This is a genomic window from Xanthomonas sp. NCPPB 901 (assembly GCF_056725085.1).
Genome location: NZ_CM161511.1, coordinates 4,667,410 through 4,898,095, shown reverse-complemented (window position 1 = coordinate 4,898,095; position 230,686 = coordinate 4,667,410). Strand labels below are relative to the sequence as shown.

170 protein-coding genes, 3 pseudogenes and 2 riboswitches (2 of these 175 running past the window's edge) are annotated in these 230,686 nt (G+C 69.7%); of the genes and pseudogenes, 113 read left to right on the top strand and 60 right to left on the bottom strand.

The window, feature by feature from the left end; all coding sequences use genetic code 11:
- On the top strand, positions 1–2,014 hold the 3' portion of the coding sequence (locus AC1PME_RS20760; protein WP_481096902.1) for a methyl-accepting chemotaxis protein. It extends 176 nt beyond the left edge of the window; the window shows 2,014 of its 2,190 coding nt (coding positions 177–2,190); its start codon lies off the left edge, out of view; the stop codon is at positions 2,012–2,014.
- 700 nt (positions 2,015–2,714) lie between these two features.
- Here the strand turns inward: AC1PME_RS20760 and AC1PME_RS20755 are convergent.
- The 3 genes from AC1PME_RS20755 to ttcA form a co-directional block, all read right to left on the bottom strand.
- The gene (locus tag AC1PME_RS20755; protein WP_481096901.1) at positions 2,715–3,506 is read right to left on the bottom strand and encodes a YgjP family zinc-dependent metalloprotease; all 792 of its coding nucleotides are present in this window, start codon (positions 3,504–3,506) and stop codon (positions 2,715–2,717) included.
- Between the two features lie 67 nt (positions 3,507–3,573).
- Positions 3,574–4,479, bottom strand: a complete 906-nt coding sequence (locus tag AC1PME_RS20750; protein ID WP_242157565.1) for a recombination-associated protein RdgC — start codon at positions 4,477–4,479, stop codon at positions 3,574–3,576.
- 112 nt (positions 4,480–4,591) lie between these two features.
- Positions 4,592–5,467, bottom strand: coding sequence for a tRNA 2-thiocytidine(32) synthetase TtcA (gene ttcA, locus AC1PME_RS20745; RefSeq protein ID WP_481096900.1), 876 nt, complete (start codon positions 5,465–5,467; stop codon positions 4,592–4,594).
- A 175-nt stretch (positions 5,468–5,642) separates the two neighbouring features.
- On the opposite strand from ttcA, the gene AC1PME_RS20740 reads away from it, so the two are divergent.
- The 4 genes from AC1PME_RS20740 (at position 5,643) to AC1PME_RS20725 (ending at position 10,459) form a co-directional block, all read left to right on the top strand.
- Positions 5,643–6,005: a VOC family protein gene (locus AC1PME_RS20740; protein ID WP_481096899.1), complete on the top strand. Its 363-nt coding sequence runs from the start codon at positions 5,643–5,645 to the stop codon at positions 6,003–6,005.
- A gap of 33 nt (positions 6,006–6,038) precedes the next feature.
- Positions 6,039–6,197, top strand: a complete 159-nt coding sequence (locus AC1PME_RS20735) for a DUF2256 domain-containing protein (RefSeq protein ID WP_481096898.1) — start codon at positions 6,039–6,041, stop codon at positions 6,195–6,197.
- 52 nt (positions 6,198–6,249) lie between these two features.
- Positions 6,250–7,800 (top strand): cryptochrome/photolyase family protein, encoded by a 1,551-nt coding sequence (locus AC1PME_RS20730; protein ID WP_481096897.1) that lies wholly within the window; start codon positions 6,250–6,252, stop codon positions 7,798–7,800.
- A gap of 454 nt (positions 7,801–8,254) precedes the next feature.
- Positions 8,255–10,459, top strand: a complete 2,205-nt coding sequence (locus AC1PME_RS20725) for a methyl-accepting chemotaxis protein (RefSeq protein ID WP_481096896.1) — start codon at positions 8,255–8,257, stop codon at positions 10,457–10,459.
- A gap of 408 nt (positions 10,460–10,867) precedes the next feature.
- On the opposite strand, the gene AC1PME_RS20720 is transcribed toward AC1PME_RS20725, so the two are convergent.
- A complete protein-coding gene (locus AC1PME_RS20720) occupies positions 10,868–11,446 on the bottom strand; it encodes a hypothetical protein (protein ID WP_481096895.1) in 579 nt (192 codons plus the stop codon).
- 164 nt (positions 11,447–11,610) lie between these two features.
- Here AC1PME_RS20720 and AC1PME_RS20715 point away from each other — a divergent pair, with 164 nt between their 5' ends.
- A complete protein-coding gene (locus tag AC1PME_RS20715) occupies positions 11,611–11,814 on the top strand; it encodes a YdcH family protein (protein ID WP_010342388.1) in 204 nt (67 codons plus the stop codon).
- The gene (locus tag AC1PME_RS20710) at positions 11,811–12,389 is read left to right on the top strand and encodes a DUF488 domain-containing protein (protein WP_254459665.1); all 579 of its coding nucleotides are present in this window, start codon (positions 11,811–11,813) and stop codon (positions 12,387–12,389) included. The genes AC1PME_RS20715 and AC1PME_RS20710 overlap by 4 nt, the downstream gene beginning before the upstream one ends.
- Before the next feature lie 86 nt (positions 12,390–12,475).
- On the opposite strand, the gene plsB is transcribed toward AC1PME_RS20710, so the two are convergent.
- Together plsB and AC1PME_RS20700 are read right to left on the bottom strand one after the other, a co-directional pair.
- Positions 12,476–15,148, bottom strand: a complete 2,673-nt coding sequence (gene plsB / locus AC1PME_RS20705) for a glycerol-3-phosphate 1-O-acyltransferase PlsB (RefSeq protein WP_481096894.1) — start codon at positions 15,146–15,148, stop codon at positions 12,476–12,478.
- Entirely contained in the window at positions 15,148–16,086 is a 939-nt protein-coding gene (locus AC1PME_RS20700; protein ID WP_254459660.1) for a hypothetical protein, read from the bottom strand. Before AC1PME_RS20700 ends, plsB begins: the two co-directional genes overlap by 1 nt.
- 568 nt (positions 16,087–16,654) lie before the next feature.
- Here AC1PME_RS20700 and AC1PME_RS20695 point away from each other — a divergent pair.
- The 3 genes from AC1PME_RS20695 (at position 16,655) to AC1PME_RS20685 (ending at position 22,482) form a co-directional block, all read left to right on the top strand.
- Entirely contained in the window at positions 16,655–17,725 is a 1,071-nt protein-coding gene (locus tag AC1PME_RS20695; RefSeq protein ID WP_481096893.1) for a LacI family DNA-binding transcriptional regulator, read from the top strand.
- Between the two features lie 91 nt (positions 17,726–17,816).
- The gene (locus tag AC1PME_RS20690; RefSeq protein ID WP_254459658.1) at positions 17,817–20,846 is read left to right on the top strand and encodes a TonB-dependent receptor; all 3,030 of its coding nucleotides are present in this window, start codon (positions 17,817–17,819) and stop codon (positions 20,844–20,846) included.
- 118 nt (positions 20,847–20,964) lie between these two features.
- Entirely contained in the window at positions 20,965–22,482 is a 1,518-nt protein-coding gene (locus tag AC1PME_RS20685; RefSeq protein WP_481096892.1) for a tryptophan halogenase family protein, read from the top strand.
- 196 nt (positions 22,483–22,678) lie between these two features.
- Here AC1PME_RS20685 and pyrF read toward each other — a convergent pair whose 3' ends face one another.
- Both pyrF and AC1PME_RS20675 read right to left on the bottom strand, forming a co-directional pair.
- Positions 22,679–23,413 carry an orotidine-5'-phosphate decarboxylase gene (gene pyrF / locus AC1PME_RS20680; protein ID WP_481096891.1) on the bottom strand — a complete coding sequence of 245 codons (735 nt, stop codon included), beginning with the start codon at positions 23,411–23,413 and terminating at the stop codon, positions 22,679–22,681.
- Positions 23,410–24,321, bottom strand: coding sequence for a 5'-nucleotidase, lipoprotein e(P4) family (locus tag AC1PME_RS20675; protein ID WP_481096890.1), 912 nt, complete (start codon positions 24,319–24,321; stop codon positions 23,410–23,412). Before AC1PME_RS20675 ends, pyrF begins: the two co-directional genes overlap by 4 nt.
- Positions 24,322–24,884: 563 nt before the next feature.
- Between AC1PME_RS20675 and AC1PME_RS20670 the strand changes: the two genes are divergently transcribed.
- The 8 genes from AC1PME_RS20670 to AC1PME_RS20635 all read left to right on the top strand — a co-directional run bounded on the left by AC1PME_RS20670 (position 24,885) and on the right by AC1PME_RS20635 (position 49,187).
- Positions 24,885–26,540: a ShlB/FhaC/HecB family hemolysin secretion/activation protein gene (locus AC1PME_RS20670; protein WP_481096889.1), complete on the top strand. Its 1,656-nt coding sequence runs from the start codon at positions 24,885–24,887 to the stop codon at positions 26,538–26,540.
- A 73-nt stretch (positions 26,541–26,613) separates the two neighbouring features.
- Positions 26,614–41,748 (top strand): hemagglutinin repeat-containing protein, encoded by a 15,135-nt coding sequence (locus tag AC1PME_RS20665; RefSeq protein WP_481096888.1) that lies wholly within the window; start codon positions 26,614–26,616, stop codon positions 41,746–41,748.
- A 5-nt stretch (positions 41,749–41,753) separates the two neighbouring features.
- Complete coding sequence (locus AC1PME_RS20660; protein WP_481096887.1) at positions 41,754–42,086, top strand: hypothetical protein; 333 nt, start codon at positions 41,754–41,756, stop codon at positions 42,084–42,086.
- Between the two features lie 499 nt (positions 42,087–42,585).
- Positions 42,586–42,915: an immunity protein YezG family protein gene (locus tag AC1PME_RS20655; protein WP_481096886.1), complete on the top strand. Its 330-nt coding sequence runs from the start codon at positions 42,586–42,588 to the stop codon at positions 42,913–42,915.
- 561 nt (positions 42,916–43,476) lie between these two features.
- A complete protein-coding gene (locus tag AC1PME_RS20650; RefSeq protein ID WP_481096885.1) occupies positions 43,477–47,268 on the top strand; it encodes a hemagglutinin repeat-containing protein in 3,792 nt (1,263 codons plus the stop codon).
- Positions 47,265–47,492 (top strand): Imm31 family immunity protein, encoded by a 228-nt coding sequence (locus AC1PME_RS20645; RefSeq protein ID WP_254459653.1) that lies wholly within the window; start codon positions 47,265–47,267, stop codon positions 47,490–47,492. The genes AC1PME_RS20650 and AC1PME_RS20645 overlap by 4 nt, the downstream gene beginning before the upstream one ends.
- Before the next feature lie 62 nt (positions 47,493–47,554).
- Positions 47,555–48,469 carry a hemagglutinin repeat-containing protein gene (locus AC1PME_RS20640; protein ID WP_481096884.1) on the top strand — a complete coding sequence of 305 codons (915 nt, stop codon included), beginning with the start codon at positions 47,555–47,557 and terminating at the stop codon, positions 48,467–48,469.
- 67 nt (positions 48,470–48,536) lie between these two features.
- Positions 48,537–49,187 (top strand): YceH family protein, encoded by a 651-nt coding sequence (locus tag AC1PME_RS20635; protein ID WP_481096883.1) that lies wholly within the window; start codon positions 48,537–48,539, stop codon positions 49,185–49,187.
- A 221-nt stretch (positions 49,188–49,408) separates the two neighbouring features.
- On the opposite strand, the gene AC1PME_RS20630 is transcribed toward AC1PME_RS20635, so the two are convergent.
- Together AC1PME_RS20630 and AC1PME_RS20625 are read right to left on the bottom strand one after the other, a co-directional pair.
- On the bottom strand, positions 49,409–49,951 hold the full coding sequence (locus AC1PME_RS20630; RefSeq protein ID WP_481096882.1) for a DinB family protein: 543 nt from the start codon (positions 49,949–49,951) through the stop codon (positions 49,409–49,411).
- Positions 49,952–49,953: 2 nt separating this feature from the next.
- Positions 49,954–50,490 carry a GNAT family N-acetyltransferase gene (locus tag AC1PME_RS20625; RefSeq protein WP_481096881.1) on the bottom strand — a complete coding sequence of 179 codons (537 nt, stop codon included), beginning with the start codon at positions 50,488–50,490 and terminating at the stop codon, positions 49,954–49,956.
- Between the two features lie 215 nt (positions 50,491–50,705).
- Here AC1PME_RS20625 and AC1PME_RS20620 point away from each other — a divergent pair, with 215 nt between their 5' ends.
- The 10 genes from AC1PME_RS20620 (at position 50,706) to AC1PME_RS20575 (ending at position 67,334) form a co-directional block, all read left to right on the top strand.
- On the top strand, positions 50,706–52,487 hold the full coding sequence (locus AC1PME_RS20620; protein WP_481096880.1) for an autotransporter assembly complex protein TamA: 1,782 nt from the start codon (positions 50,706–50,708) through the stop codon (positions 52,485–52,487).
- Between the two features lie 8 nt (positions 52,488–52,495).
- Complete coding sequence (locus AC1PME_RS20615) at positions 52,496–56,323, top strand: translocation/assembly module TamB domain-containing protein (protein WP_481098166.1); 3,828 nt, start codon at positions 52,496–52,498, stop codon at positions 56,321–56,323.
- Between the two features lie 392 nt (positions 56,324–56,715).
- Positions 56,716–60,921, top strand: a complete 4,206-nt coding sequence (locus AC1PME_RS20610) for an RHS repeat domain-containing protein (protein ID WP_481096879.1) — start codon at positions 56,716–56,718, stop codon at positions 60,919–60,921.
- A gap of 93 nt (positions 60,922–61,014) precedes the next feature.
- On the top strand, positions 61,015–61,359 hold the full coding sequence (locus tag AC1PME_RS20605) for a hypothetical protein (RefSeq protein WP_481096878.1): 345 nt from the start codon (positions 61,015–61,017) through the stop codon (positions 61,357–61,359).
- A gap of 68 nt (positions 61,360–61,427) precedes the next feature.
- Positions 61,428–61,739, top strand: a complete 312-nt coding sequence (locus AC1PME_RS20600) for a hypothetical protein (RefSeq protein WP_307547331.1) — start codon at positions 61,428–61,430, stop codon at positions 61,737–61,739.
- 145 nt (positions 61,740–61,884) lie between these two features.
- Positions 61,885–62,778, top strand: a complete 894-nt coding sequence (locus AC1PME_RS20595) for an RHS repeat-associated core domain-containing protein (RefSeq protein WP_481096877.1) — start codon at positions 61,885–61,887, stop codon at positions 62,776–62,778.
- Entirely contained in the window at positions 62,778–63,287 is a 510-nt protein-coding gene (locus AC1PME_RS20590) for a hypothetical protein (protein WP_481096876.1), read from the top strand. The genes AC1PME_RS20595 and AC1PME_RS20590 overlap by 1 nt, the downstream gene beginning before the upstream one ends.
- 87 nt (positions 63,288–63,374) lie before the next feature.
- On the top strand, positions 63,375–64,337 hold the full coding sequence (locus tag AC1PME_RS20585) for an RHS repeat-associated core domain-containing protein (RefSeq protein ID WP_481096875.1): 963 nt from the start codon (positions 63,375–63,377) through the stop codon (positions 64,335–64,337).
- Complete coding sequence (locus tag AC1PME_RS20580) at positions 64,334–64,858, top strand: hypothetical protein (RefSeq protein ID WP_481096874.1); 525 nt, start codon at positions 64,334–64,336, stop codon at positions 64,856–64,858. Before AC1PME_RS20585 ends, AC1PME_RS20580 begins: the two co-directional genes overlap by 4 nt.
- 328 nt (positions 64,859–65,186) lie before the next feature.
- Positions 65,187–67,334: a S46 family peptidase gene (locus AC1PME_RS20575; RefSeq protein WP_481096873.1), complete on the top strand. Its 2,148-nt coding sequence runs from the start codon at positions 65,187–65,189 to the stop codon at positions 67,332–67,334.
- 231 nt (positions 67,335–67,565) lie between these two features.
- Here the strand turns inward: AC1PME_RS20575 and AC1PME_RS20570 are convergent, their stop codons facing one another.
- Both AC1PME_RS20570 and AC1PME_RS20565 read right to left on the bottom strand, forming a co-directional pair.
- Positions 67,566–68,054: a gluconokinase gene (locus AC1PME_RS20570; RefSeq protein ID WP_254461293.1), complete on the bottom strand. Its 489-nt coding sequence runs from the start codon at positions 68,052–68,054 to the stop codon at positions 67,566–67,568.
- A 506-nt stretch (positions 68,055–68,560) separates the two neighbouring features.
- Positions 68,561–70,987: an AAA family ATPase gene (locus tag AC1PME_RS20565; RefSeq protein WP_481096872.1), complete on the bottom strand. Its 2,427-nt coding sequence runs from the start codon at positions 70,985–70,987 to the stop codon at positions 68,561–68,563.
- 872 nt (positions 70,988–71,859) lie between these two features.
- On the opposite strand from AC1PME_RS20565, the gene AC1PME_RS20560 reads away from it, so the two are divergent.
- From AC1PME_RS20560 to AC1PME_RS20545, 4 genes are all read left to right on the top strand, one after another.
- Positions 71,860–75,291: a hybrid sensor histidine kinase/response regulator gene (locus AC1PME_RS20560; protein ID WP_307547319.1), complete on the top strand. Its 3,432-nt coding sequence runs from the start codon at positions 71,860–71,862 to the stop codon at positions 75,289–75,291.
- 121 nt (positions 75,292–75,412) lie between these two features.
- Positions 75,413–77,269 carry a sulfotransferase family protein gene (locus AC1PME_RS20555; protein WP_481096871.1) on the top strand — a complete coding sequence of 619 codons (1,857 nt, stop codon included), beginning with the start codon at positions 75,413–75,415 and terminating at the stop codon, positions 77,267–77,269.
- Between the two features lie 324 nt (positions 77,270–77,593).
- Positions 77,594–80,299, top strand: a complete 2,706-nt coding sequence (locus AC1PME_RS20550; protein WP_481096870.1) for a TonB-dependent receptor — start codon at positions 77,594–77,596, stop codon at positions 80,297–80,299.
- A gap of 98 nt (positions 80,300–80,397) precedes the next feature.
- Positions 80,398–80,985, top strand: a complete 588-nt coding sequence (locus tag AC1PME_RS20545; protein WP_307552778.1) for a 2OG-Fe(II) oxygenase family protein — start codon at positions 80,398–80,400, stop codon at positions 80,983–80,985.
- A gap of 100 nt (positions 80,986–81,085) precedes the next feature.
- On the opposite strand, the gene mntP is transcribed toward AC1PME_RS20545, so the two are convergent.
- Positions 81,086–81,661, bottom strand: coding sequence for a manganese efflux pump MntP (gene mntP / locus AC1PME_RS20540; protein WP_307547313.1), 576 nt, complete (start codon positions 81,659–81,661; stop codon positions 81,086–81,088).
- Between the two features lie 481 nt (positions 81,662–82,142).
- Positions 82,143–82,342: riboswitch (cobalamin riboswitch) on the top strand.
- A gap of 138 nt (positions 82,343–82,480) precedes the next feature.
- On the opposite strand from mntP, the gene AC1PME_RS20535 reads away from it, so the two are divergent.
- Genes AC1PME_RS20535 through AC1PME_RS20510 form a run of 6 tightly spaced genes read left to right on the top strand, consistent with a single transcriptional unit; the run spans position 82,481 to position 88,715 of the window.
- Positions 82,481–83,995, top strand: a complete 1,515-nt coding sequence (locus AC1PME_RS20535; protein ID WP_481098165.1) for a CoA-acylating methylmalonate-semialdehyde dehydrogenase — start codon at positions 82,481–82,483, stop codon at positions 83,993–83,995.
- Positions 83,996–84,006: 11 nt separating this feature from the next.
- Positions 84,007–85,185 carry an acyl-CoA dehydrogenase family protein gene (locus AC1PME_RS20530; RefSeq protein WP_481098164.1) on the top strand — a complete coding sequence of 393 codons (1,179 nt, stop codon included), beginning with the start codon at positions 84,007–84,009 and terminating at the stop codon, positions 85,183–85,185.
- Positions 85,182–85,991 carry an enoyl-CoA hydratase gene (locus AC1PME_RS20525; protein WP_481096869.1) on the top strand — a complete coding sequence of 270 codons (810 nt, stop codon included), beginning with the start codon at positions 85,182–85,184 and terminating at the stop codon, positions 85,989–85,991. The genes AC1PME_RS20530 and AC1PME_RS20525 overlap by 4 nt, the downstream gene beginning before the upstream one ends.
- Positions 85,976–87,166 carry an enoyl-CoA hydratase/isomerase family protein gene (locus AC1PME_RS20520; protein ID WP_481096868.1) on the top strand — a complete coding sequence of 397 codons (1,191 nt, stop codon included), beginning with the start codon at positions 85,976–85,978 and terminating at the stop codon, positions 87,164–87,166. The genes AC1PME_RS20525 and AC1PME_RS20520 overlap by 16 nt, the downstream gene beginning before the upstream one ends.
- Positions 87,163–88,053, top strand: a complete 891-nt coding sequence (gene mmsB, locus AC1PME_RS20515; protein ID WP_254459630.1) for a 3-hydroxyisobutyrate dehydrogenase — start codon at positions 87,163–87,165, stop codon at positions 88,051–88,053. The genes AC1PME_RS20520 and mmsB overlap by 4 nt, the downstream gene beginning before the upstream one ends.
- Positions 88,050–88,715 (top strand): epoxyqueuosine reductase QueH, encoded by a 666-nt coding sequence (locus AC1PME_RS20510; RefSeq protein ID WP_481096867.1) that lies wholly within the window; start codon positions 88,050–88,052, stop codon positions 88,713–88,715. Before mmsB ends, AC1PME_RS20510 begins: the two co-directional genes overlap by 4 nt.
- 135 nt (positions 88,716–88,850) lie before the next feature.
- Here the strand turns inward: AC1PME_RS20510 and AC1PME_RS20505 are convergent, their stop codons facing one another.
- Together AC1PME_RS20505 and acs are read right to left on the bottom strand one after the other, a co-directional pair.
- Positions 88,851–89,516: a response regulator transcription factor gene (locus tag AC1PME_RS20505; RefSeq protein WP_254459628.1), complete on the bottom strand. Its 666-nt coding sequence runs from the start codon at positions 89,514–89,516 to the stop codon at positions 88,851–88,853.
- A gap of 147 nt (positions 89,517–89,663) precedes the next feature.
- Complete coding sequence (gene acs, locus AC1PME_RS20500) at positions 89,664–91,607, bottom strand: acetate--CoA ligase (RefSeq protein WP_481096866.1); 1,944 nt, start codon at positions 91,605–91,607, stop codon at positions 89,664–89,666.
- A 215-nt stretch (positions 91,608–91,822) separates the two neighbouring features.
- Here acs and AC1PME_RS20495 point away from each other — a divergent pair, with 215 nt between their 5' ends.
- The 5 genes from AC1PME_RS20495 (at position 91,823) to AC1PME_RS20475 (ending at position 97,763) form a co-directional block, all read left to right on the top strand.
- A complete protein-coding gene (locus AC1PME_RS20495; protein ID WP_481096865.1) occupies positions 91,823–93,235 on the top strand; it encodes a DcaP family trimeric outer membrane transporter in 1,413 nt (470 codons plus the stop codon).
- A 36-nt stretch (positions 93,236–93,271) separates the two neighbouring features.
- Positions 93,272–93,589, top strand: coding sequence for a DUF485 domain-containing protein (locus AC1PME_RS20490; RefSeq protein WP_254459625.1), 318 nt, complete (start codon positions 93,272–93,274; stop codon positions 93,587–93,589).
- On the top strand, positions 93,586–95,316 hold the full coding sequence (locus AC1PME_RS20485) for a cation acetate symporter (protein WP_481096864.1): 1,731 nt from the start codon (positions 93,586–93,588) through the stop codon (positions 95,314–95,316). The genes AC1PME_RS20490 and AC1PME_RS20485 overlap by 4 nt, the downstream gene beginning before the upstream one ends.
- Positions 95,317–95,429: 113 nt before the next feature.
- A complete protein-coding gene (gene yjjG, locus AC1PME_RS20480) occupies positions 95,430–96,113 on the top strand; it encodes a pyrimidine 5'-nucleotidase (RefSeq protein WP_254459623.1) in 684 nt (227 codons plus the stop codon).
- A 216-nt stretch (positions 96,114–96,329) separates the two neighbouring features.
- A complete protein-coding gene (locus AC1PME_RS20475; protein ID WP_481096863.1) occupies positions 96,330–97,763 on the top strand; it encodes a coniferyl aldehyde dehydrogenase in 1,434 nt (477 codons plus the stop codon).
- A gap of 59 nt (positions 97,764–97,822) precedes the next feature.
- On the opposite strand, the gene AC1PME_RS20470 is transcribed toward AC1PME_RS20475, so the two are convergent.
- Positions 97,823–99,136, bottom strand: coding sequence for a type II toxin-antitoxin system HipA family toxin (locus tag AC1PME_RS20470; RefSeq protein ID WP_481096862.1), 1,314 nt, complete (start codon positions 99,134–99,136; stop codon positions 97,823–97,825).
- Positions 99,137–99,138: 2 nt separating this feature from the next.
- Positions 99,139–99,384, bottom strand: a complete 246-nt coding sequence (locus AC1PME_RS20465) for a helix-turn-helix transcriptional regulator (RefSeq protein ID WP_481096861.1) — start codon at positions 99,382–99,384, stop codon at positions 99,139–99,141.
- A gap of 274 nt (positions 99,385–99,658) precedes the next feature.
- Here AC1PME_RS20465 and xth point away from each other — a divergent pair, with 274 nt between their 5' ends.
- Positions 99,659–100,435, top strand: a complete 777-nt coding sequence (gene xth, locus AC1PME_RS20460; RefSeq protein WP_307547292.1) for an exodeoxyribonuclease III — start codon at positions 99,659–99,661, stop codon at positions 100,433–100,435.
- Positions 100,432–100,863, top strand: coding sequence for a GFA family protein (locus tag AC1PME_RS20455; protein ID WP_254459619.1), 432 nt, complete (start codon positions 100,432–100,434; stop codon positions 100,861–100,863). The genes xth and AC1PME_RS20455 overlap by 4 nt, the downstream gene beginning before the upstream one ends.
- A 67-nt stretch (positions 100,864–100,930) precedes the next feature.
- On the opposite strand, the gene AC1PME_RS20450 is transcribed toward AC1PME_RS20455, so the two are convergent.
- Complete coding sequence (locus tag AC1PME_RS20450; RefSeq protein ID WP_017908994.1) at positions 100,931–101,182, bottom strand: GlsB/YeaQ/YmgE family stress response membrane protein; 252 nt, start codon at positions 101,180–101,182, stop codon at positions 100,931–100,933.
- Between the two features lie 141 nt (positions 101,183–101,323).
- Here AC1PME_RS20450 and AC1PME_RS20445 point away from each other — a divergent pair, with 141 nt between their 5' ends.
- The 10 genes from AC1PME_RS20445 (at position 101,324) to AC1PME_RS20400 (ending at position 110,500) form a co-directional block, all read left to right on the top strand.
- The gene (locus AC1PME_RS20445) at positions 101,324–101,953 is read left to right on the top strand and encodes a 4'-phosphopantetheinyl transferase family protein (RefSeq protein WP_481096860.1); all 630 of its coding nucleotides are present in this window, start codon (positions 101,324–101,326) and stop codon (positions 101,951–101,953) included.
- 47 nt (positions 101,954–102,000) lie between these two features.
- Positions 102,001–102,642 carry a 16S rRNA (guanine(527)-N(7))-methyltransferase RsmG gene (gene rsmG, locus AC1PME_RS20440; RefSeq protein ID WP_420008307.1) on the top strand — a complete coding sequence of 214 codons (642 nt, stop codon included), beginning with the start codon at positions 102,001–102,003 and terminating at the stop codon, positions 102,640–102,642.
- A 90-nt stretch (positions 102,643–102,732) separates the two neighbouring features.
- The gene (locus AC1PME_RS20435) at positions 102,733–103,530 is read left to right on the top strand and encodes a ParA family protein (RefSeq protein WP_254459617.1); all 798 of its coding nucleotides are present in this window, start codon (positions 102,733–102,735) and stop codon (positions 103,528–103,530) included.
- Complete coding sequence (locus AC1PME_RS20430; RefSeq protein WP_481096859.1) at positions 103,530–104,450, top strand: ParB/RepB/Spo0J family partition protein; 921 nt, start codon at positions 103,530–103,532, stop codon at positions 104,448–104,450. Before AC1PME_RS20435 ends, AC1PME_RS20430 begins: the two co-directional genes overlap by 1 nt.
- 36 nt (positions 104,451–104,486) lie before the next feature.
- The gene (locus AC1PME_RS20425) at positions 104,487–104,795 is read left to right on the top strand and encodes a helix-hairpin-helix domain-containing protein (protein ID WP_017917017.1); all 309 of its coding nucleotides are present in this window, start codon (positions 104,487–104,489) and stop codon (positions 104,793–104,795) included.
- A gap of 203 nt (positions 104,796–104,998) precedes the next feature.
- On the top strand, positions 104,999–105,964 hold the full coding sequence (locus AC1PME_RS20420) for an NAD-dependent epimerase/dehydratase family protein (protein ID WP_481096858.1): 966 nt from the start codon (positions 104,999–105,001) through the stop codon (positions 105,962–105,964).
- An 83-nt stretch (positions 105,965–106,047) separates the two neighbouring features.
- Positions 106,048–106,770, top strand: a complete 723-nt coding sequence (locus AC1PME_RS20415) for a glycosyltransferase family 2 protein (protein ID WP_209230346.1) — start codon at positions 106,048–106,050, stop codon at positions 106,768–106,770.
- A gap of 1 nt (position 106,771) precedes the next feature.
- Positions 106,772–107,113 carry a lipid-A-disaccharide synthase N-terminal domain-containing protein gene (locus tag AC1PME_RS20410; RefSeq protein ID WP_481096857.1) on the top strand — a complete coding sequence of 114 codons (342 nt, stop codon included), beginning with the start codon at positions 106,772–106,774 and terminating at the stop codon, positions 107,111–107,113.
- Positions 107,114–107,351: 238 nt separating this feature from the next.
- Positions 107,352–107,888, top strand: coding sequence for an REP-associated tyrosine transposase (locus tag AC1PME_RS20405; RefSeq protein WP_481096856.1), 537 nt, complete (start codon positions 107,352–107,354; stop codon positions 107,886–107,888).
- A gap of 803 nt (positions 107,889–108,691) precedes the next feature.
- Positions 108,692–110,500 (top strand): DUF885 domain-containing protein, encoded by a 1,809-nt coding sequence (locus tag AC1PME_RS20400; protein WP_481098163.1) that lies wholly within the window; start codon positions 108,692–108,694, stop codon positions 110,498–110,500.
- 26 nt (positions 110,501–110,526) lie between these two features.
- Here the strand turns inward: AC1PME_RS20400 and AC1PME_RS20395 are convergent, their stop codons facing one another.
- From AC1PME_RS20395 to AC1PME_RS20380, 4 genes are read right to left on the bottom strand one after another with little or no spacing between them, the layout of a single operon-like run.
- A complete protein-coding gene (locus tag AC1PME_RS20395; protein WP_481096855.1) occupies positions 110,527–113,736 on the bottom strand; it encodes an efflux RND transporter permease subunit in 3,210 nt (1,069 codons plus the stop codon).
- 10 nt (positions 113,737–113,746) lie between these two features.
- Complete coding sequence (locus AC1PME_RS20390; protein ID WP_481096854.1) at positions 113,747–114,943, bottom strand: efflux RND transporter periplasmic adaptor subunit; 1,197 nt, start codon at positions 114,941–114,943, stop codon at positions 113,747–113,749.
- Complete coding sequence (locus AC1PME_RS20385; protein ID WP_481096853.1) at positions 114,940–116,193, bottom strand: TolC family protein; 1,254 nt, start codon at positions 116,191–116,193, stop codon at positions 114,940–114,942. The genes AC1PME_RS20390 and AC1PME_RS20385 overlap by 4 nt, the downstream gene beginning before the upstream one ends.
- Positions 116,194–116,249: 56 nt before the next feature.
- Positions 116,250–116,594, bottom strand: a complete 345-nt coding sequence (locus AC1PME_RS20380) for a hypothetical protein (RefSeq protein WP_481096852.1) — start codon at positions 116,592–116,594, stop codon at positions 116,250–116,252.
- A 154-nt stretch (positions 116,595–116,748) separates the two neighbouring features.
- Between AC1PME_RS20380 and AC1PME_RS20375 the strand changes: the two genes are divergently transcribed.
- Positions 116,749–117,486, top strand: coding sequence for an ATP-grasp domain-containing protein (locus AC1PME_RS20375; RefSeq protein WP_481096851.1), 738 nt, complete (start codon positions 116,749–116,751; stop codon positions 117,484–117,486).
- Between the two features lie 10 nt (positions 117,487–117,496).
- Here the strand turns inward: AC1PME_RS20375 and AC1PME_RS20370 are convergent, their stop codons facing one another.
- Entirely contained in the window at positions 117,497–117,886 is a 390-nt protein-coding gene (locus tag AC1PME_RS20370) for a RidA family protein (protein ID WP_254459607.1), read from the bottom strand.
- Between the two features lie 132 nt (positions 117,887–118,018).
- Between AC1PME_RS20370 and AC1PME_RS20365 the strand changes: the two genes are divergently transcribed.
- The 5 genes from AC1PME_RS20365 to AC1PME_RS20345 all read left to right on the top strand — a co-directional run bounded on the left by AC1PME_RS20365 (position 118,019) and on the right by AC1PME_RS20345 (position 122,743).
- The gene (locus AC1PME_RS20365) at positions 118,019–118,924 is read left to right on the top strand and encodes a LysR family transcriptional regulator (RefSeq protein ID WP_307547259.1); all 906 of its coding nucleotides are present in this window, start codon (positions 118,019–118,021) and stop codon (positions 118,922–118,924) included.
- A gap of 288 nt (positions 118,925–119,212) precedes the next feature.
- Positions 119,213–119,449, top strand: a complete 237-nt coding sequence (rpmB, locus tag AC1PME_RS20360) for a 50S ribosomal protein L28 (protein WP_184414189.1) — start codon at positions 119,213–119,215, stop codon at positions 119,447–119,449.
- 10 nt (positions 119,450–119,459) lie between these two features.
- Positions 119,460–119,627: a 50S ribosomal protein L33 gene (gene rpmG / locus AC1PME_RS20355; RefSeq protein ID WP_169411268.1), complete on the top strand. Its 168-nt coding sequence runs from the start codon at positions 119,460–119,462 to the stop codon at positions 119,625–119,627.
- A 161-nt stretch (positions 119,628–119,788) separates the two neighbouring features.
- On the top strand, positions 119,789–121,207 hold the full coding sequence (cls, locus tag AC1PME_RS20350) for a cardiolipin synthase (protein ID WP_307547256.1): 1,419 nt from the start codon (positions 119,789–119,791) through the stop codon (positions 121,205–121,207).
- A 111-nt stretch (positions 121,208–121,318) separates the two neighbouring features.
- On the top strand, positions 121,319–122,743 hold the full coding sequence (locus AC1PME_RS20345; RefSeq protein WP_481096850.1) for an FAD/NAD(P)-binding protein: 1,425 nt from the start codon (positions 121,319–121,321) through the stop codon (positions 122,741–122,743).
- A gap of 156 nt (positions 122,744–122,899) precedes the next feature.
- Here AC1PME_RS20345 and AC1PME_RS20340 read toward each other — a convergent pair whose 3' ends face one another.
- A complete protein-coding gene (locus AC1PME_RS20340; RefSeq protein WP_481096849.1) occupies positions 122,900–124,417 on the bottom strand; it encodes an MFS transporter in 1,518 nt (505 codons plus the stop codon).
- A gap of 115 nt (positions 124,418–124,532) precedes the next feature.
- On the opposite strand from AC1PME_RS20340, the gene AC1PME_RS20335 reads away from it, so the two are divergent.
- Both AC1PME_RS20335 and uvrD read left to right on the top strand, forming a co-directional pair.
- Complete coding sequence (locus tag AC1PME_RS20335; protein WP_481096848.1) at positions 124,533–125,414, top strand: LysR family transcriptional regulator; 882 nt, start codon at positions 124,533–124,535, stop codon at positions 125,412–125,414.
- A gap of 70 nt (positions 125,415–125,484) precedes the next feature.
- Entirely contained in the window at positions 125,485–127,686 is a 2,202-nt protein-coding gene (uvrD, locus tag AC1PME_RS20330; RefSeq protein ID WP_481096847.1) for a DNA helicase II, read from the top strand.
- Positions 127,687–127,726: 40 nt separating this feature from the next.
- Here uvrD and AC1PME_RS20325 read toward each other — a convergent pair whose 3' ends face one another.
- The 4 genes from AC1PME_RS20325 to AC1PME_RS20310 form a co-directional block, all read right to left on the bottom strand.
- Positions 127,727–128,719: a UPF0104 family protein gene (locus tag AC1PME_RS20325; protein ID WP_481096846.1), complete on the bottom strand. Its 993-nt coding sequence runs from the start codon at positions 128,717–128,719 to the stop codon at positions 127,727–127,729.
- The gene (locus tag AC1PME_RS20320) at positions 128,716–129,456 is read right to left on the bottom strand and encodes an endonuclease/exonuclease/phosphatase family protein (protein ID WP_481096845.1); all 741 of its coding nucleotides are present in this window, start codon (positions 129,454–129,456) and stop codon (positions 128,716–128,718) included. The genes AC1PME_RS20325 and AC1PME_RS20320 overlap by 4 nt, the downstream gene beginning before the upstream one ends.
- Positions 129,457–129,577: 121 nt before the next feature.
- Positions 129,578–131,515 (bottom strand): M61 family metallopeptidase, encoded by a 1,938-nt coding sequence (locus tag AC1PME_RS20315; RefSeq protein WP_481096844.1) that lies wholly within the window; start codon positions 131,513–131,515, stop codon positions 129,578–129,580.
- Between the two features lie 297 nt (positions 131,516–131,812).
- Positions 131,813–132,109, bottom strand: a complete 297-nt coding sequence (locus tag AC1PME_RS20310; protein WP_481096843.1) for a hypothetical protein — start codon at positions 132,107–132,109, stop codon at positions 131,813–131,815.
- A gap of 226 nt (positions 132,110–132,335) precedes the next feature.
- Here AC1PME_RS20310 and AC1PME_RS20305 point away from each other — a divergent pair, with 226 nt between their 5' ends.
- On the top strand, positions 132,336–132,896 hold the full coding sequence (locus AC1PME_RS20305) for a sugar O-acetyltransferase (protein ID WP_254459596.1): 561 nt from the start codon (positions 132,336–132,338) through the stop codon (positions 132,894–132,896).
- Positions 132,897–132,980: 84 nt separating this feature from the next.
- A complete protein-coding gene (locus tag AC1PME_RS20300; RefSeq protein ID WP_152239900.1) occupies positions 132,981–133,427 on the top strand; it encodes a universal stress protein in 447 nt (148 codons plus the stop codon).
- 423 nt (positions 133,428–133,850) lie between these two features.
- Here the strand turns inward: AC1PME_RS20300 and AC1PME_RS20295 are convergent, their stop codons facing one another.
- Positions 133,851–134,144 carry a DUF2782 domain-containing protein gene (locus AC1PME_RS20295; RefSeq protein WP_481096842.1) on the bottom strand — a complete coding sequence of 98 codons (294 nt, stop codon included), beginning with the start codon at positions 134,142–134,144 and terminating at the stop codon, positions 133,851–133,853.
- Positions 134,145–134,476: 332 nt separating this feature from the next.
- Between AC1PME_RS20295 and polA the strand changes: the two genes are divergently transcribed.
- Both polA and AC1PME_RS20285 read left to right on the top strand, forming a co-directional pair.
- Entirely contained in the window at positions 134,477–137,248 is a 2,772-nt protein-coding gene (polA, locus tag AC1PME_RS20290; RefSeq protein ID WP_481096841.1) for a DNA polymerase I, read from the top strand.
- Between the two features lie 559 nt (positions 137,249–137,807).
- The gene (locus AC1PME_RS20285) at positions 137,808–138,287 is read left to right on the top strand and encodes a DUF421 domain-containing protein (RefSeq protein WP_254459593.1); all 480 of its coding nucleotides are present in this window, start codon (positions 137,808–137,810) and stop codon (positions 138,285–138,287) included.
- Positions 138,288–138,383: 96 nt separating this feature from the next.
- Here the strand turns inward: AC1PME_RS20285 and AC1PME_RS20280 are convergent, their stop codons facing one another.
- The 6 genes from AC1PME_RS20280 to AC1PME_RS20255 form a co-directional block, all read right to left on the bottom strand.
- Entirely contained in the window at positions 138,384–138,650 is a 267-nt protein-coding gene (locus AC1PME_RS20280; protein ID WP_481096840.1) for a DUF2164 domain-containing protein, read from the bottom strand.
- Positions 138,647–139,543: an oxygen-dependent coproporphyrinogen oxidase gene (gene hemF / locus AC1PME_RS20275; RefSeq protein ID WP_481096839.1), complete on the bottom strand. Its 897-nt coding sequence runs from the start codon at positions 139,541–139,543 to the stop codon at positions 138,647–138,649. Before hemF ends, AC1PME_RS20280 begins: the two co-directional genes overlap by 4 nt.
- Positions 139,544–139,781: 238 nt before the next feature.
- Positions 139,782–140,852 carry a pyridoxal phosphate-dependent aminotransferase gene (locus AC1PME_RS20270; protein ID WP_307547227.1) on the bottom strand — a complete coding sequence of 357 codons (1,071 nt, stop codon included), beginning with the start codon at positions 140,850–140,852 and terminating at the stop codon, positions 139,782–139,784.
- 31 nt (positions 140,853–140,883) lie between these two features.
- Positions 140,884–141,858, bottom strand: a complete 975-nt coding sequence (locus AC1PME_RS20265; RefSeq protein WP_307547226.1) for an LLM class flavin-dependent oxidoreductase — start codon at positions 141,856–141,858, stop codon at positions 140,884–140,886.
- 521 nt (positions 141,859–142,379) lie between these two features.
- On the bottom strand, positions 142,380–142,943 hold the full coding sequence (locus AC1PME_RS20260; protein ID WP_481096838.1) for a hypothetical protein: 564 nt from the start codon (positions 142,941–142,943) through the stop codon (positions 142,380–142,382).
- Between the two features lie 212 nt (positions 142,944–143,155).
- Positions 143,156–145,540, bottom strand: a complete 2,385-nt coding sequence (locus AC1PME_RS20255; protein ID WP_481096837.1) for a S9 family peptidase — start codon at positions 145,538–145,540, stop codon at positions 143,156–143,158.
- A 515-nt stretch (positions 145,541–146,055) separates the two neighbouring features.
- On the opposite strand from AC1PME_RS20255, the gene AC1PME_RS20250 reads away from it, so the two are divergent.
- The 5 genes from AC1PME_RS20250 (at position 146,056) to AC1PME_RS20230 (ending at position 152,312) form a co-directional block, all read left to right on the top strand.
- Positions 146,056–147,456 carry a cytochrome ubiquinol oxidase subunit I gene (locus AC1PME_RS20250; RefSeq protein WP_481096836.1) on the top strand — a complete coding sequence of 467 codons (1,401 nt, stop codon included), beginning with the start codon at positions 146,056–146,058 and terminating at the stop codon, positions 147,454–147,456.
- Positions 147,456–148,472, top strand: a complete 1,017-nt coding sequence (gene cydB, locus AC1PME_RS20245; RefSeq protein WP_481096835.1) for a cytochrome d ubiquinol oxidase subunit II — start codon at positions 147,456–147,458, stop codon at positions 148,470–148,472. Before AC1PME_RS20250 ends, cydB begins: the two co-directional genes overlap by 1 nt.
- 104 nt (positions 148,473–148,576) lie before the next feature.
- Positions 148,577–149,941, top strand: coding sequence for an AMP-binding protein (locus tag AC1PME_RS20240; protein ID WP_307547217.1), 1,365 nt, complete (start codon positions 148,577–148,579; stop codon positions 149,939–149,941).
- Between the two features lie 274 nt (positions 149,942–150,215).
- Positions 150,216–150,785: a hypothetical protein gene (locus AC1PME_RS20235; RefSeq protein ID WP_481096834.1), complete on the top strand. Its 570-nt coding sequence runs from the start codon at positions 150,216–150,218 to the stop codon at positions 150,783–150,785.
- A gap of 15 nt (positions 150,786–150,800) precedes the next feature.
- Positions 150,801–152,312, top strand: coding sequence for an XVIPCD domain-containing protein (locus tag AC1PME_RS20230; RefSeq protein WP_481096833.1), 1,512 nt, complete (start codon positions 150,801–150,803; stop codon positions 152,310–152,312).
- Positions 152,313–152,511: 199 nt separating this feature from the next.
- Here AC1PME_RS20230 and AC1PME_RS20225 read toward each other — a convergent pair whose 3' ends face one another.
- Positions 152,512–153,528 (bottom strand): chorismate transformation FkbO/Hyg5 family protein, encoded by a 1,017-nt coding sequence (locus tag AC1PME_RS20225; protein ID WP_481096832.1) that lies wholly within the window; start codon positions 153,526–153,528, stop codon positions 152,512–152,514.
- Complete coding sequence (locus AC1PME_RS20220; RefSeq protein WP_307547209.1) at positions 153,525–154,883, bottom strand: NAD(P)/FAD-dependent oxidoreductase; 1,359 nt, start codon at positions 154,881–154,883, stop codon at positions 153,525–153,527. The genes AC1PME_RS20225 and AC1PME_RS20220 overlap by 4 nt, the downstream gene beginning before the upstream one ends.
- Before the next feature lie 130 nt (positions 154,884–155,013).
- Here AC1PME_RS20220 and xanC point away from each other — a divergent pair, with 130 nt between their 5' ends.
- The 10 genes from xanC to fabG all read left to right on the top strand — a co-directional run bounded on the left by xanC (position 155,014) and on the right by fabG (position 163,315).
- On the top strand, positions 155,014–155,283 hold the full coding sequence (xanC, locus tag AC1PME_RS20215; protein ID WP_003470209.1) for a xanthomonadin biosynthesis acyl carrier protein XanC: 270 nt from the start codon (positions 155,014–155,016) through the stop codon (positions 155,281–155,283).
- Positions 155,258–155,989 (top strand): COG4648 family protein, encoded by a 732-nt coding sequence (locus AC1PME_RS20210; protein ID WP_254459578.1) that lies wholly within the window; start codon positions 155,258–155,260, stop codon positions 155,987–155,989. The genes xanC and AC1PME_RS20210 overlap by 26 nt, the downstream gene beginning before the upstream one ends.
- Positions 155,990–156,043: 54 nt before the next feature.
- A complete protein-coding gene (locus AC1PME_RS20205; protein WP_254461492.1) occupies positions 156,044–156,793 on the top strand; it encodes a lysophospholipid acyltransferase family protein in 750 nt (249 codons plus the stop codon).
- A 9-nt stretch (positions 156,794–156,802) separates the two neighbouring features.
- Entirely contained in the window at positions 156,803–157,090 is a 288-nt protein-coding gene (locus AC1PME_RS20200) for an ApeI family dehydratase (protein ID WP_048491109.1), read from the top strand.
- Complete coding sequence (locus AC1PME_RS20195; RefSeq protein ID WP_254459577.1) at positions 157,087–158,061, top strand: LpxL/LpxP family acyltransferase; 975 nt, start codon at positions 157,087–157,089, stop codon at positions 158,059–158,061. Before AC1PME_RS20200 ends, AC1PME_RS20195 begins: the two co-directional genes overlap by 4 nt.
- Positions 157,985–158,632: a LolA-related protein gene (locus AC1PME_RS20190; RefSeq protein WP_481096831.1), complete on the top strand. Its 648-nt coding sequence runs from the start codon at positions 157,985–157,987 to the stop codon at positions 158,630–158,632. The genes AC1PME_RS20195 and AC1PME_RS20190 overlap by 77 nt, the downstream gene beginning before the upstream one ends.
- An 88-nt stretch (positions 158,633–158,720) precedes the next feature.
- Positions 158,721–158,939: a hypothetical protein gene (locus tag AC1PME_RS20185; RefSeq protein WP_254459576.1), complete on the top strand. Its 219-nt coding sequence runs from the start codon at positions 158,721–158,723 to the stop codon at positions 158,937–158,939.
- 23 nt (positions 158,940–158,962) lie between these two features.
- The gene (locus AC1PME_RS20180; RefSeq protein WP_481098162.1) at positions 158,963–161,296 is read left to right on the top strand and encodes an MMPL family transporter; all 2,334 of its coding nucleotides are present in this window, start codon (positions 158,963–158,965) and stop codon (positions 161,294–161,296) included.
- A gap of 4 nt (positions 161,297–161,300) precedes the next feature.
- Positions 161,301–161,732: a hotdog family protein gene (locus tag AC1PME_RS20175; RefSeq protein ID WP_430543989.1), complete on the top strand. Its 432-nt coding sequence runs from the start codon at positions 161,301–161,303 to the stop codon at positions 161,730–161,732.
- Between the two features lie 845 nt (positions 161,733–162,577).
- Positions 162,578–163,315: a 3-oxoacyl-ACP reductase FabG gene (fabG, locus tag AC1PME_RS20170; RefSeq protein WP_481096830.1), complete on the top strand. Its 738-nt coding sequence runs from the start codon at positions 162,578–162,580 to the stop codon at positions 163,313–163,315.
- Positions 163,316–163,376: 61 nt separating this feature from the next.
- On the opposite strand, the gene AC1PME_RS20165 is transcribed toward fabG, so the two are convergent.
- From AC1PME_RS20165 to AC1PME_RS20145, 5 genes are all read right to left on the bottom strand, one after another.
- The gene (locus AC1PME_RS20165) at positions 163,377–165,053 is read right to left on the bottom strand and encodes a tannase/feruloyl esterase family alpha/beta hydrolase (RefSeq protein ID WP_481096829.1); all 1,677 of its coding nucleotides are present in this window, start codon (positions 165,051–165,053) and stop codon (positions 163,377–163,379) included.
- Positions 165,054–165,260: 207 nt separating this feature from the next.
- Complete coding sequence (locus AC1PME_RS20160) at positions 165,261–166,886, bottom strand: NAD(P)/FAD-dependent oxidoreductase (RefSeq protein ID WP_481096828.1); 1,626 nt, start codon at positions 166,884–166,886, stop codon at positions 165,261–165,263.
- Entirely contained in the window at positions 166,883–167,704 is an 822-nt protein-coding gene (locus tag AC1PME_RS20155) for a glycosyltransferase family 2 protein (RefSeq protein WP_307547180.1), read from the bottom strand. Before AC1PME_RS20155 ends, AC1PME_RS20160 begins: the two co-directional genes overlap by 4 nt.
- A complete protein-coding gene (locus AC1PME_RS20150; RefSeq protein WP_481098161.1) occupies positions 167,701–168,477 on the bottom strand; it encodes a beta-ketoacyl synthase chain length factor in 777 nt (258 codons plus the stop codon). Before AC1PME_RS20150 ends, AC1PME_RS20155 begins: the two co-directional genes overlap by 4 nt.
- An 8-nt stretch (positions 168,478–168,485) precedes the next feature.
- Positions 168,486–169,685 carry a beta-ketoacyl-[acyl-carrier-protein] synthase family protein gene (locus AC1PME_RS20145; RefSeq protein WP_481098160.1) on the bottom strand — a complete coding sequence of 400 codons (1,200 nt, stop codon included), beginning with the start codon at positions 169,683–169,685 and terminating at the stop codon, positions 168,486–168,488.
- Between the two features lie 218 nt (positions 169,686–169,903).
- On the opposite strand from AC1PME_RS20145, the gene AC1PME_RS20140 reads away from it, so the two are divergent.
- The 3 genes from AC1PME_RS20140 to AC1PME_RS20130 all read left to right on the top strand — a co-directional run bounded on the left by AC1PME_RS20140 (position 169,904) and on the right by AC1PME_RS20130 (position 174,063).
- Positions 169,904–170,164, top strand: coding sequence for a YcgL domain-containing protein (locus tag AC1PME_RS20140; protein ID WP_017909431.1), 261 nt, complete (start codon positions 169,904–169,906; stop codon positions 170,162–170,164).
- Complete coding sequence (locus tag AC1PME_RS20135; RefSeq protein WP_481096827.1) at positions 170,157–173,468, top strand: ankyrin repeat domain-containing protein; 3,312 nt, start codon at positions 170,157–170,159, stop codon at positions 173,466–173,468. Before AC1PME_RS20140 ends, AC1PME_RS20135 begins: the two co-directional genes overlap by 8 nt.
- A gap of 244 nt (positions 173,469–173,712) precedes the next feature.
- Positions 173,713–174,063 carry a hypothetical protein gene (locus AC1PME_RS20130; protein WP_481096826.1) on the top strand — a complete coding sequence of 117 codons (351 nt, stop codon included), beginning with the start codon at positions 173,713–173,715 and terminating at the stop codon, positions 174,061–174,063.
- Positions 174,064–174,270: 207 nt separating this feature from the next.
- On the opposite strand, the gene AC1PME_RS20125 is transcribed toward AC1PME_RS20130, so the two are convergent.
- Both AC1PME_RS20125 and AC1PME_RS20120 read right to left on the bottom strand, forming a co-directional pair.
- Positions 174,271–176,157, bottom strand: a complete 1,887-nt coding sequence (locus AC1PME_RS20125) for a S8 family serine peptidase (protein WP_481096825.1) — start codon at positions 176,155–176,157, stop codon at positions 174,271–174,273.
- A 64-nt stretch (positions 176,158–176,221) separates the two neighbouring features.
- Positions 176,222–178,552, bottom strand: coding sequence for a YadA-like family protein (locus tag AC1PME_RS20120; protein WP_481096824.1), 2,331 nt, complete (start codon positions 178,550–178,552; stop codon positions 176,222–176,224).
- A gap of 212 nt (positions 178,553–178,764) precedes the next feature.
- Between AC1PME_RS20120 and AC1PME_RS20115 the strand changes: the two genes are divergently transcribed.
- Positions 178,765–180,141, top strand: coding sequence for a sensor histidine kinase (locus AC1PME_RS20115; RefSeq protein WP_254459565.1), 1,377 nt, complete (start codon positions 178,765–178,767; stop codon positions 180,139–180,141).
- A 54-nt stretch (positions 180,142–180,195) separates the two neighbouring features.
- Here the strand turns inward: AC1PME_RS20115 and AC1PME_RS20110 are convergent, their stop codons facing one another.
- The gene (locus AC1PME_RS20110) at positions 180,196–180,906 is read right to left on the bottom strand and encodes a response regulator transcription factor (protein WP_254459564.1); all 711 of its coding nucleotides are present in this window, start codon (positions 180,904–180,906) and stop codon (positions 180,196–180,198) included.
- A 121-nt stretch (positions 180,907–181,027) separates the two neighbouring features.
- Between AC1PME_RS20110 and AC1PME_RS20105 the strand changes: the two genes are divergently transcribed.
- The gene (locus AC1PME_RS20105; protein ID WP_481096823.1) at positions 181,028–182,818 is read left to right on the top strand and encodes a glycoside hydrolase family 15 protein; all 1,791 of its coding nucleotides are present in this window, start codon (positions 181,028–181,030) and stop codon (positions 182,816–182,818) included.
- The gene (zwf, locus tag AC1PME_RS20100) at positions 182,815–184,632 is read left to right on the top strand and encodes a glucose-6-phosphate dehydrogenase (protein WP_481096822.1); all 1,818 of its coding nucleotides are present in this window, start codon (positions 182,815–182,817) and stop codon (positions 184,630–184,632) included. Before AC1PME_RS20105 ends, zwf begins: the two co-directional genes overlap by 4 nt.
- A gap of 741 nt (positions 184,633–185,373) precedes the next feature.
- Here the strand turns inward: zwf and AC1PME_RS20095 are convergent.
- Positions 185,374–187,203 (bottom strand): monovalent cation:proton antiporter-2 (CPA2) family protein, encoded by a 1,830-nt coding sequence (locus AC1PME_RS20095; RefSeq protein ID WP_481096821.1) that lies wholly within the window; start codon positions 187,201–187,203, stop codon positions 185,374–185,376.
- A 472-nt stretch (positions 187,204–187,675) separates the two neighbouring features.
- Here AC1PME_RS20095 and AC1PME_RS20090 point away from each other — a divergent pair, with 472 nt between their 5' ends.
- The 3 genes from AC1PME_RS20090 to AC1PME_RS20080 all read left to right on the top strand — a co-directional run bounded on the left by AC1PME_RS20090 (position 187,676) and on the right by AC1PME_RS20080 (position 191,912).
- A complete protein-coding gene (locus AC1PME_RS20090; protein ID WP_481096820.1) occupies positions 187,676–190,372 on the top strand; it encodes a bifunctional acetate--CoA ligase family protein/GNAT family N-acetyltransferase in 2,697 nt (898 codons plus the stop codon).
- 534 nt (positions 190,373–190,906) lie between these two features.
- Entirely contained in the window at positions 190,907–191,461 is a 555-nt protein-coding gene (locus tag AC1PME_RS20085) for an excalibur calcium-binding domain-containing protein (protein WP_481096819.1), read from the top strand.
- 157 nt (positions 191,462–191,618) lie between these two features.
- Complete coding sequence (locus AC1PME_RS20080) at positions 191,619–191,912, top strand: hypothetical protein (RefSeq protein ID WP_481096818.1); 294 nt, start codon at positions 191,619–191,621, stop codon at positions 191,910–191,912.
- 130 nt (positions 191,913–192,042) lie between these two features.
- Here AC1PME_RS20080 and AC1PME_RS20075 read toward each other — a convergent pair whose 3' ends face one another.
- The 5 genes and pseudogenes from AC1PME_RS20075 to AC1PME_RS20055 all read right to left on the bottom strand — a co-directional run bounded on the left by AC1PME_RS20075 (position 192,043) and on the right by AC1PME_RS20055 (position 198,810).
- The gene (locus tag AC1PME_RS20075) at positions 192,043–192,780 is read right to left on the bottom strand and encodes a DUF6065 family protein (RefSeq protein ID WP_254459557.1); all 738 of its coding nucleotides are present in this window, start codon (positions 192,778–192,780) and stop codon (positions 192,043–192,045) included.
- 79 nt (positions 192,781–192,859) lie between these two features.
- Positions 192,860–193,126, bottom strand: a pseudogene (locus AC1PME_RS20070) (acyl-CoA carboxylase biotin carboxyl carrier protein subunit); the annotation flags it as partial.
- A 42-nt stretch (positions 193,127–193,168) separates the two neighbouring features.
- A pseudogene (locus AC1PME_RS20065) lies at positions 193,169–194,869 on the bottom strand (acetyl-CoA carboxylase biotin carboxylase subunit); the annotation flags it as partial.
- A gap of 1,053 nt (positions 194,870–195,922) precedes the next feature.
- The gene (locus AC1PME_RS20060; RefSeq protein ID WP_481096817.1) at positions 195,923–197,533 is read right to left on the bottom strand and encodes a carboxyl transferase domain-containing protein; all 1,611 of its coding nucleotides are present in this window, start codon (positions 197,531–197,533) and stop codon (positions 195,923–195,925) included.
- A 113-nt stretch (positions 197,534–197,646) separates the two neighbouring features.
- Positions 197,647–198,810, bottom strand: a complete 1,164-nt coding sequence (locus AC1PME_RS20055) for an isovaleryl-CoA dehydrogenase (protein ID WP_254459554.1) — start codon at positions 198,808–198,810, stop codon at positions 197,647–197,649.
- 131 nt (positions 198,811–198,941) lie between these two features.
- Here AC1PME_RS20055 and AC1PME_RS20050 point away from each other — a divergent pair, with 131 nt between their 5' ends.
- The 3 genes from AC1PME_RS20050 (at position 198,942) to AC1PME_RS20040 (ending at position 202,074) form a co-directional block, all read left to right on the top strand.
- Positions 198,942–199,550: a TetR/AcrR family transcriptional regulator gene (locus tag AC1PME_RS20050; protein WP_254459553.1), complete on the top strand. Its 609-nt coding sequence runs from the start codon at positions 198,942–198,944 to the stop codon at positions 199,548–199,550.
- Between the two features lie 156 nt (positions 199,551–199,706).
- Positions 199,707–200,225 carry a c-type cytochrome gene (locus AC1PME_RS20045; RefSeq protein WP_254459552.1) on the top strand — a complete coding sequence of 173 codons (519 nt, stop codon included), beginning with the start codon at positions 199,707–199,709 and terminating at the stop codon, positions 200,223–200,225.
- Positions 200,226–200,319: 94 nt separating this feature from the next.
- Positions 200,320–202,074 (top strand): ExeM/NucH family extracellular endonuclease, encoded by a 1,755-nt coding sequence (locus AC1PME_RS20040; protein ID WP_481096816.1) that lies wholly within the window; start codon positions 200,320–200,322, stop codon positions 202,072–202,074.
- A gap of 1,143 nt (positions 202,075–203,217) precedes the next feature.
- On the opposite strand, the gene AC1PME_RS20035 is transcribed toward AC1PME_RS20040, so the two are convergent.
- On the bottom strand, positions 203,218–203,601 hold the full coding sequence (locus AC1PME_RS20035) for a MerC domain-containing protein (RefSeq protein WP_254459550.1): 384 nt from the start codon (positions 203,599–203,601) through the stop codon (positions 203,218–203,220).
- A gap of 75 nt (positions 203,602–203,676) precedes the next feature.
- On the opposite strand from AC1PME_RS20035, the gene AC1PME_RS20030 reads away from it, so the two are divergent.
- A complete protein-coding gene (locus AC1PME_RS20030) occupies positions 203,677–205,002 on the top strand; it encodes a GTP-binding protein (RefSeq protein WP_481096815.1) in 1,326 nt (441 codons plus the stop codon).
- A 176-nt stretch (positions 205,003–205,178) separates the two neighbouring features.
- Here the strand turns inward: AC1PME_RS20030 and AC1PME_RS20025 are convergent, their stop codons facing one another.
- Complete coding sequence (locus AC1PME_RS20025) at positions 205,179–206,042, bottom strand: EamA family transporter (protein ID WP_481096814.1); 864 nt, start codon at positions 206,040–206,042, stop codon at positions 205,179–205,181.
- A gap of 85 nt (positions 206,043–206,127) precedes the next feature.
- On the opposite strand from AC1PME_RS20025, the gene AC1PME_RS20020 reads away from it, so the two are divergent.
- Entirely contained in the window at positions 206,128–206,793 is a 666-nt protein-coding gene (locus AC1PME_RS20020; RefSeq protein ID WP_481096813.1) for an alpha/beta hydrolase, read from the top strand.
- The gene (gene zapE, locus AC1PME_RS20015; RefSeq protein ID WP_254459546.1) at positions 206,790–207,887 is read left to right on the top strand and encodes a cell division protein ZapE; all 1,098 of its coding nucleotides are present in this window, start codon (positions 206,790–206,792) and stop codon (positions 207,885–207,887) included. The genes AC1PME_RS20020 and zapE overlap by 4 nt, the downstream gene beginning before the upstream one ends.
- A 22-nt stretch (positions 207,888–207,909) precedes the next feature.
- Here the strand turns inward: zapE and AC1PME_RS20010 are convergent, their stop codons facing one another.
- Complete coding sequence (locus AC1PME_RS20010) at positions 207,910–208,314, bottom strand: hypothetical protein (protein ID WP_481096812.1); 405 nt, start codon at positions 208,312–208,314, stop codon at positions 207,910–207,912.
- Between the two features lie 144 nt (positions 208,315–208,458).
- On the opposite strand from AC1PME_RS20010, the gene AC1PME_RS20005 reads away from it, so the two are divergent.
- From AC1PME_RS20005 to AC1PME_RS19995, 3 genes are all read left to right on the top strand, one after another.
- A complete protein-coding gene (locus tag AC1PME_RS20005) occupies positions 208,459–208,917 on the top strand; it encodes a MarR family winged helix-turn-helix transcriptional regulator (protein ID WP_481096811.1) in 459 nt (152 codons plus the stop codon).
- Positions 208,918–208,991: 74 nt separating this feature from the next.
- A complete protein-coding gene (locus tag AC1PME_RS20000) occupies positions 208,992–209,423 on the top strand; it encodes an organic hydroperoxide resistance protein (protein ID WP_254459543.1) in 432 nt (143 codons plus the stop codon).
- A gap of 161 nt (positions 209,424–209,584) precedes the next feature.
- The gene (locus AC1PME_RS19995) at positions 209,585–210,355 is read left to right on the top strand and encodes an SIR2 family NAD-dependent protein deacylase (protein ID WP_481096810.1); all 771 of its coding nucleotides are present in this window, start codon (positions 209,585–209,587) and stop codon (positions 210,353–210,355) included.
- 34 nt (positions 210,356–210,389) lie between these two features.
- Here the strand turns inward: AC1PME_RS19995 and AC1PME_RS19990 are convergent, their stop codons facing one another.
- The 3 genes from AC1PME_RS19990 to ompR all read right to left on the bottom strand — a co-directional run bounded on the left by AC1PME_RS19990 (position 210,390) and on the right by ompR (position 213,387).
- Positions 210,390–211,316, bottom strand: coding sequence for an alpha/beta hydrolase (locus AC1PME_RS19990; protein ID WP_481096809.1), 927 nt, complete (start codon positions 211,314–211,316; stop codon positions 210,390–210,392).
- 77 nt (positions 211,317–211,393) lie between these two features.
- Complete coding sequence (locus AC1PME_RS19985) at positions 211,394–212,662, bottom strand: ATP-binding protein (protein WP_481096808.1); 1,269 nt, start codon at positions 212,660–212,662, stop codon at positions 211,394–211,396.
- Entirely contained in the window at positions 212,659–213,387 is a 729-nt protein-coding gene (gene ompR, locus AC1PME_RS19980) for an osmolarity response regulator transcription factor OmpR (RefSeq protein WP_481096807.1), read from the bottom strand. Before ompR ends, AC1PME_RS19985 begins: the two co-directional genes overlap by 4 nt.
- 178 nt (positions 213,388–213,565) lie before the next feature.
- Here ompR and AC1PME_RS19975 point away from each other — a divergent pair, with 178 nt between their 5' ends.
- The 6 genes from AC1PME_RS19975 to AC1PME_RS19950 all read left to right on the top strand — a co-directional run bounded on the left by AC1PME_RS19975 (position 213,566) and on the right by AC1PME_RS19950 (position 220,239).
- On the top strand, positions 213,566–214,093 hold the full coding sequence (locus AC1PME_RS19975; RefSeq protein ID WP_481096806.1) for a hypothetical protein: 528 nt from the start codon (positions 213,566–213,568) through the stop codon (positions 214,091–214,093).
- Between the two features lie 186 nt (positions 214,094–214,279).
- Positions 214,280–214,500, top strand: a riboswitch (cobalamin riboswitch).
- Between the two features lie 179 nt (positions 214,501–214,679).
- On the top strand, positions 214,680–217,091 hold the full coding sequence (locus AC1PME_RS19970; RefSeq protein WP_254459537.1) for a ribonucleoside-diphosphate reductase subunit alpha: 2,412 nt from the start codon (positions 214,680–214,682) through the stop codon (positions 217,089–217,091).
- Between the two features lie 110 nt (positions 217,092–217,201).
- Positions 217,202–218,242, top strand: a complete 1,041-nt coding sequence (locus tag AC1PME_RS19965) for a ribonucleotide-diphosphate reductase subunit beta (protein ID WP_010340146.1) — start codon at positions 217,202–217,204, stop codon at positions 218,240–218,242.
- Between the two features lie 87 nt (positions 218,243–218,329).
- Positions 218,330–218,899, top strand: coding sequence for a flavodoxin (locus AC1PME_RS19960; RefSeq protein WP_481096805.1), 570 nt, complete (start codon positions 218,330–218,332; stop codon positions 218,897–218,899).
- An 87-nt stretch (positions 218,900–218,986) separates the two neighbouring features.
- On the top strand, positions 218,987–219,319 hold the full coding sequence (locus tag AC1PME_RS19955; protein ID WP_148827238.1) for a thioredoxin family protein: 333 nt from the start codon (positions 218,987–218,989) through the stop codon (positions 219,317–219,319).
- Positions 219,320–219,573: 254 nt separating this feature from the next.
- Positions 219,574–220,239, top strand: a complete 666-nt coding sequence (locus AC1PME_RS19950; protein ID WP_481096804.1) for a VOC family protein — start codon at positions 219,574–219,576, stop codon at positions 220,237–220,239.
- Positions 220,240–220,387: 148 nt separating this feature from the next.
- On the opposite strand, the pseudogene AC1PME_RS19945 reads toward AC1PME_RS19950, so the two are convergent.
- A pseudogene (locus AC1PME_RS19945) lies at positions 220,388–221,266 on the bottom strand (LysR family transcriptional regulator); the annotation flags it as partial.
- 99 nt (positions 221,267–221,365) lie between these two features.
- Between AC1PME_RS19945 and AC1PME_RS19940 the strand changes: the two are divergent.
- The 7 genes from AC1PME_RS19940 to purU all read left to right on the top strand — a co-directional run bounded on the left by AC1PME_RS19940 (position 221,366) and on the right by purU (position 228,191).
- Positions 221,366–222,619 (top strand): MFS transporter, encoded by a 1,254-nt coding sequence (locus tag AC1PME_RS19940; protein WP_481096803.1) that lies wholly within the window; start codon positions 221,366–221,368, stop codon positions 222,617–222,619.
- A 33-nt stretch (positions 222,620–222,652) separates the two neighbouring features.
- The gene (locus tag AC1PME_RS19935) at positions 222,653–223,033 is read left to right on the top strand and encodes a VOC family protein (protein WP_481096802.1); all 381 of its coding nucleotides are present in this window, start codon (positions 222,653–222,655) and stop codon (positions 223,031–223,033) included.
- A gap of 184 nt (positions 223,034–223,217) precedes the next feature.
- The gene (locus AC1PME_RS19930) at positions 223,218–224,096 is read left to right on the top strand and encodes an NAD-dependent protein deacetylase (RefSeq protein ID WP_481096801.1); all 879 of its coding nucleotides are present in this window, start codon (positions 223,218–223,220) and stop codon (positions 224,094–224,096) included.
- Positions 224,097–224,183: 87 nt separating this feature from the next.
- Positions 224,184–225,281: an NADH:flavin oxidoreductase/NADH oxidase gene (locus tag AC1PME_RS19925; protein ID WP_307547111.1), complete on the top strand. Its 1,098-nt coding sequence runs from the start codon at positions 224,184–224,186 to the stop codon at positions 225,279–225,281.
- 58 nt (positions 225,282–225,339) lie between these two features.
- On the top strand, positions 225,340–226,218 hold the full coding sequence (locus tag AC1PME_RS19920; protein WP_481096800.1) for an NAD(P)-dependent oxidoreductase: 879 nt from the start codon (positions 225,340–225,342) through the stop codon (positions 226,216–226,218).
- Between the two features lie 124 nt (positions 226,219–226,342).
- Positions 226,343–226,783: an XVIPCD domain-containing protein gene (locus AC1PME_RS19915; RefSeq protein ID WP_254459530.1), complete on the top strand. Its 441-nt coding sequence runs from the start codon at positions 226,343–226,345 to the stop codon at positions 226,781–226,783.
- Between the two features lie 556 nt (positions 226,784–227,339).
- A complete protein-coding gene (purU, locus tag AC1PME_RS19910; protein ID WP_481096799.1) occupies positions 227,340–228,191 on the top strand; it encodes a formyltetrahydrofolate deformylase in 852 nt (283 codons plus the stop codon).
- Between the two features lie 246 nt (positions 228,192–228,437).
- Here purU and AC1PME_RS19905 read toward each other — a convergent pair whose 3' ends face one another.
- Both AC1PME_RS19905 and metE read right to left on the bottom strand, forming a co-directional pair.
- Positions 228,438–230,432, bottom strand: a complete 1,995-nt coding sequence (locus AC1PME_RS19905; RefSeq protein WP_481096798.1) for a choice-of-anchor X domain-containing protein — start codon at positions 230,430–230,432, stop codon at positions 228,438–228,440.
- Between the two features lie 239 nt (positions 230,433–230,671).
- Positions 230,672–230,686: the 3' end of a 5-methyltetrahydropteroyltriglutamate--homocysteine S-methyltransferase gene (gene metE / locus AC1PME_RS19900; RefSeq protein WP_481096797.1), read on the bottom strand. It continues 2,277 nt past the right edge of the window; the window shows 15 of its 2,292 coding nt (coding positions 2,278–2,292); the start codon falls outside the window, past its right edge; the stop codon is at positions 230,672–230,674.

Below are 230,686 nucleotides of genomic sequence, written 5' to 3'. Positions count from 1 at the left end.
TATGGTCGCGGCGCAGGCGCGGCTGGAGATCGGCCTGCTCAACGACGTCATCCTGACCAACCCCGACGAGAAGCAGGCGGTGGTGCGCGCCATCGGCGACGCCCAGCGCGACTACGCGCAAGCGCGGCGCAAGCTGTTCGCGCTGCGCCTGGACCCGGCCGACCGCACCGGCGCGCAGTTGCGCGCGGCCATCGACAAGGCCTACGCGCAGGTGCAGCCGTTCCAGTCGCAGGTGCTGGCGCTGGCCGCCGACAACCAGAACCTGGATGCGCAGACCCTGCACCTTTACACGCTGCAGCCGCTGCTGGCGCAGTGGCAACAGGCGATCCAGCGCAATGCCGCGCACCTGCGCACGCTCAGCGACGGTTCCTATGCGCAAGCGGTGGCCACCATGGCCCGCGCGCGCTGGATGCTGCTGCTCGGCGGCGGCCTGTTGCTGGCGGTCAGCGCCTGGCTGGGCTGGTGCATCACCCAGAGCCTGGTGCGGCCGCTGCGCGAAGGCACCCGGGTGGCCGCGGCGATCGCCGCCGGCCAGCTCGATGCGCTGGTGCCGGTGCAGGGCAACGACGAGGCCGCCGACCTGCTGCGCAGCATGCAGACCATGCAGACGCAGTTGCGCGCGGTGCTGGCCGAACAGCGGCGGATGGCGCAACGGCATGCCGAAGGCGCCATCGCCTGCCGCGGCGATGCGGCCGCGTTCCCGGGCGACTACGGGCAACTGTTGCGCGATGCCAATGCGCTGGTCGACCTGCACGTGGGCACCGCGCAGTCGACGGTGGCGCTGATGCGGCGCTACGCCATCGGCGACCTCGGCGAGGACATGCCGCGCCTGCCCGGCGAGCAGGCGGCGATCTCCGAGGCGATGGATGCGATCAAGGCCAACCTGGGGGCGCTCAGCCGCGACATCTGGAATCTGGCCGAGGCCGCCGCGGCCGGCGACTTCAGCGCACGCGCCGACCTGGGCGCGCACCAGCACGATTTCCGCATCATGCTCGAGAGCCTCAACCAGTTGATGGCGACGGTGGACGGCAACCTGGTGCAGTTGTCCGGCTTGCTGCGCGCCATCGCCAGCGGCGACCTCGGCGTGCGCATGCATGGCGACTTCCACGGCGTGTTCGCCGACATGCGCGACGACGCCAACGCCAGCGCCGACCAGCTGGCGGCGATCGTGGCCGGCATCCAGCAGGCGGCCGCGGCGATCGACGCCGAGGCCGGCGCCATCGCCGGCGGCCACCAGGACCTGTCGCAGCGCAGCGCGGAACAGGCCGGCACGCTGGAGCGCACCGCGCGTGCGACGGCGCGCCTGACCGACACCGTCCGCCAGAACGCCAAGGATGCGCACCACGCCAACCAACTGGCCGACGCGGCGGCGACGGTGGCCGGCCAGGGCGGCACGGCGATCGACGCGGCGGTCGGCGCGATGCAGGGCGTGGAAGCGGCCTCGCGCAAGATCGGCGAAATCATCGCGGTGATCGACGGCATCGCCTTCCAGACCAACATCCTGGCGCTCAATGCCGCGGTGGAAGCCGCGCGTGCCGGCGAGCAGGGCCGCGGCTTCGCCGTGGTCGCCAGCGAGGTGCGCGCACTGGCGCAGCGCTCGGCCGATGCGGCCAAGGAGATCAAGCGCCTGATCGAGGCATCGGTGAACCAGGTCGCGGTGGCCTCGGCGCAGGTGCACGATGCCGGCCACACCATGGGCCGCGTGCTGGCGTCGGTGAGCGAGGTCAATACGCTCATGGCCGGCATCGCGGCGGCCTCGCAGGTGCAGGCCGCCGGCATCGACGAAGTCGGCCAGGCGATGACGCAGATGGACCGCAGCACCCAGCAGAACCTGGCGCTGGTGGAGCAGGCCACCGCGGCCTCGCGCGCGCTGGAGCAGCAGGCCGGCGCGCTTAACGAGGCGGTGGCGGTGTTCCGCCTGGCCGACGCGGCGCCGGCCGCGCATGCGGAGGAATCGCCGGCGCTGGCGATCCAGCCTGCGCCGGTCGGCTTCGACTACGCGCGCAGCGCCTGACGCCGGACGACGTGGGGGCGGATCGGGCGCTGCGTGCGCTGCGCGTGCGACGACCGGCGTGGGATCGATCGCCAGGCCAAACGCCTCGCGTCAGGGGCGTGCGGACAGGCGTGTAGGTGTGCGCCCTACACGTCCGACGTGAAGCTTGTGTGTAGAAAAATTTTCGCTTAAGTTGCGCCCACGCCTGCCGTCAACAGGCGTAGACGCGATACGTCCTGTGTTCGCGGCTCGATCCCGGCGTCCTGACATGCCGGCGTAGTGCCGCCCGGACCGTACCGCCTCGCTGGCGCCGGAGGCCGCGCCTGATTTGCGGTAGGCGGGAGGAGAGGGGGCCTACCGGGCGCTGCATGGAGTTCTGCTTCCGCAGCGCTGGGCCAACACACCGCGATGCGCTCGCAGCGGCGCGCCCAGCACCCATCTTCCGTTCATGCCTCTGCAGCGTCGGCCTGCGCGATAACGTGCGGCGGCGCAACATTTCTCTCCCGCTGGTTCCCGCTCCGCTCCGCGCCACACCGCGCCGGCGCCAGGCGCGCGAACGCCGCAGCGTCTTCGTGGTCCCCGAAGAATGTGCTTCGCCCGATCCGATCGGGTGCAGCGTGTCCCGTAGGAGCGGCTTCAGCCGCGACGGGCGTTCCCGGTGAAGCCTGTCGCGGCTGAAGCCACTCCTACGCAACGCGTCCCGGCGTGCGTGGCTTGCCCTTCAGTCGCGCTCCGGCTGCAGCAGCCAGCGCAGACGCGCCTTGAGCTGGCGGCCGTGCTGGTGGAACCAGGTGCGCTCGGCGCGCCAGTCGGGGAAGCGCGCTTCCACCTCGTGCCAGAACGCCGGCGAGTGGTTGGCCTGGATCAGGTGGCAGAGTTCGTGCACCAGCACGTACTCGAACGCCGAGGGCCGCCCCAGCACCAGCGCCAGGTCCAGCGCCATGCTGCCGTCGGGCGCCAGCGAGCCCCACTGCGAGGACATCACCTTGTAGCGCACCGCGCGCGGGGCACGCGGCAGCGACGGCAGGTAGCGCGGCAGCCAGCGGCCAACGTCGGCGCGGGCCTGGGCCTCGTAGAAATCGCGCAGCGCGCGGCGCAACGCCGCATCGCCGCCGCGCGGCGGCAGGTGCACCTGGGCCACGCCATCGACGAGGTCGATGCGCGCGTAGCGGGCGTCGTGCCAGGCCACCGGCAACGTCTGCCCGTGCAGCGGCAGTTCGCCGGCCTCGCCGGGCCGCAGCGGCGCCAGCGTCTCGGCGGCGACATAGCGCGACAGCTGCTGCGCCAGCCATTGCCGGTTCTCCAGCAGGAAGCGCTCGCCGGCGATCAGGCTGGCGCGCAGCGGCAGGGTCAGCCGCGCGCCGCGTTCGTCCACGCTGAGCTTGATGCGCCGTGCGCGCGGGTCGCGCACGCGCAGCACTTCGACCTCGCGCTCGTCCAGGCGGAAGCGGACGAGGTCGCGTTCGACGGCCGCCGGGGGCGGCGCGATCAGGCGACGGAGCAGATCGGGCATGGGCACAGCATACCGCCGACGCGGGTGCGCACGGTGACAGCCGCGTACGGCCGCCTCCGCCGTGGCATCAGTCGGCCTTGCTCAGCTTCAGCGCGTCTTCCAGCAGCAGGAACAGGCGCCGCACCTCGGCACTCATCAGCGCGAAGCGCGCGTCCAGTTCGGCGCGCACGCCGTCCTGGTCGGCATGCTCGAGCTGGTCCAGGGCGCCGTCGAGGAACTTCAGCTTGCGGATCACCAGGTCGTCGCCGAGCACGAAGGACACGTGGTCGTCGAGCACCAGGGCCAGCTTGGTCACCTGCTTGCCGGCTTCCAGGTGCTTGTCGATCTCGTCGCAGCGCAGTTCCTGGTGCTGGCACTTGACCACCGCGCCGCCCTCGATGGGGTCCTTCATCTCGCACTCTTCGCCCAGGCTCAGGCCCTCGGGCAGTGGCTCGCCGGCGATCCAGCCGGTGAGGATCGAGCGCGGTGCGACCTCGGCGTTCAGCGGCAGCGCCGGGAAGCTGCCGAGCAGGCCGCGGATCTCCGACATCACGTTCTCGCCGGTCTTGCGGCTGGAGGTGTCCACCGCGACGTAGCCGTGCTGCAGGTCGAGCATGGCGTCGGTACGCGAGGACTTGACGAAGGCGCGCGGCAGCAGCTCGTGGATCAGGTCGTCCTTGAGCCGCTTGCGCGCGCGGCCGCCGGGGCGCCGGCCTTCCTTCTCCTCGATCTCGGCGACCTTGCGTGCGAGCAGGTCGTTGACCACCGAGCCGGGCAGGATCTTGTCCTCGCCGCCGACGGTCAGCCACAGGAAGTCGGCGATGCGGTGCGACAGCGCTTCCTGCTCGTCGCGGCCGAACGGGGAGATGAAGCCGCGCGAGCTCATTTCCAGCGGGCCGACCGACTTGAGCAGGGCCTCCGGCAGGAGCTTTTCGACCTCGGAGAAATCGAGCGTGGTGGGGAAGCGGAACAGGGTCAGATTGCGAAAGAACATCGAGCATCCAGCGGAAGGAAACGGAACGGTCCGGCGGCGCGCGCCGGGGAGCGGCGACCATTGTCGCATCGCGCCCGCCGGCGTACCGCATCCGGCGGTTCAGCGAGATCGATCAGCCCGGCGCCTCGTCCGCCCAGGCGCTGGCCGGGGCCATGGCCGCACCGCCGAGCGCGGCGAAGTCGAACAGCGCGCGGTCGGCCAGCTGCGCCGGGTGCACGTTGCCCAGCGCCCGGGCGATCTGCTCGACCCGCCCGGGATGCTCGCGGTCCCACTGCCGCAGCAGTTGCCCGACCTGGCGGCGCTGCAGCGTCTCCTGGCTGCCGCACAGCGTGCACGGGATCAGCGGGAAGGCCTGCGCCCGCGCGTAGGCGGCGATGTCGTCCTCGCGCACATAGGCCAGTGGCCGGATCACCACGTGGCGGCCGTCGTCGCTGCGCAGCACCGGCGCCATCGCCGCCAGCTTGGCGTGGAAGAACAGGTTCATGAAGAAGGTGGCGACGATGTCGTCGCGGTGGTGGCCCAGCGCGATCTTGGTGAAGCCGCGCTCGGCGGCGTAGCGATACAGCGCGCCACGGCGCAGCCGCGAACACAGCGAACACAGGGTCTTGCCCTCCGGCACCACCCGGGTGACCACCGAATAGGTGTCCTGCTCGATCACATGCCAGGGCACGCCGCGCTGGCGCAGGTAGGTCGGCAGCACGTCGGCGGGAAAGCCCGGCTGCTTCTGGTCCAGGTTCACCGCCACCAGTTCGAACGGCACCGGCGCCTTGCGCTGCAGCTGTAGCAGGATGTCCAGCAGGGTGTAGCTGTCCTTGCCGCCGGACAGGCACACCATCACCTTGTCGCCGGCGCCGATCATGCCGAAATCGGCGATGGCCTGGCCGACCTGCCGGCACAGGCGCTTGCCCAGCGCGGCCGCGTTACGGGGCGCAGACGGCGCGGGATCGGCGAGCGGCTGCAGCGACGGCAGGGGCAGGGGCGAGGTCATCGGCGGTAGTGTAGTCGGCGCTCGGCAGACCCGGTATCGCGTCCCGATAGCGCAGGCGCCGTTGCGCTGATGCCGCTGCCCCTCCAGTTACTGCGTCTTGCCTAGTCGCTCGCGCCGAGGCGGGACAGGGGATTGCGACTACACTCATCCATGCTCACAGACCCGCGCTCGGCGCATGTTCAAGAACCTCATTCCCAAGATCTTCTACACGCGCCTGCAGGACGGACTGGCCTTCTTCGTCGATGGCCTGGGATTCCAGGTGCTGTATCAGGACGCGACGATGGCGGTGATCGCGCGCGACGGCGCCAAGGCCTATCTGGTGGAGAATGCCGAGTGGGCGGCGAAGGATCGGCCGGAACTGGGCGTGGAGACCGACAGCATCGACGCGATCTACGCGGAGTTGTCCGCACGCGCGCCGCAATGGCTGCATCCCAACGCCCGCACCGTCGCGCTCAAGCCCTGGGGCGCGCGCGAATTCGCGATGCTGGATCCCACCACCGTCTGCGTGGTGTTTCGCGAGTGGCCGACACCGCCGTAAGCGACGGCGAACCTGGGCGAGCCGAGGCGGGGCATGCGCAAGAAAGGCGATCTGCCGCAAAAGCCGTGCCTGCACTGTGGCCGCCCATTCCGCTGGCGCAAGAAGTGGGAAAAGGTCTGGGACGAGGTGAAGTATTGTTCCGACCGCTGCCGTGGCGAGCGCAGACGCGTGCCCGCGCCGGGGGCGCCATGAGCCGCCGCGCATCGCGCCGTCGCCGCGCGTGGCCGCGCGCCTGCCACGTTGCATGAGCCCGCTGCCGTCCACCGCCCACACCTTGCGCCTGGTGCTGGGCGACCAGCTCGATCCCGACCATGCCTGGTTCGACGTGCGCGATCCCGGCGTGGTCTACGTGCTGATGGAAGTGCGGCAGGAGACCGACTACGTCCTGCACCATGCGCAGAAGATCCTCGCCATCTTCGCCGCCATGCGCGCGTTCGCCGCCCAATTGCGGGCGGCGGGCCATCGCGTGCGCTACGTGGCGATCGACGCCGCCAGCAACCGCCAGTCCATCCCCGCCAATCTCGGTGCGCTGATGACGCACTACGGGGCGCAGCGCCTGCAGTACCAGGACCCCGACGAATGGCGCCTGGACCAGCAACTGCGACAGTGGAGTGCGACGCAGGCCTTCGCCACCGAAGCGGGGGACAGTGCGCACTTCTACACCCGCCGCGGCGAACTGGCGGAGTTTTTCGGCGGGCGCCCGCAGTGGCTGATGGAGCACTTCTACCGGCACATGCGCAAGCGCCACCGGATCCTGCTGGCCGCGGACGGCACGCCGGAAGGCGGGCAGTGGAACTACGACCACGACAATCGCCAGCCTTGGCATGGCGAACCGGCGCCGCCGCCGGATACGCGCCCGAGCCACGATCACCGCGCGCTGTGGGCCAGCATCCAGGCCGCCGGTGTCGCCAGCTTCGGCCAACCGCAGGCAGAGGCGGTGCGCTGGCCGCTGAACCGTGCCGAGGCGCTGGCCTGTCTCGATCGCTTCATCGCCGACGCCCTGCCGCACTTCGGCCGCTACGAAGATGCGATGAGCACGCGCAGTCCGCGCCTGTTCCATTCGCAGCTCTCCTTCGCCCTGAACACCAAGATGTTGCGGCCGCAGGAACTGGTGCAGCGCGCGCTGGCCGCCTACGCCGCCGGCGCTGCGCCGCTGGCGGCTGTGGAGGGCTTCGTGCGGCAGATCCTGGGCTGGCGCGAGTACGTGCGCGGCATCTACTGGGCGCATATGCCCGGCTATGAAGCGCGCAATGCGCTCGGCCACGACACGCCACTGCCGGCCTGGTTCTGGACCGGCGACACGCACATGCGCTGCCTGCACCACGCCATCGGCCAGTCCCTGCAGGACGCGTACGCGCACCATATCCAGCGGCTGATGGTCATCGGCAACTTCGCGCTGCTGGCCGGCCTGGATCCGGCGGCGGTGCACCGCTGGTATCTGGGCGTCTACATCGACGCGTTCGAATGGGTCGAACTGCCCAACACCGTGGGCATGAGCCAGTTCGCCGACGGCGGCCTGCTTGCGACCAAGCCCTACGCCAGCAGCGCGGCCTACATCGACCGCATGAGCGACTACTGCCAGGGCTGCCGCTACGACCGCAAGCGGAAGACCGGCGCGCGTGCGTGTCCGTACAACGCGCTGTACTGGGACTTCTTCGCGCGGCACCAGCATACGCTGGGTCGCAATCGCCGCCTGGACGTGGTGTACCGCCAGCTCGACACGCTGCCGGCCGCGCACGTGCAGGCCTTGCGCGCGCACGCGCAGCATCTGCGCGAACGCCTGGACACGCTGTAGCGTAGCCGCGCTTCTTGCGCTTCTCGCGCCGGTGCGGCACCGGGCGGCGCGAGGGTGCAGTCGTGCCGCCCCGCACGCTGGTGTCGCGGCGCAGACCAGTCCGTGCCGCATGCGGCCGTCACGTCGCGCGATCGCGCCGCGACCGTGCGCTCGGCATGCGCCGCACGCTATCCGCTGCGCCTGGCGCCGTGTGCGAGGCTGTGGCCGACGCCGCGCAGACCTCGCCATTGCAGGCATGACGCGCTGTACGGCGTGTGCCACCTGCGGTTGAGCCTGCCGCGCGCGCCGCGTGCGATACGGTGTGCGCGGTGACGCATTTTCCATGCTGCGCATCGGCGCCGGCGACGTCTGCGCATGCGGCTTTCCGAATTTGCGACTTGGGTCGCTCGCCGGGGGTCAAGTTCGCGATGTCGATACCGATAGAAGTACCCCCCCTCGCGAATCCCCCCCCCCAATGCACTTCTTTCACTCCTTCAAGGTGAGTCAGCGCCTTGCGCTGTCGTTCGGCCTGCTGATCGTGCTGCTTGGCGCTTCCTCTACCTTGGCGCTCTACCAGTTCCACAACGTGCGCCAGGCGGTCGACAAGATCGTCCACGAGAACAATCTGAAGACCGAACTGCTGTACACCATGCTGCGCAACAACATGAGCGCGGAGCGCTACCTGCGCGACATGATGCTGTCGCCGGCCGACAAGCGCCCGGCGCTCGTCGCCAAGATCCAGGAGATCCGCGCCGACAACGACCGCCGTCGCAAGGCCCTGGACGCGCTGCCGGGCACGGCGGAAGGGCTGGCCATGCGGAAGGAGATCCAGGCCGCGCAGGCGGCCGCTCGCTCGGTCAACAGCCGGGTGCTGGCGCTGGCCAGTTCCGGCGAGATCGAGGCAGCCAGGCAGCTGCTGTACGGCGATGCCGCGCCGTTGCTGGCGCGGCGCGTGGAGGTGATCCAGAACGCGGTCGATCTGCAGATCCGGCAGAACGCGCTCAGCTCCGAGCAGATCCAGGCGGCCCTGGTGTTCAGCAATCGTGCCTTGATCGGCTTCGGCCTGCTGGCGGCGGTGCTCGGCGCGACCTTGAGCGTGCTGATCACCCGCAGCCTGGCCGGGCCGCTCGGGAACGCTACCGAAATCGCCGAATCCATCGCCCAGGGCCGGCTGGACCATCGGATCCCGCCGCAGCCCAAGGACGAGACCGGCCGCCTGCTGACCAGCATGGACCGCATGCAGACGCAGCTGCAGGCGGTGATGGCGGCGCAGTCGCAGGTGGCCAGACACCACGAGCGCGGCGACGTCAGCCAGCGCATGGACGAACACGCGTTCCCCGGCGAGTACGGGCGCATGGTGGGGGAGAGCAATGCGTTGCTCGACATGCACGTGAATCTCCAGCAGCGCCTGCTCGAGATCATGGGGCGCTATGCGATCGGCGACCTGTCGCAGGACATGGATCGCCTGCCCGGCGAGCAGGCCGCGCTCACCGAGACCATGGACCAGGTCAAGCGCAATCTGTCGGCGATGCATGCCGAGATCGGACGGCTGGTCGACGCCGCGGCCGCCGGCGACTTCGCCGTGCGCGGCGACACCGCGCGCTTCCAGTACGACTTCCGCGACATGGTCGAAGGGTTGAACCAGTTGATGGCCACCACCGACGGTAATCTGCAGGCGCTGTCCAGGCTGCTGCAGGACATCGCCCGTGGCGACCTGACCACGCGCATGGAGGGGCAGTTCGAGGGCGTGTTCGCGCAAATGCGCGACGATGCCGATGCCACCGTGGCCCAGCTGACCCAGATCGTCGGCCGCATCCAGCATGCGTCCGGGCAGATCACCGGCGCCGCCGGCGAGATCGCCGCCGGCAACGCCGATCTGTCGCGCCGCACCGAGCAGCAGGCGGCCAGCCTGGAGGAAACCGCCGCCTCGATGGAGGAGCTGACCTCCACCGTGCGCCAAAATGCCGAACGCGCCAGCCAGGCCAATCAGTTGGCCATCGGCGCGACCGCGGTGGCGTCGCAAGGCGGCGCGGTGGTGGCCCAGGTCATCGACACGATGAACGACATCCAGACCTCGTCCAGCCGGATCGCCGACATCATCAGCGTGATCGACGGCATCGCCTTCCAGACCAACATCCTCGCGCTCAACGCCGCGGTGGAGGCGGCGCGCGCCGGCGAGCAGGGCCGTGGCTTTGCCGTGGTCGCCAGCGAAGTGCGGGTGCTGGCGCAGCGTTCGGCCGAGGCCGCCAAGGAGATCAAGCAGCTGATCGACGACTCGGTGAGCAAGGTGGACGCCGGCGCGCAGCTGGTCAACAGCGCCGGCAGCACCATGCACGAGATCGTCGTCAGCGTGCAGCGCGTGACCGACTTCATGACCGAGATCTCGGCCGCCTCGCAGGAGCAGTCGAGCGGCATCGAACAGGTCACTCAGACCATCACCCACATGGACCAGACCACCCAGCAAAACGCCGCCATGGTGGAAGAAGCCTCGGCGGCGGCCCAGGCGATGGAGGAGCAGGCCATCCAGCTCGGCGACGCGGTGAAGATGTTCATCCTGTCCGGCGGCAACGCGGACCTGGCGGCGCCGAGCCAGGCCAAGCCCCTGGGCACGGCCGGTGCCTTGCCCTCCAGGCGTGGTCCGCAGCGGGTGGCCCCGTTGCAGGTCGAACACGCCTGCTAGGGACGCCGAGCCGGTGCGCGCTGCTGGTCGCAGCGCGCACGCCATGCCGCTCCCCGGCTCCGCGGGGAGCGGCATGGCGTGCGTTCGCAGGAACGCGGCCCATGGTCGCGATGATGTTTCATGGCAACCGCCGGTGTCCGTCGGGCCCCGGCCAGCTGCTGTTCCGTCGTGGTGCAGCGCCGAGCGTGGGCCAAGTGCGCGTGCAAGACGAGGCCATGCAGGCCTCTCGCAGTAGGCGCCGATGCGGGCTGATTCTCCGCAGGTGCTGAGCCGCTGAGCGCAGCAGCGCGCGTCCTGCCGGCGCCGTGGCCTCGGTTGTGCCAGGGTCGAGGCAGGCCGCGACCCTGGCACGAGGTGCGCGCCGCCGGGTTGGGAGCGCGGCGCGATGGCGCGTGGTGCGCGCCGGGGTTACGGCTGCCAGACCAGGTTCTGGGTCTGCGGATCGGCGGTGACCTTGTCGACCTTGCCGGTGCCGTCGAAGGACACCTGGAACTCGCTGAAGCTGCCGAGCCAGTAGCGCCACAGCGGCGCGTCCAGGTTCGGATTCTCGCTGCTGATCGGATAGCCCAGCGCCATCAGCACCTGCTCGCGGGTCATGTCCTTGGTCACGCGGCCGGCGGCGATCGCCTCGCGGATCTTTGGCGGGTAGGCCGCCAGTTTCGTTTTGGGATCCTGCGCGACCACGTAGCGCTGGGCGAAGGCCTCGTTGCCGAGGTCGCGGCTGTAGTCGTTGCCGATCGACTGCTTCTTGCCGTCGATCAGCACATTGACCCGGTAGCGGCCGTAGCCGGTCACCTGCACCGGCGTGCCGGCCGGGATCACCCGCTTGCCGTCTTCGGCGTAGTTGCTGTCGCTGATCCAGCTGCCGTCGCTGCGCATGTTGCAGCACAGGAAGCCGGAGAACTTGGGATCGGCCGCAGCGGCCAGGTGCGGCAGGGCCGCTGCCAGGGCGAGGGCGAGAACGAACGGGGAACGGAACGAACGCATGCTGACTCCTTTCGGCGCGGCGATCCTGCCGCGGGTGGCACGAGGGTGGGAGGGGGCCGCCTCCGCCGCGGTCCCCTCGCGCATTGTGCCGGCTGGCCTGCGCCCGGCATAGCGGCGCGGTGCACGGTGACGGCGGACCAGTGGCCTGTGTATGCTCGAACCTCGTGGACACCCTGACGCCCGCCGAGATCTCCCTGCGCATCGACGCCCTGCGTCGCGAGCATCGCGCGCTCGACGAGCAGCTGCAGCGCATCCCGGCCAATCTGGACGACGAGCTGGAAGCCAAGCGGCTGAAGAAGCGCAAGCTGCAACTGAAGGACTGCATCATGCGCCTGGAGCATCTGCTGATCCCCGACGAACCGGCGTGAGCGCGGCGACCTTCTTCAGCGTCGGCCATTCCACGCGCAGCCTGGAGACCTTCCTGCAGATCCTGCGCGGCGCCGGCGTCACCCGCCTCGCCGACGTGCGCGCCTTTCCCTACTCGCGGCGGTTCCCGCAGTTCGACGGCAGCGCGCTGGCGCCGGCGCTGGCCGCCGCGGGCATCGTCTACCGGCATTTCCGCGCCCTGGGCGGGCGCCGCGGCAAGCAGCCTGGCGTCGATCCGCAGCGCAACGGCCACTGGCGCAGCGTCGGCTTCCACCACTACGCCGACTACGCGCTGGGCAACGAATTCGCCGAGGCCTTGACCGCGTTGCAGGCCTTCGGCGAGGACGGCGCGTGCGCGGTCATGTGCGCCGAGGCGTACTGGCGGCAATGCCACCGCCAGATCATCTGCGACCACCTGTTGCATCATGGTCACCCGGTGGTGCACCTGGTCGACGTCGGCCGCCAGGAACCGGCCATGCTCAACCCGGCCGCGCGCAGCGACGCGCAGGGGCAACTGGTCTATCCGCCCGATGCGGCGGAGGCAGGGCCGCGCACCGGGGATCTGTTCGACGCCTGAGCCGCGCTGCGGTGCTGGCCGGGTGTCTGGCGCGTCGCCACGCGCCACGTTCCACCGCCACCGCGCTACGCGCGGCGACGGCAGGCTCAATCCTGCGGTACCGGCGGCTCCTCCACCTTGGCCGCTTCCGGGCTGACCCGTTCGATGGTGTGGCGCAGCTCGCGGCCAAGAATGAACTTGGCGTCCTTCGCCCACGCATCCAGCCGTTCGTCGAACACCAGCTTGCTGTTCTCGTCCGGCCACACCAGCTTCAGTTCGCGCAGCTTCTGGATGAAGCCGCGGAACAGGGTCCTGTCGAAGAACTCCGGCGCCGCCGGTGCGTACAGCAGGCTCAGGCGTTGCGCCGCCTGCTGGCACAGGCTTTCCAGTTCGCCGGCGCCGAGCTTGCCCGGGCCGTTCTTCACCAGCACCGAGATGGCGATGTAGTAGCGCTCGAACGCCTGCTGCAGCGAGTGGCCGATGGCGCGCAGGCGGAATACCTCGTCGGTCTGGCCGGTGTTGCGCGCCAGCACGCTGCCGTCGTCCTCGTTGAGCTGCAGCAGCAGGCCCTCGCGCACGAACACGTCGATGGTGCGCTCGATGCGCTCGGCGAATTCGTCCTCGCTCCACGGCAGGAACAGTTCCGCCTGCAGGAACGGGTACACGGTGCGGCCCAGCCGCAGCAGGCCGGCGCGGCTCATGCGGCGGTTGTTCTGGAAGCAGCACGCCACCCACGAGGAGGCGGTGAACAGGTGCAGCACGTTGTTGCGGAAGTAGCTCAGCAGTACCGCGTTGTCGCCGTTGACGCTGAGCACGTCGCCCAGCGGATGCGGCGTGCGGGTGAGCACGTTGATCTCTTCGGCATGGGCGATGATGCGCTCGGGCGAGTGCGGGGTCACCGTGACCCGGTCCGAGTACGGCAGCTCCACCAGCAGCTTCTTGCACAGTTCGATCTGCGCGATCAGGTCGGCCTCGCCCATGGCGTGCTTGGGGGTGGACAGCAGCGCCAGCGCCAGCAGGTTGACCGGATTGACGTCGGCGGCGGCGTTGATGTGGACCTGGATCTGCTGCGCCAGCGCATCGACGGTGCCGCTCAGCCAGGCCGGCTTCTCGTCCTCGTCCAGTGGCCGGCCGTCCCATTCCGGCGCGCGCCGCGCCAGCACCTGGCTCAGCGCGATCGGCTCGCCGAAGTTCACCACCACCTGGCCGTAGTTCTGCTTGAGCACCTTGGGGATGCCCCACAGCAGCGCCCAGATCGATTCCTTCTCCTTGGGCCGGCCGCTGAGCTCGTCGAGGTAGCTGTTGCCCTCCATCAGCTTCTCGTAGCCGACGTAGATCGGCTGGAACAGCACCGGCTTGCGCGGCTGGCGCAGGAACGCGCGCAGGGTCATCGCGATCATGCCGCCCTTGGGCTGCAGCAGGCGGCCGGTGCGCGAGCGCCCGCCTTCGACGAAGTACTCGATCGAATAGCCGCCGGCCACCAGTTGCGCCACGTACTCGCTGAGCACCGCCGAGTACAGCGCATTGCCCTTGATCGAGCGGCGGATGAAGAACGCGCCGCCCTTGCGCAGCAGGGTACCGACCACCGGCAGGTTGAGGTTGATGCCGGCCACGATGTGCGGCGGCACGATGCCGCGTTCGTACAGCAGGTAGGACAGCAGCAGGTAGTCCATGTGGCTGCGGTGGCTGGGCACGTAGATCACTTCGTGCCCGGGCGCGGCGTCCTTGAGCTTGTCCAGGTGGTGGACCAGCACGCCGGCGTAGATGCGGTTCCAGACGTGGGTGAGCAGGAAGCTGGCCGAGCGCACCACCGGGCTGGAATAGTCGGCGGCGATCTCCCAGGCGTAGGCATGCGCCTTGCGCCACGCGTCCACCGGCTTGCTGTTGTCGCGCTTGGCCTGCGCGGCGATCGCCTCGCGCACCGGTTCGGCGGCCAGCACCTGGTCCACCAGCAGGCGCCGGGTCGACAGGTCCGGGCCGATCACCGCCTCGCGGATGCGCCGGAAATGGGTGCGCAGCACCCGCTGCAGCTTGCGCACGGTGCGTTCGGGCGGCAGGCCTTCCTCCACCGTCTGCCGCATCGACACCGGCGGGGCGAAGCGCACGATGGTGCTGCGGCCGTTGAGCAGCACGCCGAGCAGGCGCCGGAAGCTGCCCACCAGCGCCCAGTTTTCCGAGAACAGCACCGCGAACCAGCCGCTCTGCTTGTCCGGGGCGCGGCCGACGAAGATCGACACCGGCACCAGGTGGATGTCCAGGTCCGGGCGCACGCGGTGCGCCTGCAGCAGCTTGGCCAGCGAGTCGGAGTGGGTCTTGGCGCCGCGCTGCTCCGGCAGCAGCGCGTGGTTGCTGCTGCGCCGGGACAGCGCCAGGTAGGCGCGCTTGCGGCCCAGCGGATCGCCGGGCAGCGGCACCAGCGGCGAGGGCAGGCCGGATTCGCGGCAGGCCTTGTCCAGGATCAGCGCGTTGGACAGGCCGTAGTCCTCCAGCACGTACACCACCGGGCGGCCGTCGTCGTACTGGCCGGGCTCGGCCGGCTCGATCTTCAGGCCCAGCCAGGGATCGGCCAGGCGGCCGAGCAGGCGCGCCCACAGCGGCCCTTTGGCCTGGCGCGCCGTCGCCGGAGCCACCGGCAGGGTGGAGGAAACGGCGGTCGGAGAGGGGGAGGCGCCCGGGTCGGCCGGAGAGGCGTCGGCGGGTGCAGGTGCCGCGTCGGCCGCGCGTGCAGCCGCGGCGTCGTCGGGGAACGGGAGGGGATTTTGTTCTGGCATCGGGGCCATTATCGCTTAGCCGGCGGGGCGGGGTCGGCGGCGGGTGCCGCGGCCGGGGCGGCGGCGCCGGCGCTGGCCGCCAGCAGCGCCTCCACCTCGCTGAGGGTGTCGCGCAGGTACCAGTGCCCGTCGCGGCGCACCAGGACCGCAGTGGTGTCGATCTGTTCGCCGTCCAGCGGGTACTGGATGCGCACCACGGCCTGGTCGCCCTGCTGGTTCACCAGGCCGGTGCGCAGCGCGCCGGCGCTGGCGTCCAGGTCCAGGCCGTAGTCGGCCAGCACCGCCTTGAGGTCGGCCAGGAACGGGCCCAGCCGGCGCAGGCTCTCGTCCATGCCCAGGCGGCGCAGGTCGGCGTCGCTGCGCACGCCGGTGCGGCGCGCGCCGGCGCACAGCCGTGCGATCGCCGCCTGGGCGCGCTTGCGCTCGGACAACGGCGCGCGCGCGGCCCAGGCGCTCAGCGCCTGCACCAGCTGCACGTAGTGGCCGCGCTGTTCCGGCGTGTAATGGCCCTGGTTGCGCAGGAACTGCACGCCGAACAGGCCCAGCGAGTGCGCCGCCTGCTTCAGGCTCGCCGCCTGGCCGCCGAACTGCGCGTCGAAGGCGCGTTGCAGCTGGCGCTCGGCGCCGGGCGCGGCGAGGGTGTCGAGCACCGCGGGCAGGCGTTCGGCCAGCGGCAGTTCGGTCAGCGGCCAGCGGCTGCGATCCTCGCTCCAGGCCTGCTGCAGGCGCTGGTACTGGGCCGGCGGCACTGCGGCGTGGGCGTAACCGAGCAGGTCGTTGCGCTGCAGCGCGTGCGCCAGCGTGCGCACCGCCGCGGCCGGCTCGGCGCTGGCGCCGGGCAGTTCGGCGGGCGTGCGCGTGCACCCGCCCGCAGCCAGGGCGAGCATCGCCAACAGTAGGCCGCACAGCGCGCGTGAGGAGATGACCCGGGTCGGGCAGGACGACATATGGTGCGGGCTCGTTCCCCAAAACGTTCCGCATCTTGCTGGGCGCGGACGATTCCGGCAAGCCGGGCGGGTCGGCGGGGCGGGGGCGACCCGGCAGGCACCCAGGGGTGGGCCTGTCGCGGCAGGACATTGCATGACCCGGCTGGGCCCCCCCGGGACAGGCTTGTCGGCGTGTGGCCAGATGCGCCAGGGGATTGCGCATGTTGCGACGCATCATGTAACCGCTTGCAGTTGCTGCTAACGTCCGCCCACCTCGATTGAGGCGGTACTGGCCGGGGGACCCAGTGCGATATTCGTCTGAGATCATCCGAGTGCTCGGTCACGGTGGCGCGCGCCGCTGCCCCTGGGTGCTGTCTGCCGTCCTGTGCGGACTTGCGATGACGGCGCCGGTGCAGGCGCAGGACGGCCGCCGGCCGCCGCGTGCGCATCGGCAGGCAGCCCGTTCGTCCCGTGCGCCGCTTGGCACCGACACCGCGTCCTCCGCGCCGCGCCTGCGCGCCGCCACGCGCGGGTCCGACCGGTCCCCCGCGACCCTGTCCACCCCGTTCCGGACCCTGGAGGCACGCCGGTGAGCCCACCCCCCGTCCCGGCGCCGGATGCACGCGCCAACATCACCATCAAGGACGTGGCGCGCCTGGCCAACGTCTCGGTGGCCACCGTCTCGCGCACCATGAACGGCCACCAGCACGTGGCCGAGACGGTGCGCGCGCGGGTGCTGGAAGCCGCGCGCACCCTGCACTACGTGCCGCACCATGCCGCGCGCAGCCTGAGCAGCCGCCGCACCCACACCATCGGCGTGGTGCTACCGGACCTGCACGGCGAGTTCTTCTCCGAACTGATCCGCGGCATCGACACGGTGGCGCGCGAGCGTGGCCTGCACCTGCTGGTGTCCAGCTACCACGGCGAACCGGAGCAGCAGCGGCTGGCGGTGCGGCGCATGCCCGGCCGCGTCGACGGCTTGCTGATCATGTCGCCGTCCCTGGCCAGCGATGCCGAGGACCCGGCCGACATGCTGCCCGGCGCGCTGCCGACGGTGCTGATGAACTGCGCCGAGCGCCTGGGCGAGGCGCAGGTGCTCAACGTCGACAACTACGGCGGCGCGCGCGCGATGACCCGCCACCTGCTGGACGTGGGCCATCGCCGCATCGCCTTCATCGCCGGGCCGGACGACAACTTCGACGCGCACGAGCGCCTGCGCGGCTACCGCGACGAACTGCGCGCGTGCTGCCCGCAGGTGGCGCCGCTGGTGCTGCCCGGTGCCTTCGACGAGGCCTCCGGCTACCGCGCCGGCGAAGCCCTGCTGCAAGGCCAGCGGCCGGACGTGGTGTTCGCCGCCAACGACATGATGGCCCTGGGCTGCCTGTTCGCCTTCACTCATGCCGGGCTGCGCGTGCCCGAGGACATCGCCCTGGCCGGCTTCGACGACGTGCCGATGGCGCGCTACGTGCATCCGGCCCTGACGACCATGCGCGTGGACATCGCCGGCTTCGGCGCGCGCGCCATGCAGCTGCTGCTCGCCGCGCTGGAGCCGCACGCCGCGTCGGCGGCGTCGGCGGCGTCGGCAGCGGCGGCCGGCGCGATCGCCCCGCAACTCATCGTTCGTGCTTCCAGTGCCAAGCGAGGGACCGCCATGGACTGACACCGACGCATGCAGCACCGATGTCGTTTTTTTGCAGCACCTAAAAGAACACAACAATGATCCTGTTGAGCGCCCTGGGAGGGCTTTTGTCATGAAGAAACAGCGTTCCGCTTCCAACCTGCCCGCACGCAGCCTGCTGTGCTGCGCGCTGGCGACCTGCCTGTTCGCCACGATGCCGGCGATGGCCCAGTCCAGCAATGCGACCCTGCGCGGTCAGGTCGCCGCGGCCCAGGCCGGCAGCGAGGTCACCGTCACCAACATCGCCACCGGCTCGGTGCGTCGCGCGCCGATCGCCGCCAACGGCAGCTATACCGTGGTCGGCCTGCCGCCGGGCACCTACAAGGTCGAGGCCAACGGCGTCACCAAGACCGTGACCCTGCAGGTGGCGTCCTCGTCCACCGTCGATCTCGACGCCGCCACGCCGGCCGCCGGCGGCAACGCGACCACGCTGGACACCATCACCGTCAGCGCGCCGTTGCTCAAGGACGTCAAGACCTCGGAAGTGGGCAACGTGGTGTCGCTGCACCAGATCGAGCAGCTGCCGCAGGCCACCCGCAACTTCCTGGAGTTCGCCGACACCGTGCCGGGCATGGTGTTCCAGATCGATTCGCAGGGACACACCACCTTGCGCGGCGGCGCCTCCAACAGCAGCGCCGGCAACCTCTACATCGACGGCGTCAGCCAGAAGAGCTATGTGGCCAAGGGGGGTATCGCCGGGCAGAACGACAGCCAGGGCAACCCCTTCCCGCAGCTGGCGATCGGCGAGTACAAGGTCATCACCTCCAACTACAAGGCCGAGTTCGGCCAGGTGAGCGGCGCGGCGGTTACCGCGGCCACCAAGTCCGGTACCAACGAGTTCCACGGCGAGGTGTTCTACCGCTATACCGACCAGGATCTGCGCGACAAGAGCCCGGCCGAAGAAGCCACAGGCAAGAAGGTGGACTCGCAGACCAAGGAATACGGCTTCGCGATCGGCGGTCCGATCCTGCAGGACCGCATGCACTTCTTCTTCGCCTACGAAGGCAAGGACAACGTCGTGCCGCGCACGATCTATCCCGACGCCAAGGCGGCACCGTATGTCGGTTTCCTGCCGGCGAACCTGTCCGGCCAGTACGGCGCGGCCAACCTGCCGTTCACCGAAGACCTGTACTTCGGCAAGATCGATTTCGAGCCGACCGATCGCGACCGTTTCGAACTGAGCGCCCAGGTCCGCGACGAAACCCAGACCGACAACGTCGGCGGGCAGAACGCGACCGATCACGGTCTGGACAAGATCAACAAGGACAAGCGTGTCGCGTTGCGTTGGGCGCACAGCGCCGATGCCTGGTACAACGAATTGATCGTCAGCCGCGAGGACGGCCGCAACGATCCGTTGCCGATGAGTGTTGGCAACGGCGTCATCTACAACTACCTGGACTACACCGATCCGAACATCGGCGAGTACAACTTCCTGTCCACGGGACCGGCCGGTGGCGCCAGCGTGCAGAAGCGCCAGCAGGAGGGCTGGTCGCTGCAGAACGACCTGACCTTCACCAGCTTCCAGTGGCACGGCGACCACACCATCAAGATGGGCGTGAACTACAAGGACATCAAGCTGACGGCGCAGGATGCCGCCTCCTTGAACCCGCAGTTCAGCTACTCGGTCGACGCCAACGGTGTCGCCGCCACGCCCTATCGCGTGGACTTCTATTCGCCGTACGCCACCCCGGGCCAGAGCGCGGTGGTCTCCACCAAGGCCAAGCAGTACGGCATCTACCTGCAGGACGACTGGGCGGTCAACGACAAGCTGATGCTGAACATCGGCGTGCGCTGGGATTACGAGGACAACCCGGCCTACACCGACTTCGTCACCTCGGCCGCCTTCGTGCAGGCGCTGTATTCCGACGATCCTGCCAACCCGGGCCAGCCCTGGGCCAACCGCCTGCTGCCGAGCGGCGTCAATGCCGCCGACTACATCAGCAACGGGCACAACCGCAAGAACTTCAAGGATGCATGGCAGCCGCGTCTGGGCTTCTCCTACGACTTCTTCGGTGACCAGTCCGCCGTGCTGCATGGCGGTGCCGGGCGGTCCTACGACCGCAACCTGTTCGAGCAGATGGCGTACGAAACCAGCAAGGCGGCGCTGTCGCCGGTCGCGGTGTTCTTCCAGAATCCCGCCACCGGCCAGTGCTACCGCAGCGATCGCGTGTGCGTGCCGTGGGATACGAAGTACCTCAACGGCATGGACAATCTCAATGCCATCGCCGGCGTCAGCGGCAGCGGCGAGCTGTTCATGTTCAACAACCATCTGAAGACCCCGTACAGCGACCAGTACAGCATCGGCATCAGCAACCAGGTCGGCGACTGGCTGACCGACGTGACCGTGCAGCGCAACCTGAGCTACGACGGCTTCGCCATGTCGCTGATCAACCGTTACCCGAACGGCGCGTACTTCGAGAACGGCAGCGCGCCGTGGGGTGAGCCGGTGCCGGGGTACAAGAACACCATCATCGGCATGAACGGTCTGGAGCAGCGCACCACCCAGGTGCTGCTGTCGGCGGAGAAGCCCTACACTAAGGAATCCGGCTGGGGCCTGACCCTGTCCTACACGCACACCAATGCGCGCCAGAACCGCAACATCGACGAGCCCTTCGGCTTCGACAAGGCCACCATCCACGACTATCCGTTCGTGAAGTCCGACGCCGTGGCGGGCCACCGCTTCGTCGCCTCCGGCTCGATCGACGGTCCGTGGGGCATGACCTTCGGCGCCAAGGTGGTGCTGGCGACGCCGGAACCGATCAACACCATCGCGTGCTATGGCCACACCGATCCCGATGGTGCGACCTGCCAGCAGGTCGCGGCGATTCCGCCGGGCAATGGCAAGTTCCTGGTCGGCGGCAAGATCTGGGGCTACCGCACGGTCGACTTCCAGGCGTCGAAGGACTTCACCGTGTACAAGGACTTCAAGCTGTCGGCGCGCGTGAACCTGCTCAACGCCTTCAACTTCAAGAACTACAACACGTACGTCTACAACGACTTCGGCAGCAACGGCCGGTACGATCCGAACATCAGCATCAACAAGACCGGCGACATCATGTACGTGCCGCGCACCGTGACCTTCGAGATCGGCGCCAAGTTCTGATCCACTGCATGACCCACGCGCGTGCCCGACCGGCGCGCGTGGGGTTTCAACGGACGGGGCCGCGTGGCCCCGTCCGCATATGCGGTCGCCCCTTTTCCCGGTACAGGACCACGCACGCATGATCGCCGCCCCTCTCCGCAACCTGGTCATCGTCGGCGGCGGCACCGCCGGCTGGATGGCCGCTGCCGCGCTGGCGCGTGTGCTGGGCCCCGAGTACCGCATCACCTTGATCGAGTCCGAGCAGATCGGCATCGTCGGCGTCGGCGAGGCCACCGTGCCGCACATCAAGGCCTTCAACAACCTGCTCGGCATCAACGAGGCCGAGTTCGTGCGCCACACCCAGGGCAGCTTCAAGCTCGGCATCGAGTTCGCCGACTGGCAGCGCCCGGGCACGTCCTACGTGCATGGCTTCGGCACCGAGATCGGGCACTCGCTCGGGCTGCTGCCGTTCCAGCAGTACTGGTTCAAGCAGGCGCTGGCCGGCAAGGCCCGGCCGCTGGGCGCCTACACGCTCAACACCGTCGCCGCCAAGCGCGACAGGTTCATGACCTCGGCCACCGACGTGCCGCCGAATTCGCCGCTGGCCAACATCGCCTACGCCTACCATTTCGATGCGGCGCTGTATGCGGGCTTCCTGCGCCGCTACGCCGAACAGCGTGGGGTGACCCGGCGCGAGGGCATCGTCGAGCAGGTGCAGCTGCATCCGGAATCGGGCGACGTGAGCGCGGTGCGCCTGGCCTCGGGCGAGGCGATTGCCGGCGACCTGTTCATCGATTGCTCCGGCTTTCGCGGCCTGCTGATCGAGCAGGCGCTGCACACCGGCTACCACGATTTCAGCCACTGGCTGCCCTGCGACCGCGCGCTGGCGGTGCCCTGCGCCAAGGTCGGCCCGCCCACGCCCTACACCCGCGCCACGGCGCGCGCGGCCGGCTGGCAGTGGCGCATCCCGCTGCAGCATCGCACCGGCAACGGCTACGTGTACTGCAGCGCGCACATCAGCGACGACGAGGCCGCGGCCACGCTGCTGGCCAACCTCGACGGCCCGGCCCTGGCCGAGCCGCGGCCGCTGCGCTTCGTCACCGGCCGCCGCAAGCAGGTGTGGAACCGCAACGTGATCGCGCTGGGCCTGGCCAGCGGTTTCATGGAACCGCTGGAGTCGACCAGCATCCACCTGGTCCAGTCCGGCATCTCCAAGCTGCTGGAACTGTTTCCGCGCGAGGGCATCAGCCCGGTGCTGGTACGGCGTTACAACGACCGTATCGCCTTCGAGTTCGACCGCATCCGCGACTTCCTGCTGCTGCACTACCACGCCACCGAGCGCGACGACAGCGCGTTCTGGCGGCACTGTCGGAACATGCCGATCACCCCGGAGCTGCAGGAGACGCTGGACCTGTTCCGCGACAGCGGCCGCTTCTACCGCAACGGCGATGAGATGTTCGCCGAGATCAGCTGGGTGCAGGTGATGGTCGGGCAGGGCATCCTGCCGCGCGCCTACCACCCGCTGGTGGACCAGGTGCCGCAGGCCGACCTGGAGCGCTTCATGGCCAGCGTCGAGCAGACCATCGGCCATTGCGCCGACGCGATGCCATCGCACCAGGCCTTCATCGACCGCTATTGCGCGGCCCGGCCCGCCTGAGCGGGCCACGCGGGCGCAAAACGCGTGCGCAAAAAAAGAGGCCACGCGCACCAGGCGCGGGCCTCTCCAAATCCGACCGAAGCCGGAGAACGGTATTGGCACATCTCCGGCAAGGCCGGACGCTGGGCATGCTACCGGCATGCCGAAGCTAATGCAATGGTTTAATAATCACCACGCAAGTTGTTGATTTTAATGGTCAAGCGCTGGTGCGGCCAGCCAGCGTCGCCGCGATCTCCTGCTGGATCGCCTCGGCCGCGGCGCGCGGATCGGCGGCCTGGCGGATCGGCCGGCCGACCACGATCGCGTCGGCGCCGTCGGCGAAGGCCTGGGCCACGCCCACGGTGCGCTGCTGGTCGTCGTCGACCGGGCCGCCGGGGCGGATGCCGGGGCAGACGATGGAGAACCCGGCGCCGGTGGCGCGGCGGATCGGCGCCGCTTCCTGGCCGGAGGCGATCACGCCGTCGATGCCGGCGGCCTGCGCGGCCAGCGCGCGCTCCACCACCACGTCTTCGGGCGCGCGGTCGATGCCCATCGATGCCAGGTCGGCGCGGCCCATCGAGGTCAGCACGGTCACCGCCAGCAGGCGCATGTCGCTGCCGTTGGCCTCGGCCGCGGCCTGCATCATCGCCGGGTGCCAGCCGTGGATGGTGCAGTAGTCCACCGGCCACTGCGACAGCCGCCGGATCACCCCGCCCACCGTGGCCGGGATGTCGAAGAACTTCAGATCCACGAACACGCGCTTGCCGCGCCCGGCCAGCGTGTCCAGCACGTCGAAGTACTCGCCCGAGGCCAGCAGCTCCATGCCGATCTTGTAGAACGCCACCGCATCGCCGAGCCGCTCGACCCACTCCAGCGCCTCGTGCCGCCCGGGCACGTCGAGGGCGAAGATCAGGCGCTCGCGCGGCGCCAGCGCCAGCGGCGCGCGGCTCACTGCGCCAGCTCCAGCGCCTGCACTTTGGCCTGGTGGCGCGCGGCCCGCGACTGGGCGAAGTCGTTGTTGAACAGCGCCGGTTCCCAGGAGCCGTAGCTGGGGTTGGGCAGCATCCACCAGCGCTCGCCGAACCAGTCGTGGTACTGCTGCAGCAACTGCGCGCGGCCTTCCGGGGTGTTGGCCACCACCTGCGCGAAGTCGCCGAGCTGGTCGCCGAACTGCATCAGCACGCGGTACTGCTGGCCGACCAGCTTGCGCCGGCAGTTCTTCTCCGAGCCGTTCTGCTCGCAATCCTTGACCACCGTGCCCAGGCCCAGCAGCACGCTGTTGTCGGCCACCGGCAGGCCGGCGCTGCGCAGGTTGGCCAGGGTCGCATCGGTGAGGTGCACGGCGCGGTTGGTCACGTACAGCACGGTGACGCCCTTGGCGGTGGCGGCCTTGGCGAAATCGACCACGCCGGGGATCGGCTTGGCCTTCTTCTCGGCGACCCACTGGTCCCAGCTGACTTCGTCGTATTCCTTGCCGTTGCGGATCAGCCGCGCCTGGTACGGCGAGTTGTCCAGCACCGTCTCGTCCACGTCCATCACCACCGCCGGCTTCAGCCCGGCCGCGGCGTTGCCGCGCTCCTCCGGCACCAGCGCGTCCCAGTTCGGTTCCTTCAGCGCCGCATCCAGGCGATCGGCAGCGGCACGGTAGGTCTGTTCGGTCAGCGCCCGGTACTCGGCCGAGCGCTGCATCCACAGCACCGCGTTGAGGTTGTCGTCGGCGGCGCCCGGGGTGGCCGCTGTTGACGCGGCGGCGGCAGTGGCGGCCGGCTTGGCGGCGGAGTCGGCGACCTGTGCCTGCGGCTTGCAGGCGGACAGGGCGAGCACGGCGCAGGCCAGTGCGGTGCGGGCGATCGGAGTCATCGGGCGCGGGAACCTAGGCAAATGAACGCGGATTTTAGCCGGTTGCGATGACAGGCGCCGGGCGTCCGGTACGGCTGCGCAACGGGCGGCAGCCCGCGCGCTGCGATCGTCCCGGCTGTGTCGGTCGGGGGGCGCGATGGCGGTCTGCAGCGTGTCGGTGCCGGTGTCGGCGCCATCGCTGCGCCGGCACCACAGCGGGGCGGCCTCGCAGGGCAAGGCCTGGCAGGTGGACGGGGGCATGCCGCGTTCGGTGCGACATGCCGCTGCGCACACACCGGCCACGGCCTCGGCGGCGTGCGTGACGGCCATCGCCATAAAATCCGGCAAACATCACGTAAGTGCCTGGGATGAAGGGAATTTCCCGACATCACGTGGGGAGATTCCTGATGCTCCCTCGCTGTGGTTTGAACCAGACTTCGTTCACCAAACAACCGCAAAATGCGGCGCCCAGGCGCCGGGATGCGATCGTGCCCTGCGTGCAGGGAAACGCCGGAAGCGTGACAGGGGATGTAGCAGTGCGTAGCTGGAGAAAGGGAGCTTCTCGGGGCGTTGTGACGGCGTGCGTGCTGGGCTGGAGCTGTGCGGCCTGGGCGCAGGAACCGACCACACTCGACCGCCAGGAGCAACTGCGCCAGGCCGAGCAGGTGCAGCGGCAGCAGGAGCAGGATCGGCAGGCGCCGTTCGCCGGCCCGCGCCAGGCCGAAGCGCCGGCGGACATGCACAGCACCAGCTTGCCGACCGAAGCCCTGTGCTTCCCGATCCAGCACATCCGCCTCAGCGGCGCCGGCCCGGACGCGGCGCGCTTCGCCTGGCTGTGGCGGTGGCTGCGCCGCTACGAGGGCCGCTGCATCGGCACGGCCGGCATCGACCTGATCCGCCGCCGCGCGCTGGACCAGTTGGTCGCGCGCGGCTTCGTCACCACCCGCCTGGGCGTGCCGGCGCAGGACCTGTCCAGCGGGCAGTTGCGGTTCGAGTTGCTGCCCGGACGGCTGCGCCAGGTGCGGGTGCAGTCGGCGGACGGGCGCGTGTTCTGGCGCGGGGCGCTGCCGCTGCGGCCGGGCGATGTGCTCGACCTGCGCGCGATCGAACAGGGCGTGGAGCAGTTCAAGCGGGTGCCGTCGCAGGACGCCAAGATCGACATCGCCCCGGGCGAGCAGCCGGGCGAGTCGGACCTGCTGATCACCGTACAGCGCAGCAAGCGCTGGCGCGCGGTGCTCAACGCCGACGATTCGGGCGTGCAGGCGACCGGCCGCTACCAGGGCGGCGTCGATTTCGCCCTGGATGCGCCGCTGGGCATCAACGACCTGCTCTCGATCGGCTACACCCACGACCTGGTCGACGACAGCGCCGAGCGCGGCACCCGCGGCAACAGCCTGTCCTACAGCGTGCCGTGGGGTTGGTGGACGTTCTCCCTGTCGCTGTCGTCGTACCGCTACCACCAGCGGGTGGACGGCTTCCGCCAGAGCTTCCAGTCCAGCGGCAACTCCGACAGCGCGCAGCTGGATCTGCAGCGGGTGATCCACCGCACCGGCACCAGCAAGACCACGCTCGGCATGGTGGTGGCCAAGCGCGCGGCGCGCAGCTACCTGGACGGCGTGGAGATCGGCATCCAGCGCCGCCACACCACCAGCGCCGAGCTCTACCTCAGCCACCGCCACTACCTGGGCAAGCTGCAACTGGACACGCGCCTGGGCCACCGCCGCGGGACCCCGTGGTTCGACGGGCAGTGGACCGGCTACGACCCGGCGGTGGGCTTCCCCGGCTACCGCTACGGAGTCACCACCCTCGATATCAGCGCCGGCCTGCCGTTCGCGCTGGGCGGGGTGGCGCTGAGCTGGGACAGCAGCCTGCACGCACAGACCTCGCCGCAGCTGTTGCTCGGCTCGGAGTTCATCACCCTGGGCGGGCGCTACAGCGTGCGCGGCTTCGACGGCGAACGCACCCTCGGCGCCGAGCGCGGCGCGTACTGGCGCAACACCCTCAACCTGCCGCTGCAGCGCCTGGGCATCACCCCGTACCTGGGCGTGGATGCCGGCCGCATCGCCGGCCCCAGCGCCGACGCGCAGGCCGGGCGCAGCCTGGTCGGTGGCTTCGCCGGCGTGCGTGGCGCGCACGGCGGGCTCAGTTGGGATGGCTTTGCCGGTTGGGACCTGCATGCGCCGCGCGACTTCCACAGCGCGCAGCCGGCCTACGGCGTGCGCCTGATCTACCAGTTCTGAATCGCTGCCGCCGTTCGGCGGCAGCGATCGCAATGTGTTTGCCGCCGCTGGCGGCACAAAAGAGACGACGACGATGCACACGGACCGTACTGACCGCCGCCACCCCCTGATCGACGCGCTCAAGCGCGGCCTGGCCGCGCTGCTGTGCTGCACGGTCACCTGGACCTCAATCCCGCTGTACGCGCAGGTCGCCCCGGTCGCCAATCCGGATGGACGCCAGCCCGGCCAGCAGGCCGCGGCCAACGGCGTGCCGGTGGTGGACATCGTCGCTCCCAACGCGCGCGGGGTCTCGCACAACCGCTACTCGCGCTTCGACGTCGGCAGCAACGGCCTGATCCTCAACAACAGCGCGCAGATCTCCAAGACCGAACTGGGCGGCTACATCGCCGGCAACGACAACCTCAAGAACAGCGGCGCGGCCACGCTGATCCTCAACGAAGTCACCTCCACCACCAGCCGCCTGCAGGGCTATACCGAGATCGCCGGGGCCAAGGCGCAACTGGTGATCGCCAACCCCAACGGCATCGTCTGCGACGGTTGCGGCTTCCTCAACACCTCGCGCGTGACCCTGGCCACCGGCACGCCGCAGCTTGGTGCCGATGGCGCGTTGAACGGCTTCTCCATCACCGGCGGCGCGCTGAGCGTCGGCAGCAACGGCCTGGACGCCTACAACGTCGACCGCCTGGACCTGCTGTCGCGGCAGTTGCGCGTGGACGGTTCGGTGTGGGCCAAGGACCTGCTGGCCAGCGCCGGCGCGCAGCGCATCGGCTACGACGGCATGCTGCTGGACGTGTTGCCGGGCAGCGATGGCGCACCGCCGGCGATCGGCATCGACGTGGCGTACCTGGGTGGCATGTACGCCGACCGCATCCGCCTGATCGCCACCGAGGCGGGGGTGGGCGTGGTCAGCCGCGGCACCTTGTCCGCGCAGAGCGGCAGCCTGCAGATCGACAGCGCCGGCCAGCTCAGCCTCGGCGGCACCGCGGTGGCCCGCGATGCCGTCGACCTGCACGCGGCCGGCACGCTGAGCCAGCAGGGCGTGCTCGGCTCGCAGCAGGCCGGCGTGCGCCTGCGCGCGGCGCAGTTGAGCCTGAGCGGGGACACCATCGCCCACGACACGCTCGATGCCGCGGCCAGCGGCGCACTGACGCACAGCGGCCGCAGCAGCGCCGGCGCCATCACCCTGTTCGGCTCGGAACTGGACGCCGGCGGCAGCCTCTACAGCGGCGGCGACCTGGCGCTGGGCGCCAGCGGTGCGTTGCGCAGCAGCGGCAGCGCCTACGCCGGCGGCGCGGCGCAGCTGCAGGCCGGGGCGGCCTGGTTGCAGGGCGGCGGCATCGTGCAGAGCGCCGGCCGCCTCACGGTCCAGGCGGCGCGGATCGAGGCGGCCGGCGTGCTCGATGCCGGCACCGACCTGAGCCTGCGCAGCGATGCCGACATGCGCCTGTCCGGCCTGGCGCAATCCTGGCAGGACGCCAGCGTGCAGGCTGGCGGACGCCTGGACACGCTCGGCCAGCTCAGCGCCGGCGGGCGCCTGGACCTGGCCGCGGCGTCGATCGGCAATGCGGCCGGTGCGGTGGTGTCGGCCGGTGGCGACATCGCCGTGGCCACGCCGGGCGCGCTCGACAACGCCGGCACGCTGTACGCCGGCCGCGATCTGCGCATCGACGCGGCCAGCGTCGGCAACAGTGGCGGCAGCTACGCCGGCCGCAACGCCACGCTCGCCACGACCGCGGCGCTGAGCAACAGCGGCAGCCTGGTGGCCGGCGCGGCGCTGAGCGTGGACGCGGCGCAACTGCGCAGCAGCGGCGAACTCGGCAGCCAGGGCGGCGACGTCGCCCTGCGCAGCCGCGGCGACCTGGCCCTGGCCGGGCAGGTGGCGGCGAAGGGCGCGTTGAGCGCGCAGGCCGGCGGCGCGCTGCTGCAATCGGGCACCCTTGGTGCGGGCAGCGCGCAGCTGCAAGCCGCCGGCGACGCCACGCTGGACGGCGTGGTCCGCACCGATGGGGACCTGCAGTTGAGCGCCGATGGTCAGTTGCGCAGCAGTGCCACGCTGGCCGCCGGCGGCAACGCCACCTTGCACGCGCAGGGGGCGTTGGCGCAGCGCGGGCAGGTGCAGACCGGCGGCGCGTTGGCGCTGGAGGGCGCCAGCATCGCCCAGGCCGGCGTGCTGGATGCCGGCACGACCCTGGCGCTGCGCAGCGCCAACGATTTGCAACTGGCCGGCACCGTGCAATCGCGTGGCGATCTGGTCCTCACCAGCGCCGGGGTGCTGCAGAACCAGGCGCAGGTCGTGGCCGGTAGCGCGCTCAGCGCCAACGCCGGCACGCTGAGCAATGCCGCGGGCGGCAGCTTGTCGGCCCTAGGCGACGCCAGCCTGACCAGCGCCAGCGCGCTGTCCAACGACGGCCAGCTGTACGCGGGCGGTGTGCTCCGCCTGCGCGCCGGCAGCCTGGCACAGACCGGCTCGGCCAATGCCGGTACCACGCTGACCCTGACCGTGGATGGCGCCGTTGCCAACCAGGGCGACCTGGTCGGCGGTGGCGACGTGCAGGTCGAGGCCGGCAGTCTGGTCAGCAGCGGCCAACTGGGCAGCCAGCAGGGCCAGGTCGCGCTGAACAGCCGCGGCGATGTGCAGCTCGACGGCGTGGTCGCTGCCGCTGGCGCCTTGCAGGCGCAGGCGCTGGGCGATCTGCAGCAGCGCGGCAGCCTGCGTGCGGCGGGCGTGCAGCTCAACGCCGCGGGCAACCTCGATGTGGCCGGCACCGTGCAGAGCAGCGACGCCCTGCAGCTGCAGGCGCAACGTGCGCTGCGCGTGGACGGCCAGGCCAGCGCGAGCGGCGCGCTCGGCGTCAGCGCGGCCAGTGTCGCGCTGGGCACCGGCGCGCTGCTGCAGAGCGCCGCCGCGCTGCAGGTGGACAGCGCGGCGCTGGACAGCCAGGGCACGCTGGATGCGGGCACCGATCTGCGCCTGCACAGCACCGGCGACCTCACCCTGGCCGGCATCGCCCAGGCCGGGCGCGACGTCGCGGTGCTGGCCGACGGCAACCTCGACACCCAGGCCAAGGTGTTCGCCGGGCGTGCCCTGCAGCTCAGCGCCGCCAGCGCCAGCAACCAGGCGCAAGGCCAGTTGCTCGCGCAGGATGCGCTCGACACCAACGTGCAGGGTAGCTTCGACAACGCCGGCCTGGTGCAGGCTGGCCAGGCCGCGAGCTTGAACGTCGGCAGCCTGCAACAGAGCGGCCGCACCTATGCCGGCGACACGCTGACCGTGCAGGCGGCCACCGCGCTGGGCAACACCGGCGATCTGATCGGCAAGCGCGACGTGGCGATCACCGCCGGCGTCGTCGCCAGCAGCGGTCAGCTGGGCAGCCAGGACGGTCAACTGAGCGTGACCAGCGCCGGCGATCTGCAACTGACCGGTACCCAGATCGCCGGCACCGCGCTGCACCTGCAGGCCGCGGGCGATCTGCTGCACGGCGGCACCAGCAAGGCGCAATCCGTGCAATTGGATGCCGGACGCGACCTGAGCCTGGCCGGCACCGTGCAGAGCGCATCGACCCTGCAGGCGCAGGCGCAGCGCGCACTGAGCGTTGATGGCCAGGCCCTGGCCACGGGCGACCTGCAGTTGCAGGGCACCAGCGTCGCCACCGGCAGCGCGGCGGTGCTGCAGAGCACGGCCGGCGCGATCGCCCTACAGGGCGGCAGCCTCGACAGCCAAGGTACGCTGGACGCCGCCACCGACCTGACCGTGCATAGCCAGGACGCACTGCGCCTGGCCGGCATCGCCCAGGGCGGCAACGACGTGCGGCTGAGCGCTGCGGGCGCGTTCGACAACAGCGCCCGTGTGGTGGCCGGGCGCGACCTGCAGGTGCAGGCGGCCAGCGCGGTCAACCGCGCCGCCGGCACGCTGGCCGCCGGTCGCGGACTGGACCTGCACGTCGATGGCCTGCTCGACAACGCCGGCCTGCTGCGCGGCGAACAGGCGCTGCAGTTGCAGGCCGGCAGCCTGCAGCACAGCGGCACGCTGTCCACCGGCCAGGCGCTGACCCTGCGCAGCAGCGGCGCGATGGACAACCGCGGCAACGTGATCGCCGGCGGCGACCTGCTGGTGGATGTGGGCAGCCTCGGCAACAGCGGCCAGCTCGGCAGCCAGAACGGCCAGGTGACGTTGACCAGCCAGGGCGACCTGACGCTGGGCGGCAGCGTGATCGCTGCGCTGGCGTTGAACGCCACCGCGCTGGGTGACCTGCGCCTGGATGGCGTGGCCAAGGCGCGTGCGATCGCGCTGAGCGGGCGCGATGTGGGGGTTGCCGGTGCGTTGCAGAGCGCGACCGGCGCGACGCTGCAGGCACAACGCGCATTGAGTGTGGATGGCCAGGCCTTGGCCGCCGGCGACCTGCAACTGCAGGGCGCCAGCGTCGCCACGGGCAGCGCCGCGATCCTGCAGAGCACGGCGGGCGCGATCACGCTGCAGGGCGGTGCCGTCGACAGCCGCGGCACGCTCGATGCCGCCACCGACCTGACCCTGCGCAGCGACGGCACTTTGGCCCTGGCTGGCGTGGCCCAGGCCGGCCGCGATGTGGCGCTCACTGCGGGAACGCAGCTGACCAACGCCGGGCAGGTTCTGGCCGGGCGCGATCTCACCGTCACGGCCGCCGGCATCGCCAATGCCACCGGCGCCAGCCTGGCCGCGCGCGGCGCGCTGGGCCTGACCACTGCCGGCACCCTCGCCAACGCCGGCACCCTGCAGTCCGGCCAGGCCATGACCCTGGACGTGGGGACCCTGCAACACAGCGGCCAGGCCTACGCCGGCGACACGCTGAGCCTGCGCGCCAGCGGCGCCATCGACAGCCAGGGCGACCTGATCGCCAAGCGCGACCTGCAGCTCGATGCCGCGCGCATCGCCAGCAGCGGCCAGCTCGGTAGCCAGAGCGGCCAGGTGACGCTGACCAGCCAGGGTGACCTGCAACTGGGCGGCAGCGTGATCGCCGCGCAGGCGTTGAACGCCACCGCACTGGGTGACCTGCGCCTGGATGGCGTGGCCAAGGCCGGTTCCATTGCGCTGAGCGGCCGCGATGTCGGCATCACCGGGACGCTGCAGAGCGCCGCCGATCTCGCGCTGCAGGCGCAGCGTGCGCTCAGCGTCGATGGCCAGGCGCTGGCTGCCGGCAGCATGCAGTTGAGTGGTGCAACGCTCGCCACGGGCAGCAATGCGATCCTGCAGAGCACGGCTGGCGCGATCACGCTGCATGGCGGCAACCTCGACAGCCGCGGCACGCTCGACGCCGCCACCGACCTGACCCTGCGCAGCGACGGCACCCTGGCCTTGGCCGGCGTGGCTCAGGGTGGCCGCGATGTGGCGTTCACTGCGGGAACGCAGCTGTCCAACGCCGGGCAGGTCCTGGCTGGGCGCGATCTCACCGCCACCGCCGCCGGCATCGCCAATGCCACCGGCGCAAGCCTGGGCGCGCGCGGCGCGCTGGGCCTGACCACCGCCGGCACCCTCGCCAACGCCGGCACCCTGCAGTCCGGCCAGGCCATGACCCTGGACGTGGGGACCCTGCAGCACAGCGGCCAGGCCTACGCCGGCGACGCGCTGACCCTGCACGCCAGCGGCGCCATCGACAGCCAGGGCGACCTGATCGCCAAGCGCGACCTGCAGCTCGATGCCGCGCGCATCGCCAGCACCGGCCAACTCGGCAGCCAGAACGGCCAGGTGACGCTGACCAGCCAGGGCGACCTGCAACTGGGCGGCACCGTCGCCGCGGCCACCGGGTTCAGCGCACAGGCGCAGGGCGATCTGCTGCAGACCGGCACCCTCAGCGCGCAGGCGCTGGACTTACGTGCCGGTCGCGACCTGACCCTGGGCGGCCAGCTCGCCACCACGCAGGGACTGCAGGCACAGGCGCAGCGCGACCTGCACGTGGACGGCAGCCTCAGCGCCGGCCAGGACGCCACCCTGCAGGCCGGCCGCACCCTTGGCAGCGGCAGCCAGAGCGTGCTGCACAGCGCCGGTGCGCTGCGCCTGAGCGGCGCCGCCATCGACAGCCAGGGCACGGTCGATGCCGGCACCACCCTGGCGATGACCAGCACGGGCGATCTCGCCCTTGGCGGCCTGGTGCAGGCCGCCTCCACCGTTGACCTGCATGCCACTGGCGCGCTCAACAACGCCGCCCAGGTGGTGGCCGGCACTGACCTGAGCCTCACCGCCGCCAGCGCCAACAACAGCAGCAGCGGCATGCTCGCCGCCCTGGGCAATGGCACCTTCACCGTGAGCGGGCTGCTCAGCAATGCCGGCGCGCTGCGCGCGCGCCAGCGCCTGCAGTTGGACGTCGGCTCCCTGCAGCAGACCGGCCGCAGCTACGGCGTGCAGCGCCTGGCGCTGACCGCCAACGGCGCGGTCGACAACCGCGGCGACCTGATCGCCGGCAACGCCTTGCGCGTGCAGGCGGCCAGCGTCGCCAGCAGCGGCCAGCTCGGCAGCGAAACCGGCGACGTGGCCCTGGTCAGCCAGGGCGATCTGAACCTGGGCGGCACCCTCGCTTCGGCCGGCGCATTCAACGCACAGGCCGGCGGCGCGCTGACCCAGAGCGGCGCCCTCAGCGCCGCGACCACGCTGCAACTGCAGTCGCACGGCGACCTGACCGTGGCCGGCACCCTCAACGCCAACCAGGTCGTGCTCGGCAGCGACGCCGGCGTGCTCCAGCGCGGCACCGTCAGCGGCGCCGACATCGCGCTGCAGGGCCAGCGCATCGACAACGCTGGGCAGACCCTGTCCAGCGGCAACCTGCGCCTGAGCGGCGGCAGTGTCGCCATCGGCGGCGTCGCCGCGGCCGGCATGCGCAGCGATGGCAGCCTCGGCAACAGTGGTTCCCTGACCCTGCATGCCGACGGCACGCTCAGCGCCAGTGGCCGCCTGATCGCCGCCGGCAACCTCGCCGCCGATGCCGCGCAACTGGCGCTGGCCGGCAGCGCCACCCGCGTCGGCGGCAACGCCACCCTGACCGCGAGCGGCGACGTGGACCACCGCGGCGCCGACCTGCTGGCCGGCGGCCTGCTCACCGTGCGCGCCGGCGGCGCGCTGGACAACAGCGCGCTCAACGGCGTCGGTGGGCAACTGCGGGCCGCGGGTCTGGACCTGGGCGTGGCCACGCTGCGCAACGGCAATGGCAGCCTGGTGCAGAGCGGCAGCGGCACCACCCGCCTGGCTATCGGCGGCACGTTCGACAACGGTGGCGGCCGCCTGGTCAGCAACGGCGGCGACCTGCAGCTCAGCGCCGCCTCGATCAACAATGCGCAAGGGCGCATCGAACATGCCGGTGGCGGCACCCTCACGGTCAGCAGCACCGGCGCCCTCGGCAATGCCGGCGGCCGGATCCTCACCCAGGGCCAGTTGCAGCTCAGCGCCGGCAGCACGCTCGACAACCAGGGCGGCACCATCGCCGCCGCTGGCGATGCCAGCGTCACCGCGGCGGGCCTGGGCAACGTCGGCGGCAACGTGTCCGCGCGTGGGTTGACCCTGCAACTGGGCAGCGGCGCCCTCGACAACCGCAGCGGCGTGCTGCAGGCCGCCGGCGGCAGCCTCGTGCTGCGCGCCGACAGCCTCGACAACCGCAGCGGCACGCTGCAGGCAGTCAGCGTCAACGGTGCCGGCGGCGACCTGCGCGCCGACCTGGCGCACGCCCTGACCAACGACGGCGGCCTGCTCGGCGCCAGCACCGATCTGACCCTCGGCGCGGAGAACGTCAGCAACGCCGCCGGGACCGTGCAGGCCGGGCGCGACCTGGCGTTGACCGCGCGCGGCCAGCTCGACAACCACCAGAGCGGGCGCATCGGCGCCGCGCGCGATCTCACCGTGGCGGTCAGCGGCGCGCTGCTCAACAGCGGCGGCCAGCTCGACAGCGGCAATGCCATGACCCTGTCCGGCGGCCGCATTGACAACAGCCAGGGCAGCATCGTCAACAACGGCGGCGGCCTGACCCGGCTTACCACTGGCGGCGAGGTGCGCAACGTCGGCGGCAGCCTGGGCGGGCGCGGCAGCCTGGTGCTCGATGCGGCCAGCATCGCCAACGGCAGCGGACACCTGGTGGCCGGCGGCGACCTGGTCGCCAACACCAACGCCCTCGACAACCAGGGCGGCAGCGTCTACGCCGGCGGCAGCATGCTGTTGCAGCGAAGCGGCGCCACGCTCGACAACCGCAACGGCAAGATCAAGGCCGAGCAGGCGGTGCGCCTGAGCCTGCAGAGCCTGAGCAACAGCGGCGGCCAGATCGGCGCCGGCAGCAGCGCCGGCGGCGCGGGCGATGTGGTCATCGACACCGTCGGCTTCGACGGCGGCGGCAGCATCCTCGGCCAGAACCTGCTCGACCTGACCATCCGCAGCGACTACACCCACCGCGCCGGCGCCGACATCACCAGCAACGGCGACTTCCGCCTGGCGGTGGGCGGCAACTTCGTCAACGCCTCGACGCTGCAGGCCGGGCGCAGCCTCGGCATCAACGCCGGCAGCATCAACAATCTTGCCGGCGCCGCCATGCGCTCGGGCAACGTGCAGTTGAACACCGGCGGCAGCGTCGGCAACGCCGGCGACATCTCCGCCAGCGGCAACCTGCAGATCACCGCCGGGTCGGTGGCCAACACCGGCAGCGTGGTCGGCGGCAACGTGCTGGTGGACACCGGCACCCTGGTCAACGGCGCCGACCTGGGCGGCGCGACCGACAATGCCGCCTACGGCAGCGCGCTGATCGGCGCCACCAACGGCATGACCCTGCTGGTGCGCGACCAGCTGGTCAACCGCGACGCGAAGATCTTCAGCCTGGGCAACATCGCCATCGGCGCCGCGCGCGACGGCAATGGCACGCTCACCGCGCGTACCGGCACGCTGGACAACGTCTCCGGCAGCATCGAGGCCGATGGCAGCATCCTGATCGCGGCCAATCAGATCAACAACCGGCGGCGGGTGGTGAATGCCAGAACCACGCCGCTGTCGGATGCCGAGCGCGAGGCAATCAATGCCACGACGCCTCCTGAAGTGCTGTACGTCGGTCAGCCGATGCCTGAGCAAAATGGCCCCAACGTTGGTGACAGAATCGGTCTGGGAGCGACGCGGACCTACGACGTCATCAGTCGCGACCAACTCATCTCCGCTAGCGCCGAAGGACGCATCGCCGCTGGGGGAAACATCTCCCTGTCCGGTAGTGTCAACAACTACGCGTCGACGATCGCCGCCGCTGGTTTGCTCTCGATCAATCGGCAGGGCACAAGTGGCTTGAGTGATGCCCTGATCAGCGGGCAAGAGGTCGTCGGCAACAACGCCCTGGCATTGAGCCAGCAGACCAAGTACACCGATGTCGAGCAAGTTGCCTACCTGGATGATGGTGATTGCGCACGCGGCTATCGCGCGGATGGCTGTACGTACACCGTGCAGGAAGAGGTAACCAACTCCGGGATTCTGGACAACAGTTACATTGCTTTGGCCGCCAACATGACCGGCGGGCAGGGCGTGGCGATCAGTGGCGCGACCATTCGCAATGGCGCGGTCGGCATCGACGGGCGCAACATCAGCGGCGCGGCGCTCATCGCCAACCAGGGCGCGGCCCTGAACCGCCGCGGCACGCAGAGCGCCAGCGGCGCTGGGAATACCGCCGTGCAGGCTCAGACCGCCGCCGCGCCCGGCGGGGCTAGCGTCGGCAATCGCATCACCGCCGCCGGACTTGGCCAGATCCGGATCGATGACGGCCAGCGCAACCTTGTCGGCACGGCGGATGCCAGCGCCGCCGCCGTGCAGGCGCAGGGCGTCCAGACCGGATTGATCGGCGCCAGCGCGGTCAATGCGTCGCAGGTGCAGGCCAATGGCGTGCAGGCTCAGCTCGGTGGCGCCGGCAGCGGCAGCCGCAGCCAGGTCCGGGCCGGCACCGCGCAGGCGGTGCTCACCGCCGGCACGGTGCCGGGCCAGTACCAGCAGATCGACCCAGGCACCGGCCAAGTGCCGCAGGTGGTCGGCGGCGTCGGCGCGCCGCTGGGCAACATCGTGCTGCCGATGGGCGGGCTGTACCGCCTGGTCGGCAGCAATGGCGCCAGCGTCAGCACGCTGGGCCGCGCCGCCAACGGCCTGGGCGGGGTCAATGCCAGCAACAGCGCCCCCGGCCGCCGCTACCTGATCGAGACCGATCCGCGCTTCGTCGACTACAACAACTTCATCAGCAGCGACTACCTGCTGGACAAGCTCGGCGTGGATCCGCAGTGGACCCAGACCCGCCTGGGCGACGGCTTCTACGAGCAGCGCCTGGTGCTGGACCAGATCACCCAGCTCACCGGCCGCCGCTACCTGGGCAACTACGCCGACGGCGTGGCCCAGTACCGCGCACTGCTGGATGGCGGCGTAGCCGAGGCGAGCGCGCTGCACCTGAGCGTGGGCGTGGCGCTGACGGCCGATCAGGTCGCCGCGCTGACCCACGACATCGTGTGGATGGTGGAACAGGAGTATCAGGGCCAGAAGGTGCTGGTGCCGGTGGTGTACCTGGCGTCCAAGACCGCGCTGACCCTGCGCAGCGACGGCGCGCTGCTGGCCGGTGGTGCGGGCGACACCGTGCTCAATGCCACGGCCGGCTTGACGAACACCGGCACGATCAGCGGCGCCAACGTCAGCGCCACCGCTGGCAACCTGCTCAACCAGGGACGCATCGTGTCCAGTGGCACCGTGGCGCTGCAGGCCAAGCAGGATCTGCTGAACCTCGGCGGCCAGATCGCCGGCCGCGACGTGCTGCTGAGTGCCGGCCGCGACCTGACCAGCTCCACCCGCGACGCCATCGCCGGCGGCGACCTGCGTTCGGGCATCACCGCCGACAACAACCTGCGGCTGCAGGCCGGCCGCGACCTCAGCCTGACCGGCACCACCGTGCAGGTGGGCAATAGCGCGGCGCTGCAGGCCGGCAACAATCTGATGTTGCAGCCGACCACGCTGCGTGACGAGTCCGGTCTGCTGCGCGGTGGCGACCGGACCAGCCTGATCGTTGGCAACAACCTCTCCCTGCAGGCAGGCAACGATCTGGCCATCCGCCAGGTGCAGGTGCAGGCCGGTGGCGACCTGATCGCTGCGGCCGGCCATGACCTCGACGTGACCTCGGCACTGGGCGGCAGCCGCACCATCACCGATCAGAGTCTCCAGGGCAAGACCAAGGTCGTCACCGCGACCACCACCCAGGACCTGGACCAGCAGGTGCTCAGCGCCGGCGGCAACCTGGTGCTCAGCGCCGGCCACGACGTCAACCTGACCGCCGCCAAGCTCGACGCCGGCAAGGGCCTGGCCGTGGTCGCAGGCAACGACCTCAACAGTACTACCCTGACCACGGTCGACACCAGCAACACTCTTGAGACGCGCAAGCGCTTCAAGCAGACCACCACTACCCGCGACGAGACCGTCCACGGCACCGAGTTCACCGCCGGTGGCGACATCGCCCTGCAGTCCGGCCACGACGTGAACCTGACCGCGGCCAAGGCATTCACGGACAAGGGTGCGCTGGCGGTGTCCGCCGGCAACGACGTCAACCTGCTGGCCGCACAGGAGCAGCACGACGCCGTGCAGGACATGCAGAAGAAGAAGTCCGGCTTCCTGTCCAGCAAGACGACGACGACCCACGACGAGTGGCACGACAGCACTGCGGTGGCGACGACTCTCAGCGGCGACACCGTGCAGATCGCCGCAGGCCACGACTTGCTATCGCAGGGGGCCCAGGTCGCCGGCACCGGCAACGTGGTGGTGGCTGCTGGCAACGACCTGACGCTGGAGACGGCGCAGAACACGCATAGCGAGGAGCACGACAAGAAGGTCAAGAAGACCGGCCTATACAGCGGCGGCGGCTTCAGCGTCACCCTGGGGGCCAGCAAGCAGACCAATACGCTGGATGCGACGGAGGTGAGTCAGAGCGGCAGCCTGGTCGGCAGCACCGATGGCTCTGTCACCCTCACCGCCGGCAATGCCGTGGCGATCACCGGCAGCGACGTGCTGAGCAAGGCCGGCACGGCCATCGTCGGCAAGGACGTGACCATCGCCGCGGTCGAGAACCGCGTGGATACGGTCCAGACCTCCAAGCAGCAGAGTGCCGGGATCACCCTGGGCCTGACCGGCGCAGTGGTGCAGGCGGCCGAAGCGGCATATGGCGCCACCAAACGCGGCAGCGAGGTCGAGGATAGCCGGCTGCAGGCGCTGTACGCGGCCAAGGCCGGTTACGCGGTCAAGGACAGCGTCGATGCCTACCAGGCTGCCACCGCGCAAGGCGCACAGATGGGCGGGGCCAGCCTGCGCATTGGTATCGGCGCCAGCAGCGCTTCCAGCAAGACCGTCACCCATGAGGAAACCACCGGCGGCAGCCGCATCCTGAGCGACGGCAACGTCACCATCGCCGCCACCGGCGGCGACTTGAACGTGATCGGCAGCAAGATCGACGGTCAGAACGTTGCTTTGGCGGCGGCCAACAACCTCAACCTGCTGAGCCAGCAGGAGACCAATACCGAGAAGTCGAGCAACAAGAACGCCGGCGGCGAGATCGGCGTGAGCGTCGGCACGACCACCGGCATCTACCTGAGCGCCTATGCGGGCAAGGGCAGTGCCAAGGGCAACAGCGAACTGCACACCGAGAGTGTGGTGACGGCCAAGGACACGCTGACCCTGGCCAGCGGCAACGACACCACGATCAAGGGGGCGCAGGCGATTGGCGACACGGTCCTGGCCAAGGTCGGTGGCGACCTGCTGATCCAAAGCGAGCAGGACACCAGCGATTACAAGAGCAAACAACAGCAGGCGGGCGTCACCCTGGTCTATGGCTACAGCACCGGCGGCAACGTCAGTGGCTCGTACAGCCAGCAGAAGGTCGACAGCAACTACACCAGCGTCAAGGAGCAGAGCGGCATCCAGGCAGGCAATGGCGGGTTCGATGTCGATGTCGGAGGCAACACGCATCTGATCGGCGGTGCCATCGCCAGCACGGCTGAGGCTGAGAAGAACCGCCTGTCCACCGGCAGCCTCACCGTGGAGGACCTGAAGAACAAGGCGGAGTACAAGGCCAGCAGCGTCGGGGTCAGCACGGACATGGCGTCCAGCGCCACGACAGCTGCGCTCGGCGCCGCCTTAAGCCTGTCGGGGGGACAGAACGGCAACGCCAGCAGCGTGACCAAGAGCGGCGTCTCTGCCGGGACGATCGACGTTCGTAACGGAGACACCTCGGCAGTAGCAAACCTGGATCGCGGTGCGACAGAGCTGCAGCAATCCGGGCTGAAGCAGATCTTCGACGAACGTAAAGTCCAAGACCAGATGGAGATGGCTAAGGTCGCGGGGGAGGTCGGCTTCCGCACGGTTGGGGCGATTGGAGATGCGCTGACCAGCAAGTACAAGGACGCAGCACTCGTTGCTGATGGCGCGGAAAAGCAACTGAAACGTGACGATCTCACTCCGGATCAGCGCGCCGCGATCCAGCAGAGCCTGGACACTGCCAAAGCCACTATGGCGGCGTACCAGGAGCAAAACGATCTCTGGAAGGATGGCGGAACCGGCAAGACGCTGCTGCATGCGGTCGCAGGTGCGGTTGCGGCGAACCTTGGTGGCGGAAACGCGATGCAAGGCGCGCTGGGCGCTGGCGCCGCCGAGCTTGCGCGTCCGCTGACCGAAAGCGAATCGAAGCTCGTACAGAATCTGGTCAGCGCGCTGATCGGCGGCGCTGCGGGCGGCGAGACGGGCGCCGGCGTTGCCGTAGACGGAGAGAACTTCAACCGGCAGTTGCATCCGGACGAGTTGAAGAAGATCAATGCCAGTGCGGCCACGTTCGCAGCGATGGAATGCGGCCAGGCATGCACACCGGAACAGGTGGAAGCCGCGCGGCAGCGCCTGATCGTGCAGGCCATGCGTCAAACGGACAGCCGATGGAACGACATCCTTGGCATGGGTGGGTTGGTCGCTCAGGACGGAAATGCACAGAGTTTCCTGGCATCCATCACACAGACCAAGGGCAACTACACGGATTTCTCTGCCGATTGGGCCCAGTACAACGATCACTCGATGTTCGCCAGCGCGTTGCGTGGCACCCCAGCGCTGGACCAGGTGTATGGGGCGGTCCTGCGGACGGCAACCAATCAAGATGATCAGCGTCATCTGTTGCAGGCGCTCAACCGCACCGATGCTGGCTGGACTGACGACTACGTCAGTGGCGTCCTGAACCGCGACGCATGGGCCATCGGCACCACGTTCACGGGCGACGTCGGGTTTGTCGCGGATGTAACGCAGAAGCTGGCTACTGGCGACACCCAGGGCGCTCTCAGCGCGGTTGCTGGAGCTGTGGTGCTGTCCAAAGTCGGTGAGTTGGGCGGGATCGTTGCCGGCAAGGCTGTCACCATCATCAAGGACGCGCTGAACTCGACGAAAGGCGCGTCAGACTCGGTGTTGCCGTTGGTTGTGAAAGAGACCACCACAGCTGGCAATGCGGGCAACGTGGTCACCGAAGTGCCATTGCTGAAGCCTGAGGTTCCAACCTCGAGCAGTGCACTTGAGGCACCGAGGAGCACTGCAATCGATACTTCCGCCTTGGCGGGTTTCCCTGACGTGCCTCCGGGCTATAGCACGCTGAAGTCGGCAGGGGCGGCTGCGAATGAGACGGGTGGGCTGCCGGAGGGATTTCGGCGGGTCGTGAATAACGAAGGCGATACTGTAGTTCAGGGTTCAAACGGCGTTATTTACAAGGAGGTGGATGTTTCGGCGGGTCAAAAGGGTGGATGGAGCAAAGAGCTGAACAAACCTGAGCCTAATACTATCTACAATGTAGATGACAACAAGTTGTATAGGACAAATGCCAATGGCGACGTAGAGTATGTGGAAGCAAACTTATCGCTGAGTACTAAGGATAGAAATACCTATCAGCAGTGTAAGGCGGGTAAATGTGGGAATGCTGGCGATGAGGGTGGTCACCTTATTGCAAGTATCTTCGACGGCCCTGGTGAGAGACTGAATCTTGTTCCTATGGATTCCGGCCTCAATAAAGGGGCTTGGAAAGCGATGGAAAATAGGTGGGCTAATGCGCTAAGGGATAGCAAATCCGTTAAGATAAAGATCGAGCCATCTTATTCCAGTAATGGGCGTCCTGATAGTTTTGTGGTTGAATATAAAATAGGTTCCGATCCGCCTAGAAGAGCTGTTTTTAAGAATGAAGCGGGAGGTTAGTGTGTATGAGAAATGACGGCGATATATATAAAGATATCTCTTTGATTTTAATCGATGTTGCTCCGCAGGACTCGATAAAAATAAAATTAGTGGCGGAAATGAGGTATGGCGACGATCATTGCGAGTTTGAATATTGGGCTACCAATCATTTAGGTCGGGAGGATTGGTTCACTCCGGCGGATGTCAGGACTGACATCGATTTGTTGAATCTACTAGCGGAGCTCCGCTCTTACTTCAAGACTAATAATCTTTTTCATGATCAACGTCCTTGGTGGGGTGTAACCCTGGTTGTGGACAAGGAAAATTCAAAGATCTCATTGGATTTTTCCTATGACTGACGCCGTAAAAAGCAGTTCTCTGTCCACCTGAGCTCGCAGGGCGACATCTAGTCCAAGGAGGGACGGCTACGGCGGTCGTGGGCGTTGAAATAAGGGATGTCAGCAAAAAGGTGTACAAATGAATTTTTATTGCTGCCGTGCTTGGTCTAGATCTGAAAAAATTCCTTTGGAAATTTATTCGAATGATGTTGCCGAAAATCGGCATGAGCAACGTGAGCCATACACAGTGCTGGTCAATTCGGCTTCCTCTCCGTCAGCGTTTGCAGAGATTTTCTTAAAAAAGGATTTGTTTGCGTCGGTTTTCTTGATAATTTACGTAGGGAATATATTTCATATCAGTTCAAGCTCATTGAAGGGGAACGTCGGTTTTTGGTAATGGTCATTTATAGAAGCTATGTTGCCGAGGCACAGGAGATTATATCTGCTGATACATATATTTTAAGCCTGAAGGCGATCTTTTTATTGGACGGGATAAGTTCAATTCACCCGGAGGAGTTTGATGGAGGATCAAAGAATTTATGAGAAAATCGGTCGGTTGTTAATTAATGTCTGTCCCGCAGCTGCCGAAAAGGTCATTGTTCGCGCAAAAATCTTCTCTGAAGGGGACGGTGCGACTTATGAGTTTGATTATGTGGATGGCAATGAAGTAACGCGCTGGTTTGATCCTCCCGCTCGAAAAATTGGTGAATTAACGGAGCTCCTGGTTTGCTTGCAAAAAGAATTCATAAATGACGAGCTTGTTAATGAGGCGCGAATTTGGAGGGGGTGTGAAATAAAGCTTGATACCAAAAGTTCAAAGATCGGAATCAATTTCTCCTACAACGATTAGTTTTATAAGCCCGCCAAGTTAGTTCAATGTCTGCTGTTATCGAAATATTCCGTTATACCGCGAAAGGAATGTAGATTGAAAAACGATATTGATATTTACAACGAAATGGCTTCTTTGCTTGTTGGGTCTGCTCCCGCTGAGTCAAAGATTGTGAAAATGAAGGCGGGGATGAAATATGGAGATGACCACCTCGAGTCGACATATTTCTAGGAAGATGTGGATGGAGTGGAAAATTGGTTCTTGCCAAAAGGGGATGATGTCGCAGGTGACATGTTAGATCTATTGGTTGAGCTTAAATCATATTTCAATGAAAATAATTTGTTTAAAGGCGGGAGACTTTGTGTTGGTGTTACTTTTTATATAGATATTATTAACTCAAAAACTAATTTCTGCTTCACTTATCTTTAATGGGCGTCTCATCATAAAAATATTCGGTTAAAAGATAAGGCGGATCCAATCAAGGTCCATCGGTAAATGATGACGTAAGTCAGGAGTGACCGGTCGCGACCAGGATCGCACCGCTCCACTGCCTGTCAGAACGACAGCACCAGCACCGCACGCGTGAGCCAGGTCAGTGCCGGCGGCAACCTGACCCTGCTCGCCAGCGATGGTTCGATCACCAGCCAGGGCACACAACTGTCGGCCGAGGGCAATGCGCTGCTGCTGGCGAGCCAGAGCATCGATCTGGGCGTGGCGCATACCACCGAGTCCAGCGGCAACGATAGCCGCGGCAAGGGCTGGAGCTTCAATAATGCGGCGGGCCTGCCGTTCGGTAACTACAACCAGAAAGGCAACGGCAACGGCCAGACCGACACCATCACCGGCACGCAATTGTCGGTGGGCGGCAACGCCAGCCTGAGCACGACCCAGGGCGACATCACCCTCACTGCCAGCAATGTCGCCGCACAGGGCAACGTGGCGATGCACGCGGCGGGCGACCTGACCATCCAGAGCGGGCAGGACACCGCCGGCAACGCCAACGTCTCGGACAACAAGGCGATCGGCACGGTGGTCATTTCCGACACCGAGCGCTTCTCCGGTTATCACACCGAGAAGCACCGCGACGACAACGCCACGGTGACGCAGGTGGCCAGCAGCGTCGGCAGCCTGGGCGGCAACGTCAGCCTGAGCGCGGGCGGCACCTACACGCAGAGCGCCAGCAACGTGGTCGCGGCCAAGGACGTGGACGTCACTGCCGCGTCCATCCAGTTGCTCACCGCCAACGACAGTCATGCCGCGTCCTCGCAGGACGACACGCTGAAGATCGGTGCGTTCGCGCGGGTGAAGTCGCCACTGATCGACCTGATCAACAACGTCGATGCGGCGCGCAACTCCGACGGCAGGCTGTCGGCGATGCAGGGCATGGCGGCAGCGGCCAACGGCTACCAGGCCGCCAGCGCGATCAGCAGCATGGCCGGCGGCGCCGGCAGCGGCGCGCTGGTCAGCGTGGAAGCGGGCGTCGGCTACGCCACCAGCACGGAGAAGTACAAGGCCGGCAGCCAGACCGCGCAAGGCTCGACCATCAGTGGTGGCGGCAACGTCAGCCTGACCAGCACCAGCGGCGATCTGCACGTGGTGCAGGGCAACCTGAAGGCCGGCGACACGCTGAGCCTGGACGCGGCACGCGACCTGGTGCTGGAAGCAGGCAAGTCCGCGGGCTCGGAACAGAGCAAGGGCAGCCACTCCGGTCTGGAAGTCGGCGTGGGTGCCTCGGTTGGCGCGCAGACCGGCGTCTATGCCTATGCGCAGGCCAGCGTCGGCAGTCATTCCTCCAACGCCGACAGCGCGACATGGAAGAACACGGAGCTGGCCGCGCAGAACATCGCCCTCACCTCGAAGGGCGACACCACCTTGCGCGGCGCCGTGGCCAAGGCCGACCGCATCGACGTGCAGACCGGCGGCGACCTGACCATCGAGTCGCTGCAGGACACGGCGAACATCCAGTCCAAGGAGAGCGGCTACGGTGGCCGCATCCAGGTCTCCTTCGGCACCGCCTGGGATGCCAGCGGCTACGCCAGCACGGCCAAGGCCAACGGCAACTCCTCCGGCGTGACCGAACAATCGGGCCTGTTCGCGGGCAAGGGCGGCTACCACGTCGATGCCGGCAACGTGAACCTGATCGGCGGCGCCATCGCCAGCACCACTGCGGACAACAGCGAGCTGACCGCCAAGTCCCTGACCTTCAGCGATCTGCAGAACCAGATGGGCTACTCGGCCAGCTCCGGCAGCCTCGCTGGCGGGTTCGGCAGTAGCGGTACTGGTCAATCGTCTACCGGGGCCGATGGCAGCACGGTGGGCGGGCAGGCACGAGACATCGGCAACACGATTGCCAACGGCAATTACGGTCAAGTCAACAGCGGCGGGCTAGGTGGCGGACTGCCGATGTCCCAGAGCGGCAAGGACAGCACAACCACGCGCGCCACGCTGACCGAAGGCAATCTCGTCATTGGTGGCAAGACCACCACCGCGGCGGAGACGGGCATCAACACCGATGCCAGCAAGGCGAATGAAGTCCTGGCGACACTGCCGGACGTGCGCAAGGTGCTGGCCGAGCAGCAGGCGATTGCGGCGGCGGCCGGAACGGTGCTGGAGACCAGCCGCCAGGTAGCTGGCGACATCGCGGCCAATGCGGCGAGCAAGACCGCCGAGGCGCGCGCGGCCTACCTGAACGGCCTCAGCGGCGACGAGCAAGAGGCATTCGCAAAGCTGGATCCGACGGCGCAGCAGAACGTGCTGCTGAGCCAGAGCACGGCTTATAGCGAGGCTTACGCCAAAGAGAAGCAATGGGGCACCGGTGGCGAGTACAGCCGCGCCTTGCAGGCGGTCACGACGGCCCTGGTCGGCGGCGTATCGGGCCAGGGCGGCACGCAGGTGGCGAGCAATGCGCTGGCGCCTTATGCGGCGCAACTGATCGGGCAGAGCTTCGACGCCAACCACGGCAGCGATCCGAATGCGGCAGCGCAACTGTTGTCGCACGCGCTGCTGGGTGCGGTGCTGGCCGAAGCCAACGGCAGTGCCGCTGCTGGCGGTGCATTGGCTGGAGCGGGTGGCGAAGCTGCCGCGCAATACCTCACCAAGACGCTCTACGGCGCCGACACCAAGCCGAGCGACCTCTCCGAGCAGGACAAGCAGACGATCCTGGCGTTGTCGCAAGCGGTCGGCGCGCTGGTGGGCGGGATGACGGGCGGGAGCTTGAGCGATGCGGCGGTGGGAAGCATGGTTGCCAAGAATGCAGCCGAAAACAATTTCCTAGGTGATGAGCAAAAGAAGCAGCTTGAGGCGCTCCGTGCCAAAGCCAAGTCGGGCGAACTGACCGCGCAGGAAGCAAGAGATCTCGTCATCCTCGATGTCAGCGACCAAGTCAGCGATGGCTTGCTACAGAAGTATCGTTCGGGAGAACAGCTAACCGCAGCGCAAATGCAGGATCTACAGACCTATCTTGGCGCATATGCGGCACAAAACGGTGCTGACGCAGCCTGGGAACTCGTTAAAAATGGTCCGAATCCAAATTATGACTATCCGTATGCTGGTTTGAGCAGCGACAAGCGCGACTATGTCGATGCTAATTTCACATGGAGAGACATGCTGATCGGGCACGACAAGAGCGTCAACGAGCAGGCATTTGTTGATGCGCGAAACAAGTCAGGTCTGTACTACAACACTGCCCCGAATGAGAGCTTGACTCCTAGCGGGATGCAGTTCTCAAACAACATGGCTATTCTCGATACGCTCGGGAACAGCGCGGCAGCGGGATTGGCCTATCTCGGCGCGACGGCGGTTGGTGCGAGTGACAGTACTCGCAATGCATTGACCCTTACGGTCGGGCAGCTAGCTGAGATTGGATCGGCGTTTGTTCTTCCGAGAACAGGGATTTCGCCTATCTTTGGCCAAACATCTGTCGATGCACTGCCCATCAAAAATCTGCCGCCGATTAGTGCGATTGTTGATGAAGAAGCCGTGGCATTAAATAGTGGGAAACAGAGTAACCTGGGAAATAATCAAATATTCAGATACGTTGATGAACCTCCATTCGATCCATCTGGCTCAGCTGGTTCTGCCAAGGTTTGGTCAATGAAAGGGCGTATAAAGTATGTGGATTTGCCAGTTCAAGGTAAGATTCGTTATGTTCCCCCTCAAAACTATGATCCTTCAAGTCCACTGCCGCGCGGTCCAAACAACGGATATATTGATAGATTTGGTAACGAATGGACAAAAGGACCATCCCGCACGGAAGGTCAGACTTTTGAGTGGGATGTACAGTTGTCTAGGACGGGTAAATCTCAACTCGGCTGGGCTACTCGCGACGGGTCCCACTTAAATGTTTCATTGGACGGAAGGATCACGCACAAATGACAGAAGAGAAATTTGAATTCTATCAAGAGGTTGAAGTTCGCGCGGGATTAGACCTAGAGTACCAGGGTAAGAAAGGGGTTGTCATGGGAGTTAGTGAAGAAGATGGGGTTGTATACGGGTATGCAGTATTAATTCATGGACATGAGGCTGTGGTTTATTTTGATAAGAGGAAGTTGATTCCAACCGGGAATTTATTCTCTCGGGAAGACTTTTATGAGAAGTAACTTGTAGTATTTTAATATAATAGAGGAGTCCGCGTAGGTAAATTGTCGCTGGGCCACGGTGAGTGGCCAGCAGCGTCGGCAGCCTGGGCGGCAACGTCAGCCTGAGCGCGGGCGGCACCTACACGCAGAGCGCCAGCAACGTGGTCGCGGCCAAGGACGTGGACGTGACTGCCGCGTCGATCCAGTTGCTCATCGCCAACGACAGCCACGCCGCGTCCTTGCAGGACGACACGCTGAAGATCGGTGCGTTCGCGCGGGTGAAGTCGCCGCTGATCGACCTGATCAACAACGTCGATGCGGCGCGCAACTCCGACGGCAGGCTGTCGGCGATGCAGGGCATGGCGGCAGCGGCCAACGGCTACCAGGCCGCCAGCGCGATCAGCAGCATGGCCGGCGGCGCCGGCAGCGGCGCGCTGGTCAGCGTGGAAGCGGGCGTGGGCTATGCCACCAGCACGGAGAAGTACAAGGCCGACAGCCAGGCCGCGCAAGGCTCGACCATCAGTGGCGGCGGCAACGTCAGCCTGACCAGCACCAGCGGCGATCTGCACGTGGTGCAGGGCAACCTGAAGGCCGGCGACACGCTGAGCCTGGACGCGGCACGCGACCTGGTGCTGGAAGCAGGCAAGTCCGCGGGCTCGGAACAGAGCAAGGGCAGCCACTCCGGTCTGGAAGTCGGCGTGGGTGCCTCGGTTGGCGCGCAGACCGGCGTCTATGCCTATGCGCAGGCCAGCGTCGGCAGTCATTCCTCCAACGCCGACAGCGCGACATGGAAGAACACGGAGCTGGCCGGCCAGAACATCCCTCTCACCTCAAAGGGTGACACCACCTTGCGCGGCGCCGTGGGCAGCCTGCTCGCCGCGGCAGGGCACGACCTCAGCGTGACCTCGGTGCTGGGCGACAGCAGCACCGTCACCAGCCACTCCGCCAGGTTAAGACCAGCGCTTCGAGGGAACGGCATCATGCCATGCATGGTGTGACATCAGCCTGCGGAGCCGAGCCTATCAAGCAGTATGCTTCGCTCCTGACCAGCAAGAAGCCCAAACGATGACCGATACCCCCGCCGTTCCCGTCCTTTCCGCCATCGAAGCCCGCGCACTCGGCTGCCTGATCGAGAAAGAAGCGACCACGCCGGATGCGTATCCGCTCACGGTCAATGCGACGGTGGTGGCGGCCAATCAGAAGACCTCGCGCGAGCCGGTGATGGCGTTGAGTCCGGGCGATGTGCAGCATGCGCTGCGTCAGCTCGAAGGGCGCGGTTTGGTGCGGCAGCAGTTCTCCTCGCGCGCCGAGCGCTACGAGCATCGGTTGGCGTCGGCGCTGGATCTGACCCAGCAGCAGGTGGCCTTGCTTGGCCTGCTGCTGTTGCGCGGCCCGCAGACGGCCAATGAGTTGCTGACGCGGGCCGAGCGCATGGCGCGCTTCGCCGATGCGGACGACGTCCGCCACCAGTTGGAACGGCTGGCGCAGCGCCAGTTGGCGGTGCAGTTGCCGCGTGCCAGCGGGCAGCGCGAGGACCGCTACATGCACTTGCTTGCGGGTCCCGTGGATGCGGAGGCGCTGGCGGCCACGTTCAAGGTGCGGCCGGCGGCTTCGGGCCATGATGAGTTGGAAAGCCGGGTGCAGGCGCTAGAGGCCGAGGTGGCGGAGCTGCGCGAGATCGTGACGCAGTTGCAGGCGCAGCGCGCACCCGAGTGACGCGGAGCTGGCGCCCTTAAAGGAAGCCTCCAGTCAACTACGATGGCTCAGGTGTAGGAGCGGCTTCAGCCGCGACAGGCAATACGGGTCACGCGCGTCGCGGCTGAAGCCGCTCCCACAATCGCGACGCCATAGCTCGTTGAGCTGCGGCAAAGGCACGTTGACAGAGGCGCCATAAAACGCCATTCGTTGACCAAGCACAGCGCCCCGCGATCGCAAGATCACCCCATCTCCACCTGCGGAATCACCGCCAACATATCGGTCATGCCGACATCCACGCCCGCCTGGCTGAGCAAGGTAGTGGCCTGGCCACGATGGTGAGTCTGGTGATTGAAGAAGTGCAGCAGCAGGTCGCCGAAGCGCCTGCTGTGCGACTCGCCACGGGTGTTGCGATAGCGCAGTGCCACGTCCAGGTCGTCGGGCTGCAGTTGCGCCATCCAGGCGGCGATCGTCGCGTCCAGGGACTCGCGCTGCGTCCGCAGGTCCGCCAGGCAGTCGGCCCGTGGCGCGTCCAGCGCGGCCGGGACCGGTGTGGCCGCTATGGCCTGTAGCGCCGGATGACGTGCCGGGTGCTGGGCGAAGCGCTGCAGCCAGATCGTGTCGGCCACCACCAGGTGGTTGAGCGTGCCCAACAACGACCCGAAGAAGGCGCCGCGCGGCTCGGCGATGGCCGCGTCCGGCAGGGTCGCGACCGCGGCATACAGGCGCTGGTTCATCCACTGGCTGTAGTCGGCGAACAGCCGCAGTGTGTGCAAGGTCTCCATGCTCAGGTGTGCTCTTGGGGCGCGTGCAGTTCGCACAGATGGAGTTCGACCTCGGCGGCCTCTGGGCTCAGGCCCACGCGCCCCTGGGCGACGAAGCCCAGCGCGCCGAGCAGCCGCAGCGAGCGCGTATTGCCCGGCGCCACGATCGCGTAGACGCGCGGCAACGCCAGCATGGTGTGCGCGTACTCCAGCACCGCGCGCGCCGCCTCGCTGGCGTAGCCCTGGCCCGCATAGGGTTCCAGCAAGGCATAGCCCAGATCGGGCGCGGGCAGGGTCGGCCGCAGCACCAGCCCGGCCACGCCGAGCCAGACGCCGTCGTCGCGGCGCTCCACCGCATACAGGCCGAAGCCGTGCTCGGCGTAGCTGCGCACCGAGCCGTCGGCGAGATAGCGGCTGGCCTGCGCTTCGTCGCGCACGCCGCGGTCGCCGATGTGCGCCAGGAAGCCGGGATCGTTGAGCAGGGCCAGCATCGGTGCGGCGTCGCGCTCGGGGTCCAGCCGGCGCAGCACCAGACGCGCGGTCTCGATCACGGTGGACATGCGGCGCTCCTGTGGGTCGGGCCGCCAGCGTGGCGCCACCGCCGCGGCTTGGCAAGCGGAGCCGGCGCCTGCGCTTCGTGGCGTAGACACCTCGTTGCCTTAGCGCGGAAAGCGCGCAGCATCACTGCGCTGCGCCTGCCGCATCCGACATCCCGGTCACGGTTAACAAACGTCTAGTTAACAGCTTCACATGGGGTGCCGGTATTCTGACGCCCATGCGACCCATCCCCCGTCTCGCCACCCTCCTGTCCCTGCTCTCCCTGGCCGGCCTCGCCGAGGCCCGCGGCGTCATCGAGAAAGTGCAAATCGAGGGGCTGAACAAGGACGCAGACGAGGCGATGATCGAGAACATCCAGGCCTCGCTGTCGCTGTACGACGCCATCGGCAAGGACCAGGGCGAGTCGCGCCTGGAGTACCTGCTGAGCCAGGCCGAAAGCCAGACCCGGCAGGCGCTGGAGCCGTTCGGCTACTTCACCCCCATCATCACCGTCGAGGCGCCGCGCCAGGACGACAAGCTGACCGTGGTGGTGCACGTGGACAAGGGCGAGCCGGTGCGGGTGCGCAATTTCCACGTGGGCATCACCGGCCCGGCCGAGGACGACCGCTACCTGAGCGAGGACCTGAAGAACTTCCGCCCGCGCAAGGGCGACATCTTCGTCAGCAGCGTCTACGAGACCAGCAAGGTCACCATCACCCGGCGCCTGGCCGAGCGCGGTTACTTCGATGCCGACTTCACCCAGCGCAAGGTCGAGGTGACCCGGGCCGACCACGCCGCCGACATCGATCTGAGCTGGGACAGCGGCCGCCGCTACAACATGGGCCCGATCCGCTTCCACCAGGACTACTTCAACCAGAAGCTGTTCGATCCGCTGGTGTACTGGAAGGAAGGCAGCTACTACCACGAGGGCAAGCTCGACCGCCTGCGCGAGTCGCTGGTCAAGCTCGACTACTTCAGCGTGATCGACATCCAGCCCAAGCCGGATCAGGCCGACGCCAACGGCGACGTGCCGGTGGACGTCAACCTCACCCGCGCCAAGCGCAGCATCTACACCGCCGGCCTCAGCTACGGCAGCGAGAGCGGCGCCGGCGTGCGCCTGGGCGTAGACCGCCGCTACGTCAACGCGCGCGGGCACAAGCTCAGCACCCAGCTGGACTATGCGCAGAAGCGCAAGAGTTTCATCACCAGCTACCGGATCCCGGCGTTCCGCTGGCTCGACGGCTGGTACACCACCTCATTGCGCGTCTACGACGAGCAGACCGACTACATCGACCTGCGCAACGTCAAGCTCACCGGCAGCCGCAGCGGCCAGATCAACGAGCACTGGATCGCCATCGCCTCGATCAACGCGCTGCGCGAACGCTGGCGCTATGCCACCGACGAAGTCTTCGACGGCGCGCTGTACCAGACCTCCACCCTGTTCTATCCGCAGATCGAAGCCGATTACGTCGGCGTGGATGACAAGGTGTTCCCGCGCAAGGGCTTCAGCGGCAACATCAGCCTGCGCGGCGGCGCCGAGGGCGTGGGGTCGGATGCCAGCTTCGTGCAGGCGCACATGCGGGTGAACTGGTTCCACGGCATCGGCGACAACGACCGCCTGATCCTGCGCGGCGAAGCCGGCAGCACCTGGACCGATGCCCTGGTGGCGATGCCGCCGAGCCTGCGCTTCTTCGCCGGCGGCGACAACAGCATCCGCGGCTACGCCTTCCGCGAAGTCGGCCCGCGCACGCCGCGGCCGGACCGCTTCGCGCTCGGCGCCAAGCACGTGCTTACCGGCAGCGCCGAGTACGAGCATTACTTCAAGGGCGGGCCGTGGGGCGGGGCGGTGTTCGTCGACAGCGGCAGCGCCTTCGACGATACCCCTGACTGGCACACCGGTGTCGGCGTCGGCCTGCGCTGGCGCTCGCCGGTCGGCCCGGTGCGGGTGGACATCGCCCACGGCCTCAACGATCCGGATTCGCAGTTCCAGCTCTACCTCAACATCGGAGCCAACCTGTGAGCGCGCCGCTGGAGCCGACGTCGCCCGCGGCGCCGCCACCGCGGCGCCCGCGCTTCTACCGGCGCAAGCGTTTCTGGTGGGGCTCGGCGCTGACCGTGGCCGGCCTGGTGCTGCTGGCCGCGATCGCGCTGTACTGGCTGCTGCAGACCGTGGCTGGGCGCGACGTATTGCTGGCGCAGGTGGTGGCGCGGTTGCCGGCCGGCTCGACCCTGACCTGGGAGCGCGCCGAAGGACCGCTGGCCGGCCCGCTGACCCTGCACAACCTGGATTTCCGCTACAACGAGATCCACTTCACCGCCGAGCGCGCCTACCTGGATCCGGACATCCGCCCGCTGCTCGGGCGCAAGCTGCAGCTGGATGCGCTGGAGCTGACCAACGCCACGCTCAACCTGGCCAAGAGCGACGAACCGTTCGAGCTGCCGCGCTGGCCGCAGTCGCTGCCGCAGATCGAAGTGCCGCTGGCGCTGCAGGCCGACCGCATCGCCATCGACGGCCTGCGCATCACCCAGGCGCAGCAGCCGATGATCGACATCCGCACGCTGCGCGGCGGCGTGGAAGTGGCCAACGGCGAGTTCCGCGCCACCCAGATCGTGGTGAACAGCGACCGCGGCGATTTCCGCGTCGATGGCGACTACCTGCCGGGCCAGGACTACAAGGCCGACCTCACCGCCAGCGCGGTGCTGCCGGCCGCGCGCGGGCGCACCCCGGCGCGCCTGGGCCTGGTCGCGCGCGGCGACCTGGACAAGATGGAAGTGGCCATCGCCGGCAATGCGCCGGCGCCGCTGCGCGCCACCCTGGTGTTCACCGGCCGCACCGATCCGGCGTGGGAGTTCGCCGCCAGCAGCAAGGCCCTGGATCCGTCGCTGCTGGTGCCGCCGGCCGACGATGCGCCTGCGGCCGTGCCGCTGGCCTTCGACCTGCATGCGAACGGCAAGGGGGGCAACGCCGATCTGCGCGGCGAACTGTCGCGCGACGGGCAAAAGCTCGTGCTCGATCCCTCGCACCTGAGCCTGGACAACCAGGTGCTCACCGTCGCGCCGCTGCAGCTGCGCGCGTTCGACGGACAATTGCGTTTGCGTGGCACCGCCGATCTGCGCGACCCGGACAACGCGCAGTTGCGCTTCGCGGTCAACGCCAGCGGCATGACCTTCGCCACCGCGCCCGACCCGTCCACCCCGGACGCGCCAGCGGTGCCGATCAAGTTGGTCGAGGCCAACCTGGGCGTGGCCGGCACGCTGAAGCAATGGGCCACCTACGGCGAGGCCACCGTCGCCCGCGGCAAGGACAGCGCCAAGCTGCAGCTGGACGTGCGCGGCGACGATCGCCAGGCGCAGCTGAAGCAGGTGCGCGCGACCATGCCCAGCGGCACCCTCGATCTGGGCGGCAACGTGGTCTGGGTCCCTGAGTTGAACTGGGACGTGCAAGGCACGCTGGCCGGTTTCGACCCCGGCTACTTCGCACCGGGCTGGGACGGCAAGCTCTCCGGCACCTTCGCCTCGCAAGGCAAGCAGTTGCCGGCGCGGCCGGACGGCAGCGCCGCCGGCTACCAGGCCACGCTCGACATCCCGCGCTTGAACGGGCGCCTGCGCAGCCGCGCCCTCGACGCCAACGCCAAGCTCGCGCTGCAGGGCAGCCAGGGCGAGGGCAAGCTGCAACTGAGCCTGGGCGACAGCCGCCTGCAGGCGCAGGGCAAGGTCGGCGACCAGCTCGACGTGGACGCGCAACTGCAGCCGCTGCAACTGGCCGACCTGCTGCCCGGCGGCGCCGGCAGCCTGCGCGGCAGTGTGCAGATCAAGGGCCGCCGCGACGCGCCCGACGTGACCGCCGACCTCACCGGCAGCGGCCTGAAGTGGGACAGCTACGGCGCCGACAGCCTCAGCCTGCGCGGGCGCCTGCCCTGGCGCGGCAACGGCGGCGAACTGGCGCTGCGCGGCAGCGCGATCAATGCCGGCGTGCTGTTGCAGACGCTGAGCGTGGATGCGCGCGGTGCGGTCGAAAACCTACAGCTCGATGCCAAGACCCAGAACGACATGGGCGCATTGGCCCTGGCCGGGCAGGTGCGCCGCGACGGCGCGCGCTGGCAGGGTGCCTTGAACACGCTGCGCATCGCCCCGGCCAAGGGCGAGCCGTGGCAGCTGCGGCAGGCGGCCAATTTCAGCGTGGCCGGCAGTGCCTTCAGCCTGTCCGAAAGCTGCCTGGCGCCGGGTAGTGGCGGTGCGCTGTGCGTGTCCGCCGACTGGCCCAAGCAAGGCCTGATCCTGCGCGGCGACGCCTTGCCGCTGGCCCTGGTGCAGCCATGGCTGCCGCCCAACAGCGGCCGCAAGATGTACCTGCGCGGCGACCTGTCCATCGACGGCAACTTCAAGCCGGCCGGCAACGCTTGGCAGGGTTCGCTGCGCCTGGCCTCGCGCGAAGGCGGCCTGCGCCTGGGCGACAACGCCCGCGGCGAACTGCTGCGCTACGACCAGTTCAGTTTCGTTACCGACTTCAGCGCCCAGCACATCCACTCCAAGCTCGGCATCGGCTTCCAGGGCGACGGCTTCGTCGACGCCACCGTCGACACCGGTTGGGACGCGTACGCGCCGCTGACCGGCGAGATCTACATGAACATGGCGCGGCTGTACTGGCTGGAGCTGTTCTCGCCCGATCTGGTCCGGCCCAAGGGCCTGGTCGAAGGCCACGTCAGCCTGCGCGGCACCCGCTCGCAGCCGGCGATGGGCGGCGACGCCACGCTCAGCAACTTCACCGGCGAACTGCCGGCGCTGGGCCTGACCCTGAGCGAAGGCAAGGGCCGCTTCGACGCGCAGCCGGACGGCTCGGCGCGCATCGTCGCCTCGGTCAAGTCCGGCGAGGGCACGCTCAACGTCGACGGCGGCCTGTCCTGGTACGGCGACAGCACGCCGCTGCAGTTGAACATCCGCGGCACCAACGTGCTGGTTTCCAACACCGCCGAACTGCGCGCGGTGGCCAATCCCGACCTGCAATTCGGCATCGCCAACAAGACCATGATGCTCAGCGGCCAGGTCACCGTGCCGTCGGCCGACATCGACCTGGAGCGGCTGGACCGCGGCACCTCGCTGTCGGAGGACGTGGTGGTGCTGGACCCGGCCGACCCCGAGGCCACGCCGACCTCGCCGCTGGAGATGGACCTGCGCGTGACCCTGGGCGACCAGGTCAAGATGGCCGGCTTCGGCCTCAAGGGTGCCCTGACCGGCGCCATGCAGGTGCGTTCGCGGCCGGGCCGCGAAATGACCGCTACCGGTGGCCTCGACGTCAGCGGCAAGTACAAGGCCTACGGGCAGGACCTGACCATCACCCGCGGCCAGCTCACCTGGAGCAACAACATCGTCTCCGACCCGCGCATCAACATCCGCGCGCAGCGCCAGGTCGCCGACGTCACCGCCGGCATCGACGTCACCGGCCGCGCCACCGCCCCGCATGCGGACGTGTGGTCGGACCCGTCGATGTCGCAATCCGAAGCGATGTCCTACCTGGTGCTGGGCCGCAGCCTCAGCAACACCAGCAGCGCCGAGGCCGACCAGGTCACCGCCGCGGCCAGCGCCCTGTCGGCCGGCAGCGGCCTGCTCGCCTCGCAACTCGGCGCCAAGCTCGGCTTCGACGACGCCGGCGTCAGCCAGTCGCGCACCCTTGGCGGCTCGGTGGTGGGTTTCGGCAAATATCTCTCGCCGAAACTCTATGTCAGCTACGGCGTGTCGCTGATCGGCAGCGGCTCGGTCCTGACGCTGAAATATCTGCTGGGCCGCGGCTTCGACGCCGAGGTGGAATCGAGCACGGTGGAGAACCGTGGGTCGGTGAATTGGCGGAAGGAGAAGTAGAGCGCCGTTTGAGCACGGCGCATGCTGCAAACGCAAAATCTTCTTGACAGCCTCCGGTGCGTTCTATCACAGTCCCGCCGGGGATCCAGACTGTGGCAGGCGTGCAGCGTTTCGGCCGCGCCATGTGCCGCACACCTGCGCTCGGCGATCCCCAGGGCACGATATTGAAACCAGGGGGAAACATGGATTGTCGCTTCGGCACTGGCTTGCCTGTCACACAGTTGCGCAATCCGTTGCGATCGCCACCCTAGCGGTCGATCAGCTTCTGCCGGCCCCGTTCGGGCACGTGCCGGCCTACACCACACCCAGATATCGACCGTGTTCCTGCCGCGCATGCCAGTTGCGCGCGGCAGCTTCGCATTGGTTGCCGACTGCTTTCTTGAGACTTCTCTATGGATAGGTTCCAGACGTTCTTCCGGCTGCGTGCAGGCATGGCGCTGTTGGCCCTCGGGTATGCGGCAACCGCCGGTGCGGACGAATTGCGGTTCGATCAGAAGTACGTCGAACGGATCAAGCAATCGCAGGAGATCGGGCGCTTGAGCGTCGATTCCTTCGGCGAGCAAGTCAGTCTGAAGAACGGCAGCGTGGTGTTCAACTGGACGGACATCGACATCCCCGGTAACAGCAAGCTGCCGGTCCGTCTGCAGCGCACGCATGTCGTGGAGGACGACGGCGCGGGGCGTAGCGGAAAGCTCGACGGTTTCGGCGTCGGCGGGTCGCTCGATGTGCCGTACCTGATGGGTGTGTTCGGCACGAACGGTTGGCAGGTGTCTGGTAACAGCCCGAATAGCCGCTGCAGTCAGCCCGCAGAGCCACCGAGCTACACCATCCCTGCGCGGGATTATTGGTCAGGCAACAATCTGCACATTCCGGGTTCGGGGGATCGCCAGATGCTCAGGGACCCTTCGACGCAGTTGCCGGCACCGAACAACGGCACCAGCTATCCCTGGATTACCAAGGATTTTTGGCGCTTCTCCTGCTTGGCGAGCACCAAGAACGGCTATCCGGGCGAAGGATTCGTCGCTTTGTCGCCGGAAGGCGACAAGTACTACTTCGACTGGGTGGTCAGCAAGACGCATCCGTCCATCTCCAAGCGCATGGGGAACTATTCCGCGAGTGCGTCCATGGAGCGCCTGGCAGTGTTCTTCCTGGCCACGCGGGTCGAGGATCGCTTCGGCAATTGGGTTACGTATACCTACAACGGCGACAAGTTGTCGCGTATCGATGCAAGCGATGGCCGCTACATTCGTGTGACTGGAACCTCCGGTGCCAATATCACCGCGGTCGAGTCCAGCATCGGTAATTGGACCTATTCGTACGGCGACAAGTCGTTGACGGTAACGCAGCCGGACAATGCGCAGTCCCGCTACGTGCAAAGCGGCGACATGATCATTACTCCGACGCCTGCGTTGCCGCTCTATGAGGATCCTCCGCGCTGCCCGGCGCCGGAGATGTCGACCGGCGACTTCACCTACGCCGTTACGCTGCCGAGCAACGCCACGGCAACCTATGCGTTCTCGGTGAAGCGGCATTTTCGTCACAACATTCCCAAGCAGTGCAATAGCTTCATGGATGCTGCCGGTCCGAGTACCAGCTATCAGTATCTGACCATCCCCAACTTCTCGGACAATTTCACTCTGGTCAGCAAGTCGATCAGCGGTCCTGGCCTGTCGTCGATGCAGTGGTCGTACACCTACGACATTGGCGCAGGCGCACTTGCCTTTGCGGAAACGTGCCAGCGTCCCAACCTGCCGCCGACCGCATGCAGAAAGTCGGTGCAGACCGAGGTACGCGGTCCTGAAAACGACTTCAAGCGGTACACCTTCGGCGCCTGGTACAACTTGAACGAAGGGCTGGATCTGGGCGTGGAGGCCGGTTCGTACACCAGCAGTTCGTCCGGGGACACCGTGAATATCCTCAGCACCAGCGTGAACGACTACATCACCAGCGATGAAGTCGCCAATCAGCCGTTCCCGAATTTCGTCGGTTCTGGGCATGGATCCAACGAAGACGACGTCTCCATTGCGGGGCTCAGGCCGCTCAAGCGCACCACCATCACCCAGGATGGCGGCACCTTCCAGATGGCGGTGAACAGCTTCGACGTGTTCGCACGCCCGACTAGCGTGACCCGCTCCAGTGCGTTCAATACCCGTACCGAGGCCACGGCGTACTACGACAACACCAACCTGTGGGTGATCGGCCAGGTCGCGTCCGTGACCAAGACGGCGCCCGGCAGCACTCAGGAGATGTCCGCCAACACCTACGATACGGCGACCGCACTGCCAACGCGCTTCTCGCGGTTCGGCAAGACTATTCAGTCGGTCGCCTACAATGGCGACGGAACGGTGGCGAAGGTCACCGACGGCAATGGCAATGCCACCAGCCTCAGCGGCTGGAAGCGCGGCATGCCGCAGGGCATCACCTACGCGGACGGCACCAGCGACACGGCCGTCATCGACGACCGCGGCCTGATCAGCTCGGCGACCGACGAAAACGGGTATGCGACTAGCTACACCTACGACGCCATGGGACGCCTGACCGGCATTGCCTATCCCTCAAGCGACACCGTCGCCTGGGCGTCGACGGGGCTGACTTTCGAACAGGTGAACGCCACCGAATTCGGTTTGCCCGCCGGCCATTGGCGGCATACGGTGTCCACTGGCAACGCCAAGAAAATCACCTACCTCGATGGCCTGTGGCGGCCGGTGCTGACCCAGGAGTACGACGCGGCGAACGTGGGCGCCACCCAGCGGTTCAGCCGGTTCAGCTACGACCATCAGGGGCACACGTTGTTCTCTTCCTACCCGGGCACGTCCGATCAACTGTCGACTGGCACCTGGACGCAGTACGACGCGCTCGGCCGGACCACGTCGGTGTCCCAGGACTCCGAACAGGGCCTGCTGACGACGAAGACCGAGTACCTGACCGGCAACCAGATGCGGGTGACCAATCCGCGGGGCTACCAGACGCTGTCCGGCTATCAGGTGTTCGACCGCCCGGGTTACGATGCGCCGGTCTGGTTCCAGCATCCGGAAGGCGCCACCACCGAGATCAATCGTGATGACTTCGGTAAGCCCTTGTCCATCCGCCGTCATGATGCCAACGGCACCGTGTCGGTGACCCGCAGCTATGTCTACGACAGCTATCAGCAGCTATGCAAGACGGTGGAACCGGAAACCGGCGCCACCGCCAATGGCTATGACGCCGCCGGTAACCTGGTCTGGAGCGCAGCCGGCCTGTCGCTGTCCAGCACCACGTCATGCGACGCGGATTCGGCCTTCGCTTCGGGCCGCCGGGTCGATCGCAGCTACGACGTGCGCAACCGCATCAAGGCGCTGAGCTTCCCGGACGGCAATGGCAACCAGGCGTGGAGCTACTGGCCGGATGGAGCGGTCAAGCAGATCACGACCACCAATAACGGCGTCGCCACCTACAACAGCTACGCCTACAACAAGCGCCGCCTGCTGATCGCCGAGAGCCAGGGCCAGGCCGATGGCGAGACCTGGGCGTTGGGTTACGCCTACGATGCCAACGGCAGCCTGGCTGCGCATCGCTATCCGTCCGGGCAAACGGTGGACTACGCGCCCAATGCCCTGGGGCAGCCCACTCAGGCGGGTAGTTACGCCACGGGTGTGAGCTACTACCCGAATGGCGCGATCAAGCAGTTCACCTACGGCAACGGCATCGTCCACACCATGACGCAGAACGCGCGCCAGCTACCGGACACCAGTCAGGACGCCTACGGCGGTACAGCGTTCCTCAGCGACGGCTACGACTACGATGCCAATGGCAACGTGGCGGCCATCAGCGACGGTGCCACTGGGCGCAATCAGCGTGGCAACCGCACTATGACCTATGACGGCATGGACCGGCTGACCAAGGCCGAGTCGCCGATGTTCAGCACCGCCACCTACAGCTACGACGTCCTCGACAACCTGACCCACGTCGTCGCGCCGGGCCGCGATCACTATTACTGCTACGACGCCAACTGGCAGCTCACCAACGTCAAGACCGGCAGTTGCGGCGGCAGTACGGTCATCGGCATGAGCTACGACCCGCAGGGCAACCTCAGCAACAAGAACGGCCAAGCGTTCGTGTTCGACTACGGCAACCGTCTGCGCCAGGCGACCGGCAAGGAGACCTATCGCTACGACGGCAACGGCCGCCGCACGTTGGCGCTGCAGAGCGCCGGCAATATCGGCTCGCTGTACGACCAGTCTGGTGCACTGCGTTTCCAAAAGAACCAGCGCCAGTCCAAGTCCACCGACTACATCCTGCTGGGCGGCAGCCTGGTTGCCGAAGCCGACTGGCCGCTGGGCCAGCTCGCTTCGGTCAAGGACTACGTGAACTGGAACCCGGTCTCCGGCGCAACCCGCTACGTGGTCGAAGAGAGCGTGGACGGCGTGACCTGGACCGCGGTGTACGACGGCAGCCAGGGCAATTGGACCTCGTTGGCCAGGCCGGCAGGCACCTACTCGTATCGCGTGACTGCATGCACGGCGGACGGTAACTGCACCGCGGCTTCGAACGTGACGCATGACCAGCGGCCTGCGGTGGATATCGTGCCGTTGCTGTATCAGCTGCTGTTGAATGGCTAAGTCCAGCCGGGTGCGGTTGAGCTCTTTGCTGTCGCGGCCTGAAGGGCTGTAGGCACTAAGAAACGACGAACAACGGATTGAAAAGAGGATCAAATGAGCTTGAAGATGATGGGTCTGCTGTTGGCGATTGCAGCATCCTGCTTTTCTTACGAGGCGCACGCTGCCATGCAGGTGTTCTCGGCGGGGAAAATCACCTACGTCGAAAACGGCTGGGACGGTGAAGGTATGGCGATCCATACCTCCAACGATGGCCCATCTGGATGTACGGCTCCCCTGAATGATTTCGCGATTGACAAGAATCATCCGGCCTACAAAGAGCTGACGGCGTTGGCGCTGGCGGCTTACACCAGCAATACGGATGTCGAACTCCTGGTTGACTCGGGCGTATGCATTTTTGGCAATCGCACCAAAGTCATTTCCATACGGCTGAAAAAGTAGGCAATTGGGACGGCGCCCTGTTTCAGTTGCGTAGAAAATATCGATTCCAACTTCGAGAAGAAAATAATATGAAGTATGAAAGTGGTCTATTGTTGATGCTCGCTCTGCTGAGCTGGCAAGCATCGGCAAACGAATCAATGCAGAACGTCGATGTCGTGCAGTTGGGCACCTACCAGGCCCATACTGACCATTTTGTCTGGCTGTCGGACACGCCAGCGGAATGCAAGGCAGCCGTCCCCGGAAACGCTGTCTTGCATTTTCAAGACGACCAACCGGGTGGCAAGGCATTGCTGGCCGTCTTGATGACGGCGTTGGTGAACAAGCGCAAGATCGATGTGCAGACCAAGGACTGCAACATCGTCGAGGTGTACTTGAAGTAAGCGTGCTCTGACGGAGTCTGCATCGCAGATATCGTTGGGTACGTTGCACCGTAATGTTGCTAGGGGAAGCGTTGTCGATCCGACTTCCATGAGAAAAGTCGACTCCACATCGCGCATCTATGGTTCCAACTCGCAAGGACGAGTGATGTCAAATTTCAAGGGGGTTCGTGCGGCACTGCGACTAACGATAGCAGTCGTCCTTTCAGTGCTTGTCCCTTTTACCGCGTCGGCGCAGGAGGTCCTTTATGTCCATACAGATGGGCTGGGATCTGTCGTGCTATTAACGGATAAAAATAGAAATGTTGTCGAGCGCAATGAGTATGAACCATATGGCAGGCTTCTGAATCGTCCAGTGACTGACCGCCCTGGATACGCCGGGCATGTTATGGATGCGACAACTGATCTAACGTACATGCAACAAAGGTACTACGATCAAGGCATAGGGAAATTCCTTAGTGTAGATCCAGTGACTGCCATGAGCAGTGTGGGAAGTTTTAACCGGTATAGGTACGGAAACAACAACCCGTACAAGTTTACCGATCCCGATGGAAGGAATGCCATCCTTCTAGAGGCGGCGGTAGTGCTTACTGTCGCTGCAACTATTTTCTATTTTGGCACGTCCGTTGAGCAACGTAACAATCTTGGAAAGCAACTCGATACCATTACAAAGAACGCAGTAAATAATGTAATCAGCCAAAATAGCGAAACAAACAGTCCTCCTGCTGATTCATCTGGCTCAGCCGGTGAGAAAATCAAAGAAGGAACTAGGCCAGCTGCAGGTGTATCTGGTCAGAAAGGGGAGCGAGAGGGAGACGGCGGTGTAGAGGGGGCGCATGGGGCCTTTGATAACGTCAATGGTACAAATGAGAAAAGTCCCCGGCCAGATGTAAGAGTGAAGGATTTGGCTGATGGTGGTCGAATAGAAACTCATCCAAGCACCAAAAGTCCTGATTATCCTCAAGGCACACAAACCGTGAAAGTTCAGGACTCAAACGGTAGAGTTACAACCACTGTGCGATTTCCCAATAAAGGACAATAATGAATAGGGAGCAACTAGATCAGATTTTTGGTTCTCAGATTTTTCCAGGATTTCCTTTTCGAAGGGAAGACTGGATCGCCGTGGCTTTCGAGCGAAATAGATACGATAATACCAGGCTGCCTCAGCAGTTTTTTGAGTCAGCAAGTCAACATTTTTCCTCGCCTCGGAATAGATCTCTTTTCGTAAGTGGGGATCTCTTCGATAACGGAAAAATTGCTCGTGTCGACTTTAAATGGCAGGAGTATAGAAGCTTCATGTTGTCACCTGATAGCTTTTCCCTGGAGTACAAAATTTTTAGCGAAAACCTAAGTTGCGCCTGCTGGGCAGATGAGGAAATAACGATCTTTGGCGGCTCCCCGGCACAAATGAATGCGGTCATGGACGATTACGGTGGTCGAGATTCGTTCTTGTCCACAATGGAGGACGAATTTTTTTTGAAGAGTCGCGAGGGAAACAGTGATATGAGGCACTACCTGGCTGGATTGCTCTTTCCCGAACAGCGGCGTTAGCCACCAGCATCTATTGCCAATAGATATGTGCAACCAGTGTATTTGCATGTCGTCTACCTCTGAGAACAACTTGTGCATGGACGAGTGATGTCAAATTTCCAGGGAATTCGTGCGGCATTGCGCCTGATGGCTGCAGCCGCCCTTTCGTTGCTCGTCGCCTTTGGCGCTTCGGCGCAGACGGTACGCTATATCCATACTGATGCACTGGGCTCTCCTGAGCTGGTAACGGATAAAGATCGAAACGTTGTTGAGCGTAATGAATATGAACCATATGGAAGTTTGTTGAATCACCAAGTGACTGATGGACCTGGTTATACTGGCCATGTCATGGATGCGTCTACTGGACTTTCTTACATGCAGCAGCGCTATCATGATCCAAGCGTTGGAAGATTCCTTTCGGCGGATCCGATACAAGCTAATCCAAATACCGGGAATGGCTTTAATCGTTATAAGTATGCGAGCAATAATTCATACAGATACATCGATCCGGATGGGCGTGCCGATCTGGAGCTTTTTTCTGAAGCAGACCCGCTTTTTCCCGCAGCTCATCGATTTGATATGCCAGGTTGGTTTACCGTTATGGGGCACGCTGGCGTATTGCCAGTGGACAACGAATTTAGATTCCGTGATAGCCGCGGAGTTGGCGTTTCGCATGGTGAAAGGTTGACGGTTCCGCGCCTTGTCCAAGAAATTCAAAAGGCAGGGTTTGATGGAACAAAGAACTCAGGTGTATTTCTTGGGCAATGCCAAGCATGGCAATCGGCACCCGCGGTTGCCGCTGCGTTAAAGACGAATGTGATGGCGGCAACTGGCTACGTTTTTACTCAGCCTAATAATTACAGCAATGATATTACCTATAAAGTTTGGTCCGCGGAAGGACCAGGTGGCCGAGCGTCAGGGTCACCTGGGACATTTAATGTCTACAACTCAGACGGTTCGGTAGTAGCTGCATATTCTAAGATCACGATGAAGGCCGATGGGTCAGTTTGGGCGACTCGTGCCGAGCCTGAAACTGGGTCTCTTATCCCTAAAACGGAAAAGTTGAAATGATGCGTCGGTGTGCTTTCCTTCTTATTTTTTTTATGCCGCTGATTGGTTGCGGAAGGAGCGAGCTGCATTCAAAAGATTCTTCGTTAGAAGAATCTAGTTGTAGTGTTAATAATAGTCCTGAATTTCTACTTGTAGGATTGTCCGCCTCGAAGGCTGGCGCGGCTATTGAAGGATCCCCAAAAGATGCTCAGGAAATTCTCTACTATCTTTTATCCAAAAGTGACACTAGCGCCGATCCTCGGATCACGTGTCAAGTTAAAGCTTGGGCAGAGATTGCTGCAACTAACGGCAGTATTGAAGGGGCCTACGAGGCGGCACTTATGAGTAACTCAAAAGGATGGTACGAATGCCGTCGCGCTAAACACTGGGCTAAGTTCGTTGTACGTAATATAACTCAATTTGATAAGCTATATAAGCCAGGCACTGATCGTGAGCTTATCCAAAGAGCCGCCGAAGGAAGAATTGATGACATGAATAGATTGATTAAAATCACTTGTCCGCTAATTTCAAAATCTAGATGAGATTTTTATCTGTAGATAAATTTTAGGTTAATTAAATTTTGTATTTGTTGGCACGTGCTTTCGCACGCAGTGTTGGGCTGTCTTCATTGTGATCACGAGAGGGTCTTTGTTCTTTGGGGGTAACGGGGGCGGGTTCACTTATTCAGTAATATGCATCTGTATATAGGGTCGAAGTGAAGTGAGCTGACCGTGCGCTCGCTTTTGTCGGGAGCATTCTGGATATTTCCTGGTAAAGACCATATCCATCGATGAATGGATCGGCGTCTTGGTTGCTGCGATCGCATCGGCCGGATAAGGTCTCGGTTACATTCTTTGCCTCGACTTCCGCATGCCCTTGCCCAACTCTCTTGCCGCCTCTCTCGCCCTAAGCCTCGCCCTCATCGCCACCGCCCAAGCCGACGAAGGCATGTGGATGCCATCGCAGATGCCGGAACTGGCTAAGCCCTTGCGCGAGACGGGATTCCAGGGCGATCCCCAGACGCTGGCCGAAGTGACGCAGCCGCCGTTGAGTGCAGTGGTCAAGGTCGGCGGCGGAACCGGGGCGTTCGTGTCCGGGGACGGGTTGTTGTTGACCAATCACCACGTCGCCTACGGGGTGATCCAGTACAACACCTCGGCGAAGGAGAACCTGATCGAGAACGGGTTCATCGCGCGGGATCGCGCCGATGAGCGCGCCGCCAATCCCGATTTCCGGGTGCTGGTGACGGTGGGTTTCGACAAGGTCACCGATCAGGTGCTGGGGCCGGCCAAGGGCAAGACCGCGCGCGCCTACTACGATGCGGTGGATGCGGCGAGCAAGCGCATCGTCGCCGATTGCGAGCGTGAGGCTGGGGTGCGCTGTAGCGTTGCCAACATGTATTACGGCACCGACTTCTACCGCATTCGCCAGTTGGAACTGCGCGACGTGCGCCTGGTGTATGCGCCGCCGCGGGCGGTCGGCAACTACGGCGACGAGATCGACAACTTCATGTGGCCGCGGCACAGCGGCGATTTCACCTTGCTGCGCGCCTACGTGGGCAGGGACGGCAAGCCGGCGGACTACAGCGCCGATAACGTGCCCTACCAGCCACCGGCGCATCTGCAGATCGCCACCGATGGGCCGAAGGCCGGCGATTTCGCGATGCTGGCTGGGTATCCGGGCATCACGTACCGGCACCGCACCGCGGCCGAGTTCGCCGAGCAGGTAGAAGCGACGCTGCCGCAGCGGGTGGCGGTGCTGGACCAGTTGATCGGGGTGATCGAGACGGCGGGTAAGGCCGATGCGGAGGCGCGCACGCGCTATGCGTCGCAGCTGCAGTCACTGAAGAACAACCGCAAGCGGGCCGCTGGCGAACTGGAAGGGCTGCAGCGCAGCGATGCGGTGCGGCTGCGCGCGGAGGACGAGCGCGGCATGCTTGCGGCTACGCATGGTAGCGATGCGCGCGATATCGCGGCGCTGCAGAAACTGCTCGGCCAGGCGTCGGCGCTGCGCGAGCGCGACCTGCTGCTGGGGTTGATCGCCACGCAGACCCAGGCGCTGCGTTCGGCGCTGACGCTGGAGCGGCTGCGGTTGGAAGCGGGCAAGCCGGACGATCAACGCGAGAGCGGCTATCAGCAGCGCGACCTGGCGCTGATCGAGGGCATGCTCAAGCAGGTGCAGCGGCGTTATTCGCCGACCGTGGAGAAGGCGCTGCTGACGACGCTGTTGACCCGCTACCAGCAACTTCCGGATGCGCAACGCGTGCTGGAGTTCGATGCGGCGTTCGGGCGGACCCCGGCGCAATTGCAGGCGGCGCTGGACAAGGCCTATGCCGGCACCGCGCTGGGCACCGAGGCCGAGCGCCTGTCGCGCTTCGCTGCTGCGCGCGAGGGCAAGGCACCCGCGGCCGATCCGTTGATGACTTTGGCCGCCACGCTGGTGCCGGCGCAGCTGCGCCTGGAGGACGAGCGCAAGGCGCGCGAGGGCGAGCAGTTGCGGTTGCGCCCGGCCTACATGCGTGCGCTGTTCGCCTGGCGCAAGCAGCAGGGCCGCGCGGTGTATCCGGACACCAACAGCACGCTGCGGATCAGCTACGGCCGCGTCGAGCCGCTGGCGCCGCGCGATGCGGTCAGCTTCGCGCCGCTGACCACGGTGGCCGGCATCGTCGAGAAGAACACCGGCAAAGAACCGTTCGATGCGCCCAAGCCGTTGCTGGCGGCGATCGCCAAGGGCGATTTCGGCAGCACCGCCGATCCGCAGTCGAAGACGCAGCCGGTGAACTTCCTGACCAATCTGGACACCACCGGCGGCAACTCCGGCTCGCCGGTGCTCAATGCGCGCGGCGAGTTGATCGGGCTGAACTTCGACAGCAACTGGGAGGCGGTCAGCGCCAGCTGGTGGTACGACCCGCGCTACAAGCGCGCGATCCATGTGGACATGCGCTATCTGCGCTGGCTGATGGCCAAGGTGTATCCGGCGCCGCAATTGCTGAAGGAGTTGAACGTTCCGCAGGAGTGAGTCCGACGTTCGTCGGGGCGCGGCAAGCCTGGTCGATGCGGTCGATTCCGCGTCGGTCGCCGCAACGCGGATGAAACGCGATGCGGCATCGCCGCTGCGGGGTTCACCGAATAGCTCGCGCCTGTCGGCAGCAGTACGCGTTGCGACGCGTGCCGCTGCCTCGGAGGCGACACGCAGCGGATGGCGGCAAGGCCACGATCGGCCGGCGGCGAGCGACGGGCGGGGTGCGCCCTAGGCGATGGCGGCATCCAGTTGCGCGATGGCGTTGGCCACGACCGTGGCGAACGGCGCGTCCACGTCCACCGAGATCACGTCCGCTTCGTCCAGCGGCAGTTCCAGCGTGTCGAGCTGGCTCTGCAGCAGCGTCGGCGGCATGAAATGGCCGTGGCGTGCGGCCAGGCGCTCGGCGATCACGTGCGCGGCCGCGTGCAGGAACACGAAGCGCATCGGTACGCCGGTGTCGCGCAACTGTTGCCGGTGCGCCTTGCGCAGCCCGGAGAAGGCCAGCACCACGCTCTGCCCGGCATCCACCGATGCACGCAGGCGTTGCGCCAGGGCCGCCACCCAGGGGGCGCGCTGCGCGTCGCTGAGCGGGATGCCGTGCGCCATCTGTGCCTTGGCGGCGGCGCTGTGGAAATCGTCGGCGTCCAGGAAGGTGATGCCGTAGTGCGCCGCAAGCGCCTGGGCGACGCTGGTCTTGCCGCTGCCGGAGACGCCCATCACGATGATGGCGTCGGCGCGCGGCGGCGGGGAAGAGGCGAGGTGAGTCACGTGGTGCGGTTCCGGTGTGGTCTTGCGGATGATGCCTGGGTGGGCGTTGCTCGGACGTGCAGTGCGGCTGCAACAAGGTAATGCGATTTTTCGCTCAGCGGCATTCTTTGCTTGCGGGCGGATGTGGCGCTTCGTGGAAAGCCGGTTCTGCCTGGGATCATCGCGTCGGGGCTGAAGCCCCTCCCACAGGGATGCCAGCCAGGCCCCTCTGGCTGTGCTTACTTCGTCGCGTCAGCCGTTGACGGCTTCTTGGGCGTGGTGTGGACGTACGGCGCATCTGTAACTAGGTCGTGCGTCTCTTTCGCTCACCAGCGCTGGTATCTGCTGGTGGTGTGCGCGCCGTGGAAACCGTGTTCTGCCGTGGAATATCGCGTCGGGGCTGAAGCCCCTCCCACCGGAACTCCATCCAGGGCTGCTGGTTCCGCACACCGCGTCTACATCTTCCGGCCGGGCGTTTACACCGCCGCACTCGCTGTTTCCACCAGGTCGTCCCACCGCAGCCGCGTGCCGGAGGCGTCGTCGCTGTGCTGCAGGGCGCGGCGGACGGCGCGGCGCATGGCGCGGCTGATCCAGTTGTGCAGGTCGCGGCCGGACTGGCGGTCGCTGCGATCGGCGATCCAGGTCGCCGCGGCGTCGGCGTCGAGATCCAGCGGTTTGCCGCGCAGCAGGCGCGCGACGATGGCGATACGCGCCGCGTGGTCGGGCAGGGCGATGGCGATCTGCCGGTCCAGCCGCGACAGCAGCGCCGGGTCGATCGCGGCGGCATGGTTGCTGGCGGCCAGCAGGAACACCTGGCCGGCCTGGCTGGCGACGCCGTCCAGTTCCTGCAGCAACTGGCCGACGATCTCGCGGGTGAAGGCGTCGTCGCCGTCGGCACCGCGCGCCGGCGCGACGATGTCCAGTTCGTCGACGAACACGATGCACGGCGCCTGCGCCCGCGCGCGCTCGAACGCGGCCTGCACGCGCTGGCCGGACTGGCCGAGATAGCCGGCCTTGAGGTCGGCGCTGCTCAGGGCGATGAAGGCCAGGCCCGACTGGCTGGCCAGGATCCGCGCGACCTGGGTCTTGCCGGTGCCCGGCGGGCCGACCATCAGGATCCCGCGCGGCACCGGCACGCCCAGCGTGGCCAGGGTCTCGGCGTTGCGCAGTTCCTTGCCCAGGCCGACGAACTCTTCGACCGTGGCCGCCGGCAGCACGATGTCGTCCCAGCCGAGCGTGGCGACGACCGTGGAGCCTTTGCCGCGCAGCGTGCGCAGTTGCGCGAGCAGGGTGGCGTTGTCGAGCGTGCCGTCGACGCACTCGGCGGCGACCCGCGCCACCAAGGTGTGCAGGTCGCGGCCGGACAGACCGCTGCTGTCGGCGATCACCTGTGCGTCCGGCGTCAGTGCGAAACCGGCGCGCCGCAGTTCGGCGCCGAGGATGCGCGCGCGCGCCGCGGCGTCGGGCAGGCCGATGGCGATGCTGGCGGTGAAGCGCGACAGGATCGCGTCGTCCAGCAGTGCCGGGCGGTTGGTCGCGCCGATCACCAGCACCTGCCCGTGCGCGGCGTGGAAGCCGTCCCACTCGGCGAGAAAGGTCTGCACCAGTTCGGCGCTGAAGCTGTCGCTGTCGGCGCTGCCGCGGCGTGCGAACACGCTTTCGCATTCGTCGATGAACAGGATCGCCGGTGCGTGCTCGCGGCAGCGCTGCCAGATCGCCTGCACCTTGGGGCCGGTATGGCCGACATGCGCGGCCTTCAGGTCGGCCACGCCCAGCGCCTCGACGTGGCAGCCGGCATGGCGTGCCAGCTTGCGCGCGATCAGGGTCTTGCCGGTGCCCGGCGGCCCGTGCAGGAGCATGCCTTTCGGCGCCGGCTGGCGTCCGGATACGAACAGGTCCATCAGTTTCAGGATCTGGTCGAGCGTGGTGTCGGGCAGGGCGATGTCGGCCCAGTGCCGCTGCACCGCGTCCAGGCTCTGCAGCCGCTGCTGCAGCGCGCGTTGCTGGCCGCGCGCTGCATCCCAGGCCTGCACATGCTCGTGCAGCGCGGCGATCGGGGCCGCGTCCTCCATCGCGTCCTGCGCGAGCGCCAGCGCCACCGCGTGCAGCGCCTGCGGCGCGGCCTCGGTGACGGTGGGGTCGAGGACGATGCAGGCCGGGGCGTGATCGCCGCCGGGCAGCACGATCAGGGCGAGCGGGCGTGGTTCCGCGGCGCCGTCGTGCAAGGCGAGCAGGCGTGCACCGGACAGAGCGCCGTGCGTGGCCAGCACCGTCCAACGGCCGTGCAGGGCGCGCTGCGGCCATGGCGCGCGGGTCACGGCGTACGTCGGCCCCGCATCGCGCTGCCCGGTGTCGGCCACCTGCGCCAGCGCCAGCGACGTGCGTGCGAACGCCTGCAGCGCGCGCCGTTCGGCATGGCTGTGGTGCCAGGCCAGCAACTGCGCGCCGGCTACGACCAGCAGGCCATACGCGGCCAGCGAGGGCAGCAGGCTCTGCAGCAGCAGGCCGCCATCGCCGTGCAGGCCGACCTGTCGCCACCAGTCCAGGAAGCCGCGCGTCTCGCCCAGCCAGTGTGCGCTTGTCCACGGCAGGACCAACACCAGCATGCCGATCAAGGCCGCACGCCAGCGCCAGTCCGGCAGCAATGGCCGCAGCAGCAGCGCCGGCCCCCAGGCGCGGTGGCGTTCGCGCCGCACCGCCGCCCGCGCCGCGGTCCTGGCGTGCGCCATGAAGCGGCGCCGGATCGCGGCCACCGCCTGCTCCACCGCCGGCAGATGCCGCTCCACCTCCGCCTCGGCCTGCGCCTGGCGCGTCTGCGCCTGCTGCAATTGCGTGTGCAGGCGCTGCGTCTGCTGTTGCAGCGACGGCGGGGGCGTCGGCACGGCGGCCGGGATGCCGGACATCAGCGGGGGCGGGCGCAGGTGGTCACCGCGCGCATCTTAGCCCGAGCGCCGGCGGGGCTGCCGTGGGTGGATGCGGGTGGGAGATTGCCCGTGCTGGACACGGTAGACCGGCGCGTGAGGATGGCTGCCATGGGAGAAGAGCATTTCGGAAAAGGATAGGGCACGAGGCGCGAGGTGGGTCTTGAGACCATCGTGGCTTCGTTCGTCGCGGCTGAAGCCGCTCCTACGCGGGGCTTGCAACTCCATGATGGCTGTTGCCGCTGCTTTGGTTGTTGCCTTTGCTTTGTCGGGTTCCCTTCCGAAGCGGCGGCCGGCCCGGGGAAAAACCCCGAAGGGGCGGCGCACATGGATGTGCGCCGTTCGCGGCAGGGGCAGGATGCCCCTTCCGCGAATCCACGGGACGGACGCGGACCCGGAGCGCGTTAGCGCGGAGGGCGCGAGGCAGGGTGTGCTTTCTTTTGGTTACTTTTCTTTGCACAAGCAAAGAAAAGTAACTCGCCGTAAGGCGAAAGCTTTGCCTTGCCGTGGCTGCAGCGCCAAAAGGGTCCTACAAATCAACAGCAAAGCAGAAGCAGAGCCTGCGGCATGCCTGCGTCTGCCGCGGACATTGGATGCCGCACCGCAACCGAGCGGTGATTCTGCTTAACTGGGCTGCGTGCAAAGGGGGGGCGCAGGTAAAGAGGCGAGAAGCGCCTTGCTCGCCGGTGGGGGAAGCGCGGTTACGTGTATAGGCCGCCGCCGCCTCACCTGCCTCGCGGCGCCCAGCCCGGTGCACGCGCAGCCCAAGCGAGACGCAGCGAGCCCCGAACTCCCGACTACGCCGAAACGCATCCCACCCTCTAGACTGCACCCATCGTCGTGGGGGCTCGCCTTTGGTTTCCAGTTGGATCCTGCTGCTGGTGTCGGTCGGCTATGCGGCGCTGCTGTTCGCGGTGGCGTGGTGGGGCGACCGCCGTCCGCTGTACCCGGAGCGGCCGTGGCTGCGGCCGGCGGTGTACAGCCTGGCGCTGGCCGTGTACTGCTCGTCGTGGACGTTCTACGGCGCGGTCGGCAGTGCGGTGCGCAACGGCGCCGGCTATCTGCCGATCTATCTTGGCCCGCTGCTGATGCTGCTGTTCGGCTGGCGCATCGTCGAGCGCCTGGCGCTGATCGCGCGCAGCGAGAACACGGTGTCCATCGCCGACTTCATCTCCTCGCGCTATGGCCGCTCGCGGCGCCTGGCCGCGCTGGTGGCGGTGATCGCCCTGGTCGGCGTGGTGCCGTACCTGGCGCTGCAGTACAAGGCGGTGGCGATGAGCCTGCAGGTGCTCAGCGGCCAGTCCAGCGCCGGGGCGCCGTTCTATGCCGATCCGGCGCTGTACGTGGCGTTGGGGATGGCGCTGTTCGCCACGCTGTTCGGCACCCGCCAGGTCGATGCCACCGAGCACCACCACGGCATGATGCTGGCGATCGCGCTGGAGTCGGTGGTCAAGTTGCTGGCGATGGTGGCGGTGGGCGTGTTCGCCTACGTGTGGCTGTCCGCGCGCGACGGCGGCCAGGTGCTGCAGTCCACGCGCACGCTGTTCCAGAACACCCCGCCGGTGGGCTTCATCTCGCAGACCCTGCTCAGCTTCCTGGCCCTGGTGTGCCTGCCGCGGCAGTTCCACGTGGCGGTGGTGGAGTGCAGCGATGTCGGCGACATCCGCAAGGCGCGCTGGCTGTTCGGCCTGTACCTGGTGCTGATCTCGGCGATGGTGGTGCCGATCGCCGCGGCCGGCATCGCCCTGTTCGGCGGCGGCAACGTGGCCGACGACAGCATCGTGCTGGCGCTGCCGCTGGCCGAAAGCCGCAGCGCGCTGGCGCTGGTCGCCTACGTCGGCGGTTTCTCCGCGGCCACCGGCATGGTCATCGTCTCCAGCATCGCGCTGGCGACGATGATCAGCAACGACCTGGTGATGCCGGTGCTGCTGCGCCGCCGCGGGCACCAGGCCGCCGATGCCGACGTGGCCTCGAAGGTGCTGTGGATCCGCCGCCTGGCGATCCTGCTGCTGGCGCTGATCGCCTACGGCTACTACCGCAGCAGCAGCAACGACACCACGCTGGCGTCCTACGGCCTGATGGCCTTCGCCGCGGTGGCGCAGTTCGCGCCGGGGGTGATCGGCGGGCTGTACTGGCGCGGTGCCAGCCGCAAGGGCGTGGAGACCGGCATGGTGCTGGGCTTCGCCACCTGGATCTACACGCTGCTGCTGCCGGCGCTGACCCAGGCCGGTTGGCTGGCGCCGGCCTGGCTGCTGGACGGGCCGTTCGGCATCTCCTGGTTGCGCCCGCAGCAGCTGTTCGGCATGAGCGGTTGGGACCCGCTGGCGCACGGCACGTTCTGGTCGCTGCTGGTCAACGTCGGCACGATGATGCTGGTGTCGGCGCGCTGGCGCCCGGGCCTGGACGAGCGCCTGCGCGCGGCGCCGTTCCTGGAACCGTATTCGCAGCGTCCGGCGGTGGCCGGCGACTGGCTGGGGCAGGTGCGCGTGATCGACCTGCAGGCGCTGGCCGAGCGCATGGTCGGCGAACGCCACGCCCGCCGCGCCTTCGCCGAACAGGCGCAACTGCTCGGCCGCGAGCCGCAGCCCACCGCGGTGGCCGACCGCGCCTGGGTGCAGTTCACCGAGCGCCTGCTCGCCGCCTCGATCGGCGCGGCCTCCGCACGCCTGGTGCTGACCAGCCTGCTGCGCGGCTCGGGCATGGACCTGGGCGAAGTGGTGGCGGTGCTCGACGAGGCCGGGCAGGAGCTGCGCTTCAACCGCGAGATCCTCTCCACCACGCTGGAGAACATCAGCGCCGGAGTCAGCGTGGTCGATCCGGCGATGCGCCTGACCGCGTGGAACCGCCGCTACCAGCAGATGTTCGGCTATCCCGACGGCATGCTCTACGTCGGCCGCCCGGTCGCCGACCTGATCCGCTACAACGCCGAGCGCGGCGAGTTGGGCGGCGGCCAGGTGGAGGACCAGATCGCCCGCCGCATCGCGCACATGCGCGCCGGCACCCCGCACGTGTTCGAACGCACCCGCAGCGACGGCAAGGTGATCGAGATGCGCGGCCAGCCGCTGCCCGGCGGCGGCTATGTCACCAGCTACAACGACATCACCGACTACAAGCGCGCCGAGCAGGCCTTGCTCGAAGCCAACGAGACCCTGGAACAGCGCGTGGCCGACCGCTCGCGCGAGGCCGAGCTGGCGCAGCAGTCCAAGACCCGCTTCCTGGCCGCGATCAGCCACGACGTGCTGCAGCCGCTCAACGCCGCGCGGCTGTTCGCCTCGGCCTTGCGCGATGCGCACCAGAACGAGGAGCAGCGGCATCTGGCCGAGCGCGTGGACGCCTCGCTGCGCGCGGCCGAGGAATTGCTCGACGGCCTGCTCGACGTGTCGCGGCTGGACGCCGGCGGCCTGCGCCCGACCATCGAGGATGTGGATGCCGGCCTGTTGCTGCGCGAACTGGCCGCGCAGTACAGCCCGATCGCCGCCGGCCGCGGTCTGCGCCTGCACGTGTATGCGCGGCCGTTGTGGGTGCGCAGCGATCGCCGGCTGCTGCGCCGGGTGCTGCAGAACTTCCTCGCCAACGCGCTGCGCTATACCCGCCAGGGCCGCATCGTGCTGGGCATGCGCCGCCGCGGCGCGGCGCTGGAACTGCAGGTCTGGGACACCGGCCCGGGCATCCCGCCGCACCACATGCAGCAGATCTTCGACGAGTTCCAGCGCTACCAGCAGCCGTTCGACTGGGGCGAGCAGGGGCTGGGCCTGGGCCTGTCGATCTGCCAGCGCATCTCGCGCCTGCTCGGCCACGACCTGGACGCGCGCAGCCGCGTCGGCCACGGCAGCATGTTCTCCATCACCCTGCCGCGGGCGGCGCCGCCGCCGCAGGCGCAGCAACGCCCGCCGCGTGCGGCGGCGGCGGCCGATTCGCTGGCCGGGCTGCGCGTGCTGTGCGTGGACAACGACCAGGAAATCCTCGACGGCATGCGTGCGCTGCTCGGCCGCTGGCAGGTGGAGGTGATCTGCGCCAGCACCGTCGACGCGGCGCTGGCGCAGGCCGCGTGCGCGCCGCACGTGATGCTGGTCGATTACCACCTGCACGACCGGCTCGACGGCCTGGAGACCCTGGACGCGCTGCGCGAGGCCATGCCCGGGCCGGTGGCCGGCGCGCTGCTCACCGCCGACGGCCGCGACGAACTGAAGCTGCAGGCCCGCGAGCGCGGCTACCGGCTGCTGACCAAGCCGGTCAAGCCGGCCTCGCTGCGCGCCTTCCTCACCGCCTACCACGATCCGATCTAGGACCATCGCGCGTTTGTGTAACGGCAATGTATGCGCTGTATGGCAACCGACGGCGCGGCCGGCGTGGCGGCGGGCGCGGCAGGGCGGCTAAGGTGACGCACCGCCCACGACCCGCCTGCGCATGACCTCCCTGGACGACACCGCGATCCCCCCGCTCCCGGACCTGCTGGCGGCGCTGGAGGCCGGCCAGGCGCAGACCCTGGAACGCGGCGCCCGCGCCTACCTGCGGCAGCGTCCCGACGACGTCCTGGCCAGCAGCCTGCTGGCGATGAGCCTGCAGATGCAGGGCCAGCCGGCGCCGGCGGCCGCCCTGTACCGCACGCTGGCCGAGCGCGAGCCGCACGAGGTGGCGCACTGGAACAACCTGGGCACCGCCTTGCGCGAGGCCGGCGAACCCGACGCGGCGGGCGCGGCCTATCTGCGTGCCCGCGCGCTGGCGCCGGACGATCCGTTGCCGCACCACAACCTGGGCCTGCTGGCGATGGACGCCGGCGACTACGCCGCCGCCCGCGAACACCTGCTCGATGCGCACGCGCTGGCGCCGCACGCGCCGCCGCTGTGCGTGCACGCGGCGATGGCCTGCCACGAATGCGGCGACTTCCAGCGCGTGCAGGCGCTGATCGCCGACTGGCGGCAGTGGCCGCCACTGGATCCGGACACCACCGTGGAGCTGGCCTGGCTGTTGTCGCAGGGCGGCGAGACCGACGCCGCCTGCGAGCTGCTGCGCGCCTGCGCCCAGGGGCCGATGGCGCAGCCGGCGCGGGCCTGGTCGCGGCTGGTGCTGGTGCTCGAACGCGCCAACCGCCTGCCGCAGGCGCGCGAAGCCGCCGCGCAGCTGCCGCCGCCGGAACGGATCGACGACCCGGACGTGCGCCAGGACGCCTGCAATGCGCTGGCGGTGCTGGCCATGCGCGAGGGCCAGTGGCTGCAGGCGCATGCGCTGTTGCGCGGGCTGCTGGCCGCCGGCAGCGCGGTCGACCGGCGCAAGCAGAGCAACCTGTTCTTCGCCCTGGCGCGGGTCTGCGACCGCCTGGGCCTCTATGACGAAGCGCTGGACGCCTGCGCGCAGGGCCATGCCGGCCAGGTCGAGAGCCTGGCCGCGCTGGTGCCGGAGCTGGCGGCGGCGGACGCGCCGCCGTTGCCGGTCGCGCAGGTCCGCTGGGATCCGGCGCGCCACGCCGCGGCGCGGCCGGTGACCGCACCGGCCATGGCCGACTCGCCGGTCTTCGTGGTCGGCTTCCCGCGCTCGGGCACCACCCTGCTGGAACAGATGCTCGACGCCCACCCGCAGTTGGTGGCGATGGACGAGCGGCCGTTCCTGCAAGGGCTGGCCGACCGCCTCGAGGCGCGCGGCGTGGCCTGGCCGGACGGGTTGGGCGAGCTCGACGATGGCGCCTGCGCCGCGTTGCGCGCCGAGTACTGGCAGGCGGTGCGCGGGGTGGTGCAACTGCAGCCGGGCCAACGTCTGGTCGACAAGAACCCGCTGAACCTGCTGCGCCTGCCGCTGATCCGGCGCCTGTTCCCCGAGGCGCCGGTGATCCTGGCGCTGCGCCATCCCTGCGACGTGCTGCTGAGCTGCTACATGCAGGCGTTTCGCTCGCCGGCCTTCGCCCTGCTGTGTTCCAGCCTGCCGCGGCTGGCGCGCGGCTATGCCGACGCCATGGACTTCTGGCGCTACCACGCCGCCCTGCTGCAGCCGCGCACGCTGGAGCTGCGCTACGAGGACCTGGTGGCCGACCCGCAGGCGCAGGTGGCGCGCCTGGGGCAGTTCCTGCAACTGGCGCAGCCGGAGCGGCTGCTGGAGTTCCAGCGGCATGCGCGGGACAAGGGCTTCATCAGCACGCCCAGCTACGCCCAGGTGGTGGAGGGCATCAACCGCAACGCCCTGGACCGCTGGCACGCCTACCGCGACGCCTTCGCGCCGGTGCTGCCGGTGCTGCAACCGTTCCTGCAGCACTGGGACTACCGTGGCGGCTGAGCACTGCGTGTTGTCTGAACCGTTCCCGTCTGCGGGTTGAACGGCAAAACGCCGCACGCGCTGTACCGCGGTTGAAGCGGCGTTTTTGTCAGGGGCTGGCGCACGCTGGCACACCGAAACAACACCCTTCTTATAAAAAACTAACAAGTGCCTGACGGTCCCGTAATGGACCGCTGGCCCGAGGCATCCATTTCGCCCGCCGCGCCTTCGAGGTGCCCGGGATGGTTCGCGCCTGCGTGCAACGCCGGCGCTTGTCGCACATCACATGAGGTCTTCCCGATGTCCGTAGCAAAGAACAGACTCGCGCACGCCGTTTGCCTGGCCATGGCGACGCTTCCCGCCACGCTCTACGCGCAGAGCGCGACGCCGGCCGCGTCCGGCGATGCGCCGGTGACCCTGGACAAGCTCACCGTCACCGGCTCGCTGGTGCGTCGTGTGGACGTGGAGACCGCAAGCCCGGTCGCCGTGGTCGATCGCCAGCAGATCCAGCAGAGCGGCAAGCAGACCCTGGGCGACCTGCTGCAGGCGCTGCCCGGCATCGCCGGCGCCGCGACCAACCCGCAGGTCAACAACGGCGGCGGCGACGGCGCCTCGACCATTTCGCTGCGCGGCCTCGGCGACGAGCGCACGCTGATCCTGATCGACGGCCACCGCATCCAGAACAACGACGTCAACTCGATCCCGGCCAACATGATCGACCACGTCGAAGTGCTGAAGGTCGGCGCCTCGGCGATGTACGGCTCCGACGCCATCGGCGGCGTGGTCAACTTCATCCTGCGCAAGAACTTCGAAGGCGGCGAAGTCTCGGCCAACTACGGCCAGACCAGCCGTGGCGACGGCGCGCGCCAGGGCGGCAGCTTCACCTTCGGCAAGACCTGGGACCGCGGCAACGTCGTGGTCGGCCTGGACTACAACAAGCAAAATGACGTCTCCAGCGCCAACCGCGCGTTCTCCAAGTACGCGATGTACCTGTCCAGCGGCAGCGTCTACAAGGGCGGTTCCAGCCGCACGCCGACCGGCTACTACAAGCTGCCGGCGGCGACCCTGGCGGCCAACGGCTGCAGCGCCAACGGCGCACTGACCGGCAACGGCAGCGGCGGCTACAAGTGCTACAGCTCCTCGGCCGACGCCTACAACTACCAGGCGCAGAACCTGCTGCTGACCCCGCAGCAGCGCGTCGGCGGCTTCGTGCTCGGCAGCTTCAACATCACCGACTCGACGCAGGCGTACGTCAACGCCTACCACAACCACACCATGTCCAACTTCGCGATCGCGCCGCTGCCGTTCGATGCGCAGAACGACGGCATCACCATCGCCGCGAACAACCCGTACAACCCGTTCGGCGTGGAGTTCGGCCCCAACGGCTACGAGTTCCGTTCGCGCTTCACCACCCTGGGCCAGCGCGAAGGCTTCTACGACACCGCCACCGACCAGGACGTGATCGGCCTGAAGGGCGGCATCGGCGACAGCAGCTGGGTGTGGGACGCCAACTTCAACTACGGCCACTACCGCCAGCGCAACTGGAGCCACGGCTACGTCGACTACGCCGCGCTGCAGAACGCGATCAACAGCGGGCAGGTCAACATCTTCGACCAGGGCAACGCCAATACCGTCGCCTGGCTCAAGAGCAACGAGTCGATTCCGCGCCAGGAAACCACCACCATCATGCGGCAGTGGGAAGCCAGCGCCAACGGCAGCCTGTGGGAGATGCCGGCCGGCGCCGCACAGCTGGCGGTGGGCGCGCTGTACCGCAAGGAGAGCCTGGACTCCACGGTGTCGGCCAACGCGCTGATCAACAGCGACAACACCTGCGCCATCTCCTCCGAAGCCTGCGCCTCGCCGCTGAGCGGCAGCTTCAACGTCAAGGAAGCCTACGCGCAGCTGTTCATGCCGGTGCTGGAGCAGTCCTCGCCGATCGGCGCGCTCAACCTGACCCTGAGCGACCGCTATTCCGACTACAGCAGCGTGCGCTCGGGCAACAACAGCGCCTCGTTCCAGGTGGAGTGGCGGCCGATCCACGACCTGATGGTGCGCGGCACCGCGGCGCAGGTGTTCCGTGCGCCGACCATCACCGACATCTACCAGGGCCCGACCGCCGACTCGCCGAACTTCGTCGACCCGTGCATCGGCTACAGCGGTAGCGGCAACGCCAATGCCTGCGCCGGCGTGCCCGCCGGCTGGACCGGCTCGGGCCTGTCGCAGACCAATGCGATCAAGTCCGGCGCGACCTACGTCGGTTATCAGCTCAAGCCGGAGAAGGGCACCTCGTTCGACTACGGCCTGGTCTACAGCCCCGACTACGTGCCGGGCCTGTCGCTCAACCTCGACTGGTGGAAGGTCAAGCTCAACGACCTGATCCAGCCGATCTCCGCGCAGACCGTGGCCGACCTCTGCTACAACGACAACAACAGCCCGTACTGCAGCTACATCCACCGCTACCCGGCCGGTACCGTCAGCGCCGGCAACATCGACTACATCCAGACGCCGGTGGTCAACATCGGCAAGCTCAACACCCAGGGCATCGACCTGGGCGCCAGCTACGCGCTGCCCGACACCGACTACGGCAAGTTCACCCTGGCCGTGGACAGCACCTACCTGCACCGCTACGACATCGACACCGGGGACACGGTGGTGCACATGGCCGGGCGCTACAACTCGTCCTACGGCAACTACGCGCACTGGCGCGCGCATGCGCTGTTCGGCTGGAAGCTGGGCAACTGGGATGCGAGCTGGACCACGCGCTATGTCGGCAAGATGCAGGTTGGCACCGGCGACCTGAGCCAGAACATGTCCGCCGATGCGGCGTTCAAGGGCGTGGTGCTGAACTACGGCAGCTACATGTACCACTCGCTGCAGGTGGGCTACGACATGGCCGGGGCCAACCTGCGCCTGGATCTGGGCGTGGACAACCTGACCAACAAGCAGCCGCCGATGATGTACCAGAACAACGTGTTGAACGCGAACACCGACGTGAGCACCTACGACACGCTCGGCCGCTACTACTGGATGCGGGCCACCTACCGCTTCTGAGTGGCACCGGCGCCGCCCGCCCGCGCGGGCGGCGCCGGAACGTGCGACACGGCGCGTCCCTGCGGGCGCGCCGTTCTGCTGCAGGGGGCAGCGTGCCGATGCGCCTGAACCACACCGACCTGCGTCACTACGTCCGCGTCTACGACGCGGCGCTGGATCCGGGCTTCTGCGCGCAACTGATCGCGCAGTTCGAACAGACCGCCGCCCAGCACAGCCGCAATGGCGCCGGCCAGCGCGCCGGGCTGGACGACAGCGCCTGGACCGAACTCAACGTCACCCGCCTCGCCGATCCGGCGTTCCAGGGCTTCTTCATCGAACAGGTGCGTGCGGCGCTGGCCCGCTACAACGCCGATCTCGGCCTGACCGCCGAGGTGCCATGGCGCCCACGCCTGGCCGACCTGCGAATCAAGCGCTACCGCGCCGATGCCGGCGAGCGCTTCCAGCCGCACTTCGACGCCTGCGATGCGGAGACCGGCCGTTACCTGGTGTTCCTGTGGTATCTCAACGACGTGGCCGAGGGCGGGCACACCCGCTTCCTCGACCTGGACCTGGAAATCGCCCCGCGCGCCGGGCGCCTGCTGGTGTTCCCGCCGTACTGGATGTTCCTGCACGCGGGCCTGCCGCCGCGCAGCGGCGACAAGTACATCCTGTCCACCTACCTGGAATTCACCGCCAAGCCGGCCTGACCCAGGGCGCGGTCATGGCGGGATGGGCGCGCACCGCTGCCGCACATCCCCAATTCCGAATCGCGAATCCCTAATCTGGGCCGAACGAACGCCACCGCGCTCATCCCGCGCCATGCAGATGCTCGAACAGGATGGTGCAGCCGATCGCGATCAGCAGCGCGCCGCCGACGATCTCCGCGCGCTTGCCGGCCAGGGCGCCGAGCGCGCGGCCGAGCATGATGCCCAGGGTGACCATGGTCAGCGTGCACAGGCCGATGACCGCCGCGACCTCGACGATGTTCACGTCGAGGAAGGCCAGGCCCACGCCCACCGCCATCGCGTCGATGCTGGTGGCGAAGCCGGTGGCGGCCAGGCTCCAGAAGCCGTGGCGCTTGGGCGCGGCCTCCTCGGGCGCATCGCTCTCCGGCTTGAGACCGGCGACGATCATGTGCACGCCCAGCGCGCCGAGCAGGCCGAAGGCGATCCAGTGGTCGAAGGCGACCACGTACTTGGACGCGGCCTGGCCCAGCACCCAGCCCAATGCCGGGGTCAGCGCCTCGATGCAGCCGAAGATCAGGCCGGCGCGCAGCGCGTCGGCCCAGCGCGGGCGCTGCATCGCCGCCCCCTTGCCGACCGCGGCGGCGAAGGCGTCGGTCGACATGGCGATGCCGAGCAGCAGAATCGAAAGAAACGACATGGGGAACCTTACCGGGACAGGCGACAACGACGAGTGCGCGCGCCCGGCCTTCGCCTTGCGCACTCGCCGCTGGTCTCGCCAACCGAACTGGCTGCCCGTACCACGGCGCATCGGCCGAGTCTGTTGATACGGGCGCTGTCCGCGCAGGGCGGACAGCAGGCTACTCCCCAAGGGGACGCGCAGTCTAACAGCCGCCAACTGCGGCGAACATACCTAGAACGCACGCGAACCTGCAGCTTCTCTTCTTAGCACCGGCTATAGCGGCGCGTGCCTGTGGGCCTCCGCGTGGGGCGCTGCGACGGCTCGCGGCGGCGGCGATCGTGCGGCGCGTTCGGTGTCGTTGCTGCAGCCTGGTGTCCGCCGGTCGTGCACGCCGGCCGTCGCAGGCGAACGCCGCGATGCGCTGTCGGCCACGGCGCGCAGCGTGCCGGCGTCGACACGCGCGCTGCGCTGCAGCGTGTTGCCGTCGCCGCGGCGCGACTACACTGGTCACGCTTCAGGTGCCTGGTCGTCGCAAGACGCGCCGGGTGAAACGGGAAGCCGGTCCGATGCCGGCGCTGCCCCCGCAACGGTAGGCGAGAACACCCGACAACAGACCACTGCGCAAGCGGGAAGGCGTCGGGGTAATGCGATCCCGCATTGCTCGCAAGCCCGGAGACCGGCCTGGCGTGGACGTCCTGCGACGTTCTTTCTCGGGTGTTGCGGTGGGCAACCTGGCGAGCCGAACGACGTCGGGGCCCTGCGCCGCGCGTTCGCTTGTCCTGTCCATCGCCGCCCGCCCGGTGGTGATGCGATGAGGAGACAGGACCCGTGAACCAGATGACCCGGACCCGCGCCGAGGTGGCGACCGTCAAGCTGCTGATCGACGGCGCGTTCGTCGAATCCAGCAGCAGCCAATGGCGCGAGGTCGTCGATCCGGCGACCCAGGACGTGCTCGCGCGCGTGCCGTTCGCCACCGCCGCGGAAGTGGACGCCGCCGTCGCCGCCGCGCGGCGTGCGTTCGCCAGCTGGCGCAAGACGCCGATCGGCGCCCGCGCGCGGATCTTCCTGGCCTACCAGCAGATGATCCGGGCGCACATGGGCGAGCTGGCGGCGATCCTCACCCGCGAGCAGGGCAAGACCCTGGCGGACGCGGAAGGCGACGTGTTCCGCGGCCTGGAAGTGGTGGAACAGGCGGCTGCGATCGGCAACCTGCAACTGGGCGAACTGGCCAACAACGTCGCCAACGGCGTGGATACCTACACGCTGCTGCAGCCGCTGGGCGTGTGCGCCGGCATCACCCCCTTCAACTTCCCGGCGATGATTCCGCTGTGGATGTTCCCGATGGCCATCGCCACCGGCAACACCTTCGTGCTCAAGCCGTCCGAGCAGGATCCGCTGGTGACCATGCGGCTGGTCGAACTGGCGTTGCAGGCGGGCGTGCCCAAGGGCGTGCTGAACGTCGTGCACGGCGGCGCCGAGGTGGTCGATGCGCTGTGCGACCACGCCGACATCAAGGCGCTGTCGTTCGTCGGCTCCACCAAGGTCGGCACCCACGTCTACCGGCGCGCGGCGCTGGCCGGCAAACGCGTGCAATGCATGATGGGCGCCAAGAACCATGCGGTGGTGTTGCCGGATGCAGCGCGCGAGCAGACCCTCGACGCGTTGGTGGGCGCGGCCTTCGGCGCCGCCGGCCAGCGCTGCATGGCCGCCTCGACGGTGGTGCTGGTCGGCCAGGCGCGGCAGTGGATTCCGGCGTTGGTGGCCAAGGCGCAGACGCTGAAGGTCAATGCCGGCAGCGAACCTGGCACTGATCTTGGGCCGGTGATCTCGCGCAGTGCGCGCGAGCGCATCGAAGCGCTGATCGCCACGGGCATCGCCGAGGGCGCGACGCTGGAACTGGACGGACGCAACCCGACGGTGCCCGGTTTCGCGCAGGGCAACTTCGTCGGCCCGACGATCTTCTCCGGGGTCGCACCGGGCATGCGCATCTACGACGAAGAGATCTTCGGCCCGGTGCTGGTGATCCTGGAGGCGGCCACGCTGGAGGATGCGATCGCCCTGGTCAACGCCAATCCGAACGGCAACGGCACGGCGCTGTTCACCCAATCCGGCGCCGCCGCACGCAGGTTCCAGGAAGAGATCGACGTCGGCCAGGTCGGCATCAACGTGCCGATCCCGGTGCCGGTGCCGCTGTTCTCGTTCACCGGTTCGCGCGCCTCCAAGCTCGGCGACCTCGGCCCCTACGGCAAGCAGGCGGTGCAGTTCTACACGCAGACCAAGACCGTCACCGCGCGCTGGTTCGACGACGCCGGCACCGGGCAGGGCGTCAACACCACGATCCGCCTGTCATGACGGCCGCGGCGATGCAGTGGTCGCTGGAGCCGCCGGCCGATGCCGGCCTGGACGAGGCGCAGCGCGCCTATCGCGAGGCCGCGCGCGGCTTCGCCCAGGCCGAGCTGGCGCCGCACGCGGCGCGCTGGGACGCGGACGGGATCTTCCCGCGCGAGGCGATCGGCAAGGCCGGCGAACTCGGCTTCTGCGGCCTGTACGTGGACGAGGATGCCGGCGGCAGCGGACTGTCGCGCCTGGATGCGGCGATCGTGTTCGAGGAACTGGCCGCCGTGGACCCGTCCACCGCCGCCTTCATCAGCATCCACAACATGGCCACCTGGATGCTGACCCGTTTCGCCACGCCGGCGGTGCGCAAGGACTGGGGACCGGTACTGGCCAGCGGCAGCAAGCTCGCCTCGTATTGCCTGACCGAACCCGGTGCCGGGTCCGACGCGGCCGCGCTGAAGACCCGCGCGGTGCGCGAGGGCGACGGCTACCGCATCGACGGCAGCAAGGCGTTCATTTCCGGCGCCGGCGCGACCGACCTGCTGGTGGTGATGGCGCGCACCGGCGAGGACGGCGCACGCGGCATCAGCGCCTTCGCGGTGCCGGCCGATGCGGCGGGGATCGCCTACGGGCGCAACGAGGACAAGCTGGGCTGGCACAGCCAACCGACCCGCGCGGTGAACTTCGACGGCGTGCGCGTACCGCTCGCGCATCGCCTGGGCGAGGAAGGCGAGGGCTTCCGCATCGCGATGCGCGGCCTCGACGGCGGCCGCCTCAACATCGCCGCGTGCTCGCTGGGCGCGGGGCAGGGCGCGCTGGATGCGGCGCGGCGCTATCTGGGCGAGCGCCGCCAGTTCGGCAGGAAGCTCGCCGAGTTCCAGGCGCTGCAGTTCACCTTGGCCGACATGGCCACGCAGCTGGTCGCCGCGCGGCAGATGGTGCACACCGCCGCGCGCAAGCTCGACGCCGGCGCGCGCGATGCGACGGTGTGGTGCGCGATGGCCAAGCGTTTCGCCACCGATGCCGGCTTTTCGATCTGCAACGACGCGCTGCAGCTGCACGGCGGCTACGGCTACATCCGCGAGTATCCGGTCGAACGCCTGCTGCGCGACAGCCGGGTGCACCAGATCCTGGAAGGCACCAACGAAATCATGCGCGTGATCGTCGCGCGCCACCTACTGAACACCGAAGAGGAATTGCGATGAGCGCCGCCGACACCGCCTACCGCAGCCGGGACTGGACCGGGCTGGGCCTGCAGATCGACGGCCACACCGCCGTGGTCACCCTGTCCAATCCGCCGGCCAACACCTGGACCGTGCACAGCCTGCGCGCGCTGCGCGAACTGGTCGGCGCGCTGGACGCGGATCGCGACATCTATGCGCTGGTCCTCGTCGGTGCCGGCGAGAAGTTCTTCAGCGCCGGTGCCGACCTCAATCAGTTCGCGGACGGCGACAAGGCGCGCGCGCGCGACGTGGCCCGGCGTTTCGGCGAGGCCTTCGAGGCGCTGAGCGGATTCCGCGGGGTCAGCATCGCCGCGATCAACGGCTATGCGATGGGCGGCGGGCTCGAAGTGGCGTTGGCCTGCGACCTGCGCATCGCCGAGGCGCAGGCGCAGATGGCCTTGCCCGAAGCGACGGTCGGCCTGCTGCCCTGCGCCGGCGGCACCCAGCACCTGCCGCGGCTGGTCGGCGAAGGCTGGGCCAAGCGCATGATTCTGCTCGGCGAACGCGTCGATGCCGAGACCGCGTTGCGGATCGGCCTGGTCGAGGAGGTCGTGCCGAGCGGGCAGGCGCAGGCGCGGGCGCGCGACTGGGCGGCCAAGGCGGCGCGGCAGAGTCCGATCAGCGTGGCCGCGGCCAAGCGCCTAGTGCAGGCCACCCGCACCCAGTCGCATGCGAGTGCGCTGGTCAGCGAGCGCGAGGCGTTCGTGGACCTGTTCGACAGCGCCGACCAGGCCGAGGGCGTCAACGCCTTCCTCGGCAAGCGTGCGCCGGAATGGAGAAACGCGTGAGCGCCGCCGATGACGCTGCCGTGCTGTGCGAGACGCGTGCCGCCGGCGGCGGCGGCCGCGTCGGGATCGCCACGCTCAACGCGCCGCGGACCCTCAACGGCCTGTCGCTGGAGATGGCGCGCCTGCTGGATGCGCAACTGACGCAGTGGGCGCAGGACCCGACGCTGGCGCTGGTGGTGCTGCAGGGCGCGGGCGAGAAGGCGTTCTGCGCCGGCGGCGACCTGCATGGCCTGTATCGCGGGATGCGCGCGCGCGCCGCGCACGGCGCGCACGGCGCCGCCGCGCAGGCGGACCCGCGCGGCGATGCGCATGCCGAGGCCTTCTTCGAAACCGAGTACCGTCTCGACTACCGCATCCATACCTTCCCCAAGCCGGTGCTGTGCTGGGGCCACGGCATCGTGATGGGCGGCGGGATCGGGCTGATGGCGGGCGCCAGCCACCGCGTGGTCGGGGAACGGTCCCGGCTCGCCTTTCCCGAGATCAGCATCGGCCTGTTTCCCGATGTCGGAGGTAGTTGGCTGCTGTCGCGGGTGCCGGCGCATGCCGGCCTGTTCCTGGCCTTGACCGGCGCACCGCTCGGCGCCGGCGATGCGATCTACGCCGGCCTGGCCGATGTGCACGTGCCGGAGGCGGCGCGTGCGCAGGTGCTGGCCGCCCTGCAGGCGACGACCTGGCCGGCCGCCGCGCAAGACACCGCGCGCGCGCTGGACGCGCTGCTGGCCCGCTTCGCCACGCCGGCGCCGGCCGGCCCGCTGCAACGGCATGCCGCGGCGATCGCCGACGCGTGCGTGCCGCCCACGCTGGAGGCGGTGGCGGCGGCGATCGCCGGCCTCGACGCCGCCGACCCATGGATCGCGACGGCGCAGGCCACGCTGGCCGCCGGCGCGCCGGGCTCGGCGCGGCTGGCCTTCGAGCTGCAGCAGCGCGCCGCCTCGCTGTCGTTGGCCGAGGTGTTCCGCCTGGAGTACACCGCCGCCCTGCACTGCGCCGCGCATGGCGATTTCGCCGAAGGCATTCGCGCGCTGCTGATCGACAAGGACCGCGCGCCACGCTGGCAGCCAGCCACCCTCGACGCCGCGTCCGCGGCCTGGGCGCGCGCTTTCTTCCATGCGCCCTGGCCGGCGCAGGCGCACCCCCTGGCCGATCTCGGCCGTCACACGGAGATCAGCGCATGAGCCGGATCGCTTTCATCGGCCTGGGCAACATGGGCGGCCCGATGGCCGTCAACCTGGTCAGGGCCGGGCACGTGCTGCGCGTGTTCGACCTCAACCCCGCCGCCCTCGCGGCCGCCGCCGCCGCCGGCGCGCATGCCGCCGACAGCGCGGTGGCCGCGGTGGTCGATGCCGAGGTGGTGATCTCGATGCTGCCGGCAAGCCGCCACGTCGAAGACCTGTTCCTTGGCGCGCAGGGGTTGCTCGCGCACATCCCCGCGGGCGCCCTGCTCATCGACAGCAGCACCATCGCCCCGGCATCGGCGCGCACCCTGGCCGCCGCGGCCGAGGCGCGCGGGCTGCAGCCGTTGGATGCGCCGGTGTCCGGCGGCACCGCCGGCGCCGTCGCGGGCACCCTGACCTTCATCGTCGGCGGCGCGGCCGCCACCCTGGAGCGCGCGCGGCCGGTGCTGGAAGCGATGGGCCGCAACATCTTCCACATGGGCGGGGCCGGCGCCGGGCAGGTGGCCAAGCTCTGCAACAACATGGCATTGGGGGTGATCATGGCCGCGACCGGCGAAGCGCTCGCGCTGGGCGCCGCGCATGGCCTGGATCCGGCGGCGCTGTCGCGGATGATGGCGGTCAGCACCGGCCGCAGCTGGGCCACCGAGGTCTGCAACCCATGGCCGGGCGTGCTGGACCAGGCGCCGGCCTCGCGCGGCTACCGCGGCGGCTTCGGCAGCGACCTGATGCTCAAGGACCTGGGCCTGGCGGCGGAGGCGGCGATGGCGACCGGCGCAGCGATCCCGCTCGGCGAACTGGCGCGCAACCTGTACGCGCTGAACCGCCGCCAGGGCCGCGGCGGCCTGGATTTCTCCAGCGTCGTCCAACTGCTCGCGGAGGCGCCATGAGCACTGTCCGCGAGCGCCTGACTCTGCCCGGCGGCGGCGGACGCCTGCTGCTGCACTCGTGCTGCGCGCCGTGCTCGGGCGAGCTGATGGAATCGTTCGTCGAGTCCGGCATCGACTACACGGTGTTCTTCTACAACCCCAACATCCATCCGGCCAAGGAATACGAACTGCGCAAGCAGGAGAACATCCGCTTCGCCGAACAGCATGGCGTGCCCTTCGTCGATGCCGACTACGACACCGACAACTGGTTCGCGCGCGCCAAGGGCATGGAGAACGAGCCCGAGCGCGGGATCCGCTGCACCATGTGCTTCGACATGCGCTTCGAGCGCACCGCGCTGTACGCCCATGAGCACGGCTATGCGGTGATGACCAGTTCGCTGGGCATTTCGCGCTGGAAGGACATGCGCCAGATCACCGACAGCGGCATCCGCGCGGCCGCCCCGTACCCGGACCTGACCTACTGGGACTACAACTGGCGCAAGCACGGCGGCGCCGCGCGCATGGTCGAGATCAGCAAGCGCGAGCGCTTCTACCAGCAGGAATACTGCGGTTGCGTCTATTCGCTGCGCGACACCAACCGCCATCGCCGCGCGCAGGGCCGCGAGCGGATCAAGCTCGGCGTGCTGTTCTACGGCGACGACGAGGGCAAGCCGTCGGACTGAGCCTAGGCGGTAGGCCGGCCGCCGGCGGGTGATTGCGGATGCGGCGCTGGCCGGCGCTTGCGCGAGGCTGGGTCGGCCGCCGTGGACCGCTGCCGCGGTGCGGCGGCCCCGCCTGGCCGGGTACGCGCTGTCGGCTCAGTCCTCTTCCGGCGGCAGCACGATGGCGTCGCCGTCGATGGCCAGCTTGCCGGCCAGCAGCACCGCCTGGGTGCGGTTGGTGACGCCGAGCTTGCGCAGGATCGCGGTGACGTGGGCCTTGATGGTGGCCTCGGACACGCCCAGGTCGTAGGCGATCTGCTTGTTGAGGCTGCCGGCGCCGAGCATCTGCAGCACCCGGAACTGCTGCGGAGTCAGTTCGCGCAGGCGCTGCCCGACCTCACGCTCGGCGCGGTCGGTGGGCGGCACGTTGTGCGCTTCCGGCGGCGCCCAGTGCTCGCCGTCCAGCACTGTGCTCAGGGCCAGACCGATGGTGTCCGAGTCGGCCGATTTGGGAATGAAGCCGAACGCGCCGTGATCCAGCGCGCGCCGCATCACCGTCGGCTCCTCGCGCGCGGACACCACCACCACCGGCAACTGCGGATGCAGCGCGCGCATGTGCACCAGCGCGCTGAAGCCCTGCGCACCGGGCATATTGAGATCCATCAGCAGCAGATCCGCATCGGCGTGGCGATCGGCCAGCGCGTACAGCGCCTCGACGCTATCGGCCTCGTACAACTGCACCCCGGGCATCACCCGCTGCACCGCCCCGCGCAGCGCCTCGCGGAACAGGGGATGGTCGTCGGCGATCAGCAGGGTGGGCATTTGGAAGGCCGGGAGTGGGGAACCGGGAATGGGGAATGGCAACGGCAAAAGCAAAGCGTCGGGTGCCCGCGGGAATGAAGCGACCGGGGAATGGCTTTTCCCATTCCCCATTCTCGATTCCCCATTCCCGAACGAACGACGAGCGCGCTAGCGCGCGAGCCGTTCGTTGACCAACGAATCCACCACCGACGGATCGGCCAGGGTCGAGGTGTCGCCGAGCTGGTCGGGGGCGTTCTCGGCGATCTTGCGCAGGATGCGGCGCATGATCTTGCCCGAGCGGGTCTTGGGCAGGCCCGGCGCCCACTGCAGGTGGTCGGGGGCGGCGATCGGGCCGATCTCCTTGCGCACCCAGGCCACCAGTTCCTTGTGCAGGGCCTCGCTCGGCTGCTCCTCGGCGACCAGGGTCACGTAGGCGTAGATGCCCTGGCCCTTGATGTCGTGCGGGAAGCCGACCACCGCCGCTTCGGCGACCTTGGGGTGGGCCACCAGCGCGCTCTCCACCTCGGCGGTGCCGATGCGGTGGCCGGAGACGTTGATGACGTCGTCGACGCGGCCGGTGATCCAGTAATAGCCGTCGGCGTCGCGGCGGCAGCCGTCGCCGGTGAAGTAGCTGCCCGGATAGGTGCGGAAATAGGTGTCGATGAAGCGCTGGTGGTCGCCGTAGACGGTGCGCATCTGCCCCGGCCAGGAATCGCGCAGCACCAGGTTGCCCTCGGTGGCGCCTTCCAGGATCTCGCCGTCGGCGCTGACCAGCGCCGGCTGCACGCCGAAGAACGGCAGCGTCGCCGAGCCGGGCTTGAGGTCGATGGCGCCGGCCAGCGGGGTGATCAGGATGCCGCCGGTCTCGGTCTGCCACCAGGTGTCCACGATCGGGCAGCGGCCGTCGCCGACCACCTCGTAGTACCAGCGCCAGGCTTCGGGATTGATCGGCTCGCCGACGCTGCCGAGCAGGCGCAAACTGGTGCGCGCTGTCTTCTTCACCGGCGCCTCGCCCTCGCGCATCAGCGCGCGGATCGCGGTGGGGGCGGTGTAGAAGATCGTCACCTGGTGCTTGTCGATGACTTCCCAGAAGCGCGACACGCTCGGGTAGTTGGGCACGCCCTCGAACATCAGCGCGGTGGCGCCGTTGGCCAGCGGGCCGTAGACGATGTAGCTGTGGCCGGTGACCCAGCCGACGTCGGCGGTGCACCAGTAGATGTCGTCCTCGCGCAGGTCGAACACCGTTTCATGGGTGTAGGCCGCGTACAACAGGTAGCCGGCGGTGGTGTGCAGCACGCCCTTGGGCTTGCCGGTGGAGCCGGAGGTGTAGAGGATGAACAGCGGATCCTCGGCGTTCATGCGCTCGGGTTCGCATTCGGCCGGCTGGCTGTCGACCACGTCGTGGAACCAGCGGTCGCGCGGGGCCTGCATGTCCACCGCCCCGCCGGTGTGACGGACCACCAGCACGGTCTCCACGCTGGTGGTGCCGGGCAGCTTCAGTGCCGCGTCGACGTTGGCCTTGAGCGGGATCTTCTTGCCGCCGCGCAGGCCCTCGTCGGCGGTGATGATCAGCTTGCTGCCGCAGTCGATCACCCGGTCGGCGATCGAGTTGGGCGCGAAGCCGCCGAACACCACCGAGTGGATCGCGCCGATGCGCGCGCAGGCCAGCATCGCCACCGCCGCGTCGGGGATCATCGGCAGGTAGATGGTGACGCGGTCGCCCTTGCGCACGCCGAGCGCGCGCAGCGCGTTGCCGAGCCGGCACACGCGCTCGTACAGCTCGCGGTAGGTGACCCGGTAGGACGGGGCGTCCGGGCTGTCCGGCTCGAACAGCAGCGCGGTCTTGTCGCCGCGGGTGGCCAGTTGCCGGTCCAGGCAGTTGACGCTGGCGTTGAGTTCGCCGTCGTCGAACCAGCGGATGCGGAAGTCGTCCAGGGCGAAGCTGACGTCCTTGATGCGGGTCGGTTTCTTGAACCAGTCCAGGCGCTCGGCGACCTTGCCCCAGAATGCCTCCGGCTGTTCCACCGATGCCTTGTACTGGGTCTGGTACTGGGTCTTGTCGACCCGCGCACGGGCGGCGAACTGCGGATCGACGGGATAGAGATCGGCCATGGTTCCCTCTGCAATGAACGGGGCGCCGCATGCCGCGGCGCGTCAACGCGCAGTGTGCCGCATCCGGCGTTAAGCGCACACGCGTCGGGCCTTAGACGATGGTCGTAACTCAGCCGACGTTCGACTAATGGCCAATAGGCGCGGCCGCCGCGCTCACGCACGCTGGGCTACGGCCGTGCGCTTGCGTGCGGCCATCCATTATTCGGGAGGGAGTAATGAGCAACCGCATCGCATCCTTGGCGCGTCGCCCGCTGGCGGCCGCGCTCCTGGTGGCCCTGGTCGCGCCTGGCGCGGCCTTCGCCCAAGGCAAACCCTCGGCGCGCGAACAGGCGCTGGAGACCCGCGTGGCCGAGCTGGAGCGGCAGGTGCAGCAACTGCTGTCCGCGCAGCAACAGCAGCAAGGGCAGATCGCGCAGACCCAGACCGAGGTCGCCGCGGTCCGCTCGAGCCAGGCCGCGCCGCCGCCGGTACCCGCGGCCCTGCCGGCCGGCAAGGCGCCGATCCAGGTCACCACCATCACCCCGGGTGCGACGCCCGGCACCACGTTCAAGGTCGGCGGCTTCATCAAGGCCGACTTCCTGGCCACCCGCACCGGCGACGGCCAGCTCGCCGACGACGCCACCGGCCGCGCGCTGTACCTGCCCGGGCAGACCCCGGTGGGCGGCGCCAAGTCCGGCACCGACTACAACGCCCACGCCAAGTTCTCGCGGATCAACTTCGGCGTGGACAGTGTCACCGAGGGCGGCAACAAGACCGGCGCGCTGGTGGAACTGGACTTCTTCGGCAACGCGCTGGGCACCCAGACCGCCACCAACACCTACGGCGCCACCCTGCGCCATGCCTACATGTACTGGAACCACTGGCTGGCCGGCCAGACCTGGTCCAACTTCATGGATCCGGCGGCGCTGCCGGAAGCGGCCGACTTCATCGGCCCCACCGACGGCGTGGTGTTCGTGCGCCAGGCGCAGCTGCGCTACACCAACGGCGGCTTCAGCATCGCCCTGGAAAACCCGGAAACCACCCTGTACACGCGCAGCGCGGCCGGCGTGGTCAGCACCGCCAGTTCCGACCGCGGCGCGCTGCCGGACCTGACCGTGCGCTACGGCTGGAAGGGCGACTGGGGCAGCTTCGGCATCGCCGGCGTGGTCGGCCAGCAGAAGGTGGACAACCGCGCCACCGGCGCCGACGCCAGCAAGGCCTCCGGCGGCCTGACCCTGGGCGGCAAGTGGGTGGCCAGCGACAGCGACAGCCTGTTCTACCAACTCACCGGCGGCGAAGGCATCGGTCGCTACATCGGCCTGGGCATCGCCCAGAACGCGGTGTACGACGCCGCCGACCGCGACCTGGACACGGTCGGCGTGGTCGCCGGCTACGTCGGCTGGCGCCATGCGTTCTCGCCGAAGCTGCGCACCAACCTGATCTACGCGCGCAGCGACTACGACAACGACACCGCGCACACCGGCCTGGGCGTGACCAAGCGCGTGCAGAGCATCCGCGGCAACGTCTTCTACTCGCCGCTGCCCAAGGTCGATATCGGCGCCGAGCTGATGTACGGCAAGCGCGAGATCGAAAGCGGCGCCAAGGGCGACATCACCCGCCTGCAGTTCACCACCAAGTACAGCTTCTGATCCGCGCGCTGCGGCCACTTTTCCCGGAGGCACCACATGACCCTCTCCAACGAGGCGCTGATCGCCAAGATCGACGCCAACCCCAGGTACCACGCGCTCAAGCGCCAGCGCAACGTGCTGGGCTGGACGCTGACCATCCTGATGCTGCTGGCCTACTTCGGCTTCATCGGCCTGATCGCCTTCGACAAGGCGTTCCTGGCCCAGCCGATCGGCAGCGGCGTCACCACCATCGGCATCCCGATCGCGATCGGGGTGATGGTGTTCACCATCGCCATCACCGCCATCTACGTGCACCGCGCCAACACCGTCTACGACCAGCTGACCGCCGCCATCCTCGAGGACGCCCGCCAATGAGCAAGCACCTGCGCTTCCTTCTGCTGCTGCTGGCCGCGCTGCTGCCGGCCGGCGCGGCGCTGGCCGCCGGCGGCGATGTCGGCCAGACCGACAAGCAGCCGACCAACTGGGTGGCGATCTCGATGTTCGCCTTCTTCGTCGCCGGCACGTTGTGGATCACCAAGTGGGCGGCGAAGAAGACCCGCTCGGCGTCCGACTTCTACACCGCCGGCGGCGGCATCACCGGCTTCCAGAACGGCCTGGCGATCGCCGGCGACTACATGTCGGCGGCCTCGTTCCTGGGCATCACCGCGGCGGTGATGACCAACGGCTACGACGGCCTGATCTACGCCATCGGCTTCCTGGTCGGCTGGCCGATCCTGACCTTCCTGATGGCCGAGCGCCTGCGCAACCTCGGCAAGTACACCTTCGCCGACGTGGCCGGCTACCGCTTCGCGCCGACCGCGATCCGCAGCTTCGCCGCCTCCGGCACGCTGGTGGTGGTGCTGTTCTACCTGATCGCGCAGATGGTCGGCGCCGGCGCGCTGATCAAGCTGCTGTTCGGCCTGGACTACTGGGTGGCGGTGAGCCTGGTCGGCGTGCTGATGATGGTCTACGTGCTGTTCGGCGGCATGACCGCCACCACCTGGGTGCAGATCATCAAGGCGGTGCTGCTGCTGACCGGCGTGACCTTCATGGCCGTGGCGATCATGTGGCACTTCAACTTCAGCTTCGAGGCGCTGTTCGCCGAGGGCGTGCGGGTGAAGACCGCGGTGGCGGCCAACGGCGGCGCCTCGCCGGAAGAAGCGGCCAGCGCCGGCCTGTCGATCATGGGCCCGGGCGGCTTCGTCAAGGATCCGATCTCGGCGATCTCCTTCGGCATGGCGCTGATGTTCGGCACCGCCGGCCTGCCGCACATCCTGATGCGCTTCTTCACCGTCCCCGACGCCAAGCAGGCGCGCAAGTCGGTGCTGTGGGCCACCACCTGGATCGGCTACTTCTACATCCTGATCTTCATCATCGGCTTCGGCGCCATCGCCCTGGTGCTGACCAACCCGCAGTTCGCCGACGTCGCCAGCGGCACCATCCACGGCGGCAAGGGCGCGGCCAACATGGCGGCGGTGCTGGTCGGCAACGCGGTCGGCGGCAACGTGTTCATGGGCTTCATCTCCGCGGTGGCCTTCGCCACCATCCTGGCGGTGGTCGCCGGCCTGACCCTGTCCGGCGCCTCGGCGGTGTCCCATGACCTGTACGCCACGGTGCTGAAGAAGGGCAATCCGGCTCCCGGCTCGGAGCTGAAGGTGTCGCGCGTCACCACCATCGCGCTGGGCATCATCGCGGTGCTGCTGGGCATCGTGTTCGAGAAGCAGAACGTGGCCTTCATGGTGTCGCTGGCCTTCGCCATCGCCGCCTCGGCCAACTTCCCGGTGCTGATCCTGTCGCTGCTGTGGAAGGACTGCACCACCCGCGGCGCGGTGATCGGCGGCTTCCTGGGCCTGATCTCCTCGCTGGTGCTGACCGTGCTGTCGCCGTCGGTGTGGGTGGACACGCTGGGCAACCCGACCGGTTCGGCGCCGTTCCCGTACACCTCGCCGGCGCTGTTCTCGGTGACCATCGGCTTCGTCGGCATCTGGCTGTTCTCGGTGCTGGACCGCAGCGCGCAGGCCGCCAAGGAACGCGCCGCGTTCAAGGCGCAGCAGATCCGCGCCGAGACCGGCCTGGGCGCCTCGCGCGGGTCGGCGCACTGAGCGCGCGCGCCTAGCGGGCCGCGGCCATCGCCGCACGCGACGCCGGCCTCGTGCCGGCGTCGTCGTGTCTGCAGGCGCTACCATGGCGGGCCATCGCTGCACCGGCTGCCCGCATGCGCTACCGCTGGATCCTGTTCGACGCCGACGACACCCTGTTCCACTTCGACGCCTTCGCCGGCCTGCAGCGCATGTTCGCCGGCTACGGCGTGCCGTTCGGCGAAGCGGAGTACGCCGCCTACACTGCCTGCAACCGGCCGCTGTGGGTGCAGTACCAGAACGGCGCGATCACCGCGCTGCAACTGCAGCAGCGCCGTTTCGCCGACTGGGCGCAGCGGCTGCAGACCGAGCCGGAAACCTTGAACGCGGCGTTCCTGGCGGCGATGGCCGAACTGTGCGCGCCGCTGGACGGGGCGGTGGACCTGCTCGATGCGTTGCGCGGACGCGCGCGGCTTGGCCTGGTCACCAACGGCTTCGGCGCGCTGCAGAATGCGCGCCTGCAGCGCACCGGCCTGCACGACCGCTTCGAGGTGATCGTCATTTCCGAGCTGGTGGGCGTGGCCAAGCCGCATCCGGCGATCTTCGCGCACGCGCTGGCGCAGCTGGGCGACCCGCCGCCGGCGCAGGTGCTGATGGTCGGCGACAACCCGCATGCGGACATCGCCGGCGGCCTGGCCGCGGGCCTGCACACCTGCTGGTTCAATGCGCACGGCGCCGCCGCGCCGGAGGGCATCGTGCCGCACCACGAAGTCGCCTCGCTGGCGCAGCTGCAGGCGTGGTTGCTGGAAGAGCCTGCGTAGCCGTGCGGATGGGCGGGAGCGCCCGGGTTCACCGGGACGGGACTGAAGTCCCTCCCGCAAGTGGAACCTTCAGTCCGCGGCAATGCTGACGCGCTCCTTGTGGGAGGGACTTCAGTCCCGACGCGACCCACTCTGAGACCCAGGGCGCACGGCCACGCGCTGCCGACCCGCGACCTGCGCGCACGCCAGCCGCGACCGGCATCGTATAGTGCGCCCATGCCGCCCTCCGCAGCCGACGCCCTCGCCGACACGCCGCTGGCCGCCCTGCCAGTCACCCTGCAGCGCCTGCGCGCGGCCTGGCAATCGGCCAAGCCGGAGCGGGCGCAACGCCGCGAGGACCTGCTGCGGCTGCGCGCGGCGCTGAAGCGGCGGCTGCCGGAGATGGCCGATGCCATCGCCGCCGATTTCGGCCACCGCTCGCGCCACGAATCGCTGCTCGCCGACGGCATGACCGTGCTCGGCGAGATCGATCACCTGCTGCGCCACCTCGCGCGCTGGATGCGCCCGCAGCGGGTCGGCGCCGGCTGGCGGCTGTGGCCGGCGCGCGCGGAAGTACGGCCGGTGCCGGTCGGCGTGGTCGGGGTGATCGCGCCCTGGAACTACCCGGTCAACCTGGCGCTGATCCCGCTGGCCACCGCCATCGCCGCCGGCAACCACGTCTACCTGAAACCCTCCGAGCACACCCCGCGCAGCGCGCAGTTCCTGCAGTCGCTGCTGGCCGAGGTGTTCCCGCCGCAGCGGGTGGCGGTGGCGCTGGGCGGTGCCGAGGTGGCGTCGGCGTTCGCCGCGCTGCCGCTGGACCACTTGGTGTTCACCGGTTCCACCGCGGTCGGGCGCAAGGTGATGGCCGCCGCCGCGCCCAACCTGACCCCGCTGACCCTGGAACTGGGCGGCAAGTCGCCGGCCATCGTCTGCGCCGACTACCCGCTGGAGCAGGCCGCCGCGCGCCTGGCCACCGGCAAGTGGTTCAACGCCGGGCAGACCTGCATCGCCCCGGACTACGTGCTGGTCGACGCCGGCCGCGAGGCGGCGCTGGTGCAGGCGCTGCGCGCGCAGGTGCTGGCGCGTTACGGCGATTTCGCCAGCGCCGAGGACTACACCCGCATCGTCAACGACGGCCAGTACCGGCGCCTGCGCGGCTATCTGGACGATGCGCGGGCGCGCGGCCTGGAAGTGATCGAACTGGCCACGGTGGAGCGCGAACGCGCCGAGCGCGAGCGGCTGATCGTGCCCACGGTGGTGCTGCAGCCGGGCGATGACGCGCTGTTGATGCAGGAGGAGATCTTCGGCCCGATTTTGCCGGTGCGCAGCTACCGCTCGCTGGATGCGGCCATCGCCGAGATCAACAGCCGCGACCGGCCGCTGGCGCTGTATCCCTTCAGCCACGACCGCGCGCGGATCGAGGCCATCCTGCATGCGACCGTCGCCGGCGGCGTCACCGTCAACGACAGCCTGCTGCACTTCGCCGCCAACGCGCTGCCGTTCGGCGGCATCGGCCCCAGCGGCATGGGCGCCTACCATGGTCGCGCCGGCTTCGATGCGATGAGCAAGCAACTGCCGATCCTGTGGCAGGCGCGGCGCACCGCCACCGATCTGCTGAAGCCGCCTTACGCACGCTTGCGCTGGCTGATCGACCTGCTGTTGCGCTGATCGGTGCGTCGGCGCGCGGGGCGCAGCGATTGGATGGGTTTGCGGCGCGCGCCGTGCCGCTAGATCGCCAGGCCGGCCTGCAGCACCCGCATGCGGCGCTCCACGCCGGCCCTGACGGAGGCGGGCAGCGCCTGCGGGAAGTCCGCCGGCAGCGCGTTTTCGAGCGAGGTCAGGGCCGATGGCATGCGCTCGGCGATGTCTTCGATGGCCTTGCGCACCAGGGTGGGCGACAGGCCCGCCGTGGCGCCCGTCTGCAGGAAGTGGCGCGTCTGGATCTCGTCGATGCGGTAGTGATTGCGGTTGCCGACCGACATGGCCAGCGTCATCTGCCTGCGTTCGATCTGCCGCCGATCGAGACTGGGCTGTGCGGTCAGGACATCGTAGAGCGGGGTCAGTGCATAGCCGCCGCCGGGGTGGAGGAAGATGCTGAAGTTCTTGGCATGCCCGTCGGTCGCGCCGATCAGCCAGAAGACCAGTTGCGCCTGCAGCAGCGTGCGGTGATCGGCGGCGGGCGCGTCGGCGCCCTTGAGCAGGTCCGCGATCGCCACGAGGCCGGGGCCGCCGTGGTTCTGGTACTTGCGTGTCGGCGGGACGGACAACGCCTGGCAGCAATCCTCCTGCGGCAGGCGCAGCAGCCGGCCATCGCTCCACACGCGGTCGAAGCGCTCGACGACCAGCGCCTTGGTTTGGCCGAACGTCATCATCTCGGCATGGGCGACCGGCAGGCCGAGATGCTTGAGCAACTGCAGGCAGTAGAACTCGTTCTCGACGCTGTCGGAAAGGTCGATGCCGTTCGGCAGCCTGCCGATCTGGGTCTTGAACAGGTGCGTGGTCGGCGTGGTGCCGTGCGGCTTGAGCCATTGGCCGTCCAGGCGGAGCAATGCGGTCTTCTCCTGGGCGCCGGCGACCGAGATCCTGAAATCCTCGTCCCGCCGCAGGCCCAGAGGCGCTTGCGCCAACGACGCCAGCAGCCGCTCGATGGCCGCGTCGTCGACCGGCTCTCCGGAGAGCGTCGCGGTGCCTTCCGGCGCCGCATCGCCGGCGATGAACTGCAAGGCGCCGATGCAGTCTCGGCCGATCGCCGCCAGCAGGCTGTAGGCGTCGACGCCGGCGGCGCCGACCTTCTCGGCCACGCGCTGGCGCAGTGCCTCCGAGTCGGGCAACAGGTTCTCGAAGACCGCCACGACCGGCTCACCCCGCCAGGGGTCCTCGCGCAACGGCAGCGACAGCGAGACCGGAAATGCCCTGCTGCGTTCCAGCCATTCGCGCGCGTAACGGAATGCGATCGCGCCGCTGGGTTCCTTCAGCAGATACCCGACCAGGCGATCGTTCTGGTAGACGCGCAGGGGCGGATGGCGGCGGGTCCTGGCCACGGTCAGAGCAGGTCTCTGGGATCGGCTCCGTGGCTGCGGGCGGCGACCAGCAATTCCAGATCGAGCGCCGCCAGCACCGCCAGCAGCGTGTCCAGCCGCGTCGCCGGGTTGCCGGTCTCGATCAACGAGATCGTTTCCTGGCGCAAGCCGCTGCGGTCACCCAGGGCGCTCTGGCTCATGCCCAGGCGCTTTCGGTGGCGGCGGATGAGGGTGCCGATCTGCTTGGGGGTACGCGCGAGGTCGTGCATGACGGTCTCCTGACAACGCAATATGCGCTATTCCCGATAATTCCTCAATATCGGCTTTGACGCATAATTCAGCTTTATGCGCTGATAGCGATAATTCAAGAATATCGGCTTTGGCACATAGTTTCGCGCGACGGTGTGCAGGCGCTCCCGGCAATGCCAGCGCATGCCGAAACAGGGCGGTGTGGTCAAATGGGCGGCGATCCGCCCAGCCGGGCTTGGCCGGGTTGCCCAAGCATCCGAACAAAAATAGTTGAATCAAAAGGTTACAGGATCGATGAAAATCGCCAGCTGGAACGTCAACTCGCTCAACGTGCGCCTGCCGCACCTGCAACAGTGGCTGGCCGCGTTCGCGCCGGACGTGGTCGGGATCCAGGAGACCAAGCTGGAGGACCACAAGTTTCCCGACGCGGCGCTGGCCGAGGCCGGCTACCGCAGCGTGTTCGCCGGGCAGAAGACCTACAACGGCGTGGCGATCCTGTCGCGCACGCCGGTCAGCGACGTGCAGATCGGCGTGCCGGGCCTGGAGGACGAGCAGAAGCGCGCCATCGCCGCCACCGTCGGCGACCTGCGCATCGTCAATCTGTACGTGGTCAACGGCCAGGACGTGGGCACCGACAAGTACGCCTACAAGCTGCGCTGGCTGGAGGCGGTGCACGCCTGGCTGGCCGACGAGCTGCAGCGGCATCCGCGGCTGGTGGTGCTGGGCGACTTCAACATCGCCCCGGACGCGCGCGACGTGCACGATCCGCTGGTATGGAGCGACAACCACATCCTCACTTCCACTGCCGAGCGCGGCGCCCTGCACAAGCTGCTCGCGCTGGGCCTGCACGACGGCTTCCGCCTGCACCATGCCGACGGCGGCCTGTTCAGCTGGTGGGATTACCGTCAGGCCGGCTTCCGCCGCGACCTGGGCCTGCGCATCGACCTGACCCTGGTCTCCGACGCGCTGAAGCCGCACACCCGCGGCGCCGGCATCGACCGCGAGCCGCGCACCTGGGACCGCCCCAGCGACCATGCGCCGGCCTGGATCGAACTGGAGCCGACGGCATGAACGAGCGCCAGGTGCGCCGCTGCATCGACAAGGTCGGCGACACCGTGATCGCGCCGCTGCATCGGCTCAGCTGCCACTGCGGCGCGGTGCAGATCGACCTGGAGCTGCCGCACGGCATCGTCGACCCGCGCCGCTGCAACTGCTCGCTGTGCCGACGCCGCGGCGCCATCGTCGCCTCGGTGCCGCTGGCCGCCCTGCACCTGCGCCAGGGCGAGCAGGCGCTGCGCCTGTACCAGTTCCACACCCACACCGCGCAGCACTACTTCTGCGGCACCTGCGGGATCTACACCCATCATCGGCGCCGCTCCGATCCCAGCCTGTACGGCTACAACGTCGGCTGCCTGGAGGGCGTGGACCCGTACGCGCTGGCCATCGCGGTGCCGGTCGAGGATGGCGTGCGGCATCCCGCCGACCGCACTGCGCCGTGAGCAGCCGGCCCGTAAACGCAAAACGCCCGGCGAACCGGGCGTTTGCGCAAGCGGCGGGGGCGGCGCGTCAGCGCGCGCGACCGCGGGTGAACAGGTTGACGATCGCCAGCAGGATGATCGCGCCGATCAGCGAATACAGGAACGTCCACAGGGTGATCGCCTGGTTGATGCCGCCGCCGAACAGCCAACCGGCGATCAGCGCGCCGACGATGCCGACCACGATGTTCAGGATGATGCCCTGCTGTGCGTCACGGCGCATGATGATGCTGGCCAGCCAGCCCACGATGCCGCCGACGATCAACCAGATAATGATGCCCATGCGTCAGACTCCTCGGTTCGGCCCGCACCAGGAGCGGTGGGGTGCGCGCCATTTAAGGAGCGTTGCCGTGAAGCGACCGTATAGCGCCGGCCCTGCGCCGCAGCGGCCATTGTGCTTTGTGGACGCGGCGTGAGCGCGCCGATGCCGCCTGTGGCCGCCGCTGCCGCCGAGGCGCCGGACTGGCGGCTGGGCCCGGTGGCGCTATGGCTGCGCCCGCATCCGCCGCGCACCTCCGGCGAGGCCCAGGCGCGGCGCCTGCTGGCCGGCGAACTGGCCATGCCGGCGGCGACGTTGCCGCTGCGCCGCGATGCGCGCGGCCGGCCCGGCCTGCACGCGCCGCTGGCGCACCTGGACATCGGCTGGAGCCACAGCGGCGACTACCTGCTGGTGGCGGTCGCCGCGCACGCGCGGCTGGGCGTGGACATCGAGCGCCAGCGGCCGCGGCCGCGCCTGCTGGAGCTGGCGCAGCGCTTCTTCCATCCGGACGAGGTCGCGCTGCTGGCCGCGCTGCCGGCACCGGCGCGCGAGGCGCTGTTCTTCCGCCTGTGGTGCGCCAAGGAGGCGCTGCTCAAGGCGCACGGTCACGGCATCGCCTTCGGCCTGCACCGGCTGCGCTTCGCCGAGGACGCAGCCGGCGTGCTGCGCCTGGCCTGGTGCGATCCGGGGCTGGGCGCGACCGAGGCCTGGCACCTGCACGAGTGGGAGGCCGCCCCCGGTTATCGGGCCGCCCTGGCCTGGCGCGCGGATGCGCCTGTCCAGGACACGCCCTGACGCGGACGCGCGGTTCGGGCGCCGGCGGCACCTGCGATAATCCGCCGATGACCGATGCCTCTCTCCCCGATTCCGTCCGCGTCGCGCTCGAGCAGGGCCTGCACGCACAAGGCCTGGACGCCGCGGCGCTGGCGCCGCCCCTGCTGGCCTACCTGGCGCTGCTGACGCGCTGGAACCGCACCTACAACCTGACCGCGATCCGCGATCCGCACGAGATGGTGACCCGCCATCTGCTGGATTCGCTGGCGATGCAGCCGTTCGCCCGCGAGGGCGCGCTGGCCGACCTGGGCACCGGCCCGGGGCTGCCCGGCATCCCGCTGGCGATCGCGCGGCCGCAGCTGCGGGTGACCCTGGTCGAAAGCAACGGCAAGAAGGCGCGCTTCCTGCGCGAGGCGGTGCGCCAGCTGCGCCTGGACAACGCGCGGGTGGCCGAGTCGCGCGCCGAGGCGCTGGACGAGGCCGGCGCCTACGATCTGCTGACCGCGCGCGCGCTGGACACCCTGGCCGGCATCGTCGCCGTCGGCGGCCACCTGCTGCGCCCGGGCGGGCGCCTGCTGGCGATGAAGGGCGTGCGCCCGGACGAGGAGATCGCCGCGCTGCCGCCGGGCTGGGTGGCGCCGACGGTACACCCGCTGCAGGTCCCCGGCCTGGGCGCCGACCGCCACCTGGTGGTGGTCGAGCGCGGTTGAGCGGCGGCCACGGCCGGCCCCGATTTCCGCCTCGGGGGGCTGTGACCGCATAATGCCCGGCCCCACCCCCATCGCCGACGAGGCTCCCGCATGGCCCGCATCATCGCCATCGCCAACCAGAAGGGCGGCGTCGGCAAGACCACCACCGCGGTCAACCTGGCCGCGGCGCTGGCGCGCCAGTCGCAGCGCGTGCTGCTGGTGGACCTGGACTCGCAGGGCAATGCGACGATGGGCAGCGGCATCGACAAGCGCGAACTGGCCGCCTCCACCTGCGACGTGCTACTTGGCGAAAGCAGCGCCGAACAGATCCGGGTGACCGCGCCGGAAGGCTTCGACCTGCTGCCCGGCAACATCGATCTCACCGCCGCCGAGATCCAGCTGATGGACCAGCCGGCGCGCGAGCAGCGGCTGAAGACCGCGCTGGCGCCGCTGCGCGAGGCCTACGATTTCATCCTGATCGACTGCCCGCCGGCGCTGTCGCTGCTGACCCTGAACGCGCTGACCGCCGCCGACTCGGTGATCGTGCCGATGCAGTGCGAGTACTACGCGCTGGAGGGGCTGACCGCGCTGCTGGAGACCATCGAGGCGCTGCGCGCCGAGCTGAACCCGGCGCTGGAGATCGAAGGCGTGCTGCGGACCATGTTCGACGTGCGCAACAACCTGGCCAACGCGGTGTCGGCGGAGCTGACCAACCACTTCGGCGACAAGGTGTTCCGCACCATCGTGCCGCGCAACGTGCGCCTGGCCGAGGCGCCCAGCCATGGCCAGAGCATCGTCGGCTACGACCGCACCTCGCGCGGCGGCGTCGCCTACCTCGGACTGGCCGGCGAGATCGTGCGCCGCCGCAACGAACGCAATCGGCCGATGCCGGCCATGGAGACGTACTGATGAGTGCCAAGCCCCCCGCCCTCGGAGCGAAGAAGCGCGGCCTCGGCCGTGGTCTGGAAGCGCTGCTGGGGCCGAAGGGCGCGGCCGCGCCCGTCCCCACCGCCGAGCTGCAGCCGGGCGAGAGCCTGCGCCGCCTGCCGGTCGGGCAGCTGCAGCCGGGCAAGTACCAGCCGCGCCAGGAGATGGACGAGGCCAAGCTGCAGGAGCTGGCCGAGTCGATCAAGGCGCAGGGCGTGATCCAGCCGATCGTCGCCCGCGAACTGGCGCCGGGCAGCTTCGAGATCGTCGCCGGCGAACGCCGCTGGCGCGCCTCGCAGCTGGCCGGCCTCAGCGAAGTGCCGGTGGTGGTGCGCGAGCTGGACGACCGCACCGTCATCGCCATGGCGCTGATCGAGAACATCCAGCGCGAGGACCTCAACCCGCTGGAAGAGGCGCAGGCGCTGCAGCGGCTGATCGACGAGTTCTCGCTGACCCACGCCGAGGCCGCCGAGGCGGTGGGTCGCTCGCGCGCCTCGGTGTCCAACCTGCTGCGCCTGCTGGAGCTGCCGCAGGCGATCCGCGCGCTGCTGGAAGCGCGGCGCCTGGAAATGGGCCATGCGCGCGCGCTGCTGACGTTGTCGCCGGAGCTGGCCAGCCGCCTGGCCTCCGACGCCGCCGACCAGGGCTGGTCGGTGCGCGAGGTCGAGCACCGTGCGCAGCAGTTCGCCGCCGGCAAGGTGCCGAGCAACCGCAAGGCCAAGCCGGCGCGCACCGCGCCGCAGGCCGACATCGCCTCGCTGGAGACCGAACTGTCCGAGTCCCTGGGGACCAAGGTGTCCATCGCCCACGGCCGCGGCGGCAAGGGCAAGCTGGTGATCCACTACACCGACCTGGACACGCTGGACGGCGTGCTCGAGAAACTGCGCCCGCGGCAGGCCTGAGCGCCGCCGCCCGCGTCCGCCAGGACCGCTTCCGCCATGCATCCCAGCAAGGTCGACCGCCACCACCTGTTGCGCCTGACCGACCTGCCCAACGTCGGGCCGGCCTGCGAGAAGGACCTGCGCCTGATCGGCATCCGCGTGCCCGCGCACCTGCAGGGCCGCGACCCCTACGACATGTACGCGCAGTTGTGCCTGCGCACCGGGGTGATGCACGATCACTGCGTGATCGACGTGTTCCTGTCGATCGTGCGCTTCATGCAGGGCGAGACGCCGCGCCCGTGGTGGGAATTCAGCAAGGAGCGCAAGGCGGCGCTGGCCAAGGACGCGCCGCTGACCCTGCGCTGAGGCCGTGCGTCGCGGCGCGGGCCAGCAACCGGAGCATTGCATGAGCAACGAGGACACGCAGAACAGCCCGGGCGGCAGCCCGATCCTGCAGCACCGCCAAGCGGGTACCGTCGATCCGGGCGGCGTCAACGCCGGCCTGCCCTGATCGTTGCGGTGTCGCGACGCCCGTCGTTTCTTCGCTTTTTGCTTTCCAGGATTCCGCCATGCCCATCCTCGTCACCGGCGCCGCCGGCTTCATCGGCGCCTACACCGTCCGCGCGCTGCGCGCCGCCGGGCAGGCGGTGGTCGGCCTGGACAACTACAACGACTACTACGACCCGCAGCTCAAGCGCGACCGCGTCGCCGCGCTGTGCGCGGACGCGGACATCCGCACGCTCGATCTGACCGACCGCGACGGCCTGGCCGCGCTGTTCGACGAGGTACAGCCGGCCCGCGTGGTGCACCTGGCCGCGCAGGCCGGGGTGCGCTATTCGCTGCAGAATCCCTATGCCTACGTCGACAGCAACCTGGTCGGCTTCGTCAACATGCTGGAGCTGTGCCGGCACCGCGGCGTGCAGCACCTGGTCTACGCCTCCAGCAGTTCGGTGTACGGCGATTCGGCGACGCCGCCGTTCTCCGAGGACCAGCGCATCGACCAGCCGCGCTCGCTGTACGCCGCGACCAAGGCCGCCAACGAGCTGATGGCGCACACCTACGCGCAGCTGTACGGGCTGCGCGCCACCGGCCTGCGCTTCTTCACCGTGTACGGCCCGTGGGGCCGCCCGGACATGGCGCCGCTGCTGTTCAGCCGCGCGGTGCTGGCCGGGCGCCCGATCGAGGTGTTCAACCACGGGCGCATGCGCCGCGACTTCACCTTCGTCGCCGACATCGTCGCCGGCGTGCTCGGCGCGCTCGATCACCCCTCGGGCGAGGCGGTGCCGCACCGCGTGTTCAACCTCGGCAACCACACCCCGGTGGAGCTGGAGCGCTTCATCGCGGTGATCGAGGCCGCGGCCGGGCGCAGCGCCGAAAAGGCGTACCGGCCGATGCAGCCGGGCGACATGATCGAGACGATGGCCGATACTGCGCGGGCCCAGGCCGCGTTCGGCTTCGATCCGAGCACCCCGATCGAGGTCGGCCTGCCGCAGGTGGTGGCCTGGTGCCGCGAGTACTTCGGCGCCGCCGCCTGACGCTTCATCCGCCGATCATCGGTCCGCGGCACAATGCCCCGCTTTTTCCCCCACGCGCCCCCGCGCCCAGCCTTGCCGAATCCATGAGCCAGCTTTCCCTTTCCGTCGTCGTCCCGGTGTTCAACGAGCGCGACAACGTGCCGCCGCTGGTCGCCGAGATCGTCGCCGCGCTGCGCGGCACGATCGATTTCGAGATCGTCTACGTCGACGACCATTCGCGCGACGACACCCTGGCGGTGCTCGAAGGGCTGAAGGCGTCCACGCCGGAGCTGCGCGTGCTGCACCACGTCAGCCAGAGCGGGCAGAGCACGGCGGTGCGCAACGGGGTCAAGGCCGCGCGCGGGCTGTGGATCGCCACCCTGGACGGCGACGGCCAGAACGACCCGGCCGACATTCCCAAGCTGCTGGCCGCGCGCGCCGCGGCGGCGCCGCTGGTCAAGCTGTTCGCCGGCTGGCGCGTATCGCGGCAGGATTCGGGCAGCAAGCGCTGGGCGTCGAAGTGGGCCAATGCGATCCGCGCGCGCATGCTGCGCGACGACACCCCGGATACCGGCTGCGGCATCAAGCTGTTCGAGCGCGAGGCGTTCCTGGACCTGCCGTACTTCGACCACATGCACCGCTACCTGCCGGCGCTGATGCAGCGCGCCGGCTGGCAGACCCTGAGCGTGCCGGTGAACCACCGCCACCGCACTTCCGGCGTGTCCAAGTACAACAACCTCAATCGCGCCCTGGTCGGCATCCGCGACCTGCGCGGGGTGGCCTGGCTGATCGCGCGCAGCCGCCGCACCGCGGTGCAGGAGCGCTGAGATGGACGCGCATTTCCTTAACGAACCGATCCAGGCGCTGTACTGGACCGGGCTGCACGTCACCGGCTGGAAGCTGATCGGCTACGTCGGCGCGCTGATGTTCGGCGGCCGCTGGCTGGTGCAGTTCGTCGCCTCCAAGCGCGCCGGCAAGCCGGTGATCCCGCGCCTGTTCTGGTACATGAGCGTGGTCGGCAGCCTGATGACGCTGAGCTACTTCATGTTCTCGGCCAAGCAGGACTCGGTGGGCGTGCTGCAGAACCTGTTCCCCGCGTTCACCGCCGTCTACAGCCTGTACCTGGACATCAAGCACCGCGGCTGGCACCGCGACCGCGCGACGCATTGATCGCGCGGCGCCGCTACGCGTGATCGCCGGCAGCGCGTAACACCTTCCGATCGCGGCCCTGCAACTGTGGGAGGGACTTCAGTCCCGACGCATGAATCTTCCACGTCCCGGTCGTCCTGGCCGCCGTTGCATCCAGCAGCGAGTACCGGATTTCTGACGCTGCGCCCGCAGGTTCCCCCACGCCCGCACCGGTCGATCCCCGATGGTGTCGTGTGATCCGCCCTGCAACCCTGGGGTCATGCACACCCGACTTCCCCGAGGCTACCGCGCGCTGCGTGCAGGGCGCTGGAGCGATACCGGACGCATCTATCTGGTCACCACCGTGACCTGGCAGCGCCAGCGCCTGTTCGAGGACTGGCGATGCGCCTGGGCGGCCGCGTCCTGCCTGGGCCATGCCGAGACCTGGGCGGACGCGCAGCTTCTGTGTTGGGTGCTGATGCCCGACCACTGGCATGGGCTGGTCATGCTCGAGAGCGGCGCTGCATTGCCGACCGTCGTGCGCCAAGCCAAGGGCCGCGCCGCGAGGGCGGCCAATCATGCGCGCGGGCGCGGCGGAGCAGTGTGGATGGAGGGATTCCATGATCGCGCGCTACGGGACGAGCGGCAGTTACTGCCAGCAGCGCGCTACATCGTCGCCAACCCATTGCGCGCCGGTCTGGTGCGCCGGGTTGGCGACTACCCGTACTGGGATGCGGTTTGGCTTCGCATGCCGATGAACGCGACGCTGCAGCACGACCCGGCTGCGTTGGTGGCTGGCGGGTGCAGAACGGGATGAGGGCGCGGCCTCGATGGACTGCGTTTCTCTTTCCATTGGGCTCCTCCAACAAAGTGCCTGGCATCGCCAGCATCGCGCGCGACGTCGGCAGTAGGCGTTGCCGAGCGCGTTGAGGTGTTCCGCGTCGGGACTGAAGTCCCTCCCACATGGGCCACCGTGCTGCCGCTGTCGTTTCGTCCAATTGCATTGCAGCGCTTCGGGGTTCGTTTTGGGCTCCGCCAAGTGCCTGGCATGCCAGCATCGCGCGCGACGTCGGCAGTAGGCGTTGCCGAGCGCGTTGAGGTGTTCCGCGTCGGGACTGAAGTCCCTCCCACATGGTCACCGTGCTGCCGCTGTCGTTTCGTCCAATTGCATTGCAGCGCTTCGGGATTCATTTTGGGCTCCGCCAAGTGCCTGGCATCGCCAGCATCAGGCGCGACGTCGGCAGTAGGCGTTGCGGAGCGCGTTGAGGTGTTCCGCGTCGGGACTGAAGTTCCTCCCACATGGTCACCGTGCTGCCGCTGTCGTTTCGTCCAATTGCATTGCAGCGCTTCGGGGTTCGTTTTGGGCTCCGCCAAGTGCCTGGCATCGCCAGCATCACGCGCGACGTCGGCAGTGGGCGTTGCCGAGCGCGTTGAGGTGTTCCGCGTCGGGACTGAAGTCCCTCCCACATGGGCCACCCTGCTGCCGCTGTCGCTCCGTTCAGTCGTACTGCGGCGTTCCGGGGTTCGTCCCGCGCCCACACAGGACTTCCGGCCCACCCGCCGGGCCGGGCAGGGATGCGATCATCGACGATCCGTTCCCGCCGTGTGCCGCCCATGCCAATGCTCGCCAAGACCCCGCTGGCCGCTTCCCTGCTGCTCGCTTTCGCCGTGGCCGCGCCCGCCGTGGCCGCGCCGCCGTCGCCGCCGGCGGCCGGCACAGCGCCGGTGACGGCCGCTGCCAGCGCCACCGATGCGCGCTTCCAGGCCATCTACGAGAAGGAGTGGGCCTGGCGCCAGGCGCAGCTCGGCCAGGCCGACGAGGACAGCGACAGCAGTGGCGACAATACCCATCTGCCCGACGTCGGCGCGGCCGCGCAGGCAGCGCGGCTGAAGGTGTGGGAGGACGTGCTGCGGCAGCTGGACACGCTCGACCCCGCCCAGCTCTCGCCGGAGAACCAGGTCAACCTGGCGGTATACCGGCCGCAGGTGGAGAACCTGGCCGCGGCGGTGCGCCTGCGTGCCTACGAGATGCCGTTCAACTCCGACAGCGCGTTCTGGTCGGACCTGGCGTTCATGGCCCGGCGCACGCTGCGCACGCCCGACGAGTACCGCGCCTACATCGCGCGGCTGGACGACGTGCCGCGCTACTTCGCGCAGCAGACCGACAACATGCGCGCGGGCCTCAAGCGCGGCTTCAGCGTGCCGCGCGCGGTGCTCGACGGCCGCGACGGCGCCATCGCCACCGTGGCCGAACTGAAGGACCCGACCGCCGCGGTGCTGTACACGCCGTTCAAGCAGATGCCGGCGCAGATCCCCGCCGCCGAGCAGGCGCAGCTGCGCGCGCAGGCGCAGGCGGCGCTGCGCGACAAGGTGATTCCGGCCTATGCGCAGCTGCTGACCTTCTATCGCCAGGAGTACATGCCGCAGGCGCGCACCACGCTGGCTGCCGAAGCCCTGCCCGACGGCAAGGCCTACTACCGGCAGCAGATCCGCGAGTACACCACGCTGGACATGGACCCCGAGCAGATCCACCAGCTCGGCCTGCGCGAGGTGGCGCGGATCCAGAAGGAAATGGACGCGATCATCCGGCAGGTCGGCTTCCAGGCGCCGGCCGGGCAGAAGACCTTCCCGGCGTTCCTGCAGTTCCTGCGGACCGATCCGCAGTTCTACGTGAAGACCCCGCAGGAACTGCTCGATCGCGCCGCCTGGATCGCCAAGCGCGTGGACGGGGAGGTCGGCAAGTTCATCGGCACGCTGCCGCGCGGGCGCTTCACCATCGTACCGGTGCCGGCGGACATCGCCCCGTTCTGGACCGCCGGCCGCGGCGGCGTCGGCACCTACTGGCTCAACACCTACGACCTGCCGTCGCGGCCGCTGTACAACCTGCCGGCGCTGACCCTGCACGAATCCTCGCCCGGCCATTCGCTGCAGGGCGCGCTGGCCGAGGAGCAGGGCGCGCAGCCGGCGTTCCGCCGCGAGAACTACATCTCCGCCTACGGCGAGGGCTGGGCGCTGTACACCGAGAAGCTGGGCAAGGAGATGGGCATCTATGCGACGCCCTACGAGGACTTCGGCCGGCTCAGCTACGAGATGTGGCGCGCCTGCCGCCTGGTGATCGACACCGGCGTGCACCACAAGGGCTGGACCCGCGCGCAGGCGCAGGCCTACCTGCGCGAGCGCACCGCGCTCAGCGAGCACGAGGTCACCACCGAGGTCGACCGCTACATCTCCTGGCCGGGCCAGGCGCTGAGCTACAAGCTCGGCGAGCTGACCATCCTCGACCTGCGCGCCGAGGCCGAGCGCGAACTCGGCCCCGACTTCGACATCAAGTCCTTCCACGACGCGGTGCTGCAGCAGGGCTCGGTGCCGCTGCCGGTGCTGCAGCAGCAGATCCGCGCCTACATCGCCGCGCGCAAGAAGAAGGCCTGACGCCCGCCGCGCCGGCCGGCGCCCGATCAGCCGGCCACGCGCGGCGCGGCGATGCGCGCGGCGAACGTCGGCAACACCAGCAGGGTCAGCGCGGTGGCGGTGAGCAGGCCGCCGATCACCACCGTCGCCAGCGGTTTCTGCACCTCCGCACCGGCGCCGCTGGCGATGGCCATCGGCAGGAAGCCGACGATCGCCACCAGCGCGGTGGTCAGCACCGCGCGCAGGCGGCTGGCCGCGCCGTCGATCGCCGCCTGCCACGGCGCCGCGCCTGCCTGGCGGCGCTCGCCGATGGCCTGCATCAGCACCAGTCCGTTCAAGGTCGCCACGCCGGACACGGCGATGAAGCCGACCGCCGCCGAGACCGAGAACGGCATGCCGCGCAGCAGCAGGGCGAACACGCCGCCGACCAGCGCCAGCGGCACGCAGCCGAACACCAGCAGCGCCTCCCTGGCGTTGCGCAGGGCCATGCACAGCAGGCTGCCGATCAGCAGGAACACCACCGGCACCACCATCGCCAGGCGCCGTTCGGCGCGCTGCAGGTTCTCGAACTGCCCGCCCCAGCGCAGGTAGGCGCCCGGCGGCAGCGCCACCTCGGCCACCGCCGCCTGCGCCGCGGCGACGAAACCGCCCAGGTCGCGGCCGCGTACGTTGGCCTGCACCACCACGCGGCGGCTGCCGTTGTCGCGGCTGATCTGGTTCGGCCCTTCGCTGACGTCGATCCGCGCCACCGAGGACAACGGGATTACCCGCCCGGCGGGCGTGGCGATCGGCAGTGCGGCCAACTGGTCCGGATCGTTGCGCGCGGCGTCGTCCAGCCGCACCACCACGTCGAAGCGGCGGTCGCCCTCGAAGATGCGCCCGGCCGCGGCGCCGCCGATGCCGTTGCTCACCGCCTCGCTGACGTCGGCCGCGGTCAGCCCGAGTTGCGCGGCGGCCACGTGGTCGATGCGCACGTTGAGGGTGGGCAGGCCGGCGACCTGTTCCACCCGCACGTCGGCGGCGCCGGGCACCGCACGCAGTTTCAGCGCCACCTGGTCGGCGGCGGCGCGCAGGCGCTGCATGTCCTCGCCGAACACCATCACCGCCAGGTCGGTGCGCACGCCGGAGATCAACTCGTTGAAGCGCAGTTCGATCGGCTGGCTGAACTCCACGCCGTTGCCCAGCTGCTGCCCGGCCAGTTTCTCCAGTCGTTCCACCAGCGCCTCCTTGTGCAGGGCCGGATCGGGCCACTGCGCGCGCGGCTTCAGCACGATCACGCTGTCGGAGATGTTGGTCGGCATCGGGTCGATCGCCGCCTCGGCGGTGCCGGTGCGCGAGAACACCGCCGCCACTTCCGGCTGCCGGGCGATGGCCCTCTCCAGCGCCAGTTGCATCGCCAGCGACTGCTCCAGCGAGGTCGAGGGCACGCGCAGCGCCTGCATCGCCACGTTGCCTTCGTCCAGCGTCGGCATGAACTCGCGGCCCAGCAGCGCGAATGCGCCGACCCCCAGCACGCCCATCAGCGCCACCCCGGCGGCCACCATGCCTGGACGTGCGACCGCGCCGCCGATCAGCGGTTGCAGACGCCGCCGCAGCCGGCGGACCAGCCAGGTCTCGTGCTCGCCGGCGTGGTCGCGGGCCGCATCGGCACGCGCGGTCGGCTCGCGCACCAGCAGCGCGGCCAGCGCCGGCACGAAGGTGAAGGAGAACAGGAAGGCGCCGACCAAGGCCAGCATGAAGGTCGCCGCCATCGGCTGGAAGGTCTTGCCCTCCACGCCCTCCAGGGTGAGGATCGGCGCGAACACCAGCAGGATGATCAACTGGCCGAACGCCGCCGGCCGCGCCATCCTGCGCGCCGCCTCGGCGGCCACGCCCAGGCGCTCGGCGGCGGTGAGGGCGCGGCCCAGTTCGGCGTGGCGCTGGCCCAACAGCAGCAGCGTCGACTCGACCACGATCACCGCGCCGTCGACCAGGATGCCGAAGTCCAGCGCACCCAGGCTCATCAGGTTGCCGCTGATGCCGAAGCGGTGCATGCCGATCACCGCGAACAGGAACGACAGCGGGATCACCAGCGCGGCGATCGCCGCCGCGCGCAGGTTGCCCAGCAACAGGAACAGCACCACCACCACCAGCAACGCGCCTTCGGTGAGGTTCCTGGCCACCGTGCGGATGGTGGCGTCGACCAGCACGCTGCGGTCCAGCACCGGCATGGCGACGATGTCCGGCGGCAGTGTGGCGTTGACCTGCCGCAGCCGCGCGGCCGCGGCCTGCGCCACGGTGCGGCTGTTGTCGCCGGCGAGCATCAGCGCCGTGCCCAGCACCGCCTCGTGGCCGTCGCGGCTGGCCGCACCCAGGCGCGGGGCGCGGCCGGAGGCGACCTCTGCCACATCGGCCACGAGCACTACTACGCCGTTGCGGGTGGCCACCGGTGCCTGCGCGAGATCGTCGGCGCCCAGCGCCAGGCCGTCGGCACGCACCACCAGGCCTTCGCCGGCGCGCTGCACGAAGCCGGCGCCGGCCTGCACGTTGGCGCGCCGCAGGGCCGTCACCAGATCGGCCAGGCCCAGGCCATGCGCGGCCAGCCGCGCGGTGTCCGGATGCACGGCGTACTCCTTGACGTAGCCGCCGATCGTGTCGACCCCGGCCAGGCCCGGGCTGGCGCGTATCTGCGGCGCGATGATCCAGTCCTGCACGGTGCGCAGGTAGGTGGCGCGCTCCTGCGGGGTGCGCAGCAGTTCGCCCTCCGGCGTGCGGTAGACCGCGCCGGCCTGCCAGCCCGCCGCGCCCGCCCGCGCCAGCCGGGCCGGGTCGAACGCGGTGAAGTCCACCGTCCACATCAGCACTTCGCCCAGGCCGGTGGTCACCGGCGACAGCCGCGGCGTCACGCCGTCGGGGAGATCCTCGGCCGCCTCGCGCATGCGCTCGGCTACCTGCTGGCGGGCGAAGTACAGGTCGGTGGCGTCGCTGAAGATCGCGGTGACCTGCGAGAAGCCGTTGCGCGACAGCGAGCGCGTGGTGACCAGGCCGGGAATGCCGGCCAGCGCCGTCTCCAGCGGATAGGTCACCTGGCGTTCGATCTGCTCGGAGGTCAGCGCCGGGGCGACGGTGTTGAGTTGCACCTGGCGGTTGGTGATGTCCGGCACCGCGTCGATCGGCAGCCGGCCCAACTGGTACAGGCCACAGCCGGCGATCAGCGCGGCAAGGAACAGCACCAGCCAGCGCAGCCGCACCGCCGTGTCGATGATGAGAGTGAACATGGTCGCCTCCTCAGTGGCCGTGCTCGGCGTCGCCCTTGGCCAGTTCGGCCTTGAGCAGGAAGGCATTGCGGCCGGCGATGCGTTCGCTGCCGCGCAATCCGTCGAGGATCTCGAGGCGATCGCCGGCGCGGCGCCCGGTCAGCACCGGCTGCGCGCGAAAGCCCTCGGCAACGGCGACGAACACCGCGCTGCGCCCTTCCACGGTCTGCACGGCGTCGGCCGGCACGCTCAGTGCGGTGTCCTCATCCTCGGTGACGACCACCGCCGACACCGGCGACCCTGCCGGCGGCACCGGCGCGGCGACCGGCATCGCACGGATCACCGCGGCGCCGCCCGCGGCGCGCAGGTCGGCGGTCGCCGCAGTGACCGTTGCGGCAAAGTTGCCGCCCGGCGCGCTCACCTCCAACGTCGTCCCCGGCGCGACCTGCGCGGCCAATGCCGGCGGCGCGGCGAACACCAGTTCGTTCATCGCCGGATCGGTGACCTCGGCCACCACGCTACCGGCCGCGACCACGCTGCCCGGGGTGACCTGCACGGCACCGACCCGCCCGTCCAGCGGGCTGACGATGCGCACGCGGCCGCTGGCGTCCGGCGCGCCATTGGCGGCGGCCTGCGCCTGCGCCGCCGCGGCTTGCGCACGCGCCGCCACGGCCCGCGCGTGCGAGCGTTCCAGCTCCTGGCGGGCGACCACGCCCTGCGCGACCAGGGTCTGGTCGCGGGCATGCGCCAGCCGCGCGGCCTCGGCCTCGGCGCTGGCGGCCAGCGCATTGGCGCGGAACACCGCGGCCTCGCCGCTGACCACGATCGCCAGCGGCTGCCCGCGGCGCACCGCGCTGCCGGGCGCGACCAGCACGCGCTCGACGCGGCCGGTGATGCTCGCCGCCACCGCGGCGCGCGCGCCCACCGCCGGTTCGACCCGGCCGGCCAGACGGGTCGAGGCGCCGCCGCCGCGGCCGACCGCGACTACTTCGATCCCGGATGCGGCGCGTTGCTGCGGGGTCAGCCGCACCGTGTCGCCGGCATCGGCATCGGCAGCGGCAGCGGCAGCGGACGTCGCCGCGGGCTCGGGCGCATCCTGCTGGCGCCCGGCGCCATGGCCGTGCGCGTCGCCGGTCGCCGGGGCGGCCTGCCTGTCGCCGGCGCAGGCGCCCAGCAGGAGTGCCAGCAGCAGGCTGCCGGCACGGAAGATCGGACGGGACAGGTTCATTGGACCTCCATGAACGGCGCGCGCCCTTCCAGGCGGGCCAGTTCGATTTCTGCCGTGACCCGCGCCAGGCGGGCATCCACGGCGAGGCCGCGGGCGGCGATGAGTGCGGCACGGGTGCTGCGCAGTTCCAGTTGTGCGATGCGTCCGGCATCGAAGCCGATGCGGGCCAGGCGATAGGCCTCCTCCGCGGCCGCCACGCCGTCGTCGGCCGCGCGTGTGCGGCTGCCGGCGGCCTTCAGCGTGGCCAGCGCCGCCAGACGGTCGGCAGCGCTGGCGCGCCGTTGCTGGTCCAGCCGTGCCTCGGCCGCGCGCTGTTCGGCGCTGGCGGCACGCACGCCGCCGCGGTTGCGGTCGAACAGCGGCACGCTGAGGCTGACGCCGAGCGTGTAGGCATGGGCGCGATCTTCGCGGAAGCGCGTCTGCGCGGCGGTCAGGCTCAGGTCGGGCAGGGCGCGCTTGCGCTCCACCTCGACCAGGCGGGCGGCGGCCTCGGCCTCGGCGGTGGCGATGCGCACTGGCAGTGCCGCCGCCTCGGTTGCGCGCGGCAGCGGCGGTGTGCGGTCGAGCAGGCCGGCGTCGATGGACTGCACCGGCGCCTCCAGCAGGGCGATGGCGGCCAGGCGCGCCAGCGCCGCGTCGCGGAACGCCTGCGCCTCGTCCACGGCGGCGCTGGCATCGGCCACCTCGCTGCGCGCCTGCACCGCGCGCAGCTGCGGCTCGCGGCCCTGCGCGACCATCGCGGCCATGGCCGCCGCATCGGCGCGGGTCAGCGCCAGCGCCTGGTCGGCCAGGGCGGCGCGGCGCAGCGCGGCCTCCGCCTGCGCGTAGGCCAGCGCCAGCTCGCCGGCGGCATCGTTGCGGTGCTGCGCGCCGCGCAACGCGGCGCTGTCGGCTTCGGCACGGGCCGCGCGCACGCGTGCGCCGCGCTGGCCCCAAACCTCCAGCGGCTGCGACAGGCTGAGCGTGGTTTCGGCCCGGCCCGTGCCGGCATAGGCGCCGCTGCCCCAGGCGTTTTCGGTGGACCAGGACAGCGACGGGTTGGGCAGCGCCCGGGCCTGCTCGGCGCGCGCGTCGGCGGCCTCGGCCAGCGCCGCGCCGACGCGGGTGCCGGGCAGCTGGTCCAGGCGTTGCAGCAAGGTGGCGTAGGAAGGGGCGGTCTGCGCCATCGCCAGCGCGGCCGGGGCCAGGCCCAGCAGCACGGCGACGACCCGCCCGGCCGCGCGCGGCGGCCGACGTGTCGGATGCGACATGGAAAGATTCCGGAAGTGAGAGAAACGGACGCCCGCGGTCGCGGGATGCGTTCAACTCACGCCCGGGGAGGACGCTTCAATCCATCCTGGGCGAGGCCGTCGGGTGCGGCGTCGCCGGTCTGCATCCAGCGCGCCGGCCGCGGCGCGCCGAGCACGCCGAGGGTGCTCGCCGGCAGGCTCAGATTCGAGTGGTGGCAATGGTTGTGACTGCAGCTGCCGGTGCCGGTGTGCTTGCCGTCGCTGTCGTCGCCATCGGCATGCGCCGCGACGGGCGTGTGCACCGCATCGGCCGATTCCGGTTCCAGCGCGCAGGCCAGCGCATCGGCCACCGGCACCACCACGAACGCCGCCAGCAGCAGCATCAGCAGGGAGGTACGCAGTGGTCGGAAGAAGCGGCGCATGAGGCCGGCAGACTAACAAGCGCGTCCGCGCGGACACAATATCAACCTGCGCCTATCGATCTCGCCGGGAAGTCCACCAGGACGCCGATGCGCCTGCCTCGTCCAGATATCCTTGCGTTTCCTACCGTCCACCACCCGCCCAGGAAAGATGCCAATGCCCACGCTGCTCATGACGCCACGGCAGACCGAGGACTCGCGTGCGCTATGGAAGGTTGCGGCGGGACGTGGATGGCGTATTGAACGGCTCGCCGGGTGGGCCATCCCCGATGCATTGCGTGATGTTGAGTCGCCCGTGCTATATGCCGAGGCATTGTTCGGTCCAACATTCGCTGAGACGTTAGGGGTAACGCTGTTAGATCCACCACAAGACTGGCTGGTGCGACTACCGCAGACGTATCGACGACGGAAAATCGTCCTGACGACGCTGGCTGAGGCGCGTCAGCGAACCTCACCGGCTTTCATCAAACCGCCAAACGACAAGAGCTTTCCTGCCGGTGTGTACGTGGGTTCGGCCCTGCCAAAGGACTACGATGACGATATGCCGGTCCTTGTTTCGGAGGTCGTGCATTGGCAGAGCGAATTCCGCTGTTTCGTGCTCGACCGTGAAGTGCGAACGTTCTCGCTCTACTGTCGTGATGGCGAACTACAACGCGATAGCGGTTTTGAAAGCAGTGACGAAGAAGACCGAGACATGCTCGGTTTCGTCCAGCAACTGCTCGAGGACGTCTCGGTTGATCTACCGCGGGCCATCGTGATCGATGTGGGATTGATCGCCCAAGATGGCTGGGCCTGCGTGGAATTGAACGCAGCATGGGGCGCGGGACTGTACGCCTGCGATCCGGCGGCTGCGTTGGACGTGATCCGTTACGCCACGGTGCCGCCGCACGATTGACCTGCCGTGCTCAGGGCAGCTTCGCGATCACCTTGATCTCGAACTGGAAACCGGACAGCCAGGTCACGCCGATGCCGGTCAGCGTCGGGTGCGGCGCCTGGCCCCAGTACTCGGGCACGATCGCCCAGGCGGTGGCGAAGTTGCGTTCCGGATCGACCAGGAACACGGTCGCGTCGATCACGTCGTCGAACGTGCAGCCGGCGGCGGCCAGCACCGCGTTGAGGTTGTCGAAGGCGCGGCGCACCTGGGTGGCGAACTCCGGCTCGGGCGAGCCGTCCTCGCGGCTGCCGACCTGGCCGGAGACGAACAGCAGGCCATTGCAGCGGATCGCCGGCGAGTAGCGGTTGCGCGCGTACAGCGCCTGGCGGCCGGCGGGAAAGACGACATCGCGGTGGGACATGGGGGCGCTCCAGAAAAGGGGCGGCGCGCGCTGCGCCTGCCGGAGTCGCCAGCGTGGCGGGCGCTGTTGTCTGGATAAACCGCGATGGTCCGCCTAGATTGATTGTCGATTCCAAACAATCGCGGGCGGCCGATGGACCGATTCGAGGCGATGCGGGCGTTCGCGCGGGTGGTGGAGACCGGCAGCTTCACCCGCGCCGCGCACACCCTGCAGCTCAGCCGTACCACCGTGACCCAACTGGTGCAGCAGTTGGAGGCGCACCTGCGGCTGCGCCTGCTCCACCGCACCACCCGCCGGGTCAGCGTCACCGCCGACGGCGCCGCCTACTACCCGCGCATCGCGCGCCTGCTGGCCGAGCTGGAAGAGGTCGAGGCCGGCCTGGGCAGCGCCGCGGCGGCGCCGCGCGGACGCCTGCGCATCGACGTGCCAGGGCCGTACGCGCGCCTGCGGCTGGTGCCGGCGTTGGCCGACTTCCACACCCGCTACCCGCAGATCCAGCTCGACGTGGGCGTGAGCGACCGCGAGGTCGACGTGATCGCCGACCAGGTCGACTGCGTGATCCGCGGTGGCGTGCCGGCCGATCCGGCGCTGGTGGCACGGCCGCTGGCCAGCCTGCCGCTGGGGTTCCATGCCAGTCCGGTGTACCTGCATCGGCACGGCGTGCCGGACCACCCGCGCGCGCTGGACGGGCCGGCGCATTGCATGGTCGGCTTCCTCAGCCCGCGCAGCGGCCGCGCGCGCAGCTTCCAGGCGCGGCGCGGCCAGGAGCAGTGCCAGGTGCAGGGCCGCTACCAGGTCGGCTTCGACGACGGCAACGCCTATCTGGCCGCCGGACTGGCCGGGTTGGGCGTGGTCGTGCTGCCGTCCTACATGGCCGCGCCGCACGTGGCCAGCGGCGCGCTGCGGCCGCTGCTGCAGGACTGGCAGTTGCCGCCGATGCCGATGCATCTGATGTTCGCGCCCAACCGGCACATGAGCCAGCGGCTGCGTGCCTTCATCGACTGGACGGTGGAGGTGCTGGGCCCCGACCCCGCCTAGCCGGCGATCGCGGCGGCCAGGCAGGGTCCGGGCGAGGCCGCGCGGACCCTGCGGCCGGTCACGGCGGCTGCGCGGCCTGTGGACAACTTGCACAAGCCCTTGATCGCCTGCATAATGCGCGGCTCGCTGTGCCCGACGAGGTCGGGGCCGGCGGCCGGATGCGCGATCTCCGGCCGGCTTTTTCCAGCGTAACCGTTTGATTTCCCACGTCGCGTGGTGGCCCACAAGGCTGCCGGGGCCGCCGTCTCCCAGGCTATGGGCGACTCAAACTTTCTATCGAGGTGCGTAATGTCCCGCGTATGCCAAGTGTCCGGCAAGCGTGTGCAGACGGGTAACAACGTCTCCCACGCCAACAACAGAACCCGTCGTCGCTTCCTGCCCAACCTGCACGAGCGCCGCTTCTGGGTCGCCAGCGAGAACCGCTGGGTCAAGCTGAAGGTTTCCGCGCACGCGCTGCGCACCATCGACAAGAACGGCATCGACGTCGTTCTGGCTGAGCTGCGTGCGCGCGGCGAAAAGGTCTGAGGAGTAGAGCATCATGGCAGGCAAGCGCGATAAGGTCCGTATGATTTCCTCGGCCGGTACCGGCCACTTCTACACCACGGACAAGAACAAGAAGAACACCCCGGGGAAGATGGAATTCCTCAAGTACGATCCGGTCGTGCGCAAGCACGTCCTGTACAAGGAAGGCAAGATCAAGTGATCGGCTGATCCTCGGATCGCCGCCCACGCTGGACACGGAACCCGCCGCAAGGCGGGTTTCGTGCGTCTGGGCGAGGCGAAACCGCGCGCCGCCGAGGCGGCCATGGTTGCGTTTGCCGCCGCAGCCCGCAGAATCGGGCGACTTGGGTGACGAGGATCGCGATGCTGCCAGTCTGGTTGGAAGGCACGTGGCTGCTGGCGCTGGACTGGCTGATCCGGCTGGTGGCGCTGTTGTGGATCCCTACCCGCACCACGCCCGGGGCCGCGCGCAGCTGGCTGCTGCTGGTGGGCTTCGTGCCGCTGCTGGGGCTGCCGCTGTACCTGCTGCTCGGCCACCCCTGGCTCTCGCGCGAGCGCATCCGCCGCCAGGCGCTGGCCTCGCAGGTGATCCGCGAGCAGCAGGTGCCGCTGACCGCGCTGCGCTGGGCGCCGCCGGCCGATACCGTGATCGCCGAAGTGGTGCCGCTGGTCGAGCGCCAGGGCGACTTCATGCCGACCCACGGCAACAGCGTCGAGCTGCTCGACCGCTACGCCCCGTCGCTGCAGGCGCTGATCGACGACATCGACGCGGCGGTGGAGCGCGTGCACCTGCTGTACTACCTGATGTTCGACGACGCGGTCGGCGATGCGGTGAGCGCCGCGCTGCTGCGCGCCGCCGCGCGCGGCGTGCGCTGCCGGCTGCTGCTGGATGCGCGCGGCGGCCGTCGCGGCCTGCGCCGTTACCGCAAACGCCTGCACGCGGCCGGGGTCGAGGTGCAGGCGCTGCTGCCGGGCGGGCTGCGCTGGCGCCGCAGCGGCCGCATGGACCTGCGCAACCACCGCAAGATCGCGGTGATCGACAACCGCGTCGGCTACATCGGCTCGCAGAACCTGGCCGAGCCGCAGTTCGTCCCCGGCCATCCCAACCGCGAGCTGGTGGCGCGGGTGCAGGGGCCGGTGGTGGCGCATCTGGAAGCGGTGTTCGCCAGCGACTGGTTCATCGAGACCGGGCAGCGCCTGAGCGTGGTCGCGCCGGCCTCCATCCACGGCGGCGGCGTCGCCACGCAGCTGCTGCCCAGCGGGCCGGCGTACCCGTTCGAGAACGCGCGCGACACGGTCAACGCGCTGATCCATCTGGCGCGGCGGCGCATCGTCATGGTCACGCCGTACTTCGTGCCCGACGAGGCCACGCTCAGCGCGCTGCGCATCGCCGCGCTGTCCGGGGTGGACGTGCAATTGATCCTGTCCGAGAGCAACAACCAGCGGCTCACCGCCTGGGCGCAGGAGGCCTATTACGACGAACTGCTGCGCAGCGGAGTCAAGATCGCGCTGTACCGGCCGTGCTTCCTGCACGCCAAGCACCTGAGCGTGGACGAAGGCATCGCCCTGGTCGGGTCGATCAACCTGGACATCCGCTCGTTCGCGTTGAACGCCGAGGTCGGCATGCTGTGCTACAGCGCCGCGGTGGTGCAGCGGTTGCGCGCGGTGGAAGCCGACTACCTGGCCGATGCACGGGTGCTGTCGCTGCAGGACTGGCGCAAACGGCCGGCCTGGCGGCGCAGCCGCGAAGGCATCGCGCGCCTGGCCGATGCCCTGATGTGACGCACGCCGATGACAGGCGCATGACGGGCTCATGCGCGATCGGTGCCGGCACATGCACCACGGTTCTCAGCCGCGGGCCGGGCCGGTCGGGGCTTCCCTTACAATCGCGGCATGAATGAGCTTGTGCCCAGCGAACCGGCCGAGGACGACTGCGACATCGCCATCGTCGGCGGCGGCGCGGCCGGCGTGCTGGTCGCCCTGCAGCTGCTGCGGCAGGCCGGCACCGCGCTGCGCGTACAACTGATCGAATCGCAGCCGGCGCTGGCGCAGGGCGTGGCCTATGCGACGCCCTGCGCCGAGCATCTGCTGAACGTGACCGCCGGGCGCATGAGCGCCTTCGCCGAGGCGCCCGAGGACTTTCTCGACTGGCTGCAGCAGCAGGCGCTGTATCCGCAGCTGTCGCGCGCGGCGCTGGCCGAGGCCTACGTGCAACGCCGCCATTACGCCGCCTACCTGCGCGCGCGTCTGCTGCAGGCGCAGGCCGCCGGGCCGGCGCGCCTGCAATGGCGCCAGGCGCGCGTGCTGGCGCTGCATCCGCAGCCGACAGGCGGGCAGCTCCTGCAGTTGCACGATGGCGGCCGGCTGCATGCCGGCGCCACCGTGCTGGCGCTGGGCAACAGCCTGCGCCCGCTGCCGGCGCGGGGTGCCCCCAGTCTCGACGCGCCGTCGCGGATCGAGGCCTGGGACTACGCGCAGTTGCAGGCGATCCCGCGCGAGGCCACGGTGTGCATCGTCGGCTCCGGCCTGAGCATGGCCGACAGCGTGCTGACCCTGCTGGCCAACGCGCACCGCGGCCCGGTGCACGTGGTCTCGCGGCATGCCTTGCTGCCGTTGCCGCACGCCGCGCATGGCGCGCCGGCCGAGTTCGATGCGCAGGCGTTGCTGGCGCTGCCGTTGCGCCAGCGCGCGCGCGCGCTGCGCCGCCACGCCGCCGTGGCGCAGGCGCAGGGCCGGTCCTGGCAGAGCGTGATGGACCGGGTGCGGCCGCTGAGCCAGGCGCTGTGGCAGTCGCTGTCGGTCGTCGAGCAGCGCCGCTTCCTGCGTCACGTGGTGCGCTACTGGGACGTGCACCGGCACCGCATCGCCGCCCCCGTGTTCGCGCAACTGCAGGCGATGCGCCGGGTCGGCCAGTTGCGCCTGCACCGCACGCGGCTGGACACGGTGTTCCCGGTGGGCGCCTGCGTGCAGGTCAACGGCATGGGCGCCGACGGCGTGCCGCTGCAGCTTGACGCGCACTGCGTGATCAACGCCACCGGCGTCGAGCTGCGCGCGCAGACCATGCGCAATCCGCTGCTGCACCAGGTGCTCGGCTGCGGCCACGCGCAGCCCGGCCCGCACGGCATCGGCGTGGCCAGCGCCGCCGATGGCGCGCTGCTGGATGCCGACGGCCGCGCCACCCCGCGCATCCGCGTGCTCGGCAGCCTGCGCATCGGCAGCCTGTGGGAAAGCCTGGCGATCCCCGAGCTGCGGGTGCAGGCGCAGCAGACCGCGCAGGCGTTGCTGGCGTTGGATCTGCCGGTCGCCGCCGTGCATTGAGCGCCGCGGCGCATGCCGGCCGCGGTTGCGCGCGGGCAGCCGCGACCCGGAATTTCGGTCACGCCCGTCGCGGCTGAAGCCGCTCCTACAGGGACAGGACCTTGGCTTCGTTGCTAGCCGCGACGGGCGGTCCTACAGGCGGGTCTTCCATCGCGATCAGGGGCTCCCCTCCACCGCGTCCTGCGGCGTGCGCCCGAGCAGCACGCAGATCGCGATCGCCGCCAGCGTGGTGATCGCCGCCAGCACCCGGGTCAGCGTGCCGAAGGCCGCAGCGTAGGCCAAGCGCAGTTGTACCGCGGACAGTGCGCCCTCCTGCGTGGATGCCGCCAGATCGCCGGCGACCAGCCGCTGCGCGGTTTCCGCCAGGGCCGCGTGCGGCAGCAGCGGCGCGACCGCGGCCAGCCGCACCTGCAGCAACGCCGCGAGCAGGGCCGCCACGCTGGCCAGGGCGATGCCTTCGCCGGCCACGCGCAAGGTGCCGAACAGGCCGGCGGCCATGCCGGCGCGTTCCGGCGGTACCACGCTGACCGACAGCGCATCCATCAGGCCCCAGGGCAGGGCGGTGCCGGCGCCGATCACCAGCAGCGCCGGCAGCGCCTGCGCCGGTGGCCGCGCGCCGAGCCAGCACAGGCCGGCCGCGGCCGCGGCCAATCCGGCGGCGGACAGCCAGGCCGGGGCGATGCGCTGCGCCAGCGCGGCGGCCAGGCTCGGCACCAGCAGCATCGGCGCCGACAGCGCCAACAAGGTCAGGCCGGCGCGGGCGGCGGGCGTGCCATCCACGCCGATCATGCGCAGCGGCAGCAGCACCAGCAGCACCACGTAGCTGGTGCAGGTGGCGACCGGCAGCAACTGCACGCCGACGAAGCGCCGGTAGCGGAACAGGCGCAGCTCCAGCAGCGGGTGGCGGTGGCGTCGTTCGATCCGCACGAAGACCAGCAGCAGCATCGCCGCGGCACCGAGCAGGGCCAGCGTGGCGGCGCTGCCCCAGCCGCTGTGCGGTCCCTGGATCAGGCCGGCGGTGAACAGCGCCAGCGCCACGCTGAAGCACAGTGCGCCGGCGCGGTCGGGCGGTCCGGCGGCCGGGTCGCGCGATGCCGGCAGCCAGCGTGCGGCCAGTCCCCACGCCAGCGCCGCGACCGCGGCCACGCCGAAGAAGATCGCGCGCCAGCCCAGCCGCTCGCTCAGCGCGCCGGCGGCCAGCGGGCCGAACGCCAGGCCGGTGCCGAAGGTGGTGCCGAGCAGGCTGAACGCGCGGGTGCGCGCCGCGCCGGCGTACAGCTGCGCCAGTGCCGCGGTGCCGGCGGCGAGCGCGGCGGCGGCCCCGACGCCCTGCAGCGCCCGCCACAGGTCGATCGCCACGACCGAGCCGGCCACGGCCACGCCCAGGCTCGCCAGGACGAACAGCGCCAGTCCGCCGAGGAACACCCCGCGACGTCCGCGCCGATCGGCGAGCGCGCCGGCGGCCAGCAGCAGGCTGCCGAAGCTGAGCATGAAGGCATTGGTGATCCAGGCCAGGGCGAGCGCACTGCCGCCCAGGGCCGCGCCGATCGCCGGGGTGGCGACGGCGCCGCCGGAGAAGTTCAGCGGCAGCGCCAGGGCGGCCAGGCACACCGCGGCCAGGGCGGCGCCACGGCGTGGCAGGGGCGTGGAGCGGGAGGTCGAACGGGAGATCATCGGAGCGGCTCTTGCGGCGGATAGCGGGACGCCACTAGAGATACAGAGGCAGCAATCTCCGAAAAAGGCCGCGATTCTCCGGACTTCACGGAATAAAACGCTCTAATATCGCGACATGGATCGCCTCACCGGCATCGTTGCCTTCGTCCGTGCCGCCGAACAGCGCAGTTTCGTCGGCGCCGGCCGCGTGCTCGGCCTCTCGGCCTCGGCGGTGGGCAAGAGCGTGGCCGCGCTGGAGCGCGAGCTCGGCGTGCGCCTGCTGCAGCGGACCACCCGGCGCATCGCGCTGACCGCCGAGGGCGCGCTGTTCCTGGAGCATTGCCAGCGCGTGCTGGCCGATCTGCGCGAGGCCGAGGATGCGCTGGCGCAGACCCGGCAGGCACCGCGCGGGCGGCTGCGGGTCGGCCTGCCGACCATCGGCTACCGCTTCCTGGTGCCGCTGTTGCCGGAGTTCCGCCAGCGCTATCCGGAGGTGGAGCTGGACCTGGACTTCGACGACCGCGTGGTCGACCTGCTCGAACACGGCCTGGACGCGGTGATCCGCAGCGGCGTGCAGGCCGACTCGCGGCTGCTGGCGCGGCGCCTGGGGCCGTTCCGTTTCTGCCTGTGCGCCGCGCCGGACTACCTGCGCCGCCGCGGCGTGCCGCAGACCCCGGCGGAGCTGGCCGCGCACGATGGCCTGCTGTTCCGCCTTCCCGGCACCGGCAAGCCGCAGGACTGGCCGCTGGCGGAACCGGCGCCGCTGCCGCCGGCAGTGCTCACCTGCAACAACATGGAGGCGGTACGTGCCGCGGCGATCGCTGGCATGGGCATCGCCTGCATGCCGGCGTTCCTGGCCCGGGACGCGCTGGCCGACGGCCGCCTGCAGGCGCTGCTGGAGACGCACATGGCCGACGGCGGCACGTTCTTCGTGGTGTGGCCGTCGCGCCGGCAACTGTCGCCGAAGCTGCGCGTGTTCGTGGATTTCCTCGCCGAACGGCTGTTCCGCGCCGAATGAGGCCGCGCCGCGTGCCGCGCGGCGCGCGCTGTCGCAGCCGTTGCGCCGCCGCAGCGGTTAAAATGCGGCGGTGGATGTCTCCCATTTGCTCGACGATCTGAACCCCGCCCAGCGCGAGGCCGTTTCCGCAGCGCCCGGCCATTACCTGGTCCTGGCCGGCGCCGGCTCCGGCAAGACGCGCGTGCTCACCCATCGCATCGCCTGGTTGCACCAGGTGCATGGCGTGCCGGTGCACGGCATTCTGGCGGTCACCTTCACCAACAAGGCCGCGGGCGAGATGCGCCACCGCGCCGACCTGCAGTTGCGCAACGGCAGCCGCGGCATGTGGATCGGCACCTTCCACGGCCTGGCGCACCGCCTGCTGCGCCTGCACTGGCAGGACGCGAAACTGCCCGAAAGCTTCCAGGTGCTCGACGCCGACGACCAGCTGCGGCTGGTCAAGCGCGTGGTGCAGCAGCTGGAGCTGGACGAGGGCAAGTTCCCGCCCAAGCAGATCGTGTGGTGGATCAACCAGCAGAAGGACGAGGGCCGCCGCGCGCAGCACATCCAGCCGGAGCCGCGCGACGAGTGGGTGACCACCCTGCGCAACGCCTACGCGCTGTACCAGGAGCGTTGCGACCGCGCCGGCCTGGTCGACTTCGCCGAACTGCTGCTGCGCGCGCACGAACTGCTGCGCGATACCCCGGCGTTGCTGGCGCACTACCGCGCCCGCTTCGGCGAGATCCTGGTCGACGAATTCCAGGACACCAACGCCATCCAGTACGCGTTCGTGCGCGTGCTCGCCGGCGACAGCGGCCACGTGTTCGTGGTCGGCGACGACGACCAGGCGATCTACGGCTGGCGCGGCGCCAAGGTCGAGAACGTACAGCGCTTCCTCACCGATTTCCCCAGCGCGCAGACCATCCGCCTGGAGCAGAACTACCGCTCCAGCGCCAACATCCTCAACGCCGCCAACGCGGTGATCGCGCACAACCCCGACCGCATCGGCAAGCAGCTGTGGACCGACTCGGGCGACGGCGAGCCGATCGACCTGTATGCCGCCTACAACGAGGTGGACGAGGCGCGCTACGTGGTCGAGCGGGTGCGCCAATGGGTGCGCGACGGCGGCAGCTACAGCGAGGCGGCGGTGCTCTACCGCAGCAACGCGCAGTCGCGCGCGTTCGAAGAGGCGCTGATCGCCGAACAGGTGCCGTACCGGGTCTACGGCGGCATGCGCTTCTTCGAGCGCGCCGAAATCAAGGACACCCTGGCCTACCTGCGCCTGGTCGCCAACCGCGCCGACGATGCGGCGTTCGAGCGCGCGGTGAACACGCCGGCGCGCGGCATCGGCGACCGCACCCTGGACGAGGTGCGGCGCCTGGCGCGCGCGCAGTCGCTGTCGCTGTGGGCTGCGGCGCAACAAGCCGCGCAGCAGGGCGGCGAACTGGCCGCGCGCGCGCGCAACGCGCTGGGCCAGTTCCTCGGCCTGATCGAGCAGCTGGCCGCGGAAGTGGCCGGGCTGCCGCTGCCCGAACAGATCGACCAGGTGCTGGCGCGCTCCACCCTGCGCGAGCACTGGAGCAAGGAGAGCCGTGGCGGACTGGATTCGGAATCGCGCACGGACAACCTCGACGAACTGGTGTCGGTGGCTTCGCGCTTCGTCCGCGCCGACGGCGACGAGGACGCCGACGAAGGCCGCCAGGCGATGACCGAACTGGTCGCGTTCCTGGCCTACGCCTCGCTGGAGGCCGGCGAAGGCCAGGCCCAGGCCGGCGAGGAGGGCGTGCAGTTGATGACCCTGCACTCGGCCAAGGGCCTGGAATTCCCGATCGTGTTCCTGGCCGGCATGGAAGACGGCCTGTTCCCCAGCGCGCGTTCGCTGGAAGAGAGCGGGCGCCTGGAGGAAGAGCGGCGCCTGGCCTACGTCGGCATCACCCGCGCCCGCCACAAGCTGGTGCTGAGCTACGCCGAGTCGCGGCGCATCCACGGCCAGGACAACTACAACGTGCCCTCGCGCTTCCTGCGCGAGATCCCGCGCGAGTTGCTGCACGAAGTGCGGCCGAAGGTGCAGGTCTCGCGCAGCGCCTCGCTGGGCGCACCGCGCAGCATGGGGCACAGCGTGATCGAGGCGCCGGCGATCAAGCTCGGCGCCAACGTGCAGCACCCCAAGTTCGGCGGCGGCGTGGTCATCGACTACGAAGGCAGCGGCGCCCACGCCCGCGTGCAGGTGCAGTTCGACGAGGCCGGCGCCAAGTGGCTGGTGATGGCGTACGCGAACCTGACGGTGCTATGAGGGCCGCTGGCGGCGTGCGCCAGCCACGGCTGCGGCGCCGCTAATCCACGCCGCGGCGCTGCCGCGCCTCCAGCATGGCGTAGCCAGCGCCGGCCAGCAGCAGCGGGCCGAGATAATAGAACGCACGGTAGGCCAGCAGCGCGGCCAGCAGCGCCGACTGCGGCGCCTGTGCGCCGAGCAGCGGCAGCACCACCGCTTCCATCACGCCGATGCCGGCCGGTACGTGCGCGATGGCGGTGGCCACGGCTGCGGCCAGCAGCGCGCCGAGCACCGCGACGTAGGCCACCCCGGCTGGCATCAGCACGTACAGCAGGGCGCCCATCAGCGCCCAGTTGCCGGCGCCCAGGCCCAGTTGCAGGAGGGCCAGCGGCAACGGCGGCAGATGCAGGACATGGCCGCGTACCTGCAGCGTGCGGCCATGCGCGCGCTGGCAGCCGATCAGATACGCCAGCACGGCGGCCAGCATCGCCGCGCCGATCCATGGCAGCGCCGCGCCGCTCAGTGGCCACTGCGCCGGCGTGCGCAGGCGGCCACTGGCCAGCAACACGCCGGTCAGCAGCAGATAGCCCATCCAGTTGGTGGCGATGGCGAAGCCGACCACGCGGCTGATCGCGCCCAGGCGCAATCCGGCCCGCGCGTACAGCCGATAACGGATCCCAGTCCCGCCGATCAGCGCGCCGACGTTCAGGCTCAAGGCGTAGGCGATCATCGCGATCGCCATCGTCCGGGGTGTCGCCGCCGCATGCGCGGTGTAACGGCGCGCGGCCAGGTCGTAGCAGGCGTACAGCAGGTAGCTGGCTACGCTCAGCCCGGCCGCCGCGGCCAGGGTGTCGGCGCCGTAGCCAGCCAGGGTGGTGCCGACCCCGGCCCAGTCGACCGCACGCGCGGCGCGCGCCAGCAGTACCGCGACCAGTGCCAGGAACCCCAGGTAGGCGAGGCGGCGCAGGACGCGCCAGCGCTCGCGCGTGCGGCAGGTGGCACGTACGGAGTGTGGCGCGGCGTCATGCGCATCGAGGCGGTCGGTACCGCTCATACGGCGATGCGCGCCTGCAGCGGCGCGTGGTCGGACAGCTGCGACCAGGGGCGCCCGGTCAGCACCCGTGCGCTCTCGATGCGCACGTTGCGCAGGTAGATCCGGTCCAGCGGCAACAGCGGCCAGCGCGCCGGGAAGCTGCGCGCCACGCGCCCGTGCAGCTGCGCGAAGGCCTCGGTCAGGCCGTGCCGCTGCAGCAGCCGATGCCCACGCTGGCGCCAGTCGTTGAAGTCGCCGGCGACGATCAGCGGCGCCTGCGCCGGCAGGTCGGCGATCAGCGCGCCGAGCAGGCCGATCTGCCGGCGCCGGTGCGCCTCGCGCAGCCCCAGGTGCACGCAGACCGCGTGCAGCGCCATGGCATGCCCGGGGATCTCCAGCACCGCATGCAGCAGCCCGCGGTGCTCGTGGCCGGCGATGGAGACGTCGCGGTTGACGCAGGAGGCGATCGGGAAGCGCGACAGCAGCGCGTTGCCGTGGTGTCCGTGCGGATACACCGCATTGCGGCCGTAGGCGAACTGCGGCCACCGCGCATCGGCGAGGAATGCGTACTGGCTCTGCGCCGGCCAGTCGGCATGGCGGCCGGCGTGCACCTGGTGTTCGCCCAGCACTTCCTGCAGGAACACCAGGTCCGCGGGCAGGGCGCGGATCGCCGCGCGCAACTCCGGCAGCATGAAGCGCCGCTTCAGCACGCTGAAGCCCATGTGCGCATTGAGGGTCAGCAACTCGATCGCAGGCATGCCGGGGCAGGAGGGAGGCGGCGTTGCCATTGTCGCCAGCATCCGCGTGCGGCGCGTGACGGTGTCGCCGCGTGTCGCCGCCGCCGCCGCTGCATCGCCGGCAGCGGCGGCAGGTGCCGGCTCAGCGCCGTGCGGCGATGATCTTGCTCAGGTAGTCCGGCGTGCCCTCGACCCGCACCAGGTGCGGATACTGCAGGCCGTCGTGGTAGTTCACCGGCACGTCGCGCACGCCGCCCTGGTACTTGAGCGTCAGCACGATCGGCGCGGTGCCGCCCTTGGCGCCGGCGATGGCCTGCTTGAGCGTGTCGCGCGAATAGTCCTGGCCGTTGACCGCCAGCACGGTGGCGCCGCTGCTGACTCCGGCCTTGAACGCCGGACCGTCCCACAGCACGTCGTTGATGCTGGCGTCGTCGTTCATCACCAGGCCGATCGACCAGGCGAAGTTGTAGCGGTGCCGCGCCGACTGGTGGCGGCTGTCGTACTGCTTTTCGAATTCGCTGGGCTGGTCGGTGTAGACCAGCTTCCAACCGCTGGCCTGCAGGCCCTCCAGCAGCGGCGGGTCGACTTCGTACACGCGCCGTTTGAGGTAGTCGGCCCAGTCGTAGTGGACCACGCCATCGAGCGCGGCGATGACGTCGTCGAAGGTATAGGTCTTGACCGCGAAACTGCCGTCGTCGATGCCGAAGAAGGCCTTGGCCACGTCGTCCAGCGACTTGCGCCCGCCGCTCATCGCGCGCAGCTTGGCGTCCACCGCCAGCCACACCATCTGCCCGCCGCTGTAGTAATCCTCGCTCATCTGCCAGCTGCGGTAGGGCAGCGGCGCGCGGTGCGCGGCGGTGGGGTCGTTGGTGGTGTCCTCCAGCGAGCGCCAGCGGAAACCGGGGCGGTTGCGGTCGTAGTTGGCCGCGGTCATCGCCAGCGCATCGCGGAACTGCTGCGGCGTCCACATCCCGGCGCGTGCGGTCAGCACATAGCCCCAGTACTGGGTCTGGCCTTCGTAGACCCACAGCAGCGAGTCGCCCATCGGCACGTTGAAGGTGGGCGTCCACAGGTCGGCCGGGCGCCGGAACTTGCCGTTCCACGAGTGCGTGTACTCGTGCGCCAGCAGGTCGCGGTCCGGCGCGTTGTCGGCCCAGGCGCTGAAGTAGTCGGCGGCCAGCCCGTTCTCGCTGGACCGGTGGTGCTCCAGGCCGTTGCCGCCGAGCACGTCCGACAGCGAGAACAGGAAGTCGTAATGATCATAGTGGTGCGAGCCGAACAGCTTGATCGCCTGCACCGGCAGGTTGCGGTGCGCCTGCAGCTGCTCGGCGCTGATGTCCAGGAACCGCGGCGCGTCGGCGACCACGTCCAGGTGCACCGGCGCGCCGCCGGCCGGGGTCAGGTCCACGCGCTTGAAGTAGCGCCCGGCGTAGATCGGCGAGTCGACCAGGGTGGTGAAGTCGACCGGCTTGAAGGTGGTGGTGGCGCCGTTGCGGCTGGCGGTCTCCAGCGCGGTGCCGAACTCCCAGCCGGCCGGCAGGGTCACGCTCGGCGCCACGGTGATGCCGCGGGTGTCGTGGCCGGCCGGATACAGCGCGACCTTGTTCCACTCCAACTGCAGCATCTTGTCGGTCATCTCGAAGCCGTCGTCGCGCGGCGACAGGTACTGGAAGCTGGCGTCGATCGCGCTCACACCCTGTGGCACGTCGACGTGGAAGCTGTACACGTCGAAGGTGTCGCGGCGCCACGGCAGCGGCTTGCCGTTGGCGGTGAGGGTGAGGCCGGCCAGCATCGCCACCGGTCCGCTCGGCGAATGGTCGCCGGGGATCCACTCCGGATACTGCAGGGTCAGCCGCCCGGCGCTGACCGGGATGGTCTCGTGCACCCGGTAGATGCCCTGGCGCACGTCGCCGACGTCCACCTGCAGCGTCAGCGTGCCGGGATAGGGCGTGTCCTGCGGCGCCGGCACGTCGGGCTTGCGCACCACCTGCGCCTGCGCGGCGCCGGCCAGGGCCAGGCCGATGCCAAGGACCAGCGCCCGGCGGGCGCGACGGGAGGCGGGGAAAGCGGTGCAGGACATGCGCGGCTCCGAAAGGCGGGATGGGATGCGGAAGCGCGGAACGTTAGCACCTGCCGCGGCCGCCGGTGCACTGGCGTGGCCGGGCCGGGCCGAGGCAGGCGCCAGGCGGAGCCGTTCATGCGCGCGCCGCGCCCCGCCGCGGTCGAAAGGCGGCGGTGCGAACGCGGTCTCCATCCACTGCCTGGCGACAGCGGCGGTCTGTCCCGGTCCGCCGCGCTGCGGAGCAGCGGCAAGCGCGCAGCCTCGCAGGCCGCTGGTTGCACTGCGCATGCAGTGCGCGGCTGGGAGGATGCCGCCTCAGTCCTTCAACGCACCGTCGCCCGGATCGCTGGCGGCATAGGTCGAGGTCGGCAGTTCCGCGGCATGCGGATGCCGCAGCGCTTCGCGCAGCGGCACCGGCAGGCGTTCGACCGCCAGGATCACCTTGCCGAAATGCACGTCGCGCACCGCGCTCGACGGCACCACGAAATCGCCGCCGTTCTCGATGTTGATGACGAAGGTCGCGCCGCCGTCGCGGACCTCGCGCACCGCACCCACACCGACTTCGCCGTCGGCGACGAACACCATCTGGCCTGCTTCCACACGTTCGGACATCGCGCACCGCCTTGTCTGGGGGAAAAGTCCGCGCGGCCTGGCATCGCCGTGCACGGTCGTTCGATGATCGGATGCGTATGCGTTGCTGGACGGTGAACACAGCGTGGCGCGCAGGTCACGACGTCGCTGCCGCCGCCTGTGCGTCATCACCCAGGGGCGGCGCGCGTTGGTCGTCACGCACGCCGATGCGATCATCCCGGTTCGACCACGGCCTGGGAGGGCAAGGATGCGCAGCGAGAAAGAAAAGATGCTGGCCGGCGAGGCCTATCGTCCCGGCGATGCGCAGCTGCAGGCCGAGCAGGACGCGGCCAGTGCCTGGATGCTGCGCTACAACACGGCGCTGGCCGAGCCGCCGGCGCGGCGGCACGCGCTGCTGGAAGCGGGGCTGGGCTCGGTCGGGCGCGGTGCGGTCGTGCGTCCGCCGTTCCATTGCGACTACGGCTACAACATCCATCTCGGCGCGGACGTGTTCCTCAACTTCAACTGCGTGATCCTGGACGTGGCGCCGGTGCGGATCGGTGCCGGCACCCAGATCGGGCCGGCGGTGCAGCTGTACGCCGCCGATCACCCGCGCGATGCCGCGCAGCGCGCCGAGGGACTGGAACTGGGGCGGCCGCTGACGATCGGGCGCAACGTCTGGATCGGTGGCGGCGCGATCGTGCTGCCGGGCGTGAGCATCGGCGACGATGCGGTGATCGGCGCCGGCAGCGTGGTCACCCGCGACGTGCCGGCCGGCGCGCGCGTGGCCGGCAATCCGGCACGGCGGCTGAAGCCACACAGCGACTGAATTTGATCCGGGTCAAGGAAGGCGCCGCGCATTGGGTGTGCAATGCTGTCCCGGCCGCCGCGCGCGGCGTCAACGGAGCATCCCATGTACCAGCGCATCCTGATCGCCATCGATGGTTCCGAGTTGTCCGCCAAGGGTCTGCAGCAGGGGCTGGCGCTGGCCGCCAAGCTCGGCGCGGAGGTGGATATCGTCACCGTGTCCGAGCCGTGGGCGATGGGCATGTACGACGCGATGGGCTGGAGCGTGGGCTATGAGGCCAGCCCCGAGTACCGCCAGGACCGCGAAGCCGGCGCGCAGAAGATCCTGGCGCCGGCGCTGGCCGCCGCCGCGGCCACCGGCGTGACCGCGCACGGCCGCCACGTCCTCGACCGCTATGCCGCCGAGGGCATCATCGACATGGCCGTGGCCTGCAACAGCGACCTGATCGTGATGACCTCGCACGGCCGCCGCGGCATGAGCCGGGTGCTGCTCGGCAGCCAGACCGCGGAAGTGCTCGCCAACAGCCAGGTGCCGGTGCTGGTGATCCGCTGAGTCATTGAGCGCCGAGCGTCGGCATCGGCGCGAGGCCGGAACGTCCCAGCGGCCCGCGTTCGGCGGTCGGCGGGAGCGGCGTGCTGCGGCGTTGCGGCGCGTGGCGACGTAGCCTGCGGCAACGCCCCCGCGGCCTGGCGGAAACCGCCCGGATGCCATGCCGCGCCCGGCGTCCGCCGCCACGAATTCCTGCCGTCGCCAGCCTCTGTGAGCGTGCCGCCGGCGTGGGTCATGCCGCTGCTCTTCGGTGGCCATCGATGGCGCGTGTTCCTGCCATGGCGTGGCGCACGCGCCGTAGCGCGTCGTCTCCCGGCCGCGTTCCCGGACGACCGCGGGTCATCCCACGGTCGCCCCAGGATCAGGCTTGCGCCGAAGGCCCGCTGCGCGGTGCGCGCTGCCGTTCGGCGGCGCGCAGGGCGTGCATCACCAGCTGTAGAGCTTCCAGTACACCGGCGACACGTTGTCCTTGCTGCCGTCCACTTCCATGTGGCCGTCGCCGTTGCGGTCGTACAGGTAGTAGGCCGGGCCGTGCGCCGGGGTCACCTTGACCATGCGCAGCTGGCCGCCCACGCGGTACTCGTCGACGGTGTCGCCGTTGTCCATCTTGCGCTGGGTCGTTTCCGCGCCGCGCACGTCCATCGGCGCGCCGTCCGGGCCGAGGCCGGTGGAGGCGCAACCCGCCAGCAGCAACAGCGGGATCAGGATCAGGGCTTTCATTGCGGTGTTCTCCACGGGCAGGACATGACGCAGAGTATGCGCCGAGTGTCCGCCTGTGGCGTGCGAATGGTGGGCCGTACCCTCACCCCAATCCCTCTCCCGGTGGGAGAGGGGCTACGGCTCCTCGCTTCTCCCCTCGGGAGAAGGTGCCCCGAAGGGGCGGATGAGGGTACGGGCGCAGCCTCGTGGACCCAACTCGGCGAGACGCTTCGCGCCGGACCCTCACCCCAACCCCTCTCCCGGTGGGAGAGGGGCTAACCACGGCTCCCTGCTGCGCCTGGGGCGGATCCCCGTTTCGGGGGCGTGAACGCGCCGCAGCGTAGAATTGGCCGATGAGCCGATTAGTCCTGATCGACGGGTCCAGTTACCTGTATCGCGCGTTCCACGCGCTTCCGCCGCTGACCAATGCCGCCGGCGAGCCCACCGGCGCGCTGTTCGGCGTGGTCAACATGTTGCGCGCCACCCTCAAGGAGCGGCCCGAGTACGTCGCCTTCGTGGTCGACGCGCCGGGCAAGACCTTCCGCGACGACCTGTACCCGCAGTACAAGGCCAACCGGCCGCCGATGCCCGAGGAATTGCGCGCGCAGGTCGAGCCGATGTGCCAGATCGTGCATGCGCTGGGCATCACCATCCTGCGCGAGGACGGGGTCGAGGCCGACGATGTGATCGGCACGCTGGCCCTGCAGGGCGCCGGCGACGGCCTGGACGTCACCATCTCCACCGGCGACAAGGATTTCGCCCAGCTGGTCCGCCCCGGCGTGCAGCTGGTCAACACCATGAGCGGCAGCCGCATGGATTCGGACGCGGCGGTGATGGAGAAGTTCGGGGTCTGGCCGCACCAGATCGTCGATCTGCTGGCGTTGATGGGCGACGCCATCGACAACGTGCCCGGGGTGGAGAAGTGCGGGCCCAAGACCGCGGCCAAGTGGCTGGCCGAGTACGGCTCGCTGGACGGGGTGATCGCCCACGCCGACACCATCAAGGGCAAGATCGGCGACAACCTGCGCGCGGCGCTGCAGCGCCTGCCGCTGAATCGTGAACTGGTCACCATCAAGACCGACGTGGCGCTGGCCGGCGGGCCGCGCACCCTGGGCCTGCGCGAACAGGAACCGGAGCAACTGCGCGGCCTCTACCAGCGCTACGGCTTCACCCAGGCGCTGCGCGACCTGGACGGCGGCGTCGCCGCGCCGGAGGCCGCCAGCGAGGCCGCGCCCAGCCTGCGCGGCACCGCCGCCGGCTATGCCCGCGCCGCGGCGCCGGCCGACGACGGCGCGCTGGATCCGGCGCTGGCCGCCAAGGGCGAGTACGCCGCGGTGACCACCGCCGAGCAGTTCGAGGACCTGCTGGCGCGGCTGCGCGCCGCCGACGGCTTCGCCTTCGACACCGAGACCGACGCGCTGGACGCGATGCGCGCCAACCTGGTCGGGCTCAGCTTCGCCACCGCGCCGGGCCGCGCGGATTACCTGCCGCTGGGCCACGACTACCCCGGCGCGCCGGCGCAGCTGGACCGGGCGCAGGCACTGGCGGCGCTGCAGCCGCTGCTGGAGGACCCGGCCAAGGCCAAGGTCGGCCAGCACGGCAAGTACGACCTGCACGTGTTGCGCCGCCACGGCGTGGAGGTGCTGGGCTACACCGACGACACCATGCTGGAGAGCTTCGTGCTCAACTCCACCGCCAGCCGCCACGACATGGACTCGCTGGCCCGGCGCTACCTGGGCTACGACACGGTCAAGTACGAGGACGTGGCCGGCAAGGGCGCCAAGCAGATCGCCTTCTCGCAGGTGGCCATCGACGACGCCACCCGCTACGCCGCCGAGGATGCCGATATCACCCTGCGCCTGCACCGCACCCTGTCGGCGCAGCTGGACGCCGAGCCCGCGCTGGCGCGGGTCTACCGCGAGATCGAGATGCCGCTGGTGCCGGTGCTGGCGCGGGTGGAGGCCAACGGCGTGTGCGTGGACATCGCCGAGCTGCGCAGGCAGAGCCAGGAGCTGAGCCAGCGCATGCTGGCCGCGCAGCAGAAGGCCACCGAACTGGCCGGGCGCAGCTTCAACATGGACTCGCCCAAGCAACTGCAGGCGGTGCTGTTCGACGAACTGAAGCTGCCGGCGGTGCTGAAGACCCCCAAGGGCCAGCCCAGCACCAACGAGGAGGCGCTGGAGGCGATCGCCGACCAGCACGAGCTGCCGCGGGTGATCCTGGAGTACCGCGGCCTGGCCAAGCTGCGCAGCACCTACACCGACAAGCTGCCGGAGATGGTCAACCCCGCCACCGGCCGCGTGCACACCAGCTACCACCAGGCCGGCGCCGCCACCGGGCGGCTGTCCTCCTCCGATCCCAACCTGCAGAACATCCCGATCCGTACCGACGACGGCCGCCGCATCCGCCGCGCCTTCGTCGCCCCGCCCGGGCGCAAGCTGATCGCCTGCGACTATTCGCAGATCGAACTGCGGATCATGGCCCACCTGTCCGAGGACCCGGGCCTGCTGCGCGCCTTCGGCAGCGGCGTGGACGTGCACCGCGCCACCGCCGCCGAGGTGTTCGGGCGCAAGCTCGAGGAGGTCACCGGCAACGAGCGCCGCGCCGCCAAGGCGATCAACTTCGGCCTGATGTACGGCATGAGTGCGTTCGGCCTGGCCCGCAACCTGGGCATCGGCCGTGGCGAGGCGCAGGACTACGTGGCGCTGTACTTCAGCCGCTACCCGGGCGTGCGCGACTTCATGGAACGCATGCGCGAGCAGGCGCGCACCCAGGGTTACGTGGAGACCCTGTTCGGCCGCCGCCTGTACCTGAACGACATCAACGCCCGCCAGCAGGGCCTGCGTGCCGGTGCCGAGCGCGCCGCGATCAACGCACCGATGCAGGGCACCGCCGCCGACATCATCAAGCGCGCCATGGTCGGCGTGGACGCCTGGCTGCAGGAGCACCGCGCCCGCGCGCTGATGATCCTGCAGGTGCACGACGAACTGGTGTTCGAGGCCGATGCCGACTTCGTCGACACGCTGCTGCCGGAGGTGACCCGGCGCATGGCCGCCGCGGCGGAGCTGAAGGTGCCGCTGGTGGTGGACAGCGGCGTGGGCGACAACTGGGACGAGGCGCATTGACCACTCGGGCCCCGGGGATGCTTCCGGGGCCCTTCCCGGCGCTGCGGTGTCCTGCGTAGACATCGCAGGCGCGCGCGCCACGCAGAGCGCACCGGAGTTTTTCTGAGGATTATCCCGCCAGCGATTTTCGCTTTCCCATTTCCGGGGGTTTTTTGCGCCGCGCGGGCGGTGCAAGCGGCGGAAAGTCCAACTGCCGTCACACCCTGCGGGCAGGCGGTGGCGCCGGATTTGGACGGAATGTTGACGCGCGGTATTCGCGGGATTTTCGGGAATGAATCCGTCCTTAATCTGACAAATTTTTAACTTAAATCTTCACGAACGAGCAAGGTGGGAAATGTTCTTATATCCCTCGACAGGCGCAATACCTGTCGCGGATCTCCTCCCATCCCCTGGAGCAGATCCAGGAACGGCGACTCCTCCCCAAGTCCCCGTTCCCTGGCCCCGCCGACCTCCCCCTGGTCCGCGGGGCTTTTTTATGCCCGCGCTTCGGGCCTGCCCCTATCGCCGCCTGCACGCCACGGCGTAAGGTCGCCGCTCCATCCTCCCTGCGAGCCGTGCGATGCCTGATCTTTTCCATCTGTCGATGCCCTGGTGGGAATTCGTCTTCCGCGCGGTGGTGGTGTACGTGGCGGTGCTGGTGATGGTGCGGGTCTCGGGCAAGCGCGCCATGGGCCAGCTGACGCCGTTCGACATGCTGCTGATCGTGCTGCTCGGCAATGCGGTGCAGAACGCCCTGCTCGGCGAGGACACCTCGCTCGGTGGCGGCCTGTTGCTGGCGGCGACGCTGATCGCGCTGAACTTCACGGTCGGCCTGGTGACCTCGCGCAGCGCCCGCATGGAGCGCTTGATCGAGGGCGAACCGGTGGTGCTGGCCCGCGATGGCCATGTGTTCCGCCAGGTGCTGCGCCGCGAGCTGGTCAGCCATGCCGATTTCGAGGCGGCGATGCGCCAGCAGGGCTGCCTGGGCATCGACGACGTGCGCCTGGCGCTGCTGGAGACCAACGGCCACATCACCATTCTCAGCAACAAGGGCAGTTGAGCGCAGGTCGCGGCGGCCGGCGCAAGGCCGCGCGATATCGCCAGGGCGCTGTCTGGCATGCCGCATCGCGGCCGACGCCGCCCCTGAATAGGCGGCCTAGCGGCGCGATTCGGTCGCCTGTTCGAGCTGGTAGAGCGCGTCGTCCAGGGTGTCCAGTTGCGTGGCCAGCACGGCACGGGCATCGTGCAGGCCGCGGTTGTAATAATGCGGGCCGATGCGCTCGGCGATGAAGTCGAGCAGGAATTCGGCCTCGAACGCGCCGACCTGCTGCTGCAGCTCGGTGCGCAGGTAGGCCTGCACCTGTTCGGCGATGGCGCGCTTGTCCTCGCGCCCCAGTACCGCAGTGCGCGCCGGCCCGCTCACGCCAGCCACTCGCGCGGCACCAGGTACTCGGCCAGGCGCGCTTCGGCGCTGCCCGGTTCGGGCTGGAAGCCGTATTCCCAGCGGACCCGCGGCGGCAGGCTCATCAGGATGCTCTCGCTGCGGCCGCCGCTCTGCAGGCCGAACAGGGTGCCGCGGTCGTAGACCAGGTTGAATTCGACGTAGCGGCCGCGCCGGTACAGCTGGAACTCGCGCTCGCGCTCGCCCCAGGGCAGGCCGCGGCGGCGTTCCACGATCGGCAGGTAGGCGTCGAGGAAGCCGTCGCCGACCGCGCGCTGGTAGGCGAAGTCGCGCTCGAAATCGGCATGCAGGTCGTCGAAGAACAGGCCGCCGACCCCGCGGGTCTCGTTGCGGTGCTTGAGGAAGAAGTACTCGTCGCACCAGCGCTTGTGCGCCGGGTAGCGGTCGGCGCCGAATGGCGCGCACAGGTCGTGCGCGGTCTGGTGCCAGTGGCGGGCGTCCTCGTCGAAGGGGTAGTACGGGGTCAGGTCGAAGCCACCGCCGAACCACCAGGCCACGGTGGCGCCGTCGCGCTGCGCCTCGAAGTAGCGCACGTTGGCGTGGGTGGTGGGGATGTACGGGCTGAGCGGGTGGAACACCAGCGACACCCCGACCGCGCACCACGAGGCGCCGGCCAGTTCCGGGCGGTTGGCGCTGGCCGAGGGCGGCAGCCGGGTGCCGGCGACGTCGGAGAAGCCGATGCCGGCCTGCTCGAACAGCGCGCCGTCGCGCAGGATGCGGGTACGGCCGCCGCCGCCCTCGGGCCGCTGCCACAGGTCCTCGGCGAAACGGGCCTGGCCGTCGGCGGCCTCGATGGCGGCGCAGATGCGGTCCTGCAGGCCGGTCAGGTAGTCGCGTACTCGGTCTAGATGCATGGGCGTATTCTAGGCGGACTCCGCCGTGGCGTCTGCCGCAGTGATGCCGCGCATCGGCCGTACCGGCGTCCATGTGCGCGGACGAGGACATGGGCGCGGGCCGGTTCGGGTGCCTCCCGTGCGCCCGCGGCGGCGCACGCAGTGGCCGTGGATGGCCGCCGGTCGGCGCCGATCTGGGGACCGGCGGTGTCTTCGGCCTCTGCGCGGCCTCCGGCCGATGCGGCCGGCGCGCCCCACCTCACGTCGCGGCCAGGCATGCGCACAGCGCCGCGACGCAGCGCTGCATGTCCGCCGCGGTGGCCATGCTCACGCGCAGGCATCCCGACCAGCCGAACAATCCCAGATCGCGGACCAGGATGCCGTGTTCGCGGACCAGCCTGCCGGCCACCGCAGCGCTGTCGCCGATGGCCAGCAGCATCACGAAGTTGGTGGCCGAGGGCAGGAACCGGATGCCTGCCGCATACAGTTGGCGGCAGAACGTGTCGCGCACGGTGCAGTTGTCCCGGCGTACCCGATGCAGATGCGCCTGCGCTTGCAACGCGTGTGGCACCGCGCGCTGGGCGCACCGGTTCACGTTGAACGGCAGGGCCTGGCGCATCGCCCACATCCGCGCGATCAGCTGCGGATGGCCGGCGGCGTAGCCGACACGCAGCGCCGCCATGCCCCAGGCCTTGGAGAACGTGCGCAGCACCACCAGGCGCCGGCCGCCGCGCACCAGCGCCAATGCCGAGGCGGCCGGTTCCTCCACGTAGTCCATGTAGGCCTCGTCCACGATCAAGGTCGCACCATGACGCTCGCTCTGGTCGAGGATGCGTTCGATCGAGGCCATCGACAGCAGGCTGCCGGTGGGATTGTGCGGATTGCAGACGAAGATCAGCTTGGCGCCGTCGCCGATTGCCTCGATCACCGCGTCGGCGTCGATGCCATGCTCGCGCATCGGCACTGCGCGCGGCTGCGCACCGACCACACGCGCCGCGCTCAGGTAGCCGGGAAAGGTGCCTTCGGTGATGGCGACCGCTTGCCCGGCACCGGCCATCCCCAGCGTGGCCAGCAGCACCAGTTCGTCGGCGCCGTTGCCTATGGCGACCATTGCGGGCGCGATGCCGAGGGCGTCGGCCAACTGCGCGCGCAGCGGCTCGCAACTGCTTTCGGGATAGCGTCCGGCATGGGCATCCAGTTCCTGCCGCAACAGCGCGGTGATGCCGGGGGGCGGGCCGTAGGGCGATTCGTTCAGATGCAGGCGTAGCAGGTTCTCGCCTGCGGCGAAGCCGCCGTTGTAGTCGACGAAGGGGCTGGGGGTGGACATCATGGCGGACTCTCGTGGGGAGGTGCCTGAACTGTCAGGCGGAGGCGGCGTTCAGTGCCGGTATCACCTGCTCTCCGAACAGGCGGTAGGAGGTCTGTACCGCATCGCGGTCCTGGCGATGGCCAGCGAAGAAGCCGACGATGTTGCCGGCGCCGGCGGCGTGCAGCTGGGCCAGGATCTGTTGGCCGACGTCGTCGGGAGTGCCGGCGATGATGTCGTCGTCCAGGATCGACGGCATCTGCGCCTGTGCGGCCTTCGCGTGCGCCAGGGCGCGCGCGCCGCTGTCGGCGACGAAGATGCAGCGGCGGATCGCCAACTGCTCGGGGCTGTGCGCTCGCCCGGCCTGCGCCGCGGCCTGCCGATAGGCATCGAACAGTTGCACGACCTGCGGCGTGGGCAGGAAGCCGGTGCAGACCTTGTGGCCGCGGCGGGCCGCCTCTGCCGCCGCCTCGGGGCTGCGCACCGTGGCCCAGATGGGGGGCGCGGGTCGTTGCAGCGGGCGTGGCACGATGCGCAAATTATCGAACGACCAGTACCGTCCCCGATGAGACAGGTCCGGGTTGTGCAACGCCTGCTCGAGGATGTCCAGCGCTTCGCGGTACATCGGCAGGATAGCGTCCTCGCCGATGCCGACCGCAACTGCTTCGCTCGGGTTGGAGCCGCGTGCCACGCCGATCTCCAGCCGGCCCTGGCTGATTTGATCGAGGACGCCGATTTCCTCGAGCAGGCGCCATGGGTGCCACATCGGCAGTACCCAGCCGAGGACGCCGATGCGCAGGCGCCGGGTGCGCGCCGCGACACTGGCTGCCAGCAGTCCCGGGGCAGGGCAGGCGCGCACGCCGCTGAAGTGGTGTTCGCTGAAGAAGATGCCGTGGAAGCCCTGCGATTCGGCTTGCACCCACGTCTCGCTGCGCCATGCGTATTCGTCGCTGCAGACCGATGCATCGAAATGCAGCGGGTTCTCGTCGGAAGAGATATTCAATTGTTCGAAGATCCACGACTTCATCATGCACGCCTTGCTGGGAGGGAGGTGAGCGGCCAGGAAGAGCGCAGGCACGACTCCCCCTTGCCGCGTCGCGAAGGTTCGCGGTTGCCAGAGTCTTCAAGGGACGAAGCGCCAGCGGCGGGGAGCGCGGGGCGTTCTCAATGCGACAGCATTCTGCACGCGGCGCAGCGCCGGCAGAGCGCGCCAAGTCACACTTGGCCTGCGCTGGCGGATTTGTCTCGTTATTACGCCGGCATCCCCATGTCGGCGCCCGGTGCGCGCGCTCGCCGTGGCGTCTCGGCGCGGCGTTCTGGCCAACACCATCGTCGTCTGCAGCGCGTGCGATCGGCACGAAGACGCCCCACGCACGTGTCTTGGGCGTGCCGAAGTGGGGTGGGGTCGGCGGCAGGACCGCGTCTACTGCATGCCGCGGTCGAACGCAGCCGATCACGCTTGCAAGGCGCGAATTCCTTGCAACATCCCGGTTGCGGCATCACCGGCGGACGCGCACTCGTTGCTGCGTGCGGGAGGGCGCCCGCGCGCGCTCAGCGGCGGAATTCGGCGCGGATCGCCGGCCGGTACAGTTGGTAGGCGATCCAGCCGTGCAGTGCGGCGAACACCAACGCGGTCACCGCGGCGGTGGCGATGCTGATCGTGCGGCCGGCCTGCAATTGACCCAGCAACTGCGCGCCTTCGGCGGTATGCCGCATCGCTGCGGGCAGCACCTGGTCCAGCGCTGCGAAGCATTGCCACAGCACCGGCAAACTGGCGAAGTTGGCCAGGCCGGTGACGATCAGGAAGGCAACGAAGCTCAGTCTCGCCCACTCGCGCCGTCGCAGCAGCCCCCAGGCAGCAGCGCAGAACAGCAGTGCCAACAGCGCCGACAGCAGCGACAGCGCCCACACATGGTCCAGGCACCATTGCAGCAGCGCCGGCAGCGCGATGCCGATGCGCGCGACGACTCCTTGCAGCGTGCCGGCGGGCAGCACGGCCAGCACCGCGAGCTGGCCCAGCGCGCACAGCAACCAGGCCACGCCGAGCACCAGCGAGATCTTCGCCATCGAGTCGATCATCGGGTCGCGGGCGGTGGGCAGGGGCGGTGGCGGCATCGGCGGTCCTTCGGTGGGGGGCGGCATGCGGCGCGGCGCGAAGGGTCCGGCAAGGATAGGACGGGTTGCTGCCGGCGCAAGGCAGCTGCATCGCTTCGCCCCTTGGTGACAGGACGTCACCGCTTCCCGTGTCGCGATCGACGTCGTTCCCACAGTGGTTTCCCCACTGCAGGAGCGGCGTCAGCCGCGACCGCCTGCGGCCGCAAGCAGGCCTATTTCAGCTGCTGCTCGAACAGCTTCAACACCCGCTTGTACTCGTCCAGCCAGGAGTCGGCGCCGGTGAAGCCGTGCTTCTCCATCGGATACGGCGCGATCTCCCAGTTGTCCTTGTGCAGCTCGATCAGCTTCTGGGTCATGTCCACCGAGTCCTTGAAGAACACGTTGTCGTCGACCATGCCGTGGGCGATCAGCAGGTGGTCGCGCAGCCCGCTGGCGTACTCGATCGGCGAGGAGGTGCGGTAGGCCTCCGGGTCCAGGTCCGGGGTGTTGAGGATGTTGGAGGTGTACTCGTGGTTGTACTGGCTCCAGTCGGCCACCGGGCGCAGCGCGGCGCCGGCCTTGAACGTGCCGGGGCTGCGGAACAGCGCCATGTAGGTCATGAAGCCGCCGTAGGAGCCGCCGTAGATGCCGGCGCGGCCGCGGTCGCCCTGCTTGCTGTCGACCAGCCAGTCCAGGCCGTCCAGGTAGTCCTCCAGCTCCGGATGGCCCATGTCGCGGTAGATCGCGGTGCGCCAATCGCGGCCGTAGCCGGCGCTGGCGCGGTAGTCCAGGTCCAGCACGATGTAGCCCTTCTGCACCAGCAGGTTGTGGAACATCTGCTCGCGGAAGTACGGGGTGTAGCGCGCCGACACGTTCTGCAGGTAGCCGGCGCCGTGCACGAACATCACCACCGGATAGCGCTTGCCCGGCTCCGGCTGCGCCGGGCCGTAGTACTTGCCCCAGATGGTGCCGGCGCCGTGCTTGGACGGCACCTGCACGAACTGCGGTTGCACCCACGGGCGCGCCTTGAACGCGGCGCTGCGGGTGTCGGTGAGCACGCGTGCGGTGCCGCCGGCGGCCGGCAGCACCGCCAGTTGCGGTGGCAGGTAGGGGCCGGAGTAGTGCACCAGCAGCTGCTGGCCGTCGGGCGAGAGCGCGAAGTCCTCCACGCCGTCCAGCGCGGTCAGTTCGGCGACGCTGTCGTTGCGCAGGTCGAGCTTGCACACCTCGTAGTCGCCCGGCCACTTGCGGTTGCACAGGAACAGGAAGCCCTGGCCGTCGGCGCTGACCACCGGCGCGGACACTTCCCACTTGCCGGAGGTGCGCTGGCGCGGCTTCTCGGTGCCGCGCTGGGTGTACAGGTGCGCGTAGCCGGACTGCTCGGACAGCAGCCACAGGGTCTGGTTGTCCGGCATCCAGCCGAAGTCGTTGAAGCTCCAGTTGATCCACGCCGGATCGGTGAGGCGGTGACGCGGCTGCAGTACCGCCTTGTCCAGGTCGACGCTGGCGATCCAGCGGTCCTTGTTGTCCACCGCGCGCAGCAGCACGGCGACGTTGCGGCCGTCATCGCTCCAGTGCATCGAGGCGCCGCTGCCGTCGCCGTCGGTTTCCACGCGGACCGCGCGCGGCCCCTGCAGCGGCTCCTGCTTGGCGGCCTTGCGCAGCGCCGCCAGCGGATCGGTGCCGATGCCGGGCAGCACGGAGAGGTCGAGCTTGCGCGCGCTGCCGGCCACCGCATCGACCAGCCACAGGGTCTGCGCCACCGGCGGATTGCGGCCGACCAGGGTGCGTGTTTCCTGGAATTCGGCGTAGCCGGATTCGGTCACGTACTTGGGCATCTTGCTCTCGCGGCCTTCCTCGGCGCCCTTGGCGTGGGTCACCACCAGCAGGTGGCGGCCGTCGGGCGACAGCGCGCTGTCGTCGACCACCACGTCGTCGCCCAGGTACACCGGCGCCGGCGCGCGGCTGCTGTCGGCGCGACGCCAGGCCTGCTCCTGCTGGCGCAGCAGCTCGCGCTGGGCGCGGTCGCGGGCCAGGGTTTCCAGGGTGCGCAGCTGCTGCTCGCGCAGCACGTCGGGCTTGGGCGCGGCATCGGGATCGCGCTCGGCCTTGAGCACCGCGGCCTGCTGTACGCCGCCGCCGGGGCTCCAGCGGTACCAGTCGTTGCCGACCCGCCACAGCGCACCGCCATCGGTGGTGAACTGCGGCCGCGCGGCGGCCTGGTTGCTGCGGGTCAACTGGGTCAGCGCGCCGCTGCGCAGGTCGCGCAGGAACACGTCGCCGTTGCGCACGAACAGCATGCGCTGGCGACGCGCGTCGTAGACCGGATTGGCCGCGTCCAGGGTGCTGCGCTGGGCGTCCTCGACCCGCTGCGCGGCGATGCCGTCGATGCCCTGGCGGTAGGTGTCGCGCACCGGGCTGCCGGTGCGCTTGAGCTGGTACTCCACCTGGCGCCCGTCCCAGGCCCACCAGGCGTCCTCGACCGGCGGCCCGATCCAGTCCGGATCGGCCATGGCCTGTTCGATGGTCAGCGGGGCGGCGGCATCCTGCGCCGCGGCCAGCGGCGGCAGGCAGGACAGGGACAGCAACACAACAGCGCTCAGGGCGAGACGACGCATCTGGGATTCCGGGCGAACGGCAAACCGCAAGCGTAGCAGCCGCCAGGGTGGCGGCGATTGCGCCGTTGGTCATGGATGGGCTGCGCGCAAGGGCGCGCCGACCCGCCGCTGCACACCGCACTCAGGCCCTGGCGATGCCAATTCAGGAACGACGCGGCGCGAGCCAATCGATCGTGTTGCAGACGATGCAGAGATGCCTCGGTGGTCCCGCTGCACTTTCGTCGGGAGCGAATGCGCGATCCGTCATGTTGTGCCTCGCGTGGGAGTGTCTCTGCCTGGTTGCGCGCAAGCGCAACGGCAGCACAGTTTTCCTGCACGCGTCGCCGATACGATGGGTGGGCGTCGTCGGCACCTGGTTCGCTCGCAGGAGCGCCGTCGTGCTGGACGTGCATGGACGCAGGCGCGGTCTCGCCCGCATGCGTCTGCGACAAGACGCCACTGCGACAAACCGTCACATCCCATTTCGCCGCGCCGCACCAACAATAGGCATCGTCTCCGCTTTCTCAGGCGCACCCATGGACGCCCTGCTGCTGTCGCGCATCCAGTTCGGATTCGTCATCAGTTTCCACGTGCTGTTCCCGGCCTTCACCATCGGCCTGTCGAGCTGGTTGGCGTTCCTGGAGTGGCGCTGGCTGCGCACGCGCGACACGGTGTGGCGCGATCTGTACTTCTTCTGGCTGAAGATCTTCGCCGTGTCCTTCGGCATGGGCGTGGTCAGCGGCATCGTCATGAGCTTCCAGTTCGGCACCAACTGGGCGGTGCTCAGCGAACGTGCCGGCAACATCCTCGGTCCGCTGCTCAGCTACGAGGTGCTGACCGCGTTCTTCCTGGAAGCCTCGTTCCTCGGAGTGATGCTGTTCGGCTGGCACAAGGTGCCGGAGAAGCTGCACTTCCTGTCCACCTGCCTGGTCGCCATCGGCACGTTGATCTCCACCTTCTGGATCCTCTCGGCCAACAGCTGGTTGCAGACGCCGGCCGGCTACGCGGTGGTCGAGGGCGTGTTCCATCCGGCCAACTGGCGCGAGGTGATCTTCAATCCGTCGTTCCCGTACCGGCTCACGCACATGGTGCTGGCCGCCTTCATCACCACCTGCTTCGTGATCGGCGGGGTCAGCGGCTGGTACCTGCGCCGCGGCGAACACCTGGACGCGGCCGGGCGCATGCTCAAGCTGGCGGTGGCCTTCGCCGCGATCGCGCTGCCGCTGCAGATCGCCGCCGGCGATGCGCATGGGCTGAACACGCTCGAGCACCAGCCGATCAAGGTGGCGGCGATGGAAGGGCACTGGCACGGCGAGGCGCCGGGTCAGGGCGTGCCGCTGGTGGTGTTCGCGGTGCCCAACGAGGTCGCCGAGCGCAACGACTACGAGGTGACCATTCCGCGCCTGGGCAGTGTGATCCTCACCCATACGTTGGATGGCGAGATCACGCCGCTGACCGCGGTGCCGGCCGACGAGCGGCCGCCGGTGAAGCCGGTGTTCTACGCGTTCCGGGTGATGGTCGGGCTGGGCATGGCGATGTTGCTGCTGGCGCTGGTGTCGCTGTTCTTCTGGTGGCGCGGCACGCTGCTGCGTCGGCGCGCGCTGCATCTGGCGTGGAACGCGATGCTGCCGGCCGGGTTCGTGGCGCTGGTCGCCGGCTGGTTCGTTACCGAGATCGGGCGCCAGCCGTACGTGATCTACGGCCTGCTGCACACCCGCGATGCGGTCAGCCCGGTCAGCCCGGCGATGGTGTGGATCTCGCTGAGCGTGTACGTGCTCGCCTACGCGCTGGTGTTCGGTTTCGGCAGTTGGTACATCCTGCGCATGCTGCGTCATGGGCCGCTGCCGCACGAGCCGGCGCCGCGCATGCAGGAGGGCGACAAGACCCCGGCGCGGCCGCTGTCGGCGGCCGACGACGACATCGAGGAGACCCACTGATGGACATGGCGACCGTGCTGCCGGTGATCTGGTTCGGCGTGATCGGCTTCGGCGTGCTGATGTACGTGCTGCTGGACGGCTTCGTGCTCGGCCTGGGCATCCTGGCGCCGTTCGCCGAGGACGAGCACCAGCTCGACCTGATGATGAACACCGCCGCGCCGATCTGGGATGGCAACGAGACCTGGCTGGTGCTCGGTGGCGCCGGCCTGCTGGCAGCGTTCCCGAAGGCCTATGCGGTGGTGCTGTCGGCGCTGTACCTGCCGGTGCTGCTGATGCTGATCGCGCTGGTGTTCCGCGGCGTGGCCTTCGAGTTCCGCTTCAAGGCGCGCAGTTCCAAGTATCTGTGGGGCTGGGCGTTCGCGCTGGGCTCGCTGTGCGCCGCGTTCTGGCAGGGGGTGATCCTGGGGGCGCTGGTGGAAGGCATGCCGTTGCAGGACGGCAAGTACCTGGGTGGGGTGCTGGGCTGGTTCAGCCCGTTCTCGATGCTCACCGGCGCGGCGGTGGTGTTCGGCTACGCGCTGCTCGGCGGCAGCTGGCTGATCCTCAAGACCGAGGGCGCGATGCAGCACATCGCCCGCACCCTGACCCGGCCGCTGGTGCTGGTGGTGGTGGTGTTCATGGGCCTGGTCAGCGCCTGGCTGCCGTTCCTGGACTCGCGGATCATGGCGCGCTGGTTCCACGACGGCAATTTCTGGTGGCTCTCGCCGGTGCCGCTGCTGGTGCTGGTCAACGCGCTGGCGCTGTGGCGTGCGGCGATGGCGCAGGGCCGCGATGCGCGCCCGTTCATGCTGACCCTGTGCTTCTTCGTGCTCGGCTTCTTCGGCCTGGTGCTGGGCATCTGGCCGAACATCGTGCCGCCCGGGCTGACCATCTGGGAAGCGGCCTCGCCGCCGGCCTCGCAGGGCTTCGTGCTGGCCGGGCTGGCGGTGCTGCTGCCGGTGATCCTGGGCTACACCGCCTGGTCGTACCGGGTGTTCCGCGGCAAGATCACCGCCGACACCGGCTACCACCACTGACGGCGGCCGCGGCGGCCGCCGGCTTGCCAGCGGCGGCGGCGCCGGCCAAGCTACCGGCTCCCCGCGCCGTGCGGGTCATCGCCCCGCCCGAGCCGCCGCCACGCATGTCCGCCGTTTCCTCCGAGATTCCCGCCGCGCCCCTGTTGCACCCGCTCGCCGTCGGCGACGCGCGGCGTCCGCTGGCCTTCGCCAACGGCGAGCACATCGACCTGGCGACCTTCCTCGGCCACGTGCGCGGCCTGGCCGCGGTGCTGCCGGCCGGCCGGCATGCGCTGAACCTGTGCGAGGACCGCTACCGTTTCATGGTCGCGTTCTGCGCGGTGGCGCTGCGCGGGCAGACCTCGCTGCTGCCGTCCTCGCGCGCGCCGGCGGTGGTGGCCGAGGTGCAGCGCAGCCATGCCGATTGCTACTGCCTGGGCGACCTGGCGTTGGCCGAGCCGCCGCCGCGCTACTGGCGACTGCCGGACGCGCTGCCGTCGCTGGACGGGCCGATGCCGCAATTGGCCGACGACGCGCTGGTGGCGATCGGCTTCACTTCCGGCAGCACCGGCGCGCCCAAGCCCAATCCCAAGACCTGGGGCAGCTTCCTCACCAGCACCCGCCAGGACCTGCTGGCGCTGGTCGGGCTGTGGCCGGACACGGCGGTGCCGCAGGTGGTGGCGACGGTGCCGCCGCAGCACATGTACGGCATGGAGCTGTCGATCCTGCTGCCACTGGTGACGCCGCTGGCGGTGCACGCCGGGCGCCCGTTCTTTCCCGAGGACGTGGCCCGTGCGCTGGCGCAGCTGCCGGCGCCGCGGCTGCTGGTGACCACGCCGGTGCATCTGCGCGCGTTGGTCGAATCCGGCGTCGCCCTGCCGCCGCTGGCCGGCATCGTCTCGGCCACCGCGCCGCTGGCGCAGGAGCTGGCCGCCGCCGCCGAGGCGCGCTTCGGCGGCGAGGTGCGCGAGATGTTCGGCTCCACCGAAACCTGTGTGTTCGCCAGCCGCCGCACCGCTTGCGAGGTGCCGTGGACGCCGTTGCCCGGCGTGCGCGTGGCGCCGCAGCCGGACGGCACCCTGGTGCACGCGCCGCATCTGCCGCAGCCGGTGCTGCTGGCCGACCTGATGGACGTGGACGCCGACGGCCGCTTCCAGGTGCGCGGCCGCCAGGCCGACCTGCTGGAGATCGCCGGCAAGCGCGCCTCGCTGGCCGATCTCACCCGGCGCCTGCTGGCGCTGCCCGGCGTGGTCGACGGCGCGATGCTGCAACTGGATCCGGAACCGGGCCAGGCGGTGGGCCGCATCGCCGCGGTGGTGGTGGCGCCGACCCTGGACGAGGCCGCGATCCTGGCCGCGCTGCGCCGCGAACTGGACCCGGTGTTCCTGCCGCGCCGGTTGCGCCTGCTCGAGGCCCTGCCGCGCAACGAGACCGGCAAGTTGCCGCGCGATCGCCTGCTGGCCTTGCTGGCGGCCGGTCGCGAGGACTGAGTACCCGCCGGACGGCGCCGGGATAGCGCGCAGCGACCAGGCGCCAGCGCGCTACGGTTTGCGCAGCGTGGCACGTGGCCGCCCGCCGCTTGGCACGGCCGGGGCGTGGCTTGCCGCCCCCTACGCGGGTGTTCGTATACTGCGCCTATCGCTTCGCGCCGCAAGGATGTGCCGCATGCCCCATCGGGCCTCCCTCGTCCTGATCGCCTCGCTCCTGTGTGCGGCCTGCACCCATGCGCCTGCCGCCGCGCCTCCTGCCAAGGACTCTCCCGCCATGACCTCGTCCCCCTCGTCCGGCGCCGCCGATCCGGCCGCCGCGCCCGTGTCGCCCAAGCTGAGCGCCGAGCAGATGCTCAGCCGCTTGCTGACCCTGATCCGCACCAGCAAGAGCGTGGCCGAGTTCACGCCGCAGCGCTTGCGCGAGGTGATGGGGGTGGAGGCGCAACATAGTGAGAACGGCGTGGACCGCTATGGATTTGGCGAGCAGGTAAGTCCTGAGTGGACGCATGGCTTCGAGGTCGATATGCGCGCCGCTCCTCCACGTTTGGACTTCGGGTTCAATCCGATCGTCTCCGGCACTTCGCCGGAAATGGGGGATCTCTGCCAGCTCGATTTCGATCAATTCACCGGTCAGTTGGAAGAGATGGGATTTGCCCGTCAACATAATTTCGATTCGCCCCCGCAGCCGGCCCCAGGACAGTCGGGCTTGCTGAACGGTCGGCTTTTGTACGACTCCTTCGATCGCCCGGGAATGCATGTGGAGGTGTATCCGGAAGGTGAGCATGTGTGGACATCGGATACAGGTACTGGCCGTTCCTGTGTCAGGACGATCGTTGTCACTTGATCTCAGGAGCGCATCATGGCGGGGATCAGTCCACAGGCTGAAAATGTCATTTCGGCATTTTCCGCTCAACCTGGCGTCACTCGAGAGCACGCTGACAATTTGCGGATGATCATCAATGCTTCTCCCGTGTTGGTGGACCAGTTCAACACGGCAGTCGAGCGGCAGTATCTGAAGCAGATCGTGCCATTGACCAATCCGAATGCTGGTGGCGAATATGACCCCCAAAGCCAGTCCATGCGGATTCCCCTGGCGCGACTCGCTGCGCTGCCTGGAGGCAGGTTGCCCGCTGCCGGCGAGCTGACGTTCGTATTGGGGCACGAACTGCAACACGGTTTCAATGCTGCTGACACTGCGCAAGCGCGCGCGGCGTTTCATGACACGGTGAAGCACATCGCGCGGCATCAGTCGGAACCTCGCGACTACACCGGCCCTCTCGATACCTTGCTGTCCCAGCACCGGCGCGATGAGGCCGGTGCGGAAATTGCGGGATGGAACGCGGTCGTAAGTAAGGTGAAAGCAGTCAATCCGCATCCATCACTTCAAGATATCTATCGGGAGCAGCCTGGGCGAATGGCTGACTTTATAGAGCTCAAGAATGGGCCGCGTGGTTTGTCCTACGAGTTGAAACAGAACTTGAGCATCAACCGTGATCTGACGCTTAGCCCAACGCCGGGCAATCTCGAGGCGATGGGTCAGAACTATTTCGATAAGTTGCCTAGAAGCCCGGGCGGACTGGGCGCACTCGGAAACTCGGACTATCCCAACTACTACGCAACCAGTGCGATCTCGTTCATCGCACAAGCGGAGCGAGCAAGCCATCCGCCGCAGCCGGGCAACGACACGCCGCAGATCGCGCTGAACCTGTCGCGGCTGCATCTGCGCGAGGCGCTGCTGGAAGAGAACGGGCTGGATCTGGGCAGGGACCGGCGGCCGCTGCCGTACTTCGACACCAGCGTGCAGCCGCCCGCCGCGGGCTTGCTGCAGCACACCGCCGATACCCATCGGCACGTGTCGCCGCTGGCCAACGGGTTGCCGGAACCAGCGGCGCCTGCCGCGCATGGCGCCGAGGCGCAGCGGAGCGACGATCCCTCGCTGCCCGGGCATCCGGATCACGCGTTGCTGGAACAGATCCGCGCAGGCATGCGCAAGGTCGATGCAGTGCTTGGCAAGGCCTACGACCACGACAGCGAACGGCTCAGCCGCAGTCTGCTGGCGGCCTGCAAGGACAACCGCGACCTGTATCCGGGCGCGGCCGGCTACTCGTTGGCGGGCAATGCGCTGGAGCGGGTCGACCATGTGGTGCTGGGAAAAACCGGCAACCTGATCGCCGTGCAGGGCGCGCTGAACGATCCGGCGATGAAGCGCGCGGTCGTTCCGGTGGAGCAGGCGTTGGCCACGCCCGTGGAGCAGTCGGACCAGAAACTGGCGCTGGCCAATCAGGCGCTGGGGCAGGAGCAGCAGCGTGCTGCACAACAGGCGCAGGGGCGCGGGATCGACGAGCCGGCGCACATGGCGCCTGGACGTTAGCGCCCACCGCTTGCAGTGCACGCCGCGGCGTGTCTGGTGCGATGGCAGGCCCGGCATGCCACTACGCCAATGCCCGATGGCGGCGGACGGTCGCCGCCGGTAACGCGCATTTGCCGCGACGGCATTCCCAGGAGGGCCCGGTCGCGGCTGAAGCCGCTCCTACGCCGACGTGCAGCGTGGCATGCGCCGTAGCGCGGCCTCAGCCATGCACGCCGTCGATCTCCACCGCCAGCTCGTCGCGGCAGATCACCGCGTGCAGCAGCAGGCGCGGGACGCGGTCGCCGAAGCGGGCGTCCAGGGCGGAGGCGACCAGCGGCAGGTCGTCGGGTTCGCGCACGTAGACCTTCAGGCGGGTGCCGTCGCCGAATTGCGGCGGCAGGTCCGGAGCGTGGCTGCGCGCTGCCGCCAGCAGGGCGTCGAAGTTGGCGAAGGTCTCTTCCAACTGCGCCAGCAGCTGGCCCTGGTGCATGGAGGCGTGGCCGACCACGCTGGCGGTGCCCGACAGCAGCAGCGGCATGTCGCTGCCGGCCGGCGGCAGCATGGCGCGGGCGAAGCTGGGCGGCTGCGGGCCGTACTGGCGCGGGTAGCGGTAGGCGCTGACCTGGCGCGGGTTCTCCAACGGCGTGCCGGCCTGCGCGGCGGCCAGCCAGTAGATCTGCATCACCCGCGCGTCGTCGCAGCGGCCAACCGCGGTGGCCGCCGGCAATTGGGTGGCGTCGAACTCGCCCAGCCCGCGCGCGCGGCCGACGCAGAAGCGCCGGTAGCGTTCGCGATCGCCGCTGCCCAGGGTGATCGCGTCGAGGTAGTTCCAGATGCGCAGCAGGCGTGGCGTAGCGCTGCCGGACACGAAGGCGGTGATCTGCGCGTAGGCGAGCGCGGCGGCTTCCTCGATGTCCAGGTCCACCTGGCGCTCGTCGATCTCGATCACGCCGAACTGCAGGCGGCCGTCGCTGGCCCAGGCGATGGCGCCGTCGCGGCCGCTATGCACCGGGGCGTCGGTGCGCCATACCTCGAGCATGCGCGGGCCGTGCGGCTGCAGCGGCACGCGCAGGTAGCGCGGGTCGTCGTGGTAGGGCGCGGTCTCGCCGAAGCCGAACACCGCCAGCACCTGGTCCTCGCCCAGCAGCTGGCCGGGATCGGTCTCGGCGACGTAGTCCACCTGCAACTGCGGATGGCCCTGCGTGTGGTGCGGAAACTGCAGGTGCGGGCGGCTCATGGTGTATCTCCGTGCAAGGTGTCGCCGTGGAACTGTTCGCGGGCCTGGCGGCGGCGGTGGCGCCAGGCGCGCCATGCCCGCGGCAGCATCGCCACCGCCGACAGCGCATAGATGGCGCGGAATACCCGCAGGCGGCGCAGCACCGCGCGGTTGTCGAAGACGTCGCCGGCCAGCATCGCCACGACCGCCTGTTCCACCTGCAGCACGTTGCGCGGCTGCGCGAACAGCTCGCGCATGGTCGGCGAGGTGAAGCGGTAGATGAACCACTTGAACTCGTCCAGGCCGCCGCGCAGGTGCCGCTCCAGGCGCCGCTGCAGCCGCGCCTCGCTGGCCGGGTCGCGCAGCGCCGCATCGACCATGGCCGCGCCGCGCTCGGCGCTGTGCATGGCCAGGTACACGCCGGAGGAGAACATCGGGTCGACGAAGGCGTAGGCGTCGCCGAGCATCAGCCAGCGCGGCCCGCTCATGCGGGTGCATTCGTAGGCGTAGTTGCCGGTGGCGTGCACCGGCGCCACACGCTGCGCGCCGGCCATGCGCGCCACCACGTCCGGATTCAGCGCCAGGGTGCGCAGCAGGAATGCCTCGCTGTCGCAGCCCTGGCGGGTCTTCATGTACTGCGGGTCGCACACCGCGCCCACGCTCATCACGTCGTCGGGCAGCGGGATCAGCCACATCCAGCCGTGCGCGTGGCGGTAGATGCTGATGTTGCCGGCGTCCTCGCCCGGGCGCCGCGCCACGCCGCGGAAATGGCTGAACAGCGCCGCCGACTGGTGCCGCGGGTTGGCGCGCTTGAGCTTGAGCTTGTTGCCGAGGAAGGTGTCGCGGCCGCTGGCGTCGATCAGGTAGCGCGGCCGGTAGTGGCGCACGCCCTCGGCGCTGCGCGCCTGCACGGTGGGCGCCTCGCCGTCCAATTGCACCGCCTCGACCCGCACGCCCTCGTGCACGTCGGCGCCGACCGCGCGCGCATGCGCGCACAGCACGCGGTCGAAGTCGGCGCGCGGCACCTGCAGCGCGAAGTCGGACTGCGCGCCCAGCGCATGCGCGAAGCGGAAGGTGTTGTAGCCGCCGGCGTCGTTGGGGAAGTCGGCGCCGAGCTTGAGCACGCCGATCGCCCGCACCTGCTCGAGCACGCCCAGCCGCTGCAGGATCGGCATGTTCATCGGCAGCAGCGATTCGCCGATGTGGAAGCGCGGATGGTGGTCCTTCTCCAGCACCGTCACCCGCCAGCCGCGCTGGGCCAGGACGATCGCCGCCGCGCAGCCGGCCGGCCCTCCGCCGATCACCAGCACGTCGGGCGTTTCTGCCGCGGCGGCGTTTACGGTGGGGGGGAGGGGAGCAACAGCGGGGGACGTCATCCTGAGGGAACCTGCGGCGCAACGGCGGGGCGAAACGGCATGATAGCGTGCTGTTCGCGGGCGCATGGTTGCGCCGCAGCGTCCGATGCACCATCTTGTCGCACCCGTCCTTTCGCCTGGAAGCCCCTGGATGTCTTCGCAAACCGCCGCCGAACGTGAACTGGCCGAGCTGCTGGTCGAGAGCCTGAACCTGGAAGACGTCCAGCCCGGCGACATCGATCCGGAGGCGCCGCTGTTCAACACCGGCCTGGGGCTGGACTCGATCGACGCCCTGGAACTGGCGCTGGCGATCAGCAAGCGCTATGGCTTCCAGCTGCGCTCGGACAACGACGAGAACCGCCGCATCTTCGCCTCGCTGCGCGCGCTGTCGGCGCATGTCGAAGCCAACAAGACCAGCTGAGCGGGCCGACGCCGCGCCCTGGGCGCTGGCCCTGGGCGTGCTGCTGGCGCTGGCCTACTCGCCGCTGGCGCATTGGGCCAATGCCGCGCACCGCCCGGACCTGGCGGTGCTGGCCGGCGCGGCGCTGGTGCTGATGGTGCTGGTGGAGCCGATGGCGCGCTGGCGGCCCTGGGCCTGGGCGCTGGCCATCGCCGCGACGGCGGCGCTGGTGCCGCTGTGGCGCTCGCCGCACGCCCTGCTGCTGCTGGCCGCCCCGCCGGTGCTGTTCACCGCCTGGGTGGCCTGGTTCTTCGGGCGCAGCCTGCAGCGCGGGCGCACGCCGCTGATCACCCGCATCGTCGAGGCCCTGTACCGGCAGGCCGGCATGCCGATCAGCCCGGCGCAGCGGCGCTACACCCAGCGCCTGACCCTGGCCTGGACCCTGCTGCTGGTCGGGCTGACCCTGCTCAACCTGGTGCTGGCGCTATGCGCCCAGCCCAGCGGCGTGCTGGCGCAACTGGGCCTGGCCGCGCCGTTGCCGATCAGCGATGCGCGCGCCTCGCTGTTCGCCAATCTGCTCGGCTACGGGGTCATCGGCGGCTTCTTCGTCGGCGAGTACCTGTTGCGCGGGCGCTGGTTTCCGCAGCGTCCCTACCGTAATCTGCCCGACTTCCTGCACCAGTTGGCGCGGCTGGGGCCGGTTTTTTGGCGCGATCTACTGCGCTGACGCGCGTATTGCAGGGGATGCAGGGTCGTGCAGATCATCAAGGAAAACCGCAAGTTGCCGCAGGCAGGGATGCCCTCGCGCATGGCCTGGGCCATGTACAACGCCCTGCAGCTGCTGTTCACCCTGGCGCATACCGCGCTGGGCATCGTCGTCGCGCTGGTGCTGCTGCGGCTGACCGGGCCGCGGCTGCCGTTGCGCATGGGCGCGCGATTCTGGGCGCCGGTGCTGCTGTTCGGCGCCGGGGCGCGGCTGCAGGTGGAGGGCCGCGAGCGGGTCGACTGGTCGCGCAACCACCTGTTCGTCAGCAACCACCAGTCGATCATCGACATCTGCGCGCTGTTCGTGGCGCTGCCGGTGCCGCTGCGCTTCCTGCTCAAGGACGAGATGCTGAAGGTGCCGTTCGTGAACTGGTATGCGCGCGCGACCGGCATGTTGTTCCTGGACCGCGACAGCCGCCGCGCCGGGGCGATGATGCGGCGCGCGGCGGCGGCGCTGCTGCGCCGCGGCGAGGATCTGTGCCTGTTCCCGGAAGGCACCCGCAGCCGCAGCGGCGCGCTGGCCGAGTTCAAGGCCGGGCTGCTGCAGGCCGCGATCGACGCCGGGGTGGACGTGGTGCCGGTGGCGCTGGACGGGGCGGGCAAGGTGTTGCCGCCGACCAGCCTGTTCCGGGTCCGGCCCGGCGTCATCCGGGTGCGGATCGGCACGCCGATCCCGGTGAACGGCGAGGACGGCCCGCTGAACCGCCAGGAAGTGACCCAGCGCGCGCACCAGGCCGTCCGTGCCATGCTCGAACCCAGGATATGAGTCGCCCGTATGCATTTCGTCGTCCCGCATGATCATCCCAGCCTGCCGGGCCACTTCCCGGGCCGCCCGGTGGTGCCCGGCGTCGTGGTGCTGGACCACGTGCTGCAGGCCGTCGAGGCGGCGCACGGCGCGCGCGCGCCGCTGCGCCTGCCGCAGGTGAAGTTCCTGCAGCCGCTGCTGCCCGGGCAGCCGGCACGGGTGGAGCTGGACGGCGCCGCGCCGCGCTGGCGTTTCCGCGTGCTGCGCGGCGAGGACCTGCTGGTGAGCGGCGAGCTGAACGCCGAGGCCGCGCCGTGAGCGCCGGCTGGAAGCATCGCCCGGAAGGCGGCGGCCGCTTCGCCCTGTGGCTGATTCGCGGCATCGCCCGCCACGGCGGCCGCGCCGTCGGGCGCCTGCTGCTGTACCCGATCACGTTGTACTTCCTGCTGGTGCGCGGCCCGGAGCGGCGCGATTCGCGGCATTACCTGAGCCGTGTGTTCGACCGCCCGGCCACCCTGCTGGAGGTGGCCCGGCACATCCACACCTTCGCCGCGACCATCCTCGACCGGGTGTTCATGCTGTGCGGGCAGATGCACCGGTTCCGGGTGCAGGTCCAGGGCCTGGACCAGTTGCACACGCAGATGGACCGCGGCCGCGGCGTGCTGATCTTCGGCTCGCACCTGGGCAGCTTCGACGCGCTGCGGGTGCTGGCCACCGAGCGTCCGGACGTGCAGGTCAAGGTGGTGCTGGACAAGGCGCACAACCCGGCGATGACCGAGTTGCTGGGCGCGCTGAACCCGCAGCTGGCGGCCAACATCATCGACGCCGGCATGGACAGCACCTCGATCGTCATGGCGATCAAGCAGGCCACCGACGAGGGCGCGCTGGTCGCACTGCTGGTGGACCGGCCGCGCCCGGAGGACCCGGCGCTGCCGGCGGCGTTCATCGGCCAGGGCGCGCTGTTCCCGACCTCGCCGTGGCTGATCGCCGCCGCGCTCAAGGTGCCGGTGGTGCTGGCGTTCGGCCTGTACCGCGGCGGCAACCGCTACCAGCTGGTGTTCGAGACCTTCAGCGAAGGCCTGGACCTGCCGCGCCGGCAGCGCGCGCCGGTGCTGGCCGCGCTCATCCGCGATTACGCCGCCAGGCTGGAGCATTACACCCGCTCCGCGCCCTACAACTGGTTCAACTTCTACGACTTCTGGAACAACCGCCATGCCGATGCGCCGCACCTTGCCGTGGATGCTGATACTGCTGTGCAGCGCCGCACCGCTGAGCGCCGCATCGCCTGAGGCACCGGACGCCGACTGGATCCTGCAGAAGCTGGCGCGGCCGGCGCCGGTCAGCACCGCCTTCGTCGAACTGCGCGGCTCGGCGCTGCTGAAGACGCCGCTGCGGGTGCAGGGCCAATACCGCCGCCCGGACGCGCAGACCCTGGTGCGCGAGGTCACCGCGCCGTACCACGAGACCACCACCCTGCGCGGTGGCGAGGCCACGCTGGAACGCGACGGCAAGCCGCCGCGGCGTTTCTCGCTGGCGCGCGTGCCGGAACTGGCCGGCCTGCAGAGCGGCTTCGGCGCGCTGCTGTCCGGCGACCGCGTGCTGCTGCAGCAGCAGTACACCATCAGCAGCGCCGGCACCCGCGAGCGCTGGCAGCTGGAGTTGCAGCCCAAGGACCCGGCCATGGCCGCGCACGTGCGCAGCCTGCGCCTGTACGGCCGCGGCGCCGAACTGCGCTGCATCGAGACCACCCCGGCCAAGGGCGAGGTCCAGCGCACCCTGCTGGCCGGCGCGGCGCAGGCCGCCGGCGCCCTCGCCGACGGCGCCGCGCTGACCGCACTGTGCCACGGCGACGCGGTGTGACCCCCGCGCGCGGCGACGGGTGCCGGCAGCACGCTGCCGGCCTGACGGGTGCGCGTGCGGCCGCTGAACGGTACGCAGGGACAGCGCGATGAGGCGTGCCCTCGGTTCGAAGATGCGCATCTCGCTGGCGCTGCTGTGGCTGGCCGTGCTGACCGTGGCCGGGATCCGGCTGGGCAATGCGTTGCAGGTGTCGGGTGACTTGCGCAAGTTCATGCCGGCCCGTGGTGGCAGGCGGCGGTCAGTCATGCCCGATGCCGCGCCCGCGGCCCCGGGTCTGAACGGATGGGCGTTGGGGGAGCGGCGGTAGTGACACGCCAACTGAGTTCGAAGATGCGCATCTCGCTGGCGCTGCTGTGGCTGGCCGTGCTGACCGTGGCCGGGATCTGGCTGGGCAATGCGTTGCAGGTGTCGGGGGACTTGCGCAAGTTCATGCCGGAAGCCCGCACCCCCGCCCAAAAGCTCCTACTCGACGAACTCGGCGAAGGCCCCGGCTCGCGGCTGCTGCTGATGTCGTTGTCCGGGGCCGATCCGGCCACGCTGGCGCAGCAATCGCAGGCGCTGCATGCCGCGCTGGCGGCGCAGCGCGACGTGTTCGAGCTGGTCGCCAACGGCGCCGACGCCGGCCTGGACGCGATCCCCGAGCGCCTGCTGCCGTACCGCTACCTGCTCAGCGACAGCTTCGACGCCAAGCCGCTGGATACGCCGACCCTGCGCGATGCGCTGCAGGCGCGGCTGCAGGACCTGGGCTCGCCGGCGGCGGCGATGGTGGAGCCGCTGCTGCCGCGCGATCCGACCCTGGAGGTGCTGCACCTGGCCGAGCGCCTGCAGCCGGCCGGCGGCCCGCAGCAGCGCGACGGGGTCTGGTTCGACCGCGCCGGCAAGGACGCGCTGCTGGTGGCGCAGACCCGCGCCGCCGGTTTCGACCCCACCGGCCAGCAGCGTGCGGTGGACGCGATCCATGCCGCCTTCGCCAAGGTCAGCGCCGGCACCCGCAGCAAGCTGACGTTGACCGGCCCCGGCGCGTTCTCGGTGGAGATCGGCGGACGCACCCAGAACGAGGCGCAGTGGATCGGCACCCTGGATACGGTGGGGCTGATCGTGTTGCTGCTGGTGGCCTACCGCAGCTGGAAGATCCCGGTGCTGGGCGTGCTGCCGCTGGCCAGCGCCGGCCTGGCCGGGCTCGGCGCGGTGGCGCTGCTGTTCGACGGCGTGCACGGCATCACCGTGGCGTTCGGCTTCACCCTGATCGGCGTGGTCCAGGACTATCCGATCCACCTGTTCAGCCACCAGCGTCCGGGCCTGGACCCGCGCGAGAACGCGCGCCACCTGTGGCCGACCCTGGCCACGGGCGTGGTCTCCACCTGCATCGCCTACGTCACCTTCCTGTTCTCCGGGGTGGACGGCCTGCGCCAGTTGGCGGTGTTCACCATCGCCGGCCTGCTGGTGGCGGCGTTGACCACGCGCCTGCTGTTGCCGGCGCTGATCGATCCCTCGCCGCGCGACCATGCCGACTCGCCGCTGCTGGAGCGGCTGTGGCGCGGCATCGCGCGGCTGCCGCGGCCGCGCTGGTCGCTGCTGCCGCTCGCGCTGCTGGCGGCGGCGGTCATCGTCTTCGCACCGGGGCCGTTCTGGCAGAACGACCTGTCCAAGCTGACCCCGGTGCCGGCCGAAGGCCTGGCCCGCGACGCGCACCTGCGCCAGGAACTGGGTGCGCCGGACGTGCGCTACGTGCTGGCCCTGCCGGCCGCGTCCGCCGATGCCGCGCTGGCCGCGTCCGAACGCCTGCGCCCGCGCCTGGACGCGCTGGTGGCGCAGGGCGCACTGGCCGGTTACGACATGGCCGCGCGCTACCTGCCCAGCGCCGCCACCCAGCGCCGGCGCCAGGCCGCCTTGCCGGATCCGGCGCAGGCGCAGGCGATCACCGCCGCGGCGGTCGCCGCCACGCCGTTCCGCGCCGACGCCTTCGCGCCGTTCCTGGCCGACCTGCAGGCCGCGCGCAGTGCGCCGCTGCTGACCGCGCGCGACCTGCACGGCACGCCGCTGGCGACCACCGTCGGCGGCCTGCTGCTGGAGCGCCCGGACCGTGCCACGGCGCTGGTGTCGCTGAGCGGACTGCGCGATCCGGCGCAGCTGGCGCGCGCGGTGCAAGGAACCGGCGCGCAACTGCTGGACCTGAAGGACGCCTCCGAATCGCTGGTCGCCGCCTACCGCGGCCGCGTGCTCGCCGCGCTGGGCGTGGCCGCGGTGCTGCTGGCGTTGACCGTGGCGATCGCGCTGCGCACGCCGCGGCGGATCGTGCGCGTGCTGCTGCCGATGGCGCTGACCACGCTGCTGATCCTGGCGATCCTGCGCGGATGCGGGGTCGAACTGAACCTGTTCCACCTGATTGCGTTGATCCTGGCCGCCGGCCTGGGCCTGGACTACGCGCTGTTCTTCGACCACGCCGGCGACGACCGCGCCGACCAGTTGCGCACCCTGCATGCGCTGATCGTGTGCAGCCTGATGACCCTGCTGGTGTTCGCGCTGCTGGCCGCCTCCAGCATCCCGGTATTGCGCGCGATCGGCAGCACCGTGGCGCTGGGCGTGTTGTTCAATTTCGTGCTGGCGCTGCTGATTTCGCGCGAGACCGCCAGCGAAGCCGAGGAGAGCCGCCATGCACACTGAACGCTTGCACGGACGCGACGCCATCGCCGCGCTGGTCCCGCACCAGGGCCTGATGTGCTTGTGGGAAGAGGTGGTGGCGTGGGACGCGCAGCGCGTGCTGCTGCGCAGCGGCGCGCATCGCCAGGCCGAGCATCCGCTGCGCAGCGACGGGCGCCTGCGCGCGCTGCACCTGTGCGAGTACGGCGCGCAGGCGATGGCGGTGCACGGCGGCCTGCTCGGCCGCGCCGCGGGCACGCCGGTGCGGCCGGGCATGCTGGTGGCGCTGCGCGCGGTGCAGTTGCACGTCAGCGAACTGCAGGACCTGGCCGGGCCGATCGAGGGCGAGGCCGAGGTGCTGCTGCAGGCCGAGGACAGCCAGCAGTACGCGTTCCGCATCACGCACGCCGGGCAGCTGCTGGCCGAGGGCCGCGCCACGGTGATGCTGGGCGCGGCATGACAGCGGTAGGAGTCGACTGCCCCGCAGTCGCGATGAACGCAGTCTGCCGAGTCACCAACCTTGGAAGGCGTCGGGACTGAAGTCCCTCCCACAGTGCACTCAGGCAACGCAGTGCAACTTCTTGTATCCGCATCGTGCACGCCGGGCAGCTGCTGGCCGAGGGCCGCGCCACGGTGATGCTGGGCGCGGCATGACAGCGGTAGGAGTCGACTGCCCTGCAGTCGCGATGAACGCAGCCTGCCGAGTTCCCGGCCTTGGAAGGCGTCGGGACTGAAGTCCCTCCCACAGTGCACTCAGGCAACGCAGTGCTACTTCTTGTATCCGCATCGTGCACGCCGGGCAGCTGCTGGCCGAGGGCCGCGCCACGGTGATGCTGGGCGCGGCATGACAGCGGTAGGAGTCGACTGCCCTGCAGTCGCGATGAACGCAGCCTGCCGAGTCCCCGACCTTGGAAGGCGTCGGGACTGAAGTCCCTCCCACAGTGCACTCAGGCAACGCAGTGCAACTTCTTGTATCCGCATCGTGCACGTCGGGCAGCTGCTGGCCGAGGCCCGTGTCACGGTGATGCTGGGCGCAGCGTAGCGGCCCGACTGGTCTGTGCAGGAGCAGCTTCAGGGCAGCTTTCATCACTTGCGTTCGCCATACGCGAGCCGGGTCCAGGTTGTCCTGTAGGAGCGGCTTCAGCCGCGACAGGCGCTCCTGGTCACGCCTGTCGCGGCTGAAGCCGCTCCTACAAAATGCTTCCTGTGTTTATTGGAGGAGCCCTTCCGTCGCGACGCGCATTCGAGGGCGTGGATGAACCGTTAGGATGACGGCCAATCTTCAATTGCGACCGAGGAGTTCCGATGTCTGCATCCCCCGCACCGCGCCGCGCCCTGGTCACCGGCGGCAGCGGCGATCTCGGTGGCGCGATCTGCCACGCCCTGGCTGCGCAGGGCCTGCACGTGATCGTGCATGGCAACGCCAACCTCGCGCGGGCCGCGGCGGTGGTGGAGGCGATCGTCGCCGCCGGCGGCAGCGCCGAGGCGGTGGCGTTCGACGTGGCCGATGCCGACGCCAGCGCGCAGGCGCTGGCGACGCTGCTGGAGGCCGGCCCGATCCAGGTGCTGGTCAACAACGCCGGCATCCACGACGACGCGCCGATGGCGGGCATGACCGCGGCGCAGTGGCACTCGGTCATCGACGTCTCGCTGCACGGCTTCTTCCATGTCACCCAGCCGCTGCTACTGCCGATGGCGCGCACGCGCTGGGGCCGCATCGTCAGCCTGTCCTCGGTGGCGGCGGTGCTGGGCAATCGCGGGCAGACCAACTACGCCGCGGCCAAGGCCGCGCTGCACGGCGCCAGCATCTCGCTGGCGCGGGAAATGGCCAGCCGCGGCATCAGCGTCAACGTGGTCGCGCCCGGGGTGATCCAGGGCGCGATGGCCGAGAGCGCGTTCCCGCCGGAGGCGATCAAGCAGATGGTCCCGGCCGGGCGCCCGGGCAAGCCGGAGGAAGTGGCCGCGCTGGTCGCCTTCCTGTGCTCGGACGCGGCCGCCTACATCAACGGCCAGGTCATCGGCATCAACGGCGGCATGGGCTGACCGCCTCGAAAACGACGCGGCCGTTGCGTCGCCACGCCGGCGGCGCAACGGTGGCCGGCGCTCAGCGGCAGACGAAGCTGGACGCCGCCTCCACGTCGCCGCCGACGTAGCGCGCCACCTGCGGATACGGACACAGCGGACGGCTGCGCTGGCTGCTCCAACTGGCCGGCACCTCGTTGTTGGGCGCGGCGCTGCCGCTGCCGCGTGCGTTGGCGACGATCGCGGTCGGCGCCTGGCCCTGCTCGACCCAGGCGACCAGCGGGGTCAGCGCATCGAACTGGTCGGTGGCCGGTCCGCCGGCGCAATGGGCCATCGCCGGTACCGCGAACAGGCGCGCGTAGCTGGCGGCGTCGGCATCGGCCGTGCGCAGGCGGTCGTACCAGGCCGCGGTGTCGGCGAAGGAGAAGATGCCGTCGCCGGTGCCGTGGTAGATCAGCAGCTTGCCGCCGCGCGCCTTCAGCGTGGTCAGCTGGGTCTCGTTCGGCGGGGTCATGTACGACCAGGCGGACTCGCCAAAGGCGCCGGCCGTGGCGAAGATCTTCGGCGCGTCGCGGTCCATGTCGAACTGCAGCGCGTACCGCTTCAGGTCCTGCAGTACCGCCGGATCCTCCGGCGGGGTGACGAAGCCGAAGGCCACCGATCCGGGCACCAGGGTCAGCGAGGCGTCCTGCCGCCAGCCGGCCCAGTCGCCGCTGGCGATGCCCGGGTCGTAGGGGAAGGGCGCGTACAGCGGCGTGCCGGCGCTGTTGCGCACGCCGGCGTGGATCGCGCCGAGCGCGCGCTTCTGCGCCGGGGTCAGGCATTGGCCGGTGCGCCCGGCGCTGCCGCAGGTGGCGACGTCGCGGTTCAGGTCGAAGCGGCGCTGGCAGGCGAGCACGTCCTGCACCATGCCGTCGCGCACGCCGTCCAGCGCATCGCAGGTGGCGACGATGCGCTCGGCCACCAGGCTGCGCTCGGCGGCGGTCAGGCCGCTGCGCGTGTCGTTGCCGCCGGCCAGCGCCGCCAGCTGCTGGGCCGCGGCCAGGTCCGCGATCGCCGCCTTGGGCAGGTGGAAGCCGGGATCGCCGACCAGGATGCCGTCGTAGTCCTGCGCGTCGCGCGCGGCGGCGACCATGCCGTGGCGACCGCCGTTGGAGCAGCCGCCGAAGTAGCTGTAGTCCGGCGCCTTGCCGTAGGCGATCTGCACCACGCGCTTGGCCATCGGGGTCAGTGCCTGCACCGCCTGGTAGCCGTAGTCCAGCCGCGCCTGCGGGTCGCGGCCGAACAGCGGGTTCTGCGCGTTGCTGTGCCCGGCGTCGGAACTGATCACCGCAAAGCCCATGCGCAGCGGGTTGTCGCGCTGACCGCCGCCGCCGATGTCGCCGAGCGCGGGAACCACGTTGCCGTCCAGGCCGCCGTTGGCCTGGTAGAAGAAGCGCCCGTTCCATGCGGCCGGCAGGCGCATCTCGAAGCCGATCGCATAGGCCTGGCCGTCCGTGCCGACGCGTTCGTGCATCAGGCCGGTGATCTGGCAGTGCGCGCCGATCGGCTGGCCGCCCACCTGCAGGGCGCCGGCGGCCACGCTGTGCACCGCGGTGAAGCGGGTGCCGGGATAGACGAGCCGGCTCGCCAACGCCTCGCACGACTGTTGCAGCGGTGCCGGCGTGGCCGGCGCGCGTTCGGTCGGCTGCGCATGCGCGGTGGAGGTCGCGGCCAGAGCGGCCAGGGGCAGGGCCAATGCGAGCAGCGTGGAGTGCATGCAGTTCTCCTGAAGGGCGCGCCGGGCACGGCGGGCCTGTTTCGCGCCGGTAGCGCGAGGCGTCAACCGCGGTTCGTGCGAAAACGCGGATGCGTGGGCGATATTCGCCCATTGTGATTTATATCGCACAATAACGGCGTTGCATGGCGCGTCGCGGCGGCGCGCGGCGCATGCGTTGTTGCAGGGCGGCATGGCCCTGCGCGCGGTTCAGGCGGCGTCCGCGTACCAGGCCGGCGACAGCACCGGCGCCGGGATCGGCACGCCGCGGCAGGCGTCCAGCAGGCCGTGGTCGGCCAGCGCGGGATGCCGCTGGCGGGCGCGCGCCAGGATCTCCCCGGCCAGTTCCGCCATGCGCGCGACATTGCCGTGCAGGCGGGCGACGAAGGCGGCGTCGTCGAGCCGGTCGCCCAGGGCGCGGTTGAGCTCGTGGAACCAGCCGATCAGGTACTGGTCCAGCAGGCGTCCGTCGGCCACCGCCGCGGCCTGCGCGCGGTTGGCCGCGCCCCAGTCGCGCAGCAGCGCCTGCATGCCCAGGTTGAGCGCGCTGGCCTGCTGCAACACCGGCCGCAGCCGGCCCAGCACCGCCAGGTCGGCGATGCGGTCGGTGCAGTACAGCGGCGCCAGCAGCGACCAGTAGTAGGTGTAGTCCCAGATCACCTTGACCGGCATTACCTGGGCGTCGCCGAACAGCGGGTACTGGTCCTGGTACAGGGTCAGGGTGTTCTCGTAGAACGAGAAATACAGCTGCTGGTACAGCTCGGCGTAGGGGGCGATGTCGCGTCCGGCGCGCTCGCGGCCGATCAGTTCGCAGATGTAGGTGTTGCTGATGGCGATGAAGTCGCTGCCCGGCGAGTAGAACGGGTCCAGGAACACCCCGGCCTCGCCGGTCAGCGCCCAGCGCTGCGCCGAGAACACCTGCTTGCAGCCGTAGGAGAAGTCGCGCAGGAACAGGAAGTCCTGCACCGTGTGCTCGCTGCGCTCCAGCGTGCTGGCCACCTGCGGCTGGTGCGTGCGCAGCCAGTCCATCGCCTTGGCGTGGGTGTTCATGGTCTCCAGCGGATGCAGGGCGGCATCGCAGACGATGCCCAGCGAATGCGCGCCGGAGGACAGCGGGATCAGCCAGAACCAGTAGCCGGGGCCGCACATGTGGTTGGTCGAGCGCCAGCGGTCCGGTGGCGTGCAGCGCTGCAGCCAGGCGCTGTCCTGCGACCAGCCGTTGGGATCGACCAGCCCGTCCACCCGCCACCACACCGCGTTGGCCTGGTGCGCGTTGTCCTGCGCCAGGCCGAGCTTGCGCTTGAGCAGGCCGGCGCGGCCGCTGGCGTCGATCACCCAGCGCGCCTGCAGGTGGGCGTCGGCGCCGTCGCGGCTGTAGCGCACGCAGTGGTCGCCGGCGTCCTCGGCCAGGTCGACGCCGCGCACCGTGCTGCCGTCGAGGAACTCCACGCCGAGGGCGCGCGCGCGTTCGCCGAGAAAGTTCTCGAAGCGGCCGCGGTCGATCTGCCACGACGGGGTGGGCAGCAACTGGCTCACCCCCAGCTCGGTGCACTGGTCGATGTCCGTGCGCCCGTCGGAAAAGAAGAAGCGGAAGCCGAACTTGCGGATCTGCTCGGCATCCAGGTGCTCGCGCAGGCCCAGCACCTCGGAAAAATAGTGCGCGCCGATCTCCACCGAGGATTCGCCGACCTTGAACGCGGCTTCGCGCACCGGGTGCGCGCGCCGTTCCAGCACGCGGATGCGCAGCTGCGGGTCGCGCTGGCGCAACTGCAGCGCCAGGGTCAGTCCGGCCAGTCCGCCGCCCAGAATCGCCACATCCGCCTGCGCTGCGTTCATGTCGTCTTTTCCTTGCCGACGGCCAGGGGCGCCGGGTCGAGGGTGCCGTCGGCGTCGTCGATCAGCACCGGGTTGGCGCGGGTGCGCCGGTACTCGCGCACCACGTGCCCGTAGGTCCACACCTGCACGATCACGTGCGAGGTGATCTTCCACAGATCGCGCACCAGGCGGAAGTGGCTCTTGCGGAAGCTGCCGGGGGTCTGGTTGGCATAGCGGGTCTCGATCGGCACCGCCACCACCCGTGCGCCGGCCTGGCGTGCGGCCGAGATCAGCAGCTGCGCCTCGAACACGAAGCCTTCGCCGGGCACGTCGGGCAGGGTGTAGACCGACTGCGGGTACAGGCGCTGGCCGCTCTGGCTGTCGACCAGGCGGAAGCCGCAGCCCCAGGCGATGCCCCAGTCGCCGAAATCGTTGCCGATGCGGCGGATCGGCGGCTGGCTGGCGCGCTTGCGCAGGCGCGCGCCGACGATCACGCAGCCGGGATGGCGGTTGGCCGCGGCCAGCAGCCGCGGGAAGTCGGCGGCGCTGTGCTGGCCGTCGCCGTCCATGGTCATCACCGCGCGCGCGCCCTGGCGCTGCGCCTCGGCGAAGCCGCTGCGCAGCGCGGCGCCCTTGCCGCGGCGCTGCGGGTGACGCAGCAGGGTCACCGGCAGGTCGGCGATGCAGTCGCTGGTGCCGTCGTCGGAGCCGTCGTCGACCACGATCACCCGCGGGCAGTGCGCCAGCGCGGCGCTGACCACCTCGCGGATGCGCAGCCGTTCGTTCAGGGCCGGAATCAGGATCGCGGCGTCGGCGGCGGTCAGCGGCGTGCGGCTCATGCGCGCAGCTCCACCTGCAGGCAGCGGCCGCCGCCGGCGTCGAGCACGCAGCCGCTGCCGCCCAGCGCCAGCGCGTCGAACAGCGGCAGCATCGGCGCCATCGCGTTGCCCGCGGCATGCTGCGCCAGCGCGCCATCGCCGACCGGCGCGTTGCCGTCGCGCAGTTGCACCTGGAGTTGCGGCTTGCCGTCGCGTGCGCCCGCGCTCAGCACCAGCGCACCGCCGAGCAGGCCTTCGCTGCGCGCGATGCGGCCCAGCGCGCCGACCGAGCGGCTGTCGTAGCCGACCAGCAGCACCGCGTCTTCGCCCGCGGCCAGTTGCGACAGCGCTTCCAGCAGGCCCTGCGCGAAGCTGCCCGAGTGCGCGCTGATCGCGGTCGCCGCGGCGGTGGCGCCGGCGCCGATGGTCCAGTAGCCGGCGGCGGCGTTGTGCACCGAGTTGTGGAACTTGGTCGGCGAGACCGACAGCGGTTCGCTGGCCAGGGTGGTGCACATGTAGTCGGTGATCGCCAGGTCGCCGTGGGTGGAGGTGAACACCGACGGCAGCGTGGCCGGGTCGCGGCCGGCGTCCTGGCAGGCGGCCAGCGCCGCGTCCAGCGACACCGCCACCGTGTCCGGCGCGCGGCGGCGTTCGTTCGGCGCCAGCAGTTGCGGCGAGGGCCGTGCCGGCGTCTCCAGCAGTGCGCTCTCGCCGCGGGCGAACGCCTGCGCCACGGTCCACGAGGGCAGCCCGGGCGCCCAGAAGCCGATGCCTTCGATCGTCGCGCGCAGCATGGGCGTGCTCATGCGCGGCCGAACAGCAGCGAGCAGTTGTTGCCGCCGAAGCCGAAGGAGTTGTTCATCGCGTAGCGGACCTGTGCATGGGCGGTGGCGAAACGGATCTGCGGGCCGCAGGCGGGATCGGGCAGTTCGCTGTTGAGGGTGCCGGGAAGCAGGCCGTCGCGCAGCGCCAGCAGCGCGAACACCGACTCGACGATGCCGGCGGCGCCGAGCGTGTGCCCGGTCCAGGCCTTGGTCGAACTGGCGTGCAGGGTCGGCGGGAACAGCGCCGCCACCGCGGCGGCCTCGACGCTGTCGTTGGCCGGGGTCGCGGTGCCGTGCAGGTTCAGATAGCCGACCTCGGCCGGGTCGACGCCGGCGCGCTGCAGTGCGCCGCGCATCGCCAGGCCGGCGCCCAGGCCTTGCGGATGCGGTGCGGACATGTGGTGCGCATCGCTGGACTCGCCGTAGCCGCACAGCAGCGCCTGCGCCGGCGGCGCATCGGCGGCATCGGGGCGTTCCAGCAGCGCGTAGCCGCCGGCCTCGCCCAGCGACAGCCCGACCCGGCGCGCGTCGAACGGCCGGCACGGTTCCGGCGACACCACCTGCAGCGAGTTGAAGCCGAACAGCACGCTGCCGCACAGCGTGTCCACGCCGCCGACCAGCGCCGCATCGACCACGCCGGCGGCGATCAGCCGCGCCGCCTGGGCGAACACCTTGGCGCTGGACGAGCAGGCGGTGGCGACGGTGATGCACGGGCCGCGCAGGCCGGTGGCCGCGCGCACGAAATCGCCCAGCGAATGTGGGGTGTGCACGATCGGGCGGTCCAGATCGGCGGGCAGGCGCGGGCCGTCCGCGTCATGATCGAGCCGGGTGTAGCCCTCCTCGCTGGCGCCGATGCTGGAGGTGGAGGTGCCCATCACCACCGCCACCCGGTCGGCGCCATGCCGTTGCGCCGCGGCGGCCACGGCGTCGGCCATGCCGTCCTGCTGCAGCGCCAGCCAGGCCAGGCGGTTGTTGCGGCATTCCCACGCGGCCAGCGCCGGCGGCAGCGCGGCGGTTTCCAGCGCGTCCACCCGGCCGATCCAGCATTGCAGCGGTTGCGGACCGAAATCGTTGCGGCGCAGGCCGCTGCGGCCCTCGCGCAGCGCCGTGGCCTGGGCTTGCAGTCCGCTGCCGAGCGCGTTGGTCGCGGTGTAGGCACGGATGGCCACCGGGGCCATGCGGGGCGACGAGGACGCTTCGGTCACGCGGTATTCCATACAAGGGCAATTGCCGCAGTATATCGACGCATTCGGTCATGCCGTGAAACACCCGCAACGCCAACGTGAATGGCGCGCTTGCCCTGGATCCGTTCAGCGCGGGGCCGGCGTGCGCTTTCGCCGCTGGCGCATTTCCTCCACAATCGCTTGCCTTTCCACGCCAGGCGCACGCCACGGGCATGCAAGCCTACGTCTACAAAAGCCAACGCAAGCCGGACACCTATCTGTATCTCGCCGCCCGCGACGACTTCGGCCGTTTGCCGCCGGCGTTGCTGGCGTCGCTGCAGCCGCTGGCGTTCGTGCTCGAGGTGGCGTTGACCGCCGAACGCACGCTGGCCCGCGCCGATCCGGCCGCGGTGCGCGCCAACCTCGCCGGCTGCGGCTTCCATCTGCAATTGCCGCCGTCTCTGCCCGGCACCACCGATCGACACGATGACTGACTCCTTTCTCCGCGCGCGTGCGCCGATGCTCGCCGCCGCGCTCGGCGCGGTGCTGGCGCTGGCCGCCGGATTCGGCCCGCTGGCCGCGGCGCTGGGCGCCTGGCTGGCGCAACCGGCGTTCGCGCTGGCGCTGTCCTGGCAGCGCGGCAGCCGGCCGCGTCCGCGCGCGGCGCGCGAGCTGGTCGGCGCGGTGGCGCCGCTGCTGGTGCTGTGGGCCGGCGGCATGGCGCTGGTCGCGGTGCTGGTGGCCTGGCCGCTGGCGGCGCTGCACGACAGCGGCAGCCTGGCCGCCGCATTGGCGCTGAGCGTGGCCGCCAGCGCCGCGCTGCTCGGCCTGTGGCGGACCTGGCCGCTGTGGCACGCCAGCGATTGCCAGGGCGGCGCGTTGGGCGCGCGCTGGCACGCGCTGGCGCAGCAGGACGTGCAGGCCTGGCGCGGGCTGGCGGTGGCGGCGCTGGTGCTGGTGCTGGCCGGGCTCGGCGTGGTGCTGGCCTGGCCGGGGCTGCTCGCCGACGCCGCGCGCTGGCCGCTGGCGTTGGCCTACGCGCTGCTGTCGCCGTTGCTGCATGCCGGCCTGCAACGGGTGGCGCCGCCGCAGACGCTGACCCCGCCGGTGTCCTCCGCCGACCTGTTCGCCGAACTCAGCGCCGCGCCGCACGCGGACGAGCCGGCGCCGGCGCAGGACGAACTGCATGCGGCGCTGTACGAGGCGGCCCGTGGCGGCCGCGTGGATCGTGCGCTGCAGCTGCTGCAGGCCGGCGCCGATCCGCATGCGCTGCCCGCCGCCGAGTGGCGCGACCAGCGCAGCCTGCCGGTGCTGGCGGCGGTGCTGCCGGACCTGCGCCTGTTGCGCGAACTCATCGTGCGCGGGGTCGACGTCAATCGTCCGCACCTGGGCATGACCCCGCTGCTGGCCGCCACCCGCGACAGCTGGCATGGCCGCCCGGAAGCGGTGATGACCCTGCTCGCCAACGGCGCCGACCCGCGCGCCAGCGACGGCGACGGCAATACCCCGCTGCACCACGCCGCGCGCAGTTCCGACCCCGGCGTGGCCGCGCTGCTGCGCGACGCCGCCGCCGAACTGGATGCGGCCAGCCGCGACGGCCTGACCCCGCTGGCGGTGGCCTGCCAGGTCGGCAACTGGCGCATGGCCAAGTTCCTGCTCGAGCGCGGGGCCAAGCCGGAGCCGGCCGAGGCCAGCCCGGTGCTGCTGGCCGCGGCCGGCACCGAGGAAGACGATCCGGCCGGCGTGCAGTTGCTGCTCAAGCACAAGGCGCGGGTCGACGCGCGCGATCGCCAGCGCCGCAGCGCGCTGCACGAGGCGGCGCAGGCCGGCCACGTGGAGATCGTGCAGGCCTTGCTCGGCGCCGGCGCCAACCTGGAAGCGCGCGACGCGCTGGGCCGCACGCCGTGGCTGGAAGCCGCCCGCCACGGCCGCGTGGCAGTGCTGGAACGGCTGCTGCCGCACAAGCCGGACCTGGCCGCGGTCGACGCCGACGGCCGCAACGCGATCCTGCTGGCCTGCACCGCCGACCACGTCGCCCCCGGCCTGATCCGGCGCCTGCTGGAGCTGGGCGTGGCGCCGGCGCAGCCGGACCACAGCGGCCGCCGCGCCGTCGACCTGGCCGCCGAGGCCGGGCGCTGGGCGATCGTGTCCGCGCTGGACCCGGACTATCCGCTGCCGGCCGCGGTCAGCGACGGCCAGGGCGAGACCGGCCCCGCCGGCCTGCCCGACCGGCCGCCGCTGGAACTGCTGCGCGAGGGCCTGCAACTGGGCCAGCCGCGCGACGGCCTGGCCGCGCTGGCGCGGCTGTGCGCGGCCGAGGAACTGGGCGCGCTGCTGCACGACGCCTCGCTGGCGTTGAACGCGCAGGCGGTGGACTGGCTGCTGGCGCACGGCGCCGCGCCGGAGGTGCTCGACGCCTGCGGCGACACCCCGATGTTCGCGCTGCTCTCGCGCGGCGTGGAGGCGGTGCCCAGCCTGCAGGCGATGCTGCGCCATGGCGTGTCGCCGGCCGGCCGCGGCGGCCTGACCCGGCTGCTCGCCGCCTGCGCCCAGCACGATCACGCCTCGCGCGCGCTGGAACAGTTCGCCCTGGAACTGCTCGAGCGTGGCGCCGATCCGTTCGCGCCATCGCCGGCCGGCGATCCGCCGCTGTCGCTGGCGGTGCGGCTGGGCTGGCTGCGCCTGCAACTGCAGTTGCTCGAGCGCGGCGCCGACCGCGAGGCGCGCGACAGCCATGGCATGACCGCGCTGCACCTGGCCGCCGCGCTAGGCCGCGAGGCCTCGCTGAAACTGCTGATCCAGCAGGGTGCCTCGCCGGACGCGCGCGCCGCCGACGGCCAGACCCCGCTGGGCGTGGCCCTGGCCAGCGGCCGCCGCGACCTGGCCGACTGGCTGGACTGGCGCACCTGGCCGCTGCCGCGGCGCCCGCTGCGCGAGGCCGACGTGCCGGCCGCGGCGATGGTCGGCGACGCCGAGGCGATCCGCCGCCTGATCGACCTGGGCCTGCCGGTGGATGCGGTGGACGCGCAGGGCTGCACCGCGCTGCTGCGCGCCGCCGGCGGCGGCCATGCCGCGGCGGTGAAGCTGCTGCTGTCGCGCGGCGCCGACCTGCAGCACGCCGCGGCCAGCGGCGCCACGCCGCTGTCGGCGGCGGTGAGCATGCGCCAGACCGAGATCGTCGCGGCACTGCTGCAGGCCGGCGCGCAGATCGAACACCGCCTGCCGGGCGGGGTCACCGTGCTGATGCTGGCCTGCGCGCTGGGCCTGCCGGACATCGCCGCGCGGCTGCTGGCGGCCGGTGCCGACGTGCATGCCGGCGATGCCCAGCAACTGGCGCCGCTGCACTGCGCGGCGCTGTACGGCTTCACCGCGCGCGACAAGACGCGCCTGCTGGCGCTGCTGGACACCTTGCTGCTGGCCGGCGCCGAGGCCGACCGCGCTTCCGCCGGCGGGGTGACGCCGCTGCTGTTGCTGCTGGGCGCGCGCGCCGAACCGGGCACGGCCTGCGAGGAGCCGGTGGTGCTGGCCGGCGTCGAGCGCCTGCTCGACGAGGAGGTCAGCCTGGAAGTGCAGGATCCGCGCGGCTTCGGCCCGTTGCACCTGGCCGCACTGCACGGCCTGCCGCTGCTGGTGCAGCGCCTGCTGCGCGCCGGCGCCGATCCGGAACTGCGCGATACCTTGAACCGCACCCCGCGCGAGATCGCGGTGATGCGCGGCTTCGTCGACGTCGCCGGGCAGTTCCAGCCGGCGCTGCCGGGGGTGTCGTCGATGGCCCGGTTCCTGCGCGAGAGCCGCTGACGGGGAGCGGCCCGGCATGCGCGCGGGTGGTCGCCGCGCGCACCCGCGATCGTGCCGCGGAGCGTCGCCGTCGCCGCCGAGAGGCGGACCCGCAGGGGGCGGTCCGCGGCCGCGCCAGCACTGGCCGCGCGGCATCCCGATGCGGCATCATCGTCGCCGAACCCACACCGACTTCGCGCGCCGGGCGATGCTCAGGACGTCGGCATTCGGGATGGAGCCTCCATCTTTCCAGGGAATCGACTTGATGAAATGCAAGGCGCTGTGGCTGGCGGTACTGGCGACCTCTCCGGCGTTCGCCACGGAACTCAATGGGTCCTCCGGCTACTACGGCCCGATCACCTCGGTGGCCAGTGGCTTCTTCCAGAGCGTCGGCGTCGCCTTGCCGTCCGGCACGACCTGCAACGGGAAAACCGTGCTGATCCTGAAACGGGACAATGCCTTTTTCAAGGAAATCCAGGCCACGCTGCTCACCGCGCTGGCGAACAACCGCAACGTGCATGTGGGGCCGGTGATCGGCGACAACGTCGATAGCAATGGGTTTTGCGTCGTCAGCGAAGTGTCGCTGGAGAGGTTCCCCTCCTGGACCACGCAATAACCGGACGCGACGGCTGCGGGTGGCGGCCACGTCTGGTCCGGTGCCTGCCGCGACGGCCTCGGCGCGGCGCGTCACGTTGCACGCTCTTAGCGATCGCGCGCGGTCTCGCGTGCGGCCACGGCGACGCGGGGCGGGTGGATTTGCGCGCCACTGACGCCGAGCTGATCGGGCGCAGCGCCATGACGGCGCTGCGCTGCGCAGGCGCGGTTACTGCCGCGCCACCACGGTCAGGCCGCTGTAGCTGCCGCTCAGGCGAACGTAGTAGGTGCCGGCGCTGGACGGGGTGATGCGCACCGTCTGCGTGGTGCCGGCGCGGGTGGAGCGGGCGTCGTAGCTGCTGCTGGTCGGCGTCTTGCCCGCCGACACGTACATCGCCACGTTGCCGGTGCCGCCGAAGGTCATGAAGCTGACCACCGTGCCGGCCGTGGCCTGGAAGCTGTATAGCGCATCGCCGCCCTGGCTGCCGAGGCCGCGCATCTCGACCTTGTTGGCCAGGGTCTTGGTCGGCGGCACGCAGCTGCTGTCCGACGGCTGGCAGGGTGGGGTGGTCGCCATCTGCAGCAGCATGTCCACGTCCAGGATGCCGGCGCCGATCGGCGTGGTGGTGGCGATCGCCACCGGGAACGGCCGCGCGCTGGCGCGCAGCAGGTCGCGCATGCCGGTCCAGCTGAGCGGGGTCTTGGCCACGCTCTGCACCATCGCCACCGCCGCGGCCACGTGCGGGGAGGCCATCGAGGTGCCGGCCATGCCGCCGATCTGCCAGTCGCCGGTCGGGCTCTGCGTGCCGCCGTTGATCACCTGGAAGATGTAGCCGTTCGGATTGCCGTCGATGTCGCCGCCGCCGCCCGGCGCGGCGATGTCCACGCGGCTGCCGTAGTTGGAGTAGCTGGCGCGGCCGCCGTTGACCCGCGAGGCGCCGACGCTGATCACGCCGTTGCAGGAGGACATGGTGTAAGTGGCGGCGTTGGCGTTGGCGTTGCCGGCGGCGACCACGATGATCGTGCCCTTGGCGTTGATCTGGTCGATCGCGTCCTGGTAGAGCTGCGGGCAGGTGTCCGGGCCGCCGCTGCCCAGGCTCATGTTGATCACCTCGGCCGGGTTCGGATTGGTCGGCAGGCCGGCCACCGGCAGGCCCGCGGCCCACAGCATGCCGTCGGCGATGTCGCTGCCGAAGCCGCCGCAGGAGCCGAGCACGCGCACCGGCACGATCTTGGCGTCGTAGGCCAGGCCCGCGGTGGCCAGGTTGTTGTTGGTGACCTGGGCGATGGTGCCGGAGACGTGGCTGCCGTGCCACGAGCTCGGCTCGGCGGCGTTGCCTGACCCGCCCAGCGCGTTGCAATAGTCGGCCTCGACCCAGTCGCCCAGGTCGTAGCCGCCGGCCACGCGGCCGTCGGCGTCGCGGCGCGAGACGCGATGGTCGGTGATCATGTCGTAGCCGGGCAGCACGTTGGCGGCCAGGTCCGGGTTGTCCTTGACCACGCCGGTATCGACCACCGCCACCACCACGCCCTTGCCGGTGGAGCGGGCCCAGCCCTGCTCGGCGTTGACCCCGCCCACCGGGTCGTGGAAGTTCCACTGCAGCTGGGCGTAGGCCGGGTCGTTGGGCGTGGCGGAGGCGGCGGCCGCGAGTGCGGCCGGCAGGCGCACGCTGGCCTCGTCCAGGCGCCGGTACAGGCGGTCGACCTGCACCGATACCACCGACGGGTCGGCCTTCAGTTCGTTGATGAAGGCGGTGCGCTCGCTGTCGCTGAGGTGGCGCGAGGTCTGCACCACGTGCCAGCCCGGCACCGCCATGTCGCGCAGCACCTTGGCGCTGACCGCGCTGCGCAACGCCAGACCATTGCCGCTGATCTGCGCGCGCTGCATGCCGCTGCGCGCCACCGCGCTGCTCAGGGTGGTGGCGAGCAGGCTGCGCGCCTGGGCGCCGCCGTCGCGGGTCTTGACGATGAAGCGCTGGCCCAGGTCGCCGGGGTTGGCCGATTGCGGCACCGGGCCCTGCACGCCGCCCAGGCCGATGGTGGGAGTCGCGGCCTGCGCGGCGCCGGCGAACAGGAGGGCGGCGAGGGCAGCGGCGAGCGGATTGGAAGACATCATCTGCGGATCCTGGAAAGAGAAGTGAGAAGAAAGAAAACGGCGGCGCGTGCGGCGCCGCGTTGCATCACAGGTCAATGCCCACGCCGATGCCGGCCGAGGACTCGCCGCTGCTGAAGGCGCCGCCCAGGCTGAACGAGGCGCGCGCGCCGAGCTTGCGGGCGTAGCCGACCGACAACGCCTGCTGGCCGCCCTGGAAGCCGGCGCCGACCGACACGCGCCCGCGCGGGCTCTGCGTGCCGGCGGCGTTGACTGCCATGTTGAGCATCGCCGCGCTCATCGCGCCCAGCTTGTCCATGCGCCGGTCCATGCCGTCGAGGCGGTGTTCGGTGTCGGTGCGCAACTGGTTGAAGCTGTCGTCCAGTGCGGTGATGCGGGTGTTGGTGTAGGCGGTGGCGCTGCTCAGGGTGGCGCTGTTGCCGGCACGCAGCTGCGCCACGTTAACCGCATCGGTGTCGGCGCTGCCGGCGGCGACGTTGGCGACCTGGCGCTCGTTACCGGCGCTGCCCACCGACACCGTGTTGGCGCGGTCGGCGACCGAACCCTGGCCCAGCGCCACCGAGTTGGCGGCACTGGCCGAGGCGCCCTGGCCGAGCGCAGTGGCCGAGGCCGCCGACGCGCTGGCGCTTTCGCCCAGCGCCACCGCATTGGTCGCCACCGCGGCGATGCGGGCGTTGGCGCCGACCGCGGTGCTGCCGTCGGCGTTGACCTGGGCATTGCCGCCGATGGCGGTGTCGTTGGGGCCATAGGCCAGCGCCTGCGCGCCCATCGCCAGGCCGTTGTTGCCGTTGGCGGTGGCGCCGGAGCCCACGGCCACGGCATTGGTGCCGGCACCGGTGCTCGGCGCAATGGATACACCGTCGCCGCCGCCGACGCTGATCCCGCCGGAACCGCCGAGCGTGTTGAGGCGGTTGCCGAAGCCGGTCAACGCGGTGTCGAGCGCGCCCATCGCCGAGCCCAGGTCGGTGTAGTGGTTGCCCTGTACCAGGTAGTTGCCACCGATCAGGGTGCCGTTGGCGTCGACCACGCTGCCGGCGCCGAACGCGGCGGCGACGTTGCGCAGCTGCGCCAGGTTGACCGCATCGGTGTCCAGGGTGCCGGCGGCCAGGTTGGTGAGCTGGCGCTCGCTGCCCGTCGCGCCGATGGACACGGTGTTGTCGCGCTCGTTGACCGAGCCGGCGCCCAGCGCCACGCTGTGGTTGGTGATGGTCGTTTGGCCGTTGACGAACTGCGAGTTGCCGACGCGGGCGCCGGGGCCGATCGCGATCGACTGGTCGCCGAACACGTCCGCGCCGGTGCCCATGGCGATGCTGTCGTAGAACAGCACCGGGGTGTCACGGAAGAATTCGCCGTTCCACACCATCGCCCCGCCCAGGGCCAGGCTGCGGGTGCCTCCGGCCCAGGCGCCGTTGCCGAGCGCGGTGGCGCCGACGCCGAGGGCGAGCGCGGCCGGGCCGACCGCCGTGCCGTCGTCGCTCTGTGCGAACGCGCTGGGGCCGATGGCCACGCTGTGGGCGCCCCAGGCGCGTGCACCGTTGCCGAAGGCGGTGGCCCATTCGGCGGTGGCCTGGCTCTGTGCGCCGACGGCGACGGCGGCGTACTGGTTGGCGACCGCGGTGGAGCCGACGGCCACAGTCCGCTGCGAACTGGCCTCGGCCAGTGCGCCGACCGCGGTCGCGTTGTAGGCGGTGGCCAGCGCGCCGCCGCCCAGCGCGGTGGACAGCGGACCGGTGGCCTGGGTGGCCTGCAACTGCATGCCTTCCGAGCTGAAGCCGTCTTCGCCCACGTCGACGATGCCGCCGACGGCGACGCTGGAGCGGTCGCTGGCGATCGCGCCGGCGCCGGCGGCCACGTTGAACTTGCCGCTGGCCTGGGCGCCGGCGCCCAGCGCGGTCGCGGCCATGCCGGTGGCGGAGGTCTGCTGCAGGATCGTCACACCGCCGGACAGATAGGCGTAATCCACATCGAGCATGCCGCCGACGGCGGTGGTGGAGATCTCGGTGGCCAGGCTGTTGTGGCCGACCGCCAGGGCGTGGTTGGCATAGCTGACCGCACCGCCGCCGATCGCGATGGTGCCGGTGCCCACCGCCGAGGCGGCCTCGCCGGCGGCCAGCGCTTCGTCGCCATCGGCCTCGGCGCCCGCATTGCTGTCGGCGCTGCCGGTGGCCTTGAAGTAGACACTGGGATCGTAGGGGGTCGCGCTGGCGTCGCTGGCCGTGGCGTCGGTACCGGTGGCGGCGGGTTGGGCGCTGGCGGTCGTCGCCGTCGCCGTGGTGGTGGGCGTCTGCGCCATCGCCGTCGAGGTCAAGCACAGCGCACAGGCCAGGGCCAAGCTGCTGTACGCGCGGGGCATCGGATGACGGGCGGCGATGCCGCGCAGGGAGGAGCATGCGTTCATGGCGATCTCGGGCTGAAAAACGGCAGGGCAGAAGATGACGTCGGCGGCGCGCGTGCGCCTCCGCCTTGGTCAGGAGTGGTCTGGGAGCCGCGCCGTCGTCCCCTGGCGCGTTCCGTCATGCGAACTTAGGCCCGCCGTCACCGGCTTGTCACCCGCAAGTTCTCGCACGATCATCATCGGATTCTCACTGAACGGGAATGGAGCACGGCCGCATGGCGAAGTCCTTCTGGAACTGGCTGGGCCGCGCGCCGTTGATGGACGAGGTGGACCGGCGCAATGCGCGCGTGATCCAACTGCTGCTGCTGTTCCTGGCGGTGACCATTCCCATCACCATCGTGATTGCGCTGCTGCTGGCGTGGCCGCAGCTGCGCGGGCAACCGGTGCAGCCCGGGCTGATCATCTCGTTGAGCATGAGCCTGCTGATCGGGGTGTGCGCGGCGATCGGTTTCGTGCGCGTGCGCCATGGCGCCTTGCGCAGTGGCGTGCGCCTGTTGCTCGGGGCGTTGCTCGGTTCGTTGTTGGTCAACGCCGCCATCCACGGGTTCCAGCGGCAATTGCCGGACCAACTGGCGCAGATGCTGGTGCTGATCCTGGCCGGCCTGGTGCTCGGGCGTCGCGCGCTGTGGGTGACGTTCGCGGCGCTGCTGCTGATGCTCGGCGTCGGCGTCGGCCACGATGCGCTGCTGGACCGCGCCGACGCGCCCGCCCAGGCCTTCTTCAACGTACTGCCGGTGTTGTTCAGTTACCTGCTGGTGGCGCTGCTGCTGGATCGCACCACCGAGGCGTTGCGCGAGAGCCTGCGCGAGTCCAACGCGCGCGGCCAGCGCCTGCAGCAGGAAATGCACGAGCGCGAACGCGCGCAGACCCAGTTGATCCATGCGCAGAAGCGCGAAATCACCGAGCGCATGGCCAGCGGCCTGGCCCACGACTTCAACAACATCCTGGCGGTGATGTCCGGCTTCGCCGCCGCGCGCCACGACGACGACCTCGCCAGCGACGCGCAGCGCATCGCGCAACTGGAGGACAGCCTGGCGGCGGTGGAGGAATCGGCCGAACGCGGCATGACCATCGTGCGCCGGCTGCTGCGCTTCAGCCGCCGCGATGCCGAGCATGTCGAGCGCTTCGACGCGGCAACGGCGGTGGAGGCCCTGCAGCCGATGCTGCGGCAATTGCTGGAAGCGCGGATCGTGCTGCGCTGCACGCTCCCGGCAACGCCGGCGCCGATCCGCTTCGAGCGCAGCCAGTTCGACCTGATGCTGCTGAACCTGGCCTCCAACAGCCGCGACGCGATCGCCGACCGCGGCCATTTCGACATCGCCGTGTCCAGCGCGGACGATGGCACCGTCATCGAGGTCGCCGACGACGGCCACGGCATGCCGGCGGAGGTGGCCGCACAGGTGTTCGAGCCGTTCTACAGCACCAAGCCGGCCGACAGCGGCACCGGCCTGGGCCTGGCGGTGGTGCGCGACCTGGTGGTGCGCGCCGGCGGCCGGATCCAGGTGCACAGCACGGTGGGCGTGGGCACGCGCTTCCGCATCGTGCTGCCGCGTGCCGATGCGGTGCCGGCGTCTGTGTCGGCGCCGGCGTAGGACTGGGCGGCCTCGACGGCCCGCGCCACGCGGCGCGCGCCGGCGCGGGGCGCGTCAGCCGGCGGGATCGAAGATGTAGCCCTGGCCGTGCACGGCGGCCAGCGGCAACGGTTCGCCGCAGCGGCGCTGCACCTTGCTGCGCAGGCGGTGCACCATCGAATCCAGGCGGTGCGCGTCGAAGTCGTAGACGCGGTCGGTGAGCGCGGCGATCAACGCCTCGCGCGCCACCAGCAGGCCCGGTTGTTCGAGCAGGCGCAGGCATAGGCGGCGTTCGCTGCCGGTCAGCGCGGCGGCGGCGCCGGACGGCGACAGCAGGCACCAGCCGTCTTCGCTCACCTGCCAGCGCCCGCGTGCCGGCGCCGCCGGCGGTCGCCCGCTGACGCGTCGGGCCAGGCTGTGCAGGGTCGCGGCCAGCAGGTCGATTTCCACCGGCTTGGACAGATAGGCGTCGGCGCCGCCGGTCAGGCCGCGGATGCGGTCCTCGGTCTGGCCCAGGCTGGTCAGCATGACGATGCCGAGGTCCGGGTACTGCTGGCGCAGCACGCCGGCCAGGGTGAAGCCGTCGGTGTCGGGCAGGCCGACATCCAGCACCACGATCTCGGCACCGTCGCGCTGCACCCGCTGCTGCAGTTCCGCGCCGGTGCCGCAGCCGTCGGCGACGAAGCCGAAGCGGCGCAGGCCCGGCACCAGGATGCGGTCGCGCAGTGTCGGATCGTCCTCCAGGACCAGGGTGCGCAGGGCGGCGGCAGCGGGATCGGAAGTCATGCGCAGGCGCAGTGTAGCCGCAGCCGCCGGCTTGCGCGCGCCTGAACGGCACCTCGCGGCGATTACGCAACGCAAACACCGGCGCTGGCAGACTCGAGGCTCCTCCGTCTCGGCCCCCACGATGGCCTCGCGAATCGAAGACTACGCCATGCTGGGCAACTGCCGCAGTGCGGCGCTGGTGGACCGCCACGGTTCGATCGACTGGCTGTGTTTGCCACGGTTCGATTCCGATGCCCTGTTCGCCGCCCTGCTCGGCGAACCCGACCATGGCCGCTGGGCGATCGCCCCGCAGGGCGCCTACACCAGTACCCGCGCCTATCGCGACGGCAGTCTGGTGCTGGAGACGCGCTTCGAGACCGAGACCGGCACGGTGGCGCTGCTCGACTTCATGGTCGCCAGCCACGACGATGTGCTGCACAGCCACGTGGTGCGGATCGTGCGCGGCCTGCACGGCCGGGTGCCGCTGCGCATGCAATTGCAGTTGCGCTTCAACTACGGACGCACCATCCCCTGGGTGTCGCAGATCGACGGCGGCCTGCAGGCGGTGGCCGGGCCGGACCAGATCGCGCTGCGCAGCCCGCAGGCCATGCACGGCCACGGCTTCGCCACCGAGGCCGAGTTCGCGCTGGAGGCCGGCGAAAGCACCTGGTTCGTGCTCAGCCACGGCGCCTCGCACCTGGAGCTGCCGCCGTTGCTGGCGCCCGAACAGGCGCTGGCGCAGACCGAGGCGTTCTGGCACGGCTGGTCGCACCGCTGCCTGCATGCCGGCCCGTGGACCGAGGCGGTACGACGCTCGCTGGTGGTGCTGAAAGGCCTGAGCTACCTGCCGACCGGTGCCATCGTCGCCGCGCCGACCGCTTCGCTGCCCGAACGCCTGGGTGGCGAGCGCAACTGGGACTATCGTTTCTGCTGGCTGCGCGATGCGGTGTTCACCCTCAACGCCCTGCGCGCCGCCGGCTACGGCGATGAGGCCGCGGCCTTCCATGCCTGGCTGCAGCGCACCGTGGCCGGTTCGCCGGACCAGTTGCAGGCGCTGTACGGCATCGGCGGCGAGCGGCGCATGTCCGAATGGGAGGTGGAGTGGCTGCCAGGCTACGAAGGCGCCGCACCGGTGCGCATCGGCAATGCCGCGGTCGGTCAGTTCCAGCTCGACGTGTACGGCGAGGTGATCGCCGCGTTCCATCACGGCCACCGTGAAGGCATGACCAGCGCGGTGCACGGCCGCTCGCTGGCGCGGCAGTTGCTGGAGGTGCTGGAGCAGCGCTGGCGCGAGCCGGACGAGGGCATCTGGGAAATCCGTGACCATCGCCGCCATTTCGTGCACTCCAAGGTAATGGCTTGGTTGGCGTTCGACTGCGGCGCCCGCGACGGCGTCACCGACGCCGATGCTGCGCAACGCGCGCACTGGCGCGCGGTGGCCGACGAGATCCGCGAACAGGTGCTGGCGCAGGGCGTGCACGCGGACGGCTATTTCGTGCAGAGCTATGGCAGCGACCGCCTGGATGCGGCGACCCTGCTGATCCCGCTGGTGGGCTTTGTGCCGCCTGACGATCCGCGCGTGGCGGCCACGGTCGATGCGATCGCCCAGCGCCTGAGCATCAATGGCCTGGTCGAGCGTTACCGCGCCGACGAGGACAGCGGCGACGGCCTGCCGGCCGGCGAGGGCACGTTCGTCGCGTGCAGCTTCTGGCTGGTGGAGAACTACGTGTTGCTCGGCCGTAACGAGCAGGCGCGCGCGCTGTTCGAGCACCTGCTGGGCCTGTGCAACGACGTCGGCCTGCTGGCCGAGGAATACGATCCGCGCAGCGGCCGCATGCTCGGCAATTTTCCGCAGGGCTACTCGCACGTGGCACTGGTCCACGCGGCGTTGCGCCTGCACGGCTTGATCGGTAAACAGGAAACCCTTCCATGAGCGATGCGACCCGGACCCCGCAGACCACCCCGCCATGCCTGATCGTGGTGTTCGGTGCGCGTGGCGACCTGACCCGGCGACTGGTGCTGCCCGCGCTGTACAACCTGCGCCACAGCGGCGCGTTGCCAGAGCAGTTCGCGGTGATCGGCGTGGACCACGGCCAGATCAGCGAGGCCGGCTGGCGGCGCTCGCTCGGCGACAGCATGCGTGGCCTGCTCGCCGACCGCGACGCCGAGTTCAAGGCCGACGGCCTGGACGAGGAGGTATGGGATTGGTTGCGCTCGCGCCTGTACTACCTGCAGGCGGAATTCGACGACACCGCCACCTACCAGACGCTCGGCGGCATGCTGGAGAAGATCGGCGCGCAGTATCGTACAGGCGGCAACGTGCTGTTCTATATGGCGACCGCCGCGCGCTTCTTTGGCCCGGTGATCGAACGGCTGGGCGCGGCCGGGCTGGTGCGGCAGGGCATCGGCGGCGGCTGGCGCCGGGTGATCGTGGAGAAGCCGTTCGGCCACGACCTGCAGAGCGCGCGCGAGCTCAACGCCATCGTCGGCCGCGTGCTCGGCGAGGACCAGGTGTTCCGCATCGACCATTTCCTGGGCAAGGAAACGGTGCAGAACATCCTCGCGTTCCGCTTCGCCAACGGTCTGTTCGAGCCGGTGTGGAACCGCGACCGCATCGACCACGTGCAGATCACCGCGGCCGAGACGATCGGCGTGGAGGGCCGCGGCGGCTTCTACGACCCCACCGGCTGCCTGCGCGACATGGTGCCCAATCACTTGTTCCAGTTGCTGGCGATGATCGCGATGGAGCCACCGGCCGCGTTCACCCCGGCGTCGATGCTGCGCCGGCGCGCCGAGGTGATCGAGGCGGTGCGGCCGCTGAGCCCGGCCGACGTGGTCCGCGGCCAGTACGCGGCCGGTGCGATCGGCCGCAACGCGGTGCCCGGCTACCGCGAGGAAGACACGGTGCCGCCGGATTCCAACACCGAGACCTATGTGGCGATGAAGCTGCAGGTCGACACCTGGCGCTGGGCCGGCGTGCCGTTCTACCTGCGCACCGGCAAGCGCCTGCGCGAGCGCACCACCGAGATCGCGATCCGCTTCAAGCCGGCGCCGCTGGCGCCGCTGCGCAGCGCCGAGATCGGCGGCTACGGCCCGGACTGGCTGGTGCTGCACATCCAGCCCGACGAGGGCATCTCGCTGCAGTTCGACGTCAAGCGCCCGGGCGCGCGGGTCAGCCTGGCGCCGGTGCGCATGGATTTCCGCTACCGCGACTGGTTCCCCAAGGAATACACGGTGGGCTACGAGCGCCTGCTGCAGGACTGCATGCACGGCGAGGCCGGGCTGTTCCAGGATGCGACGATGGTCGAGGCGGCCTGGACCATCGTGCAGCCCATCCTCGATGCCTGGCAGACCTCGGCCGACGAAACCCCGCAGTACCCGGCCGGCAGCGCCGGCCCAGCCGCCGCCGACGCGCTGCTGGCGCTCAACGGCGGCCACACCTGGCGTACCCTGACCCCCGGCCGCCGGCCACCGCCGCGGCGTCCGCAGGAATCGCCCACCCCCACCGAGACCCAGCCGGTGACCCCGGCGCCCAAGCGCAGCGTGGCAAAGGCGGCCAATCCCTCGGATTCCACCGCGCCGCGCAAGTCGACCAGGCGCAAGGCCGCCTCGTCGCCAGCGACGAAGACGCCTGCGGTGAAGAAGGTCGCCAAGAACGCCGCGAAGAAAGCGGTCAAGCGCGCCGCAAAGAACGCGACGCAGCCTGCCGCGGGCAGCCGTGCCCGGCGTTCGTCGCGCGCACGATGAGGGGGCGTGTCCGAGCGCCTGCCTGAGCGCCGGCGCCCGCGGCAGTGCTCTGCGGCGAAACGGGAAGCAGGGACCGCGGTTGGATGGTGCAGTCGGGGCTGCCCCCCCCCCCTCCCACACGGGAAGGTCGGCAGGCGGCGGACAGGGCGCGGGCGCCGAACGTGGTCTTGGCGGATCGGGCATGCATCGTCGGGCTCAGTCGCCCCGTCGCCCCCGTCGTCACAGCGCAGCAATCGGTCGCCGTGGCGGACGCTATCGACCGCACCTGCGGGAGCGGCTTCAGCCGCGACGCCACTCAGCGTCAGCGCACGGGGAAGCCTCCATGACGAGGAGCGGGCAGCGACGACGGCGGGATACTGCAGTCGGGGCTGAAGCCCCTCCCACATTGGAAGGTTGGCGGGTGGCGGACAGGGCGCGGGCGCCGAACGCGCGCGTGATGAAAACGGGCTTCAACGAGCCGGGCAACGAGTGCGTTGGTCTTGGCGGATCGGACATGTGCATTGCCAGGGGTTCGTCGCCCTCGTCGTCACAGCCAGTAATCCTTCACCTCGGCGGACGCTATCGAACGCACCTGTCGGAGCGGCTTCAGCCGCGACGCGACCATGCTGGACGGCCCCCGCGCCACGCCGCACCTTGGCGATGCATCCACCTCCCAGCGCGTTCCCGTCGCGTGCGTACATCGCAGCGCACGCCTGCAACACCACTGGCCATGTGGCCACAGCCACACCCAAGCCCCCGGCATCAGCTGCGCTGTGGTCCCGTGCCTGGCGCATCCGTCGGCCCAACCGAGGGATCGTTGACGTCGGCTTCGAACAGTTTGGTCAGGTCGGCGCGCGCCGCGCGGGCGGTCTGCACCACCGCGGCCTCGTCGTCGTAGACCAGGTGCTGGGCGCGCAGCAGCTGCATGTCGTGCTCGCGGAAGCGGGCGATGCGGTCGCGGGCGGTGGCCGCGTCCAGGCCGAGGCCGAGCAGCACCTGCTCGCTCAGTTCCAGGCTGGAGGCGAACACCTCGCGGAACGGTTCGGCGCCCAGGTCCATCAGCCGCCAGGCATGCTGGCGGTTGCGCGCGCGCGCCAGCACCTTGGCAGTGGGGTAGAGCCGGCGGATCAGCCGCGTGGTCTTGATGTTGGTCTCCGGGTCGTCCATCGCCACCACGAAGATGCGGATGTCATCGCTGCCGGCCGCACGCAGCAGGTCCGGTCGGCTGGGGTCGCCGTAGTAGAGCTGGTTGCCGAAGCGGCGCAGGTCCTCCACCCTGTCCGGATTGTGTTCCAGCGCCACGAACGGGATGCGCTGCGCGGTCAGCAGGCGCGCCACGATCTGGCCGAAGCGGCCCATGCCGGCGATCAGCACCTGCGCGCGCTGCGCGTCCACGGCGTCGTACTGCGCGTCCGGCGGCGGCGGGCGCTTGCCCTTGCCGGCCTCGCTGCCGCCGAGCAGGCGCTGCATGCCGATCAGCAGCAGTGGCGTCAGCGCCATCGACACGCCGACCACCGCGACCAGGCGGTCGTGGGTGGCGTCGTCGAGCAGGCGCACGCGCTGCGCCTCGGTGAACACCACGAAGGCGAACTCGCCGCCCAGCCACAGCAGGCTGCCCAACAGCAGCGCGCTGCGCCAGGGCAGGCGCAGCACGCGGCCGATGCCGGCCAGCAGCGTGAACTTGACCAGCAGCAGCGTGGCCACGGCGCCGGCGATCAGCCACGGCTCGGCGACGATGCGGTCCAGGTCGATGCCCATGCCCACGGCGATGAAGAACACCCCCAGCAACAGGCCCTGGAACGGCTCGATCTGCGCTTCCAGCTCATGGCGGAACTCCGAATCGGCCAGCAGCACGCCGGCCAGGAACGCGCCCAGGCTGGGGCTCAGCCCGGCCTTCTGCAGGAACCAGGCGTTGCCCAGCACCACCAGCAGCGCGCTGGCGGTGAACACCTCGGGCATGCGCGTGCGCGCCACCGTGCGGAACAGGTGGCGCAGCACGAAGCGTCCGCACAGCACCACCAGGGCCAGCGCGCCTAGCGCCTGGCCCACTTCCGACCAGGTCAGCGTGTCGTTCTTGGCGCCGCCGAGCAGCGGCACCGCGGCCAGCAGCGGGATCGCGATCAGGTCCTGGAACAGCAGGATGCCGAAGCCGAGCCGGCCGTAGTCGCTATTGAGCGCCTTGCGTTCGGCCAGCAACTGCAGCCCCACCGCGGTGGAGGACAGCGCCAGCGCCAGGCCGATCACCAGCGCGCTCTTCCAGTTCAGGCCCATGCACAGCGCCAGCGCGCCCAGCGGCAGCGCGGTCAGCGCCACCTGCGCGCTGCCGGCGCCGAACACCGCGCGCCGCATCAGCTTCAGCCGCGCCGGCGACAGTTCCAGGCCGATCAGGAACAGCAGCATCACCACGCCGATCTCGGCGGCGTTGAGGATGCGCTCGGTGTCCTGCACGAAGCCCAGCCCGTCCGGCCCCAGCACCACGCCCGCGGCCAGGTAGGCCAGCACCGCGCCCAGGCCCAGCCGCTTGAACACCGGCACCGCGATCACCGCGGCCAGCAGCAGCACCAGCGCCAGTTCCAGGCCGCCGCTATGCACGAGTCGTCTCCATCGCCGCATTATGCGGCCGCCAAGGCGACCGTCTGCTGACGCGCGCGTATGCGGGTCCCGCTGCGTCGCGAATCCTTGGGTCGGGGTGGGTGGGGCGGCCCTGCGGGCATCCTGTGGAGGAGGGGGAATCGCCGCCCGGGGTAGCGTGCCGTGTGCGCCCTGGTGCCTGGCCTGTTGGCTTGGTCGCGTCGCGACTGAAGTCGCTCCCACAAGGGCAAGCCTGCCGTGGCCCGCGTCGTGCCGGATTCCAGCAACGCGGGCGAGCTGCGAGCACCAAGCGGCCGATCAAGCCCTTGTGGGAGGGGCTTCAGCCCCGACGCGCGGATGCCGGATTCGCGACAGTGCAGCCCGTCGCCGAACGCGCGGCACGTCCGGCACCAGCGCATCCCTCGACCCGGATCATCCCCGCGCCGCGGCCAGCCGTGTACCGTTAGCGCATTCGCTGGTCCTTGCCGTCGCCATGAGCACCTATCACCTGCAGTCCGTGTTCCGCCCCGCCTCGGTCGCCATCGTCGGTGGCAGCCCGCGCGAGCGCTCGGCCGGGCGCGCGGTGGTGCGCAGCCTGCGTGCGGCGGGGTTTCCCGGGCAGATCGGCTGGGTCAGCCCGCGCTACCGCGAGATCGACGGCGTCCCCACCGTGCGCCGCCTCACCGACCTGCCGTGGGTGCCGGACCTGGTGGTGATTACCGCGCCGGCGCGGATGGTGCCGCGCATCGTGTCGATCGCCGCGCGGCGCGGCGTGGCCGCGGCGATCATCCTCACCGCCGGGCTCGGCAGCGGGCCGGGGTCGGCCGCGGCGCGGGTGGAAAGCGCCGCGCGCGCCAAGGGCCTGCGCATCCTCGGCCCGCACTGCCTGGGCGTGATCGCCCCGCATGCGCGGCTCAACGCCAGCATCGCCGCGCACTGCCCGCAGCCGGGCGACCTGGCGCTGATCTCCGAATCCAGCGCCATCGCCGCGGCGCTGGTGGAGTGGGGCGTGGCGCGCGCGGTCGGGTTCTCCGCCGTGGTCTCGCTCGGCGATGCGCTGGACGTGGACTTCGCCGACCTGCTCGACTACTTCGCCACCGACTACCGCACCCGCGCGATCCTGCTCTACGTCGAGCACATCCGCGACGCGCGCAAGTTCATGTCCGCCGCCCGTGCCGCCGCGCGCGCCAAACCGGTGGTGGTGGTGAAGTCGGGCCGGCAGCTGCGCATCGATCCCAACGCCGACACCCACGTGCAGGCGCTGGCCAGCTCCGACGCGGTCTACGGCGCCGCGTTCGCCCGCGCCGGCCTGCTGCGGGTGCGCGCGCTGGACGAACTGTTCGCCGCGGCGGAGACGCTGGGCCGGCTCAGCACCTTCCCCGGCCGGCGCCTGGCCATTCTCAGCAACGGCGGCGGCGTCGGCCGCCTGGCGGTGGATACGCTGGCCGACCTCGGCGGCACCCTGGCCGCGCTGTCGGCGCCCATCCAGCAGCGGCTGGACGCGGCGCTGCCGCAGGAGTGGTCGCACCGCAATCCGGTGGACATCGTGGTGGACGCCGACGGCGAGCGCTACGCCGCCGCCGCCGGTGCGCTGCTGGACGATCCGGAGAACGACGCGGTGCTGGTGGTCAATGTGCCCACCGCGTTCACCTCCTCCGCCGACGCGGCGCAGGCGTTGACCCGCATCCTCGGCCAGCGCCCGCGCCACCACCGCGACAAGCCGGTGTTCGCGGTGTGGCTGGGCAACGACGAGAGCGCCATCGCCACGCTCAACGCCGCGCGCATTCCGACCTACGCCACCGAGGCCGACGCGGTGCGCGGCTTCATGCACCTGGTGCGCTACCGCGAGGCGCAGGCGGCGCTGATGGAAACCCCGCCGAGCCTGCCCGACGATTTCGCCTTCGACGCCGCCGCCGCGCGCGGCATCGTCGACGCCGCGCTGGCCGCCGGGCAGACCTGGCTGGATCCGCTGGCGGCCACGCGGTTGCTGGCCGCCTACGGCATTCCCACCGCGCCGGTGGCGCACGCCGCCGATGCCGAGGCCGCGGCGCAGGTGGCCGCGCCGATGCTGGCGCAGGGCTCGGCGGTGGCGGTGAAGATCCACTCGGCCGACATCCCGCACAAGTCCGACGTGGACGGCGTGCGCCTCAACCTGGTCAGCGTGGAGGCGGTGCGCGATGCGGCCGAGGGCATCCTCGCCCGCGCGCGCGCCGCGCGTCCGCAGGCGCGCATCGACGGCGTGCTGGTGCAGCCCTCGCTGCTGCGGCCCAAGGCGCGCGAGCTGATCGCCGGCATCGCCGACGATCCGACCTTCGGTCCGGTGATCGTGTTCGGCCGCGGCGGCACCGCGGTGGAGGTGATCGACGACAAGGCGCTGGCGCTGCCGCCGCTGGACCTGCGCCTGGCCCACGAACTGATCGGCCGCACCCGCGTCAGCCGCATCCTCAAGGCCTACCGCGACGTGCCGGCCGCCGACGAGCGCGCGGTGGCGATGGTGCTGGTCAAGCTGGCGCAACTGGCCGCCGATTTGCCGGAGATCCGCGAACTGGACATCAATCCGTTGCTGGCCGACCGCGACGGGGTGATCGCGGTCGACGCGCGGGTGGCGGTGGCGCCGTCGCGGCGCCTGCACAAGGGCCGCGGCCATCCGCGCTTCGCGATCTTCCCGTATCCCAAGGAGTGGGAGCGGCGCATCGTGCTCAACGACGGCAGCGCCGCGCTGGTGCGTCCGGTGCGGCCGGAGGACGACGCGCTGTTCCGCAGCTTCTTCGCCCGCGTCACCGACGAGGACCTGCGGCTGCGCTTCTTCCAGGCGGTCAAGCATTTCAGCCACGAGTTCATCGCGCGCCTGACCCAGCTCGACTACGCGCGCTCGATCGCGCTGGTGGCGATCGAACCGCGCAGCGGCGACATGCTCGGCGCGGTGCGCCTGCATGCCGATGCCGACTACGATCGCGGCGAGTACGGCATCCTGATCCGCTCGGACCTCAAGGGCCACGGCATCGGCTGGCAGCTGATGCGGATCATGATCGAGTACGCCGGCTGGCTGGGCCTCAAGGTGGTCGAAGGCCAGGTGCTGCGCGAGAACCGCACCATGCTGGCGATGTGCCAGCAACTCGGTTTCAAGGCCACCCCGGATCCGGACGACGCCACGCTGATGGATGTGGTGCTGCCGGTGACGCAACACTGAAGGGGGCGCCGCGCTGTCGACGTTCTCGCGCAGCGTCTTTAGATCCGTCCGTCGACGCCTTGCGGATCGCCCGGCATGGCCAGGTCGCTCGCCTGCCCCGCATGGAGGCAACCGCAATGGACGAGCGTGCGCGCCGAGCGTGGGGGAAAGGCGCGGGCCCGGCAGGCAGCATCGGGGGACGAATGCTGCGGGGGCGGCGCCGTGCGGCGGCCGCGATGCCGGGTTGCGCGTCGATCGCCGGCCCCGCGCAGTCGCGGGCGTCGGCGTTGCTCGACGCGTCGAACTCTAGCGAGCGCCGCGCAGCCGGTGGTAGACAGTTGCGCCGGCGGGGCCGCGGCGGCGAACGGGCGGCAGGCCATCGCGGTGCGCCGACCTCGCATGCGGCCGGGGTCCCCGGCCGGCACGGACGCCCCGGCCGTGGCATGCTGCCTGCCGGGGCTGCGCTTGCCGGGAGCGGGCAGGCGCGGTGGGGACGGTGGACGCGCCAGGCACGGCGGCATCCACCGCGGCGATGCACTTTCTTGCGGTGACGCCATGCGCACGCACGGAACCTTGATTCAGTGGAGCCAGGAGCGCGGCTGCGGCCTGGTGCGCCTGGCGCATCGCGAGACCGAAGCCGAGGTGCAGCGCGCGGCGTTTCCCGCCGACGGCGTGCCCCCGCGGGTCGGCGAGCTGATCTCCTTCGACCTGGAACACGACACGCAGGGACGGCTGCGCGCGGTGCGGGTGATGCGGCCTGGCCGCGCAGCGGCAGCGCCGGCGCGTGCGGTGGCCGCACCGCGCGCATGGCGCGGCCTCTGGCTCGGCGTGCTGGTGCTGCTGCTGGCGCTCGCGATCGCCGCCTACGCGGCGCTGCGCTTCCTGGCGGCACCGCAGGTCACCCGTACAGCGCCACCATCGACCACTTCGCCAACGCCCAATGCACGGGCCACGCCCGCGACGGCACCCGCGTTCCAGTGCGATGGCCGCACGCATTGCGCGCAGATGACCTCCTGCGCCGAAGCGGTGTACTTCCTGCAGCACTGCCCAGGCGTACAGATGGACGGCAACCACGACGGCGTGCCGTGCGAACGGCAGTGGTGTCATTAGGGCGTGTTTCGCTCACGCAATCCGCCCCCCTTGCCAATGCGGCTCACCCCAGGCGTCAGTCCATCGTGCGGTCTCTTGCAGCGATCGGTATTCCCGCGGCGTTGCGTCGTGGAAAGTCGGTGGAGCGGTTCCTTGGCCGCGGTGGCCGGGGCAAGGCATGCATCGTCACCTCGAGGTGCGTCCCTGCGCAGGAGCGATACAGCGATGGGGGCACGATGTCGGGGATATCGGCAGCGAGCACGCTCTGGATTTGTACCACGTCCCGTATCAGGAAGCAGACGGGCCTGAAGCGCCGGTAGCCACATTCGCCGATCCGCAAGGCGCGCTTGCCTATGCCCATGCAGCGCTGGCCGCCGATACCGGCCGCTGGGTGAATGAAGGCGTCGCGCAGTCCGAGTACCTCGATGACATCCGGGCAGGCCGGCCGGCCAAATGGCCGCATGCCCGTTGACGCTCCACCGAACACCGATGCGGCGTGGCGGGCCGGTGTCGATGTCTGTCTTGGCGCGCAGCCGCATGCGCCACGTCAGCCGGTCACTGGCAAGGTCGATGCCCCACCTCGGCAATGCGTCGACGCGCGTTCAGCCGTCTTCGTCGCGGGTGAACGGCGCCAGCCGCAACTTGACCCGATGTTCCACGCCGGCCGGGCACTGCCCCGGCGCCGGCCCGCGGAAGTAGCTGCGCTGCCAGCCTTCGCGGCTGGCGTCGGAGTCGGGCTGGTCCAGGTCGTGCAGGAATTGCCCGCGGCTGCGCATCCACGCGTGGTGTTCGCGCTCCAGTTCCGGCGTCTGCGACAGCGGTTGCCAGCGCGGCTCGGTCTCGGCCAGCACCCGTCGCTGCACCGGGAAGAAGTGGCAGAACGGCTCGCCGGCCTCGAACCGCACCCGGCCGGGCCGGGTGAACTGCCAGTTCATGGTGAAGGTGTACGGGCTCCAATCGGTCTCGATCAGCCCGGTGAGCCCGGCGATGCCGTCCTTGGGCCGGTTCACCGGCGCGGTGACGTACAGGTCCACGCCCGCCTCGGTACGGAACAGGCAGGGCACGTGGAAAGTGAGCACGCCGTAGCCGAAATGGCTGACCGCCGGCGCGTGCGTCCCCGGCGCCGGCTGCACGCGCAGGTCGTCGAGCGCGTTGCCGCCGTTCCATTCGGCCTCGAACGCGGTCTGGCACAGCAGCTCCCAGCCGTGCGCATTGGCGATGTCCAGCGGCAGGCAGCGGTAGGCGTAGCGCTCGGCGGTGCGGTCCATCCACGGCCGCTCGCGCGGTGCCGGGCGCACGTCGAGCGTATGGCCGTCGAGAACGTGGGCAGTGAGTTTCATGGCGCAGGCAGGACGATGGACCAGTGCCGAGTGTGACGCCTCGCCGCGGCCTTGGCGACCGCGGCACGGCACGCGGGGCTCAGACCGCTTCGAAATCCAGCAGCGCCACGCCGTCGCCGACCAGCTCGCCCTCGCGCACGCGGAAGCCGTGCACGGTGCCGTCGGCCGGCGCCTGCAGGGTGTGCTCCATCTTCATCGCCTCCAGCACCAGCAGCGGCGTGCCGCGACTCACCTGGGTGCCGGGCGCGACCAGCAGGGCGACGATGCGCCCGGGCATCGGCGCGGTCAGGCCGCCGCTTTCCACCGCCGGCTGGTCGGCCTCGGCGACCGGGTCGTGGCGTTCGAACAGATAGCCCTGGCCGTCGACGAACAGGTGCAGCTGCGCGCCGGCGAACACCGCATCGGCCTGCACCCGCTGCGTGCCGAGAAACGCGCACAGGCGCCCGTCGTGCCACTGGCCGCTCGCCTCGAGCGCGTCCTGCGCCTGCGCGGCGTGGATCCGCCAGCCGCCCGCGTGCGCGGCCAGGTGCAGCGTGCGTTGCGTGTCGCCGTGCCGCAAGGTCAGCGTACGCGGCGCTGGCGCGCCCAGCCGCCAGCCGTCGCGCAGGTCCCACGGCGAGTGCGGATCGGTCGGCTGCGCGGGCGCGTCGCGTTCGTGCAGTTGCCAGGCCAGCGCGGCCAGGCTCCACAGCGCATCGGTGGTGGGGGCGGGGGTGTCGAACAGGGCGGCGTGCTCGCGCTCGATCAGCGCGGTGTCCAGGTCCGCCTGCGTGAATGCGGTGGTAGCGACCAGGCGCTGCAGGAACGCGGCATTGGTCGACACCCCGACCACCTGGCACGCGGCCAGCGCCGCCTGCATGCGCCGCAGCGCGCGCTCGCGGGTCACGTCCCAGACGATCAGCTTGGCGATCATCGGATCGTAGTGCGGGCCGATCACGTCGCCCTGCTCGACGCCGGCATCGACGCGGGTATGCGCATCGGCGGCGGGCAGGCGCAGGTGCTGCAGCGTGCCGATCGACGGCAGGAAGCCACGCGCCGGGTCTTCGGCGTACAGCCGCGCTTCCAGCGCATGGCCGCGGATCGCCAGTTCGTGCTGGCGCTGCGGCAGCGGCTGGCCGGCGGCCACGCGCAACTGCCACTCGACCAGGTCGGTGCCGGTGATGCACTCGGTGACCGGGTGTTCCACCTGCAGGCGGGTGTTCATTTCCATGAAGTAGAACGCGCCATCGGGCGCGACGATGAACTCCACGGTGCCGGCGCCGACATAGCCGACCGCGCGCGCGGCCTCCACCGCGGCCTGGCCCATCGCCGCACGCCGCGCCGGGTCCATGCCTGGCGCGGGCGCTTCTTCCAGCACCTTCTGGTGGCGGCGTTGCACCGAGCAGTCGCGCTCGAACAGGTAGACCAGTTCGCCATGCGTGTCGCCGAAGACCTGGATCTCGATGTGCCGCGGCCGCAGCACGTACTTCTCCACCAGCACGTGCGCATTGCCGAACGCGGCCTGCGCCTCGCGCTGGCAGGCGGCGAGCGCGGCGGCGAACTCTTCGTCGCGATCGACCCGGCGCATGCCCTTGCCGCCGCCGCCGGCGCTGGCCTTGATCAGCACCGGGTAGCCGATGGCCGCGGCCTGTTCGCGCAGGAAGTCCGGGTCCTGGCGCTCGCCATGGTAGCCGGGCGTCAGCGGTACCCCGGCCGCCTGCATCAGCGCCTTGGCCGCGCTCTTGTCGCCCATGGCACGGATCGCCGCTGGCGGCGGCCCGATGAACACCAGCCCGTGGGCGGCGCAGGCTTCGGCGAATTCGGCGTTCTCGGACAGGAAGCCGTAGCCGGGATGGATGGCCTGTGCGCCGCTGCGTTGCGCGGCGTCGAGGATGCGTTCGCCGCGCAGGTAGCTTTCGCGCGCCGGGGCGGCGCCGATGTGCACGGCTTCGTCGGCCAGGCGCACGTGGCGGGCGTCGCGGTCGGCATCGGAGTACACGGCCACGGTGGCGATGCCGAGCCGGCGGCAGGTGGCGATCACCCGGCAGGCGATCTCGCCGCGATTGGCGATGAGGATCTTGTCGAAGGTCGGCAGGTCGGGGGTGGCCATGGTCGGGTGCCTGGAAATTAGGTCAGGGGTGCTGCGGGTGCTGAGCGAAGCGTTGCGTGAGACGCGCGCGTTGGTTGAGCCGTAGCTGTGGCCGTTGCGTCTGCATCTGTAGTTGTTGCCGTTGCCGTTGCCGTTGCTGTAGCTCTGCTTTTGCTGTTGCGTTTGCTTTTGATTTACCGGGTTCCCTTACGAAGCGGCGGCCAGCTCGGGGAAAAACCCCGAAGGGGCGGCGCACAGGGATGTGCGCCGTCCGCGGCAGGGGCAGGATGCCCCTTCCGCGGATCCCCGGGCTGGACGCGGACCCGGAGCGCGCAGCGCGGAGGGCGCGAGGCAGGGCGCGCTTTCTTTTGGTTACCTTTTCTTTGCGCGAGCAAAGAAAAGTAACTCGCCCGCAAGGGCGAAAGCTCTTGCTGTTGCTTGATGTTTGCGTGTCAGGCGAGAAGGTCTGTAGGAGCGGCTTTAGCCGCGACCCAAATGATCTGTAATGCCAGTCGCGGCTGAAGCCGGTCCTATGATCCAGCGGCCGCCGCCGCCGCCGCCGCAGCAGCAGCAGCAAGTGCAAGTGCAAGAGCAAAGCTTTCGCCTTGCGGCGAGTTACTTTTCTTTGCTTGTGCAAAGAAAAGTAACCAAAAGAAAGCACACCCCGCAGCGCGCCCTCCGCGCTACGCGCTCCGGGTGCGCAGCCACGACGCGGATTCGCGGAAGGGGCATCCTGCCCCTGCCGCGAACGGCGCACATCCATGTGCGCCGCCCTTCGGGTTTTTCCCCGCCGCGGCTGCCGCGCCGAGGGGGCCCGGTAAATCAAAGGCAGAGCAAGAGCAAAAGCAAGAGCAAAAGCAAGAGCAAAAGCAGGAGCAAAAGCAGGAGCAAAAGCAGGAGCAAAAGCAGGAGCAAAAGCAGGAGCAAAAGCGAAGGTCATCGCGTCGGCCGCCATGGAGCCGATCGCAGCGACGTCTACCGGACACACTGTCGCCGCCGCCGTCAGCTGCCACCTGCGTGGCCACCACCGATCCCCGCGCAAACGCGCCTGACACCGCGAGCGCATGCCCGCGCTCACATCCGGAACACCCCGAACCGGCTCGGCTCCGCCGGCGCGTTCAACGCCGCCGACAGGCCCAGCCCCAACACCCGCCGCGTCTGCGCCGGATCGATCACCCCGTCGTCCCACAACCGCGCACTGGCGTAGTACGGATGCCCCTGGCGCTCGAACTGATCGCGGATCGGCGCCTTGAACGCCGCCTCCTCGGCGTCCGACCACTGCCCGCCCTTGGCCGCGATGCCGTCGCGGCGCACCGTCGCCAGCACGCTCGCCGCCTGCTCGCCGCCCATCACCCCGATGCGCGCGTTCGGCCACATCCACAGGAAGTTGGGCGAATAAGCCCGCCCGCACATGCCGTAGTTGCCGGCGCCGAACGAACCGCCGATCACCACCGTCAACTTGGGCACCTTGGCGCAGGCCACCGCCATCACCAGCTTGGCGCCGTCCTTGGCGATGCCGCCGTGCTCGTACTTGCGGCCGACCATGAAGCCGGTGATGTTCTGCAGGAACACCAGCGGAATGCCGCGCTGCGCGCACAGCTCGATGAAGTGCGCGCCCTTCAGCGCCGACTCGGAGAACAGGATGCCGTTGTTGGCGACGATGCCGACCGGATAGCCATGAATGTGCGCGAAGCCGGTGACCAGCGTGGTGCCGTAGCGCGCCTTGAATTCGTCCAGGCGTGAGCCGTCCACCACCCGCGCGATCACCTCGCGCACGTCGAACGGCTTGCGCGGGTCGGCCGGGATCACCCCGTACAGCTCCTCGGCCGGATACAGCGGCGGCTCCGGCGCGCGCAGCGCCAGCGCCGGGGCCGGCTTGCGCCAGTTGAGCTGGGCGACGATCGCGCGCACCCGCGCCAGCGCCTGCAGGTCGTTGTCGGCGAAGTGGTCGGCCACGCCGGAGATGCGCGTGTGCACGTCGGCGCCGCCGAGGTCCTCGGCGCTGACGTCCTCGCCGGTGGCGGCCTTCACCAGCGGCGGGCCGCCGAGGAAGATGGTGCCCTGCTCGCGCACGATCACCGTCTCGTCGCTCATCGCCGGCACGTAGGCGCCGCCGGCGGTGCACGAGCCCATCACGCAGGCGATCTGGGCGATGCCCTGCGCCGACAGGTTGGCCTGGTTGTAGAAGATCCGGCCGAAGTGGTCGCGGTCGGGGAATACCTCGTCCTGCAGCGGCAGGAACGCGCCGCCGGAATCGACCAGGTAGAGGCACGGCAGGCGGTTCTGCTGGGCGATCTCCTGCGCACGCAGGTGCTTCTTCACCGTGATCGGGTAATAGGTGCCGCCCTTGACCGTGGCGTCGTTGGCGACGATCACGCATTCCACCCCGGACACGCGGCCGATGCCGGCGACCACGCCGGCGCACGGCACCTCGTCGTCGTACAGGCCCAGCGCGGCCAGCGGCGCGATCTCCAGGAACGCGCTGCCCGGGTCGAGCAGCGCGTCGATGCGTTCGCGCACCAGCAGCTTGCCGCGCGCCTGGTGCTTGGCGCGGGCGGCGTCGCTGCCGCCCAGGGCGATGCGCGCCTGGGTGGCGTGCAGGTCGTCGACCACCGCGCGCAGCGCGGCGGCATTGGCGGCGAAGGCGTCGCTGCCGGGTTGCAACTGGGTCTGGATCGCACTCATGGCTGGGCCGTGGGAGGAAGGAGGGAAGGGTGGGCGGCGACTGTGGGAGGGGCTTCAGCCCCGACGCGATGGCGTCGGAACGGCCTGTCGGCCGATACCTCTTTCGCCGCGCATCACTTGGTCCGCTCGAACAGCTCGCGGCCGATCAACATGCGACGGATCTCCGAGGTGCCTGCGCCGATCTCGTAGAGCTTGGCATCGCGCCACAGGCGCCCGGTCGGATAGTCGTTGATGTAGCCGTTGCCGCCCAGCACCTGGATCGCCTGGCCGGTCAGCCAGGTCGCCTTCTCGGCGGCGTAGAGGATCGCGCCGGCGGCGTCCTGGCGGGTGGTGCGGCCGGCGTCGCAGGCGCGCGCCACCGCATACACGTAGGCACGGCAGGCGTTCAGGCCCACGTACATGTCCGCCAGCTTGCCCTGCATCAGCTGGAAGCTGCCGATCGGTTCGCCGAACTGGCGGCGTTCGTGCACATACGGCAGCACCACGTCCAGCGCCGCGGCCATCAACCCCAGCGGCCCGCCGGACAGCACCACACGCTCGTAGTCCAGGCCGGACATCAGCACGCGCACGCCGCCGCCGATCTCGCCCAGCACGTTCTCCGCCGGCACCTCGCAGTCCTGGAACACCAGTTCGCAGGTGTTGGAGCCGCGCATGCCGAGCTTGTCCAGCTTCTGCGCGGTGCTGAAGCCGGGCATGCCCTTCTCGACCACGAATGCGGTGATGCCGCGCGCGCCGCCGCTCGGGTCGGTCTTGGCGTAGACCACCAGCACGTCGGCGTCGGGGCCGTTGGTGATCCACATCTTGTTGCCGTTGAGCACGTAGCGGTCGCCGCGCGCCTCGGCGCGCAGCTTCATCGACACCACGTCCGAACCGGCGCCGGGTTCGCTCATCGCCAGCGCGCCGACGTGCTCGCCGCTGCACAGCCTGGGCAGGTAGCGCGCCTTCTGCGCCGGGCTGGCGTTCTTGCGCAGCTGGTTCACGCACAGGTTCGAGTGCGCGCCGTACGACAGGCCGATCGCGCCGCAGGCGCGCGAGATCTCCTCCATCGCCACCACGTGCGCCAGGTAGCCCATCGCGCTGCCGCCGTACTCCTCTTCGACGGTGAGGCCGAGCAGGCCCTGCTCGCCGAGCTTGCGCCACAGCGGCGCGGGGAAGGCGTTGTCGCGGTCGGCCTGCTCGGCAAGCGGCGCGATCTCGCGCGCGGCGAAGGCGGCGACGCTGTCGCGCAGCAGGTCGACCTCCTCGCCCAACTCGAAATTCAACGACGGCATCAGCATGGCGGCAACTCCGGGGATGGCGGATGGCCGGCGGCGCCTAGAATCGGACCCGCGCCGGGCAAGAGCGCCCAGCGTAGCCGGGAACGGCAAAGAAGTGAACAGAAATTCATTAATTGAACATAGAATCAGCCATGGCCTACAAACGCTCCGCCCTGATGGAAGAACGCCTCGCCGGCAACCGCCAGCGGATCCTGCTGGCGGCGCGCCGGCTGATCGCCGCCGACGGCTTCCGTGGCGCCCCGGTGACCGCGGTGGCGGCCGAGGCCGGCGTTTCCACCGGGCTGATCTACCGGCATTTCCCGTCCAAGGCCGAGCTGTTCGTGGAGGTGCTGACCGCGGCGGTGGAGCACGAGCTGACCATCCTGCGCGGCATCGCCGCCGCGCCGGCGCCGGCGGCGCAGCGCCTGCGCGAGGCCATCGCCTCGTTCGTGCGCCGCGCCCTGGCCGGCCCCGGGCTGGCCTACGCCTTCATCGCCGAGCCGGTGGAGCCGGAGGTCGACGCCGAGCGCATCCGCTGCCGGCGCCTGCTCGGCGACGTGTTCAAGGGCATCCTCGCCGACGGCGTGGCCGCGGGCGAGTTCCCCGCGCAGGACCTGGATGCGGCGGCCGCGTGCCTGGTCGGCGCCTACACCGAGGCCCTGGTCGGCCCCACCGCGCCCAGCCGCGACGGCCCGCGCGACAGCGAGCGCCTGGTCGAGGCGGTGTGCGGGTTCTGCCTGCGCGCGGTGGGCAGCGCCTGAGCGTGTCGACCGCCATAGCGCATGCGTCGAACTGCTGCGATGCAGCACGCATCGCCTGCGATTCCGTGCGATTCCGGCGTGCCGCGCGGCGCAAACGCTGGCTATACTCGGCCGCGTAGCGGTGGTCCGGATTACCACGTGCCAAAGGGGTGTGATGTGCGGAATTACGACCTCGAATTTCTCAAGCGCTTCTCGATGGTGATCGGCCTGCTGGTGCTGATCACCCTCGGCCTGATCGTGTTCGCGCACTACCTGCAGCGGGCCATCCCGCCGGAGGTCTCGCCGATCGCGCAAAAGCGCACCGAGGAGCGCATCGCGCCGGTGGGCGCGGTCTACGCCGGCAGCACCGGCGCCGCGGCGCAGGCCGCCGCGCAGGCGGCGGCACTGGCCAAGGCCTCGGCGCAGGCGGCCTACGGCGGCACCACCGACGGCAAGACCATCTTCAACAACCTGTGCACCGCCTGCCACACCACCGGCGTGGGCAAGGCGCCGACGCTGGACCACGCGCATTGGGATGCGCGCATCGCGCAGGGCAAGGAGACGCTCTACAAGCACGCCATCGAGGGCTATACCGGCCCCGACGGCGGCATCATGCCGCCCAAGGGCGGCAATCCCGGCCTGACCGAGGAGCAGATCCACGCCACCGTGGACTGGATGCTGGCCAACCTGAAGTAACCTTGCGCCTCCCGCACGCCATTGCGCCGCCTTCGGGCGGCGCAGTCGTTTCCGCGCCCGTCGCGTGCCGGCGCAAAACAAGGAGAGTGATCGCATGCGCATGCCGCCGCCATCGTTGTTGTCGTTGTTGCTGCTGGTCGCAGCCCCCGCCGCGCAGGCGCTGACGCCGCCGACGCTGCTGCCGATCGGGCAGTTGCGCCCGGGTCCGCAGGCGCAGGGTGTGGTGTTCGAGGGCGTGGTCACCGCGCGGGTGGAGGCCGGCGGCAGCGGCTACTTGGTGCAGGACGCCGGCGACGACGATCCGCTCACCGCCGACGCGCTGCTGGTGCGCGGCGATGCCGAGCGCAGCCTGGCCCCGGGCGATCGCGTGCGGGTGTGGGGCGAGCTGGCGCCGCAGGCCGCCGCGCCGGCCAAGGCCGGCACCGCGTTCGTCGGGCGCAGCGTGCTGGAGCAGGGGCATACGCTGCTGGCGCGCGCGCAGCCCCTGCCGTTGCAGGTGCTCGACGCTGCACCGGCCGACTGGTCGGCGCTGGCCGGCATGCGCGTGCGCATCGCCGCGCCGCTGACCGTGGTCGACAACGATGCGCTGGGCAAGACCGGCGAGTTGGGCGTGGCCTTCGGCGGGCGCCTGTGGCAGCCCAGCGAAGTGGCCGCGCCCGGCAGCGCCGAGCAGGCGGCGGTCGTGGCCGACAACGCGCGGCGTGGGCTGCGGCTGGGCACGCTCGGTGCATCGACTCCGACTCCGACTTCGGCAACGGCAACGGCAACGGCAACTGCAAAACTCCCGGATTATCTGGGCAGTGCCACTGCGCCGCCGCGCGCGGGCAGCACGGTGCAGGACGTGGAGGGCATCGTCGGTGGGGTGATCGATGGCACCGTGCGGCTGTACCCGACCGCCGCGTTGCAGCTGACCCCGCCGCCGGAGCCGGCGCCGCCGCAGGTCGACGGCAGCGTGCGCATCGCCGCGTTCAATCTGGAGAATTTCTTCAACGGCGACGGCCGCGGCGGCGGTTTCCCGACCTTGCGTGGTGCGCGCACGCCCGCCGAGTTCCAGGCGCAGCTGCGCAAGCTGGTGGCGACGATCCGCCCGCTGCAGGCCGATGTCGCCGCGTTGATGGAGCTGGAGAACGACGGCTACGGGCCGACCTCGGCGATCGCCAGTCTGGTCGATGCGCTCAACGCCGGTGGCGGCGACTGGCGCTTCGTCGATGCCGGGCGTGGCCCCGGCGACAACCCGATCCGGGTCGGGCTGATCTACCGTGCCTCGCGGGTCAGCCCGGTGGGCAAGCCGGCGGTGCTGGAAGGCGGGCCGTTCGCCGAGCACAGCCGGGTGCCGTTGGCGCAGGCGTTCCGCCGCGGCAACGGTGTGCCGTTCGTGGTGGTGGCCAATCACTTCAAGTCCAAGGGCTGCGGCGAGGCCAGCGGCGCCGACGCCGACCGTGGAGACGGCCAGGGCTGCTGGAACGCGACCCGCACCGAGTCGGCGCGCCGCGTGGACGCGTGGTTGCGCAGCGACCCCACCGGCACCGGCAGCACCTCCAGTGTGCTGCTGGGCGACTTCAACGCCTACGCGATGGAAGATCCGTTGCGCCTGCTGGGCGATGCCGGCTGGCGCGACGCGCTGCGCGAGGCGCATGTCGCGCAACCCTACAGCTTCGTCTATCGCGGCCTCAGCGGCCGGCTGGACCACGCCTTGCTGAGCCCGGCGCTGGCTTCGCGGTTGCGCGGCGCCGCCGAATGGCACGTCAACGCCGACCTGCCCGACAGCGACGGCTACCGCGAGCGCGATCTGCCTGGTCCGTGGCGCAGTTCGGACCACGATCCGTTGCTGCTGGGGTTTGATCTGTAGGCCGGGAATGGGGAAATGGGAATGGGGAATCGGGAAAACCGGTTGTCGCTTTTCTTTCCCAGCCTCGATGTACAGGGCGTGCCGCCGGAGCTGATGTCATGCGCGAAGCGTACGACTGCCGTCATGCGTAATAGTGCTGTGTTTCAGACGGCACGTGCTGCGCGTCCCGCCTTGCATGTCACCAACGGCTCTTGAGGACTGCTTATGTCCCTTGTGGCGTTGCCGCGCGTGTTGCCTTGGTGCCGACCGAAGCCGGTAGATGCCGTGCTTTTGCCCGATAGAACGACAACATCGACTGTTGCGGTTGCGGTTGCGGTTGCGGTTGCGGTTGCGGTTGTTATTGCTTTGGTTGTGGTAGTTGCTGTTGTTGTTGTTTTTGCCGTTGCCGTTGTTCTGGCTTTTGACTTACCGGGTTCCCTTCCGAAGCGGCGGCCAGTGCGGGGAAAAACCCCGAAGGGGCGGCGCACATGGATGTGCGCCGTCCGCGGCAGGGGCAGGATGCCCCTTCCGCGGATCCCCGTGCTGGACGCGGACCCGGAGCGCGTAGCGCGGAGGGCGCGTAGGCAGGGTGTGCTTTCTTTTGGTTACTTTTCTTTGCACAAGCAAAGAAAAGTAACTCGCCGCAAGGCGAAAGCTTTTGCTCTTGCATTTGCTGCTACTGCGGCGGCCGCTGGATTGTAGGAGCGGCTTACGCCGCGATATGCATGACCGATTACGCTGGTCGCGGCTGAAGCCGCTCCTACAGACCTTCTTGTCTGACACGCAAAATTCAAGCAACAGCAAAGGCTTTCGCCCTAACGGGCGAGTTACTTTTCTTTGCTCGCGCAAAGAAAAGGTAACCAAAAGAAAGCGCGCCCTGCCTTGCGCCCTCCGCGCTGCGCGCTCCGGGTCCGCGGATGCACCGGGGATTCGCGGAAGGGGCATCCTGCCCCTGCCGCGAACGGCGCACATCCATGTGCGCCGCCCTTCGGGTTTTTCCCCGGTCCATCCGCCGCTGCGGAAGGGAACCCGGTAAATCAAAAGCAAAACAAGAGCAAAAACACCGGCAACAGCCAAAGCCAAAGCCGCAACAACAACACTGCGCCTCGACCCGATTGCCGCCTCCGGCAACCGTGCGCTATGCCCCTGCCGCTCGCCTGCCTGTCAGTGCCGGCAACGCTGCCGGTGCCGGCGCCAGTTCCACAGGTGCGCACTGGCCAGGGCCAGGCTGCCGCTCACCGTCATCGCGGTTTCGCTGGCCTCGTCGGGAATGCCGAAGGCGCCGGCCAGCAGACCGAGCAGGCCCAGCGCCGCCAGCGTCCACAGCGGCCAGGGCAGCGCGTCGCGCTGGTGCCCGCGCCACAACGCCAGCCCCGCCAACGGCGCGGCGATCGCCACGAACAGCACGTGCACCCATTCGGCCTCGGCCCAGACGCCGAACAGCGGCAGCGCCGCCGCCAGCAACGGCAACGCCAGGCAGTGCAGCAGGCACAGCCCGGACAACACCATCGCCGAAGCATCGAAGAAGGATTGCGGCAGGGATTTCATGGACGTCCACTCCAAAGCACCAAGTGTTATATAGTAACACTTCTTGCCCGCCACGCCTCCGCGCCGATGCCCGCCATGTCCACGTCCGCCGTTTCCGATCGCCGTCTCCCCGTCACCGTGCTGTCCGGCTTCCTTGGCGCCGGCAAGACCACCCTGCTCAACCGCGTGCTGCACAACCGCGACGGCCGCCGGGTGGCGGTGATCGTCAACGACATGAGCGAGGTCAACATCGACGCGGCGCTGATCCGCGACGGCGGCGCCGCGCTCAGCCGCACCGAAGAGACCCTGGTGGAGTTCAGCAACGGCTGCATCTGCTGCACCCTGCGCGACGACCTGCGCCAGGAGGTGCAGCGCCTGGCCGAGAGCGGGCGCTACGACTACCTGCTGATCGAGTCCACCGGCATCTCCGAGCCGATGCCGGTGGCGGCGACCTTCGCCGTGCGCGATGCCGACGGCCGCGGCCTGGCCGACGTCGCGCGCCTGGACACCATGCTCACCGTGGTCGACGGCGTCAGCTTCCTGCGCGACTTCGGCTCGGCCGAGCGCCTGGCCGACCGCGGCCTGCAGGCCGGGGACGACGACGACCGTGGGCTGGTCAACCTGCTGGTGGAACAGATCGAGTTCGCCGACGTGATCGTCGTCAGCAAGGCCGACCTGGCCGATGCGGCCACCCTCGACCGCACCCGCGCAGTGCTGCGCGCGCTCAACCGTGACGCGCGCATCGTCGAGGCCAGCCGCGGCGACGTGCCGCTGGACCTGGTGCTGGACACCGGCCGCTTCGACTTCGTGCGCGCGCAGCTGGCGACGGGCTGGATGCAGGCGTTGCGCGGCGAGCACGCGCCGGAGACCGAGCAGTTCGGCATCGAAAGCTTCGTCTATCGCGCGCGCCGTCCGTTCCATCCGCTGCGCTTCGCGCGGCTGGCGCAGCGCGGCCTGCGCGACGTGATCCGCAGCAAGGGCTTCTTCTGGCTGGCCAGCCGCATGGACTGGGTCGGCGAACTGTCCATCGTCGGCGCCGCCACCCAGACCCAGGCGGCCGGGTTCTGGTACGCGGCACGCGAGCGCGTGGACCGCGGCCTGCTGGACACGCCGCTGGTGCTGCCGCCATCGCCGCTGCCGTACACCGAGCTGGGCTGGCAGCGGCAGCAGACCGCATGCTGGAACGCGCCGCCGCCGCAGGCCGAGGAGGTCGGCGACGCGCGCGAGTACGCGGCGCTGCGCGCGATGTGGCATCCGCTGTGGGGCGACCGCCGCCAGGAACTGGCGGTGATCGGCGTCGGCCTGGATGCGGCGCGGGTGCGCGCCGAACTCGATGCCTGCCTGCTCGACGATGCCGAGCTGCGGCAGGGGCCGGTGGCGTGGCAGGGGTTGGAGGATCCGTTTCCGGTGTGGAGGCGTTGAGAGGCCGGGAATCGGGAATCGGGAGTGGGGAATCGTAGGAGCGGGCTGCGGGCGCTGAGGGTTGGTTGCCAGCGCCAGGGCCGACGATTCGCGGTGAGCAGTGTCCAGAGCGGATAGGCGTTGAGCGGCCTGGAATTCGGGAGTCGGACCTGGGACGCGCAGGCGCGCGCTGCAGGTTAACCGCGCGCGCCCAGCGCGATCAGGACGATCGCCGGCACCGCCAGCAGCAGGCCCAGGCGGTTCCAGCGGTTGGTCTGCTCGCCGAATACGGCGATGCCGAGCACGGTGCCCAGGCCGATCACGCCCAGGTTCATTGCCGCGAACACGCTGGCCGGGCTGTCCGGCAGCGCCTGGTGCGCGCGCACGTAGAACAGGATGTTGCCGAAGTTGAGCGCGCCCAGCAGCAGGCCGGCGCCGAGGTTGCGCCAGGCCAGCGCGGCGCTGCCGCGCAGGTGTCGCCACAGTTGCACGCCCAGCAGCAGCACGAAGGCCAGGGCGAAGGCCACCAGCAGCGAGGCGGCGAACGGGGTGCCGGCCTGGGCGATGCGCTTGAGCAGCACGTCGATCGCGGCGAAGCCGACCCACACCAGCAACAGCCATGGCGCGGTGCGGGCGGCGCTGCGCGGCGTCGCGTCCGGCCGCTGCACGATGCCGGCGATCGCCAGCAGGCCCAGCGCCAGGCCGGCCAGCTTGACGCCGTTGGCGCGTTCGCCGAACCAGAGGAAGGCCGCCGCCAGCGACAGCAGCAGCGACAGCCGCTGCGCCGCGTCGGTGCGCACGATGCCGGCGCTGGCGACCGCGCGGCCCAGCACCAGGAAGATGCTCGGCAGCAGCACGCCCAGGGCCAGCAGCGCCGCCCACGGCGTATGCGCGTCCTTCAGCGCGGCCAGCGGCGGGTGCAGCAGGGCGGCGCACAGCAGCAGCGCCGCCGGGTAGTTCCAGGTCACCGCCTGGGCCAGGTCGATGCGCCGTTGCGGCGCCAGCTTCAGCAGCGCCGAGACCAGCACGCTGCACACCACACTCAGCAGGACGAAGACCACACGCAGGATCCGGATCGGGAGAAAAAGAACGCTGCGTGCACCGCATCGGCATGTGGCCGCGACCCAGCCCCGGTATTATGACCGCATGACCTCTCCCGCTTTCCCCACCGCTTCCGGCGCGCTGACGCTGCAAGGCCCCGCCGGCCCGCTCGAGGCCGCGGTCGATCTGCCCGATGCCGACGTCGCCGCGCTGCCGGTCAACGCCATCGTCTGCCATCCGCTGTCCACCGAAGGCGGCAGCATGCACAACAAGGTGGTGACGATGGTCGCGCGCGCGCTGCGCGAACTGGGCGTGCGCGTGGTGCGCTTCAACTTCCGCAGCGTCGGCGCCTCCGCCGGCAGCTTCGACCACGGCGACGGCGAGCAGCAGGACCTGGCCGCGGTGGCCGCCTGGGTGCGCGCGCAGCGTCCGCACGACGCGCTGTGGCTGGCCGGTTTCAGCTTCGGCGCCTACGTCTCGCTGCGCGCCAGCGCCGCGCTGCAGCCGCAGGTGCTGATCTCGATCGCGCCGCCGGCCGGGCGCTGGGATTTTTCCGAGATGGCGCCGCCGCCGCAGTGGCTGGTGATCCAGGGCGAGGCCGACGAGATCGTCGATCCGCAGGCCGTGTACGACTGGCTGGAGACCCTGGAGACGCAACCGCAACTGGTGCGCATGCCCGACACCAGCCATTTCTTCCATCGCAAGCTGATCGACCTGCGCGGCGCCCTGCAGCACGCGGTCAAGGCCTGGCTGCCGGCGGCACAGGCGTGAGCGCGGCGGCATTGCCGTCGCAGCGCTACGCCGAAGGCGTGGCGCGTGGCGACTGGCGCGACGATCCGGCCCAGCACGCGGCGCTGGCCGAACTGGACCGCATCCACACCGCGATCGTGGACGGCGACCAGGAGGGCTGGCTGGACCGCCTGTCGGCGTTCTGGAAGAAGCCCGAGCCGGTGCGCGGCCTGTATTTCTGGGGCGGGGTCGGCCGCGGCAAGACCTTCCTGGTCGATCTGTTCTACGACGGCCTGCCGATCACGCGGAAGTACCGCACCCATTTCCACCGCTTCATGCGCGGCGTGCACGAGCGCCTGCGCGAGCACGCCGGGCAGAGCGATCCGCTGGCGAAGATCGCGCAGGAGTGGCGCAGCCGGCTGCGCGTGCTGGTGCTGGACGAGTTCTTCGTCACCGACATCGGCGATGCGATGCTGCTGTCGCGCCTGCTCGAGCGCTTGTTCGCCGAGGGCGTGACCCTGGTCACCACCTCCAACACCGCGCCGCAGAACCTGTACCTCAACGGCCTGCAGCGCGAGAGCTTCCTGCCGGCGATCGGTTTGCTGCAGACCTATTGCGTGGAGCTGTACGCCGAGGGCACCGAGGACTACCGCATGCGCGCGCTGACCCGCTCGCCGGTGTACCGCGCGCCGCTGGCCGAGGACAGCGACGCCTGGCTGGGCGAGCGCTGGAGCGCGTTGACCGGCAATGCCGAGGCGCGCCGCGGCAACATCGAACTGGAAGGGCGCAAGATCCCGGTGCGCGCGCGCGGCAAGAGCATCGTCTGGTTCGATTTCGCCGCCCTGTGCGAAGGCCCGCGCGGTCCCAGCGACTACATCGAGATCGCGCACGAGTTCACCACCGTGCTGCTCGGCGGCATCCCGCACTTCGATCGCATGAACGAGGATGCGGCGCGGCGCTTCGTCAACCTGATCGACGAGCTGTACGACCGCCACGTCAACCTGGTCTGCACCGCGCAGGATCCGCCGCCGTTGCTGTACACCGGCGAGCGCTTGGCCGGGGCCTTCGAGCGCACCGCCTCGCGGCTGATCGAGATGCAGAGCGCCGAGTACCTGGCGGCCGCGCACCGGGTCTGAGCGCGGCAGCGGCCACGCGCGCTCAGCGCACCGCGCCGGGCCGGCACAGCCCGGCGACGAAGCGCGGCATCAGGCCCGCGCCTGCGATTTCCTCCAGATAGGCGGCGGCCGGGCAACTGGCGCCGCCTTCGCTGCGCGCGCAGCGGGCCGGGCCGGACGCGCCGTCCTGCGGCAACTGCCGGTCCATGGCCTGGCGCTGCGCCGCGGCCAAGCCGTCGCGAAAGCGCTCTTCGGCATCGAGCAGGTCGGCCGGGGTCAAGCGCTCGGTCGGCACGCCGGGGCACTGGCGGCGGGTTTCGCGGGCCAGTGCGTCGGCGCCGGCACCGACCAGCACCGGGCCGTGGGGCAGGGTGTTGGGCGCGGCCTTCGGCAGCGCGGCGGACGGCGCGGCGCCGAGCGCGGCCAGCAGCAGGAACGATGCGCGCATGCGGAAGCTCCTCGGGGATGCGCGGCAGCGTAGTCCTGCGCCGGTGGCGGCGGGTGGCAGGACGCGGCGCCTGCTTCAGCCGGGAGTTAGCGCAGGCATAAATATCGCTTGCTATTAAATAGCACGCTATGTAATGTGGCGCCCATGGACCGCACCTCTCCCCCCGACGCCACCGCCCTGCTCAAGCTGGACACCCAGCTGTGCTTCGCGCTGTATTCGGCCAACCTGGCGATGCACAAGCTCTACCGCGCGCTGCTGCGCGACCTCGGCCTGACCTATCCGCAGTACCTGGTGATGCTGGTGCTGTGGGAGCAGGACCAGCGCAGCGTCTCGGACATCGGCGAGCGCCTGTTCCTGGATTCGGCCACGCTGACTCCGTTGCTCAAGCGCCTGGAGGCGGCCGGCCTGCTGACCCGCAGCCGCGCCGCCGAGGACGAGCGCCGCGTGCTGATCGCGCTGACCGCCGATGGCCAGGCCCTGCGCGCGCGCGCGCAGGCGGTGCCGGAAGGCGTGCTGTGCGCGGTCACCTGCGATCTGCAGCAACTGACCCGGCTCAAGCACGACCTGGAAGAGGTCCGCGGCAAGTTGCTGGCCGCGGCCTGAGCGATTCCCACCCTCCGATCCCGCAATCCCCTCTACCCCTGGCGCCGCGGCGCCGCCCTGTAAGGAGAACCACCATGGCTTCACCGACCACCATCGTCTACACCGCCGTTGCCACTGCCACCGGGGGCCGCGACGGCCGCGCCGCCACCCCGGACAAGGCGCTGGACGTCAAGCTGTCGACCCCGCGCGAGCTGGGCGGCGCCGGCGGCGACGGCACCAACCCGGAGCAGCTGTTCGCGGCCGGCTACTCGGCTTGCTTCATCGGCGCGCTGAAGTTCGTCGCCGGGCAGGAGAAGGTCAAGCTGCCGGCCGAGCCGAGCATCGAAGGCCATGTCGGCATCGGCCAGATCCCGGGCGGCTTCGGCATCGCCGTGGAACTGCGCATCGCCGTGCCGGGCCTGGAGCGTGCGACGCTGGAATCGCTGGTGGAGAAGGCGCACCAGGTGTGCCCGTACTCCAACGCCACCCGCGGCAACATCGACGTCAAGCTGGTCGTGCTCGACTGAGCCAGCGGGATGTCCGGGCCGGCGCGTGCGTCGGTCCCTGGCGGTAAGCGACGGGCGGCCACTGGCCGCCCGTTCGCGTTGCAGGCCCCGTGTGTTGCCGCGCACATTGAGGACGCCTTGCGTCAATGCAATAGTGTGCGCTTCATCAAATCGAGCGCGCCATGCTCAGTTCCGCCTACAACGCCGAGACCGTTGCCGCCTTTCTCCAGGGCGCGCGCCGTGTGCTGGTGCTGACCGGCGCCGGCATGTCCGCCGAGAGCGGGGTGCCGACCTTCCGCGGGCAGGACGACAGCCTGTGGTCGCGCTTCGATCCCGAGCAACTGGCCACCGAGGACGCCTGGCGCGCCGATCCGGCCCTGGTCTGGGGCTGGTACCGCTGGCGCATGGCGATCGTGGCGCTGGCGCAGCCGCATGCTGGACACCTCGCGCTGGCGCGCCTGGCCGAGGTCCGCCACACCACGCTGGTGACCCAGAACGTGGACGACCTGCACCAGCGCGCCGGCAGCGAGGTCGCCGCGCACGTGCACGGCCGCCTGTCGGCGCTGCGTTGCAGCGACTGCGGCCAGCCCTGGCGCGGGCTGCTGCCGCCGGTGGACGTGCACACGCCGAGCCAGCGCCTGGCACCGCCGGTGTGCGCGGCCTGCGGCGGCACGGTGCGCCCGGGCGTGGTGTGGTTCGGCGAGGCGTTGCCGGCGGCGGAGTGGGCGCGCGCGCAGACCGCGGCCGACAACGCCGACCTGGTGCTTGTGATCGGCAGTTCCGGCCTGGTCCATCCGGCGGCCGGCCTGCCGCTGCAGGCCAAGGAGCGCGGCGCCTGCGTGGTCGAGATCAATCCCGAACCCAGTGCGCTGTCGGCGCGCGCCGACCTGCACTGGCGCGACAGCGCGGCGGTGGCGCTGCCGTTGCTGCTGCAGCAGTGCCTGGTGGCCTGAGCGCGTTGCCGGCCGCGGAAGCTGCGCACGGCGCTCAGCGCAGCGTGCGCAGGAACGCGTCCACCGCCGCGGTGTAGGCCGAGGGCAGGCCCAGCTCGCGGTTGAGTTCGGCGTGGCTGGCATCCTGCGGCAGCACTTCGACGCGGATGCCGCGTGCGTTGGCCTTGGCGACCAGGCGGCGCGCCTGCGCGCAGGCATCGGCGCGGCGGCTGGAGCACACCGCCAGCAGCGGCGGCGCGCTGGTGCCCATGACGTGGTACGGCGAGGCGGCGATCCAGTCGCTGCGTGCGCTGCCGAAGGCGCGGTCGTACAACGGCAGGTGCCGGCCCTGCATCACCTGCTCCACGTCCATCGCCGCGCTGTCCAGCGCCACCGTGCCCAGCGGCCGATGCGCCCCGGCCTGCGCCAACAGGTCCGGCGACAGGTCCAGCAGGGACACCAGGTGCGCGCCGGCCGAGTGGCCCATCAACACCAGCCGCGCCGGGTCGGCGCCCCACTGCGGCGCCAGCTGCTGGATCCGCGCGACCGCGCGCGCCACGTCCTGCGCCTGCTGCAGCGGCGTGGCCTGCGGCAGCAGGCGGTAGTTCACCGACACCAGCGCATGGCCCTGCGGCAGCCAGTGCGCGACCTTGTTGGCGGCCACGCCGGGGTTGTCCTTGTCGCCGTCGGCCCAGCCGCCGCCGTGCACCATCACGATCAGCGGGGCCTGGCGCGCGCCGGCCGGTAGGTACACGTCCATGCGCTGCGCCGGATCCTGGCCGTAGGCGACGTCGCACAGCACCTGCGCGCCGGCGGGCAACGGTGCGCGCGCGGTGTCGGCGCCTTCGCGCTGGGCCAGGCGCTGCAGCAGGCTTGCGCGCAGGCGCCCGTCCTGGGCGTGGCCGGGGGCGGCGGATAACCCCGGCAGCAGCAGCGCCAGGGCGAGCAGGCAACGGGCGGGCGAGGGACGCGACAGGCGCATGGGCGGATCACTCCATGAAGGACGACGAAGGCGGTCGTGGCGCGGCCGGCCCGTGCGGGCGCCGGCACGCGCCGGGGTCATGCCGGGCGCAGGTGCAGGCTGGCGCACAGGCCGTGCGGAACGATGGGCTGCAGCAGCAACTGGCCGCGATGCTGGCGCGCGACCCGCTCGACGATCGCCAGGCCCAGTCCGCTGCCGCCGTGGCCGCCGTGCACGAACGGCTGCGGCGCGCGCGCGGCCAGCGCCGGGTCCAGGCCGGGGCCGTGGTCGCGCACCTCGATGCGCCAGCCATCGCCGCCGTCGCCGTGCAGGCGCAACTGGAACGGCGCGGCGCCGTGCCGTTCGGCATTGCCGATGAGGTTGCCGAGCGCGCGCTGCAGCGCCAGCGGCCGCCCGTACAGCGGCGCCTGCGCAGGCAGCACCTGCTCCCAGCCGGGCTGCGCCGCGCCCAGCGCCTGCCGGCAGAGGTCGGCCAGGTCCAGCGCCACGGCCGGTTCGTCGCGGCCGTCGCGGGCGTAGGCGATGAACTGCGCCAGGATCGCGTCGATCTCGCCGATGTCGCGTTCCATGCCTTCGCGCAGGTCCGGCTCCACCTGCGGCAGCAGCGCCAGCGCGTATTGCAGCCGGGTCAGCGGGGTGCGCAGGTCGTGGGAGATGCCGGCCAGCAGCAGCGCACGCTCGGCCGCGGCATGGCGCACGTCGGCGCTGGCCTCGGTCAGCGCCTGCGCCAGCGCCGCGACTTCGCGCGGGCCGCCGGTGGCGATCGGCGCGGCCTGCTCACCGCGCACCAGGTGCGGCGCGGCTTGCGCCAGTTGCCGCAGCGGTCGCACCAGCCGCCGCGCGACCACGGCGGCGGCCAGCCAGACCAGCAGCGTGCAGCCGGCCAGCAGCGCCACCGAGAATCGGCGCAGGCCGTGTCCGCGCGGCTGGCTGGAGAATGCGATCCACAGCGGCGTGGGCGTGGCCAACTGCAGCCACAGGGTGCCGTCGGCGTCGCGCCGCAACGCGCGTCCGGGGCCGAGCTGGTCGGCCGCGCGGCGCTGCACGGCGTCGGCCAGCGGGCCGGCGGCATTGGCCGTGGGCGGCGCGGTGCGCAACTGCAGCCCGGCCTCGCGCAACGCCGGCGCCAGCGCCGCGGCGTCCGGCGAGCGCTGCAGCGCCTCGGCGACATTGGCCAAGCCGTGCAGCACGCGCAGTTGCTGCTGCGCCGCCGGTCGCAGCGCCAGTTCGCGGCCGAGCAGCAGCGCCAGCAGGCCGGCGCCGGCCAGCACCAGCGCGATCACCAGCGCCAGCTGCCCGAACAGGCTGCGCGGCCAGCCGCAGGCGCCGGCGGCGGCGCCGCTCATGCCTGCGGCTCCGGCGGCACGTACACGTAGCCCACGCCCCACACGGTCTGGATCAGCCGCGGCAGGCGCACGTCGTCCTCCAGCAGCTTGCGTAGCCGCGCGACGACCACGTCGATGCTGCGGCCCAGCGGCTCGTGTTCGCGGCCGTGGGCCAGGCTGGACAGGCGGTCGCGGCTGAGCGGCTGCTGCGGATGCCGCAGCAGCACCGACAGCACCGCGAACTCGGCGGTGGTCAGCTTCAGCGGTTCGCCGTCGCGGCGCAGTTCGCGCCGTCCCAAGTGCAGGCGGAAGCGGCCGAAGCCGATCTCGCCACCCTCCGGCTGCGGCGCGCCGGCGCCGCCCGGGCGGGTGCGGCGCAGCACCGCGCGGATCCGCGCCAGCAGCTCGCGCGGGTTGACCGGCTTGGGCAGGTAATCGTCGGCGCCGATCTCCAGGCCGACGATGCGGTCGATCTCGTCGCCCTTGGCGGTCAGCATCACGATCGGGGTGGTGTCGCCCTGGCCGCGCAGGCGCCGGCAGATCTCCAGGCCGGTCTCGCCGGGCAGCATCAGGTCCAGCACCACCAGGTCGTAGTGGCCGCGCGCCAGTGCCTGCTGCAGTTGCACGCCGTCGGCCGCCGCCTTGACCGCGAAGCCCTGGCTCTCCAGGTAGCGGCACAGCAGGGCGCGCAGGCGGTCGTCGTCGTCGACCAGCAGCAGGCGGGGAGCGGGCGCGGCATCGTGCATGGCCGTCACTATCGGCTGCGCCGCCACCTTGCGGCAACGGCGGCCGCGGCGCATCTGTAAGCGGATGTTTCCGCCGCGGCCTGCGGCAACATCCGCTGGCCGATGCGGCGCCCGCGGCGCCCGCGTCGTGGCTACGGTGGCATCCGGCAGCACGCCGCTGCCGCCACCGGAGAACGCCATGTCGCTGTCCCGTCGCATCCCCCCGTTGCTGCTGGCGCTGGCCGCCGGCGTCCTGGCCGTCCCTGTCGCCCAGGCGCGTGAGCACACCCGCACGCGCACCGCCGGCGACGCCGATGGCGCCCGCCACGCCGCCGTGCAGGCCAGCGCCAGCGGCGCCCACGGCAGCACGCAGCGCGCCCGGCAGTGGCAGGCCGACGGCCAGGGCAACGCCAGCGCGGGCAGCGCCGCCACCCGCACCACGGCCGCCGGCGGCAGCGCCACGCGCCAGGGCAGTACGGACCGCGATGCCGATGGCAGCATCAGCCGCCAGGGCAGTGCCAGCGTCCAGCGCGCCGACGGCGCCAGCGCCAGCAGCAGCGGCAGCCTGACCCGGGCCGCCGACGGCACGCGCAGCGGCAGCCGCCAGAGCAGCGTCGACGGCGCGCAGGGCAGCTACCAGGGCAGCACCAGCGTGCAGGACGGCAGCATCGTCCACACCGGCACCTGCACCGACGCGAGCGGCACCGTGGTGCCGTGCCGGCCGTAGGCGAGGGCGCGGCGGCGGGGCGGTTCCAGGACATACGCCCGCGTCCGCCGCCGGCTTCACGGGCCCGTCACGGCCGCGAACGGGCCCTCCGCGGCGGGCCGGAACCCGCCGCCATCGGCAAACCGTTGCCAGGCTTAGGTTTTCGTAATTCCACCCATATTTAGCGTTGACGTCGTCGAGCGACCACACTATCTTGGGGTGGTCGGTTCCGGCGGCCCCAAGCCGCGGGATCAAAAGGGAAGCCGGTGCGGCGTGGCAACGCCAATTCCGGCGCTGCCCCGCAGCGGTAATTGGGAACGAACCCGTCATCCGCACTGAGGCGCCCGCCTTGGGAAGCGACGGGCTAGGAACCGGCCACGCGGCCGCCGCCCATCAGCCCGAAGACCTGCCGACAGCCGCGCGAAGCACACCGCGCGGCGCCGACCGTGTGATCTCCGGGGGGAGAGGGTCGGTGCAGCGACGACCGCCCGCAGGCCCGCCGCCTGCGCCGTTTGCAGTCTTCGCGACACCGCCGCCACCCGCCGATCCGGTCGGACCGCTGCCTGCGAGGGTCGGGCGGCCGCGTGCACCACGCTTGGAGACCTTCATGAGCCAGACCCACAGCCTGCCGGCCACCGCGTCCGTGGACGCCGTCGTCGACCCCACGACCGCTGCCGCCACCGCCCAGCCGGAGCCGGCCAGCAGCGAGCCGAGCAACGACCAGCGCGCCGTGACCTGGATCGTCAAGGACGGCGGCAACCGCCGCATGGCCTTCGACCGCTCGCGCCTGCAGCGCACCCTGGACCGGATCCACGCCGAGTTCCCGCAGCTGGACGTGAGCGACTACGAGCGCAAGGCCTTCGCCTTCATCGAGAAGAAGGAAAGCCTGTCGGCCGACGACATGGTCGACTACCTGATCCGCGAGGCCGAGTCGCGCGTGGACATCGCCACGCCGGAGTGGGAGTACTTCGCCGCGCGCCTGTACCTGGACCGCCTGTACAAGCGCGCCAGCAAGAACCGCTTCTACGATGCCGGCGAGAAGTACGGCTCCTATGTCGGCCTGCAGGAAAGCCTGGCCGACCGCGGCGTGTACTCGATCGACATCCTCAAGAACTACTCCAAGGACGAACTGGCCGAAGCCGGCCGCATGATCGACCCGGAGCGCGACAAGCTGTTCGCCTACAACGGCCTGTACCTGCTGGCCACCCGCTACCTGGCCACCGACAACTCGCGCAAGGTCTACGAACTGCCGCAGGAGCGCTGGCTGACCATCGCCCTGTACCTGATGCAGGACGAGAAGCCGCGCGAGCGGCGCATGCAGCTGGTCGGCGAGGCCTACTGGGCGCTGTCCAACCTGTACATGACCGTGGCCACTCCGACCCTGGCCAACGCCGGCAAGATCGGCGGGCAGCTGTCGAGCTGCTTCATCGACACCGTCGACGACAGCCTGCAAGGCATCTACGACTCCAACACCGACGTGGCGCGCGTGTCCAAGCACGGCGGCGGCGTCGGCGCCTACCTGGGCTACGTGCGCTCCTCCGGCTCGGCGATCCGCGGGGTCAAGAACTCCAGCGGCGGCGTGGTGCCGTGGATCAAGCAGCTCAACAATACCGCCGTGTCGGTGGACCAGCTCGGCCAGCGCAAGGGCGCCATCGCCGTGTACCTGGACATCTGGCACCGCGACATCGAGGCGTTCCTGGACCTGCGCCTGAACAACGGCGACCAGCGCCTGCGCGCGCACGACGTGTTCACCGCGGTGTGCGTGCCGGACATCTTCATGGAAGCGGTGGAGCGCCGCGGCGAGTGGTACCTGTTCGACCCGCACGAAGTGAAGGAGGTCAAGGGCTGGTACCTGCAGGACTTCTTCGACGAGAAGCGCGGCGAAGGCAGCTTCCGCGCCCGCTACGAGGAAGTGGTGGCCGACGAGCGCATCGGCCGCAAGGTGGTCAAGGCCATCGACATGTTCAAGCGGATCATGGTCAGCCAGCTGGAGACCGGCAACCCGTTCATGTTCTATCGCGACGAAGTCAATCGCATGAACCCGAACAAGCACCAGGGCATGGTCTATTCCAGCAACCTGTGCACCGAGATCCTGCAGAACATGAGCCCGACGCGGGTCATCCAGGAGATGATCAGCGGCGACCAGATCGTCACCACCAAGCAGGCCGGCGACTTCGTCGTGTGCAACCTGTCCTCGGTGAACCTGGGCCGCGCGGTCACCGCGCAGCCGGACCTGCTGTCGCCGGACATCCTGGAGCGGCTGATCCGCATCCAGGTGCGCATGCTCGACAACGTCATCGACCTCAACGAGCTGCCGGTGCCGCAGGCCACCATCACCAACCAGAAGTACCGCGCGATCGGCCTGGGTACCTTCGGCTGGCACCACCTGCTGGCGCAGAAGGGCATCGACTGGAACTCGCCGGCGGCCGAGGAGTACAGCGACACGCTGTACGAGCGCATCAACTACCTGACCATCCAGGCGAGCCTGGCGCTGGCCAAGGAGAAGGGCGCCTACAAGGTGTTCAAGGGCAGCGACTGGCAGAACGGCGAGTACTTCAGCAAGCGCGGCTATACCAGCGCGGAGTGGCAGGAGCTGGCCGCGCAGGTCGGCGTGCACGGCGTGCGCAACGCCTGGATGGTGGCGGTGGCGCCGAACATGAGCACCGCGCAGATCGCCGGTTCCACCGCCTCGATCGACCCGATCTACAGCGCGTTCTACTACGAAGAGAAGAAGGACTTCCGTCGCCCGGTGGTGGCGCCGGGGCTGACCGTGGACACCTACCCGTACTACGAGAAGGGCGCCTACCGGGTCGACCAGTTCGCCAGCGTGCGCCAGAACGCGCGCCGCCAGCGCCACGTCGACCAGTCGATCAGCTTCAACTTCTACGTGCCCAGCGGCATCCGCGCCAGCACCCTGCTGGACCTGCACATGACCGCGTGGAAGGAAGGCCTGAAGACCACCTACTACGTGCGTTCCAACGACATCGACATCAGCGAGTGCGAGTGGTGCTCGAGCTGATCGCTGGCGCCTGAGTCCAGCGTCGCGCGGCAGGCCGGTCCTGCCGCGCGCGTTCCGCATTCCCGCGCCGACCGCCGGCGCCGTTCACCCGACTTCACGAAGCAACTTCCATGGCCATCGCGCTCGACCGCATCAAGATCCTCGAACCGCTGCACCCCAACCGGTCCACCGGCATCATCAACGGCACCACCAGCGGCATCCTCAACTGGAACGACATCCCGTACCCGTCCTTCTACCGGGCGTACAAGGAGCTGTCGACCAACTTCTGGATCCCCGACGAAGTGGACATGAAGGGCGATGCCAAGCAGTACGGGGAGCTGTCGGCGCGCGAGAAGAACGCCTACGACTCGATCATCGGCCTGCTGGCCACGCTGGATTCGCCGCAGACGCGCTTCATCTACAACGTCGCCGAATACATCACCGACCCGGCCGCGCACGCCAACGCCGCGATCATCGGCCAGCAGGAAGTGATCCACAACGAGAGCTACTCGTACGTGCTGGCCTCGATCGCCGGCTTGGCCGACCAGAACCGCGTGTTCGAGATCGCCCGTACGCACCCGACCATCATCGCGCGCAACCAGCCGATCATGCAGGCCTACGACGACTTCATGCGCGAGAAGACCGCCGAGACCCTGCTGCGCTCGCTGATCCAGTCCTCGATCCTGGAAGGCATCAACTTCTATTCCGGCTTCGCCTACTTCTACAACCTGGTGCGGCAGAACCGCATGACCGGCACCGGCAAGATCATCAGCTTCATCAACCGCGACGAGCTGGCCCATACCAAGTTCATCAGCGAACTGATCCGCGCCATCATCGGCGAGAACGCCGAGCTGCAGACCAACGAGCTGACCGACTACGTGCACCAGGCCTTCGAGCATGCGATCCGCCTGGAGACCGAGTGGTCCTCGGAAGTGCTCGACGGCATCGAGGGCATCGACGTGGACGAGATGATCCAGTACGTGAAGTACCGCGCCAACAAGATGTCCGGCATGCTCGGCATCGAGAAGCTGTACAGCGGCGCCAGCGACAACGTGATGCCGTGGATCAAGGCTTACGCCGACAACTTCACCGAGACCAAGACCGACTTCTTCGAGATGCGCAACGCCAGCTACAAGAAGACCAACTCGGACAACGGCTTCGACGATCTCTGAAGAGCCGGGATTGGGGAATCGGGAATGGGGATTGGTAAAGGCAAGTCTCCGCGCTCTGACGAATCCCCAATCCCGAATCCCCGCCTCATGAAAATCTTGCTCGCCTACGCTTCGCTCAGCGGCAACACGCGCGACGTCGCCCGCCGCGTGCATGCGCAGTGCGAGGCGGCGGGGCACGAGGTCACCTGGATCCACACCGACCTGCAGACGCTGCAGGGGGCGCTCGGCGACGCAGGGCGCGCGGCTGGCTTCGATCTGCACCTGCTCGGCAGCTGGACCGACAACGCCGGGCGTACGCCATCGGAGATGAAGCGCTACATCGCCGAGCTGGTCGAGGCGACCGGTAAGACGATCGAGGTGGCGGCGTTCGGCACCGGCGAGACGCAGTGGGGGTTGGAGTACTACTGCGGTGCGGTCAAGCGCATCGCGCGGTTCTTCGACAGCGCCTATCCGCGGCTGGAGATCGAGCAGATGCCGCACGGCGATCGCGACAGTGCCGCGATCGACGACTGGTGCGCACGCGTGCTAGCACTGCGCGCGGCGCGCGCGTCTTCGGCAGGCGCCGTGCTGGGGGGAGCTGCCGCGCCCCCGTCCGCCGGTGTGGGTGGTGGGGTGGCTTCGATGGTGTTGCCGCCGCCGCTGCATGGCAGTGGCTGACGCGGTCGTCGTCTCTCCGTTTTCTTGGCATTGCCGGCGTCATCGCGCACGCCGGGTTTTCTCTGACATCAGACAAGGTTCCGTTCCATGCTCACCACCATCACCGTCTCCAGCGCCGAACAGTTCGCCGATGCGCTCGCCGCCCACCCGCGCGTGCTGGCCGATTTCAACAAGGACAACTGCCCCGGCTGCCGCATGCTCGACAAGTCGCTGGAGCGCTTCGCCGAGGGCGAGAGCGCGCAGGGCGTGACCCTGCTCAAGGTGAAGATGGAAGACGTGGGCGAGGACTTCTTCCGCGCCCAGGGCCTGCGCCAGACCCCGACCCTGATGCTGTTCCGCCAGGGCGAGGAAGTGGCGCGCGTCCCCGGCTTCGTGCCGCCGGCCAAGATCGACGAAGCGGTGCGCACGCACCTGGGGTGAGCGCGCGCTGTTTCTCGTAGGAGCGGCTTCAGCCGCGACTGGGTATCCCAGGCAACGTTCCGGTCGCGGCTGAAGCCGCTCCTGCAATCGCTTTTGCTGGATCGCCGCGCATCCGCGCGGCGCAGACCGCATCGCATCCCGGGCACGACGCGCCGCCGCAAGCATCCTGCTGCAGGCGCGGACAGGTCGCGTGCGCTTGACCTCAACCGCAGTTGAGGTCGTGCAATAGGCGCTCCGCCGCCAAGGAGCCTGCGATGCGCATCACCCATGTCCACTTGCCCTGTACCGATCCCGCTGCCGGTCTGGCCTTCTATGGCGAGGTGCTGCAGTTGCCCGTCGCATCCGAGCAGGTGCGGATCGGCTGGAGCGTGTTGCAGCTGACCCGCGGAACCGACGTCGGGAGCGCGCACCTGGCCTTCAACGTGTTGCCCGCCCGGTTCGAGGCGGCCTGCGATTGGCTGTCGCAGCGGGCCGTGTTCCTGTCCGACGCGCAGGGCACCACGCGGTTCGCGCTCGGTGGCGCATGGCAGTCGCAGTCGGTGTATTTCGCCGGCCCGGATGGCGCGGTGCTGGAACTGATCGCACGCGCACCGCTGCCGGCGCAGCCGGCGCCGCAGGGCGCGTTCCCGGCGCGCGAGGTGTTGTGCATCAGCGAGGTCGGCCTGCCCAGCGCGCAGGTGCCGGCCGTGGTCGCGGCCGCGCAGCGGGATTTCGGATTGCGTCCACTGCAGCCGCCGTCCGCCGAATTCGCCGCGCTCGGCGACCACACCGGTTTGCTGATCGCGGTGGATGCGCAGCGACGCTGGTTTCCGCAGCAGCGGCAGTTGCCGTTCGCGCGCGGTGTGCGGGTGGTCGTGGACGGTGTGCGCCCAGGCCAGGTGCTGGGCGATGCGGCGGGATGGGAGGTGCGTGCGTTGTGATCCGTTGCGCGCAGGCGCACGTGGCGTAGGACCGGCGTCAGCCGCGCCGCGCTTTCCGGCTGGCGCCTGTCGCGGCCGAAGCCGCTCCTGCGGTCTTCGGATCGGGCAATCCTGTCGGGGGAGTGCCGCGCTCGCCCGGCGCATGTCCCTGCGCCAGCTGCCACAAATGGCGCACGATCGGCATCGCCTGCGCGGTGGCCGGCAGCGCGGCCAGCGCCAGCCGCGCCATCGGCACGCGGCCTTCGATGTCCAGGTAGCGCACGCCGGGCAGCTGCACCTGCGCGGTCGAGGCGGGCACCACCGACACGCCCAATTCGGCGGCAACCAGGTTGACGATGGAGGACATCTGCGGCGCTTCCTGTTCGATCTTCAGTTCGAAGCCGGCCTGGCGGCAGGCATCGAGGATCTCGTCGTACAGGCTGGTGCCGAAGCTGCGCGGGAACAGGATGAACGGTTCGCCGGCCAGCGCCGACAGCGGCGCGCGGCGCCGCTTGGCCAGGCGGTGCGCCGCCGGCACCGCGATCCTCATCGGCTCGTCGGGCAGCTTGAGCAATTGCAGTTCCGATGGCGTAGCCACGCTGTAGCGGATGAAGGCCGCATCCAGCCGGCCCTGCAGCAGCGCGGCGAGCAGGCCGGCGGTATTGGTCTCCTCCAGCGCCAGCGTCACCGCCGGCCAACCGCGGCGGAAGCCGCGCACCAGGGTCGGCACGATCGGGTTGAACGCGGCCGAGGCGGTGAAGCCCAGCCGCAGCACGCCGCTTTCGCCGCGTGCGGCACGGCGCGCGGCGTCGCCGGCGCGCTCCAGGTCGGCGAGCACGCGCCGCGCCTCGTTGCGGAATGCGCGGCCGGCATCGGTGAGGTCGGCGCCGCGCGGCGTGCGCACGAACAGCGGCGTGCCCAGTTCCTCTTCCAGCGCGCGGATCTGCTGGCTCAGCGGCGGTTGCTGGATGCCCAGCTGCGCGGCGGCGCGGGTGAAGTGCCCGGCCTCGGCCACGGCCAGGAAGTAGCGCAGATGGCGCAGTTCCATGTCATATCCAAAGAATATGGAGAATGGGGTGATCATATATTGGACGCCGGGGTCCGGCAGGCGAATACTGGCCCTCCATTTCCCGCCGCGACCCACACCGTGAACGCCTCCAGCCAATGCCCGCCGCTGCCCGCCGTGGACGATGCGTTGCTGCTGCGCATCCGCCTGGCGCTGTTCCTGGCCGGTTTCGCCACCTTCTCGCTGCTGTACAGCGTGCAGCCGCTGCTGCCCGAGTTCGCGCGCGAGTTCGGACTCAGCGCCGCGGCCAGCTCGCTGCCGCTGTCGCTGGCCACCGGCGGCCTGGCGATCGCGATCTTCTGCGCCGGTGCGGTGTCGGAAACGCTGGGCCGGCGCGGGCTGATGTTCGTGTCGATCGCGCTGGCGGCGCTGCTCAACCTGCTGGCGGCCTGCCTGCCGCACTGGGGCGCGCTGGTGGCGGTGCGCGCGCTGTCCGGCATCGCCCTGGGCGGCGTGCCGGCAGTGGCGATGGTGTACCTGGCCGAAGAGCTGCCGGCGAACCGGCTCGGCGCGGCGACCGGGCTGTACGTGGCCGGCAATGCGTTCGGCGGCATGATCGGCCGCATCGGCATGAGCATGCTCACCGACCACTTCGACTGGCGCATCGCGCTGGCCACGCTGAGCACGGTCGATCTGCTGGTCGCGGTCGGCTTCGTGTGGCTGCTGCCGCCGTCGCGGCACTTCGTGCGCCGCCAGGGGGTGAACCTGCGCTTCCACCTGCGCGCCTGGGGCGGGCATCTGCGCGATCGCCATCTGCCGTGGCTGTTCGCGATCCCGTTCCTGGCGATGGGCGTGTTCGTCAGCGTCTACAACTATGCCGGCTTCCGCCTGGGCGGGCCGGAGTTCGGGCTGAGCCAGAGCCAGCTCGGCATGATCTTCAGCGCGTATGTGTTCGGCATCGTGTCTTCGTCGGTCGCCGGCGCCGCCTCGGACCGCTTCGGCCGCGGGCCGGTGGTGCTGGCCGGCATCGTCACCGCCGCGCTGGGCGTGGCGCTGACCCTGTCGCATGCGCTGGTGCCGGTCATCGCCGGCATCGTGCTGCTGACCATCGGCTTCTTCGTCGCGCACTCGGCGGCCAGCGCCTGGGTCGGGCGCCTGGGCGGCCAGCACAAGAGCCACGCCGCCTCGCTGTACCTGCTGGCCTACTACGCCGGTGCCAGCCTGATCGGCTCGCTCAGCGGCGCGGCCTGGCAGCACGGTGGCTGGAACGCCCTGGTCGCTTGCTGCCTGGTGCTGCTGGGCATCGGCCTGGTCGCCGCGCAGGTGCTGCGCCGCGGCGCCGACGACAGCCGCCCCTACGGCCGTTTCGGGCCGCATCCGCCGCGCGGCGAGTGAACCGCGCCGCCGTCACCCAACGGGAGTTCTCCGATGCAGATCGACCACCTCGACCATCTGGTCCTCACCGTCGCCGACATCGAGGCCAGCTGCGTGTTCTATACGCAGGTGCTGGGCATGCGCGTGGTGACCTTCGGCGAAGGCCGCAAGGCGCTGGCGTTCGGCGAGCAGAAGATCAACCTGCACCGGCACGGCCACGAGTTCGACCCCAAGGCGCGCACGCCCACGCCGGGCTCGGCCGATCTGTGCTTTCTCACCGCCACGCCGCTGGCGCAGGTGGCCGAGGAACTGCGCGCCGCCGCCGTGCCGATCGAGAGCGGGCCTGTCCAACGCACCGGCGCCCGCGGGCCGATCCTGTCGCTGTACTTCCGCGATCCGGACGGCAACCTGATCGAGGTCGCCAACCCGTTGTGATGGTGGGTGCCGCGATCGCCTGACGGCGTGCGGTTCGGGCACGGCCTCATCCTCCATTGGCGCCGCCCTGGATGCGGTTCACAGGCGGGCGTTGCCGGGCCTTGCGTTGCCGGGCTGCACGCCCTACATACAGGACGGCGCTGCCGTCGTTGTGCGCGCCGCCAACACCGACGGGAGTCGCACCATGCCGCAGTTGCTCGATCACGCCGCGTCCGTGCCGGCGGCGCTTGGCGCGCTGCAGGCGTTCGTCGACCGCCATCGGCGCCTGTTCGTGCTGACCGGTGCCGGCTGCAGCACCGACTCGGGCATTCCCGACTACCGCGACGCCGCCGGCGACTGGAAGCGTGCGCAGCCGGTGACCTACCAGGCCTTCATGGGCGAGCTGGCGACGCGGCAGCGCTATTGGGCGCGCAGCCTGCTCGGCTGGCCGCGCTTCGGCCATGCCCGGCCCAACGCCACCCACGCCGCGCTGGCGCAGCTGGAAGCGCGCGGCCAGGTCGAACTGCTGCTGACCCAGAACGTGGACGGCCTGCACCAGGCCGCCGGCAGCCGCGCCACCATCGACCTGCACGGGCGCCTGGACGTGGTGCGCTGCACGGGCTGCGAACGGCGCATGCCGCGCGAGACGTTCCAGCAGCATCTGCTGCGGCACAACCCGCAGTGGGCGACGCTGCAGGCCGCGCCGGCGCCGGACGGCGATGCCGACCTGGACGGCGTGGACTTCGCCAGCTTCGTGGTGCCGCCCTGCGCGCGCTGCGGCGGCGTGCTGAAACCGGACGTGGTGTTCTTCGGCGAAAACGTGCCGCGCGAGCGCGTGGCCAGCGCCTTCGCGCATTTGCAGCGCGCCGATGCGGTGCTGGTGGTCGGCTCGTCGCTGATGGTCTATTCCGGCTTCCGCTTCGTGCAGGCCGCGGCCAAGGCCGGGCTGCCGATCGCCGCGATCAATCTGGGCCGGACCCGCGGCGACGACCTGCTGCAGTTGAAGGTGGCGCAGCCGTGCGCGCAGGCGCTGGACTTCCTGCTGCCTGCGATGGCGCGCGTTCCGAATCCCGGCACGAACTGATCCACCGGCAGTGGTTGATCGCGCTGCGCGGCAGGAGTGCAATGGTCGCCTCCCGCGCCGTGCGCGGCGTTTCCCTGGATCCGTATCGTGACGCATTTGTTCTCGCCCCTCGCACTGGGGCCGCTGTCGTTGTCCAACCGCATCGTGATCGCGCCGATGTGCCAGTACTCGGCCGAGGACGGCCGCGCCAGCGATTGGCACACCCAGCATCTGGGCCAACTGGCGCAGTCCGGCGCCGGCCTGCTGATCCTGGAAGCGACGGCGGTCGAGCCGCGTGGGCGCATCAGCTACGCCGACCTGGGGCTGTGGGACGACGCCACCGAAGCGGCGCTGGACACGGTGGTGCGCGCGGTGCGGCGCTGGTCGCCGATGCCGCTGGGCATCCAGCTCGCGCACGCCGGACGCAAGGCGTCCACGCGCAAGCCTTGGGAGGGCGACGGCGCGATCGCGCCCGACCAGCCGAACGGCTGGCAGACCGTGGCGCCATCGGCGCTGGCGTTCGACCAGGACGGCGTGCCGCCGCAGGCGCTGGACCTGGCCGGCATCGACGCCATCGTCGAGGCGTTCGTGGCGTCGGCGCGGCGTGCCGAACGCCTCGGCTTCGCGCTGATCGAACTGCACGCCGCACACGGCTACCTGCTGCACCAGTTCCTGTCGCCGCTGAGCAACCAGCGCGAGGATGCCTATGGCGGCAGCCTGGAGAACCGCATGCGCCTGCTGCTGCGGGTGCATGCGGCGGTGCGCGCCGCGGTGGCGCCGACCATCGCGGTGGGCGTGCGTATCTCCGCCACCGACTGGGTCGACGGCGGCTGGGACCTGGCGCAGAGTCAGGCGCTGGCGCAGGCCCTGCAGGCGCAGGGCTGCGATTACCTGCACGTGTCCAGCGGCGGCCTGGACCGCCGCCAGCGTATTCCGGTGGCGCCCGGTTACCAGGTGCCGCTGGCCGAGGCGCTGCATCGCGCGGTGCGCATGCCGGTGATCGCGGTGGGCCTGATCACCGAGCCGCAACAGGCCGAGGCCATCCTCGCCGAGGACCGCGCCGACGCCATCGCGCTGGCCCGCGGCATCCTCTACGATCCGCGCTGGCCGTGGCATGCGGCCGCCGCGCTGGGCGCGCGGTTGCGCCCGTCGCCGCAATACCTGCGTTGCGAGCCGCATGCGGCGCGCGGCGTGTTCGACGCCTGACCGGCGCGTTGCGCGTGCCGGTGGCGGCCTCCATTTCGATTCCTTCAGGGAGCCTGCAATGACGACGATTGGATTTCTCGGCCTGGGCACGATGGGCCAGCCGATCGCGCTCAACCTGCTGCGTGCCGGTCACGCATTGACGGTGTGGAATCGCAGCGCGGCGGCGGCGCAGCCCCTGCTCGAGGCCGGCGCGCAGCTGGCCGCGCAACCGGCCGATGCGGTGCGCGGGCCGGTGCTGTTCTCGATGCTGGCCGACGACACCGCGGTGCGCGAGACCCTGCTCGATCGCGGCGCACTGGACGCGCTCACCGCCGGCAGCGTGCACGTCAACATGGCCACCATCTCGGTGGCGCTGGCGCGCGAACTGCATGCGCTGCATGCCGAGCGCGGCGTCGCCTACCTGGCGCTGCCGGTGCTGGGGCGGATGGAGGTGGCCGCGGCCGGCCAGCTCAACCTGCTCGCCGCCGGCGATGCCGCGGCGCTGGCGCGGGTGCAGCCCTTGCTCGATGTCATCGGGCGCAAGACCTGGTACTTCGGCGCCGCGCCGGAACAGGCCAACGCGGTCAAGCTCGCCGCCAACCTGTGCCTGGCCAGCGCCATCGGCACCATGGCCGAGGCGTCGGCGCTGGTGCGCGGGCATGGCGTGGAGGCAGCCGATTTCCTCGACATGCTCACCAGCACCGTGTTCGCCGCGCCGGCCTACCAGACCTACGGCGGCATGATCGCCGAACAGCGCTACAGCCCGGCCGGCTTCAAGGCCGTGCTGGGCCTGAAGGACGTGCGCCTGGCGCTGAACGCCGGCGAGACCCGGCACGTGCCGATGCCGCTGGCGGCGGTGCTGCGCGATGCCTTCATCGAAGCGATCGCGCATGGCGACGGCGACCTGGACTGGGCGGCGCTGGCCAAGGTCGCCGCGCGCCGCGCCGGCCAGGCCTGAGCGGCGCCGGACGGATCTTCAGCGGACCTTGGCGGCGCCTGCGGCACACTGCGTGCCTGCTTGAGCCTGGCGTGCGCTTGCCGCTAAGGTGCGGCGATTTGCTGGCGCATCACAGGAGGATGCCATGAGTCCGACTTCGTCCGATCCCGACGACAGAGCGCCGATCCAGCCGCCGCGCGCGGTGGTGCGCGAGGCCGTGCCCGGGCCCGATCATCCGGACCATCCCGACCACCTGCTGTACGCGCAGATCCGCGAGGGCGTGCACGCGCTGGACGCCGCCTGCGGCCGCGCCCCGGACGCGATCAGCGAGCGCATGGTGGCGCGGCTGCTGCCGCTGGCCAAGGAATACGGGTTCGACCAGGTCGACCACGTGGTGCTCAGCCGCGAGATCGGCGACGTGGAGGATGGCGAGAACGTGTTCCTGGTGCGTGGCGACCTGGACGATCCGGCGCATCTGCGCGCGCACATCACCACCCACGAAGCGGTCGGCATGTCGGTGGAGGACTCGCTGGCGCGCCTGGAGAAGGTCAACCGCCGCCTGGCGCTGCGCCTGCGCCCGGAGTGAGGGCAGGCGAGTGAGCGATGTCCCAGGCGCGGTGTCGGCCGCGACCGGGTTGCAGTGCAAGGATGGCCGAGCCCCTCTCCCTCCGGGAGAGGGGGTGGGGTGAGGGTACGGACGCGCAGCGCACGCGATGTTTTGACCGCGCGAGGCTTCGCCCGACCCTCATCCGCCCCTTCGGGGCACCTTCTCCCGGCGGGAGAAGGGAGAAGCCAGCGCCGGCGGGATGGCTAGCCCCTCTCGCTCCCGTCGCGGCTGAAGCCGCTCCTATAGGACACTTCCTTAAGTTATTGGCGGTGCCTTGGAGCCGCTACGACACGGCGGCTCCAGCGCGGCTGGGGGACTGCACTGTGGGAGGGACTTCAGTCCCGACGCCTTCCAAGGTCGAATGCCCGCCAGCTTTGTCCGTCATGGCTGCACGACAGCTGCCCCAGGTCTCCGTGGTGGACTCTTCCGAATCCCGAATCCCGAATCCCGAATCCCGAATCCCCAATCCCCAATCCCCAATCCCCAATCCCCAATCCCCAATCCCCAATCCCGCCCTTTCCCCTATCATCGGCGGATGCGCCCCGACTACATCCTGACCCTGTCCTGCCCGGATCGTACCGGCATCGTCTTCCGCGTCAGCGGCCTGCTGTTCGAGCACGGCTGCAACATCCTCGATGCGCAGCAGTTCGGCGACGAGGAAAGCGGCCGTTTCTTCCTGCGCGTGCATTTCGATGCGCCGGCCACCGACACCGCCGCAGCGGTGCAGGCGCAGCTGGCCCCGCTGGCCGCCGACTACGCGATGGACTGGCAACTGCACGACGCGCGCCGCCGCGCGCGCCTGCTGGTGCTGGTCAGCAAGCAGGGCCACTGCCTCAACGACCTGCTGTTCCGCGCGCACAGCCGGCAGTTGCGGGTGGACATCGCCGCGGTGGCTTCCAACCATGCCGATTTCGCCGGGCTGGCCGGCTCCTACGGCGTGCCGTTCCACCACCTGCCGGTGAGTGCCGCCAACCGCGCCGAACAGGAAGCGCAGCTGCTGGCGCTGGTCGAGCGCGAGCGCATCGACCTGGTGGTGCTGGCCCGCTACATGCAGATCCTGTCGCCGACGCTGTGCGCGGTGCTGGCAGGGCGCGCGATCAACATCCACCACAGCTTCCTGCCCAGCTTCAAGGGCGCGCAGCCGTACCACCAGGCGCACGCGCGCGGGGTCAAGATCATCGGCGCCACCGCGCACTACGTCACCGGCGACCTGGACGAAGGCCCGATCATCGAACAGGACGTGGCCCGCGTGGACCACGCCATGACCCCGCGCGAGCTGGTGCGCCTGGGCAGCGACACCGAATCGCAGGTGCTGGCCCGCGCCGTGCGCCGCCATGTCGAGCATCGCATCCTGCTCAACGGGCATCGGACGGTGGTGTTTCGGTGAGGCCGGGAATGGGGAAACGGGAATCGGGAATGGCAACAGCAATAGCGACAGCGACGCGCTTCGCTCCGTTGAACTCCTGATTCGCACAGCCTGCCCGTCACTGTCCGCGTCGATTGCCGCTTCGTTCGACAGTGACCGGACGGATGGCCGTCCGGAAAAGCGTTGCATCCCGGAGTGGCAAGAGCAACGCCAACCCGCGGCGCCGCTCTTGCCAATCCCCAATCCCCAATCCCGACTCCCGGCCCTTCAACGCGCCGCGTTGGCGTTCATCGTCGCGTTGCGGCTGGCGTCCAGGTACTGCGCCGGGTCGCGCATGCCGGTGGTGTGGCACTGGCCGGTGGTGTGGCCGCGGTTGACGCCGCCGGGCAGCTGGCCGTTGACCTGCTCCACGGTGCCGTCCTCCGGGTCGCTCAGCACCAGGTCCGAGGCTGCATTGCAGTAGTCGTTGGTGTACCAGTTGGTCTTGGCGAAGGAGGTGGTGTAGTAGTTCACCAGCGCCCGCGCCGAGTTGGGGATGCCGGCCAGCCAGGCCTTGGCGCCGTCGTAGGTCAGGTCGTTGTTGGTGCCGCAGCCCACGCCGAACCACGAGCCCACCGCGGCCAGGATGCCGGCCAGGTTGGTGCCCTGATAGGGCGTGCCCACCGACTGCATCACCCGCCCGCCGCTGGCATTGTCCAGGCCGCTCCAGTAGTAGACGTACAGATGCAGCGCGGCCATGCCGCCCTGGCTGTGCGCCACCGTGCCGAACGAGTTCCATTGGCTGCCGAACTGCGCCAGGCGTTGCGCGAACTGGTCGTTGCTGCGGTTCTGGTTGACGTCCAGGAACGCGGAGGCGTTGCTGAACTGCGCCACCGGCCACACCCCGCCCGAGCAATAGCCGTGCACCAGCACCAGGCGCTTGCCGGTGGCCTGCGCCTGCATGTCGGTGGCCGCGCTCAGCTGCGCGGGGCGCTCGCCCATGCGCATGCTCTCGTCGATCGCACCGCTGCTGCGCGCCACGCTGCTGCGGCGCAGCGCCGGCAGGGTCAGCGGCAGCGTCGCGCGCGTGGCCAGCGGCACGAAGTTGTCCGGATCCTCCACGCGCAGGTTGCGCAGGGTGAACGGCGCGCGTGCGCCGGCGCGGACGATCCAGCGTTCGTCCACGCTCAGCGGCAGGCGCCCGTCCTGCGGCGCGAGCATGCCGCCGAGCCAGGCCACCGGCACCGCGCTGCCGTCGCGACCGGTGCCCCACAGTTCGCCGAGCACGCGATAGTGCGCCGGCGCCTGGCCGCCGCCGATGCGCACCGGGATCGGCAGGGTCAGGCGGGTGCCGGGCTGGGCGCTGGCGGCGACCGCATCGGCATTGATGCGCAAGGTGGTGTCCAGCACCGGCAGCACGTGCTCGCTGGTGCGCACGAAGGCCTGGCCGCCGGCGTCGTGGCCGTGCACCACCACCTGCGCGATGTAGGTCCCGGTGACGGTCGCCGGGAAGTCGCCGGCATACACGCCGTCGCCCGCGGCGCCGTCGCCGTGACGGCCGTCGTCGGCCATCGGCCACTGGCGGATCGAGCCGTCCGGCGCGATCACCCGCAGCTGCGCGGTGTCGATGCGGCCGCTGCCGGCGCTGCGCGCCAGGCTCACGTTGCCCTGCGCATCGATGCCGCCGAGCAGGGCGGTCAGGCCGATGCGCTGGCCGCGCTGCAGTTGCGCGCGGTCGCTGGGATAGGACGCCAGCTGCGTGCGCGGGTCGCCTTCCATCAGCACATAGCCGCGCTGCGCCGTGCTGCTGCCGTCGGCCTGCAGGGTCAGGGTCCAGTCGCCGTTGGCGGCGCTGTCCACGCGGTATTCGCGGGCCGGCAGTGCGGCGGCGCCGGCGCCCAACTGGGTGGCCTTGGCGCTGGGCGCGAGCATCGGCATCGCGGCGGCGGTGCCTGCGCGTGCGCTGGCCGTGGCCGGCGCGCTCAGGCGCGGCTGCCAATCGTGTTCGCCGGACAAGACCACGAAGCGCAGCTTGCCGTTCTCCACCGGCAGCGTGGTCTGCCATTGCGCCTGGCCGCCGCTGCGCGCGGCGGAGAACTCCACCGGCAGCAGCGCGCTCTTGGACAGGATCGCCGCTTCCGCCGGCGCGGGCGCGCGCATCTGCGCGAACTCCTCCGGCGGACCGGCCAGTTGTTTGGGGATCAGTTCGGCCGCGTGCAGCGCGGCAGTGGGGACGACGAGATACAGGACGCAGACGGCGGACAGTTTCGACAGCTTCGGCATGACGCGCTCTCCCTGGCGGTGCTGAGAAGCCCACGCGTATGCCGAAAACCGCGGCGCGGTGCGCCGCCGGCAGCACGTCGGCGAGGACGCAGCGCCCCCTCGCCACGCGTTCGCCTGCGGTTATAGCCAGCGCACATTGCCGGACAAAGACGCAATGCAGCAATGCGCGCCGAACTGGGATGCCAGACATGCCTGGAGCGCGATGATGCCCGGCGCACGTGGCGCCGGGCATCACCGGGTCACGCCGCCTGCGC

Excerpts from the sequence above, each read along its gene's own strand:
- AC1PME_RS20380 (WP_481096852.1), bottom strand. The coding sequence starts at position 116,594 with ATGCGCCGCTTCTTCCGACCACTGCGTACCTCCCTGCTGATGCTGCTG.
- AC1PME_RS20495 (WP_481096865.1), top strand. The coding sequence starts at position 91,823 with ATGAGCAACCGCATCGCATCCTTGGCGCGTCGCCCGCTGGCGGCCGCG.
- AC1PME_RS20505 (WP_254459628.1), bottom strand. The coding sequence starts at position 89,516 with ATGCCCACCCTGCTGATCGCCGACGACCATCCCCTGTTCCGCGAGGCG.
- AC1PME_RS20735 (WP_481096898.1), top strand. The coding sequence starts at position 6,039 with ATGCGCAAGAAAGGCGATCTGCCGCAAAAGCCGTGCCTGCACTGTGGC.
- AC1PME_RS20445 (WP_481096860.1), top strand. The coding sequence starts at position 101,324 with ATGCCGCCTGTGGCCGCCGCTGCCGCCGAGGCGCCGGACTGGCGGCTG.
- polA (WP_481096841.1), top strand. The coding sequence starts at position 134,477 with ATGAGCCGATTAGTCCTGATCGACGGGTCCAGTTACCTGTATCGCGCG.
- AC1PME_RS20570 (WP_254461293.1), bottom strand. The coding sequence starts at position 68,054 with ATGGGCGTCTCCGGCAGCGGCAAGACCAGCGTCGCCCAGGCGCTTGCG.
- AC1PME_RS20555 (WP_481096871.1), top strand. The coding sequence starts at position 75,413 with ATGACCTCCCTGGACGACACCGCGATCCCCCCGCTCCCGGACCTGCTG.
- AC1PME_RS20740 (WP_481096899.1), top strand. The coding sequence starts at position 5,643 with ATGTTCAAGAACCTCATTCCCAAGATCTTCTACACGCGCCTGCAGGAC.
- AC1PME_RS20135 (WP_481096827.1), top strand. The coding sequence starts at position 170,157 with ATGACTGACTCCTTTCTCCGCGCGCGTGCGCCGATGCTCGCCGCCGCG.
- AC1PME_RS20340 (WP_481096849.1), bottom strand. The coding sequence starts at position 124,417 with ATGATCTCCCGTTCGACCTCCCGCTCCACGCCCCTGCCACGCCGTGGC.
- AC1PME_RS20645 (WP_254459653.1), top strand. The coding sequence starts at position 47,265 with ATGACAGAAGAGAAATTTGAATTCTATCAAGAGGTTGAAGTTCGCGCG.
- AC1PME_RS20730 (WP_481096897.1), top strand. The coding sequence starts at position 6,250 with ATGAGCCCGCTGCCGTCCACCGCCCACACCTTGCGCCTGGTGCTGGGC.
- AC1PME_RS20000 (WP_254459543.1), top strand. The coding sequence starts at position 208,992 with ATGGCTTCACCGACCACCATCGTCTACACCGCCGTTGCCACTGCCACC.
- AC1PME_RS20590 (WP_481096876.1), top strand. The coding sequence starts at position 62,778 with ATGAATAGGGAGCAACTAGATCAGATTTTTGGTTCTCAGATTTTTCCA.
- AC1PME_RS20010 (WP_481096812.1), bottom strand. The coding sequence starts at position 208,314 with ATGCGCGCATCGTTCCTGCTGCTGGCCGCGCTCGGCGCCGCGCCGTCC.
- AC1PME_RS20655 (WP_481096886.1), top strand. The coding sequence starts at position 42,586 with ATGGAGGATCAAAGAATTTATGAGAAAATCGGTCGGTTGTTAATTAAT.
- AC1PME_RS20345 (WP_481096850.1), top strand. The coding sequence starts at position 121,319 with ATGAATGAGCTTGTGCCCAGCGAACCGGCCGAGGACGACTGCGACATC.
- AC1PME_RS20455 (WP_254459619.1), top strand. The coding sequence starts at position 100,432 with ATGAACGAGCGCCAGGTGCGCCGCTGCATCGACAAGGTCGGCGACACC.
- AC1PME_RS20140 (WP_017909431.1), top strand. The coding sequence starts at position 169,904 with ATGCAAGCCTACGTCTACAAAAGCCAACGCAAGCCGGACACCTATCTG.
- AC1PME_RS20725 (WP_481096896.1), top strand. The coding sequence starts at position 8,255 with ATGCACTTCTTTCACTCCTTCAAGGTGAGTCAGCGCCTTGCGCTGTCG.
- AC1PME_RS20265 (WP_307547226.1), bottom strand. The coding sequence starts at position 141,858 with ATGATGAAGTCGTGGATCTTCGAACAATTGAATATCTCTTCCGACGAG.
- AC1PME_RS20580 (WP_481096874.1), top strand. The coding sequence starts at position 64,334 with ATGATGCGTCGGTGTGCTTTCCTTCTTATTTTTTTTATGCCGCTGATT.
- AC1PME_RS20235 (WP_481096834.1), top strand. The coding sequence starts at position 150,216 with ATGACCTCGTCCCCCTCGTCCGGCGCCGCCGATCCGGCCGCCGCGCCC.
- AC1PME_RS20285 (WP_254459593.1), top strand. The coding sequence starts at position 137,808 with ATGCCTGATCTTTTCCATCTGTCGATGCCCTGGTGGGAATTCGTCTTC.
- AC1PME_RS20080 (WP_481096818.1), top strand. The coding sequence starts at position 191,619 with ATGCATCGTCACCTCGAGGTGCGTCCCTGCGCAGGAGCGATACAGCGA.
- AC1PME_RS20250 (WP_481096836.1), top strand. The coding sequence starts at position 146,056 with ATGGACGCCCTGCTGCTGTCGCGCATCCAGTTCGGATTCGTCATCAGT.
- AC1PME_RS20415 (WP_209230346.1), top strand. The coding sequence starts at position 106,048 with ATGAGCCAGCTTTCCCTTTCCGTCGTCGTCCCGGTGTTCAACGAGCGC.
- AC1PME_RS19970 (WP_254459537.1), top strand. The coding sequence starts at position 214,680 with ATGAGCCAGACCCACAGCCTGCCGGCCACCGCGTCCGTGGACGCCGTC.
- AC1PME_RS20420 (WP_481096858.1), top strand. The coding sequence starts at position 104,999 with ATGCCCATCCTCGTCACCGGCGCCGCCGGCTTCATCGGCGCCTACACC.
- rsmG (WP_420008307.1), top strand. The coding sequence starts at position 102,001 with ATGACCGATGCCTCTCTCCCCGATTCCGTCCGCGTCGCGCTCGAGCAG.
- AC1PME_RS19955 (WP_148827238.1), top strand. The coding sequence starts at position 218,987 with ATGCTCACCACCATCACCGTCTCCAGCGCCGAACAGTTCGCCGATGCG.
- AC1PME_RS20550 (WP_481096870.1), top strand. The coding sequence starts at position 77,594 with ATGGCGACGCTTCCCGCCACGCTCTACGCGCAGAGCGCGACGCCGGCC.
- cydB (WP_481096835.1), top strand. The coding sequence starts at position 147,456 with ATGGACATGGCGACCGTGCTGCCGGTGATCTGGTTCGGCGTGATCGGC.
- AC1PME_RS20400 (WP_481098163.1), top strand. The coding sequence starts at position 108,692 with ATGCTCGCCAAGACCCCGCTGGCCGCTTCCCTGCTGCTCGCTTTCGCC.
- AC1PME_RS20755 (WP_481096901.1), bottom strand. The coding sequence starts at position 3,506 with ATGCCCGATCTGCTCCGTCGCCTGATCGCGCCGCCCCCGGCGGCCGTC.
- AC1PME_RS20115 (WP_254459565.1), top strand. The coding sequence starts at position 178,765 with ATGGCGAAGTCCTTCTGGAACTGGCTGGGCCGCGCGCCGTTGATGGAC.
- AC1PME_RS20300 (WP_152239900.1), top strand. The coding sequence starts at position 132,981 with ATGTACCAGCGCATCCTGATCGCCATCGATGGTTCCGAGTTGTCCGCC.
- AC1PME_RS20050 (WP_254459553.1), top strand. The coding sequence starts at position 198,942 with ATGGCCTACAAACGCTCCGCCCTGATGGAAGAACGCCTCGCCGGCAAC.
- acs (WP_481096866.1), bottom strand. The coding sequence starts at position 91,607 with ATGGCCGATCTCTATCCCGTCGATCCGCAGTTCGCCGCCCGTGCGCGG.
- AC1PME_RS19905 (WP_481096798.1), bottom strand. The coding sequence starts at position 230,432 with ATGCCGAAGCTGTCGAAACTGTCCGCCGTCTGCGTCCTGTATCTCGTC.
- AC1PME_RS19930 (WP_481096801.1), top strand. The coding sequence starts at position 223,218 with ATGCCGCAGTTGCTCGATCACGCCGCGTCCGTGCCGGCGGCGCTTGGC.
- AC1PME_RS20450 (WP_017908994.1), bottom strand. The coding sequence starts at position 101,182 with ATGGGCATCATTATCTGGTTGATCGTCGGCGGCATCGTGGGCTGGCTG.
- AC1PME_RS20200 (WP_048491109.1), top strand. The coding sequence starts at position 156,803 with ATGCATTTCGTCGTCCCGCATGATCATCCCAGCCTGCCGGGCCACTTC.
- AC1PME_RS19975 (WP_481096806.1), top strand. The coding sequence starts at position 213,566 with ATGTCGCTGTCCCGTCGCATCCCCCCGTTGCTGCTGGCGCTGGCCGCC.
- AC1PME_RS20090 (WP_481096820.1), top strand. The coding sequence starts at position 187,676 with ATGAGCACCTATCACCTGCAGTCCGTGTTCCGCCCCGCCTCGGTCGCC.
- AC1PME_RS20425 (WP_017917017.1), top strand. The coding sequence starts at position 104,487 with ATGCATCCCAGCAAGGTCGACCGCCACCACCTGTTGCGCCTGACCGAC.
- AC1PME_RS20405 (WP_481096856.1), top strand. The coding sequence starts at position 107,352 with ATGCACACCCGACTTCCCCGAGGCTACCGCGCGCTGCGTGCAGGGCGC.
- AC1PME_RS20035 (WP_254459550.1), bottom strand. The coding sequence starts at position 203,601 with ATGAAATCCCTGCCGCAATCCTTCTTCGATGCTTCGGCGATGGTGTTG.
- AC1PME_RS20190 (WP_481096831.1), top strand. The coding sequence starts at position 157,985 with ATGCCGATGCGCCGCACCTTGCCGTGGATGCTGATACTGCTGTGCAGC.
- AC1PME_RS20490 (WP_254459625.1), top strand. The coding sequence starts at position 93,272 with ATGACCCTCTCCAACGAGGCGCTGATCGCCAAGATCGACGCCAACCCC.
- AC1PME_RS20465 (WP_481096861.1), bottom strand. The coding sequence starts at position 99,384 with ATGCACGACCTCGCGCGTACCCCCAAGCAGATCGGCACCCTCATCCGC.
- AC1PME_RS20305 (WP_254459596.1), top strand. The coding sequence starts at position 132,336 with ATGCGCAGCGAGAAAGAAAAGATGCTGGCCGGCGAGGCCTATCGTCCC.
- purU (WP_481096799.1), top strand. The coding sequence starts at position 227,340 with ATGCGCCCCGACTACATCCTGACCCTGTCCTGCCCGGATCGTACCGGC.
- AC1PME_RS20125 (WP_481096825.1), bottom strand. The coding sequence starts at position 176,157 with ATGATGTCTTCCAATCCGCTCGCCGCTGCCCTCGCCGCCCTCCTGTTC.
- AC1PME_RS20635 (WP_481096883.1), top strand. The coding sequence starts at position 48,537 with ATGACCGATACCCCCGCCGTTCCCGTCCTTTCCGCCATCGAAGCCCGC.
- AC1PME_RS20720 (WP_481096895.1), bottom strand. The coding sequence starts at position 11,446 with ATGCGTTCGTTCCGTTCCCCGTTCGTTCTCGCCCTCGCCCTGGCAGCG.
- AC1PME_RS20625 (WP_481096881.1), bottom strand. The coding sequence starts at position 50,490 with ATGTCCACCGTGATCGAGACCGCGCGTCTGGTGCTGCGCCGGCTGGAC.
- AC1PME_RS20295 (WP_481096842.1), bottom strand. The coding sequence starts at position 134,144 with ATGAAAGCCCTGATCCTGATCCCGCTGTTGCTGCTGGCGGGTTGCGCC.
- AC1PME_RS20320 (WP_481096845.1), bottom strand. The coding sequence starts at position 129,456 with ATGCCTGCGATCGAGTTGCTGACCCTCAATGCGCACATGGGCTTCAGC.
- AC1PME_RS20595 (WP_481096877.1), top strand. The coding sequence starts at position 61,885 with ATGTCAAATTTCAAGGGGGTTCGTGCGGCACTGCGACTAACGATAGCA.
- AC1PME_RS20475 (WP_481096863.1), top strand. The coding sequence starts at position 96,330 with ATGCCGCCCTCCGCAGCCGACGCCCTCGCCGACACGCCGCTGGCCGCC.
- AC1PME_RS20335 (WP_481096848.1), top strand. The coding sequence starts at position 124,533 with ATGGATCGCCTCACCGGCATCGTTGCCTTCGTCCGTGCCGCCGAACAG.
- AC1PME_RS19950 (WP_481096804.1), top strand. The coding sequence starts at position 219,574 with ATGCGCATCACCCATGTCCACTTGCCCTGTACCGATCCCGCTGCCGGT.
- AC1PME_RS20685 (WP_481096892.1), top strand. The coding sequence starts at position 20,965 with ATGATCGCCGCCCCTCTCCGCAACCTGGTCATCGTCGGCGGCGGCACC.
- AC1PME_RS20155 (WP_307547180.1), bottom strand. The coding sequence starts at position 167,704 with ATGAGCCGCACGCCGCTGACCGCCGCCGACGCCGCGATCCTGATTCCG.
- AC1PME_RS19935 (WP_481096802.1), top strand. The coding sequence starts at position 222,653 with ATGCAGATCGACCACCTCGACCATCTGGTCCTCACCGTCGCCGACATC.
- AC1PME_RS20040 (WP_481096816.1), top strand. The coding sequence starts at position 200,320 with ATGCGCATGCCGCCGCCATCGTTGTTGTCGTTGTTGCTGCTGGTCGCA.
- AC1PME_RS19960 (WP_481096805.1), top strand. The coding sequence starts at position 218,330 with ATGAAAATCTTGCTCGCCTACGCTTCGCTCAGCGGCAACACGCGCGAC.
- AC1PME_RS20620 (WP_481096880.1), top strand. The coding sequence starts at position 50,706 with ATGCGACCCATCCCCCGTCTCGCCACCCTCCTGTCCCTGCTCTCCCTG.
- AC1PME_RS20110 (WP_254459564.1), bottom strand. The coding sequence starts at position 180,906 with ATGACTTCCGATCCCGCTGCCGCCGCCCTGCGCACCCTGGTCCTGGAG.
- AC1PME_RS20325 (WP_481096846.1), bottom strand. The coding sequence starts at position 128,719 with ATGAGCGGTACCGACCGCCTCGATGCGCATGACGCCGCGCCACACTCC.
- AC1PME_RS20410 (WP_481096857.1), top strand. The coding sequence starts at position 106,772 with ATGGACGCGCATTTCCTTAACGAACCGATCCAGGCGCTGTACTGGACC.
- AC1PME_RS20165 (WP_481096829.1), bottom strand. The coding sequence starts at position 165,053 with ATGCACTCCACGCTGCTCGCATTGGCCCTGCCCCTGGCCGCTCTGGCC.
- AC1PME_RS20210 (WP_254459578.1), top strand. The coding sequence starts at position 155,258 with ATGTCGAAGCCAACAAGACCAGCTGAGCGGGCCGACGCCGCGCCCTGG.
- AC1PME_RS20510 (WP_481096867.1), top strand. The coding sequence starts at position 88,050 with ATGAGCACTGTCCGCGAGCGCCTGACTCTGCCCGGCGGCGGCGGACGC.
- AC1PME_RS19995 (WP_481096810.1), top strand. The coding sequence starts at position 209,585 with ATGCTCAGTTCCGCCTACAACGCCGAGACCGTTGCCGCCTTTCTCCAG.
- yjjG (WP_254459623.1), top strand. The coding sequence starts at position 95,430 with ATGCGCTACCGCTGGATCCTGTTCGACGCCGACGACACCCTGTTCCAC.
- AC1PME_RS20385 (WP_481096853.1), bottom strand. The coding sequence starts at position 116,193 with ATGTCGCATCCGACACGTCGGCCGCCGCGCGCGGCCGGGCGGGTCGTC.
- AC1PME_RS20485 (WP_481096864.1), top strand. The coding sequence starts at position 93,586 with ATGAGCAAGCACCTGCGCTTCCTTCTGCTGCTGCTGGCCGCGCTGCTG.
- zwf (WP_481096822.1), top strand. The coding sequence starts at position 182,815 with ATGAGCGATGCGACCCGGACCCCGCAGACCACCCCGCCATGCCTGATC.
- AC1PME_RS20390 (WP_481096854.1), bottom strand. The coding sequence starts at position 114,943 with ATGAACCTGTCCCGTCCGATCTTCCGTGCCGGCAGCCTGCTGCTGGCA.
- AC1PME_RS20545 (WP_307552778.1), top strand. The coding sequence starts at position 80,398 with ATGCGCCTGAACCACACCGACCTGCGTCACTACGTCCGCGTCTACGAC.
- AC1PME_RS20260 (WP_481096838.1), bottom strand. The coding sequence starts at position 142,943 with ATGCCGCCACCGCCCCTGCCCACCGCCCGCGACCCGATGATCGACTCG.
- AC1PME_RS20600 (WP_307547331.1), top strand. The coding sequence starts at position 61,428 with ATGAAGTATGAAAGTGGTCTATTGTTGATGCTCGCTCTGCTGAGCTGG.
- AC1PME_RS20255 (WP_481096837.1), bottom strand. The coding sequence starts at position 145,540 with ATGCGTCGTCTCGCCCTGAGCGCTGTTGTGTTGCTGTCCCTGTCCTGC.
- AC1PME_RS20055 (WP_254459554.1), bottom strand. The coding sequence starts at position 198,810 with ATGCTGATGCCGTCGTTGAATTTCGAGTTGGGCGAGGAGGTCGACCTG.
- AC1PME_RS20030 (WP_481096815.1), top strand. The coding sequence starts at position 203,677 with ATGTCCACGTCCGCCGTTTCCGATCGCCGTCTCCCCGTCACCGTGCTG.
- AC1PME_RS20020 (WP_481096813.1), top strand. The coding sequence starts at position 206,128 with ATGACCTCTCCCGCTTTCCCCACCGCTTCCGGCGCGCTGACGCTGCAA.
- AC1PME_RS19985 (WP_481096808.1), bottom strand. The coding sequence starts at position 212,662 with ATGAGCGGCGCCGCCGCCGGCGCCTGCGGCTGGCCGCGCAGCCTGTTC.
- AC1PME_RS20185 (WP_254459576.1), top strand. The coding sequence starts at position 158,721 with ATGAGGCGTGCCCTCGGTTCGAAGATGCGCATCTCGCTGGCGCTGCTG.
- AC1PME_RS20610 (WP_481096879.1), top strand. The coding sequence starts at position 56,716 with ATGGATAGGTTCCAGACGTTCTTCCGGCTGCGTGCAGGCATGGCGCTG.
- AC1PME_RS20120 (WP_481096824.1), bottom strand. The coding sequence starts at position 178,552 with ATGAACGCATGCTCCTCCCTGCGCGGCATCGCCGCCCGTCATCCGATG.
- xanC (WP_003470209.1), top strand. The coding sequence starts at position 155,014 with ATGTCTTCGCAAACCGCCGCCGAACGTGAACTGGCCGAGCTGCTGGTC.
- AC1PME_RS20575 (WP_481096873.1), top strand. The coding sequence starts at position 65,187 with ATGCCCTTGCCCAACTCTCTTGCCGCCTCTCTCGCCCTAAGCCTCGCC.
- AC1PME_RS20630 (WP_481096882.1), bottom strand. The coding sequence starts at position 49,951 with ATGGAGACCTTGCACACACTGCGGCTGTTCGCCGACTACAGCCAGTGG.
- AC1PME_RS20085 (WP_481096819.1), top strand. The coding sequence starts at position 190,907 with ATGCGCACGCACGGAACCTTGATTCAGTGGAGCCAGGAGCGCGGCTGC.
- hemF (WP_481096839.1), bottom strand. The coding sequence starts at position 139,543 with ATGCATCTAGACCGAGTACGCGACTACCTGACCGGCCTGCAGGACCGC.
- AC1PME_RS19915 (WP_254459530.1), top strand. The coding sequence starts at position 226,343 with ATGAGTCCGACTTCGTCCGATCCCGACGACAGAGCGCCGATCCAGCCG.
- AC1PME_RS20005 (WP_481096811.1), top strand. The coding sequence starts at position 208,459 with ATGGACCGCACCTCTCCCCCCGACGCCACCGCCCTGCTCAAGCTGGAC.
- AC1PME_RS20160 (WP_481096828.1), bottom strand. The coding sequence starts at position 166,886 with ATGAACGCAGCGCAGGCGGATGTGGCGATTCTGGGCGGCGGACTGGCC.
- mntP (WP_307547313.1), bottom strand. The coding sequence starts at position 81,661 with ATGTCGTTTCTTTCGATTCTGCTGCTCGGCATCGCCATGTCGACCGAC.
- xth (WP_307547292.1), top strand. The coding sequence starts at position 99,659 with ATGAAAATCGCCAGCTGGAACGTCAACTCGCTCAACGTGCGCCTGCCG.
- ompR (WP_481096807.1), bottom strand. The coding sequence starts at position 213,387 with ATGCACGATGCCGCGCCCGCTCCCCGCCTGCTGCTGGTCGACGACGAC.
- AC1PME_RS20130 (WP_481096826.1), top strand. The coding sequence starts at position 173,713 with ATGAAATGCAAGGCGCTGTGGCTGGCGGTACTGGCGACCTCTCCGGCG.
- AC1PME_RS20690 (WP_254459658.1), top strand. The coding sequence starts at position 17,817 with ATGAAGAAACAGCGTTCCGCTTCCAACCTGCCCGCACGCAGCCTGCTG.
- AC1PME_RS20375 (WP_481096851.1), top strand. The coding sequence starts at position 116,749 with ATGCCCACGCTGCTCATGACGCCACGGCAGACCGAGGACTCGCGTGCG.
- AC1PME_RS20270 (WP_307547227.1), bottom strand. The coding sequence starts at position 140,852 with ATGATGTCCACCCCCAGCCCCTTCGTCGACTACAACGGCGGCTTCGCC.
- AC1PME_RS20535 (WP_481098165.1), top strand. The coding sequence starts at position 82,481 with ATGACCCGGACCCGCGCCGAGGTGGCGACCGTCAAGCTGCTGATCGAC.
- AC1PME_RS20220 (WP_307547209.1), bottom strand. The coding sequence starts at position 154,883 with ATGACGTCCCCCGCTGTTGCTCCCCTCCCCCCCACCGTAAACGCCGCC.
- AC1PME_RS20530 (WP_481098164.1), top strand. The coding sequence starts at position 84,007 with ATGCAGTGGTCGCTGGAGCCGCCGGCCGATGCCGGCCTGGACGAGGCG.
- AC1PME_RS20225 (WP_481096832.1), bottom strand. The coding sequence starts at position 153,528 with ATGAGCCGCCCGCACCTGCAGTTTCCGCACCACACGCAGGGCCATCCG.
- AC1PME_RS20310 (WP_481096843.1), bottom strand. The coding sequence starts at position 132,109 with ATGTCCGAACGTGTGGAAGCAGGCCAGATGGTGTTCGTCGCCGACGGC.
- AC1PME_RS20435 (WP_254459617.1), top strand. The coding sequence starts at position 102,733 with ATGGCCCGCATCATCGCCATCGCCAACCAGAAGGGCGGCGTCGGCAAG.
- AC1PME_RS20430 (WP_481096859.1), top strand. The coding sequence starts at position 103,530 with ATGAGTGCCAAGCCCCCCGCCCTCGGAGCGAAGAAGCGCGGCCTCGGC.
- AC1PME_RS20230 (WP_481096833.1), top strand. The coding sequence starts at position 150,801 with ATGGCGGGGATCAGTCCACAGGCTGAAAATGTCATTTCGGCATTTTCC.
- AC1PME_RS19920 (WP_481096800.1), top strand. The coding sequence starts at position 225,340 with ATGACGACGATTGGATTTCTCGGCCTGGGCACGATGGGCCAGCCGATC.
- AC1PME_RS20660 (WP_481096887.1), top strand. The coding sequence starts at position 41,754 with ATGAGAAATGACGGCGATATATATAAAGATATCTCTTTGATTTTAATC.
- mmsB (WP_254459630.1), top strand. The coding sequence starts at position 87,163 with ATGAGCCGGATCGCTTTCATCGGCCTGGGCAACATGGGCGGCCCGATG.
- AC1PME_RS19965 (WP_010340146.1), top strand. The coding sequence starts at position 217,202 with ATGGCCATCGCGCTCGACCGCATCAAGATCCTCGAACCGCTGCACCCC.
- plsB (WP_481096894.1), bottom strand. The coding sequence starts at position 15,148 with ATGGCCCCGATGCCAGAACAAAATCCCCTCCCGTTCCCCGACGACGCC.
- AC1PME_RS20105 (WP_481096823.1), top strand. The coding sequence starts at position 181,028 with ATGGCCTCGCGAATCGAAGACTACGCCATGCTGGGCAACTGCCGCAGT.
- AC1PME_RS20585 (WP_481096875.1), top strand. The coding sequence starts at position 63,375 with ATGTCAAATTTCCAGGGAATTCGTGCGGCATTGCGCCTGATGGCTGCA.
- AC1PME_RS20520 (WP_481096868.1), top strand. The coding sequence starts at position 85,976 with ATGGAGAAACGCGTGAGCGCCGCCGATGACGCTGCCGTGCTGTGCGAG.
- AC1PME_RS20700 (WP_254459660.1), bottom strand. The coding sequence starts at position 16,086 with ATGTCGTCCTGCCCGACCCGGGTCATCTCCTCACGCGCGCTGTGCGGC.
- AC1PME_RS20075 (WP_254459557.1), bottom strand. The coding sequence starts at position 192,780 with ATGAAACTCACTGCCCACGTTCTCGACGGCCATACGCTCGACGTGCGC.
- AC1PME_RS20605 (WP_481096878.1), top strand. The coding sequence starts at position 61,015 with ATGAGCTTGAAGATGATGGGTCTGCTGTTGGCGATTGCAGCATCCTGC.
- fabG (WP_481096830.1), top strand. The coding sequence starts at position 162,578 with ATGTCTGCATCCCCCGCACCGCGCCGCGCCCTGGTCACCGGCGGCAGC.
- AC1PME_RS20750 (WP_242157565.1), bottom strand. The coding sequence starts at position 4,479 with ATGTTCTTTCGCAATCTGACCCTGTTCCGCTTCCCCACCACGCTCGAT.
- AC1PME_RS20525 (WP_481096869.1), top strand. The coding sequence starts at position 85,182 with ATGAGCGCCGCCGACACCGCCTACCGCAGCCGGGACTGGACCGGGCTG.
- AC1PME_RS20150 (WP_481098161.1), bottom strand. The coding sequence starts at position 168,477 with ATGCTGCGCGCGACGATCGAAGGCATCGGCTTCTGGGCGCCCGGGCTG.
- AC1PME_RS20060 (WP_481096817.1), bottom strand. The coding sequence starts at position 197,533 with ATGAGTGCGATCCAGACCCAGTTGCAACCCGGCAGCGACGCCTTCGCC.
- AC1PME_RS20315 (WP_481096844.1), bottom strand. The coding sequence starts at position 131,515 with ATGTCCTGCACCGCTTTCCCCGCCTCCCGTCGCGCCCGCCGGGCGCTG.
- AC1PME_RS19990 (WP_481096809.1), bottom strand. The coding sequence starts at position 211,316 with ATGCGCCTGTCGCGTCCCTCGCCCGCCCGTTGCCTGCTCGCCCTGGCG.
- AC1PME_RS20240 (WP_307547217.1), top strand. The coding sequence starts at position 148,577 with ATGTCCGCCGTTTCCTCCGAGATTCCCGCCGCGCCCCTGTTGCACCCG.
- rpmB (WP_184414189.1), top strand. The coding sequence starts at position 119,213 with ATGTCCCGCGTATGCCAAGTGTCCGGCAAGCGTGTGCAGACGGGTAAC.
- AC1PME_RS20370 (WP_254459607.1), bottom strand. The coding sequence starts at position 117,886 with ATGTCCCACCGCGATGTCGTCTTTCCCGCCGGCCGCCAGGCGCTGTAC.
- AC1PME_RS20180 (WP_481098162.1), top strand. The coding sequence starts at position 158,963 with ATGCGCATCTCGCTGGCGCTGCTGTGGCTGGCCGTGCTGACCGTGGCC.
- AC1PME_RS20365 (WP_307547259.1), top strand. The coding sequence starts at position 118,019 with ATGGACCGATTCGAGGCGATGCGGGCGTTCGCGCGGGTGGTGGAGACC.
- AC1PME_RS20395 (WP_481096855.1), bottom strand. The coding sequence starts at position 113,736 with ATGTTCACTCTCATCATCGACACGGCGGTGCGGCTGCGCTGGCTGGTG.
- AC1PME_RS20145 (WP_481098160.1), bottom strand. The coding sequence starts at position 169,685 with ATGGCCCCGGTGGCCATCCGTGCCTACACCGCGACCAACGCGCTCGGC.
- AC1PME_RS20675 (WP_481096890.1), bottom strand. The coding sequence starts at position 24,321 with ATGACTCCGATCGCCCGCACCGCACTGGCCTGCGCCGTGCTCGCCCTG.
- AC1PME_RS20665 (WP_481096888.1), top strand. The coding sequence starts at position 26,614 with ATGCACACGGACCGTACTGACCGCCGCCACCCCCTGATCGACGCGCTC.
- cls (WP_307547256.1), top strand. The coding sequence starts at position 119,789 with ATGCTGCCAGTCTGGTTGGAAGGCACGTGGCTGCTGGCGCTGGACTGG.
- ttcA (WP_481096900.1), bottom strand. The coding sequence starts at position 5,467 with ATGACCTCGCCCCTGCCCCTGCCGTCGCTGCAGCCGCTCGCCGATCCC.
- AC1PME_RS20565 (WP_481096872.1), bottom strand. The coding sequence starts at position 70,987 with ATGTCCGGCATCCCGGCCGCCGTGCCGACGCCCCCGCCGTCGCTGCAA.